At 69.6% G+C, this 201,628-nt stretch carries 206 protein-coding genes, 1 tRNA gene, 1 pseudogene and 2 riboswitches (1 of these 210 running past the window's edge); of the genes and pseudogenes, 93 read left to right on the top strand and 115 right to left on the bottom strand.

Annotation, left to right across the window (positions count from 1 at the left end; translation table 11 throughout):
- Nucleotides 1-453, top strand: the 3' portion of a protein-coding gene (locus G406_RS0128335) for a TetR/AcrR family transcriptional regulator (RefSeq protein ID WP_028936382.1). The gene continues 123 nt to the left of window position 1, outside the view; only the last 453 of its 576 coding nucleotides appear in the window; the start codon falls outside the window, past its left edge; it ends in the stop codon at nt 451-453.
- Nucleotides 454-504: 51 nt separating this feature from the next.
- Here G406_RS0128335 and G406_RS0128340 read toward each other — a convergent pair whose 3' ends face one another.
- The 12 genes from G406_RS0128340 to G406_RS50485 form a co-directional block, all read right to left on the bottom strand.
- Nucleotides 505-696, bottom strand: coding sequence for a hypothetical protein (locus G406_RS0128340; protein WP_156935203.1), 192 nt, complete (start codon nt 694-696; stop codon nt 505-507).
- 169 nt (nt 697-865) lie between these two features.
- Entirely contained in the window at nt 866-2,212 is a 1,347-nt protein-coding gene (locus G406_RS0128345) for a M1 family metallopeptidase (protein ID WP_028936384.1), read from the bottom strand.
- The gene (locus tag G406_RS50475; protein ID WP_037078567.1) at nt 2,203-6,063 is read right to left on the bottom strand and encodes a Pls/PosA family non-ribosomal peptide synthetase; all 3,861 of its coding nucleotides are present in this window, start codon (nt 6,061-6,063) and stop codon (nt 2,203-2,205) included. The genes G406_RS0128345 and G406_RS50475 overlap by 10 nt, the downstream gene beginning before the upstream one ends.
- A gap of 208 nt (nt 6,064-6,271) precedes the next feature.
- A complete protein-coding gene (locus tag G406_RS0128355) occupies nt 6,272-6,886 on the bottom strand; it encodes a cadmium resistance transporter (RefSeq protein WP_028936385.1) in 615 nt (204 codons plus the stop codon).
- A 69-nt stretch (nt 6,887-6,955) separates the two neighbouring features.
- Nucleotides 6,956-8,110 (bottom strand): acyl-CoA dehydrogenase family protein, encoded by a 1,155-nt coding sequence (locus tag G406_RS0128360; protein ID WP_245607239.1) that lies wholly within the window; start codon nt 8,108-8,110, stop codon nt 6,956-6,958.
- The gene (locus tag G406_RS0128365) at nt 8,107-9,333 is read right to left on the bottom strand and encodes an acyl-CoA dehydrogenase family protein (protein ID WP_245607255.1); all 1,227 of its coding nucleotides are present in this window, start codon (nt 9,331-9,333) and stop codon (nt 8,107-8,109) included. Before G406_RS0128365 ends, G406_RS0128360 begins: the two co-directional genes overlap by 4 nt.
- Nucleotides 9,334-9,457: 124 nt before the next feature.
- The gene (locus G406_RS0128370; protein ID WP_169736803.1) at nt 9,458-9,955 is read right to left on the bottom strand and encodes a GreA/GreB family elongation factor; all 498 of its coding nucleotides are present in this window, start codon (nt 9,953-9,955) and stop codon (nt 9,458-9,460) included.
- Nucleotides 9,956-10,116: 161 nt separating this feature from the next.
- Nucleotides 10,117-10,914 (bottom strand): DUF4389 domain-containing protein, encoded by a 798-nt coding sequence (locus tag G406_RS50480; RefSeq protein WP_064743048.1) that lies wholly within the window; start codon nt 10,912-10,914, stop codon nt 10,117-10,119.
- A 665-nt stretch (nt 10,915-11,579) separates the two neighbouring features.
- The gene (locus tag G406_RS0128380) at nt 11,580-13,184 is read right to left on the bottom strand and encodes a flavin-containing monooxygenase (RefSeq protein ID WP_281172558.1); all 1,605 of its coding nucleotides are present in this window, start codon (nt 13,182-13,184) and stop codon (nt 11,580-11,582) included.
- 122 nt (nt 13,185-13,306) lie between these two features.
- Entirely contained in the window at nt 13,307-14,077 is a 771-nt protein-coding gene (locus G406_RS0128385; RefSeq protein WP_028936390.1) for an IclR family transcriptional regulator, read from the bottom strand.
- A 61-nt stretch (nt 14,078-14,138) separates the two neighbouring features.
- A complete protein-coding gene (locus G406_RS0128390) occupies nt 14,139-15,149 on the bottom strand; it encodes a GlxA family transcriptional regulator (protein ID WP_051342789.1) in 1,011 nt (336 codons plus the stop codon).
- A gap of 9 nt (nt 15,150-15,158) precedes the next feature.
- Nucleotides 15,159-16,046: a YqjF family protein gene (locus G406_RS50485; protein ID WP_245607240.1), complete on the bottom strand. Its 888-nt coding sequence runs from the start codon at nt 16,044-16,046 to the stop codon at nt 15,159-15,161.
- 142 nt (nt 16,047-16,188) lie between these two features.
- Here G406_RS50485 and G406_RS0128400 point away from each other — a divergent pair, with 142 nt between their 5' ends.
- From G406_RS0128400 to G406_RS0128420, 5 genes are read left to right on the top strand one after another with little or no spacing between them, the layout of a single operon-like run.
- Nucleotides 16,189-17,430: a YlbE family protein gene (locus tag G406_RS0128400; RefSeq protein ID WP_028936392.1), complete on the top strand. Its 1,242-nt coding sequence runs from the start codon at nt 16,189-16,191 to the stop codon at nt 17,428-17,430.
- A 41-nt stretch (nt 17,431-17,471) separates the two neighbouring features.
- A complete protein-coding gene (locus tag G406_RS0128405) occupies nt 17,472-18,812 on the top strand; it encodes a glutamine synthetase family protein (RefSeq protein ID WP_028936393.1) in 1,341 nt (446 codons plus the stop codon).
- The gene (locus G406_RS0128410; RefSeq protein ID WP_028936394.1) at nt 18,809-19,498 is read left to right on the top strand and encodes a gamma-glutamyl-gamma-aminobutyrate hydrolase family protein; all 690 of its coding nucleotides are present in this window, start codon (nt 18,809-18,811) and stop codon (nt 19,496-19,498) included. Before G406_RS0128405 ends, G406_RS0128410 begins: the two co-directional genes overlap by 4 nt.
- Nucleotides 19,495-20,985 carry a purine-cytosine permease family protein gene (locus tag G406_RS0128415; protein ID WP_051342790.1) on the top strand — a complete coding sequence of 497 codons (1,491 nt, stop codon included), beginning with the start codon at nt 19,495-19,497 and terminating at the stop codon, nt 20,983-20,985. The genes G406_RS0128410 and G406_RS0128415 overlap by 4 nt, the downstream gene beginning before the upstream one ends.
- Before the next feature lie 15 nt (nt 20,986-21,000).
- Nucleotides 21,001-21,657: a flavodoxin family protein gene (locus G406_RS0128420; protein ID WP_028936396.1), complete on the top strand. Its 657-nt coding sequence runs from the start codon at nt 21,001-21,003 to the stop codon at nt 21,655-21,657.
- 2 nt (nt 21,658-21,659) lie between these two features.
- On the opposite strand, the gene G406_RS0128425 is transcribed toward G406_RS0128420, so the two are convergent.
- Nucleotides 21,660-22,673, bottom strand: coding sequence for a LacI family DNA-binding transcriptional regulator (locus tag G406_RS0128425; protein WP_028936397.1), 1,014 nt, complete (start codon nt 22,671-22,673; stop codon nt 21,660-21,662).
- A 188-nt stretch (nt 22,674-22,861) separates the two neighbouring features.
- Here G406_RS0128425 and G406_RS0128430 point away from each other — a divergent pair, with 188 nt between their 5' ends.
- The gene (locus G406_RS0128430; protein WP_028936398.1) at nt 22,862-23,593 is read left to right on the top strand and encodes a dienelactone hydrolase family protein; all 732 of its coding nucleotides are present in this window, start codon (nt 22,862-22,864) and stop codon (nt 23,591-23,593) included.
- 264 nt (nt 23,594-23,857) lie between these two features.
- Here G406_RS0128430 and G406_RS58535 read toward each other — a convergent pair whose 3' ends face one another.
- Both G406_RS58535 and G406_RS0128445 read right to left on the bottom strand, forming a co-directional pair.
- Entirely contained in the window at nt 23,858-24,952 is a 1,095-nt protein-coding gene (locus G406_RS58535) for an SDR family oxidoreductase (RefSeq protein ID WP_211241270.1), read from the bottom strand.
- A 205-nt stretch (nt 24,953-25,157) separates the two neighbouring features.
- Nucleotides 25,158-26,375, bottom strand: coding sequence for an NAD(P)/FAD-dependent oxidoreductase (locus G406_RS0128445; RefSeq protein WP_028936400.1), 1,218 nt, complete (start codon nt 26,373-26,375; stop codon nt 25,158-25,160).
- Nucleotides 26,376-26,518: 143 nt separating this feature from the next.
- Between G406_RS0128445 and G406_RS50495 the strand changes: the two genes are divergently transcribed.
- Nucleotides 26,519-26,935, top strand: coding sequence for a cupin domain-containing protein (locus tag G406_RS50495; RefSeq protein WP_037078571.1), 417 nt, complete (start codon nt 26,519-26,521; stop codon nt 26,933-26,935).
- A 93-nt stretch (nt 26,936-27,028) separates the two neighbouring features.
- Here the strand turns inward: G406_RS50495 and G406_RS58540 are convergent, their stop codons facing one another.
- The 4 genes from G406_RS58540 to G406_RS50505 form a co-directional block, all read right to left on the bottom strand.
- Nucleotides 27,029-27,451: a hypothetical protein gene (locus G406_RS58540; protein ID WP_211241271.1), complete on the bottom strand. Its 423-nt coding sequence runs from the start codon at nt 27,449-27,451 to the stop codon at nt 27,029-27,031.
- An 86-nt stretch (nt 27,452-27,537) separates the two neighbouring features.
- Nucleotides 27,538-27,855 carry a hypothetical protein gene (locus G406_RS58545; protein WP_211241272.1) on the bottom strand — a complete coding sequence of 106 codons (318 nt, stop codon included), beginning with the start codon at nt 27,853-27,855 and terminating at the stop codon, nt 27,538-27,540.
- A gap of 9 nt (nt 27,856-27,864) precedes the next feature.
- Nucleotides 27,865-28,689, bottom strand: coding sequence for a mycofactocin-coupled SDR family oxidoreductase (locus G406_RS0128460; protein WP_028936401.1), 825 nt, complete (start codon nt 28,687-28,689; stop codon nt 27,865-27,867).
- 183 nt (nt 28,690-28,872) lie between these two features.
- Nucleotides 28,873-29,937: a copper resistance D family protein gene (locus G406_RS50505; protein ID WP_084216421.1), complete on the bottom strand. Its 1,065-nt coding sequence runs from the start codon at nt 29,935-29,937 to the stop codon at nt 28,873-28,875.
- A 247-nt stretch (nt 29,938-30,184) separates the two neighbouring features.
- Here G406_RS50505 and G406_RS54645 point away from each other — a divergent pair, with 247 nt between their 5' ends.
- Genes G406_RS54645 through G406_RS0128490 form a run of 5 tightly spaced genes read left to right on the top strand, consistent with a single transcriptional unit; the run spans nt 30,185 to nt 33,902 of the window.
- Nucleotides 30,185-32,203 carry a sensor histidine kinase gene (locus G406_RS54645; protein WP_084216422.1) on the top strand — a complete coding sequence of 673 codons (2,019 nt, stop codon included), beginning with the start codon at nt 30,185-30,187 and terminating at the stop codon, nt 32,201-32,203.
- Complete coding sequence (locus G406_RS0128475; RefSeq protein ID WP_037078573.1) at nt 32,200-32,610, top strand: roadblock/LC7 domain-containing protein; 411 nt, start codon at nt 32,200-32,202, stop codon at nt 32,608-32,610. The genes G406_RS54645 and G406_RS0128475 overlap by 4 nt, the downstream gene beginning before the upstream one ends.
- The gene (locus G406_RS0128480; RefSeq protein ID WP_028936403.1) at nt 32,607-32,984 is read left to right on the top strand and encodes a DUF742 domain-containing protein; all 378 of its coding nucleotides are present in this window, start codon (nt 32,607-32,609) and stop codon (nt 32,982-32,984) included. The genes G406_RS0128475 and G406_RS0128480 overlap by 4 nt, the downstream gene beginning before the upstream one ends.
- Nucleotides 32,965-33,558: a GTP-binding protein gene (locus G406_RS0128485; protein ID WP_084216424.1), complete on the top strand. Its 594-nt coding sequence runs from the start codon at nt 32,965-32,967 to the stop codon at nt 33,556-33,558. Before G406_RS0128480 ends, G406_RS0128485 begins: the two co-directional genes overlap by 20 nt.
- On the top strand, nt 33,555-33,902 hold the full coding sequence (locus G406_RS0128490) for a hypothetical protein (RefSeq protein WP_028936405.1): 348 nt from the start codon (nt 33,555-33,557) through the stop codon (nt 33,900-33,902). The genes G406_RS0128485 and G406_RS0128490 overlap by 4 nt, the downstream gene beginning before the upstream one ends.
- A gap of 2 nt (nt 33,903-33,904) precedes the next feature.
- Here the strand turns inward: G406_RS0128490 and G406_RS0128495 are convergent, their stop codons facing one another.
- Entirely contained in the window at nt 33,905-34,405 is a 501-nt protein-coding gene (locus tag G406_RS0128495; protein WP_028936406.1) for a winged helix-turn-helix transcriptional regulator, read from the bottom strand.
- A gap of 86 nt (nt 34,406-34,491) precedes the next feature.
- Here G406_RS0128495 and G406_RS0128500 point away from each other — a divergent pair, with 86 nt between their 5' ends.
- The 3 genes from G406_RS0128500 to G406_RS0128510 all read left to right on the top strand — a co-directional run bounded on the left by G406_RS0128500 (nt 34,492) and on the right by G406_RS0128510 (nt 37,399).
- The gene (locus G406_RS0128500; RefSeq protein WP_028936407.1) at nt 34,492-35,691 is read left to right on the top strand and encodes a thiolase family protein; all 1,200 of its coding nucleotides are present in this window, start codon (nt 34,492-34,494) and stop codon (nt 35,689-35,691) included.
- Nucleotides 35,692-35,863: 172 nt separating this feature from the next.
- The gene (locus G406_RS0128505; protein WP_028936408.1) at nt 35,864-36,691 is read left to right on the top strand and encodes an arylamine N-acetyltransferase family protein; all 828 of its coding nucleotides are present in this window, start codon (nt 35,864-35,866) and stop codon (nt 36,689-36,691) included.
- Between the two features lie 42 nt (nt 36,692-36,733).
- Nucleotides 36,734-37,399, top strand: coding sequence for a DsbA family oxidoreductase (locus tag G406_RS0128510; RefSeq protein WP_028936409.1), 666 nt, complete (start codon nt 36,734-36,736; stop codon nt 37,397-37,399).
- 310 nt (nt 37,400-37,709) lie between these two features.
- Here G406_RS0128510 and G406_RS0128520 read toward each other — a convergent pair whose 3' ends face one another.
- Nucleotides 37,710-38,132, bottom strand: coding sequence for a pyridoxamine 5'-phosphate oxidase family protein (locus tag G406_RS0128520; RefSeq protein WP_028936411.1), 423 nt, complete (start codon nt 38,130-38,132; stop codon nt 37,710-37,712).
- Nucleotides 38,133-38,213: 81 nt separating this feature from the next.
- Here G406_RS0128520 and G406_RS0128525 point away from each other — a divergent pair, with 81 nt between their 5' ends.
- A complete protein-coding gene (locus tag G406_RS0128525; RefSeq protein WP_028936412.1) occupies nt 38,214-39,161 on the top strand; it encodes an AraC family transcriptional regulator in 948 nt (315 codons plus the stop codon).
- Nucleotides 39,162-39,213: 52 nt separating this feature from the next.
- On the opposite strand, the gene pdxR is transcribed toward G406_RS0128525, so the two are convergent.
- Nucleotides 39,214-40,653, bottom strand: a complete 1,440-nt coding sequence (pdxR, locus tag G406_RS0128530; RefSeq protein ID WP_028936413.1) for a MocR-like pyridoxine biosynthesis transcription factor PdxR — start codon at nt 40,651-40,653, stop codon at nt 39,214-39,216.
- 47 nt (nt 40,654-40,700) lie between these two features.
- Between pdxR and G406_RS0128535 the strand changes: the two genes are divergently transcribed.
- The 4 genes from G406_RS0128535 (at nt 40,701) to G406_RS50515 (ending at nt 43,586) form a co-directional block, all read left to right on the top strand.
- Nucleotides 40,701-41,207: a carboxymuconolactone decarboxylase family protein gene (locus G406_RS0128535; RefSeq protein WP_028936414.1), complete on the top strand. Its 507-nt coding sequence runs from the start codon at nt 40,701-40,703 to the stop codon at nt 41,205-41,207.
- Nucleotides 41,208-41,220: 13 nt separating this feature from the next.
- Nucleotides 41,221-41,802 (top strand): NAD-dependent epimerase/dehydratase family protein, encoded by a 582-nt coding sequence (locus G406_RS0128540; RefSeq protein WP_028936415.1) that lies wholly within the window; start codon nt 41,221-41,223, stop codon nt 41,800-41,802.
- A gap of 69 nt (nt 41,803-41,871) precedes the next feature.
- On the top strand, nt 41,872-43,119 hold the full coding sequence (locus G406_RS0128545) for an MFS transporter (RefSeq protein ID WP_028936416.1): 1,248 nt from the start codon (nt 41,872-41,874) through the stop codon (nt 43,117-43,119).
- A gap of 17 nt (nt 43,120-43,136) precedes the next feature.
- Nucleotides 43,137-43,586: a cupin domain-containing protein gene (locus tag G406_RS50515; protein WP_028936417.1), complete on the top strand. Its 450-nt coding sequence runs from the start codon at nt 43,137-43,139 to the stop codon at nt 43,584-43,586.
- A gap of 105 nt (nt 43,587-43,691) precedes the next feature.
- Here G406_RS50515 and G406_RS0128555 read toward each other — a convergent pair whose 3' ends face one another.
- The gene (locus tag G406_RS0128555; protein WP_245607241.1) at nt 43,692-44,123 is read right to left on the bottom strand and encodes a carboxymuconolactone decarboxylase family protein; all 432 of its coding nucleotides are present in this window, start codon (nt 44,121-44,123) and stop codon (nt 43,692-43,694) included.
- Between the two features lie 74 nt (nt 44,124-44,197).
- On the opposite strand from G406_RS0128555, the gene G406_RS0128560 reads away from it, so the two are divergent.
- Complete coding sequence (locus G406_RS0128560) at nt 44,198-45,088, top strand: LysR family transcriptional regulator (protein ID WP_028936419.1); 891 nt, start codon at nt 44,198-44,200, stop codon at nt 45,086-45,088.
- 7 nt (nt 45,089-45,095) lie between these two features.
- Here G406_RS0128560 and G406_RS0128565 read toward each other — a convergent pair whose 3' ends face one another.
- Together G406_RS0128565 and G406_RS0128570 are read right to left on the bottom strand one after the other, a co-directional pair.
- Nucleotides 45,096-45,422, bottom strand: a complete 327-nt coding sequence (locus tag G406_RS0128565; protein ID WP_425414630.1) for a DUF1330 domain-containing protein — start codon at nt 45,420-45,422, stop codon at nt 45,096-45,098.
- Nucleotides 45,423-45,450: 28 nt separating this feature from the next.
- A complete protein-coding gene (locus G406_RS0128570) occupies nt 45,451-46,302 on the bottom strand; it encodes an alpha/beta fold hydrolase (protein ID WP_051342793.1) in 852 nt (283 codons plus the stop codon).
- 57 nt (nt 46,303-46,359) lie between these two features.
- On the opposite strand from G406_RS0128570, the gene G406_RS0128575 reads away from it, so the two are divergent.
- Nucleotides 46,360-46,824: a MarR family winged helix-turn-helix transcriptional regulator gene (locus tag G406_RS0128575; RefSeq protein ID WP_028936422.1), complete on the top strand. Its 465-nt coding sequence runs from the start codon at nt 46,360-46,362 to the stop codon at nt 46,822-46,824.
- Between the two features lie 22 nt (nt 46,825-46,846).
- Here G406_RS0128575 and G406_RS0128580 read toward each other — a convergent pair whose 3' ends face one another.
- Nucleotides 46,847-48,067 (bottom strand): glycosyltransferase, encoded by a 1,221-nt coding sequence (locus G406_RS0128580; protein ID WP_028936423.1) that lies wholly within the window; start codon nt 48,065-48,067, stop codon nt 46,847-46,849.
- A gap of 75 nt (nt 48,068-48,142) precedes the next feature.
- Here G406_RS0128580 and G406_RS59865 point away from each other — a divergent pair.
- Nucleotides 48,143-48,872 (top strand): annotated as a pseudogene (locus G406_RS59865) (pyrimidine reductase family protein).
- A gap of 28 nt (nt 48,873-48,900) precedes the next feature.
- On the opposite strand, the gene G406_RS0128590 reads toward G406_RS59865, so the two are convergent.
- Nucleotides 48,901-49,926: a ketopantoate reductase family protein gene (locus tag G406_RS0128590; protein WP_028936424.1), complete on the bottom strand. Its 1,026-nt coding sequence runs from the start codon at nt 49,924-49,926 to the stop codon at nt 48,901-48,903.
- Between the two features lie 95 nt (nt 49,927-50,021).
- Here G406_RS0128590 and G406_RS0128595 point away from each other — a divergent pair, with 95 nt between their 5' ends.
- Both G406_RS0128595 and G406_RS0128600 read left to right on the top strand, forming a co-directional pair.
- On the top strand, nt 50,022-50,357 hold the full coding sequence (locus G406_RS0128595; protein ID WP_037078579.1) for an ArsR/SmtB family transcription factor: 336 nt from the start codon (nt 50,022-50,024) through the stop codon (nt 50,355-50,357).
- Nucleotides 50,354-50,830 (top strand): SRPBCC domain-containing protein, encoded by a 477-nt coding sequence (locus G406_RS0128600; RefSeq protein ID WP_028936426.1) that lies wholly within the window; start codon nt 50,354-50,356, stop codon nt 50,828-50,830. The genes G406_RS0128595 and G406_RS0128600 overlap by 4 nt, the downstream gene beginning before the upstream one ends.
- On the opposite strand, the gene G406_RS0128605 is transcribed toward G406_RS0128600, so the two are convergent.
- From G406_RS0128605 to G406_RS0128645, 9 genes are all read right to left on the bottom strand, one after another.
- The gene (locus G406_RS0128605; RefSeq protein ID WP_245607242.1) at nt 50,827-52,902 is read right to left on the bottom strand and encodes a DEAD/DEAH box helicase; all 2,076 of its coding nucleotides are present in this window, start codon (nt 52,900-52,902) and stop codon (nt 50,827-50,829) included. The genes G406_RS0128600 and G406_RS0128605 overlap by 4 nt on opposite strands.
- A gap of 296 nt (nt 52,903-53,198) precedes the next feature.
- Nucleotides 53,199-53,897: a GNAT family N-acetyltransferase gene (locus G406_RS0128610; protein WP_028936428.1), complete on the bottom strand. Its 699-nt coding sequence runs from the start codon at nt 53,895-53,897 to the stop codon at nt 53,199-53,201.
- Nucleotides 53,898-53,951: 54 nt separating this feature from the next.
- Nucleotides 53,952-54,064, bottom strand: a riboswitch (SAM riboswitch).
- Nucleotides 54,065-54,134: 70 nt separating this feature from the next.
- Nucleotides 54,135-54,509 carry an EthD domain-containing protein gene (locus G406_RS0128615; RefSeq protein ID WP_037078581.1) on the bottom strand — a complete coding sequence of 125 codons (375 nt, stop codon included), beginning with the start codon at nt 54,507-54,509 and terminating at the stop codon, nt 54,135-54,137.
- 44 nt (nt 54,510-54,553) lie between these two features.
- On the bottom strand, nt 54,554-56,098 hold the full coding sequence (locus G406_RS0128620) for an acyl-CoA synthetase (protein WP_028936430.1): 1,545 nt from the start codon (nt 56,096-56,098) through the stop codon (nt 54,554-54,556).
- A 10-nt stretch (nt 56,099-56,108) separates the two neighbouring features.
- Entirely contained in the window at nt 56,109-57,053 is a 945-nt protein-coding gene (locus G406_RS0128625; RefSeq protein WP_245607243.1) for an SMP-30/gluconolactonase/LRE family protein, read from the bottom strand.
- 98 nt (nt 57,054-57,151) lie between these two features.
- A complete protein-coding gene (locus G406_RS50525; protein WP_211241273.1) occupies nt 57,152-57,775 on the bottom strand; it encodes a TetR/AcrR family transcriptional regulator in 624 nt (207 codons plus the stop codon).
- Between the two features lie 85 nt (nt 57,776-57,860).
- Nucleotides 57,861-58,487, bottom strand: coding sequence for a class I SAM-dependent methyltransferase (locus G406_RS50530; protein WP_037078583.1), 627 nt, complete (start codon nt 58,485-58,487; stop codon nt 57,861-57,863).
- A complete protein-coding gene (locus G406_RS0128640; protein ID WP_037078585.1) occupies nt 58,484-58,921 on the bottom strand; it encodes an NUDIX hydrolase in 438 nt (145 codons plus the stop codon). The genes G406_RS50530 and G406_RS0128640 overlap by 4 nt, the downstream gene beginning before the upstream one ends.
- A gap of 127 nt (nt 58,922-59,048) precedes the next feature.
- The gene (locus G406_RS0128645) at nt 59,049-59,531 is read right to left on the bottom strand and encodes an SRPBCC family protein (RefSeq protein WP_028936433.1); all 483 of its coding nucleotides are present in this window, start codon (nt 59,529-59,531) and stop codon (nt 59,049-59,051) included.
- 129 nt (nt 59,532-59,660) lie between these two features.
- Here G406_RS0128645 and G406_RS56175 point away from each other — a divergent pair, with 129 nt between their 5' ends.
- The 12 genes from G406_RS56175 (at nt 59,661) to G406_RS0128705 (ending at nt 68,604) form a co-directional block, all read left to right on the top strand.
- On the top strand, nt 59,661-59,939 hold the full coding sequence (locus tag G406_RS56175) for a CsbD family protein (RefSeq protein ID WP_211241274.1): 279 nt from the start codon (nt 59,661-59,663) through the stop codon (nt 59,937-59,939).
- 115 nt (nt 59,940-60,054) lie between these two features.
- On the top strand, nt 60,055-60,525 hold the full coding sequence (locus tag G406_RS0128655) for an MEKHLA domain-containing protein (protein ID WP_028936434.1): 471 nt from the start codon (nt 60,055-60,057) through the stop codon (nt 60,523-60,525).
- A 97-nt stretch (nt 60,526-60,622) separates the two neighbouring features.
- A complete protein-coding gene (locus tag G406_RS0128660; protein WP_028936435.1) occupies nt 60,623-61,981 on the top strand; it encodes an MFS transporter in 1,359 nt (452 codons plus the stop codon).
- The gene (locus G406_RS50540; protein ID WP_037078587.1) at nt 61,978-62,793 is read left to right on the top strand and encodes an N-acyl homoserine lactonase family protein; all 816 of its coding nucleotides are present in this window, start codon (nt 61,978-61,980) and stop codon (nt 62,791-62,793) included. Before G406_RS0128660 ends, G406_RS50540 begins: the two co-directional genes overlap by 4 nt.
- A complete protein-coding gene (locus G406_RS0128670; RefSeq protein ID WP_037078588.1) occupies nt 62,793-63,644 on the top strand; it encodes an SDR family NAD(P)-dependent oxidoreductase in 852 nt (283 codons plus the stop codon). The genes G406_RS50540 and G406_RS0128670 overlap by 1 nt, the downstream gene beginning before the upstream one ends.
- Nucleotides 63,644-64,540: an NAD(P)-dependent oxidoreductase gene (locus G406_RS0128675; protein WP_028936437.1), complete on the top strand. Its 897-nt coding sequence runs from the start codon at nt 63,644-63,646 to the stop codon at nt 64,538-64,540. Before G406_RS0128670 ends, G406_RS0128675 begins: the two co-directional genes overlap by 1 nt.
- A 3-nt stretch (nt 64,541-64,543) precedes the next feature.
- Nucleotides 64,544-64,966: a cupin domain-containing protein gene (locus G406_RS0128680; RefSeq protein WP_028936438.1), complete on the top strand. Its 423-nt coding sequence runs from the start codon at nt 64,544-64,546 to the stop codon at nt 64,964-64,966.
- Nucleotides 64,963-65,379, top strand: coding sequence for a 4-carboxymuconolactone decarboxylase (gene pcaC, locus G406_RS0128685; protein ID WP_028936439.1), 417 nt, complete (start codon nt 64,963-64,965; stop codon nt 65,377-65,379). The genes G406_RS0128680 and pcaC overlap by 4 nt, the downstream gene beginning before the upstream one ends.
- A complete protein-coding gene (locus G406_RS0128690; protein WP_028936440.1) occupies nt 65,372-66,268 on the top strand; it encodes an NAD(P)-dependent oxidoreductase in 897 nt (298 codons plus the stop codon). Before pcaC ends, G406_RS0128690 begins: the two co-directional genes overlap by 8 nt.
- Nucleotides 66,265-67,038 (top strand): carboxymuconolactone decarboxylase family protein, encoded by a 774-nt coding sequence (locus G406_RS59075; RefSeq protein WP_028936441.1) that lies wholly within the window; start codon nt 66,265-66,267, stop codon nt 67,036-67,038. The genes G406_RS0128690 and G406_RS59075 overlap by 4 nt, the downstream gene beginning before the upstream one ends.
- Complete coding sequence (locus tag G406_RS0128700) at nt 67,035-67,844, top strand: N-acyl homoserine lactonase family protein (RefSeq protein WP_028936442.1); 810 nt, start codon at nt 67,035-67,037, stop codon at nt 67,842-67,844. Before G406_RS59075 ends, G406_RS0128700 begins: the two co-directional genes overlap by 4 nt.
- A 25-nt stretch (nt 67,845-67,869) precedes the next feature.
- Entirely contained in the window at nt 67,870-68,604 is a 735-nt protein-coding gene (locus tag G406_RS0128705; protein WP_028936443.1) for a GntR family transcriptional regulator, read from the top strand.
- 148 nt (nt 68,605-68,752) lie between these two features.
- On the opposite strand, the gene G406_RS0128710 is transcribed toward G406_RS0128705, so the two are convergent.
- Together G406_RS0128710 and G406_RS0128715 are read right to left on the bottom strand one after the other, a co-directional pair.
- Nucleotides 68,753-69,169, bottom strand: coding sequence for a MarR family transcriptional regulator (locus G406_RS0128710; protein WP_028936444.1), 417 nt, complete (start codon nt 69,167-69,169; stop codon nt 68,753-68,755).
- Nucleotides 69,166-69,864 carry an SDR family oxidoreductase gene (locus tag G406_RS0128715; RefSeq protein ID WP_028936445.1) on the bottom strand — a complete coding sequence of 233 codons (699 nt, stop codon included), beginning with the start codon at nt 69,862-69,864 and terminating at the stop codon, nt 69,166-69,168. Before G406_RS0128715 ends, G406_RS0128710 begins: the two co-directional genes overlap by 4 nt.
- Nucleotides 69,865-69,934: 70 nt before the next feature.
- Between G406_RS0128715 and G406_RS0128720 the strand changes: the two genes are divergently transcribed.
- From G406_RS0128720 to G406_RS0128740, 5 genes are all read left to right on the top strand, one after another.
- On the top strand, nt 69,935-70,879 hold the full coding sequence (locus G406_RS0128720) for an RluA family pseudouridine synthase (protein WP_028936446.1): 945 nt from the start codon (nt 69,935-69,937) through the stop codon (nt 70,877-70,879).
- Between the two features lie 33 nt (nt 70,880-70,912).
- The gene (locus tag G406_RS0128725; RefSeq protein ID WP_425414631.1) at nt 70,913-71,266 is read left to right on the top strand and encodes an ArsR/SmtB family transcription factor; all 354 of its coding nucleotides are present in this window, start codon (nt 70,913-70,915) and stop codon (nt 71,264-71,266) included.
- Nucleotides 71,267-71,269: 3 nt separating this feature from the next.
- Nucleotides 71,270-71,755 carry an SRPBCC family protein gene (locus tag G406_RS0128730; protein WP_028936448.1) on the top strand — a complete coding sequence of 162 codons (486 nt, stop codon included), beginning with the start codon at nt 71,270-71,272 and terminating at the stop codon, nt 71,753-71,755.
- A gap of 201 nt (nt 71,756-71,956) precedes the next feature.
- Nucleotides 71,957-72,166 carry a TOBE domain-containing protein gene (locus G406_RS0128735; RefSeq protein WP_028936449.1) on the top strand — a complete coding sequence of 70 codons (210 nt, stop codon included), beginning with the start codon at nt 71,957-71,959 and terminating at the stop codon, nt 72,164-72,166.
- Between the two features lie 154 nt (nt 72,167-72,320).
- A complete protein-coding gene (locus G406_RS0128740) occupies nt 72,321-73,355 on the top strand; it encodes a methyltransferase (protein WP_028936450.1) in 1,035 nt (344 codons plus the stop codon).
- 19 nt (nt 73,356-73,374) lie between these two features.
- Here G406_RS0128740 and G406_RS0128745 read toward each other — a convergent pair whose 3' ends face one another.
- Nucleotides 73,375-74,328: a VOC family protein gene (locus tag G406_RS0128745; protein WP_028936451.1), complete on the bottom strand. Its 954-nt coding sequence runs from the start codon at nt 74,326-74,328 to the stop codon at nt 73,375-73,377.
- Nucleotides 74,329-74,410: 82 nt separating this feature from the next.
- Here G406_RS0128745 and G406_RS0128750 point away from each other — a divergent pair, with 82 nt between their 5' ends.
- The gene (locus tag G406_RS0128750) at nt 74,411-75,388 is read left to right on the top strand and encodes a helix-turn-helix domain-containing protein (RefSeq protein ID WP_028936452.1); all 978 of its coding nucleotides are present in this window, start codon (nt 74,411-74,413) and stop codon (nt 75,386-75,388) included.
- Here the strand turns inward: G406_RS0128750 and G406_RS50545 are convergent.
- From G406_RS50545 to G406_RS0128770, 4 genes are read right to left on the bottom strand one after another with little or no spacing between them, the layout of a single operon-like run.
- Nucleotides 75,372-77,075, bottom strand: coding sequence for a solute carrier family 23 protein (locus G406_RS50545; protein WP_051342795.1), 1,704 nt, complete (start codon nt 77,073-77,075; stop codon nt 75,372-75,374). The two genes, G406_RS0128750 and G406_RS50545, sit on opposite strands and share 17 nt — an antisense overlap.
- A 16-nt stretch (nt 77,076-77,091) precedes the next feature.
- The gene (locus G406_RS0128760) at nt 77,092-77,931 is read right to left on the bottom strand and encodes an SDR family NAD(P)-dependent oxidoreductase (protein ID WP_051342796.1); all 840 of its coding nucleotides are present in this window, start codon (nt 77,929-77,931) and stop codon (nt 77,092-77,094) included.
- Entirely contained in the window at nt 77,924-78,769 is an 846-nt protein-coding gene (locus G406_RS0128765) for a phosphoenolpyruvate hydrolase family protein (protein ID WP_028936454.1), read from the bottom strand. The genes G406_RS0128760 and G406_RS0128765 overlap by 8 nt, the downstream gene beginning before the upstream one ends.
- Entirely contained in the window at nt 78,766-79,995 is a 1,230-nt protein-coding gene (locus G406_RS0128770; protein ID WP_028936455.1) for a Tm-1-like ATP-binding domain-containing protein, read from the bottom strand. Before G406_RS0128770 ends, G406_RS0128765 begins: the two co-directional genes overlap by 4 nt.
- A gap of 136 nt (nt 79,996-80,131) precedes the next feature.
- Here G406_RS0128770 and G406_RS50550 point away from each other — a divergent pair, with 136 nt between their 5' ends.
- From G406_RS50550 to G406_RS0128785, 3 genes are all read left to right on the top strand, one after another.
- Nucleotides 80,132-81,562, top strand: coding sequence for an aminotransferase-like domain-containing protein (locus tag G406_RS50550; RefSeq protein WP_037078592.1), 1,431 nt, complete (start codon nt 80,132-80,134; stop codon nt 81,560-81,562).
- A gap of 70 nt (nt 81,563-81,632) precedes the next feature.
- The gene (locus G406_RS0128780) at nt 81,633-83,258 is read left to right on the top strand and encodes a sigma-54-dependent Fis family transcriptional regulator (protein WP_028936456.1); all 1,626 of its coding nucleotides are present in this window, start codon (nt 81,633-81,635) and stop codon (nt 83,256-83,258) included.
- A gap of 242 nt (nt 83,259-83,500) precedes the next feature.
- A complete protein-coding gene (locus tag G406_RS0128785) occupies nt 83,501-84,607 on the top strand; it encodes an alcohol dehydrogenase catalytic domain-containing protein (RefSeq protein WP_028936457.1) in 1,107 nt (368 codons plus the stop codon).
- On the opposite strand, the gene G406_RS0128790 is transcribed toward G406_RS0128785, so the two are convergent.
- From G406_RS0128790 to G406_RS54655, 13 genes are all read right to left on the bottom strand, one after another.
- The gene (locus G406_RS0128790; RefSeq protein WP_028936458.1) at nt 84,533-85,591 is read right to left on the bottom strand and encodes a phosphotransferase family protein; all 1,059 of its coding nucleotides are present in this window, start codon (nt 85,589-85,591) and stop codon (nt 84,533-84,535) included. The two genes, G406_RS0128785 and G406_RS0128790, sit on opposite strands and share 75 nt — an antisense overlap.
- Complete coding sequence (locus G406_RS57940; RefSeq protein ID WP_169736804.1) at nt 85,588-86,634, bottom strand: Rv3169 family protein; 1,047 nt, start codon at nt 86,632-86,634, stop codon at nt 85,588-85,590. The genes G406_RS0128790 and G406_RS57940 overlap by 4 nt, the downstream gene beginning before the upstream one ends.
- A 229-nt stretch (nt 86,635-86,863) precedes the next feature.
- Nucleotides 86,864-87,148, bottom strand: a complete 285-nt coding sequence (locus tag G406_RS0128800; protein ID WP_028936460.1) for a gas vesicle protein K — start codon at nt 87,146-87,148, stop codon at nt 86,864-86,866.
- Nucleotides 87,145-87,318, bottom strand: coding sequence for a gas vesicle protein (locus G406_RS0128805; RefSeq protein WP_028936461.1), 174 nt, complete (start codon nt 87,316-87,318; stop codon nt 87,145-87,147). The genes G406_RS0128800 and G406_RS0128805 overlap by 4 nt, the downstream gene beginning before the upstream one ends.
- Nucleotides 87,315-88,076: a GvpL/GvpF family gas vesicle protein gene (locus G406_RS0128810; RefSeq protein ID WP_028936462.1), complete on the bottom strand. Its 762-nt coding sequence runs from the start codon at nt 88,074-88,076 to the stop codon at nt 87,315-87,317. Before G406_RS0128810 ends, G406_RS0128805 begins: the two co-directional genes overlap by 4 nt.
- Nucleotides 88,069-88,416, bottom strand: a complete 348-nt coding sequence (locus G406_RS0128815) for a gas vesicle protein (protein ID WP_028936463.1) — start codon at nt 88,414-88,416, stop codon at nt 88,069-88,071. The genes G406_RS0128810 and G406_RS0128815 overlap by 8 nt, the downstream gene beginning before the upstream one ends.
- Nucleotides 88,417-88,719, bottom strand: coding sequence for a gas vesicle protein GvpO (gvpO, locus tag G406_RS50555; RefSeq protein ID WP_051342859.1), 303 nt, complete (start codon nt 88,717-88,719; stop codon nt 88,417-88,419). It abuts the gene before it with no gap.
- Between the two features lie 2 nt (nt 88,720-88,721).
- Nucleotides 88,722-88,952: a gas vesicle protein GvpG gene (locus tag G406_RS0128825; RefSeq protein ID WP_028936464.1), complete on the bottom strand. Its 231-nt coding sequence runs from the start codon at nt 88,950-88,952 to the stop codon at nt 88,722-88,724.
- Nucleotides 88,953-88,956: 4 nt separating this feature from the next.
- A complete protein-coding gene (locus tag G406_RS0128830; RefSeq protein WP_028936465.1) occupies nt 88,957-89,688 on the bottom strand; it encodes a GvpL/GvpF family gas vesicle protein in 732 nt (243 codons plus the stop codon).
- A complete protein-coding gene (gene gvpJ / locus G406_RS0128835) occupies nt 89,685-90,131 on the bottom strand; it encodes a gas vesicle protein GvpJ (protein ID WP_156935221.1) in 447 nt (148 codons plus the stop codon). Before gvpJ ends, G406_RS0128830 begins: the two co-directional genes overlap by 4 nt.
- A 9-nt stretch (nt 90,132-90,140) precedes the next feature.
- Entirely contained in the window at nt 90,141-91,250 is a 1,110-nt protein-coding gene (locus tag G406_RS50560) for an SRPBCC family protein (RefSeq protein WP_064743058.1), read from the bottom strand.
- Entirely contained in the window at nt 91,243-91,815 is a 573-nt protein-coding gene (locus tag G406_RS54650) for a hypothetical protein (RefSeq protein WP_051342797.1), read from the bottom strand. The genes G406_RS50560 and G406_RS54650 overlap by 8 nt, the downstream gene beginning before the upstream one ends.
- Before the next feature lie 283 nt (nt 91,816-92,098).
- On the bottom strand, nt 92,099-92,494 hold the full coding sequence (locus G406_RS54655) for a hypothetical protein (protein WP_051342798.1): 396 nt from the start codon (nt 92,492-92,494) through the stop codon (nt 92,099-92,101).
- A 284-nt stretch (nt 92,495-92,778) separates the two neighbouring features.
- On the opposite strand from G406_RS54655, the gene G406_RS0128855 reads away from it, so the two are divergent.
- A complete protein-coding gene (locus tag G406_RS0128855) occupies nt 92,779-93,084 on the top strand; it encodes an EthD family reductase (protein WP_028936467.1) in 306 nt (101 codons plus the stop codon).
- A 175-nt stretch (nt 93,085-93,259) separates the two neighbouring features.
- Here the strand turns inward: G406_RS0128855 and G406_RS54660 are convergent, their stop codons facing one another.
- The 4 genes from G406_RS54660 to G406_RS0128875 form a co-directional block, all read right to left on the bottom strand.
- Nucleotides 93,260-94,972: a DUF6777 domain-containing protein gene (locus tag G406_RS54660; protein WP_028936468.1), complete on the bottom strand. Its 1,713-nt coding sequence runs from the start codon at nt 94,970-94,972 to the stop codon at nt 93,260-93,262.
- Nucleotides 94,973-95,229: 257 nt separating this feature from the next.
- Nucleotides 95,230-95,598 carry a hypothetical protein gene (locus G406_RS50580; RefSeq protein ID WP_064743061.1) on the bottom strand — a complete coding sequence of 123 codons (369 nt, stop codon included), beginning with the start codon at nt 95,596-95,598 and terminating at the stop codon, nt 95,230-95,232.
- Between the two features lie 9 nt (nt 95,599-95,607).
- On the bottom strand, nt 95,608-98,394 hold the full coding sequence (locus tag G406_RS0128870) for an AAA family ATPase (RefSeq protein ID WP_028936469.1): 2,787 nt from the start codon (nt 98,392-98,394) through the stop codon (nt 95,608-95,610).
- Between the two features lie 64 nt (nt 98,395-98,458).
- Entirely contained in the window at nt 98,459-100,042 is a 1,584-nt protein-coding gene (locus G406_RS0128875) for a Na+/H+ antiporter (RefSeq protein WP_028936470.1), read from the bottom strand.
- Between the two features lie 100 nt (nt 100,043-100,142).
- Here G406_RS0128875 and G406_RS0128880 point away from each other — a divergent pair, with 100 nt between their 5' ends.
- Nucleotides 100,143-100,556, top strand: a complete 414-nt coding sequence (locus tag G406_RS0128880) for a CBS domain-containing protein (RefSeq protein ID WP_028936471.1) — start codon at nt 100,143-100,145, stop codon at nt 100,554-100,556.
- 43 nt (nt 100,557-100,599) lie between these two features.
- The gene (locus G406_RS0128885) at nt 100,600-100,926 is read left to right on the top strand and encodes a hypothetical protein (protein WP_156935205.1); all 327 of its coding nucleotides are present in this window, start codon (nt 100,600-100,602) and stop codon (nt 100,924-100,926) included.
- A 31-nt stretch (nt 100,927-100,957) separates the two neighbouring features.
- On the opposite strand, the gene G406_RS0128890 is transcribed toward G406_RS0128885, so the two are convergent.
- Nucleotides 100,958-101,773 (bottom strand): family 1 encapsulin nanocompartment shell protein, encoded by an 816-nt coding sequence (locus G406_RS0128890; protein ID WP_028936473.1) that lies wholly within the window; start codon nt 101,771-101,773, stop codon nt 100,958-100,960.
- Between the two features lie 2 nt (nt 101,774-101,775).
- Complete coding sequence (locus G406_RS0128895) at nt 101,776-102,381, bottom strand: hemerythrin domain-containing protein (RefSeq protein ID WP_051342800.1); 606 nt, start codon at nt 102,379-102,381, stop codon at nt 101,776-101,778.
- Between the two features lie 111 nt (nt 102,382-102,492).
- Between G406_RS0128895 and G406_RS50585 the strand changes: the two genes are divergently transcribed.
- Both G406_RS50585 and G406_RS0128905 read left to right on the top strand, forming a co-directional pair.
- Nucleotides 102,493-102,861, top strand: coding sequence for a hypothetical protein (locus G406_RS50585; protein WP_051342801.1), 369 nt, complete (start codon nt 102,493-102,495; stop codon nt 102,859-102,861).
- Nucleotides 102,858-103,238, top strand: a complete 381-nt coding sequence (locus tag G406_RS0128905) for a VOC family protein (protein ID WP_028936475.1) — start codon at nt 102,858-102,860, stop codon at nt 103,236-103,238. The genes G406_RS50585 and G406_RS0128905 overlap by 4 nt, the downstream gene beginning before the upstream one ends.
- An 11-nt stretch (nt 103,239-103,249) precedes the next feature.
- Here the strand turns inward: G406_RS0128905 and G406_RS56180 are convergent, their stop codons facing one another.
- From G406_RS56180 to G406_RS50590, 3 genes are read right to left on the bottom strand one after another with little or no spacing between them, the layout of a single operon-like run.
- Nucleotides 103,250-103,576 (bottom strand): DUF305 domain-containing protein, encoded by a 327-nt coding sequence (locus tag G406_RS56180; protein WP_245607256.1) that lies wholly within the window; start codon nt 103,574-103,576, stop codon nt 103,250-103,252.
- Nucleotides 103,573-103,779 (bottom strand): hypothetical protein, encoded by a 207-nt coding sequence (locus G406_RS59080; protein WP_028936477.1) that lies wholly within the window; start codon nt 103,777-103,779, stop codon nt 103,573-103,575. Before G406_RS59080 ends, G406_RS56180 begins: the two co-directional genes overlap by 4 nt.
- A 31-nt stretch (nt 103,780-103,810) precedes the next feature.
- Nucleotides 103,811-105,124, bottom strand: coding sequence for a fatty acid desaturase family protein (locus G406_RS50590; RefSeq protein ID WP_051342802.1), 1,314 nt, complete (start codon nt 105,122-105,124; stop codon nt 103,811-103,813).
- 171 nt (nt 105,125-105,295) lie between these two features.
- Between G406_RS50590 and G406_RS0128925 the strand changes: the two genes are divergently transcribed.
- Nucleotides 105,296-106,393 (top strand): ferredoxin reductase, encoded by a 1,098-nt coding sequence (locus G406_RS0128925; protein ID WP_028936478.1) that lies wholly within the window; start codon nt 105,296-105,298, stop codon nt 106,391-106,393.
- A gap of 85 nt (nt 106,394-106,478) precedes the next feature.
- On the opposite strand, the gene nrfD is transcribed toward G406_RS0128925, so the two are convergent.
- The 5 genes from nrfD to selA all read right to left on the bottom strand — a co-directional run bounded on the left by nrfD (nt 106,479) and on the right by selA (nt 114,886).
- Nucleotides 106,479-107,432, bottom strand: coding sequence for an NrfD/PsrC family molybdoenzyme membrane anchor subunit (nrfD, locus tag G406_RS0128930; RefSeq protein WP_028936479.1), 954 nt, complete (start codon nt 107,430-107,432; stop codon nt 106,479-106,481).
- Nucleotides 107,429-108,337, bottom strand: a complete 909-nt coding sequence (locus G406_RS0128935) for a 4Fe-4S dicluster domain-containing protein (protein ID WP_028936480.1) — start codon at nt 108,335-108,337, stop codon at nt 107,429-107,431. The genes nrfD and G406_RS0128935 overlap by 4 nt, the downstream gene beginning before the upstream one ends.
- 6 nt (nt 108,338-108,343) lie before the next feature.
- Complete coding sequence (fdh, locus tag G406_RS0128940) at nt 108,344-111,613, bottom strand: formate dehydrogenase (RefSeq protein WP_211241275.1); 3,270 nt, start codon at nt 111,611-111,613, stop codon at nt 108,344-108,346.
- A gap of 112 nt (nt 111,614-111,725) precedes the next feature.
- The gene (selB, locus tag G406_RS0128950) at nt 111,726-113,543 is read right to left on the bottom strand and encodes a selenocysteine-specific translation elongation factor (protein ID WP_028936483.1); all 1,818 of its coding nucleotides are present in this window, start codon (nt 113,541-113,543) and stop codon (nt 111,726-111,728) included.
- Nucleotides 113,544-113,551: 8 nt separating this feature from the next.
- Complete coding sequence (selA, locus tag G406_RS0128955) at nt 113,552-114,886, bottom strand: L-seryl-tRNA(Sec) selenium transferase (RefSeq protein WP_028936484.1); 1,335 nt, start codon at nt 114,884-114,886, stop codon at nt 113,552-113,554.
- Nucleotides 114,887-114,960: 74 nt separating this feature from the next.
- Between selA and selD the strand changes: the two genes are divergently transcribed.
- Nucleotides 114,961-115,995, top strand: a complete 1,035-nt coding sequence (gene selD, locus G406_RS0128960) for a selenide, water dikinase SelD (protein ID WP_028936485.1) — start codon at nt 114,961-114,963, stop codon at nt 115,993-115,995.
- Between the two features lie 93 nt (nt 115,996-116,088).
- Here the strand turns inward: selD and G406_RS0128965 are convergent.
- The 3 genes from G406_RS0128965 to ligD (G406_RS0128975) form a co-directional block, all read right to left on the bottom strand.
- A tRNA-Sec gene (locus tag G406_RS0128965) sits at nt 116,089-116,184 on the bottom strand.
- 64 nt (nt 116,185-116,248) lie between these two features.
- Nucleotides 116,249-117,343 carry a carboxylate-amine ligase gene (locus G406_RS0128970; RefSeq protein WP_028936486.1) on the bottom strand — a complete coding sequence of 365 codons (1,095 nt, stop codon included), beginning with the start codon at nt 117,341-117,343 and terminating at the stop codon, nt 116,249-116,251.
- On the bottom strand, nt 117,340-118,344 hold the full coding sequence (gene ligD / locus G406_RS0128975) for a non-homologous end-joining DNA ligase (protein ID WP_028936487.1): 1,005 nt from the start codon (nt 118,342-118,344) through the stop codon (nt 117,340-117,342). The genes G406_RS0128970 and ligD (G406_RS0128975) overlap by 4 nt, the downstream gene beginning before the upstream one ends.
- An 81-nt stretch (nt 118,345-118,425) precedes the next feature.
- Here ligD (G406_RS0128975) and G406_RS50595 point away from each other — a divergent pair, with 81 nt between their 5' ends.
- The gene (locus tag G406_RS50595; RefSeq protein WP_037079220.1) at nt 118,426-119,628 is read left to right on the top strand and encodes an NAD(P)/FAD-dependent oxidoreductase; all 1,203 of its coding nucleotides are present in this window, start codon (nt 118,426-118,428) and stop codon (nt 119,626-119,628) included.
- Between the two features lie 12 nt (nt 119,629-119,640).
- Here G406_RS50595 and ku read toward each other — a convergent pair whose 3' ends face one another.
- From ku to G406_RS59090, 8 genes are all read right to left on the bottom strand, one after another.
- Nucleotides 119,641-120,585 carry a non-homologous end joining protein Ku gene (ku, locus tag G406_RS0128985; RefSeq protein ID WP_028936488.1) on the bottom strand — a complete coding sequence of 315 codons (945 nt, stop codon included), beginning with the start codon at nt 120,583-120,585 and terminating at the stop codon, nt 119,641-119,643.
- 18 nt (nt 120,586-120,603) lie between these two features.
- Complete coding sequence (locus G406_RS0128990; RefSeq protein ID WP_028936489.1) at nt 120,604-121,014, bottom strand: hypothetical protein; 411 nt, start codon at nt 121,012-121,014, stop codon at nt 120,604-120,606.
- A 51-nt stretch (nt 121,015-121,065) separates the two neighbouring features.
- Nucleotides 121,066-121,302 carry a microaggregate-binding protein 1 gene (gene mbp1, locus G406_RS0128995; RefSeq protein ID WP_028936490.1) on the bottom strand — a complete coding sequence of 79 codons (237 nt, stop codon included), beginning with the start codon at nt 121,300-121,302 and terminating at the stop codon, nt 121,066-121,068.
- A gap of 127 nt (nt 121,303-121,429) precedes the next feature.
- Entirely contained in the window at nt 121,430-122,314 is an 885-nt protein-coding gene (gene ligD, locus G406_RS0129000) for a non-homologous end-joining DNA ligase (RefSeq protein WP_028936491.1), read from the bottom strand.
- On the bottom strand, nt 122,311-123,219 hold the full coding sequence (locus tag G406_RS50600; protein ID WP_084216432.1) for a SigB/SigF/SigG family RNA polymerase sigma factor: 909 nt from the start codon (nt 123,217-123,219) through the stop codon (nt 122,311-122,313). The genes ligD (G406_RS0129000) and G406_RS50600 overlap by 4 nt, the downstream gene beginning before the upstream one ends.
- Nucleotides 123,220-123,640: 421 nt before the next feature.
- A complete protein-coding gene (locus G406_RS0129010; RefSeq protein WP_028936492.1) occupies nt 123,641-124,837 on the bottom strand; it encodes an alcohol dehydrogenase catalytic domain-containing protein in 1,197 nt (398 codons plus the stop codon).
- Between the two features lie 28 nt (nt 124,838-124,865).
- A complete protein-coding gene (locus G406_RS59085; protein ID WP_245607244.1) occupies nt 124,866-125,429 on the bottom strand; it encodes a PP2C family protein-serine/threonine phosphatase in 564 nt (187 codons plus the stop codon).
- On the bottom strand, nt 125,312-126,145 hold the full coding sequence (locus G406_RS59090; RefSeq protein ID WP_245607245.1) for a GAF domain-containing protein: 834 nt from the start codon (nt 126,143-126,145) through the stop codon (nt 125,312-125,314). The genes G406_RS59085 and G406_RS59090 overlap by 118 nt, the downstream gene beginning before the upstream one ends.
- Nucleotides 126,146-126,369: 224 nt before the next feature.
- Here G406_RS59090 and G406_RS50610 point away from each other — a divergent pair, with 224 nt between their 5' ends.
- From G406_RS50610 to G406_RS57370, 3 genes are all read left to right on the top strand, one after another.
- Nucleotides 126,370-126,714, top strand: coding sequence for an STAS domain-containing protein (locus G406_RS50610; protein WP_037078597.1), 345 nt, complete (start codon nt 126,370-126,372; stop codon nt 126,712-126,714).
- Nucleotides 126,715-126,851: 137 nt separating this feature from the next.
- Entirely contained in the window at nt 126,852-127,523 is a 672-nt protein-coding gene (locus G406_RS0129025; protein WP_037079226.1) for a neutral zinc metallopeptidase, read from the top strand.
- Between the two features lie 64 nt (nt 127,524-127,587).
- Nucleotides 127,588-128,397, top strand: coding sequence for a hypothetical protein (locus tag G406_RS57370; RefSeq protein ID WP_051342804.1), 810 nt, complete (start codon nt 127,588-127,590; stop codon nt 128,395-128,397).
- Between the two features lie 23 nt (nt 128,398-128,420).
- Here the strand turns inward: G406_RS57370 and G406_RS54670 are convergent, their stop codons facing one another.
- From G406_RS54670 to G406_RS0129045, 3 genes are all read right to left on the bottom strand, one after another.
- Nucleotides 128,421-129,356, bottom strand: a complete 936-nt coding sequence (locus G406_RS54670) for a helix-turn-helix domain-containing protein (protein ID WP_028936494.1) — start codon at nt 129,354-129,356, stop codon at nt 128,421-128,423.
- 34 nt (nt 129,357-129,390) lie between these two features.
- Nucleotides 129,391-130,914, bottom strand: coding sequence for an alpha/beta hydrolase (locus G406_RS50625; protein ID WP_051342805.1), 1,524 nt, complete (start codon nt 130,912-130,914; stop codon nt 129,391-129,393).
- 327 nt (nt 130,915-131,241) lie between these two features.
- Nucleotides 131,242-132,177 (bottom strand): LysR family transcriptional regulator, encoded by a 936-nt coding sequence (locus G406_RS0129045; RefSeq protein WP_028936495.1) that lies wholly within the window; start codon nt 132,175-132,177, stop codon nt 131,242-131,244.
- Between the two features lie 84 nt (nt 132,178-132,261).
- Between G406_RS0129045 and G406_RS0129050 the strand changes: the two genes are divergently transcribed.
- The 4 genes from G406_RS0129050 (at nt 132,262) to G406_RS0129065 (ending at nt 136,996) form a co-directional block, all read left to right on the top strand.
- Nucleotides 132,262-133,557, top strand: coding sequence for an aspartate aminotransferase family protein (locus G406_RS0129050; protein WP_028936496.1), 1,296 nt, complete (start codon nt 132,262-132,264; stop codon nt 133,555-133,557).
- Nucleotides 133,558-133,679: 122 nt separating this feature from the next.
- Nucleotides 133,680-135,404 carry a cytochrome c biogenesis protein DipZ gene (locus G406_RS0129055; RefSeq protein WP_028936497.1) on the top strand — a complete coding sequence of 575 codons (1,725 nt, stop codon included), beginning with the start codon at nt 133,680-133,682 and terminating at the stop codon, nt 135,402-135,404.
- Nucleotides 135,405-135,476: 72 nt separating this feature from the next.
- On the top strand, nt 135,477-135,791 hold the full coding sequence (locus tag G406_RS0129060; RefSeq protein ID WP_028936498.1) for a hypothetical protein: 315 nt from the start codon (nt 135,477-135,479) through the stop codon (nt 135,789-135,791).
- Nucleotides 135,792-135,952: 161 nt separating this feature from the next.
- The gene (locus G406_RS0129065; protein WP_028936499.1) at nt 135,953-136,996 is read left to right on the top strand and encodes an NAD(P)-dependent alcohol dehydrogenase; all 1,044 of its coding nucleotides are present in this window, start codon (nt 135,953-135,955) and stop codon (nt 136,994-136,996) included.
- A 7-nt stretch (nt 136,997-137,003) separates the two neighbouring features.
- Here the strand turns inward: G406_RS0129065 and G406_RS0129070 are convergent, their stop codons facing one another.
- From G406_RS0129070 to G406_RS0129090, 5 genes are read right to left on the bottom strand one after another with little or no spacing between them, the layout of a single operon-like run.
- Nucleotides 137,004-137,723 carry a DNA alkylation repair protein gene (locus tag G406_RS0129070; protein ID WP_051342806.1) on the bottom strand — a complete coding sequence of 240 codons (720 nt, stop codon included), beginning with the start codon at nt 137,721-137,723 and terminating at the stop codon, nt 137,004-137,006.
- Nucleotides 137,723-138,685, bottom strand: coding sequence for a TAXI family TRAP transporter solute-binding subunit (locus tag G406_RS0129075; protein ID WP_037078600.1), 963 nt, complete (start codon nt 138,683-138,685; stop codon nt 137,723-137,725). The genes G406_RS0129070 and G406_RS0129075 overlap by 1 nt, the downstream gene beginning before the upstream one ends.
- A complete protein-coding gene (locus G406_RS0129080; protein ID WP_028936502.1) occupies nt 138,682-140,088 on the bottom strand; it encodes a sensor histidine kinase in 1,407 nt (468 codons plus the stop codon). Before G406_RS0129080 ends, G406_RS0129075 begins: the two co-directional genes overlap by 4 nt.
- Nucleotides 140,089-140,110: 22 nt before the next feature.
- The gene (locus tag G406_RS0129085) at nt 140,111-140,773 is read right to left on the bottom strand and encodes a response regulator transcription factor (protein WP_028936503.1); all 663 of its coding nucleotides are present in this window, start codon (nt 140,771-140,773) and stop codon (nt 140,111-140,113) included.
- Nucleotides 140,774-140,781: 8 nt separating this feature from the next.
- Nucleotides 140,782-142,119 carry an MFS transporter gene (locus G406_RS0129090; protein ID WP_028936504.1) on the bottom strand — a complete coding sequence of 446 codons (1,338 nt, stop codon included), beginning with the start codon at nt 142,117-142,119 and terminating at the stop codon, nt 140,782-140,784.
- An 859-nt stretch (nt 142,120-142,978) separates the two neighbouring features.
- On the opposite strand from G406_RS0129090, the gene G406_RS56190 reads away from it, so the two are divergent.
- Nucleotides 142,979-143,206 (top strand): DUF2283 domain-containing protein, encoded by a 228-nt coding sequence (locus G406_RS56190; RefSeq protein ID WP_169736806.1) that lies wholly within the window; start codon nt 142,979-142,981, stop codon nt 143,204-143,206.
- 526 nt (nt 143,207-143,732) lie between these two features.
- Here G406_RS56190 and G406_RS0129095 read toward each other — a convergent pair.
- Complete coding sequence (locus G406_RS0129095; protein WP_028936505.1) at nt 143,733-144,437, bottom strand: ABC transporter ATP-binding protein; 705 nt, start codon at nt 144,435-144,437, stop codon at nt 143,733-143,735.
- A gap of 546 nt (nt 144,438-144,983) precedes the next feature.
- On the bottom strand, nt 144,984-145,685 hold the full coding sequence (locus G406_RS50630) for a DUF2306 domain-containing protein (protein WP_037078603.1): 702 nt from the start codon (nt 145,683-145,685) through the stop codon (nt 144,984-144,986).
- Between the two features lie 127 nt (nt 145,686-145,812).
- On the opposite strand from G406_RS50630, the gene G406_RS0129110 reads away from it, so the two are divergent.
- The 4 genes from G406_RS0129110 to G406_RS0129125 all read left to right on the top strand — a co-directional run bounded on the left by G406_RS0129110 (nt 145,813) and on the right by G406_RS0129125 (nt 148,924).
- The gene (locus G406_RS0129110) at nt 145,813-146,496 is read left to right on the top strand and encodes a TetR/AcrR family transcriptional regulator (protein ID WP_028936506.1); all 684 of its coding nucleotides are present in this window, start codon (nt 145,813-145,815) and stop codon (nt 146,494-146,496) included.
- Nucleotides 146,497-146,721: 225 nt separating this feature from the next.
- Nucleotides 146,722-146,859: a hypothetical protein gene (locus G406_RS0129115; RefSeq protein WP_156935207.1), complete on the top strand. Its 138-nt coding sequence runs from the start codon at nt 146,722-146,724 to the stop codon at nt 146,857-146,859.
- 257 nt (nt 146,860-147,116) lie between these two features.
- Complete coding sequence (locus G406_RS0129120) at nt 147,117-148,427, top strand: aromatic ring-hydroxylating oxygenase subunit alpha (protein WP_245607246.1); 1,311 nt, start codon at nt 147,117-147,119, stop codon at nt 148,425-148,427.
- Complete coding sequence (locus G406_RS0129125; protein ID WP_028936509.1) at nt 148,424-148,924, top strand: aromatic-ring-hydroxylating dioxygenase subunit beta; 501 nt, start codon at nt 148,424-148,426, stop codon at nt 148,922-148,924. The genes G406_RS0129120 and G406_RS0129125 overlap by 4 nt, the downstream gene beginning before the upstream one ends.
- 410 nt (nt 148,925-149,334) lie before the next feature.
- Here the strand turns inward: G406_RS0129125 and G406_RS57945 are convergent, their stop codons facing one another.
- Nucleotides 149,335-149,577, bottom strand: a complete 243-nt coding sequence (locus G406_RS57945) for a hypothetical protein (protein WP_169736770.1) — start codon at nt 149,575-149,577, stop codon at nt 149,335-149,337.
- Between the two features lie 10 nt (nt 149,578-149,587).
- On the opposite strand from G406_RS57945, the gene G406_RS0129135 reads away from it, so the two are divergent.
- The 3 genes from G406_RS0129135 to G406_RS0129145 all read left to right on the top strand — a co-directional run bounded on the left by G406_RS0129135 (nt 149,588) and on the right by G406_RS0129145 (nt 152,716).
- Nucleotides 149,588-150,184, top strand: a complete 597-nt coding sequence (locus G406_RS0129135) for an HlyD family secretion protein (protein WP_211241276.1) — start codon at nt 149,588-149,590, stop codon at nt 150,182-150,184.
- A gap of 193 nt (nt 150,185-150,377) precedes the next feature.
- Entirely contained in the window at nt 150,378-151,823 is a 1,446-nt protein-coding gene (locus tag G406_RS50635) for a purine-cytosine permease family protein (protein WP_084216465.1), read from the top strand.
- Complete coding sequence (locus G406_RS0129145; RefSeq protein WP_051342808.1) at nt 151,820-152,716, top strand: polysaccharide deacetylase family protein; 897 nt, start codon at nt 151,820-151,822, stop codon at nt 152,714-152,716. Before G406_RS50635 ends, G406_RS0129145 begins: the two co-directional genes overlap by 4 nt.
- Here G406_RS0129145 and G406_RS0129150 read toward each other — a convergent pair.
- Nucleotides 152,679-154,229 carry a PucR family transcriptional regulator gene (locus G406_RS0129150; RefSeq protein WP_028936513.1) on the bottom strand — a complete coding sequence of 517 codons (1,551 nt, stop codon included), beginning with the start codon at nt 154,227-154,229 and terminating at the stop codon, nt 152,679-152,681. The two genes, G406_RS0129145 and G406_RS0129150, sit on opposite strands and share 38 nt — an antisense overlap.
- Nucleotides 154,230-154,390: 161 nt before the next feature.
- Between G406_RS0129150 and G406_RS0129155 the strand changes: the two genes are divergently transcribed.
- Together G406_RS0129155 and speB are read left to right on the top strand one after the other, a co-directional pair.
- A complete protein-coding gene (locus G406_RS0129155; RefSeq protein WP_028936514.1) occupies nt 154,391-155,752 on the top strand; it encodes an MFS transporter in 1,362 nt (453 codons plus the stop codon).
- Nucleotides 155,749-156,711: an agmatinase gene (gene speB, locus G406_RS0129160; protein WP_028936515.1), complete on the top strand. Its 963-nt coding sequence runs from the start codon at nt 155,749-155,751 to the stop codon at nt 156,709-156,711. Before G406_RS0129155 ends, speB begins: the two co-directional genes overlap by 4 nt.
- Nucleotides 156,712-156,783: 72 nt before the next feature.
- Here speB and G406_RS0129165 read toward each other — a convergent pair whose 3' ends face one another.
- From G406_RS0129165 to G406_RS54675, 3 genes are all read right to left on the bottom strand, one after another.
- Nucleotides 156,784-157,365, bottom strand: coding sequence for a non-oxidative hydroxyarylic acid decarboxylases subunit B (locus G406_RS0129165; protein WP_084216466.1), 582 nt, complete (start codon nt 157,363-157,365; stop codon nt 156,784-156,786).
- Nucleotides 157,366-157,434: 69 nt separating this feature from the next.
- Nucleotides 157,435-157,980, bottom strand: a complete 546-nt coding sequence (locus G406_RS0129170) for a GNAT family N-acetyltransferase (RefSeq protein ID WP_028936517.1) — start codon at nt 157,978-157,980, stop codon at nt 157,435-157,437.
- Nucleotides 157,977-159,278 carry a hypothetical protein gene (locus G406_RS54675; RefSeq protein WP_028936518.1) on the bottom strand — a complete coding sequence of 434 codons (1,302 nt, stop codon included), beginning with the start codon at nt 159,276-159,278 and terminating at the stop codon, nt 157,977-157,979. The genes G406_RS0129170 and G406_RS54675 overlap by 4 nt, the downstream gene beginning before the upstream one ends.
- 107 nt (nt 159,279-159,385) lie before the next feature.
- Here G406_RS54675 and G406_RS0129180 point away from each other — a divergent pair, with 107 nt between their 5' ends.
- Nucleotides 159,386-159,622: a hypothetical protein gene (locus G406_RS0129180; protein ID WP_028936519.1), complete on the top strand. Its 237-nt coding sequence runs from the start codon at nt 159,386-159,388 to the stop codon at nt 159,620-159,622.
- A gap of 296 nt (nt 159,623-159,918) precedes the next feature.
- Nucleotides 159,919-160,239 (top strand): divalent-cation tolerance protein CutA, encoded by a 321-nt coding sequence (cutA, locus tag G406_RS0129190; RefSeq protein ID WP_028936520.1) that lies wholly within the window; start codon nt 159,919-159,921, stop codon nt 160,237-160,239.
- Here cutA and G406_RS57375 read toward each other — a convergent pair.
- On the bottom strand, nt 160,236-161,648 hold the full coding sequence (locus G406_RS57375) for a helix-turn-helix domain-containing protein (RefSeq protein ID WP_169736807.1): 1,413 nt from the start codon (nt 161,646-161,648) through the stop codon (nt 160,236-160,238). The genes cutA and G406_RS57375 overlap by 4 nt on opposite strands.
- Before the next feature lie 119 nt (nt 161,649-161,767).
- On the opposite strand from G406_RS57375, the gene G406_RS57950 reads away from it, so the two are divergent.
- Both G406_RS57950 and G406_RS0129205 read left to right on the top strand, forming a co-directional pair.
- The gene (locus tag G406_RS57950; RefSeq protein WP_169736808.1) at nt 161,768-162,013 is read left to right on the top strand and encodes a hypothetical protein; all 246 of its coding nucleotides are present in this window, start codon (nt 161,768-161,770) and stop codon (nt 162,011-162,013) included.
- The gene (locus tag G406_RS0129205) at nt 162,010-162,198 is read left to right on the top strand and encodes a hypothetical protein (protein WP_028936521.1); all 189 of its coding nucleotides are present in this window, start codon (nt 162,010-162,012) and stop codon (nt 162,196-162,198) included. The genes G406_RS57950 and G406_RS0129205 overlap by 4 nt, the downstream gene beginning before the upstream one ends.
- Nucleotides 162,199-162,270: 72 nt before the next feature.
- On the opposite strand, the gene G406_RS0129210 is transcribed toward G406_RS0129205, so the two are convergent.
- The 6 genes from G406_RS0129210 to G406_RS50650 all read right to left on the bottom strand — a co-directional run bounded on the left by G406_RS0129210 (nt 162,271) and on the right by G406_RS50650 (nt 170,933).
- Nucleotides 162,271-163,662, bottom strand: coding sequence for an L-serine ammonia-lyase (locus G406_RS0129210; RefSeq protein WP_028936522.1), 1,392 nt, complete (start codon nt 163,660-163,662; stop codon nt 162,271-162,273).
- A 28-nt stretch (nt 163,663-163,690) separates the two neighbouring features.
- On the bottom strand, nt 163,691-164,968 hold the full coding sequence (gene glyA, locus G406_RS0129215; RefSeq protein ID WP_028936523.1) for a serine hydroxymethyltransferase: 1,278 nt from the start codon (nt 164,966-164,968) through the stop codon (nt 163,691-163,693).
- On the bottom strand, nt 164,968-165,372 hold the full coding sequence (gene gcvH, locus G406_RS0129220) for a glycine cleavage system protein GcvH (protein WP_028936524.1): 405 nt from the start codon (nt 165,370-165,372) through the stop codon (nt 164,968-164,970). The genes glyA and gcvH overlap by 1 nt, the downstream gene beginning before the upstream one ends.
- 31 nt (nt 165,373-165,403) lie before the next feature.
- Nucleotides 165,404-166,501: a glycine cleavage system aminomethyltransferase GcvT gene (gene gcvT, locus G406_RS0129225; RefSeq protein WP_028936525.1), complete on the bottom strand. Its 1,098-nt coding sequence runs from the start codon at nt 166,499-166,501 to the stop codon at nt 165,404-165,406.
- Nucleotides 166,498-169,338, bottom strand: a complete 2,841-nt coding sequence (gene gcvP, locus G406_RS0129230) for an aminomethyl-transferring glycine dehydrogenase (protein WP_051342810.1) — start codon at nt 169,336-169,338, stop codon at nt 166,498-166,500. Before gcvP ends, gcvT begins: the two co-directional genes overlap by 4 nt.
- 152 nt (nt 169,339-169,490) lie before the next feature.
- Nucleotides 169,491-169,581: riboswitch (glycine riboswitch) on the bottom strand.
- Between the two features lie 89 nt (nt 169,582-169,670).
- The gene (locus G406_RS50650; RefSeq protein ID WP_051342811.1) at nt 169,671-170,933 is read right to left on the bottom strand and encodes a S1C family serine protease; all 1,263 of its coding nucleotides are present in this window, start codon (nt 170,931-170,933) and stop codon (nt 169,671-169,673) included.
- 135 nt (nt 170,934-171,068) lie between these two features.
- On the opposite strand from G406_RS50650, the gene G406_RS50655 reads away from it, so the two are divergent.
- From G406_RS50655 to G406_RS0129250, 3 genes are all read left to right on the top strand, one after another.
- Nucleotides 171,069-173,123, top strand: coding sequence for a transglycosylase domain-containing protein (locus G406_RS50655; protein ID WP_245607258.1), 2,055 nt, complete (start codon nt 171,069-171,071; stop codon nt 173,121-173,123).
- A gap of 65 nt (nt 173,124-173,188) precedes the next feature.
- Nucleotides 173,189-175,021, top strand: coding sequence for a DNA polymerase (locus G406_RS50660; protein ID WP_211241277.1), 1,833 nt, complete (start codon nt 173,189-173,191; stop codon nt 175,019-175,021).
- 39 nt (nt 175,022-175,060) lie between these two features.
- Nucleotides 175,061-175,492, top strand: coding sequence for a protein-tyrosine phosphatase family protein (locus tag G406_RS0129250; protein WP_028936527.1), 432 nt, complete (start codon nt 175,061-175,063; stop codon nt 175,490-175,492).
- An 82-nt stretch (nt 175,493-175,574) separates the two neighbouring features.
- Here G406_RS0129250 and G406_RS0129255 read toward each other — a convergent pair whose 3' ends face one another.
- The 4 genes from G406_RS0129255 to G406_RS0129270 are packed head-to-tail and all read right to left on the bottom strand — an operon-like array spanning nt 175,575 to nt 179,007.
- Nucleotides 175,575-176,519 (bottom strand): ScbA/BarX family gamma-butyrolactone biosynthesis protein, encoded by a 945-nt coding sequence (locus G406_RS0129255; protein WP_051342813.1) that lies wholly within the window; start codon nt 176,517-176,519, stop codon nt 175,575-175,577.
- Nucleotides 176,516-177,175, bottom strand: coding sequence for a dihydroxyacetone kinase subunit DhaL (dhaL, locus tag G406_RS0129260; RefSeq protein WP_028936529.1), 660 nt, complete (start codon nt 177,173-177,175; stop codon nt 176,516-176,518). The genes G406_RS0129255 and dhaL overlap by 4 nt, the downstream gene beginning before the upstream one ends.
- A complete protein-coding gene (locus G406_RS0129265) occupies nt 177,169-178,173 on the bottom strand; it encodes a dihydroxyacetone kinase subunit DhaK (protein ID WP_028936530.1) in 1,005 nt (334 codons plus the stop codon). Before G406_RS0129265 ends, dhaL begins: the two co-directional genes overlap by 7 nt.
- A gap of 57 nt (nt 178,174-178,230) precedes the next feature.
- Entirely contained in the window at nt 178,231-179,007 is a 777-nt protein-coding gene (locus tag G406_RS0129270; protein WP_028936531.1) for an MIP/aquaporin family protein, read from the bottom strand.
- Nucleotides 179,008-179,718: 711 nt separating this feature from the next.
- Between G406_RS0129270 and G406_RS0129275 the strand changes: the two genes are divergently transcribed.
- Nucleotides 179,719-180,441 carry a hypothetical protein gene (locus G406_RS0129275; RefSeq protein ID WP_169736810.1) on the top strand — a complete coding sequence of 241 codons (723 nt, stop codon included), beginning with the start codon at nt 179,719-179,721 and terminating at the stop codon, nt 180,439-180,441.
- A gap of 52 nt (nt 180,442-180,493) precedes the next feature.
- Here G406_RS0129275 and G406_RS0129280 read toward each other — a convergent pair whose 3' ends face one another.
- Nucleotides 180,494-180,709: a hypothetical protein gene (locus tag G406_RS0129280; protein WP_028936533.1), complete on the bottom strand. Its 216-nt coding sequence runs from the start codon at nt 180,707-180,709 to the stop codon at nt 180,494-180,496.
- Between the two features lie 120 nt (nt 180,710-180,829).
- A complete protein-coding gene (locus tag G406_RS0129285) occupies nt 180,830-181,762 on the bottom strand; it encodes an alpha/beta hydrolase (RefSeq protein WP_028936534.1) in 933 nt (310 codons plus the stop codon).
- Between the two features lie 162 nt (nt 181,763-181,924).
- On the opposite strand from G406_RS0129285, the gene G406_RS0129290 reads away from it, so the two are divergent.
- The 4 genes from G406_RS0129290 (at nt 181,925) to G406_RS50665 (ending at nt 186,551) form a co-directional block, all read left to right on the top strand.
- On the top strand, nt 181,925-183,187 hold the full coding sequence (locus G406_RS0129290) for an ABC transporter substrate-binding protein (RefSeq protein WP_245607247.1): 1,263 nt from the start codon (nt 181,925-181,927) through the stop codon (nt 183,185-183,187).
- A gap of 3 nt (nt 183,188-183,190) precedes the next feature.
- The gene (locus G406_RS0129295) at nt 183,191-184,105 is read left to right on the top strand and encodes a carbohydrate ABC transporter permease (RefSeq protein ID WP_028936536.1); all 915 of its coding nucleotides are present in this window, start codon (nt 183,191-183,193) and stop codon (nt 184,103-184,105) included.
- A 40-nt stretch (nt 184,106-184,145) separates the two neighbouring features.
- The gene (locus tag G406_RS0129300) at nt 184,146-184,937 is read left to right on the top strand and encodes a carbohydrate ABC transporter permease (protein WP_051342864.1); all 792 of its coding nucleotides are present in this window, start codon (nt 184,146-184,148) and stop codon (nt 184,935-184,937) included.
- A 126-nt stretch (nt 184,938-185,063) separates the two neighbouring features.
- Nucleotides 185,064-186,551, top strand: coding sequence for a DHA2 family efflux MFS transporter permease subunit (locus G406_RS50665; RefSeq protein ID WP_084216438.1), 1,488 nt, complete (start codon nt 185,064-185,066; stop codon nt 186,549-186,551).
- Between the two features lie 101 nt (nt 186,552-186,652).
- Here G406_RS50665 and cynS read toward each other — a convergent pair whose 3' ends face one another.
- Nucleotides 186,653-187,117, bottom strand: a complete 465-nt coding sequence (cynS, locus tag G406_RS0129310) for a cyanase (RefSeq protein ID WP_051342814.1) — start codon at nt 187,115-187,117, stop codon at nt 186,653-186,655.
- 108 nt (nt 187,118-187,225) lie between these two features.
- The gene (locus G406_RS0129315) at nt 187,226-188,386 is read right to left on the bottom strand and encodes an NAD-dependent formate dehydrogenase (protein WP_028936539.1); all 1,161 of its coding nucleotides are present in this window, start codon (nt 188,384-188,386) and stop codon (nt 187,226-187,228) included.
- Nucleotides 188,387-188,667: 281 nt separating this feature from the next.
- Between G406_RS0129315 and G406_RS0129320 the strand changes: the two genes are divergently transcribed.
- Nucleotides 188,668-188,868 carry an excisionase family DNA-binding protein gene (locus G406_RS0129320; RefSeq protein WP_028936540.1) on the top strand — a complete coding sequence of 67 codons (201 nt, stop codon included), beginning with the start codon at nt 188,668-188,670 and terminating at the stop codon, nt 188,866-188,868.
- A 130-nt stretch (nt 188,869-188,998) separates the two neighbouring features.
- Here G406_RS0129320 and G406_RS0129325 read toward each other — a convergent pair whose 3' ends face one another.
- Entirely contained in the window at nt 188,999-189,373 is a 375-nt protein-coding gene (locus tag G406_RS0129325) for a hypothetical protein (protein WP_156935210.1), read from the bottom strand.
- A 119-nt stretch (nt 189,374-189,492) separates the two neighbouring features.
- On the opposite strand from G406_RS0129325, the gene G406_RS0129330 reads away from it, so the two are divergent.
- The 5 genes from G406_RS0129330 (at nt 189,493) to G406_RS0129350 (ending at nt 195,502) form a co-directional block, all read left to right on the top strand.
- The gene (locus tag G406_RS0129330; RefSeq protein WP_028936542.1) at nt 189,493-190,236 is read left to right on the top strand and encodes a maleylpyruvate isomerase family mycothiol-dependent enzyme; all 744 of its coding nucleotides are present in this window, start codon (nt 189,493-189,495) and stop codon (nt 190,234-190,236) included.
- A gap of 104 nt (nt 190,237-190,340) precedes the next feature.
- Complete coding sequence (locus tag G406_RS0129335; RefSeq protein WP_028936543.1) at nt 190,341-191,057, top strand: universal stress protein; 717 nt, start codon at nt 190,341-190,343, stop codon at nt 191,055-191,057.
- Nucleotides 191,058-191,883: 826 nt separating this feature from the next.
- Nucleotides 191,884-192,924, top strand: coding sequence for an ABC transporter substrate-binding protein (locus G406_RS0129340; protein ID WP_037079264.1), 1,041 nt, complete (start codon nt 191,884-191,886; stop codon nt 192,922-192,924).
- Complete coding sequence (locus G406_RS50670; RefSeq protein WP_037078610.1) at nt 192,921-194,489, top strand: sugar ABC transporter ATP-binding protein; 1,569 nt, start codon at nt 192,921-192,923, stop codon at nt 194,487-194,489. Before G406_RS0129340 ends, G406_RS50670 begins: the two co-directional genes overlap by 4 nt.
- Nucleotides 194,486-195,502, top strand: a complete 1,017-nt coding sequence (locus G406_RS0129350) for an ABC transporter permease (RefSeq protein WP_028936545.1) — start codon at nt 194,486-194,488, stop codon at nt 195,500-195,502. Before G406_RS50670 ends, G406_RS0129350 begins: the two co-directional genes overlap by 4 nt.
- Here G406_RS0129350 and G406_RS0129355 read toward each other — a convergent pair.
- Together G406_RS0129355 and G406_RS0129360 are read right to left on the bottom strand one after the other, a co-directional pair.
- The gene (locus tag G406_RS0129355) at nt 195,499-196,413 is read right to left on the bottom strand and encodes a dihydrodipicolinate synthase family protein (RefSeq protein WP_028936546.1); all 915 of its coding nucleotides are present in this window, start codon (nt 196,411-196,413) and stop codon (nt 195,499-195,501) included. The two genes, G406_RS0129350 and G406_RS0129355, sit on opposite strands and share 4 nt — an antisense overlap.
- Nucleotides 196,406-197,842 carry a sialate:H+ symport family MFS transporter gene (locus G406_RS0129360; RefSeq protein ID WP_028936547.1) on the bottom strand — a complete coding sequence of 479 codons (1,437 nt, stop codon included), beginning with the start codon at nt 197,840-197,842 and terminating at the stop codon, nt 196,406-196,408. Before G406_RS0129360 ends, G406_RS0129355 begins: the two co-directional genes overlap by 8 nt.
- A 69-nt stretch (nt 197,843-197,911) precedes the next feature.
- Here G406_RS0129360 and G406_RS0129365 point away from each other — a divergent pair, with 69 nt between their 5' ends.
- Together G406_RS0129365 and G406_RS0129370 are read left to right on the top strand one after the other, a co-directional pair.
- On the top strand, nt 197,912-198,856 hold the full coding sequence (locus tag G406_RS0129365; protein ID WP_028936548.1) for a dihydrodipicolinate synthase family protein: 945 nt from the start codon (nt 197,912-197,914) through the stop codon (nt 198,854-198,856).
- 20 nt (nt 198,857-198,876) lie between these two features.
- Nucleotides 198,877-199,590 (top strand): FCD domain-containing protein, encoded by a 714-nt coding sequence (locus G406_RS0129370; protein ID WP_028936549.1) that lies wholly within the window; start codon nt 198,877-198,879, stop codon nt 199,588-199,590.
- A 121-nt stretch (nt 199,591-199,711) separates the two neighbouring features.
- On the opposite strand, the gene G406_RS0129375 is transcribed toward G406_RS0129370, so the two are convergent.
- Complete coding sequence (locus G406_RS0129375; RefSeq protein WP_028936550.1) at nt 199,712-200,641, bottom strand: LysR family transcriptional regulator; 930 nt, start codon at nt 200,639-200,641, stop codon at nt 199,712-199,714.
- 292 nt (nt 200,642-200,933) lie between these two features.
- Here G406_RS0129375 and G406_RS0129380 point away from each other — a divergent pair.
- The coding region (locus G406_RS0129380) for a Glu/Leu/Phe/Val dehydrogenase dimerization domain-containing protein (protein ID WP_281172561.1) at nt 200,934-201,628 on the top strand (695 nt) is incomplete at its 3' end.

Below are 201,628 nucleotides of genomic sequence, written 5' to 3' on the forward strand. Positions count from 1 at the left end.
CCCACGGTCTACAAGTACACCCGCAGCAAGCAGCACCTGCTCGATCTCATGGTCGACGAGGTCACCGGCGATCTGGGCAGGCGGATCAAGGTGATCCTGGGCAGCGGTGAGCCTCCCGAGGCCAGGCTGCGAGGCATGATCTCGGCGCACATCGAGGCGGCGCTGGCCAATCGGACGTTCTACGCGATCGTGTTCAGCGAGGAGGTCGAGCTGTCCGACCAGGGCCGGGAGATCTTCCGTTCCTGGGCACATGCCCGCACGCAGGACTTCCGTCTACTGCTGGACGAATGCCTCCCGTCGGGCGCGGGCGTCGACACGACGATCGCGGCCAACCTGGTCCTGTCCATGCTCGCCACGCTGTACCGCTGGTACGACCCGGCGGGGCCGATCACGCCCGGGAAGCTGTCCGACCAGATCGAGAAGGTCCTCGGCGCTCTCTTCAGCTCCGATTAGCCTCACCGGTCCGGCCAGCGTCACCTTGCAGAGCGAAGTCGGTATGGCGGATCAGTCGGTGGAGACTCGGGGGGTGGGGAGCATGGACTCGTCGAGGCGGTGGGCGGCGGTGGCGATCCAGTACAGATCGCACGGCCATGCCACATCCTCGCCGCAGCCTACGCAGCTGCCGCCGAGTCCCTGTACGTGTTCAGCTTCGACTCGCACTCGCAGGTCGGGCATCCGCGCCAGCACCGTGGTCATCAACATGTCCGGATCAACGCCTGCCCGGGTGATGGGGAACGGCCGCAGACGCCATATTGGTCGTTTCAGCGACGGACGGTGAGATTATTGAGACGAATGGTGCTCATGCGGCTGAACTGAGAGTCTGATAATCACACTAAGTGGTCGAGGCGACTGCAGTAGGTGACTGTCAACGATCTCGGCAGTCGAGCCCGGGCAGGGCCGGCCGGCGCAGCCAGGCGGTGAAGAACGCCGTGAGATCGCCGCCTGCGTGCTGCCCGGCGAGCTCGACGAACCGGTCGGTGGTCACGGTCGAGTGCCGGTGCCGCGCCGCCCAGTCCCGCAGCAGCGTGAAGAACGACTCGTCGCCCAGCCGCCCGCGCAGCGCGTGCAGCACCAGTGCGCCCCGCTTGTAGATCCGCTCGTCGAACATCCGCGCCGGCCCCGGGTCGGCCAGGACGAGATCGGCGGGCTTGGTCGCCATCCGGGTGTGCCAGTCCCGGGCGTGCGCGGCGGCGGCACGGCCGCCCGAGGCTTCCGACCACAGCCATTCCGCGTAGGTGGCGAAGCCTTCGTTGAGCCAGATGTGGCTCCAGTCGGCGACCGTGAGGCTGTTGCCGAACCACTGGTGGGCCAGCTCGTGGACGACGAGCCGCTCGTGGGTGCGGCGCCCGTCGACATGGTTCGCTCCGAAGATCGACATACCTTGCGCCTCGATCGGGTCGTCCAGCTCGTCGTCGGTGACGACGAGCTGATAGTTGCCGAACGGGTAGGGGCCGAAGAAGCCCTCGAGCGTGGTCATGATCGCCGGGTGGCGGCCGAGGTCGCGCGTGGCGTTCTTGCGCAGCCGCGCCGGCAGCAGCGCGATCTGCGGAACCGGACCGGCCGCCAGCTCCACCTCGTCGTAGCGCCCGATCTGCACGCTGACCAGATAGGACGCCGTGGGCTCGGCCCGTTCGTACACCCACGTCCTGCTACCGGCGGAGCGGCGCCGCGTGGTGAGCACACCCGTTGCGGCGACCGTGTACGGCGCGGCCGTGGTCACCGCGATGCGGTAGGTCGCCTTGTCCGACGGGTGGTCGTTGCACGGGAACCAGGAGGGCGCGCCGACGGGCTGGCTAGCGACGAGCGCGCCGTCGGTCAGCTCGTCCCAGCCGACGTCGCCCCATCGGCTGGACACCGGAGCGGGGTTGCCGACGTAACGCACCTCGACGGTGAACCGGCCCTCGACGGCTCGCGCGGGCGTGACGTGCAGCTTCTGGCCGTCCCGGGTCGAGTGTGACTGGCTGAACCGGGCCGGCCGGCCGTCGACGTGCACCTTGGACACCCGGAAAGCGGCGAGATCGAGGCTGAAGCGGGTCAGCGTCGCGTCGGCCACGGCGGTGAGCACGGCTCGCCCGCCGATCCGGTTGGCCACGAGCTTGTAGTCGATGTCGAGGTCGTAGTGCTCGACCCGGTAGCCACCGTTGCCGTGGGTGGGCAGGTATGGGTCCTCCGACCGGGCCGCGCCGACCGTCCCGCCTCGGTTCAGTCCCACGTCGTGATCGGGTTGCCCAGCCAACGGGACGCGGAAGGCACGGAGTCCCCGCGCGTGACCAGCGAACCCGGCCCGACGGTCGTCCCCGCGCCGATGCCCGCGCCCGGCAGCACGATCCCGTTCGGCCCGAGGGTGGCTCCCTCGTCGATGTGCACCTCGTCCATGCTCATGATCCGATCATGGAACAGGTGAGTCTGCACGACGCAGCCCCGGTTGATGCACGAGCCGTCGCCGAGCCGCACGAGGTCGGACTCGGGCAGCCAGTACGACTCCAGCCACACACCGCGCCCGATGCTCGCGCCCATCGCGCGCAACCACGCGGTGAGCACCGGGGTGCCGCTCGCCGGGCCGGCCAGCCACGGTACGGCCAGCACCTCGACGAACGTGTCGGCGAGCTCGTTCCGCCACACGAACGAGCTCCACAGCGGGTGCTCCACCGGCCGGAACCGGCCCACCAGCAGCCACTTCATCGCCGTCGTCACGCCAGTGGCGACACACCCGGCCACCACCAGCAGCGGACCGGCGAGCAGCGCGGCCACCACGAACCCGGCCGAGGACTGGACCACCATCAGCGACCCGGCGACGAGCACCGCGAGCGCGAGCGAGCACATCACCGGAACCACGCGGCTCAGCTCGATCAGCCCTCGCGCGGCCCTCAGCCTGCGCGGCGGGTGGAACGTGCGACTGGTGTCTCCCCGCTCGACCGTCCTGCGCAGCGGCATCGGGGGCAGGCCGAGCCAGGACGAGCCCTTCTTCGCCTTGCGCGGTGTCGCGGACAGCACGCCGACGAGTCCTCGGTTGGGCACCGAGCGACCCGGTGCGGTCATCCCGGAGTTGCCGAGGAATGCCTGTTTACCGACGCGTGAGGGCGCCACGTGCAGCCAGCCGCCGGACAGCTCGTAGGTTCCGACCATCGTGTCGTCGGCGAGGAACGCGCCGTCCGCGACCGTGGTCATCCTCGGCAGGGCGAGCACCGTCGAGGCCTCGACGTCACGGCCGACCTTCGCGCCGAGCAACCGCAGCCATGTGGCGGTGAACTGGCTGGAGTACAGCGGGAACAGGTTGGTCCGTGCCATGCCCATCAGGCGCTCGGTCGTCCAGACCTGCCAGCCGGCACGGCTGTGCACCGGGTGGAAACCCTCGGCCATGCCGATGCCGAGCAGCCGCACCCCGGCGGCGACCAGCGCCGCGAACGTCACGAGGTAGGCCACCGTCGCAGGGGCGACCATGAGGAGCGCGTGACCGGCCGCCGCCGACGGGGATGTCGTGCCCGCCACCCCGTTGGCGACGATCACGAGCGCCGGCACCGCGGCCACCGAGGGCAGGAGACCGAGCAGCGTCGACGTGAGTCCGTAGGCGAGCGCCCAGGCGCGCGAGCGGGCCGGTCGGGACGACGGCCAGCGCACGCCGCTCTTACCGGTCCGCGCGGCGGGCGAACCCGCCCAGCGCTGACCGGCGGGCACCGCGCCGCGCACCGTCGATCCCGCCACGATCTCGGCGCCCTTGCCGATGCGCGTACCCGGCAGCAATGTGCTGCGCGACCCGACGGTCGCACCGGAACCGATCCGGATCTTTCCGATGTGCACGACGTCGCCGTCGACCCAGTGACCGGCGAGATCCACCTCGGGCGCCACGGCCGCGCCGCGGCCCAGCTTGAGCAGACCCGTCACGGGTGGGGTGGAGTGCAGGTCGACGTCTTTGCCGATCTTCGCGCCGAGCGCGCGGGCGTAGCGCGTTGTCCAGGATGCGCCGGAGACGCCGGTCGCTCCGGACAGCTCCGCGAGACGGGTGGCCGCCCACAGCCGCACGTGCACCGAGCCACCGCGCGGATAGCTGCCGGGACGCACACCGCGGAGCAGTACCCGGGCGCCACCGGCCGCGATGCCGATCCGGCCGGCCGGGCTGAACAGCACCAGCCAGGCCAGGGCGAGCGACCACCACGGAACCACCGGCATCCACGGTGTGTGGGCCCAGGGGAGAAGGGCGGCGGCGACGGTCGAGATCGCGGTGGCGACGCTCGTCCAGCGAAGACCGACCAGCGCCAGGATCGGCACCATGAGCAGGGCCTGCCCGAGCGCGGCGAGCCGGGGCGTCGGAGCGACGTCACGCAGTCTCGTCGTGGTGGCGTCGAGCGCATCCAGGTGCGCGGCCAGTGCGCCCAGCTTCGGGTTCAGGTAGATGTCGTGGACCGACACCCGGGGATGCCGGGTCCGGATCCGGGCCACCAGCTGGGCCGCCGTGAGGCTGCCCCCGCCGTGGTTGAAGAAGTCGGCGTTCGGGTCGGTCACCGGTACCCCGAGGATCTCCGCCCACCCCTCGGCCAGCCAGCCCTCGGTGGGCGTCAGCAGTCCTGAGGTGACGGGATCGACACCGTCGGCGGCCGGCAGCGGCCAGGGTAGTGCGTCCCGGTCGACCTTCCCGGACGTGCGGGTCGGCAGGTCGTCGACCACGGCGAGCAACGGCACGAGCGCGGCGGGAAGCTGCTCGCGCAGTGCGAGCGCCGCGACGTCGGTGTCCAGGTCACCGTCGGGCACCACGTAGCCCACCAGTACCTGGTTGCCCGCCCGGGTACGGCGCACGGCGGCGGCCGCGCCCCGGACGCCGGGCAGCGTGAGCAGTGCGGCGTCGACCTCACCCAGCTCGATGCGCCGCCCGCCGAGCTTGACCTGCTCGTCGGCGCGCCCGAGGAACAGCAGCCCCTCCTCGTCCGCGCGGACGACATCGCCGCTGCGATAGGCGCGCTCCCAGCCGAGGGAGGGCAGCGGGGCGAACTTGGCGGCGTCCTTGGCCGTGTCGAGGTAGCGGGCGAGGCCGACCCCGCCGATCACGAGCTCGCCGCTCTCGCCCATCGCGACCGGTTGGCCCGCGCCGTCGACGACGGCGAGAGCCCATCCGTCGAGCGGGAGCCCGATCCGGACCGGGCCTTCCCCGGTGAGCTGGGCAGCGCAGGCGACGACGGTGGCCTCGGTCGGTCCGTAGGTGTTCCACACCTCGCGGCCCTCGACGGCGACCCGCTCGGCGAGCTCCGGCGGGCACGCCTCTCCGCCGAAGATCAGCAGGCGCACGTCCTCCAGCGCCTCGGTCGGCCACAGCGCGGCGAGCGTCGGAACAGTGGACACGATGGTGATCCGTTGCGCCTGCAGCCACGGTCCGAGGTCGACGCCGGTACGCACCAGCGCGCGGGGCGCCGGGACCAGGCAGGCACCGTGCCGCCACGCGAGCCACATCTCCTCGCAGGACGCGTCGAACGCGACCGACAGACCCGCCAGGACGCGGTCACCCGGCCGGATCGGCTCATCGGCGAGGAAGAGACGAGCTTCGGCGTCGACGAACGCCGCTGCCGCGGCGTGGCCCACCGCGACTCCCTTCGGGGTGCCCGTCGAACCGGACGTGAAGATGATCCAGGCGTCGTTGTCCGGGCCGGGCGCTCCGGGCGTACCGATCGACACGCCGCGCATCGTGACGGCGCCGCCGTCGCCGAGGACCGCGCACACTCCGGCCTCACCGAACACGAGCTCGGCGCGCTCGTCGGGGTCATCGGCGTCGACCGGAACGTACGCCGCGCCCGCCGCGAGCACCGCGAGGATCGCTACGTACAGCTCGGCGGTCCCGGAGGAGAGTCGAATCCCCACCCGGTCGCCGACCCCGACACCGGCGAAGGCGAGGCGGCGCCGGACGACGTCGACCTCCTCGACCAGCCTGCGGTACGTGAGCACCGTGGCACCGGCGTCGACGGCGGGTTCGGTGGGATACCTCGCGGCGGTCTCGGCGAGCACGTCGAGAAGGGTGCGGCGGGCCGGTGCGAGCGCGGCAGGGTAGAGCGCGGGGCCCCGGGTGAGCGCGAGCGTCACCGTGCACCGCCCCTGAGCGGCGTCGTGCGGGCACAACAACGGCAGCGACCAGCGCGGGGACGCATGTCTCACCTTCCTGGTGAACGTGCTGTGGCACCTGCCGGGCCGAGGAACTGGGTGCGGAACGAGCGGCACCACCCGGGGCACAGCGAAATCGCCCTCAACGTTAACGACAGGTGTCCGTCAGATCTCGAAGACGTGTGAGAGTTCACGCCCCGCCGACAGCGCCGAAGGCGTGACCGTCGATGAGGATGAGCAGACCGATCGTGACCAGCACGACGGGCAGCACGACATGCCCCCAACCGGCCAGAGCCGGGGCGATGAGCGGACGGGTGGCGAAGTAGCGCCCGGCCGCGCACCACAGGCCGGTTCCAAGTAGGAACACGATCAGGTAGACGGTCAGGCCCTCGACGCCGGCCACGGCGAACACCGGCACGTAGACGCCGACGTTGTCACCGCCGTTGGCCACGGTCACGGCCGCGACCTCCCAGACCCCGACGCGGCGAGCCGGTTCTTGTCCCGCCTCATGTTCGACACGGGTCCGTGATCGATGTTCTCGCCATGCGGTCCACGCCGCGCGCAGCCCGAGGAGCAGCGGGATCAGTCCGAGGTAGGGGATGGCGCCGGCGGGGAGCAGCCCGGCACCGAGGGCTCCGGCGACGGAGGCGACCAGGATCGCGACGAACCCGAGATACTGGCCCGCCACGACACGCATCGCGGCGGTTCCGTTCGCGCCGGCCCGCCCGAAGAACAGCGCGAGCACGACCAGATCGTCGATGTTGGTGACCGCGAACGTGACCGCGGCCTGGGCGAGTGTTCTCACGGCTGCCCCGGCGCCCTCGAGAGGCGGACACGACGACCGCCCATGTCGAACCCGCTCGTCCGACGGTTCTCAGACAGCGGTGGTCGTGGCCTCGGCCGGGCGGGTGAGCGCGGCGTAGCGGGCGAGGTGCGCCGACACCGTGCCGAGTTCGTGCTCGATGACGGTGAGGCGTTTGAAGTAGTGGCCGACGGCCAGCTCCTCGGTCATTCCCATGCCGCCGTGCAGCTGCACCGCGCCCTGGCCGACGATGCGAGCGGCCCGGGCGACGGTCACCTTCGCGGCCGAGACCGCCCTGGCTCGTTCAGCATCCCCGGCGCCGAGACCGTGTATCGCCAGATGGGTCGCCGCGCTCGCCTGTTCGACCTCCAGGTACATGTCGACCATGCGGTGCTGCAGCACCTGGAAGCGGCTGATCGGCTGGCCGAACTGTGTCCGCTGCTTCGTGTAGCTCACGGTGTCGGCGAGCACCCTGCGCAGACACCCGACGGCTTCCGCGCACACGGCCGCCGTGGCGTCGTCCACCGCCCGTTCGACAGTGCCCAGAGCGTCGCCGGGTCCGCCGAGCAGGGCGTCGGCCGGTAGCTGTACGTCCCGCAGCACCAGATCGGCGGCGATCCGGTCGTCGACCGTGCGCAACGGGTGCACGGTCATGCCGGCCGGGGGAGCGGCCGCGTCGAAGTCCACGAGGAAAAGTGAGACGCCGCCGTCACCGGTGCGGGCGGTCACCAGCAGATGCGTAGCGAGCGGTGCGGTGGTCACCACCGGTTTGGCGCCGTCGAGCACCCAGCCGGCACCGTCGCGCCGTGCGGTCGTGGTGATGTCGTCCAAGCCGGGCCCGGCCTCCATCGCCGCGACCGCGGTGACCGCGGTGCCGTCGACGATGCGCGCGAGAACCTCATCGGCGCGAGGGCCGCCGAGCCGGTGCAGGAGCCCGGCACCCAGGACGGCGGTGTCGATGTAGGGCTCCACCACCAGCGCGTTACCGAGCGCCTCGGCGATGACCATCATCTCGACGGGGCCGCCACCCGTCCCGCCCGCGTGCTCCGGCAGGGCGGCGCCGAGGATTCCCAGGTCCTCGGCCAGCGCTCGCCAGATCTCGGGCTGCCAGCCCGGACCGGTCTTCACCGCGGCGCGGCTGACCGCCAGGTCGTAGTGCTTGTCGAGGAACTTCACGAGTCCGTCGCGCAGCATCTCCTGCTCCGCGGTGAGCGCGAACGAGATCACAGGCCGAGCACCGCCTTCGCCAGGATGTTGCGTTGGATCTCGTTGCTTCCCGCGTAGATCGAGCCGGCCCGGTTGTTCAGGTAGAACAACGGCGCGACCGCCTGCCACTCCTCCCCGGAGAGGTAGTCATCGGGTGGTGGCGTGTAGTCGACCGTCGGACCGCCCGGCGCGGTGGCGTGCGGCTGGTACACACGTCCCCTCGGGCCGGCCGCCTCCAGGGCCAGCTCGCTGATCCGCTGGCTCAGCTCGGTGCCGAGGATCTTCAGCATCGACGACGCCGGGCCGGGATTACCACCGGCCGCGAGCGTGTCCAGCGCCCGGTGTTCGAGCACCTCGAGCACGTCCGCGCGGATGCGGGCCTCCGCGAGCCGTGAGGAGAAGGACGGATCGTCGATCAACGAACGGCCCCCGGGACCGGGCTGCCGTGTGGCGTGCTCGGCCAACGCGGCGGCCTTGACCTGCAGTGCCGGTGCGACCGCGGCGCCACCGCGTTCGAACACCAGCAGATACTTCGCGACGGACCAGCCGTCGTCGATCTCGCCGAGCACGTTGTCCACCGGGACCCGTACCTGCTCGAAGAAGACCTGGTTCTGGATCTGCTCGCCGGAGGTCATCACCAGCGGCCGGACCGTGATCCCCGGTGCGGTCATGTCGACCAGGAGGAACGTGATGCCGTGCTGCTTGCGTTCGGTCCGGGTGGTGCGCACCAGGCAGAACATCCAGTTCGCCTCGCCGGCGTGGGTGGTCCAGATCTTGCTGCCGTCGAGCACCAGCTCATCACCATCGCGCACCGCGGCCATGCTCAGGGAGGCGAGGTCGGAGCCGGACTCGGGCTCGGAGTAGCCCTGGCAGAAGAACACCTCACCGGTGAGGATGCGCGGTAGGAAGTAATCCTTCTGCTCGGGCGTGCCGTAGCCGATGATCGCGTGCGCGACCATGCGAATGCCCATGGGCGACAGCGAGGGCGCTCCCGCCAGGGTCGACTCGCGGCTGAAGATGTAGTGCTGGGTCAGGCTCCAGTCGCAACCGCCGTGTTCGACCGGCCAGCTGGGAGCGGCCCAGCCGCGCGCATGCAGGATGCGCTGCCAGGCCATGCTCGCCTCGTGGTCGGTGTAGACGCTGGTCATCAGGCGACCCGCTCGCCGAAGCTCGGGTGTCAGCTCCCGGTCCAGGAAGTCGCGCACCTCGTCCCGGAAGGCCAGGTCGTCCGGTGACCATCCCATCTCCACGCGTGTGCTCCTCTGCCCGACGACGGATCCGACCCCCATTGTGGTTGAAGGTGCCACATTCCGACGCACGACCGTCGCGCGGCCGACGGATCTGCCGTCAGGCTGGAGACGGGTGTCCTTATGCGCCGATCTTCACGACATGCGCCTGTTGCGGACCGGCCGGGGTAGCCCAGGTGATCGTGTCCCCGGCCGCGTGACCGGTCAGCGCCCTGGCGAGCGGGCTGTCGAGCCCGAGGAGCTCGGCGTTCGTGCCTTCCGGCGACGCGTCCAGGACGGACGTGGCGTAGAACGTCTCCTCGTCACCGTCGGGGAACCGCAGCGTCACGGTGCTTCCCTCGGCCAGGGCACCGCTCCCGGAGCGGTTCGTCCCGGTCGCCGATCCCGCGATGAGCAGGTGGTGGATCTCGTTGATCCGGTCCTCGATCCGGAACACGTCGTCAGCGCGGCGCATCGCCTCGGCGCGGTCCCCGGAGTCGGCGGCGCGGTAGTCCTCCGCGCCCTCTCCGCGCAGCTGGTCTCGCTGCGATCGCAGGACGGCCAGCTCGTCACGAAGTCGGCGCTGCACCTCGCTGTCGGTCTCGGACCGCGGTTGCTCGACCACAGACTGACTGCTCATCCCGACCTCCATGCCGCACAACATCGTTGTTTCTGTCGAGGGCTCGACCGCCGCCCTCCCGCGTCCGCTGCCCGACGAGCAACAGACCCTGGTGCGCCAACGTTCATCGGCCGGATCGAATTCCGTGATGTGTGGTTAATCGCTCTCCAGAGGGAAACCGGCTAATTCGGTTGAGCGGAGGCCGTGGTGCTGCTCCGCCCGGTGCCCTGCTCCTCGGCGCTCGTGGCGCCCTGGCCGAGGTAGGCCAGCACACCGAAGACGATGAACACGATCATCAGTACCCGTGCTCCCTTGGTCAGCACGAGCGGCCGCGTCACCGGTGTCTCCCTCGCTGGTTCTGAACCAGCGGGCGCGTCGCCGAACAGCTTCTTCGGGTACGCCGACGTCAGCATCGACAGGTAGACCTGGTAGCGCACCTGGTAGCGGACCGTGGCCGCCGTGGCCAGGAACAGCGACGCGGGCATCCGGCCCGCGATCAGCACGATCAGCCAGAAGATGAGACCGAGCACGTACCAGCCGTAGGTCACGATGGAGCTCAGGATCATGACCGGCAGGACCAGGATGATCCGGAAGAGCACCGCCGCGCGGTTGAGCCGCGTCCGAGGCGGAAACACGACCCGGATCGGGTAGTCGGCGGAGACGAAGGCGAACGGCGGGTACCGGTCGGTCAGCAGCTGCAGGTAGCCGGTGAACCGCGCCTGCCACGCGATGTAGCCGGTCAGGAAGTCAGCGGCCCAGTCCGGCAGTCGACCGGTGAAGAGCGCCGCGAACCAGCCGATGACCAGCACGACGAAGGCCGCGATGCCGACCAGCGCGAGCACGACCATGTGCGGAATCGCCAGGATGAACCGCAGCAGGACGGTCCACCGGCGCTGGCTCCCGGCGAAGTCGACCTCCAGCTCGGGATCGATGTGTGCAGGCGGTACCCCCGCGCCACCCGTAGACGGTGTGGCCGTCATATCTGGTTACCTCCCTGCCCGCAGTGGATCATGCCGGGTGCATTGTCGGTGGCACCCCTTGACAGATCAACGACATCGCCGGGCGGTAGCCCCGATAGTGGCGCTTCACCGCTCGTTCGGCTGGCCCGGCGGCCCTCGTCGCCGCGCAACTCACTTCGCAGAGGCTCAGGTTGCGTCGCAGACGCTGCAGCATCTGCGACGCAACACGTAGCTCTGCGAGCCGTCACCCGAGTGACCAACGCGACCACTGGGGCCAGCGAACCCGAACCCGAACCCGAACCCGCGCGCGCACGCGCGAGGGCGCAGCCCGATGCGCAAGAAGAGCGCGATCGGCACGCACACCACCCCATCCCCGCGATCCTGGCCCGCACTTGGCGTGGCCGCCCGCCGTCAATCCTGAAACCTCGCCCCCGAACGCCGGACAGCCCGACGACGTGCGAGGCCGGCGAAGCCGGGGATTGACGGCGGGCGGCCACGCCAAGACACTCGCTGGCCAGCGGGGACGCCACGGCCGAGCGGGGACGCCACGGCCCAGCGGGGACGCCACGGCCCAGCGGCGATGCCGCCGCCCAGCGGCGATGCCGCCGCCGAGCGGCGATGCCCCGGCCCGGCGGCGACGCCTCCGCTTACCGGGGACGCCTCCCGCCGGTGAGAACAACCGGCCGTCACCGCCGGAGAAGCGTGAATCCGCGATACCCGGCCGAAGCCACCTCGTCGGCGCGCGCCCGGTAGTTGCCGACCCCACCGACGTACGGCATGAACACCCGGGGTTTGCCGGGAATGTTCGCGCCGAAGAACCATGAGTTGGGGGAGCGGGGGTAGAGCGTCGCCTCGGCGACCTCACCGACGTGCGCGACCCAGCCGTCCTCGGCCTCCTGGGTCGCTTCGGCCCGGTACACGTCGTGCTCACGGGCGTGATCGAGGAAGTCCGCGATCCACTCGACGTGTTGTTCGGCGGAGTTGACCATGTTGCTGAACACCGAAGGGCTGCCTGGCCCGGTGAGCAGGAACAGGTTGGGGAATCCCGACACCGCGAGCCCCAGATAGGTGACGGGACCCCCGGACCACTTCGAGGCCAGTGACGTGCCGTCGGCGCCCCGGATGTCGATCCGCGACAGTGAGCCGGTCATCGCGTCGAAGCCGGTGGCGAACACGATCATGTCGAGGGGGTGGTGTGCCGAGGCGGTGCGCAGCCCGGTCGGGGTGATCTCCTCGATCGGCGCGGCGCTCACGTCGACGAGGGTGACGTCGTCCCGGTTGAAGGTCTCGTAGTAGTTCGTGCCGGAGCACAGCCGCTTCGTGCCGAAATGGAAACCCTGGGGACACAGCAGCTCGCTGACCTCGGGATCGTGCACGGTCGCCCGGATCTTCGCGCGGACGAACTCGGCGGTGGCTTCGTTGGCCTCGGGGTCGGTCAGGACGTCGGCGAATGCCCGCATCATGTACAGACCGCCGGAGCGCCAGCGCGCCTCGAGCTCGGCGGACCGCTGCGCGGGGGTGAGGTCGCGGTAACGGTTGTCGTTCTGTGGCTGGCTGTGTCCGAAGCCCGAGATGCGCGCCTTGGCCCGGCGTTCGGGGTACTCGGCTTTCCAGTGCACCTCGACCTCGGGCGGCATCGGGTGGTTCCGGGCCGGCATGCAGAAGTTGGCCGTCCGCTGGAAGACGTCCAGGTGGGCGGCCTGTTCGGCGACGATCGGGATCAGCTGCGTTCCCGAGGAGCCGGTGCCGATCACGCCTACCCTGTTACCGGAGAAGTCGACGCCGTCACGGGGCCAGTCACCGGTGTGGAACCAGCGACCTTCGAAGGTGTCGAGCCCGGGGATGTCCGGGACCTGGGCGACGGTCAGGCAGCCGGTCGCCATCAGGCACCACCGCGCGCCGACCTCGTCACCTAGGTCGGTCGTGACGGTCCAGCGAACGGTGTCCTCGTCGAAACGGGCGCCGACGACCGCTGTGTCCAGCTCGATGTGCTCACGCAGGGCGAACCGGTCGACGACGTGGTTGAGGTAGCGCAGCAGTTCGGGCTGCGAGGCGTACCGCTCGCTCCATCGCCACTCCTGCTGCAGGTTCTCGTCGAACGAGTAGGAGTAGTCCATGCTCTCGATGTCGCACCGGGCGCCGGGATAGCGGTTGTGGAACCAGGTGCCCCCGAGCCCGGAGCCCGATTCGAACAATCGGGCCGAGTACCCGGCTCGCAGGAGACGGTGGAGCATGTAGATGCCGCTGAAACCGGCTCCGACCACAACGGCGTCCACAGGACGGGTGTTCATCATCGAACCTCTCCGAGATCGGACCATCGACGTGGTCACGATCGGCGCGTGCCGGACAGGTCACCAGCGTGATTCCCGCCCAGCGAGAAACCTCCTCGCCGGCCTGCGGGGATCGTCGCGGGTCAGCGGGTCGCGTCGGGATGGTGGTGCAGGGCGCGGGTGATACCGCGAGCCGTGGCCATCACCGCGGGCAGCGCCGAGGAGACGGTGTCCGGCGAGTTGGGGACGATCACGGACAGGGCCGCCACGACGGTGCGGTCGCGGTTGCGGATCGGGGCGGCCACCCCCGCGGCGTCGAGGTGCACCGAGCCGGCCAGTGTCGCGCTGTCGCGTCGGCGGGTATCGGCGAACCTGCGCCGCAGCTCGGCCGGGTCGACGACGGTTCGAGAGGTGAACCGGTGCAGCTCGGACGTGAGCACTCGCTCTTGCAGGTCCTGGGAGCCGAACGCCAGCAGGACGAGCCCGGACGAGCAGGTGTGCGCGGGAAGCCTGCCGGCGACCCGGGTGATGTTCACCGTCGTCTGTCCTCGGGCGCTGAGCCGCTCGATGTAGAGGACGTCGGTACCCTCGAGCAGGGCCAGCTGGGTGTGCTGGCGAACCACGGACTGCAGGTCTTCGAGGTAGGGCATCGCCAGGTCGCGCAGGCCGAGCGCCGATGTGGAGCGCCAGCCCAGCTCCCACAGCCGGACGCCGACCCGCAACAACCGGTCCGGGCCCTTCTCCAGCAGCCCGAGCCTGACCATCTCCGCGACCAGCCGATGGGTGGACGCCATCGGGATTCCGGTACGGCGGGAGATGTCCGACGCGGTGAGGCTCGGCGTCCCGGGCCGGAACGCCTCCAGTACGCGGGTGGCGCGGCTCAGGACCGTCTCGCCACCGTCCGCCTGGGTCACCCACCCATTCTGCCCCGAGGTGTCCCCGCCGACCTCGCGGACGCAGCCACCGGCGCGGGAGCTATCCCGCGCTCGGTCGGCGCGCCGTGCTGAACCGGCGTTGGTACGCGGCGGGACTGATGGACAGCTCTCGCGCGAAGACCCGTCGCAGGCTCTCGTAGCTGGGGAACCCGGCGAGTGTCGCGGCGTGCGTCGCGGTGTGGCCCTGGTCGAGCAACGCCCTGGCCATGTCGAACCGGATGCTCTCCACGTACCGGGCGGGGGTGGTGGACAGTTCGTCGTGGAACAGCCGGGTGAGCTGCCGGGGACTCACCGCCAGCTGCCTGGCCAGTTCGGTCGGTGAGTGATCGCGCTCGGGGTTCGCCGTCACCAGGTCGGTGATCTTGCGTAGCGCGGGCGAGCGGGGCGGCGGTCCCTGCAGCGGAGCCGAGAACTGGGACTGTCCGCCTGAACGCTGCAGGTAGACCACCAGTGCGCGGGCGACGTCGCGGGTCAGGTCAGGGCCGTGGTCCTCCTCGACGAGCGCGAGGGCGAGATCGATTCCCGCGGTGACGCCGGCCGAGGTGTAGGTGGCGCCGTCCCGGACGTAGATCGCGTCGGGCTCGACCCGGCACGTGGGGTGTCGGGCGGCGAGCTGGTGCGTGACCTTCCAGTGGGTCGTCGCGCGCTTGCCGTCGAGCAGACCGGCGGCGGCGAGGATGAACGCGCCCGTGCAGATCGAGGCGACCCGGCCGGCGCGAGCCGCCTGCACCCGTGCTGCCTCGGCCAGGTCCTGGGGTACGCCGGTTCGCGGATACAGCGACGATCCGGCCACGAGGAACGTGTGCGCGGCAGGTTCAGCGGAGGCCGCGGCGTCGACGGCGAACCGCATGCCGAGGTCGGACGTGACCTCGTGCCCGGTCGGGGACACCAGCACGATCTGATAGGCCGCGCCCAACCGGTTCGCCTCCTTGAAGACCTCGGCGGGACCAGCGAGGTCCAGCAGGGTCACCCCGTCGAAGACGAGGATCGCGACGCGATGCCGGGCCGGCGTTGACCGGCCGCCGGTCGGGGAGGTGGCAGGCGGCGACACGGCCCATTGCTAGCACATCGGACGTCCGTGCCGGGTCGCCGCGCCACCGCGGGTGTGGGGGGTGGCCGGTCGGGGGCGGCCGAACTCGGCGCTGACACCAGGGCTGAACGCGACATGGTCGGGGCGCCGCTGGCGGCCGTCGCTGTCCGCGATGGCGTTCCGGAGACCGACGGAGGCGACGAGGCCGTCGTCGATCTCGACCAGGTCGGCGGCGCGCAGCGGCCAGGGCTCGTGGGAGTTGGGCAAGTACCAGGTGCGGCCGAAGCGGGTCGTGTGCAGGCCCCACCGCGCGGTCAGGAACGACTCCAGTGGGCCCGTGACCAGGTCTTCGCCTGGCCGGATGACGACCTTGCTGCTCGCCCGCACCCCTGGCCACCGCAGGCTGGTCGTGTAGGTGCGCAGCGCGCCGCCGTCGTCGGCGACACGCATGCGAGCCCATCGGTACGGCAGTCCGAAACCGACACGTGCGGCCGCGACGATGGGCGCGCGGTCGGCGTCCAGGCTCAGGAAGACCACGCCGCGCCTACCGGTCTCGTCGACGGAGTAGAGCCGCACGTTGGTCTCCAGGAACGTGCCCAGCCACGGCAGTGGCGGTCCGCGCCCGAATCCGGTCCCGACCATACGGAACAGCACCAGACCCACGTAGGTGTGGCCGTCGAGGACGTCCGGACGGGTGCCACGCGGCAGGAACGGCCCGACCTGCTCGGGTCGGACGGCCCAGTGCAGGAAGGCGACGTCACGCCACTGCTGGCGCAGCAGCCGAGGCCTGCCGAGTTCCGGCGCTAGGTCCGAGACGGGTTCGGGTTCGGCGACCATGCCGAACATTCTGGCCCGCGCGAACCGCATCGCGGCGATGTCGGGCAAGGGCTTGACAGCGGAACGCGGAACCAGCACCATTTGCAAAACCGCTTTTGCAGTGAGTCGAGATGCTCTACAAAGGAAGTCGATCGCCGGGTTCCGCCCGCGTGTCGGCACGGTTTCGTACGTTTTTGATTCGAGGGCCGGTTAATGCTGGATCGGCCCGACTCCGGAGGTCCGAATGACGGTGATCAATGAAGTCTCCACGGTGGACCGGGCGAACTCGGCAGCTCTGCGACTTCTCTTCGAGTCCGAGCCCACCCTCGTCGGCGTACGTCCGGCGGGTGAGGTCCTCCCGGGGATGACGAGGACGACGATCCTCACCTCGGGCCCACCGATGCCGTGGTCGCAATACTTCGGAGGGCAGCGCGCCGCCGTGCTCGGCGGTGTTCTGCACGAGGGCCTCGCCGAGGACGCCGCGCGGGCCGACGTTCTGCTCGGACGCGGCGAGATCACCGTGGCGGGGTGCCACGACTTCGGCTGCGTGGGATCGCTCGCGGGTGTCACCACGGCGTCGATGCCGGTTCTCGTGGTGGAGGACGCCAGGTCAGGACATCGCGGCTGCTGCACCCTGTTCGAGGGTGACGCCACCGCGCGGCTCAACTACGGCACCTACGACGAGTCGGTCGAGCGGAACCTGCGCTACCTGGCGACGGTCATCGCCCCCGCGCTGAACACCGCGATCGAGGCCGTCGGTGGGATCGCGCTGCTCCCGATCATCCAGCGAGCGCTGCGTCAGGGCGACGAGCTGCACAGTCGCAACACCGCCGCGTCCGGGCTGTTCCTGCAGTCGATCCTGCCCGCGTTGCTGGACCTGGACCGCGCCGCCGCCGGTGAACTGATCGCCTATCTGACCTCGGGCGACTATTTCTTTCTGCGCCCCGCCATGGCGGCGGCGAAATCCATGGCTGATCGAATGATCGGCGTCCCCGGTTCCTCGGTGGTGACCGCGATGGCGTTCTCCTGCGCGGAATTCGGCATCCGAGTCTCGGGGACGGGCGACCGATGGTTCCGGGGGCCGCTTCCGCAAATCGAGACCTGTCAGCTGCTCGCGGGCCACACCCGAGCCGATATCGAGGTGATGGGCGGGGAGAGCCTGATCACCGAGGTGTGCGGGCTGGGGGCTTTCGCGCAGGCAGCCGCGTTCCCGTTGCAGGCCTACCAGGGCGGCGAGCCCAGCGTGATGGTCGAGCGGAACCTGCAGATGTACGAGATCACCGCGGGTGAACATCCGCTGTTCAGGATTCCCTTTCTGAAGTATCGAGGCACCCCGGTCGGCATCGACGTACACCGGGTCGCCCACACCGGGATCACCCCTGCCCTGGACGTCGGCATCGCGGGACGGGGCGGCGGCCAGATCGGCGCCGGGTCGTTCCGCGCGCCGCTGCAGCCGTTCCTCGATGCCGCATCGGCCCTTCGCTAGTTCCTCCACCGACCCCTCTCGACCAAGGAAGAAGGAGTGTCATGGACACGCTCCACACCATCGACGGCGACCACGTGGCGTGGGCACGCGAGCTGGCGGACGGCGGCGCGCGTTACGCGGTCGCCAGCTGGATCGACGTCCTCGGACGGCCGAAGTCGAAGACCGTGCCGATCGATCACCTGCCGAACCTGCTGGCCGGCTCGGAGCGCTACACGCCACGCGGCATGGGCGGTATCGGCCGCATGAACCCGATCGAGTCCGAAGGGGTGGCGGTTCCCGATCCGTCGACCCTGCGGGTACTGCCCTGGGACCGGCGGGTCGTATGGCTGGCGGCGGACCTGCACGTGGGGCCCGATGAGCCGTTCGCGCTGTGCCCGCGCTCGGTGCTCAAGAGACAGGTCGAGGCGGCCCGGGAGATGGGCTACATCGCCCAGCTCGGCGTGGAGCCGGAGTTCTACGCCTTCCGCCAGGAGTCGGTGGGCTCGAACAGGCTCGAGCCGATCGCGCGCAGCGGTGAGCTCAAACCGTCGCCCGCCTACGACGTCGAGTCCACGCTCGACTCGATGCCGTTCCTCGACCGGCTCTGTGGCTACCTGGAGGAGCTGGACTTCGGAGTGTTCAGCTTCGACGCCGAGGGCGGCGAGGGACAGTACGAGTTCGACTTCGCCCACCGCCCGGTGCTGGAGACCGCGGACCGGTTGACGCTGTTCCGGCTCGCCGCCCGGCAGGCGGCGAAGGAATGCGGCCTGTTCGCCACCTTCATGCCGAAGCCCTTCGCCGACCTGTGGGGCTCGGGCGCGCACTTCAACATGAGCCTGGAGGACCTGGACGGCACCAACGTCTTCCGGGAGGGAACGGGCTGGTCGAAGGAGACCTACCAGTTCGTCGCCGGCATCCTCGCGCACGCCCCCGCGCTGTCCGCCGTGGCGAACCCGACGACCAACTCCTACCGCAGGCTCGTCGACCGGCTGGCCGACGGACAGGTGTCCTGGGCGCCGACGAAGATCAGCTACGGCTACAACAACCGGTCCTGCATGCTGCGGCTCCCGGCCAACCGCCCCGCTGTGGAGAACCGGGCCGTGGACAGCGCCGCGAACACCTACCTCGCCGCGGCCTTCATGCTCGCCGCCGGCCTCGACGGCATCCGGCGTGGTCTCGACCCCGGCGAGCCCCGCGACGACCTCAGCTACCAGGCCGGCATCGAACGGCTGCCGAGAACACTGCTCGGCGCTGTCGAGGCGTTCGAGAACGACCCGTTGACCACGGAGGTCTTCCACCCGGCATTCGTGCGTGACTACGCCGAGATGAAGGTCGCCGAATGGGAGCAGGACCATCGCGAGGTGACCGACGCCGAGCGATCGACGTACCTGCTGAACCTGTGACCGGCGGCGGGCCGGTAGTCGGGATCACGGTCGGGCGCGAGGGCCGCAACCTGGTGCTCGACCGGTGCTACGTCGACAGCGTCGTCGCTGCGGGAGGAACACCCCTGCTGTTACCGGCCGTCGAGGGCGGCTTGCTGGTCCCTCTCGTCGACCGCCTCGACGCGCTGCTGCTGACCGGCGGCGGTGACGTCCGCCCGGAGCTGTACGGCGAGGAGCCCAGAGCCACGCTCGAGGACACCGATCCGGTGCGCGACGACGTCGAGCTGCGGCTGTTCCGCCGCGCGAGGACGCGCGGCATCCGGGTGCTGGGTGTCTGCCGGGGCGCCCAGCTCATGGCGGTGGCCACCGGGGGACGGCTGGTGCAGGACCTCCCGGCCGCCGGCTACCAGGTGCATCTCAACGCGAGTCACGACCGTGCCCCGGGGGACCTGCGGCACTGTGTGAAGGCCGAGCCGGGCAGCCTGGCCGAGACCGTGCTTGTCGGTGCCTCGGAGATCAACTCGCACCATCACCAGGCCATCGCGGAACCCGGCTCCGTGCTCACGGCGACCGCGTGGGCGCCGGACGGGACCATCGAGGCAGTCGAGGGTCCCGGACTGCTCGGTGTGCAGTGGCACCCCGAGATAGACCACTCCCTACCGGTTTTCTCCTGGCTGACCTCCGCCAGAGAGGGGTCTCGACGATGAGCTCTGACCTGACCGACAACGCGACCACCCACTCCGCGTACCGGGACACGCTCGGCAAGATCGAGCGCTGCGGCATCGAGTACATCCCGGAGGAGGCGCGGAAGTCCGCGCCGAGGAACCTGTTCACCATCCTCGCCGGGGGCAGCCTCACCTTCAGCGTGATCATCGTGGGCTGGTTCCCGATCAGCTTCGGCCTGAGCTTCTGGCAGGCCGCGAGCGCGATACTCATCGGCTCCTCGGTCGGCGCCGCACTGCTCGCGCCGATGGGGCTGATGGGCCCGCGCACCGGAACCAACAACCCGGTGTCCAGCGGCGCCTACTTCGGCGTCGCGGGCCGGCTGATCGGGTCGTTCCTGGAGGCGAGCGCCTCGCTGGCGTTCGCCGCGCTCAGCATCTGGACCGGGGGAGACGCCCTCGCGGGTGCCCTCACCAGGATCTTCCACATCCAGGACGCCACCGTTCCCCGGCTCGTCGCCTACGCGGTGCTGAGCGTGGTCGTGACCGTCGTATCGGTCCTCGGGCACGCGAACATGGTCGCCGCGCAACGGATCATGATCCCGACCGCCGGGCTGTGCGTGCTGGTCGGGATCGGCGTGTACGGCCGCCACTTCGACGCCGGATACCCGGGAACCGGCACCTACACGTTCGGCTCGCTCGCGGCGACGTGGCTGGTGTCCGCGCTGCTCGCCGGCTCGACCGTGGCCTCGTACGGAGCCTATGCCGGTGACTGGACCCGTCACATCGCCCGCACGCTGCACAGCGACCGGTCGATCGTGCGCGCGATGTTCCTCGGCGGCCTGTTCGGCATGGGCGGCCCGTTCATGTGGGGCACCTTCACCGCGACCGCGGTCTTCTCCACCGGCGCCGAGGGCGCCCACACCCCGTACGTCCTGGGGCTCATCAACGCCGCCCCGCTGTGGTACGTGCCCGCGCTGATCTACCTCGGTCTCGCCTCCGGCACGTCCCAGGCGGTCATCAACACCTACGGCACCGGACTGGACACCTGCGCGATCATCCCGGGGCTCAACCGCGTGCAGGCGACCCTGCTCGCCTGCACGCTGGCGACCGTACTCGTCTACGTGGGCTACTTCAGCTCCGCGCTGACCGAGGGTGTGGGCATATTCCTGCAGCTGCTCGCGTGCTTTTCCCTACCGTGGATCGTGATGGTCACGATCGGGCACTTCCGTCGTCGCGGCTACTACAACCCGGACGACCTGCAGGTCTTCAACCGCGGCGAGCGCGGCGGCATCTACTGGTTCTGGCACGGCATCAACGTCCAGGGGATGGCCGTGTGGGCGATCGCCACAGGCACGGGCCTGCTCTTCGCGAGCAACACCTGGTTCGTCGGGCCAGGAGCAGTGCTCTTCGGCGGCATCGACCTCGGATTCCTCGTGGCCACGGTTCTCGCCGCCGTGCTGTACCCGCTCGTACTCACCGTATTTCCCGAACCGGCCGAGGTGTACGGAACCACCCTCGGCCCACGCTGACGAAAGGTGCACCCCATGCGCGTTCTGGTCCTCAGCTCCAGCCCACGCCGCAACGGCAACTCCCAGACCATGGCGCAGGCCGCCGCCCAGGGCGCCAGGGACGCCGGACACGACGTCGACTTCGCGTACCTGTCGGACTACGTCGAGGGCCTGTTCCGGGACTGCCGGACCTGCCGTAACCTCGACGGGGCCTGCACCATCGCCGACGACTACGAACGTCTGCTCCTCGAGCACGTCGTCCCCGCCGACGGGCTGATCATCGCCACACCGCTGTACTGGTACGGGATGTCCGGTGCACTGAAGACCTTCTACGACCGGCTGTTCTGCTACACCTCGGGCAGCGCCCCGGACGGTGAGACCGTCGTCGACGGGCTGACCGGCAAGCGGGTGGCGCTGCTGATCGCGTGCGAGGAGAGCTACAAGGGCGCCACCCTCGGTGTCATCACCCAGTTCCAGGAGCTGACCCGCTACCTGCACCAGGAGCTGATCGGCGTCGCGGTCGGTATCGGCAACAGCCGGGGAGAGGTCGAGGCCGACCCGGCGCGGCCCCTGGACCACGCCGAGGACCTGGGGCGCAGGCTGTTCGACGCCCGGGTGACCGACTACCGGATCGACACGCCGAGGTCGAACCGGGTGTGGGGCGAACGACCGGTGGCGGCGCCGCTGAGGTGAGGTCAGGGGCGCAGGGTCGAGTCCCGGACGTTGAGCCGGATCGGGATCTCGATCCGGCTCTCGGCGGACCCGGCGCCCTCGACCAGGTTCACCAGCGCGGTCGCCGCCGCTCGGCCGACGTCTCGGGGGTACACGAACATCCCGGTGATCCGAGGGGACGTCAGCTGGAGCGAGCCGCTGTCGACCGCGCTGCAGATGCCCAGCTCACCCGGGACGTTCACGCCTCGCCGCTGCGCCTCGTGCAGCACGCTCAACGCGAGGTTCTCCGCGCTGGTGAAGATCGCGTCCGGAGCGGGGTGGCGATCCAGCAGACGTCCGAGTGCCTCGCCGGTCCCTTCGCGGGTGGGCGGCTCGTCGACCTCGACCACGATGGCGTCCACCCCGTGGGCGGCCGCGGCCTTCCGGTACCCGGCCATGATGTCGGAGGTGTAGGAACGGCTGGTGTCCGTGGTGATCAGCGCCGGCTGCCGGTAGCCCTGTTCCAGTAGGTGCGACACCATCAGCTCACCCGCCCGGACCAGGTCGTTGTCGACGACGACCGGGACCGCCCTACGGGGGTTGATCGGCCGGCCGGTGGTCACCAGCGGACGGCTGTCCCAGCCGTCGGAGAAGAACGGCTCGTCGCCTCGCGGGTCGACCAGGATCGCCCCGTCGACGGCGAAGGCACGCATGCCGTCGAGGTCGGCGTCCGGTGGGATGAGGATCAGGGCGTAGGACCGGTCGGCCGCCGCCTCCGAGGCGCCGTTCAACACTTCGAGGAAGTAGTCCGAGTTCGGCACCAGCGCGCAGTTCGCGGACGAGTCGACGGAGTTGGCGATCTGGATCGCCAGGGTGCGGCTTCGGCGGGTCACCAGCTGCTGCGCGTGGACGTTCGCGCGATAGCCGAGCCGGTCGGCGGTCCGCAGGACGTGTTCCCGGGTCTTCTCGGTGATCCGGCCCTGCCCACTCAGTACGTGCGACACCGTGGTGATCGAAACTCCCGCGGCGGCGGCCACATCGCGAATGGTTGTCGACACCGTTCTCCTCGCCAGCCCACGTCCGTCGGGTGCCTTCACGGTACGGCACACCGCGCACCTTGCGTCCACACCGCGCCACGTGCACATCGCGCGGTGTGGGCGCGAGGTGCGCGATGTGCGCGGGGCGGTGTTGCGCCGGGGGCGAACACCGGCCCGGGGCGGGGCAGCGGTCTCTACCGTCTGGTGTCATGACGGTGGTGACGACACGCACGGTCGAGTACCCGGCGGACGGCCTGACGATGGTCGGGCACCTGGCGCTCCCCTCAGGTACCGACCGTCGGCCCGCGGTTCTGCTCGGGCCCGAGGGGACCGGTCTCGACGATGTGCAGCGTCGTCGCGCCGACGCACTCGCGGAGCTCGGATACGTGGCGCTGGCCTTCGACATCCACGGTGGACGATGGTTCACCGATCCCCAGGAGATGCTGGACCGCTGCATGCCGCTGCTCGCCGACCCCGACCGGATGCGCGGAATCGGCCACGCGGCCCTGGAGGTGCTGCGCGGCGAACCACGGACCGACGCCGACCGGATCGCCGGTGTCGGCTACGGCACCGGCGGCGCGATCGTGCTGGAGCTCGGGCGCGCCGGTGTCGACCTGCGTGCGATCGCGACGATCAACGGGCTGGTCACCGGTCGCCCGGGCGAGGCCGCACAGATCCGCTGCCCGGTGTGGGCCGGCGTCGGATCCGAGGACCCGATCATGCCGCCTGCGCAACGGGACGCGTTCGCGGCCGAGATGCAGGCCGAGGGTGTCGACTGGCGCATGGTGATCTACGGCGGGGCCCTGCACGCGTTCCACCACCCGATGACCGAGCTCGACCAGGTTCTGCTGCCCGGCGTCGGCCCGCACCCCCGGCACGCGCAACGGGCCTGGAACGACGTGCTGGCGCTGCTCGCCGAGTGCCTGCCGCTGCCTGGGTGAGCGCTGAGGTCAGGTTCGCCGGGCGATAGTCGCCAGCAGGGCAACGGCCTCGTCGACAGCGTGCGGGGTGATGTTTCCGTAGCCGATGACGAAGCCGCGGGGGTTCGAGTCCGGGGTGAGCTGGTAGCGGGTGATGGTGTGCAGGGCGATGCCTTCCGCCTCGGCGAGAGCGGCCAGCTCGTCGGGGTGGGTGTCGGTCAGCTGCCGCGGGGTCGCCCGGACCGCGTGACGCGGCGGCCGTGACGACGCCGTCGGCGACGGGTCTCACATCGCCGACGACGTGGCGCGCCGGTCCCGTAGTACGGCCATACCGACGGCGGTGAGACCCAGGACCGCCACGACGGCGTTGGCGGTGTGGAGCGTGATCGTCAAGGCCAGGGTCGGAGGGAACGTGTTCAGCAGGTGGTAGAAGAAGTGCGGGACGGCCCAGGTCGAGAACGCCAGAGCGGCGGGCACGACGTAGTGGGTTCTCGGCGTCACCATGGCGATGCCGAGCACGAGCGCGATACCCATCGTCGCGCCGCCGAAGTCATGCGCGAAGTGGTGGCTGAACGGCGGGTTCAGGTTCACGGTGGGGAAGTTGTCGTAGAAGCTGTGCGGAGCGAACTGGTTCCAGCAGCCGACCAGCACCTCCTCCAGGAACGGGATCGCCAGGGTGAGGCGGATCGCGAGGTTGTTCATCGGGTTCCTCTCGTGGGCCTTCGGGTGGATGTCGCACCGGCCGCCTGTTCGACCTCGTGCAGGTACTCGGTGAAGGTTCGTTCGCCACGGACGTACTCGCCCCGGGGGAGCAGACCGCCGCCGGTCATCGCCGCGCCGGCCGCGCCCGGTATGCGCAGCGGCACCACGATCGCGCGGGACCGTCGCGCTCTCGCCAGACGGCGGGCCATGTCGGTCAGCTGGAGTGGTTCGGGTCCGGCCAGCGGTGGCAGGTGACCGGCCGGCTGCCGGCCCACCCGGGCGACCAGCGCGGGCGACCTCGGCCACGGCCACCGGCTGGCACAGCAGATGGGGCACCACCACGAACGGTCCGCGAGCGCCGTCCAGCAACGGCTCCGCGAACTCGTGGAACTGTGTCGCGCGCAGGATCGACCAGGGGAGCGGACCCAGCCGCACGGCCTCTTCCTGCGTGCGTTTGCCGAGATAGTAGCCCAGGCCGACGTCGTCGATGCCGACGATGGACAGCGTGATCACGTGCCGGGTCCCGGCCGACGCGCCCGCCTCCAGTAGGTTGCGCGTCGCCGAGGCGAAGAACTCGATCGCGGTCTTCTTCCGCACCGTCACGATGTTGCTGACGTCGATGATCTCCGTGCAGCCGGTCAGCGGGCCGGTGAGCCCGGTGCCCGTGGCCAGGTCCACCCCACGCGAGCGCGCGAGCACCACCGGGTCGTGTCCGGCCGCGACCAGTGCCTATACCACCAGCTCGCCGACCGTGCCGGTTCCTCCGGCGACCGCTACTCGCACGCTCGTGCCTCCCAGGGAGCTCGGGTATGCCACCCACCGGACGAGACGAGTAGGCCGAAACGTGACAGTTCTCGTCGCGGTGGGCAGACCAGGGATCGGGTCAGGCGGACACCTCGTCCAGCGACCACGTCGTGCTGTGGTCGGCCTGCTCGAGGAGCGCCTCGGCGTCGTCGACCGGCGGGTAGATCCACACGGCGTTGATGTTCTGCTTGAGCTGCTTTGCGCTGGCACCGGTCTTCTGGACCACGCGGTCCCATCCGAGGGTCACCACCGCACCCGCGGGACCGAGGTCGAGGCAGGTCACGTAAGGATTGGGCGCGAAGGGGACGAGGGGGCGTCCGAGCAGATCCGCCGCCACGTTGTGCCCGGCGAACTTGCCCTGCGGAACGGCGTGCTGGCAGCTCTGCATCACGGTGTGACCGGGCTCGGCCTCGGCGGCGGCGGTGTCGCCCGCCGCGTAGACGCCGGGCACCCCGACCACCCGGAAGAACTCGTCGACGACGAGTCGGCCGATCTGGTCCCGTCCGCCCGGAATGTGCGCGGTCAGCGGGCTGGCCAGCATTCCGGCCGTCCAGATGGCGGTCGCGGTCGGAATCTCGGTGCCGTCGTCGAGGAGCACGCCGTCCGGTCGTACCTCCGCGACGCTGACGCCGGCGTGGACCTCGATGCCGAGCCTGGAGAGGGCCTCCTCGATCTGGGGGCGCGGACCTTCGCCGAGCGCCGACCCGGCCGCATCGGACCGTTCGACCAGTACGACGCGGACCGGGGCGTCCGCACCGGCGATCTTCCGCAGCCGTTCGGTCAGCTCCGTGGCGACCTCCAGCCCGGTGAAGCCGGCGCCGATGACGACGGCGGTGTAGCGGCCCGGGACATCCTCGGCGGCCGGCAGCCGGTGAAGGTGCGCGTCCAGTGCGGCGGCGCCGGGCAGCTGGTCGACGTCGAAGAGGTGCTCGGCGCCGGGTAGCGCCGGCCGGACCACTCGGCTGCCCGCCGCCAGCACGAGTCGGTCGTAACCGATCTCGAGGGCACCGCCGTCCCGTCCGATCGCGGTCACGGTGTGTGCGTCGGTGCCGATCGCGGTGACGGTCGCCGCGATCCGCCGGACCCCGATCGGGCCGAGAACGCGGTCGAGCGCGACCCGCATGCGATCCGGGTTCGCCTCGTAGAGCCGGGGCCTGATCACGATGTCGTCGCCCGCGTCGATGAGCGTGACCCGGATGTCCGAATCGGGGACACCGGCGGCCCGGCGGTTGCGGACCACACCTGCGGCACACCACAGACCGGCGGAGCCGCCACCGACGATGACTACTTCGGACATGGGAATCCTCCTCGGGTCGCGGCGGGCCGGTGACCGTTGTGCAGTCACGGAGGCGGCCCGACGACGATTCGGGACACTAGACATCCTGGATATCTAGTGTCAAGGTTGAGTGGTCGCGCCGCGCCGAACGAAGGAGAGCCTGAGTGGCACAGTCAGAGATCGAGACCCGGATCACCGTGCTCGACGAGCACGACCTCGCGGAGCTCCCGCCTTCGGGACACCTGATGACCGCGGTCGTGGAGATTCCGCCGAACAACCCCGGCACTCCACCGCACCGGCACTCCGGCCCCGTGTACGGATACATGCTCGAAGGCGAGATGATCTTCGAGCTGGAGGGTGACCCGGCGAGGGTGCTACGCCCCGGGGACACCATCTGGGAGCCGGGTGGGGACCGCATCCACTACCAGGCGGCCAACCGGACGAGCTCCTGGACCCGGTTCGTCGTGGTGATGGCCTGCAAGCCCGGCGAGCCGATGCTGACCTACGTCGACGCCGAAGAGCTGGCCGCGCGAACACACCTGCGCAGCACCGCCCCCCTGGTCGAGCCCCAGGCGGGCTGACTCGGCCCCGGCTGGCCCGGTGCACCCACCGCATCGCCGGGCGGGCCCGCCGTGCACACCTTCCGTGGCGCCTCGCACGGACCGCACCGACGATCAGCCGTCGACGTGGAGCCGTTCCCGGAAGAGGGTCAGCACCTGGTCCAGCGCCGCGCGGGTGGGCTGCCCGGGTTCGTCGATGAGGTGCTCAGTGAGGATCGGGTGCGGCTTCATGACGGCATTCGGGTTGGCCGCGGAGTCATCGAGCTCGACGGCGACGAAGGCGTCGCCGAGCTCCCCGCGCAGGAACCGGAAGCGGCTTTCGGGCACGAGCCCGTCGCCGCGGAACCGCGGACCGAGGACCGTGAGGCCGTCGTTGGCGCACCGGCTCCTGACGATCGCCAGGTCGGCGGGCGAGATGTCGATCGCGCCGTGTTGTGCCCTGGTGATCGGAAGTGGCATCGAGGGCTGTGACAGGACCGGTGCGAGCAGCCGGTCGTCGGTGGCCATGACGAGTGCGTAGCCGCCGGTGAGACACATGCCCACAGCGCCGATGCCCGGGCCTGGCGCAGCGGCCGTGCTCGTGGGCCGCGAGTGCGCGCAGCCGGGTGACCACCGGTGAGGTCTTACCGGTGGCCCACACGGTGAACTCGCGGCTCACGCAGGCGCGGGTGATCGAGGTGGCGAGATGGCCGATGGTGGCGAGGGTGCCGCGGGCCGACGGATTGGGGGTCACGTCCGGGCTCCCCGAACAGTCGGGGGAGCCCGGCGGTGCAGCCGATGGCCGCCACCCGCTCGGCGAACTCGAGCATTCCGGGGGTGATGCCAGGCATCGCGGCGATCACGATCTCGGCGGGTCCGGTGCTCCGGCGCAACACCTCGTGGGTCAGGCCGTCGTGGGTGACGGAGTCGCGGTCGAACCCGCCGAGATCGTGGTCGCTCATCAGGAAGGACTACTTCACCGTGAAGCCGGCGTCGACGGGCAGCGTGACGCCGGTGACGTAGCGGGCCTCGTCGGACACCAGCCAGGCGATCGCGTTGCTGATGTCGATCGCCTCGATGGTCTCGACCGGCATGAGGTTGGACAGCGCCTGCGCCATGTCCGGCTTGGCTTCGAACACCTTGCCCAGCACGTCGTTGATGATCATGTCGGTGTTCACGCCGGTCGGGTGGACGCTGTTGACCCGGATGTTGTGGGGAGCCAGCCAGTGGCTGAACGAACGCATCAGCCCGACCACGCCGTGCTTGGCAGCCGCATAGCCGCTCAGTGCACCGCCGCCGTCACCGCCCCTGCCGGTCAGCCCCTGGGTGGAGCTGGTCAGCACAATCGCACCGCCCCTGCCCTGTTCGATCATGAACGGGGCCGCCGCGCTGACCGTGTTCCACACACCCGTCAGGTTGACGTCGACCACGTCACGGAACAGCTTGTCCTGGTCGGCGTCGGCGTCCGGGGTGACGCCGAGGATGCCCGCGTTGGCCAGGACGATGTCCACACCGCCGAGCTGGGCGACCCCTTCGGTGACGGCTTCGCGCAGCGCGCCGACGTCGCGGACGTCCGCCTGCCGGGACACGATGCGCCGGTCCAGCTCCTCGACCTGTGCGACCGTCTCGGCGAGGTCGTCGGCGCTGGCCAGTGGGTAGGGCACGGTGTCGATCTGCTGGCACAGGTCGATGGCGATGATGTCCGCACCCTCCTCGGCCAACCGCAGCGCGTGGCTACGGCCCTGGCCCCGTGCGGCACCGGTGATGAAGGCGACTTTGCCTTCGAGCTTGCCCATGATGCTCTCCTCCACAGCTCGACAGCGTGTGACCGAACTGTGCCAGCAGTCCGATCACCCCGCCCGCCCGTGTCACCTCGCAGAGCGTGGTGCTGTGCCGCAGATGCTGCAGTGTCTGCGACACGACGTGACGCTCTGCGAAGTCACGCTCGGCGTGGGCCGCCGAGCAAAGCCGGGCCGGGGTCAGCCGGTGGTGAGGACTCCGGTTCGGCTCAGCACCACAGCCAGGCCGAAAGCCACGCCCATGAGAGTCAGCTCGGCGGTCAGCCAGCCGGCCAGCGCCGTTCGCCTGGCGAGCGTGATCGAGGGCAGCAGGCGGAACCGGATGTGCGCGCCACAGCACCCGAGGAGTGCGAGGCACGCGGTCTTGGCCAGCACCAGCTGGCCGTAATGGCTGGTCAGGAGTACCGACGGCAGTTGCGTGCCGGGCGTGCTGGCGAGCTCGACCAGCGCGTTGAGCACGCCGGTCACCGCCACCACCGCCAGACACAGGCCCGCCAGCTGGGAGAACCGGGGAAGCGCACGGGCCAGCAGCGCCGGCCGGGTCAGCAGCAGTGCCGCCGTCGCGGACAGTCCACCGGTCCACGCGGTCGCGGCGAACACGTGCAGTTCCAGCGACACCATGGTCAGGTCGTGCCAGCGCTCCGACAGCGCTCCACTGTGGCCGGTGGCGAGCAGCGGCACCAGTCCAGCCCCGACGGTGACCACCAGGAGACGACAGGGCAGTGCGCCGTTCGACCGTGCTCCCGCCACCGCCAGCAGCGTGGTGAGCACCCCGGCCGCCGCGCTGGCCAGCAGGGCCTGCGCGCCGGGGAAGCCCGCGATGTACGCGCCGAGGGCGGCGGAAGTGACACCCGGAGCGAGCTCCGCGGTCTGGAGCACCACCGAGGCGAGTGCGGCGCTCACCCAGATCGTGGACGCGACCACCGTGGCGCGGTAGCCGGCTCGGAACACCCGGCCGAGCTCGGGTTCGGGACGTCCGCCGAACATCAGTCGTAGCAGGCTCAGCCCCAGCACCGCCGTCAGTGCCAGGTCGAGCAGCACCCGAGCGATCGGCACGGCGTAGAGGACCGGTCCGGAAACCGGCGCAAGGCCGGGGACGGGCGCCGGGGCGCTCACCCGGACCGCCACCAGCGTCGCCAGCACGGCAGCCGAGGGAACCACGAGCCAACCGGCGTGCGGTGGCGGGCGAGTGCCCGGAGTGCGGTGGCGGGGTGATCCGGACCGGGGCCGGGCATCGAGCTTCATCGTGGATGAGGCTCGCCGAGGATGCGAATGGTGGAAACCACCGAATGCGGAAACCATCTGCTCCGAATGACGCAATCGCCGGGGCGAGGTGCCGACATTGAGGGGTCTTAATGGTGACCGGTCCGGTAGATCAGTGTAATGTCCGCCGGGCGCGAGTAGGGCCCGTCCGCCGAGTCGCTCCCTGTGTATTGCTCCATTTGGCGGGTACCGAGCGGGATTGATTCGTGGAGGTTCGGTGAACTCACCGATGAAGACAGTGACCAGCTTTCTACCGAGAGGAAATCTGCTCGACGACACTGAGTGGGCGAGCCGTCACCGGTTGCTGCAATGGTTGCTCGCGGGACACCTGCCAGCCCTGTTCATCTTCGGCGTCGCGCTGGGCCATGAGGCGCTCACGACCGCCGCGTTCCTCCTGCCCCCGTTGGTGTTTGTGCTGCTCGGAAGGCAGATCAAGCAGCGACGCGTGGCATCGGTGATGATCACCGCGGGGCTGACCTACTGTTCGGTGCTCCTCGTCGGCCTGTCCAGGGGGTCGATCGAGGCGCACTTCCATTTCTTCATCATCATCGGGTTCATCGCGCTGTACCAGGACTGGGTCCCGTTCCTGTGGAATGTCGCGTTCACCGTACTCAGTCACGCGATGGGAACGATCTACAAGGCGGACCTGATATTTTCCTCCGGAGCGGCGCAACGGAGCCCGTGGTTATGGTCGGGAATTCATGGTGGCGCGGTGCTGGCTGCCTGTGTGGGGATGGTGCTGTTCTGGCGAGTGACAGAAGATGAACAGCGAGAACGGCGTGACCTGAGTAAACAGCTGACCGTCGCGGAGCGCCGGCGATTCACCTCGCAGTTGCTGGTGAACTTGGCACGACGTAACCAGAGCATGCTGTACCGCCAGCTCGAGATCATCAACGAGATGGAGGACCGGGAGCGTGATCCGGATGCGTTGGCCGAGCTGTTCCAGCTCGATCACCTCGCGACGCGGGTCCGGCGCAACGCCGAGAGCCTGCTGGTGCTGTCCGGTGAGCAGCCTGCGAGGGTCTGGCGGGCACCGGTCGCGCTGCACGAGGTGATCAGGGCGGCCATCGCGGAGACCGAGGACCTGGACCGGGTCGACATCGCGGTGGACGAGCGGGTCGCCGTCGCCGGACACAGCGTCACCGACCTGACCCACCTGCTGGCCGAGCTCACCGAGAACGCGGTCCGGTTCTCCCCGCCGCACTCGGGTGTCACCATCCGCAGCCGCGTCGCCTCCGGCGGCGCCGGGGGACACCTGGTGACGATCGAGGACTGGGGCGTGGGCATGCCGGCTGACGTGCTCACGACGTACAACCAGGTGCTCGCGGACCCGCCGGAGGTCGATCTCGCGGTACCCCAGCAGCTCGGCTTCCACGTCGTGGCCCGCCTCGCCGAGCGTCACCACATCGAGGTCTCGCTGACGCCGACTCCCGGTGGCGGGCTCACCGCCGCGGTTCTGCTCTCGACCAGCCTGGTGGTCAGTCATGCGGCCACGGAGCCGACTGCCCGCAACGGGCGGCAGCACCGAGTCGACTCCCGCCCGAACGGTGCCGCGTCCGAGGCTCCTGCCCGGTCCAGGCATGCGATACACCCACAGGCGGCGCCGGTGCTCGAGGCGGAACGGGCCGACTGGGTGGTCACGACGATGCCGAAGCAGGTCTCGGCGCCTGCGATCGAGACCGAACCGCGTCGCGCCGTCGAGGCGCCACCCGCCGCGGCGTCGCTGGTCGCGCCCACCCCGGTCCCGCTGGCGCCGTCGGCTCCGGGATGGTCCGGCTGGTGGACGCCAGACGACCGGGCCGACCGGGCCTTGGACGCCATCCGGCACGAGCCGCGTGGCCGAGCCGCCGAGGACCGGACGAACGGTCCGGCCGAGGTGTCACCGATCGATCACCCGGTGCCGTACCCGAGGGCGAACCCGCCGAGGCCACGACCGGGGCGGCCTCCCGAGTCCGCGACGGGCCCGGAACCGGGCAGTGTCCCGGACCGGCCGCGCACGGATCTCCACGCCGAGGACGGCGACGGTGAACCGAGGCTCAACCGCCGGGTGCCGCAGACCCATCTCGCCCCCGAGCTGCGGGTGCCCGTCGAGATGGCCGAGCCCGTCGAACCCGCGCGGACCTCGACGCACCCGTTGACCAGCTACCAGGCCAACCGCAACGCCGCGGCGGCCGCGTGGGCCGACCCCGCGAAGGCTCCCGAGGCACGGCGCGAGTCAGAACCCGAGACCGAGAGAGGACAGGCATGACGCTGGATGGACCGACGGGCGGTGAGCTCGACTGGCTGCTGGCGGATTTCGCCAAGGCGATGCCGGGCGTGCGGCACGCACTCGTGGTGTCGGCCGACGGACTGCGCCTCGCAGCGTCGGAGACGCTCGACCCGTCCTTCGCGGACCGGCTGGCTGCCGCCGCATCCGGCCTGGTCAGCCTGTCGCGGGGAACCGCGAAGGTGCTGGCGGCCGAGCCGGTCAGCCAGACGATCGTCGAGATGGCCGGCGGGTACCTGTTCGTCAGCTCGTTGAGCCAGGGCTCCACGTTGACCGTCTACGCCGACCGCGACTGCGACATCGGGCTGCTCGGCTACGAGATGACCATGCTCGCCAACCGGGCGGGACACCTGCTGGCCGCGGCACCCCGTGGCGGCGTGCCACGGTGAACTCGCACGGAGCGAACGGCCGGGACGACAGCTGGCGGGTCGTCCCGGTCTACGCCCTGACCCGGGGACGGACCCGGTCGGTGGGTGAACAGATGCCGATCGAGGCGATGGTCACCGCGAACGAACTGGCCGACCGGCACAACGCCGCGCTGCAGGTGGAGTACCGGGAGATTCTCGACCTGGTGTCCGGCCCGGTGTCGATCATCGAGATCAGCGCGACGCTGCAGGTTCCGGCAGGAGTGGCCCGAGTGCTGGTGAACGACCTGACCAGCGCCGGATACCTCACGATGCACCTGCCGCCGCCGACCGAGCCCAACGGTCGGCCCAACGCTGAACTGCTAGAAAGGCTGCTGGATGGACTCCGTTCGCTCTGAGGCACCGCCGCGCCGACCGTCGTCGGGCGAGCGGGACCTGGTCGCGTTGAAGGTTCTGGTCGCGGGTGGTTTCGGGGTCGGCAAGACGACGTTCGTCGGCGCCCTGTCGGAGATTCCGCCGTTGAGCACCGAGGAGCAGATGACGACCGCGTCGATCGGCGTCGACGACGCGGACGCGGTCCCGGACAAACAGACGACCACGGTGGCCATGGACTTCGGCAGGCTCACCGTCGACGACTCGCTCATCCTGTACCTGTTCGGAACCCCGGGACAGGACCGGTTCTGGTTCATGTGGGACGAGCTGGCCAGGGGCGCCGTCGGTGCCATCGTGCTCGTCGACCTGCGCCGGGTCGACGACTCGTTCGCCGCGATCGACTACTTCGAGAACCGGGGCCTTCCGTTCGTCCTCGCGCTCAACGAGTTCCCGGAGACACCGAGCTTCAGCGACGGGTCGGTCCGCGATGCGCTCGTGCTGGCCGCGGACTGCCCGCTGCTGCGCATGGACGCACGGGAGGGGACGTCGAGCCGAGCGGCGCTCATCGCCCTCGTCGAGCACGCACTGGCCCGCACGTGACACCGCCGGAGGCTCGGGAGCCCGCCAGGGAACACCGGTCGGAACCGGTGGCCGGCCTGGTCGCCTCGATCAGGGCCGGCATCCGGCTGCGGGACGGGTACTACCTGAGTGAAGAGCTCGTCGACCTCTACCTGGTAGGCGTGCTGCGTGGTGTCGCGGTCGGTCTGCTGGACGCGGACGGTCCGTACGGCAGGGACGAGACGGCACGCTCGGTCCGGCTCGACGAGCTGGCGAGCACGTCCGCCGAGCTGCTCGAACACCTGCACCAGTTGCGTCCACCGCCGGCCAGGGTCAACCCGGCGCCCGAGCCGAGACGCCCCGAGACGTGGGTGAGCCCGGGCTGACGCTACGGGTGGGTCCGGGCGGCCGACGCGACCGTCTCCTCGAGCTCTACGACGTGCCCTTCCGTGCATTCGACGCGGACCGTCACCTCGGCTCCGCAGCCGGCGTGGGTCATCCGTATCGGGCCGCCCGGCACGTCGTCGCGGTGCGTGTCGCCCCACTGCATGAGCGCCTGCAACACCGGGAACAGGTCACGTCCCTTGTCGGTGAGCACGTACTCGTTGCGGGTGCGGCGACGGGGTTCGCGGTAGGGGACGAGGCACAGGACGCCTGCCTCGACCAGTTGCTTGAGCCTGGTTGCGGCTGCGGCCTCGGTGATGCCGGCGCGCCGTGCCAGATCGTCGAACCGGCGGCCGCCGTAGAGGACCTCACGCAGCAGCACCATCGCCGACCGGGTTCCGACCACGGCGAGCGTGCGCTCGATGGAGCACCAGCCGGTGGTGATCCAGCTGTCCCGGTCGGCGAGCGAACCGGAGAGGGTCAGTGAGGATGCCGTGGACGTCACACGGCGGATACTACCTGCTGGCTTGAGTTTGCTATAGCCAGGTCGTACGTTCTGGCTATAGGTAACTTGAGCCAGAGGAGAGTGTCATGCGAGACGCGGTGATCGTCGACGCGGTACGCACGCCGGTGGGTCGGGGCAAGCTCGGCGGTGGCTTGGCCGGTGTGCATCCGGTGGACCTACACGCCCACGTGCTCAGGACGCTCGTCGAGCGCACCGGAGTTGATCCGGCCGGCATCGACGACGTGATCTCCGGTGCCGTCGGTCAGGTCGGCGAACAGTCCGGCAACACGGCGCGGTGGGCGGCGCTGGCCGCGGGGTTCCCCGAGTCGGTGCCCGGCGTGACGATCGATCGGCAGTGCGGTTCGAGCCAGCAGGCGATCTCGTTCGCCGCACAGGGCGTGGTCGCGGGTGCCTACGACGTGGTGATCGCATCCGGTGTCGAGTCGATGAGTGCGATCCCGATCGGGAGCCAGGCGCTCGGCCGTGACCCGCACGGTCCCGAGGTGGCCGCCCGCTATCCCGGGGGGCTCGTGCCGCAGGGCATCAGCGCAGAACTCATCGCGGCCCGGTACGGCCTGTCCCGGCGGCAGCTCGACGAGTTCGCGCTGACCAGCCACGTTCGCGCCGCGACGGCGTGGCGGGAGGGGCGCTTCGAGGGTGAGGTCGCTCCGGTCAAGCTCGCGACGGTGGACGGTGCGACCGCGGAGCTGGCCGCCGACGAGTCGGTCCGGCCCGGCACCACCCTGGACACGTTGGCCGGGCTGCGCACCGCGTTCGACCGTGAGCCCTATCTGGAACGCTATCCTGACCTGGACTGGAAGGTCACGGCCGGCAGCTCCAGCCCGATCAACGACGGCTCGGCGGCATTGCTCATCACCACGGGCGACATCGCGAAGGCACGCGGCTGGCGGCCGAGGGCTCGCATCCACACGGCAGTCGTGGCTGCCGACGACCCGCTGTACATGCTGCTGGGAATCCTGCCCGCCACCGAGAAGGCGCTGGCGAAGTCGGGGCTGAGCATCGGCGACATCGACGCCTTCGAGGTCAACGAGGCGTTCGCGCCCGTCGTTCTCGCCTGGCAGGCTCACTTCGGCGTCGACGGGGCGAAGGTCAACCAGCACGGCGGTGCGATCGCGATCGGTCACCCGCTGGGTGCGAGCGGCGCTCGCCTGGCGACGACGTTGCTCTCGGTGCTGGAGCAGACCGGCGGCCGCTACGGCCTGCAGACGATGTGCGAGGCGGGCGGCACGGCCAACGCCACCATCATCGAGCGTCTGGACGCGTGACCGCTGCGTGCCTCCTGGCAACGGGTTGCGTCGCGGCTGCAGTGTCCGCGACGCAATCCGACGCCGTGGAACCGTGCCCTGGGGCGTTGATAGTCAATGATTCTTACTAAAGTAGCGTAGGGTGGGAGGTGCGGATCCGGATACGGCCGGTTCGGCCCGGGGGAGGAAGAGCATGCTCGCCAGACCGTTGGACGCCGAGGAGCTCGCCGCGTACCTGCGGCGCATCGGCCTGCCGGACACGCCCTCGGCGAACCGGGACGACCTTGCCCGGATCGTGGCGGCGCACGCTCGGTCGATCGCGTTCGAGGACCTCGCGCCGTTCAGCGGGCACACGCCGGACGTCGAGACACCCGGCCTGGTGGCGAAGCTCGTGCATGCCGGGCGCGGTGGCTGGTGCTTCGAACAGAACCTGCTGCTGGCCGCCGCGCTGCAGGCCGTCGGTTTCTCGGTGACCGGCCTGGCCGGCCGGGTGGTGCACGGGCGGCCGCCCGGTTCGCCGCCCGCGCCTCGCCAGCACATGCTGCTCAGGGTCGACCTCATGGATGGCCCGGTCGTGGTCGACGTGGGGTTCGGCGGGATGACGCTCACCGGCGTGCTCGCCCTGGACGTCGAGACGGAGCAACCCACACCGCACGGCCCGTTCCGCGTCACCTGCTCGGGGCGCGACCGGTCGGTGAGTGCGCTCGTCGGGTCGGCGTGGCAGACGCTGTACACGTTCGACCTGTGTCCGCAGCGGTGGGTCGACTACGACGTGTCGAACTGGTACCTGGCGAACCACCCCGCGTCGCACTTCCGGTCCGCGCTCATGATCGCCAGGCCGGCCGAGGATCGCCGCTACGCGCTGAGCAACCGGAGACTGTCCGTCCATCATCTCGGCGGACCGAGTGAGCACCACGAGCTGGCCGATCCGTCCGAGATCCGCAAGGCGCTCGAGCAGTGCTTCCTGATCGACCTGTCCACCGCCGACGGTCTCGACGAGGCGCTCCGCAGGCTGTACTGAGCCCGGACCCACCACACCGTTCACCAGGAGAAAGAACCTTTCATGGCCGGCGAACCCACAGTGACCATCTGGTCGGACATCCACTGCCCGTGGGCCACCACGGTGGTGCACCGACTCCGAGGGGCCCGCGACCGTATCCGGCCCGGGCTGGTCCTCGACCCCCGGCCCTGGCCGTTGGAGCTGGTCAACGACGAAGGCACCCCTCGGCACATCGTGATCCAGGAGACCGCCGTCCTCGCCGACCACGAGCCCGACATCTTCGGGGCCTACGACGACCCGTCATGGCCCTCGACCTTCCTGCCCGCGTTCGAGCTCGTGGCGGCCGCGCGCCGGGTCGGCGGCCCGCGCGGTGCCGAGGACGTCGACTACGCGCTGCGGCTGGCGTTCTTCCGGGACGGGATCGACGTGAGCATCCTCGGCGGCCTCAGGCGTGCCCTCGACCTGACGCGGGAGCTCGGTGCCGAGCTCGACGTGGCCGAGGTGCTCCGGGTGTGGCGTGAGGAACCGGTGCGGGCGGACGTGCTGAGCGACTACGAAGACAGCAAGTCGCTGCCCATCCAGGGCAGCCCGCAGCTGTTCCTTCCTGACGGGTTCACCGCGCACAACCCCGGGCTGACCGACCACGAGTGGATCCGCGGCATCCCGCGCATCCGTACCGATGACGCACAGGCCCTCGACAGGTTGCTGACCGAGCACTCCGAGGCCTGACCCTCGGACGGCGTGGTCGGGACCGCCCCGGGCCGCTGGAGGAGATTCACAGGGTCGACCGCGCGGGACGCAACCAGGTAGACCCGGACGTCGGCACGCGTGCCGGACGTCTGCTCTTCGATGTCGAGCAGGAGCTGTTCACCGCCCTGGCGGTGAAGGGCACGCAGATGCGCGCGGCCACGGAGATCCGTGCTGGATTCAGGAGCGCCACGCGCGCCATTTCGGGCACGACACGTTCCTTCGGTTCCAGGCCGTGCTGGTCGACGTCACGGAGCACCAGCTACGCCGGCGACCTCGCTGACGCGGACCGTCAGTAGGTGTAACGGTGCACCGTCTCCGGGTGAAGGACGATACGCAGCTGGTCCTCGGCCAGGATCGCGGCGAGATCCTGGGCGCGGATCGGGTCGTCGAGGTCCCAGTACCTGGCGCCGAGGCGGGAGGCCAGGTCGCGCGCACCGTCGGTCTCGATCGTGGTGCGGCCGGTGACGGACACCCATCGCTCGCGCTCGTTCACCGGGGCGGCGACGACGATCGAGGCCCGCGGGTCACGCCGCAGGCGCCGCACCTTCGCCGCATCCGGGGTCGTGAAGAGCTGGATCGTCCCGCTCTCGGTGGCCTCGAACCACACCGGCCTGGGTTGTGGCGGCAGCGGGCCGGCGGCCACGGTCAGGAATCCGTGCAGGGGACGTCGGAGGAACTCGAGATCGTCGGCGGTCAGCGTGCTGGTACTCATGCGGGCCATTCAACGGGACCGGATCGGACGACTCCATAGGTGAGAAGCTGGTTTGCCTGTGTGTTCGTCTAACCTGGCTGCATGGATGCATTCGGTGACCTGTTCCGGGGTGTCCGTGCGCAGGGATCGCTGTTCGGCAGCTCGACGCTGTCCGCGCCGTGGTCGTTGCATTTCGTGGACGGCGCGCCGCTGACACTGTGCACCGTGCTCGACGGAGCCGGGTGGATCGTCCCGGAGGGGCGCGCACCCGAGCACCTGGCGAGGGGCGAGACACTGATCGTGCGCGGGCCCGCGTCGTTCTCCTTCGTCGACGAGATCGACACCGAGGCGGAGCCTGTCGAGTGCGGCGAGGACTGCGCGACGCCCGAGCAGGGCGGGACCCTGCATCGGCTCGGCTGGAACGACGCGTGCCCCGGTGACCCGGCCGGAGCGACGACGCTGGTCGTCGGCGCCTACCCGGTACGCGGCGAGATCGGGCGGCGGCTGCTCGACGCGGTGCCTGACGTGCTGCGCGTCGAGCCCGGCGGTACCGCGGGCGCGGTGCGCGACCTCCTCGCCGCGGAGGTCGCCGTCGACGCGCCGGGTCAGCAGGTCGTGCTCGACCGGCTGCTGGACTGGATGCTGGTGTGCGCGTTGCGCGACTGGTTCGAGCGACCCGGTGGTGAACCGCCCGCCTGGTACGCGGCGCACCGCGACCCGGTGGTCGGCCAGGCACTGCGACTGCTGCACGCCGAACCGGCCGCCCCGTGGACGGTCTCGTCGCTCGCCGAACGCACGGGCGTGTCGCGTGCGACGCTGGCGAAGCGGTTCGCCGACCTGGTCGGGGAACCGCCCCTGACCTATCTCACCCGCTGGCGCATGACCCTCGCGGCGGACATCCTGGCCGAGCGGGACGCGGCGACCCTCGCGGAGGTCGCCCGAACGGTGGGCTACTCGGACGCCTTCGGCTTCAGCGCCGCGTTCACACGCGTCCGCGGCGTCAACCCCACCCAGTTCCGTCAGCGCCGCCCCGAGATCACCACCGCCTGAGGGCTGTTTTCGCGGCTCGGAACAGCCCTCGTGCGGTGATGATCTCCGGGGGTCAGGGAAGTGCTCGGCAGAGAGCGTCCAGCGCACCTGTCCAGGCGCTGTCCGAGGGGCCGGCGAAGTTGATCACCAGGGCGTCCTGGGCGGGTCGGTGGCGATCACTGTCCGCCGTCCCGAACCGGGAGTCCGCCATGCCGCTGACCGCGAGGCCCTGCCAGGCGGCGGCCTGGACCACGGAGCGTTCGGTGCCGGGCGGGAGCTGCAGGACGGCCTGCAGTCCCGCCGCGATGCCGGTGACGTGAATCGAGGGGGCACGGCGGGCCAGCGCCTCGACGAGCTGGTCGCGGCGGCGCCGATAACGCAGCCGCATGGCGCGCACGTGCCGCTCGTAGGCGCCGGAGGCGATGAACTCCGCGAGTGTCAGCTGTTCCGGGGCGCTCGACATGTAGTCACCGTGACCCTTGGCCACGACGATCTCCGGGATCAGCTCCTCGGGCAGCACCATCCAGCCCAGCCGCAGTCCCGGCGCCAGCGACTTGCTCGCGGAACCGAAGTAGACCACCCGCTCCGGGTCGAGGCCCTGCAGGGCACCGATCGGCTGGCGGTCGTACCGGAACTCGCCGTCGTAGTCGTCCTCCAGGATCAACCCGCCGGTGGCGCGTGCCCAGTCGATGGCCGCCGCGCGTCTGTCCGGGTCGAGGGCGACGCCGGTCGGGTACTGGTGAGCCGGGGTCAGCAGCACCGCACCGACGCCGCGCAGCCGCGCCGCGTCGTCGGTGTGGGCGCCGCGCTCGTCCACGGCGAGTGTCGGGGTGCGCAGACCGGCACCGGTCAGGATGTCGCGGTAGAGGTCGAGGCCGTAGGCCTCGACCGCCACCGCCCGCACCCGCCGTGCCCGCAGCGCGCGGGCGGTCAGCATGAGCCCGTGGTGGAAGCCCGCGCAGATGATCACGCGTTCCGGGGTTGCGTGCACCCCACGAGCCCGTGCGAGGTGGTCCGCGATGACCGTGCGAAGCTCCATCCGGCCATGGGCGTCGCCGTAGCCGAACGCGTCGTTCGGAGCCGAGGCCAGGGCGCGACGCGAGGCGGCGAGCCACTGCTTGCGGGGGAACTGCGACAGGTCGGGGGAGCCGGGCAGCAAACTGTAGGCCGGCCGCCGCGGTGTCGGTCTCGTGCGGGGCGCGGCGGGCGCCGCACGGCGAGGTTCGGTCCGCTTGGCCACCCGCGTCCCCGAACCCTGCTGGGCGGTGAGCCAGCCTTCGGCGACCAGCTCGGCGTAGGCGCCTGCCACGGTGTTGCGCGCGATGCCCAGGTCGGCGGCGAGCGACCGGGACGAGGGAAGCCGAGTGCCGGACGCGAGACGCCCGCTGCGGACGGCTTCCCGGAGAGCGTCCATCAGCCCGGAGCGCAGCCCGGACCGATCAAGCTCCAGATGCAGGTCCATGCCGGTCGCGGAAGATCGCGGTCCGTCCGAAGTGGCCCAAGAATCTGACACAGAAATGGACCATACACCTGCGCCGCTTGCTCCGTAGCGTTCGAAGCATGACAACAAGCGAGGTACACGAGAGCACACGGCGCCTGCCGGAGCAGGCGGCCCGCCTGGACTGGGCGACCCTTGCCCCCGAGGCGTACCGGGCGCTGATCCGGCTGGACGCCGCGGCCCGGAAGGGTGTCGATTCGACCCTGCTCGATCTGATCAAGGTCCGCGCGTCGCAGCTCAACCACTGCGCGTTCTGCCTGGACATGCACAGCAAGGACGCGCTCGCGGCGGGCGAGTCGGTGGAGCGGATCGTGCAGCTCAGCGCCTGGAACGAGTCGAAACACTTCTACACGGCACGGGAGCTGGCAGCGATCGAGCTGACCGACGCGATCACCGTGCTCACCGACGGATACGTCCCCGACGAGGTGTACGCGAGGGCGGCGGCGGAGTTCGACGAGACCGAGCTGGCGCACGTGATCACCGCGATCGTGGCGATCAACGCGTTCAACCGCTTCGGGGTCTCCACCCGCTCGGTCGCCGGCCACTACACGCCCGGCGACTTCGCCTGAGAGGGGAGACATCATGCGGATCTTTCTCGCCGGTGCATCCGGCGTACTCGGGCAGCGGCTGACCACCCGGCTGGTGCGTGCCGGGCACATCGTCGGTGGTCTGACCCGCTCCGCCGGGAAGACGGAGCTGCTTGCGGAGCTCGGCGCCGAGCCGATTCTGTGCGACGTGTTCGACCGTGAGGCGCTGGTCGGCGCGGTCCGGGCGTTCACGCCGGACCTGCTGCTGAACGAGCTGACCGACCTGCCCGACGACGTCGCGCGGATCGGTGAGTTCACCGAGCTCAATGCGCGCATCCGGACCGAGGGGTCGCGGAACCTGATCGAGGCCGCGCGGCAGTCCGGAGCGCCGAAGGTCCTGGCCCAGAGTGTCGCCTGGCAGCTGCCCGACGGGCCGGACGCCAGGGCGGTCGCCGAGCTGGAGAGCTCGGTACTCGCCGAGGGTGGCGTCGTGCTGCGGTACGGCCAGTTCTACGGCGCGGGCACCTACAACGAGCAGCAGCTGCCCGAGGGGCCTCGGGTGCACATCGACACCGCCGCGCAACGGACGGTGGCGGCGCTGGGCGAGCCGTCCGGCGTCGTCCTGATCACCGACTGAACCGTTCGGTTCGGACGGCCCCGCATGAACGGGTCAGCCGCACCGGGGCCGTCCTCACAAAGGAATCTCATGAAGTCATCGAACGCCCGGGCGACTCCGGGCACGCGACCCGACGGAATCAGTACCAGGACGGCACTCCTGCTGGCCTTCGCCTCGGGGGCGGCCGTCGCCAACGTCTACTACGCCCAGCCGCTGCTGGAACGGATCGGCCACGACCTCGGCGTCGGGCCGGCCGGGCTCGGTCTGGTCACCACCGTGACCCAGGCCGGCTACTTCCTCGGCCTGATCCTGATCGTTCCGCTGGGCGACCTGTTCAACCGCAGGGTCCTGATCCCCGCAGGGTGCGTCATCTCCGCGATCGCGCTGGTCGCGGTGGCCGTTGCGCCCGGTTCGCTCACGTTCCTGGTGGCCAGCGGCATCGTCGGGCTGGCGGCCGTGGTGCAGCAGGTGATCATCGCCTACGCGGCGGTACTGAGCAGCCCGCGGCTGCGCGGCCGTGTGCTCGGCATCGTGACCAGCGGTGTCGTGATCGGCATCCTGCTGGCTCGCACGGTGTCCGGGCTGGTGGCCGACCTGCTCGGGTGGCGCTCGGTCTTCGTCGTCTCGGCGGTGCTCATGGTCGTGGTCGCGCTGGTGCTCGTGCGGCGGCTTCCCTCGGAGACGACCACCGCGAGTCCGGCCGTCTATCGGCGCCTGATCCTGTCGGTCGTCACGCTGTCGGTACAGGAACGGGTGTTCCGCGTCCGCAGCCTGCTGTCGCTGTTCATGTTCGCCGGGTTCGGGGCGCTGTGGGGCTCGATCGCGCTGCCGCTGAGTGCCGAGCCGTGGCACATGTCGACCTCCGAGGTCGGCCTGTTCGGACTGGTCGGCGCGGCGGGGGCGTTCGGCGCGGCCCGTGCGGGCACCCTCGCCGACCGGGGGTTGGCCCAGTGGGTGACCGGTGTCGTCCTGGTGTTGTTCGCCCTGTCCTGGATACCGATCGCCTGGCTGCCGCACTCGCTGATCCCGCTGATCATCGGGATCCTCGTGATCGACCTGGCCGGTCAGGCTCTGCACGTCACCAACGTGCATCTGATCCTGCAGATCGATCCGGCCGCCAGCAGCAGGCTCGTCGGCAGCAACATGGTCTATTACTCGGTCGGCACCGGTATCGGCGCCATCGCGGCCACCTCGGTGTACAGCGCCTGGGGCTGGGGTGCGGTGTGCATTCTCGGCGCGGGTTTCAGCGCGGCCGCTCTGCTGATCTGGATCTCCGATCGGATCACGTCCGGTCGAGGCGGTTCGAACACCGCTATCACCACTACGGCAACACTCTGATGACGAGGGAGCGGCACATGAACACGATGCTCGCACTGGGAGTGGTCTCCCTGCTGGCACTCGGCGGCGTGGCGGGGTGCGGCGGCCCGGAGCCCGGACAGGCCTCTGACCAGGCCGTGCGTCACACCGCAGCGGGGTCGGTGACCCGCCTGATGACCCAGGACCTGCCTGATCTACCGGGGAAGGAGGGAATGATCGAGATCGTGGACTTCGCCCCGGGCGAGGCCTCGCAGGTGCACCGCCACAACTGCGACCTGTTCGTCTACGTACTGGAGGGAAGCGTCGTGACGCAGGTGCAGGGCGGCAGCCTCCAGACCGTCGACACCGGCGGGGTGTTCTACGAGTCCCCGACGGACATCCACGTCGTGAGCCGCAACGCCAGCCAGACGCAACCCGCGAAGCTGGCCGTCTTCTACGTGAAGGCGAAGGGCACTCCGCCGACCGAGATCCTGAACCAGGGCTCCTGATCCCGGCACGACGCACCCACACCGCGCATCCTCCGTCCACACCGCGCCCTGTGCACAGCGCGCGGTGTGGACGTCGGGTGCGCGGTGTCCGTGGGGTGCGCGGTGTCAGACCGCCCGATCGCGGTCCGCGAAGACCTTCTTCGCTGCGAACGTGGCGTTCAGTGCCCGGGGCATCCCGCAGTAGACAGCGGCGTGCAGCATCGACTCGACGATCTCCTCGCGGGTCAGCCCGACGTTGAGAGAGGCGTTGACGTGCACGTCCAGCTGGGCCTCGCAACCACCGAGGGCGGTCAGGATCCCGAGCGTGACGAGCTGACGGTCGCGCGGCGCCAGCTGCGGCCGGGAGTACATCTCGCCGAACGCCCACGAGACGACCTGGTGGCCCAGCTCCGGTGAGACGTCGGCGAGTGCGTCGATGACGCGCTGGCCGCCCGCGCCGTCGACGGCATCGAGCACTGCCATCCCGTGATCGAAACGCTCCTGACGGGTGGTGGCGTGCTGGTCGGTGCTGGTCGGAGTCATGGTCGCTGAGGTCATGAACCAATCATGCGCGCCCCTGACCTAGCCTGCAAGGCAGTGCTAGGCTCATAGTAGGTGCTCAGGAGGCATGGATGGAGCTGCGGCTGCTCGCCTATGTCGTCGCGGTCGCCGACGCGGGTTCGGTCGCGGGCGCCGCTGAGGCGCTGCACATCACCCAGCCGACGCTCAGCAGACAGTTGCGGGACCTGGAGCGCCGGCTCGGCGCGCGGCTGTTCGTGCGGGAGCCTCGCCGAACGATCGTGACACCGGCGGGCGCCGCGTTGGTCGCGCGCGCCCGCGTGCTCCTGGACGGCGCGGCGGCCGCGGAGCGCGAGGTGCGTGAGGTGGCGGCGGGCAGGCGCGGACGCTTGGTGCTGACCTTCGCCGGGTCAGGCATCAACGGCCCGTTGGCGGACGCGCTCGCCCGGTTCCGCGCGGCGATGCCGAGGGTCACCCTCACGCTCGCGGAGAGCTTCGACGACACGGCCATGTCCGAGGGCGTGGCCGAGGGTGACTACGACATCGCCGTCCAACGGCTGCCGGCTGCCGACCCGCGACTGCGCACCCTGCACTGGTGGCAGGAGCCGATGACGGCGTTCCTGCCCGCCGACCACGAGCTCGCGCGCTCGGCCGACGAGCTCGCGCCCTCGGAGCTGGCCCGTGTACCGCTGGTCGTCTGGCCGAGGGCGGAGTCACCGCAGTCCTACGACGAGATCATGGCCATCTACCGGGCCGGCGGTGTGGCTCCGACCATCGCGGCCGAGGCGCGCACGGTCCAGACCCTTCTGGCGCTGGCCTCGGTGGGTTTCGGTGCCGCGATCCTGGCCGACTCGTTCCGTGCGCTGGGCCGGCACGGCGTGGTGGCCCGCACCGTGCGCGGCACCACGACCCGGATCTCGCTGGTGTGGCACCGGGACACGCTGAACCCGCTGGTGGCCCGGTTCATCGACATCGCAACCGAGCCACCCCACCGCGTGCCGTGACCGACGGTCAGTCGAGCCCCTCCACGAGCCGGATGTCCCGAACGGCGGCGCCGTCGAACACCTCGAGCGCACGCTGGTAGTCGTCGCTGTGATAGGCGTCGACGGCCGCCTGCTTGCTCGGGAACTCGATCAGCACGGTCCGCTCGACCAGACCGGCCTCGAACGCGGTGACCTCACCGCCCCGTACCAGGAACCGGCCACCCGCCGCCTGGAGCGCGGGACCGGCGAGCTTCCCGTACGCCGCCAGCTTGTCCGGGTCCGAGACCGACCTGTAGGTCGCGATCCAGTAGCCCTTCGCCATTCCGACCTCCGCATCGTGATGATCTGCTTCCATCGCACATGCTAGGGACGGCAGCTGATGACTACCCGGTGAGATCGAGGTCGAGAAATCGCAGTACGGCCTCGGTGAACTGGTCCGGCCGTTCCATGCTCGGGTAGTGCGCGGTGCCCGGAAGTGTCACCAGCTCACCGTGCGGGACGGCTCGCACCGCCCTGGCGACCAGCTCGACGTGGTCGGTGCTGTCCAGCTCGCCCACGAGGCCGAGCAGGGGCGCGGTCAGCCCGGGTAGCCGGGCCCACGGGTCGTCGCCGAACACCTGGTGCGGGCGGGCCGTCGCGGGATCCGAGGGCAGGTGGTGGGCCAGGGTGTCGGTGACCATGAGCCGCACCTCGTCGAGCACCTGCCGGTCGACCTCGGAGTCGGCGCGGTGTGGCCCCGCCACGAACCGCAGGAACGCCTCGATCCAGCCGGGTGCGTCCAGCTCGCGCTGTGTGCGTTCCCACTCGGCCAGCACCGACAGCGTCCACGGGTCGCTGAACCGGGCCGCGCTCGTCCCGGCACCGCACACCACGACCCTGCTGACCAGCTCGGGGTGATCGAGGGCGGTGTCCACGGCGGTGCCGGCACCCATGGACAGCCCGACCAGCGCGGCAGGCCCCGCGTTCACGTGGTCGAGCAGTCTCGCCACGTCCTCGTGCGGCCGGAACGGCCCGAGGGGTGTGCTCGACGCGCCGTGCCCGCGGGCGTCCGGGACCAGCACCCGATGGCGACGTGACAGCGGGCCAAGCTGGCGGGCCCACATCCTGCGGTCCACCCCGCCGCCGTGCAGGAGGACCACGAGCGGCCCGGCTCCACCGGTGTCGTGGTAGGCGATCCGGCCGTCGGCCAGCGGCAGATGAGCGGGGGGAGGCAGATCGATCCAAGCGACAGACATGACAACCAAGGTGTCAGATCTTTCAAGAAATGACAACCGAGATGTCATAATCGGGGAGTGTCGGAGACCCCGCTGCCTGCCCCCGAGCTCGCTGACCAGCTCGCCGAGATCTACCTACTGGTCGGCCCGCTGTACCGGCGGGTGCTCCGAGCCGTGGAACGCGACGAGCCGGACAACCAGGTCACGGTCGGTGTCCGCGCGGTACTCGACCAGCTGCGCCGCAACGGACCGATGACCGTGCCCCAGATCGGCCGGTCACAGTCGCTCAGCCGCCAGTTCGTGCAGCGCATGGTCAACGACGCTCGCGCGGACGACCTGGTCGAGCTGGCGGACAACCCCGACCATCAACGTTCCAAGCTGGTGGCGTTGACCGACGTGGGCCGGTCGACGATCGACGCGGTCGTCCGCGGGGAGCACGAACAACTGAGCCACGTCGGCCGACACCTGACCGCCGCCGATCTCACGGCCACCCGACGCGTGCTCACCGCGATGCTCGCCGCGCTCGACGACATCGAGCCGTAGCGGATGTCCGGTCCGGCGTGGCTCATCGAGCGGCCGCCGGGTCGAGCCGGGTGAGCAGCGAGAGCACGGCGGCGGCGCCGTCCTCGGCGCGGACCCGGCGGCCGAGCCCGGCGGCACGGTCGCGGTAGGACGGCCGGTCGAGGCAGGCGCGCAGCGCGGCGGCCAGAGTCCCGGCGGTCAGGTCGGGCAGCGGCAACGGAGGTGGCGCAACGCCGAGCCGGTGCAGCCGGTCCGCCCAGAAGGGCTGGTCGACCAGGACGGGTACCGGGACTGCCGGGACTCCCGCGCGCAGCCCGGCCCCGGTGGTACCTGCTCCGGCGTGGTGCACGACGGCCGCCATGCGGGGAAACAGCCAGTCGTGGGGTAGGTCCTCGACACACAGGATGTCGTCCCCGGTGAAGCCGAGCTCTGCCCAGCCGGACTGCACCACGGCACGTACACCGGCACGTGCGATCGCGGTCGCGACGACCTCGTGGAGCCGCGCGTGGTCCGGGATCATGCTGCCGAACCCGACGAACACCGGTGGAGGACCCGCGTCCAGGAAGTCGGCCAGCTCCGAAGGCGGCGCCCAGCCCGGTGGTCGCTCGGGCCACCAGTACCCGGTCACGTGCGCCGACGCGGGCCAGTCGGTGGGCCGGGGCAGGACCGACGGGCTGTAGCCGTGGCAGATCGGCCAGTTGTCCGGCGGGCTCGCGCGCTCCTCGGTGACGGGTGGGAGGTCCAGCCGGGCACGCAGCCGTGCCAGGACGTCGGCGTGGAGGGAGCCGGCGCGGGCCAGCAGTGCGCGTCCCGCCGCGTGGTTGTCGGCGGGGGAGAGCTGCCTGGAGGATCCCGGGAGCGCGAACTCTCGTGTGAGCAGCCCCGGCACGAGATAGACACCCATGCTCGGGATGCCGGCGCTCTGGGCGACGAGCCGGCTCAGCGGGGCCGGACCGAATGCGGTGAGCAGAACGTCGGTGCCGGCGGCCGTGGCCGCGACCACCCCCTCGCCCAGCTCGTCGAGGAACCCGGTGAAGACCGTGTGTGCGTCCTCCGGTGACGGCGCCGCGGTGCGTGCCCGGACGAGGGCGACCGGATCGCCCGGAAGGGCGCGGTACTCCAGCCCGCACGCTCGCACGAGGTCGGCGAACCGGTCGTGCGCGGCCAGTGCCACCTGGTGGCCCGCGAGTCGCAACCGAACGCCCAGGCCGGTGAACGGCGCGACGTCGCCGAGCGAACCGGCCGTCACGATCAGAACTCGCATCGGGTCCTCTCCGGTCGTCGTTGTCCGCCGCGCTGTCCGGCGGCGCGGGGCGTGGCCCCGTGATGGGATGAGCCGGTGCTGAACCTGTGGCCGGCCACCGGCACCGAGCAGCTGTCCGATGAGGAGCTGGCTCGGCTCTACGCCTATCCCGCATCGTCGACCGGCCCGTTCGTCCGGGTCAACTTCGTCAGCAGCCTGGACGGTGCGGTCGCGGTCTCCGGCCGGTCCTCGGGTCTGTCGTGCGCCCCGGACAGGCGGGTGTTCCACCTGCTGCGCAGCCTGTGCGACGTCGTTCTCGTGGGCGCCGGGACCGCTCGTACGGAGAACTACGCGGGAGCTCGCCGCGCGGACCCCGAGACCGGTGTGCCACCGAGGATCGCGGTGGTCACCCGCACCGCCGCGTTGGATCCCGAGGGGCGTTTGTTCACCGACACGGTCGTCGCTCCACTCGTGCTGACCTCGGGCGCCGCCCCGGAGGCCAACCGCCGCCGGCTGGCCGACGCCGGTGCCGAGGTGGTCGAGCTCGACACCGACCGGGCGACTGCGTTGGTCGACGCCCTCGCCGACCGCGGTCTGCGTCGGGTGCTGTGCGAGGGCGGGTCCCCGGCTGTTCGCCGATCTCATCGCGGCCGACGCCGTGGACGAGCTGTGCCTGACGGTCGCACCCATGCTGGCCGGAGCGGGCGCCGGCAGGATCGCGGAAGGTACCTCTGGCGCCGATCCGAGAGGGACGCGGCTGGCCGGCCTGCTGACGGCCGACGACGTGCTGCTGCTGCGGTACCGCCGCGATCGATCCAGCCGGTAGTCGTGTGAGGTGGCCGGTGGGTGACGGGTCAGACGGCCTGGCCGAGGTGCGTTCGGAGGTCCTCGGCGGTGAGTGAGCCGGGGCGCAGTCCCTCGCGGGCCGCACGGCGGGCCAGTGCGGTGAGCGCGGTGTTCACCGGTGCCGGCTGTCCGATCCGCCGAGCGATCAGCGCTATCTCGCCGTTGAGGTAGCTGGTCTCGATGGTGCCGGTGCCCCGGACGAGTGACTGCCAGCTCGAACCGCCCAGCTGGGCCGGCTCGCCGGGGACGGGCTTGGTCACCAGCGCGCCCCAGGCTGTCCGGGACTCCTCGTCGCCGGCGATCTCGATGCCCGCGCGATCGAAGACCTGACGGCATTCGTCCTCCGCGGCGCGGCGGATGTCGCCGGCGCCGGAGGCGTCCCCGAGCAGCGCCTGCAGCACGTTGCCCAGGTTGGCGAGCAGCTTGCGGTGCTTCCATCGCATCACCTCGTCGGACCGGACGATCCGGAGACCGACTGCTCCCCACTCCTCCCCGATGGCCTTGACGAGTCGCGCGTCGGCGGCGGGATCGGGGGACGCCCCGTACCGACCGACGTGGAACACCCCGCGTGGGCTCACCGTCCTGACGATGACCTCGCCGGGCTCGGTCATCACCGTCGGGAACCACACGCACACCGCGAAGACCCGCTCGAAGTACCGCAGCGCGATGGCCTCGCTGGCGACTCCGTTGAGTGCGGTGAGGATCGGCAACAACCGGCCGGCGAAGCCGACGACAGCGCCGGTACGGTCGTGTACCGGCACGTCGGCCCACTGCTCGACGGCAGCCTCGGCCTGGTGGGTCTTCGTGGTCAGCACCAGCACGTCGTCGACGGTCAGGTGTGCGTGGTCGGGCCCGGTCACGGTGGTCACCGGGAGCGTCCACCTCGTGTCGGGACATCTCACGGTCAGGCCGCCCGCCATCATCGACCGGGCGTGCTCACCCCGCGCGACCAGTAGGACGTCGCTTCCCCGCTGCGCGAGCAGGCCGCCGACCGCACTACCGATCGCTCCCGCTCCGACGAATACGAATCGCATGTTCCCCTTCTACTCGAAGCGTCCGCCCTGCGCTGTGCATCGACTCAGATACTTAGCCCTTGCGCTAAGTGTCTGCGTGCTCAATACTTAGCCTTGTGGATAACCATTCCGTGGTGCTCGACGGACTGTTCGTCGCGCTCGCCGACCCGACGAGGCGTGCGGTGATCCGGCGGCTCGGCTGCGGCCGGGCGAGCGTCGGAGACCTCGCCAGAGACGCACCGATGACCCTTCCGTCGTTCATGAAGCACGTACGGATGCTCGAGTCGAACGGCTTGATCCACACGACCAAGTCCGGCCGGGTGCGCACCTGTGAGCTCAATCGGGAACGCCTCGCGCTGGTCGAGGACTGGCTCGCGCAGCAGCGACGCATCTGGACCGATCGCACCGACCGCCTGGAGCGGTTCGTGACCCACCCCGAGGAGAACAAGTGAACCCCGATCTCGATCTCGGCATCGACCGCGTCATCCGTGCGTCCCGTGCGGACGTGTGGGCGGCGTGGACCGACCCGGCGAACCTGGCGCAGTGGTGGATCCCCGCCCCGACGCGCTGCCGCGTCGAAAGCCTCGACGTCCGTCCCGGCGGCGCGTTCGTCACGCGGATGAGCGATGACGGGGACACGTTCGTCCCGCATCTGGACGCGTGTTTCCTGGTCGTGGAGGAGTTCGAGCGCCTCGTGTTCACCAACGCGATCGACAGCGGATGGCGACCCGCGAGCCCGGCGCCGGTGCTGATGACCGCCGAGGTCGTCCTCCGGGACTGCCCGGACGGCACCGACTACCGGATCACCGTGCGCCACGGTGATCCGGCCGCCAGGGCGCTGCACTCCGAGCTCGGTTTCGCCGACGGATGGGGCACGACCACCGAGCAGCTCGCCGGTCTCGTCGAGAGGGTGTCCGTCCGCTAGACCGGTGCCGTCAAGGCATCGGTCAGCAGCGCGATCAGAGCCTGCAGCTGGATGTCCTCGGAGGCGCCCACCTCGACGTCGGAGCCGTCCAGCGCCCTGGCGGCGAGGCCCGCCTTGCTGTCGATCAGCTCGGCGATCCTCGCGTCGATCGTCTGGGCGGCGATGATGCGCCAGGCGGTGACGGGCTCGGTCTGCCCGATGCGGTGGCTGCGGTCGATCGCCTGGGTCTGTTCCGCGTCGGTCCAGGACAGCTCGGCGAGCACGATGTTCGAGGCGACCTGCAGGTTGATGCCGACACCTGCCGCGGTGAGCGAGCAGACGGCGACCGCGACGTCCGGTTCGTTCACGAACGCGTCGATCTGTTTCTGCCGCACGGCCGATGTCTGGTCACCCCGGATCGAGGAGTACCGGATTCCGGCCTTGGCGAAGGTCTCCTCGGCGGCGTCCATGACGTCGAGGTGCTTCGCGAAGAAGACGACCTTGCCCGCGCTGCGGGCCAGCTGAGCCGCATAGTCTGCGGCGAGGCCGGCCTTCGCGCGTCCGATGCGGCGCATCATGGCGAACACGTTGTCGTCGCCCTCGGCCTTGGTCGCTTCCTTCCGCTCCCGGGCGGCGATCCTGCGCACCAGCTCATGGTCGATGCCCTCGACCTCGGGTCCGGAATCACGCCGTGCGAGGGCTGTCTCGTACCGCTCCACCATGCGGCGGGCGAGGCCCCGTTCGGCCTCCCGGATCGAGCGGCCGAGCTTGTCGTCCAGCTCGACGGGAAGGTCGGCGATCCGCCGGGCCGGGATGTCCGCCGCGACGTCGACCTTGCGGCGACGCACGATGCCGAGGTCGACCACACACTGGCGGGCGGCGCGGTAGAACTCGGGATCGGCCGGGGTCAGCCCGGTCTCCTCGAGTACTCGCATCAGCTCGGGCAGCGGCTTGGTGTCGTCGATCCAGCCGAGGAACTGCCAGATGGCTCGGAAGTCCTCGATGTCGTTGATCAGCGGCGTCCCGGTCAGTGCGATCAGCAGGGGCCGGGTGACGCGGGACCGGATGCGTTCGGAGAGCTGGAGCACGTGCCGGGAGCGCTGGGAGGTCTTGTTCTTGATGAAGTGCGCTTCGTCGATGACCATGCCGCGGAAACCGAAGTCGCCGATCCAGCCCTGATGGCGGTCGAGCACCTCGTAGTTGACCACGACGATGTCGGCGAAGCCGTCCATCGTCTCACCGTCGCCCTGGATCACGGTGGCCGAGCGGTTCGGGGTCCACAGCGCCGCCTCGCGTGCCCAGTTGGTCTTGACGACATTCGGCACGACGACCAGCAGCGGATAGGCCTTCGCGGCCTGCGCGGCGAGGAGCGCCTGGGCCGTCTTGCCGAGACCTGGTTCGTCGGCGAGCAGGAAACTGCGATGTCCGGCGGCCGCCGCGGCGATCAGCTGGCCCTGGTGCGGCATCAGCTCGTGGCCGCCCGGCGCGTTCAGGGACGTGGGTGTCGGCAGCGTCATGCACGGCGAGGCACCCTCGCCGGCCCGTTCGAACGAGTTGAACAGCGGCCCGAGCAGCTCCCAGGTGGCGAGGCGACGCACGGGTGGCGCGGTGCTGGGCCTCGCGGCCGAGAAGTCCGGGGCCAGGAAGGGGTTGGCCAGCTGGCGGGAGACGATCGCCCTCGGCACGACCTGTCGCTCGGTGGCTGCCGGCGCGGCGGGCGGTGCTTCCTGCGGCGCGGGCTCGGCGGGAGGCGCCTCGACTCCGGCGTCGTTCAACAGGTTCCGCCTGACCGCCTTCGCGGCGTCGGACAGGACGGCGTCCTCGCCGAGCAGCTCCAGCAACGACGTGTCCCTGGTGGCGATCTGCGCAAGGATCAACGCGATCCCGTCGAGCCGCTTCAGCAGGGCCGTCCGGAGGGTGTCGTTGCTGATCTCCGCACGCACCCGGGCGCGTTCCTGCCGGGCGAGGACCGCCACGACCTGGAACTTCGTCCGTTGCTGGTCGAGCATGCGCCCGCGCTGGGCCGCCGTCTCGACCTCACGCGCGGTCCGGGCCAGAACCGCGATGATGCCGTCGTCGTCCCGATCGCGCACCCGGCGTCCCGGTGTACGAGCGGTGCGGTGAACGCGCCGTGAGCGCTGGTCACCTCGAGCCACGAACGTGCTCCTGCCTCCATACGATCGAAGCCGGACCGCCGATCGGCGATCGCTCCCTCGTGTGGTGTCTGGTCGCGGGCTAGCGCGGGATGTGAACCCGCGACCTCCGAGTCAATGAGCCGTACGGAGGTTCCGACCCACTCATCATAGTCATCAGATCCCGAAGTGCCCCGTGTCGGCCACGCCGGCTGGCCATTCACTTTCGTCACACTTCGCTCGGACGATGGTGCGCGTCAGTGCCCGCGGGCGAAGGTGGGCACCCGTACGGCGCCGAACGTCGCGGTTCGGCGGAGCGTGAAGCCGAGGGACTCGTACAGCCGGATCGCGGTGGTGTTGGTCGCCGCAGCGTGCAGGAAGGGGGTCTCTCCCCGGTCCCGGATGCCGGCCGCGACCGCCAGGACCAGCCGGGTGGCCAGGCCCTGTCCACGCTGGTCCGCGTCGGTGCACACGGCGCTGATCTCGGTCCAGCCGGGCGGGTGCAGGCGTTCGCCCGCCATCGCGACGAGCCGTCCACCTCGACGGATCCCCAGGTAGGTCCCCATCTCGATGGTCCGAGGCAGGAACGGGCCGGGGTGGGTCCGCCCGACGAGCGCGAGCATCTCGGGGACGTCCCTCGGGCCCAGCACCACGGTCTCCGGGTCGTGGGCGGCGGCGATCCCGTCGTCGACCATCTGCACGCCCGCGCCGGTGGACACGACCTCCCACCCCGGCGGGACAGCCACGCCGGACACCCCGGCCAACGCACCCGGGCCGGCGAGCTCGGCCAGATCGTGCCAGTCCGCCTCGACGGGGTCGGACGGGAACGCGAGGAACGGGGACACGTCGGCCGGGTAGCGCAGCACCCGGCCCCTGCGCTCGGCGAGGTGTGCGTGTGGACCGAGCAGCGCCGCCCTGGCCGGCTGGTCGAGGACATGCGCGTCGGGGGCCGGCATGTGGCTCTCCGCGTGGGTCTCCGGGACACGACCGACACGAGCCTCGTACCAGTGGGTCCACGCTTGCCGACGTGGCTGCACGACGGCCCGGTCCGCACCCGGAGCACCCCACCGCGGTGGAGGGTTGCCGGCCAGCGAGCCGGGGCTTGACGCTGACGCTCTTGACCTTCGTTCCGACGTTACGTCCGGGTGTCCGAGCCGGTCAACTGTGCTTCGTCGCACAGGCCCGGTCTCGGATCAGGTCAGATCGAAGATCTCGTGCTCCTCGGTCAGGAAGATGGTGGAGCGGGCCAGGTCGATGAACGTGGACTCGTCCCGCTGCAGCATGCTCATCGCCTCGGCACCCTCCGCCGAGGCGGCGCGCGCGGTGAGGGTGTCCAGGTCGTCGAACCACACCTCGGTGATGCCTTCGAAGCCCTCGGTCATGCTCCGGCCCTCGACGAGCGCCTGGTTGAGCGGAGTGTCCAGGGTGTGGCTCTGTACGTAGCGGACCGCGCCGATCGCCTCGGCCACTCCACGCACCTTCGGCGCGTGGTCCTCCAGCCAGTAGCGACGGAACTCGGCGATGTCGACGTCGGCGCGGGCGCGCAGGATGTACACCAGTTTGATCATGGGGGAACCTTTCGGGTGATCGATCTCCGCCTGGGGCGAGGATTTCAGATGGTGCGTCCGGCCGCCGACCAGAAGGGTTCGCGCAGCTTCCGCTTGAAGATCTTGCCGGAGTCCTCCCGGGGTAGGTCCGTCGAGAAGTCCACCGTCCGGGGCACCAGGTAGCCGGCGACCCGGTCGCGCAGGAACGCCGAGATGTCCTCGGCCGTGAGGTCGCCCGCGTCCGCTCTCGGCTGCACCACGGCGTGGACGGCCTCGCCGTAGTCGTCGTCGGGGATGCCGAACACCGCGCAGTCCGCGACCTCGGGCATGTGGTGCAGCGCCGCCTCGATCTCGGCGGGATAGATGTTCACCCCGCCGGAGATGATCATGTCGATCTTGCGGTCCCGGATGTACAGGAACCCGTCCTCGTCGAAGTACCCGATGTCACCAGGAGCCATCAGCCCGTCGCGGTCGACCGAGGCACGTTTCTCCGGGTCGTTGTTGTAGGCGAAGTCGCCGAACCCGTGGAACGTGCCGGCGATCTCGCCGATCTGACCGGCCGGCAGCTCGCTGCCGTTCTCGTCGAGGACCTTCACCTCGGCGCCGTGCATGACGCGGCCGACGGTCCCTGGGTGGTCGAGCCATTCCTGGGACGTGCAGAGGGTGACGTTGCCCATCTCGGTGGCCCCGTAGTACTCGCCGATCACCGGTCCCCACCAGTCGATCATCGCCCGTTTGACGTCGGGCGGGCAGGGCGCGGCGGCGTGGCCCGCGTAGCGCAGCGAGGACAGGTCGTAGCGGTCGCGTACCTCGCGCGGCAGCTTCAGCAACCGGCTGAACATGATCGGAACGAGGTTCAGGTGGGTGATCCGCTCACGTTCGATGAGCTGCAGCAGACCCTCCGGGTCGAACCGGGGGACGATAGCGACGTTCGCTCCGGCGCGGAACGAGAAGGTCGCGTGGGCGTTCGGTGCGGAGTGGTAGGTGGGTCCGACGATGGCCGTTGATATGCGTGTCGGGTCGTCCGCCAGATGGAACCCGTAGGACTGGGTGAACATCGAGGTCATCGCGTCGAGCTGGTGTGAGGTGAACGCGGCGCGCGTGACCCCTTTGGGCCTGCCGGTGGTGCCGGAGGTGTAGATGACGGTGGAAGGAAAGGTCGACGGCGCTTGCGGCCCGTCGGTGAAGCCGTCACGCCACGTCGCCCAGTCGAGGTCTCCGGGCTCGACCACGGCATCGGCCGCCGGGATGGCGTAGGCGGACCGGACCTCCGGTGGCGTGGGCACGGAGAGGACCGCCACGTCGTCCGGGATCCCGTCGCGGAGTCGTCGCAGCAGGTCGGCGTGGACGACCAGCGCACGCGCTCCGGAGTCCTCGATGATGTAGCGCAGGTCAGCGGCGGTGTAGTGCCAGTTGACCTGAACCGGGAACGCCCCGATCGCCCCGGCGGCCAGGGACGCCTCGTAGTAGACGACGTCGTTGCGCAGGCAGATGGCGACACCGTCGCCTTCCCCGACACCGAGGTTCTGGAAGCCGGCCGCGACCCGGTCGACCCGCTGGAGGATGTCCGATGAGGACCACCGGTGTTCGCCGAACGTGATCACGCCCATGTCGCCCTCCTCACCTGGACGCCGGTGCGAACGCCGGCTCCAGACCAGGGCGTGGCCAGGGCATCGCGGCGAGTCGTCCGCTGCCCGACAGGGTCACGAACGCGGTGCCGAGATCGGCCCCGCCGAAGCAGATGTTCGTGGTCATCGGGTCGCCGGTCGAGTGGAACTCGACCTGCTCGTGATCGGGCGACACCGCGGTGATCCCACCGGCGATCAGGGTCGCCACGCAGACCCACCCGTCGCCGTCGACGGCCATCGAGTCGAGGCCGGTGAACGCACGTTCTCCACCGAGTCCGCGCAGCACCGTCCCACCGTGGCCGAGAATGCCCGGCGCCGGCACGATCTGCCCCGGCGCCGCGAGGTCCCAGAACCAGACCCTGCCGGTGAACGTCTCGGCCGTGTACAGCCGAGTGCCGTCGGGGGAGAGCGCGATGCCGTTCGGGGAGTCGAGCGGGAAGACGACCTCGGCTATCGACGATCCGTCCGTGGCCGCGTAGTAGATCGCGCTGCGGCTCTTCGACCGATCGTGGACGAGGCCGTGGTCGGTGAACCAGAAACCGCCCTCGGCGTCGAACACGATGTCGTTCGGGGCGAGCAGCCGGTGACCCGCGCACTCGGTGTAGAGCACCTCGACCGTCCCGCTGTTCAGGTCGATCCGTTCGATCCGCCCACCCCGGTAGCGGCCAGGGTCGTGCGCACCCGGCACCAGCATCCCGTCGTGGTCGTGCCAGGTGAAGCATCCGCCGTTGTTGCAGACGTAGAGCTTGCCGTCCGGTCCGAGTGCCATGCCGTTGGGGCCGTCGCCCGGTTCGGCGACCACCGTCTTCGATCTGTCCGGTGCGACGCGCGTGATGCGGCCCGCCGCGACCTCGACCACCAGGACACTCCCGTCGGGCATCGCTACCGGCCCCTCGGGGAACCGCAGACCCTCCGCCAGGATGGTCAGTTCAGCCACGTTGCCGCCGTCTCCCATGGACGCCTCCCATAGTGGTCAGTCAGTACATTTCGGCTACACGTCGGCGCCGACGGTGCCCGGCGCCCGCTGGGTTCAGCTCAGGCGGTGCTGACTCCTCTGAGCGCCAGATCGACGAACCTGCGTGCGATGTCCTCGGGGGCCAGCTCACCATCGGGCCGGTACCAGTAGAAGACCATGTTGACCATCCCCAGTAGGCCGTTGATCTCGACGTGGTCGACCTTCCTGAACGAGCCGCTCGCCACCCCGTCCGCGATGACACTCCGCCAGATCTGTTCGACGGTGTCCCGGAGCTGCTGCAGGTCGTCCGCCCGACGCCCGGTCAGATGTTGACGTTCGCGCAGGTAGATGGCCACTTCGTCGCGTCGATGAGCGATCGTGGTCACCTGGTGGGTGATCAGTCGTTCGAGCTTGCGTTCGGCCGGGAGATCGAGGGCGGCGATGGCCTGCTCGCCCTTGAGCGTCTCTTCGACGTGAGCCTTGAGCACCTCGTAGAGCAGCTCTTCCTTCGAACCGATGTGGTAGTAGAGCGCCCCCTGTCGGACCCCGGCCCTGCGGCCGATCTCCGCGGTGCCGGTGCTGTGGTAGCCGATCTCGGCGAACAGCTCCGTGGCCACCTCTCGGATCCGCCGCCGGGTCGCGTCACCCTGTGGGACGTCCTTCGGTGGACGCCCGGCCGGTCGGGTGGAAGGTCCGGCGGCCACATCGGCTCCTGTTCATCGCAATATATTGACTGGCCTGTATATTGCGTGAAGGACGCCTGGTGGTCAAGTGGCCGGTGTGTTCCGGTCAGGACAGGCGTCGTGCGTGGATGACGGCGTCGGTGCCGGTGCCGGCCGCGGCGCGTGGGCGGTCCTCGGCGACGACGAACTCCCATCGGGCGGGGTCGAGCGCGGCGACGGCCTCGTCGACGGAGACCTGCACCTGGCCGGCGGCGGGAGTGGCCGCGCCGGTCTCCGGGTCGATGGGGCGGTGGCCCACCAGCAACAGCGACCCGCCGGTCGCGACGCCCGCCGCCATTCGTTCCACCATCGCCTCGACCGAGCCGTCGACGTGGACGTAGAGGCACAAGACGAGGTCGTAGTGGCCGGGCTCAGGCGCCCACGTCCCGAGATCGCCCTCGACCCACTCGACGCGTTCGGCGACGTCTGTCCCGATGGCGTCGGCCGTCGACCGGCCGTGGTCCAGCGCGGTCGCCGAGAAGTCGACCGCGGTGACCCGCCAGCCTCGGGTGGCCAGCCAAAGTGTGTCGGAGCCGTGGCCGCAGCCCGCATCGAGCGCGACACCGGCGACGAGGTCTTCAGCGATCCCGGTCAGATGGGCGTTCGGTGGTCGGCGCGTGATGGCATCGCCGTGGTCACGCAGGGCCTGGGACCAGCGTTCCTCCCAGAAGCCCCGGTCGGATACGTCGTTCACGACGGCGTCCCGATCAGGTGCCGGGACCGGAGCTCGTCGATCAGGTCGAGGACCGCGGGCGCCGTCTCCGGGAGATCGACGTAGTCGGTCGGGCTCAGGTAGCGGACCTCCTCGATCTCCGCGTTCGGCGTCGGATCGCCCTGGAAACCGCCGAGGTAGCAGCGCATCCGGACCCGCACCCCGGGTCCGTGCCCGTAGGCGGATGTGTCGATGTCGGTGAGGTACCGGAGAGCGGCGGGGTCGGTGTGGACGGCGAGCTCTTCGCCGAGCTCACGAACGAGCGCGTCGACGTCGCTCTCGCCGGGATCGATCTTGCCCCCGGGCAGGTAGAACGCCTTCTTGTCACGAGGGCGCACCATCAGCAGCCGCCCGTCGACGATCGAGACCAGTGCGACGGTGTGGATGATCGTGTCGTGGCACGCCGATTCGGCCATGGTTAGGTTCTCCCGGAGGTAGTGCGGGGTGCACGTTCACTACGCCGTTCCGGCGCGGGCACAGCAGAACGCCGGCGACTTGCGGAAGAGGCTAACCCCGCGCGCCGGACCGCACTCCGGCGTGGGGTCAGGGTGCGGTGCGCTGGTCGGCCACCGTCCTGGCCAGGATGCCGAGGGTGGCCCGCAGGGCGTTCTCCGAGATGATCGGGAAGATGCCTCGGTCGCGCCAGGACTGCTCGATGTCGGACCAGTCGTAGTACGACGTGACGAGTGTGCCGTCGTCCACCGGTTCGAGGCGGTAGCCGTAGATGTGGCCGATCGGCGGCCGCGCCACACCGGTGACCGTCCAGGCGATCTCCCGGTCGGGCTCGAACGCGGTGATGCTGATCGTGACGTCGTAGCGGCCGAGCTCCGGGAAGTCGTTGAGCGACTCGCGGTCCATGTGCACCACGAAGGTGTCGCCGACGGCGTTCACCGGATCGCCGGTGGCGGCCATCAGCATGCCCGAGCTGTCGATCGCCACATGTCCCTTGGGATCACGGAGCAGTCCGAAGATCGTCGCGGCATCGGCCGCGATCCTGCGCTTGACCTCGAACCGCTCGATCGTCATGCGCCCGATGGTGCCATGCCGCCGGTGCCGCACCTGCCGCGCCGTCGTTTCGGGCCGATCTCACCGGGTAGCCATCGGACGACGACAGCCGGCACACGGGCCGGAACCGAGAGGTCGAAGGAGCTGACGATGGGCGTCGAGGGACTCAAGGGCAAGGTCAAGGAGGCGCTGGGGGACCTGACCGGCAGCGACGGTCTGCGCGAGGAAGGGCAGTCCCAGCAGCACAAGGAAGCCGAGCAGGAGCGCGCCGAGAACGCGCAGCAGGTCGCGGACGAGCACGCAGCCAAGGCTGAGGCGCAGGCCGCCACGGAGCGCGAGCGCGCGGAGCGGGCGCAGCAGGTCGCGGACAAGCACGCGGCGAAGGCCGAGCACCACGAGAACGAGGAGTCGAGGAACCAGGGCACCTGAGTCCTGACCGGGTGAGCGGCGCCCTCGATCGCCGCACGCCTCACAGCACGGTCTCCGCGCCGCCGGGCGAAGCTGGTGTCGATGGCCTGACGTCCCCATCGAGGAGGCTGACCCCGTGCGGGGAGACCGGGACCTGATCACGCCCGACGATCCGGACTTCGCGGCGCTGCTCACCAGCAGCCATCTCCGTGTGGTGGGTCGGCCGCTGACACCTGGCGGGGAGCCGGCGTCGACCGACATGGGGCGCTGGCTCTACCGGGATGCGCCGTTCGTGCTGCTGGCGCATCGACTCTCCGACGATCCGCTCTTCTGCTACGCGAACCTGGCCGCCCAGCGGTGTTTCGGCTACAGCTGGGACGAGTTCGTGGGTCTGCCGTCGAGGTACTCCGCGGCCACTCCGGACCGCGCGGAACGCGACCGCTTGTTCGAGCAGGTGGCCGAGCACGGGTTCATCGACGACTACCGAGGATTGCGCATCGCCAAGTCCGGTGCCCAGTTCTGGATCGACAAGGCCACGGTCTGGAACCTGGTCGACGCCGAGGGCGCCCTGCACGGCCAGGCCGCCGCGTTCGACCTTCCGCATTGACCCATCCGCATGCCGCGATTAGCGTGTCCGTCTGACAGATTGTCTGACAGGCAGACAAACTCATCTCACGCAACGTTGCGGCAAAGGGTGGGCCCACATGACACACAGCGGGCGGACCGCCCAGCGGAACCCGGGTGACACCTCGGCGCTGGCGGAGAAACGACGGTCGGCGACCATCGGCGCGTTCTTCGCCGAGTTCGTCGACATGTTCGACATCTACCTGCCGACGGTGATCCTGACTCCGGCACTGAGCTACTTCCAGCCGGCCCAGATGTCCCCGGGAGAGGCCGGAATCCTCACCTCGCTGGTGTTCGTCACCACGTTGATCGGACGCCCGGTCGGCGCCGCGGTCTTCGGTGCCCTCGCCGACCGGATCGGCAGGCGCAAGACCACCATCACCTCGGTCAGCGGCTTCGGCGTCATCACCCTGCTGATCGCGTTCGTCCCGGGTCACGCGACGATCGGCATCGCCTCCTACTGGCTGCTGATCGTGCTGCGCTTCCTCGACGGCGTGTGCCTCGGCGGCGGATACACCGGTGCGCTACCGCTGGCCATGGAGTACTCCGAGAAGCACAAGCGAGGCCTGCTCGGCGGCGTCATCCTCGCCGCGTTCCCACTCGCCTACATCGTGATCAACCTGATCGGGCTGGTGTCCTTCGCGATCTTCCCGCTGGACGGACCGGGCTCGCCCTACGCGGTGTGGGGCTGGCGAATCCCGTTCGTCATCGGGGCGCTGCTGGCCGGGCTGCTCGCGCTCTACTACGTGCGCAGCGTCTCCGAGTCGGAGATCTGGGAGAAGTCCGAGAAGACGTCCTCGCCGCTGGGCACGGTGTTCCGCGGCGCCAGCGGGCGCAGCTTCCTACAGGTGTTCACGATGATGACCGGCTTCTGGCTGACCCAGAACCTGGTGACGCTCTACCTGCCGACCGCGGTGCTCCACACCCAGCTGAAGTTCACCGGAACCCAGCTGACGCTCACCTTGCTGCTGGCCTACGCCTGCCTGGTGTTCAGCTACATCGCGGCGGGTGTCATCAGCCAGCGGATCGGCAGGCGACGGCTGTTCCTGATCCTCGGGCCGCTCATCGCGACGGTGGGCTCGGCACTGCTGTGGGTCCTGGTGACCGGGACGTCGCTGCCCATCGGGGTCGTGATGCTGGTGGTCTGCGCATTCTCGGTGCTGGTCACCGCGCCGTGGGGCGCGGTGCTGCCCTACATCAACGAGCGGTTCCACACCGATGTACGCGCGTCCGGGTTCGGTCTCGGGTTCAGCGCCTCGGTGATCATCCCCTCCTTCTACGCGTTCTTCCTCGAGGGGCTGGGCCAGTTCATGCCGTACGTGCTGACCCCGCTCGTGCTGTTGTTCGTCGGCGGGGTGCTCGCCACGATCGGCGCCGCCGCCGGACCGGAGACCAAGGACGTCGACTTCCATGCCGACGTCGCGGGGACGGCGAAGTGAGCGAGTACGAGGTGCTCGCGGTCCGCTACGGCAGCCGCGTCGCGCGCAAGGCCGAGACGTACCTCAACTTCCACGTCTACGGCGAGCCCGACAGCGACCTGCCGATGGACTACTTCTTCTGGGTCGTCCGCAACGGCGACCGCACGATCGTCGTGGACTGCGGGTTCGGACCCGAACCGGGCCTTGCGCGCCGCCGGACGATGCTCGTCCACCCGGCGGACGCGCTGCGCGGCCTGGGCATCACGCCGGAGTCTGTCAGCCAGGTCGTGGTCACCCATGCGCACTACGACCACATCGGCAACCTCGACCACTTCCCGGCCGCCGAGGTGGTCATCGCCCGGCGCGAGTTCGAGTTCTGGACCGGCCCGTACGCTCGGCGAACCCAGTTCGCGCACTCCACCGAGGCCGACGAGCTCGCCCGGTTGGCGACCATCGCCGGGCAAGGACGTCTGCGGCAGGTCGAGGGAACCGTGGACCTGGCACCCGGGATCGAGCTGACCGTGGTCGGCGGACACACCCCTGGCCAGTTGATCGCCCAGGTGGCAGGCGGTGACGGCACGGTCATCCTGGCCGCCGACGCGCTGCACTTCTACGAGGAGCTGGAACGCGACCGGCCGTTCTTCGTGGTGGCCGACCTGCTCGAGATGTACCAGGGGTTCGACCTCCTGCGGGAGATGACCGAGGACAGCGGCCGGCTACTGGTCGCCGGACACGACGCCCAAGTGGGCGACCGGTTCGCCGGCCGGGTCGAGGGACTGCCCGACGAGCTCGGCGATCTCGTGGTGCGCATCGCACGCGGAGGGGAGAGCTGATGGACCTGGACGGAAAGGTCACGCTGGTCACCGGGGCCGCGGGCGGGATCGGCTCGGCCACCGCACGCCGCCTCGCCGGCCTCGGCGCCCGGCTGGTGCTGATGGACACCGACGGCGACCGGCTCGCCGCGCTGGCTGCCCAGCTTCCCACTGACACCGTCCGCCACGTCGGCGATGTCGCGGACGAGAGCGACGTCGACGCCGCCGTGGCGGCGGGAGTGGCCGCGTTCGGACGGGTCGACCTGCATCACCTCAACGCGGGAGTGCCCGGCCCGCTGACCCGGCTGCCGGAGCTGTCGGTGGCCGAGTTCGACCGAGTGGTCGGCATCAACCTGCGCGGCGCGTTCCTGGGGGTGCGGGAGGCGTTCCGGCAGTACGAGCGGCAGGGTGGCGGCGGGGCGATCGTGCTCACCGCATCCATCGCATCGCTGCGCGGCAGCGACGACCTGCTGGCGTACCAGGCGTCAAAGCACGGCGTACTCGGTGTGTTGCGCGGCGCCGCCCTGTACGGAGGGCCGATCGGGGTCCGGGTCAACGCGGTGGCCCCGGGCATCGTGCCGACCGCGCTGTTCACCGAGTCCGGCTCGGGACCAGGTGGCGGTGACGACATGGCGCGCCGCGCCGCCACCACCCCGCTGCGCAGGCCGGGCACGGCCGAGGAGATCGCCTCGGTGGTGACTTTCCTGCTCAGCGCCGACGCCGGATACCTGACCGGCGAGGTCATCTCGGTGGACGGCGGCGCGTCGGCGGTGAGCATCGTGCGTCCCTCCGGTGGCGCCGGGGCCTGGGACACCGCTCCGGTGGACGCCCGGCTGCACCCCGCGACACATCGAGGAGAGGAGATCGCCTGATGGCGAGCAGAACGGTCGGCGTGATCGGCCTCGGCAACATGGGCGGGCGGATGGCCCGCAGGCTGGTCGACGCGGGCATCACGGTCGTCGGGCACGACCCGGTGGCCGGACGGGCCGAAACGGTGGGCGCAGAGCCGGCCGCCGACCCGGCGGAGGTCGCCACCCGGGCCGAGGTGATCCTGCTGTCCCTGCCGGACAGCCACGTGGTGGAGCCGGTGGTCCGCGCTCTGCTGCCGTCGGCGTCGACGGGGTCGACCGTCGTCGACCTGTCGACCGCCTCGCCGGCCTCCACCACGACGCTCCACGACGAGGCGGACGCGGTGGGTGTGCGCTACCTGGACGCGGGAATCTCCGGCGGGGCGGCGGCCGCGGACAAGGGCACGCTGACCATCATGGCCGGCGGTGACGCCCAGGCGCTGGCCGACATCGGCTGGGTCATGGAGCCGATCGCCGCGCGGGTCCATCACATGGGCCCGTCCGGAGCCGGCCACACCGCGAAGCTGCTGAACAACTTCCTCAACGCGGTGAGCCTCGCGGCCAGCGCGGAGGTGATGGTCGCCGGACGCCGCGCCGGTCTCGACCTCACCCAGCTGCTGGAGGTCATCAACACGAGCAGCGGCGTCAACTTCGCCACCCTCAACCGGTTTCCGCGCATCGTGACCGGCGACTACCTGGAGGGTGGCCTCACCAGCAGGCTGATGACCAAGGACGTCGCGCTCTACGTGGACCTGCTGGGCAGGCTCGGTGTTCCGACGCTCAACGCGTCCGGGCCATTGGCCAGCTTCGGTCTCGCGGACAACCTCGGCTACGGCGACCAGATCAGCAACCGCGTCGTGGACGCCATCGGCGACGTGTCCGGTGGCGTCCGCGTGCACGACCAACCGACGGAGGGATGAGCAGTGCAGATAGTCCGGGGCCGGGCCCCGAGCGGTACCCCGACCCAGAACCGGTCCGAGACGTTCACCGGCACGGTGTGGGGCGATCCCGTCCTGCCCACCACGGCCGAGGGCAACACGATCAACTCGGTCACCTTCACCCCCGGTGCGCGCACGTACTGGCACCACCACACGGGCGGGCAGATCCTGATCGTCACCGCCGGGCTCGGGTGGGTATGCCCGCACGGGGAGCAGCCGGCGCTGATCAGAGCGGGCGACGTCGTGTGGGTGCCGCCGGGGGAGCGGCACTGGCACGGCGGGACCTCGGACACGGTCATGACCCACACCGCGATCTCGATCGGCAGGACCCAGTGGCTGGACGAGGTCAGCGACGAGGAGTACCAGGCCGCGATCCGCGCGGCCGCCAACGGGGAGGCAGCACAGTGAGCCAGGACAACGGGACCCGGTCCGACGCCTACGAGCGTGGGCTGACGATCCGGCGCGAGGTGCTCGGCGAGGCGCACGTCGATCGTTCGCTCGCGGCGGTCAGTGACTTCGCCCGACCGGTCCAGGAGTACGTGACCGCCACCGCCTGGGGAGAGATCTGGAGCCGGCCAGGGCTGGACCGCCGTACCCGGAGCCTGATCAACCTGGCCATGCTGACCGCGCTCAACCGCAACCACGAGCTCGGGGTGCACGTGCGCGGCGCGGTCACCAACGGGTGCAGCGTCGAGGAGATCCAGGAGGTGCTGCTGCAGGCCGCCGTCTACTGCGGCGCTCCAGCGGCGCTGGAGTCCTTCCGGGTCGCCGAACGTGTGCTCGACGAGATCGGCGCGACCAACGGCAGCGCTCATGGCTGAGGCGACTCAGCTCGGGCGGGTGGGGTTCGTCGGCCTCGGCAAGATGGGCGACCCGATGGTCCGCCGGATCGCGGCGGGAGGCGTCGAGGTGCGTGGCCACGACACCTCGGCCGGGGCGCTCGCCGCCCTCGCCGACGTGCTCACCCCGGCGGGCAGCGCGGCCGAGGCAGCGGCCGGCGCGTCGGTCGTGATCCTGATGCTGCCGGACTCCACCATCGTCGAGAAGGTCGTCGAGGGCGGTGTGCTGGACGCGCTCGCCCCCGGGGCGGTGCTGGTCGACATGAGCTCGTCCGAACCGCTGCGCACCAGGGCGCTGGCAGCGCGGGTGGCCGAACGCGGCGTGACGCTCGTCGACGCACCGGTGTCCGGCGGGGTGTCCGGTGCGAACGCGGGAACGCTCACGATCATGGTCGGCGGTCCCGATGAGGTCGTCGAGCGGCTGGAGCCGCTGCTCGCCCTGATGGGCCGGGTCCGCCACGTCGGCGCGGTGGGCGCGGGCCACGCTCTCAAGGCACTGAACAACCTGATGTCCGCCGCACACCTGCTGGCCAGCTCGGAGGCGATCCTCGCCGGTATGCGTTTCGGGCTGGATGCCACGGTGATGCTGGAGGCGGTCAACGGCTCCAGCGGACGCAGTGGGTCCACCCAGAACAAGTGGCCCAACTACATCGTGCCCGGCACCTACGACTCGGGGTTCACGTCCGGGCTGATGGTCAAGGACATCCGCATTGCGCTCGACCTGGTCACGGCGACCGGGACACCGTCACGGCTGGCCGCGCGGACCGTCGAGCTGTGGAGCGACGCGGTGGACGAACTGGGCCCGTCCGCCGACCACACCGAGATCGCCCGTTGGCTGCAACTGCACACATCCGCACAGGAGTCGACATGACGCTCACCGCCGAGCAGCAGGAGATCAAGGACGAGTTCATCCGGGTGCGCGGTACCTGGGGCGAACCGTGGCAGCACATGCTGGAGCTGGACCCGCCGTTCGTGCGGGCCTACCTGAACTTCTCCGCCGTGCCCTGGGTGAAGGCCTCGCACCTGGAACCGAAGGTCAAGGAGTTCATCTACATCGCGGCGGACGCTGCGGCCACCCACCTGTACGAGCCGGGTATCCGCCAGCACATCGCCGCGGCGCTCGATCACGGCGCGACCCCGGCGGAGGTGATGGAGGTCCTCGAGCTGACCAGCACGCTGGGCATCCACGCCTCGAACATCGGGGTGCCGCTGCTGATAGAGGTGCTCGAGGAGGAAGGGCTGCGCACCGGGCCCGCCGCGCTCGACGAACGCCAGGAGCGGCTCAAGGCGGAATTCACCGAGAACCGCGGCTACTGGCACCAGTTCTGGGAGGGCATCCTCGAGCTGGCCCCGGACCTGTTCGAGAGTTACGTCGAGTTCTCCTCGGTGCCGTGGCGGACCGGGACGCTCGAACCGAAGATCAAGGAAATGATCTACATCGCGTTCGACGCCTCGGCGACGCACCTCTACGTACCGGGGCTCAAGCTGCACCTGCGCAACGCGGTGCGGCTCGGCGCCACGACCGAGGAGCTCACCGAGGTGCTGTCGATCGTCAGCGTGATCGGCATCCACGCCGCCACCACCGCGGCGCCGATCCTGGCGGAGCTCGTGGCGGCACGGGCCGACGGGGCGGCGGGATGATCGACCCGGCGGAGCTGGGCACCGCGTCCCGGGTGCTCTCGGTGAAGTACGCGGAGCGCCAGGTCCAGCGCAGCGAGGTGTTCCACGAGTACTCCTCGTACGGGCTGCCGGACGCCACGCTGGACATGGACTACAACTTCTGGGTCATCACCGACTCGGACGGCATCACCCTGCTCGACACCGGCTACGACGTCGCGGCGAGGGACTGGCTCGGCGAGATCCCGGTGACCTCGACCCCGGACTGTCTGGCGCTGCTGGGGATCGAGCCCTCGGACGTCACGAGGGTGATCACGTCGCACTTCCACTACGACCACATCGGCTACCTCGGGTTGTTCACCGAAGCCGAGGTGGTCAGCGGCGGCGCCGAGCACGACTACTGGTTCGGCAAGCGCGCCGAGGGTGCGTTGGAGGGCGAGTTCACGACGGAGGCCGACCTGGCCGTGGTCGAGCGCGCCAGGGACGAGGGCAGGCTCCGACTGGTCCGTGATGCCGAGCGGGTCTCCGACGCGATAGCCGCCCGTCCGGTCGGCGGCCACTGTCCCGGTGAGCTGCTGGTCGCGGTCCGGACCGAGGGCAGGCCGCTGCTGCTCGCCTCCGACGCGGCGCACTTCTACGAGCAGCTGGAGCACGAGTGGCCGTTCTTCGCGTTCACCGACCTGGGGGAGATGCGCAGGGCCCTGTCCCTGATCAACGAGCTGGCCGAGCGGTTCGCGGCCACGGTGATCCCCGGTCACGACGCGAGGACGAGACAGCGCTTTCCCGCTCTGACCGGACCGGCCGGCGCGATAGCGGTGGTGCTGGCGTGACGTCATCGGGATAAGGTCTGCTGGTATGACTGCCGGACAAAGTCCTCCCGCCACCTCGACGGCCGAGGAGGCCGCCGAGCACGGGGGCTTCCGAGGCATTCACATCGGCCGGATCGCGGCGCCGCTGCGCGAGCAGGTGCTGGACGGGCTGCGCAACGCGATCCTCGGTTTCGAGCTGAAGCCCGGCCAACGGCTGGTGGAACGCGAGCTGATCGAGCAGACCGGCGTGTCCAGGGCGACCATCCGGGAGGCGCTGCGCGAGCTGACCGCCGAGGGTCTGGTGGTGACGGTCCCGCAGAAGGGCGCCGTGGTCTACTCGCCGTCGCCGGAGGAGGCCCGGGATCTCTACGCGGTGCGCGGCGCCCTCGAAGCGCTCACCGTGCGGCGGTTCATCGAGCGGGCCGGTTCGGCGCAGCACGACCGCCTGCGTGCGACGGTCACGACACTCGAAGCGGATGTGGCGGCCGGGGCCGACATGCCCCAGCTGCTCCGCACCAAGGACCTGTTCTACGAGGCCCTGCTCGCGGGCGCGGCGAGCCCGACGGTCGAGCAGATCCTCGCGGGAGTGCAGGCGCGGGTGCGGCTGCTGCGCGCGACGTCGCTGTCCCGGCCCGGTCGTGCCGCGATCATGGCGGGCGAGATGCGCGCATTGGTCGACGCGATCACCGCACGGGACGTCCAGCTGGCCACGCGGCTGTGCACGGAACACCTCGAACACGCGGCGGCCGCCGGCATCAACCAACAACCAGACTCGCCCTGATCACCACCGCTGCGAGGTGGCCCCGCTAGTCGTTGTGGTGCCACCTCGCAGAGCGTCATGTCGCGTCGCAGACGCTGCGGCGTCTGCGACGCGACATCGGGGTCTGCGAAGTCGTTCGTGCGGCGGCGGAGACACGCCGCCCGGCACATCAGGTCTCGGTCAGCAGGCGGGTGAGGAGCTCGGTGAGCTGAGCGAGGTCGCCCGTCGCTAGGGTCGCCATGGCCGGCGGCGGGCGTAGCAGGATGGCGTCGGCGGTGGCGATGGCGTCCTGGCCGGTCGCGGTGAGGGTGACCAGCTTGCGGCGCCGGTCGTCGGGGTGGGGGCGTCGCTCCACGAGGCCGTGGGACTCCAGCTTGTCGACGATGAGCGTCGCATAGGGGGCGTCGATGCTGTTCGTCTCGGCGAGCTCGCGCAGCGTCCTCGGCCCCTCCCGGAGCTGGAAGAGAATCTTGCCCCGGCCGCCGCCGAGGCGGAAGCCGAGCGCGTCGGACAACTCTGCTCTGCGGTTCTGGGATTCGACGAACCGGTACATGAGAGCCCAGGCCTGTTCGTGGTCCGCGGTCACCAGGGAACCGTACGACCGAGGTAGTCGACGTAGTGCAGACCGGGTGCACCCCGGAGCGCGTCGAGTGTCTTCACGAGGTTCGGGATGCTGTCCTCGATGCTCAGCCGCGCGTCGGGCCCGCCCATCTCGGTGCGTACCCAGCCGGGCGCCATCAGGACCAGTGTCCGGCGCTCGCCCTCGTGGCGTGCCGCGTAGCTGCGCATGAACGTGTTGAGCGCGGCCTTGCTTCCCCGGTACACCTCGTGGCCGCCCCGGACGTTGTTCGTCACGCTGCCCTGGCCCGAGGACATGATCCCGATCGTTCCGCCGGGCTCGACGTGCTCGGACAGGGTCTCGATGACGCGCAGCGGTCCCAGTGCGTTGGTGACCATGACCCGGGTGAACTCCTCGGTCGAGGTCTCCGCGACGGTGCCCTCGGGCTCGTTCGTGACTCCGGCGTTGACGAACAGCAGATCGAACTTCCGGTCCGCCAGCCGCGCGTCCAACGCCGTGATCGTCGAGGGGTCGGTGATGTCCACGCTCTCGATCTCGACGGTTCCGGCGTGGGCGTCGGCGAGGTCGTGCAGACGGCTTCGGCCCGAGCCGCGGACGGTGGCCACGACCTGTCGACCGTCCCGGGCCCACTGCTCGGCCAGCGCGAGTCCCAGGCCCCGCGACGCCCCCACCAGCAACACTCGAAAAGTACTTATACTCATAACAATCATTATGTGTGCTACAACTATCGCCGTCAACTTCTCCTGGGCGGGTGACCTAGGCTCTGATGCGATGAGGCGCAAGCTGAGGTCGCCGTTGCCGCAGCGCAATGGCCTCGACGCGGCCCGGTTGCGAACGCCGGCCGAGGGTGCGTGGGTGACCATGCGGGACCATCTGGTCGACCGGCTACCGCGCGTGGCGCCCGAGCGGATCGACATGATGCTGCGGGAGCAGCTCATCGTGGACCTGGACGGCCCCGTCGCTCCGGACGCGCCGTTCCTGCCGGAGCACTTCCTCTGGTTCCACCGCGACCTCCCGGACGAGATCCCGGTCCCGTTCGAGATCGGGATCATCCACCACGACGACACCCTGCTCGTCGTCGACAAGCCACATTTCCTGGCGACGATCCCGCGCGGCAAGCACGTCGTCGAGACCGCGCTGGTCCGGCTGCGCCGGGAGCTGGGAATACCCACGCTCAGCCCGGCGCACCGCCTGGACCGGGTCACCGCGGGACTGCTCATGTTCGTCGTGCGGCCCGAGCATCGCGGCGCGTACCAGACGATGTTCCGGGACCGGTTGGTGCGCAAGTCCTATGAAGCGATCGCGCCGTACGAGCCGACACTCGAGCTTCCCCGTACGGTGCGCAGTCGCATCGTCAAAGAGCGCGGGATCATCACCGCGCAGGAGGTGCCCGGTCCGCCGAACGCCGAGACCCTGGTCGAGCTGGTGGAACACCGCGACGGCCTCGGCCGGTACGAGCTGACACCGACCACCGGCCGCACCCACCAGCTCCGGCTGCACATGAGCGGGCTCGGCGTCCCGATCCTGGGCGACGACTTCTACCCGGTCCTGACCGAGACTCCGCTCGGCGACTTCACCCGTCCCCTGCAGCTGCTGGCGAAGACCCTCGACTTCGCCGACCCGGTCACCGGTGAGCAGCGTCGGTTCCGAAGCCGGGCGACGCTGCGGGCGTGGACCGCATACGACGACTGGGCGGGCGCGAAACCCGGATCTTGACAACGTACAACCGATTGGTTGTATATTGAGGGGGTGAGCGAGACCGACGAGGACCGGGCCGACGCCCTGTTCCATGCGCTCGCCGACCGGACCAGGCGCGACATCATGCGCAGGGTGCTGGCCGGGGAGCATTCGGTGTCCGCTCTCGCCGCGAAGTACGACATGAGCTTCGCGGCGGTACAGAAGCACGTCGCCATCCTCGAGAAGGCGAAGCTGCTCACCAAGCGGCGCAACGGCCGTGAGCAGTTGGCCAGTGGCGACGTGTCCTCGGTGCGGTCGGTGGCGTCCATGCTCTCCGAGCTGGAGCAGGTCTGGCGCGGCCGCATCGCGCGCATCGACGAGCTGATCGCATTCGACACCACGACCGGTACCGACCAGGAGGACTGACCAATGCCTGTCACCGACGTCTCGCACGACCTCGACACCCGCACCCTGACTCTGATCGCGGAGTTCGCCGCGCCGGTGGAGCGCATCTGGCAGGTCTACGCCGACCCTCGGCAGCTGGAGAAGGTGTGGGGTCCGCCGAGCTACCCGGCGACGTTCGTCGAGCACGACCTCACGCCGGGTGGCTGGATGAAGTACTACATGACCAGCCCCGAGGGTGAGAAGTTCGCCGGGTGCTGGAAGATCACGGCGGTCGACGAGCCGCGCAGCTTCACGTTCCAGGACTGGTTCGCCGACGAGGACTTCAACCCGAATCTGGACATGCCGGGCGCGACGAACGTCTTCACCTTCACCGAGCACGAGGGTGGCACCCGCGCCACCTACGTGGGTACGTACGAGACGGCGGAGGGGCTGCGGAAGGTCCTGGAGATGGGCATGATCGAGGGTGCCAGCGCGGCCATCCGGCAGATCGACGACCTCGTCGCCTCCTGATCGGAAAATGTGACGGAGAACACTTGCTTTGCTCTTGTTCCGCGGCTGCGGATGTACTCACTCCGCCGGACGAGGGGAGCGGCTCCGCCACCTGAGCCGGTGGGCATCTACGGTGTTTCGCGCCGCGCACGTGATCAGGCCGCCGTCCCTAATCTTGCCATCGGTCTTAACTGGCTCGATTCCCACAACCTGGAGGCTCACGTGCGGCTCTCAGCTCGCAACCAACTGTCCGGCACCGTCGCTTCGGTCGACGTGGGCAGCGTCATGACGATCGTCAAGGTCGACATCGGTGGTGGTCAGCAGATCACGGCGAGCATCACCAAGGACGCCGCGGAGGACCTGGGCATCACGGTCGGCTCACCGGTCGCGGCAGTGATCAAGTCGACGGAGGTCATGCTCGGCGTCGAGTGACTCGATCCGGCGTAGATGTGGCCATGGAGAGGTCCGTCCTCTTCATGGCCACATCTGTGTTCGCGGAGCGGCGGGTTGACCTCAAGTCGGGTTGAAACGACACCGTGGGTCCTGCCCACAGGGGAGTCCGACCCGTCGATCGCCAGGAGGAGCCGTGTCACAGCCCGCTCGAACGGACGAGGAACTGCTCCGGATGCTGACGGGCTACATGCCTGCCTTCCTGATCAGCGCCGCGATGCGGCTCGAGCTCTTCGCCGCATTCGGTGCTGACGCCCTCACCACCGAGGAGGCCGCGCGCAGGACGTCGACGCACGCCCCGAGCCTGCTCAGAGTCCTGCGCGGGCTCGCGGCGCTCGATCTGTTCACCGAGGAGAGCCCGGGGACGTTCCGAGTGACCGAGCGCGGACGGCTGCTCCTACCCGACACTCCCGGCTCGATGCATGCGCTGGCCGCCGTCGTACTGGACGAGTCGATGTGGGGCGGGTGGCCCTCGCTGGAGCACGCCGTGAAGTCCGGCAAGCCGGCGTTCGACCACGCCTTCGGCACCGACTACATGAGCTACACCGGCTGGGCGGACGGCTCCGAACTTCGTGAGCACGTCGATCGGTTGATGCTGGACGAGACTCGACCGGTGGCGGCCGTGCTGGTCGAGTCCTTCGACTTCTCCCGGTTCTCGACGCTCGTCGACATCGGTGGCGGCAGCGGACCGCTGACCGCCGCCGTCCTCGCGGCCAACCCGCATCTGCACGCGGTGCTCTACGACCTGGCCGACGGTGTGCGACAGGCGCCTCGCGTGCTCGCCGACGCCGGCGTCGAGCAGCGCTGTGAACTGCGCGTCGGCGACTTCTTCGCGTCCGTGCCCGAGGGTGACCTGCACATGTGCAAGAGCGTGCTGTTCAACTGGGCCGACGACGACCAGGTGTCGGCGATCCTGGGCAACAGCAGACGGTCACTTGCCCGGGACGGGCGTCTCCTGCTGGTCGAACACATGCTGCCCGACGTCGTCGACGGCTCGATGCCGTGGGACCAGTACGTGAGCGACGTCAACTCGGTCGTCAGCCTCGGTGGGCGGCTGAGGACCGAGTCGGAGTACCGCGCGCTGCTCACCGAGGCGGGCTTCGACCTCGTCGTCCATCGCCTGCCGACGGTCCCCAGCGGCTACTCACTGCTCGAAGCCGTCCCGATCTGACCGGACGGGCCGCCGGGCGTCAGATCGTGATGGGCTCCAGGGCGTTCAGCAACTCATCGCGACGGTGCTCGAACTGTTCGGGCAGCTGGAACCGGGTGCCGAGTTCCTGTGGTGACTCGTCGCAGTCCCATCCGCCGTCGGCGTGGGTGACGGCGAGCTCGAACAGCGACCCGGAGGGGCTGCGGACGTACACGCTCTTGAAGTACTTGCGATCTTTGAGCTCGGAGATGTCGGTGTAACCGCGTCCCTCGATCTCGTTCTTGAGTGCGTCCTGGTTCTCCAGGGTGTCCACATTCCAGGCGAAGTGATGATGCGTGCCCGCGCCGTAATGCCAGGTTCCTTGGTCATCGGTACGGTTCACGACGATCTCGAGATGGTTGCCGAATTTCTGTTCGCCGATCTGAATATCGATCCGATCCTTCTCCTCGACCGTCCGGCCCCGGGCGTGGAACGTGTCGGCGGTGAATTCCACGGTCCGGTCCGGACTGGTCACGTGCACACCGAGGCCGTGCAGTCCGTGGATCGCGCACTCGTCGGGCACGCCGTTGCCCGCGTGGCCGACGCGCTCGTCCGCCTCGTTGCCGACCAGCACGTATTCGAGGCCACAGGGATGCTCGAATGCCAGCCTGCGGCGCCCGAACACCTCGAGCTCGGCCACGTCGATGTCGAACCCGCGCAGGCGGGCGCTCCAGAAGTCCAGGCTCGAGTCCGGGGCGGACAGCAGTACCTCGCGGCCCTGGTTCGTACCCCGAACGCCGAACAGGCCCGCCTGCTGCCAGGGGAACGTGGTCACGACGCTCGACGGGTCGCCCGCCGCATTCGCGTAGTAGAGATGGTAGATCGGAGTTGAACCGTCGAACAATACGGTGCGTTTGATGAATCGCATTCCCAAGATATTGACATGGAAATCGACATCGTCCTGGGCTTTGCCTACCGATAGCGTGATATGGTGCGAGCCGGTGATGTAGGTCATCGCGAGATAATGGCAGCATTCACCGGTGGTGAAGGTATCGCGAAACTGCACAACGCTGTCGCGTTCCGGAAGTGGTGATCACATGCGGTCCGACTTCGACCTACAGCATGCCGTGCGTGTGACGCCACGCCCGCGATCGCGCACCACGCCCACGCGGTGGGCCCGCCAGGTCAACACCGGTGTGGCGGTCGAGTTCGACTTCGAGTTCCAGGATCCGACCGAGTTCGTCGGTGCGATCACCCACCGGTCGTGGGGCCGGCTGCGCAACTACAACGTCACCTGCCAACGCCACGTCGTGCACCGGCGGCCGACCGGGCCGCGCGGCGAACCGTTCTTCCTGCTGTCGTTGCAGGTGACGGGCCGGAAACGGATCTCGCAGGCGGGCCGCTCGGCAACGCTGAGCGCCGGCATGTACGCCGTCTACGACTCCGAGCGGCCGGTGACCCTCGAGGTCGCCGACGACTATCGCTCGGTCAACCTGTGCCTGAACAAGAAATCCATCGGACCCGCCGACAGGGCGCTGCTCACCGAGCTGGTTGCGTCCCCCATCGACGTCAACCAGGGTCTCGCTCCGGTCGTCTGGTCGACGGTCGCCGCGATGAGTGCACTCACGCCGCACAGCCGCGACGGAAGTATCGTCGCCGCGAACGTCCTCGACATGGCGACGTCCATGCTGAGGCGGCACGCCGGCACCGGCTCCGAGGAACTCGGCCCGCTCCACCTACGGCGCCTGGATCGCGCCAAAGGCTTCATCGAGCAACACCTCGCCGAGCCGGACCTGCGACTGGAGGACGTCGCGGCGGCCCTGTTCCTGTCGACGAGGCACCTCAACACCCTGTTCCGGCAGGAGGGGCACACCCCGGGTCACTGGATTCGGAACAGACGACTCGACCGGTGCCGAGCCGATCTGAGCGATCCCGCCATGGTGGACACCCCGGTCGCGGCCATCGCGCGCCGCTGGGGGTTCGAGAGTCCCTCGCACTTCGGTGCTGTCTTCAAGGCGGCCACCGGACTGACCCCTGCCGAGTATCGGGCGGGAACGGTCAGGGCTCCAGGTTGACGTAGGCCGACTTCAGAAAGCGCGGCGTGCACAGGCAGTAGAACTCCAGGTCGCCGGTTCCGGTGTTGGTGATCCGCTGGGGTGCGCCCTCGGGGATGACCACCTGGTCGCCCACGCCGACGCTGCGCTGTTCGCCGTCGATCTCGACCAGCCCCTCACCCCGGCGGACGATGTAGCGCTCCACGGTTGCGGTGACCGAGTGCAACTGCGTCGTGACGCCGACCTCGACCCTGGCCAGAGCCAGTGAGCTCGCCGGGGACTCGTCGCTGTTGTGCAGCTCGGTGATGAACACGCGCTCGTGGGTGTAGAACTCGCCAAGGGCGGACGGCGGGACGTGGACGACACCGGGGGAGCGGGAACCGTCCACGGCACGCCGGTGATTGAACGCTATGTTCAGCAGGATCGCCACCAGCGCGCCGCACACGATGCCGCTGTGCAGCACGGTCTGCAGCTGGCCGGGCAGGTGCTGGAAGTAGGCGGGCGCCGCGATCGCGATGGTGCCGATGCCCAGGCTGAGCGCGACGATCAGCAGGTTGCCGTCCCTGGACAGGTCGGTCTGGGACAGTGTCTTGATCCCGATGGTGGCGATGATGCCGAACAGCACCAGCAGCGCACCTCCCACGGCGGGTGTGGGGATGAGCGTGGCCAGCGCCGAGATCTTCGGACAGCAGCTCAGGACGATCATCAGTACCCCGACCAGCGCACACACCCACCGGCTCCGGACACCGCTGGTGCGCAGGAGCCCGACGTTGCCGTTGAACGTCGTCGGGGGGATCGCGTTGAAGACACCGCCGAGAACGGTCGCCAGGCCCTCGCCTCGGATGCCGCGGGCGACGTCGGTGTGGGTGGGACGGTGCTCGACGATCTCACCGACCGCGAAGAAGCTCGCGGTGCTCTCCACCGCGACGATCACGATCGTGATCGTCATGGTGATGGTCGAGGACAGATCGAACACCGGGCCGCCGAAATGGAACGGGGGGACGACGGCGAACCACCCCGCCGCGCCGATCGCCGACGCGTCGACGTCACCGAGCGCCGCTCCCAGCAGGGTCCCCACGACGAGCCCGACGAGGATGGCGAGGCTCTTCACCACACCCCGTGCCAGGCTGTGCACCAGCACGATGGCGACGATCGTCGTCACTGAGACCGCGATCGCGTGCGCGCCCCCGAACGACGGGGCGTCCAGGTCACCTCCGCCGGCCAGCTGGGCGCTGATCGGCAGGACGGACAACCCCACCAGCAGGATCACCGATCCCATCACGACCGGCGGGAAGAACCGGGACACCCTGCCGTACAGCGGCGCGACCAGGAAGAGCACGACACCGGCGATGATCGTGGAGGTGAACACCGTCGACATGCCGGCGGGACCGCCGTGACCGACGGCGATCGCGATGGTCGGACCGATGGCGACGGCCGAGCCCCCGAGGATCAACGGATAGCGGATGCCGATCTTCCAGAACCCGACCGCCTGGATCAGGCTGCCGATGCCGCCCGCCAGCACGACGGCGCCCAGCAGGAAGGCGGTGTCCGACGGCGAGAGCCCGATTCCGGCGGCGATGATGACCGGCAGCACCACGATGGTCGCGTAGAACGTGAGCAGATGCTGGACACCGAAGGCCAGCAGCCGCCCGCCGCTCAGCTTCTCGTCGACGGGGCCCCGGTACTCGGTGGCGATCGTTGTGTTCATCGGGCGCCTCGCAGGCTTAGTAGGGGCAGTTTCCGCCGTCGACGTTGATGGCCTGACCTCGGATGGCCTGCACGCTGTCCTGCAGCAGGAAGCTGATCACGGCGGCGACCTCGGCGGCGGTGACGAGCCGGCCCAGCTGTTCTGGCGCCATCACCCCGAAGATCGTCTCCAGGTCGTCGGGCGTGCCCTGCTCGTGATCGAGCGCGACCTGACGCAGCATGGGAGTGTCGACCGCGCTGGGACAGACGCAGTTGACGTTGATCGAGTACTGGGCCCACTCCTTCGCCGCCCCCCGGGTCCAGTTGATCACAGCGGCCTTGCTCGCGTTGTAGCCGATCATCTCGGCGTGGCCCTGCTTGCCTGCATCGGAGGAGACGTTCACGATCATGCCGGGGCGCCCCTCCTCGATCAGGTGGGCCGCGACCCGCCTGGCCAGTTCGAACGGTCCCATGACGTTGATCTCGAACTGGTCCGCCCACAGGTCGCGGGTGTGGTCAGCGGCGCTGGCCATCCGCACGATCCCGGCGACGTTGGCCAGGCCGTCGAGGCCACCGAGCAGCGCCACGGCCCGCTCGGCCGCCGCAGCGATCGACTCCGGGTCGGTCAGGTCCAACGGGACCGGGTGCACACCGGCCGACGCTCCGTCGAGATGATCGGCGAGAGTCCGGGTGGCGACATCGTCCAGATCGGCCAACGCCACCGCCGCCCCCTGCCGCACCAGCAGACCCGCGACCGCGGCGCCGATGCCACCGGTCGCGCCACTGACCAGGAAACGTTTCCCCGCGTGGACCGGGAACACCTCGGGGTCGGGCGGCGCGATGACGTTCGCGCGCCGGGGTTTCGCGTACTCACCCATCGTGCGCGGCCTTCCCGGTCGGGTCGAGCTCCTTGAACGCCGAGACCTGCGCGGCGATGCCCCGTTCGACGGGGAGCCGCTCGATGGACGAGGCGCCGAAGAACCCGGCGACGCCGGTGGTGTTGTCCAGGACGTGGCGCACGTCGGCGGGTTCGGCGATCGGGCCGCCGTGGCACAGCACGATGACGTCCGGGTTCACCGCGACCGCGGCGTCGCGCATCGCCTGAACCCGCTCGACCGACTCCGACAGGCTCAACGCCGTCTTGGCGCCGATCGTCCCGCTCGTCGTCAGCCCCATGTGCGGGACGAGGATGTCCGCGCCCGCCCGCGCCATCGCGACGGCCTGGTCGGGATCGAACACGTACGGCGCCGTCAGCAGGTCACGCTCGGCCGCCAGCCGGATCATCTCGATCTCCAGCGGGAAGCCCATCCCGGTCTCCTCCAGGTTCTCCCGGAACACGCCGTCGATCAGGCCGACGGTCGGGAAGTTCTGGACCCCGGCGAAGCCCGTCTCGGCGAGCTCGTCCAGGAACCGGGGCATCAGTCGGAACGGGTCGGTGCCGCACACCCCGGCGAGCACCGGGGTATCGGTGACGACGGGCAGCACCTCGGCGGCCATCTCCAGCACGATCGCGTTCGCGTCGCCGTAGGGCATCAGCCCCGCGAGCGAGCCGCGTCCGGCCATCCGGAACCGTCCGGAGTTGTAGAGGATCAGCAGATCGACGCCGCCGGCCTCGGCCGCCTTCGCGGAGATTCCGGTGCCGGCACCGGCGCCGATCACCGGGCGCCGCGCGTCGATCTGTGCGCGGATTCGCCGCAGCGCCTGCTCGCGGTTCATGCTCGTGCCTCCTGGATCAGGTCATGGAGTCGGTCGGCCGCCTCGACCGCAAAAGTCGGGTCGTTGATGTGCCGGTCGTCGTCGACCACTGCCACGGCGCTTCCCCGCAGCTGGGCGAGAACCGCGTCGATGGCGGCGGTGTCGGCGGGCGGGTCGGCGAACGGCCCGCCCGGCAGGTCGATCGCGGAGAAGCCACCGCGCGGGATGATCAGCACGGTCGGCCCGGTGGACTTCGCCAGGTGGGAGCCGAGCAGGTCGCCGATCGCGGTGTTCTCCTCGGTCGTGGTGCGCATGAGGGTCACGGTCTCGTTGTGCACCAGCAGCCTGCGGTCGGAGAACTGCTCCGGGACGGTGGCCCGGGGACCGAAGTTCACCATGTCCAGCGCCCCGAGGCTGACCACCTGAGGTGTGCCGGTCCGGCCGGCGGCGGTCAGCCGGTCGGGCCCGGCGCTGAGCACACCGCCGACGACCTCGTCCGCCAGCTCGGTGGTGGTCAGATCCAGGACGCCGTCGACGTGGCCACCGTCCACCAGAGCCTCCAGCACACGGCCGCCCGAGCCCGTCGCGTGGAAGACGAGCACCTCGTAGCCGAGGGTTTCCAGACGTTCCCTGGCGGCGTCGACGGCCGGGGTGGTGACCCCGAACATCGAGGCCGCGACGATCGGCCTGTCCTCGACCGGCGGTGCGTCGCGTCGGCGCGCATGGGCACCGGCCATGCCGACGATGCCCGCCGCCGCGTTGTCCAGCACCTGCCGGGAGATGGAGTTGACACCGGACACGTCGACCACGCTGTACATCAGGGTGACGTCGGTGGTGCCGATGTAGGCCGAGACGTCCCCGGCCGCCATGGTCGACACCAGCAGCTTCGGCAGCCCGAGCGGCGCCGCGTGCATCGCGGCGGCCGCGACCGAGGAACCTCCGCTGCCACCGAGCGCGACGATCCCGTCGACCAGACCCTCGGACACCAGCCGCTCGGTCACGCTCACGGCGCCGGCACTCATCGTGGCGAGCGCGGCGCCCCGGTCGTCGGCCGCGCGCAACCGCTCCAGGTCACCGCCGCCCGCCGTCGCCACCTCACGCGACGGGAAGTCCGGCCGCAGGGCCGTGTCGCCGAGAACCCCGACGTCGACGAGCATCACCTCGCCGCCACCGTCACGGATGCGCTCGCACAGGTAGGCGTACTCCCGTTCCTTCGTGTCCAGCGTGCCGATCACCAGGACAGCCATGGTCTTTCCTCCTGCCGGCACCGGTGCCGGTGTGTACTTGCGGTGTCCGCAGAGCATCCGGGGAGGTCGCGGACACCCTCAAGAGCCAATCCGCCACTATTGGCCCAAACTCCACTCCTACGTAGGGAAGCCGGCGATGAGCGACCACCCGGACGCCCGGCTCGTACGGCTGCTCGGAGGCTGGGAGTCCGCCGACGGACCGCTGCCGCAGCGCCTGCACGACGCGCTGGCGACGCTCATCGACGAGGGCGACCTGGCGACCGGTGACCGGCTGCCCGCGGAACGTGGACTGGCTGCCGCGCTGCTGGTCAGCCGAGGAACCGTCACCGAGGCGTACCGGATGCTGCAGGAGGGCGGCCGGGTCAGCAGCCGCCGGGGCAGCGGGTCGGTCGTGACCTCCCAGCTGCGGCGGGGCACCGCCTCGTCCGGGCTGTTCAGCACGTTCGCCTCCAGGCGGGACGAGCCCGTCGACCTGTCCAGCGGCGCGCCGGGCGGACTCGATCTGGTGGTCGGGGCCGCCCGGCGCGCGCTGGCCGCGCCGGCGTTCGCGCAGCTCGTGGCAGGTGACGGGTATGACCTGCGCGGGCTTGCCGGGCTCCGGGCGGGGCTGGGCCGGTACTACGACGAACGCGGCATCCCGACCTCCCCGGACGAGCTGCTCGTCACCAACGGTTCACAGCAGGCGATGAAGCTCCTCGCCGACACACTGGTGGCCCGGGACGACTACGTCCTGGTCGAGGACCCGACCTACCGAGGTTCGCTGGAGGTCTTGCGCGCCCGCAACGCCCGGATCGTCCCGGTTCCCCTCGAACGCGACGGCCCCGACGTCGAGGCCATGGAGCGTCTGGTCCGCAGGCTGCGGCCCCGGCTGGTGTACCTGTTGCCGCTGGCACACAACCCCACCGGATACGTCATCTCGGAGGAGAAGGCCACGCGGCTGGCCCGGCTGTTCGACGAGACCGGAACGCTGCTGGTCGAGGACGGCTCGCCGGCCGACCTGGTCTTCGCCGAGCGGGTGCCGCGCTCGGTCGGTGCGCACCTGACCGGAAGCGACTGGATCGCGATCGGGTCGATCTCTAAACTGTTCTGGGGCGGTCTGCGCGTCGGCTGGATCCGCGCGCGCAGTCCGGCGCTGCTGGAGGCACTCGCCAGGGCGAAGGCGGCCGACGACCTCGGCGGCGCGCTGGTCAGCCAGGTCGTCGCCCAGGAGTGCCTGACCCTGTTGCCCGAGGCGCGCGAGCTGCGCCGGCACGCACTGCGCCGAGGGCTGCGCACGGCGACCGAGGCGTTGGCCGAGCTCGCTCCGGAATGGACCTGGCAGGAGCCCGAAGGCGGGGCCGGTCTGTGGGTCGAGCTACCCGGAACGGACGCGGCCAGGTTCGCGCAGCACAGCAAGCGGCACGGCATCACCATCGTCGCCGGGCCGGTGTTCTCGGCGGTCTCCGGTTTCCCGCATCACATCCGGCTGCCGTTCCTGCGCGAGCCGGACCAGCTGCTGCCGGCGCTGGAACAGCTGACCGGCCTGTGGCGCTCGACCCGTGACCGCAACGGTTCGTCGCGGGCCTAGCGGCTCACGCGGACGGCGGGTCCTGCGTGTTGCCAGTATCGTCGAGCGACAGATGTCATGAGCGATCCTCGTGGAGGAGGTCGCCGCGATGGGCGGGCACTCGGGCAGAACCATCATCGAGCAGTCCTGGCGTCGGTCGCGGCTGAGCGGTGTCGACCCGAGCGCGGGGATCGGTTCGCTGCCCCGGGTCGAGGTCGACCGGGAGAGCAGGCTCGTGCGTGCCGCGAGTCCCGTGCTCGACCAGCTCGCCGACGAGCTCGCGGGCGAACGGTTCGGCCTCCTGCTCACCGACGAGAGCACCCGGATCGTGGACCGCAGGGTCGGGCTTTCCGCCGTCGAGCTGCAGCTCGACGACATCAGCGCCGCCCCGGGCACCGTGTACGCGGAGGACCTCGTCGGAACCAATGCGCTCGGCACCGCCAACGAGCTCGGCACCGCGGTCGGTGTCGTCGGGGACGAACATTTCAACGAGAGCCTGAAACTCTTCTGCTGTTACGGAGCTCCCATCCGCAACATGGTCACCGGGCGTGTCCACGGCGTGCTGGACATCTGTGGGCATGTCTCCGACCAGCACCATCTGTTCCCGCCGTACATCATCGGGGCCGTCCGGCAGATCGAGCAACGCCTCGCGGAGGAGGCCGGTCTCAGCTCGATGCAGCTGCTGTCGGAGTACCGGGCCGCATCGGCGCGCACCCGCGAACCGGTCGTCGCCCTCAACGACGAGGTGACGCTCACCAGCCGCGCGGCGCAGGACATGCTGTCGCCCTCGGACTACGCCGTGCTCGAAGACGTCCGGCTACGCATGAGCGAGCCGGAGACCCGGTTCACCATGACCCTGGTCCACGGTGCCGAGGTGCGGGTCCACGCGAGACTCTTCCCCGGTGGCGGAAGCCTGTTCCGCGTGGAGCTCGCGGGTGACGACCCGTGGGCGCCGGGGCGGCGGGACCGCACGCTCGACGGGACGGTGCTGGTGTCGGGTGATCCAGGGTCCGGCAGGACGGCGCGGGCCCGGCAGATCCTCGGGCGTGGTCCGGTGCGGACCTGTGACGCGGGTGAGGCACTCGTCGAACCGCCGGGCGAATGGCTGGCGCGTCTGCGGACGGCACTCGACGACTCCTCGGTCGGCGTGCTGCTCGAGAACGTCCACCTGCTGCCGGAGTTCGTCGCGGTGCGGGTCCTCGAGCGGCTGAAGGACAGTCCGGTGCGTCGGCTCGTGATGACCTGCCGAGCCGGAGCGGATCTCTCGGCGACGCAGGAACTGTTGACGTCGCTGTGCGACGAGCAGGTGACGACGGTCGCCCTGCGGCGTCGACGGGGGGACATCCCGCGACTGGTGGTGGAGATTCTCGCCGCTCAGGGCCACGGCGGCCTGCGGGTGACCCCGACCGCGATGAACATGCTGGTCGGACAGGAGTGGAACGGCAACCTCGTCGAGCTGACCCAGGTCCTGCGCAAGGCCGCCCGCGGCCGGCACCTCGGTGACGTCACGCCCGCCGACCTGCCGCCGCGCTACCGCGTCGTGCGCGCCGGTCTGAGCCGGATGGAGCAGATCGAACGGGACGCGATCGTCGAGGCGTTGGTGCACACCGACGGTCACCGGGCCCGCGCCGCCGAGTACCTGGGGGTCAGCCGCCGCACGATCTTCAACCGCATGCGGGCGCTGCGCATCACCGAGCACGACACCAACACCGTCTAGCCCGACTTCGCAGAGCTTCATGTCGTGTCGCAGACGCCGCAGCATCTGCGACACAACACGAGGCTCTGCGAGGCGGTGCAGACGGGACGAGGCTCCGCGAAGTCGAGCGGGGTGTGGCCGGCCGGCGCCGGGCGCGGTGCAAATCTTGCACCCCCCACGACCGGTGGACGCCGGTAGCTTTTTCCCGCGGACCATCGTCGATCCAGGCCGCCCAACGATGAGCGGAAGTCAGGAGCCGGACCATGACCACCCAGGCACGAGCAGCACTCCTTCGCGCGCAGGACGCGCCCTTCACGATCGAGACCGTGGAATGGGACGACCCGCGTGGTGACGAGGTCGGCGTGCGGATCCTGGCCTGCGGGGTCTGCCACTCGGACTGGCACTGCAACACCGGCGACTACCCGGTCGAGTTCCCCATGGTGACCGGCCACGAAGGTGTCGGCGTCGTCGAGGAGGTGGGCGACAAGGTCACCAGGGTCAAGCCGGGGGACCGGATCGTGCTGTCCTGGATGCCGGCCTGCGGGCACTGCAAGAACTGCGTGCGCGGTCAGGGGCAGATCTGCGAGCGCGGCGCCAAGCTGCTCGACGGCTCCCGTGACGACGGATCGTCCCGGGTGCACACCTCGGACGGCGAGCCGATCAAACAGTTCGCGTTCCTGGGTGCTTTCTCCGAGTACGTCGTGGTGCCCGAGGACGGCTGCATCGTCGTCGACCAGGACCTGCCGCTGGAGAAGCTGCCGCTGATCGGGTGCCGTCTGCCCACCGGCTGGGGCGCGGTCAACCGGACCGCGCAGGTCCCGGCCGGCGCCGACGCGCTGGTCGTCGGGCTCGGTGGCGTCGGGATGAGCGCCGTGCAGGGCCTGCGTTCGGCCGGCGCCACCCGCATCATCGCCGCCGACGTCGTGGACAAGGCGGACGCGGCCAGGAACTTCGGCGCGACGCACTTCATCAACGTGGCCGACGGGGACCTGGTGGAGCAGGTCCTCGGCATTGTCGGGGACGGCGTGGACTACTCGTTCGACTGCATCGGCCTGGGTTCGGTGCAGTCCGCCACCGTCGAGGTGCTGCGTCCCGGCGGCAAGGCCACCTGGGTCGGTGTCGCGCCGATCCACCAGAAGAGCGTCGAGCTGAACGCCTGGGAGATGACGCTGTTCCAGAAGAGCATCGCGGGCACCTGCTACGGCGGGGCGAGCCCGTTCGACCTCGCCCCGATGTTGCTCAGCATGTACCGGGCCGGGCTGGTCCAGGTCGAGGAGCTGATCACGGCGGAGTACTCACTCGACCAGATCAACGAGGCCTACGCCGACATGATCGCCGGGAAGAACATCTGTGGGGTCATCCGCTTCTGAGTCCTCGGTGTGCAGGAGCGCCGCGAGCCGTCGCGTCGCCCTGTTCGCCGAGTGCAGTGGATCATCGGGCGCGAGCGCTCCCCGGCGGACGCGCTCGGCCAGGTGCAGTCCCATCAGCAGCGTGATGCGGTACGCCGAGTAGAGCCGGTACCAGCCGGGGACGCTCGGCGTCCGCCCGGTGCGGGCGGTCCAGCGGCGCCACACCTCGCTCTGGGTCGGCAGTCCCGGCAGGACCGGGTCGAGGCTGCCGGCGGCGCGCATGCGGTTCATCTCGTTGAGCCACGCGATGTCGAACTCCGGCGCGCCCGTCGCCGCCAGCTCCCAGTCGAGCATCGCGGCGACGTGGAACGAGTCGTCGACGACCGTGTTCGCCGGTCTCGCATCACCCCACAGCAGGACCGGCTCCGTGTCGGGAGGCAGTGTCGCGCGGAGCCGGCGCTCCGCGTCATCTAGGAGCTCACGGCCGGCGGACCTGGGCAGGCCGGAGCGTTGGTCGGCGCACCACCGGAGGTGGTCCAGCGTGGACGGTCCGATCGGTAACCCGGCCAGCGGCGGCAGCCGGTGCAGGTCGGCGATGCAGTCGACGAGGTGCTCGCCGTAGGTTCGCTGCTGGGCGGGGGTGGCGTCGTGCAGGAAACCGGCCTGCGTGAAACGTGGCCGGCCATCACCGGGCACCTGGCCGGACATCCTGCGCATGACGTACGCCGGTCGGCCCAGCCACCGCCCGTCCAGGTCCACCGCGACGACCTCGGGCGCGGGCAGGCCGTGGGCGTGGATGTGCCGCAGGCAGCGGACCTGGAGCCCGAGGTCGTCGTGGGCGAACATGCCCTGTCGCGCGGCGGCACGGCGCAGCACCAGCGCGACGCCGTCGGCCCGCAGGAACACGGTCTCGCCGGAATGCCCACCGGAGGTGGGACCACCCAGGACCTCGACATCGCTCACCTCCAGCCACCGTGCGAGTGCCGCCGGGTCCGGGGCGCTCATCGGGCCGCCCGCCCGGGCCGGTAGCGGTACGCGGGGCTGCGGGTGTGGGCGAACTCGAAGACCCCGGCGCCCGCCTCGTCGTTGCCGGGCTCGACGCGGGTGAACGCCGAGAGCCGGTCCGCGAGTGGGTAGGACAGTGCGCGCGGGACCTTGTCGGGGTCCGACAGGTCCCATCTGTCGTGCTCGAGGTGTGCCGGGCCATGTGGGCGTCCGTGGAAACCGCCGTATCCGGCGCCCGCGAGGAAACCACCGCGGTTGACCGTGGGATCGACCGCCAGCATCAGGTGCCTACCGCCGGAGGTCCGAAGGCCGAGGCGTCCCGGCCCGGCCTCGAGGTGCTCGTCGAAGGTCAGGTCGTGGTCGACCGCGACGATCCGGTCCAGCGTGCCATCGGTGCCCAGGACCGCGCCGTCGAGCAGCGTGGCCTGTCCGGCGCGGTCGAGGTCGAGCATGAACGCGATGGACTCGTGCGTGAACTGGGCCTGGACCCACAGGTGCAGGCCCTGGCGAGCGGTCGCCGGGCGGCGCCCCCGCGAACGGTCACGCTGGCCCGTCCAGCCCTCGACCACCATGCGCGAGCCGTCGATCTCGACCCAGCCCCGGTGGTACCCGGACTGGAATGCGTGGTCGAACGAGGAGACCGCGCCGTGTCCGTCGTCGAGGGTCACCAGGTCACACCCCCAGACCGGGGTCCGGGCGGTCCACAGCAGGTCGCAGGCGATGCCGGAGGGGTTGTCCGCGAGCCGGACCCGCCACTGGCGCAGCGGCTCGACGGTTTCCCAGGACAGTGGCCCGACCTCGCTCGGCAGACGCGCCCCGGTCACCGTGCCGGAGAAGCGGGCGTTGATCTGCTCGGACTTCGTGACCGCGACGGCGTAACCGTCGACCAGCCTCTCCGCCGGGTACACCCCGGCGCCTATCAGCACCAGCGGCCCTTCGGAGCCGAGGTGCAGGTTGGTGTAGAAGCGGTCGAACCAGGCCGGCTCGACACCGTCGGCCGGTGAGCGCACGAGCGGATCAGCGGAGGGACTGGTCAGTGACACGTGGCTCCTCGATCGTCGGTTCGCCTTGCGAGCATCCGTTTAATCGAAGATAAAGTCTAAAACCCGGCACCGCTACCGGCGTGCCGAGCTCGGCCTCGCACACCGCCCCGCCGATCCGACCAGGGGCACCTCGCAGAGTGTCCGGTCGCGTCGCAGACGCTGCAGCGTGTGCGACGCGACGGGAAGCTCTGCGAAGTCGTGCGCGAGCGTGGCGCGAGCTGGGTGGGTGTCAGTGCGTGTCGAGCAGGTGGCCGAGCGGTCCGAGATCGAGGTTCAGGTCTTCGGGCCGGAGCCCGAAGTGCTCGCGGAGCTCGTCCATCGCCTCCTCCAGCCGCATCAGCCCGACGCCAAGCCGCTCGACCGTCTCGTCCGAGAGGTCCCCGGCGTCGACCCTGCGCAGCGCCTGGCGTTCCATGAGCTGGCGCAGCAGCTCCACGATGGTCAGGACAAGCCGCCCGAGCTCGTGGGCCACCGTGTCCGGATCGGCCTCGATGCGGGTGCGCAGGTCGCTCATGGTTGCACCAGCTTGCCCACCGAAGTGATGAGCGCGCGCAACTCGATGTGGACGAGATCGACGTCGGCCAGGGAGATCGTGAGGTCACCGGTGATCACCACTCCACCGGCCAGCAACCGGTCGAGCAGGTCGACGAGCGCGATGTCACCACCGGTCCGCGCGGTCGTCATGGCTGCTCCAGCGTCGCGAACGAGTACGGCGCCCACGGCCCGGTCAGCTCCAACCGGAGGCCGTGGTCGTCCCAGCCCGCGACCGCGCTGGTGTACGCGTCGGCCTCGGCCGTGTCGACGAGGTAGGTCGCGTTGAGCACCATCTCGTCGCGGTAGCCGGTCAGGCGTGCGTCCTGCGGTGGGTAGCGACGGCATGCGACGGCCAGCTCGGCGAGCGCCGCGCAGACCCGATCGGCCGACTCCAGGGTCGCCGCCCGCTCCTGTCGCACCCGGTCGCGCTCCGCGCGCCTGCGCAGCAGGTACGACGTGCCCGGGCCGGAGGCGCCGGGTTCCGGCGGCGCCGCCGGTGCCTCCGGCGGGGCCACGGCGAAGGCTTTGACCCCCCATTCGTCACGGCCCCGGATCCGGTCCAGCACCGACCTCAGGTGCGCTTCCCGTTCGGTCAGCAGTGTGGTGACACCCGCGTCGTCGAAGTACACGGTGGCGAGCCGCAGCGGCGCCACCGGATGCCCGCCGGCGAGCGCGTCGACAACCGTGTGGTGGGTGCGGGCCGTGTCCTCCAGCCAGCGCAGATCCTCGAAGCCGCTCCGGAGCGCCTCCTCGTCGAATCCCGCGGCGTCGACCGTGCTGACCGCGGCGGCGAGACCGCCGTCGACGACGTAGCGCACCGGCGCGCCGCCCATCCCGAGCAGCCCATCCGACGAGTCGCTCAGCTCGATGTCGCCGATGGCGTAGACGTAGACCAACGTGTCAGCCATCGCTACTCCCGTTCTGTTCGAGTGCTTCCACACGGCGCCTCAGCTGTGCGTTCTCGTCGGTCAGTCGTCGTTGCTCCGGGCTGGGTGACTGCCCTGAGCTCAGGCTGGGGTCGTGCTCCCACCAGTCGATGCCGATCTCCCTCGCCTTGTCGACCGAGGCGATCAACAGCCGGATCTTGATCGTCAGGAGCTCGATGTCGAGCAGGTTCACCTTGATGTCGCCCGCGATCACGATGCCCTTGTCCAGGACCCGTTCGAGGATGTCCGCCAGGTTGGTCGACTCCTGCCGATGATCCGGCTGACGTGGCCGCCCGGTGGTCGGTAGTCCGCTCCTGGTCATTCACGTCCCCCTGTCTGTCTGGCCTCGGGCGTACCGTCGGGTCCGGCGGTACGCGTGCAGTTCGCCGCTCGTGTCGAGCTGGACCTGGTAGATGGCCAGGATGTCGGCCGAGTCGGGTATCCGATGGGTCTCGACCACCTCGACGCCGATCTCCCAGCCGTCGTCGCCGCGTTCGATGGAGACGATGGATCCGTCGTCGTGCCCGGTGAGCGCGGCGAACTCCCGCAACGCTCTGCGAGCCGCGGTGGCCGCCGAGCGGACCGCGCCGTTGGACGTCGACCGGCGTGGTCTTCCGTCATCCACCACTAGCTCCGGCGGACCATCAACCGCTGCAGCAGCTCGTTCTCGAGTGCCGCGCAGTCCTCCTCCGGCAGCTCGCCGTCTCGGCGCGCCTGGTCGACCAGCTCCAGCTCGGCCCGGATCCTGGCCGGGTCGTAGTACTGCTCCTCGGCCTGGTCCCGGATCTGCTCGGCGAGCCACACGACACCCCGCACGGGCGCGAGTGGCAGCCCCAGCAGACCGCTCAGCAGCCCCATCGCCTCAGGCCTCCGGTACGAAGTCGTAGGGCGCGAGCGGCCCGAGAAGCCTGAATCGCACCCGTCCGTCGAGGTCCCGGCCCAGGTCTTCGACGGAGTCCTCGAACCGTTGCTGATGCGCCCGCTCGACCAGGAACGCCACATTGATGACGTCCTCCGGCGTCGCCGGATGACGGGCGGCCAGGTCGACGACGGTCGGCTCGAGACGGTCCAGAATCCCGGCCGCCTCGTCGTCGCGGCGTCGCTCCAGCTCGGCGACGATGAGCTCGCCGAGCCGGACGCGGTCGTAGTAGGAGGCGTCCTCCGGTAGCTCGCCGACCTGATCCCGCAACTCACGGATCTCGGTGTTGTCCCGGAGGAGCTCGCGCAGCACGGTGTCCTGCTCGTAGCGGCCCTTGAGGGTGAACTGCACCCGTCCTTCGAGGGCCGTCAGCACCTGGAGGAAGTGGTCATGGTTCGGGGCGAGCAGCTCCTCGACGATTCCGTGGTCCTCGACGACGGCGGGGAATCTCATCGGCAGCACGGCGGCCGACCTGGCGACCGCGTCGACGACCGTCTCGTGGGCGATCAGGTCGTCGCGGGTACCCAGCGGCCGGTCGATCGGGACGTCGCTGACGATCGCGGCGACCTGCCCGTGGGTGACCGTCGAGACCCGCTCGGACGGACCGAGGCCGCTGAGTCCCTCAGGGACCACCGTGTCGGCCGCCACCAGCCCGTAGACGTAGGTGGGGGTCATTCCTCACGCTCCCGGGCTCGCTGCCGGGGGCGTCTGCGGGGCCGGCGTTCCGGCTCTTCCTCCGGCTCGTCGTCACCGCCGCCGAGCATGTCGCCGACCTTGTCCGCCGCCGCCTCCAGCACACCGGTGGTCTTCCCCTTGGCGCCGCCCTCGGTGATGCTCTGGGTGAGTTCGCCCAGGTCCTTGCCGCCCTTGCCCTTGTCGTAGAGGTCCAGCCGGTTGGTCGCCTCGGCGAACCGCAGGAAGGTGTCCACGCTGGCCACCACGATCCGCGCGTCGATGGTCAGGATCTCGATCCCCACCAGGGACACCCGCACGAACACGTCGATGACCAGGCCCTTGTCGAGAATGAGCTCCACGACATCGGCCAGTCCGCTACCGCCCCCGCCGGGGGCACGTTCGACGTAGCCGCCGCCTCCGCCGCCCTGTCGTTGCGTCGCCATCGTCACCGGTCATCGCCTCCCTCGGGACGCCGCCGCGGCGGGTTCACGTTCGTCGTCGTGGTCCGAAGGACGCTCGTCGACCGGATCGTCGATCTCCTCGTCGTCGTACTCGTAGTCGGCCTCGTCATCCGCGTCGTCCGCCTCGTCGTAGTCGTCGTCCCATTCGTCCTCGTCGTCGTAGGGTTCGTCGGTGTCGGTGTCGGTGTCGGTGTCGGTGTCCTGGTCAGCCACGGGTTCGTCGGTCTGGACGTCGTCGCTAGGGGCCTGCTCCTCGTCCTCGAGCGCTTCCTCGTGTGTCCTGACGACCTGGCTGTCGCGGATCTCGCCGCGCCACCCGGTGACCTCCTCCTGGTGCAGGAGCACGTTCGTCATCGCGTAGCGGCGGAAGTGCTTGAACTCCAACCGGGCACGTCTGCCCTGGGCGCGCCAGATGTTGCCGGTCCGTTCGAACAGGCCCTGCGGCCAGTACTCGAGGACCAGCAGCACATGGGTCAGGTTCGGACCCAGTTCGGTGAAGCTGACCGCGCCGTCGACGTGTCCCTTCGCTCCCTTCGACCGCCACACGATGTGCGAGTCGGGCACCTGTTCGGCGATGGTGGCCTCCCACGTGCGGTGGGACAGGAACACCTGCGCCTTCCAGTTGGTCTTCTCGTCGGAGGACTGCTCGACGCTCTCCACCTTCTTCATGAAGCTGGGGAAGTCGGCGAACTGGGTCCACAGGTCGTACGTCGTGCGCAGCGGCAGGCCGACGTCGATGCTCTCGACGATGTTGGTGACCTTGAGCTTCTTGCCCGTACCACCCTTGCCGCCGCCGAAAGCGTTCTTGATCTTGTCCTTGAGGCTGCTGACGCCTGACTTGAGCGTCGCTCCCAGGCCGCTTCCCTCGTCGCCCTGGTCGTCGCTGTCGTCCTCACGGCCGCCGCCGAACACCGAGCCGATACCCGAGCCGCCGTTCGTGGTGACGTCGTCGAGCCGGTCGGTGAGCCCGGTGACCCGTTCGGTCGCGGACTGTGCCGCACGCTGGACGAGCAGGGTCAGCAGCTTCTGACCGGCGTCCTTGAGCGCGTCGGTGGGCATCGCCTCGGTGACGCTGGTCGCCTTCTTGGTCGCCTCAGTCATCACTGCCGCTCCGACGTGCGCGCGCGGGTCGGCGGGTCTTGGCGGTGGACCCCGATGCCGAGGTGCTCTTGCGTGTCGTGGTCCGCGTCGACTTACCGGACGTGCTGGCCGCGGAACGCCGCCGGGGCGCGGGGGAGGAGCTGCCGTCGGACCGGCTGCTCTTCGTGCCGGCTCCGGCGGATGTCGACGTCGCACGTCGGCGGGTCGCGCGGCGGGGCGGTGGTTCCTGCTCGTCGTCGGCCTCGACCGCCTCGTCGTCCGGTACCTCGTCGACGGCGTCGTCCGGCTCGTCGGCGTTCGGCTCCTTCGCGCCCGGCCCGGAACCGACGTTGCCCAGCGACTCGACACGTTTGCCGACCCGGTCGGTGAGCGACTCGACCTGGCGCGCGGCCACCGCCAGCACGGCGCCCTTACCCGCGTCGAGCAGGCGTCCTCGCACCTGGTCGGTGAGAGCGGACAGCTCGGGGGACTGCCTGAGCAGTTTCGTCCCCTGGCCGAGGAGCTCACCGGGCCCGCCGGCACGGCGGCCCGCCGCCATACCGCCGATCATCAACGCGAGCTTCATTTTCTTGGTTCGACCGAGAAAGTAGCCGCCGGCCACGCCGATGGCTACTCGCGCTCCACATTTCATTATGTCTCCTGTATCAGTCTTCGGCCCCGGTGGCGCCGCGCGCCGAATTACCGCGAGGCCCATTCGCGGTTTCTCGGGGGCGCTATTCGAGCTGTACCCGTGAGGCGCGTCACGCACACCTCGTCGACGTTCAATCGACAATTATTGCGCCGTTCGGCCCATCGCGTCCCGGCAAATGGGCCAGATCGACAATGCCATGCGGGAGAATGCGGAAAGATCACGAATCGGTCCGCCGGAGCGAGATCAGCACGACGCACACGATGAGAGCCAGCAGTACGAGCAGAACGGTGACCGGTAGCAGGACGAGTGTCAGAACGAGTACCAGTACCAGGGCGGCCTTGGCGCCCGGCCCCAGTGACGAGAGCACGCGGGTCGCCGCTCCCCAGAACCGGTTGCGTCCTTCGAGGTGCGCCGAGGCGCCGCCGAGCAACGCAGTGATCGTGATCCCGCCGTTCGCGGCGAACCTGTCGAAAGTCGATGCGAGTTCTTCGACCTTGTCCAGCGCGATCCCGAAGGTGTGTCGGAGCGTCGCCGCCAATAGTTCGCGCAGGCTTTCGGTGAGCTCTGTGATTGCGGCTGTGGTGTCCGGGGTGGGTGGGTCAGTCGTGTTCATGGAATTGGCGGCAGAAGGGGGTCCGGTCATCTGATCGCATCCTCGATAGGCTTGATCGTCAGTCGGCTGCTCACGCGGGTGAATATCGCGCGATGCCGGAATCACTCCATACCCGATTCATGTCCCTTTACGCCTGTTACCGCGCCGGCGCCTGTTGTCGATCCACGACGCGGCGACCCGAGTCGCCCACATCACGGGATTTCGTGCCGCGGCCGACGGGCCCGATCCACTAGAAATGGACGACAGCCCGCGGGTGGCGCGGGTCCGGCAGCGGAGGTCTCCTCGTGTTCCAGGTCACCGTGCTCTACAACCACCCCGAAGACCCGGCGAGGTTCGACAAGTACTACGACGAGGTGCACGCGCCGCTCGCCGCCACGATCCCGGGGCTGCGGCGCTACACGGTGACGCGGCCGGGACCGGGCCCCGACGGCGCGAATCCGCCGTACTACCTCGTGGCGGTACTCGAGTACGAGTCCGAGGCGGCGTACGGCGCGGACAGCCCGGAGGGACAGGCGGCGCGGGCGGATCTGGCCAACTTCGCGATGGCGGGTGCCACGGTGGTGGCCGGACCGGCCGTCACCATCGTCTGAGGCGGCGGCCCAGTTCCGAGGCGACAGCCTTTCGTGCGGGTCCGAGGCGGATAGCCCACACGCTCAACGTCGGCGGAAGCCCGAGGCCGGATGTTGCGTCGCACATGTCCGGACATGTGCGACGCAACACGACGGCGTGCGGAGCGTCACTGAGTGTCGCCGGGGGCAGCGACTCTCAGCTCCCGTCGCCCTGGTCCTCCCCGGACCCGCCGTCGCCGGTGTCGGAGCTCTCGCCGGACCCGCCGTCCTCTGCTGTCTGGTCCGACGCCCCCGAACCGATCTCCGGTTTCGGCTGGCTTGCGCATCCGGGCGCGCGAGGTGTCGATGCGCACGGATCACCCGCGATCTCCGGCTTGGCGACCTTGCTCGGCACCGACCCCGGGGTGGGTTGCACGACCGGGGAGGGCACCGTCCCCGGGGTGGGTAACGCCGCCGGGGACGGCGCGGGGGTGGGCTGCAACAGCTTGGTCGGCACGGTGCCCGGCGTGGGTTGACCGACCTGGGTCGGTACGGAACCGGGCGTCGGCTGCGGACCGACCAGCTGCTGGTCCGCGGTGAGCGTGTTCGCCTTGCCGAGATCGGGCACCTTCTGCGCCGGGGGCTTGCCGTCTGCCTGTTCGGCGGCGGCCTTCCCGGCAGCCGCGTCGGCCGCGTCCTTGGCCGCCTGGTCCGCGAACTTCTGCGTCCCTTCCGCACTGCGGGCGGCGGCCTCGGCGTTCTTGGCTTGGTTCGCCTTCTCCTGTGCGGCGGCCGCGCTCGCCGCGGCCTTCTTCTGCAGGTCAGCCGCCGCCGCGGCGGCAGCCTGGCTCTCGGCCGTCCGTGCCACGAGCGCGGCCTGAGCGGCGGCCAGCTTGGCGGCGGTCACGGCACCCGGATGGGCCGCCGCGTCCTGCTGCGCGAGAAGCAGCGCGTTTGCGGCCTGGGCTCGGGCAGCGTTCGCGGCCGTGGTCTTGGTCGCCGACTCCTGGACCGCCTGGGCGTCGTTGCGTGCCTCGGTCTCGAAGATCCGCTGCGCGGTGGCCGCGTCGTCGGCCTTGGCCCGCGCGTCCGTGGCGATCTTGGCGGCCTCGGCCGCCTTCGCCGCCGCGTCGGCAGCCTTCTGCTGCAACACCGGGTCGGGCTTCGGCGCGGGCTCGGGAAGGGGCTTCGGCAGCGGCTTCGGCGGCGGGTTCTGGCGGCACTTGTCGGATCCTGGGTGCTCGGCGCACCAGCTGGCCCGCTGGTGGAAGCCACCGTGCCAGTCGACGTAGGTGTAGCGCTTGATCACGACCGGGGTGGGCAGCACGTAGGTGAGCGACGCCGGGGCGAAGTAACCCCAGCGCGGGCCGACGTAGCTGGCCCGGGAGTAGTCGAGCGCCTTCGTCAACGGGTTCCCGCTGAAGCATTTCACGGTCGGCTCACCGAAACTGTTCACGAACACCGCCGTGCCCGCCTGCAGTACCGCGGGATAGGCGTTGAAGCTGCCGTTCGTGTAGCCGTAGCTGGTGACCGCGGTGTCCGAGCGCAGCACGACCGGGTGCAGCGTCGCCACGAAGCCCGGGATGTCGGCTGCCGAGATGCCCAACGGTTGCGCCCAGGCAGCCGCCTTCGGTGGGTCGGCCTGCAGGTTGCCGGTCAGCCCCTGCCCGTCGCAGCTGGGCCGGTCCGGGTCCTCGGCGAACAGTCCCGGGGTGTCGCCGGCGAACTGGCCGGACGTCCCCGCCGGTGGCGTGACACCGGGCTGGTCCTGGCCGACCGGTGTCATGAACGGGCTGTTGCCGGCCGCCGAGGTCGACTCGAGCTGAACCTGGGCGGCGACGGGCTCCACCCCGACCGTGGTGTCGTCCCCGGCATCGCGGGAGGTGAGTGCGACCCAGGTGGCCCCGACGACGAGACCGACACCGGCCACTCCCAGCGCTATGGCGAGCCCGGTACGGGAACCTCCACCGGGACCCCTCGAGCCCGATGGTGGTCCGTACGGTGCTCCGGGCTGTGGCGCCATGGCGTACGGGCGCCCAGGGGGTGGGCGGCCCGGCCCCTGTCGGGGTGGCGGGCCCTGGCGTGGGTGGGGCTCGTGATCGTCGTGCACGGTGTCGTCCCTTCGCTACGTCGGCCCCCGGGTGCCGTTCGGGTGGTGTCGTCACCCCCTCGTGCCGTCTGGTGGTGTCAGAGCGGCGATCGCTGGTCGGCCTGGCCCGGTCGTCGGGCCGGCGGGCGGGCAACGCCGATCGTGCGCGGTGGCGCACGAGGCTCCGGACACCTGGTCTCGGCCGTGCTGAGCCGTCCGGACGGCACACCGGCTCGCCGGCACACCTGCTCGACCACCTGGGCCGACCCCGCCGCGAACACGCCGAAGATGACCTCGTCGGCCGGCACCGCCACGGTCATCAGAAGCCGGACCGGGCATCCTTCGGCCGACAGCGTCCGGATGGCGTGCTCGAGGAACGCGGTGGTTCGATCGAGCAGTTCACCGTTCGGCTCGGGCCGGTACCACTCCACGAGATAGTGCGGCAGGCCCGAGGTCGGCGTGGTCATGCGGCGACGCTAGGGAAAGCGCCGCTGCCGCGAATCGGGTGTTTCCCTATGCGCCATGTGATGGCCCAGTTCGGCGCGCGACCGGATGTTGAGCTTGCGGTAGGCGCGGGCGATGTTGGCCTCGACCGTTTTCGGGCTGATGAACAACGCCGCCGCGACCTCGCGGTTGGTCATCCCGGTCGCCGCGAGCTCCGCGACCCGCCGCTCGGCGGCGGTGAGGGTGAGCCCGCCACCCGGGTGGACGTCGACGCGGGAGAGCTCGCCTCGCGCACGAGCGGCCCACAGCGTGGCGCCCAGGTCGTCGAACATGCGGACGGCCTCGGCCAACGTCTCGGCGGCCGCCTGCCGGTGGCGTCCCCGGCGTTGCAGCTGCCCGCACAGCAGCTGGGTACGGGCGCGTTCGAACGGCATCGGCAGCCGTTCGTGTTCGGCCATGGCACTGCGCGCGGAGTCGGCCGCGGCGTCGATGTCGCCGCCCGCGGCGAGCAGCATGGCTCGGCAGCGTCCACCGGTCGCGGTCGCCCAGGCACGGTCGAGCCTGCGGCCGTTGTGCTCCAGGATCGCGGTCAGTTCGTCGGCCTCGTCGAGCCTGCCCAGGTGGATCAACGCCTCGACCGCGTCCGGAAGAAACGCGGCGGCGACGATCTCGGTCGCATGCGGCCGTTCCCGGACGACGGCCAGCAGCGGTTCGAGCGCCTCCATCGCCGCGTCGTACCGGCCCGTCGACACCTCGAGGAACCCGAGTGTGACGATCGGCCAGACGGCGAGGGTGTGCCACCCGCAGCGGCGGTAGATCGTCAGTGCCTCCCGGGCGTCCTCCCTGGCCTGGTCACATCGGCCGAGATGGGCGGCGAGCCACCCGCGCAGGGTCAGCGCGACGGCGTGCGGCACGTCGCCGCCCAGCAGAATCGCGCGCTCCATCGCGTCCTCCGCGACGAGCTCGGCGCCGACGACGTCGCCTCGCCAGTTCTCGATCAGCACGCTGTGGAAGTCGATGAAGATCAGGGCGCTTTCCTCGCCGTGCTCGAGGCACAGCCGCCGGATGTCGAGCATTCCCCGGTGTGCCTCGTCCAGGTCACCGGTCCAGGCGAGCAGGAGTGAGCGCTGCACATCGGGGCGGAAGGCGACCGGGGTGGCGGCCCGTCGATCCTGCAGGCCGATGGCGAGCTCCATGCCGTGGCTGTCGAAGCCGTCTCCGTTGAGGAAGCGCAGCGTCACTCGCAGACCGAGCGCCTGGCCCAGCAGGTGCGGTTCGTTCAGGTCCTCGGCCGCGCGGACCCCATCCTCGGCCCGGTCCACGGACTCCGCCGGCCGGCCCGTGTTGACCACTGCGTAGGCCAGCCGGATCAGGATCTCGACGCGGAGCCGAAGATCGTCCCCGACCTCGCGCAGAGCGGATTCGAGCAGGCCGGCCGCTTCGTCGAAGCTGTCGTCGTGCAACCGTACGACGGCAAGGACGCTCGTCGCCCTGGCCCGTACCGCGCCGGGTGGCAGGTCGTCGATCGTCTGCTCGATGACCCGGCGGGCCCGCTCGGTCTCCCCGGCGTCGAAGTGGTGCAGTGCCAGCTGGATTCGACGCTCCGGGGTGGCGCCACCGAGCCCGACGGCGAGGTCCAGCAGCTCCGCGGCGGCAGCGGGCGCTCCTCGCCCACGGGCGATCGCGGCCGCCTCGTCGAGGGACTCCAGGGTTCGTCGACCGCCGTGCACCGAGGCGAGTGCCAGGTGCCGGGCCCGCAGCTCGGGCTGGTCGACGAGCTCCGCGAGCCTGCGGTGCATCGCCCTGCGCCGCCAGGGCGCGGCGTCGCCGTACACACCGGCGGCCAGGAGCGGATGGGCGAACCGGATTCGGTGGCCGTCGAGCCCGATGATCCCGTTGCGCTCGGCGTTCTCCAGCAGACCGACGGCGGTGCTCGTCCCGGTGTTCGTGGCCCGTGCCACCAGCTCGACCGTGGGCTCCGCGACCGATGCCGCCGCGAGCAACGCCTCGCCCACGTCCTGGTCGATGCCGTCGATCCGTGCCGCGACCAGGTCGGTGAGGGTGCCGGGCAGCGGCATGGTGAGACCCGGATCGGCCTGCATCCTCCTGGCCAGCTCCAGTGCGAAGAACGGGTTTCCTCGGGACAGCTCCCGGATTCGCACCATCACCGGCCGGGACAGCGCCCGGCCGAGCCGGGCGGTCACCACGGCGTGCAGCGCACCGAGGCTCAACGGTCGCATGCTGATCCGGTCGACGGCCTCGGGGCTCGGCAACTGCGGCCAGGCCGAGGCGCCCGCGTGTTCGGGACCGGTCCGCACGCACGCGAGCAGCCCCATCCTCGAGGTGAACCGCCGCGTCGCGAACTCGATCGCGTGCGCGCTGGACTGGTCGAGCCACTGCACGTCGTCGATCGCGACCAGGACCGGTGCGCCGTCGGCGAGCTTCGCGACGACGGACAGCAGTGCGGCCCCGATCGCGCGCTGGTCCGTCGGCAGCCCGGTCGCATCGGCCCGCAGCAGCACGCGGTCGACGGCCAAGAGCTGTGGCCCCGGCAGCGCCGCCCGCACGGTGGCGTCCACGCCGGCGAGAAGATCCGCGAGCGACGCGTACGCCAGCCGGGACTCCGCCGCAGCCGGCCGGGCCGACAGGACGTGGAACCCACGTTCGCGGGCCTGCTCCACCGCCGCCAGCCACAGAGTCGTCTTGCCGATGCCCGGCTCACCCTCCACCACCAGCGCCATCGGGCGTTCGGCGACCGCGTCGAGCAGCCCGGCCACCGCGCGCTCCTCGGCCGGACGGCTCACGGTGCGGCTGGTCATGGCGGACAGAGTCGCACCGAAGTGCCGAAACGTCACCACAGTGGACCCGAACCGACCAACGGGCCTACTCGGGTCTGCGCAGCCGCGTTTCGTCCAGGTCGAGCTCCTGGCTGATGTCGACCATGGTGCGCGCACCGATGTGACCCTGCTCGTGCAGCTCGCGCAGGGTCCTGCGTTCGGTGTCGAGCAACCGCAGCCGCAGGTGCCGCTCGTCGGGCCGCTCCCGGTCGCCGGACTCCTCACTCGTGCCCTCCGTCTCCAGCAGCAGCCGCTCCCGGCGCAGCTCGAGTACCTGGCGCAAGGCCTCGGCCCCGGGTGGCGGCTCCTCGTCCTCGGACGACATGCCGTCGAGGTCGCGCAGGGCGGCGTCGGCCAGCGCCCGCCGGGCACGAAGCCCCTCGGTCCGCTCGCGCTCGCCGGGCCGCAGCTTCAGCCGGGTCAGCAGCGCGGGCAGCGACATGACCTGGAAGACCACCGTGGCGAGCACCACCAGGATGGTGAGGAACAACAAGAGGTCGCGTCGCGGGAACGGGCCGCCGGTGGCGATGGTGAGCGGCATGGACAGACCCACCGCGAGCGACACGGCGCCCCTCGGGCCACACCAGCCGAGCACGATTCGTTCGGAGCGGCTCATGACGATCTCGTCGTCGCGGACCGGGAGCAACGCGATCAACGGTGGTATCAGCAGCGCCCAGGCGAGCCGGACGACGACCACGGCGACGACCACCGCGGCCGAGACGATCACCAGTGCACCGATCGAGTACCCACTGACGATGCCGACGATGGCCGGCACCTGCATGCCGAGCAGAACGAACAGCGCGGCCACCAGCAACAGGTTCAGCACCGTCCAGAACGTCTCGGTCTGCATGCGCGCGGCCGGTTCCACGACGCCCCTGCCCCGGGTGCCCAGCCAGAACGCGGCGGTGACGGTAGCCAGGACGCCGGAGGCGTGCACGAGGTGCGCCGGGACGAATGCCAGGTAAGGCGTGGCGAGCGACACCACGACCTGGCTCAGCCTGTCGGACGTCCGGTTGCGGACCGCGGTGATGACCACCCCGATGACCAGCCCGAACACGACACCACCGACCACCTCGACGGCCGCGACCCGCAGGAGTTCCAGAACCGACGGTGACTTGCCGACGTTCGACAGTGCGATGGTGAACAGCGTCAGGGCCACCCCATCGTTGATCAGCCCTTCGCCTTCGAGCACGGTGACGAGCCGGCGCGGCACGCCAAGGCGCTGCAGCACGGTGGTCGCCGCGACCGGATCGGGCGGTGCGATGGCGGCGCCGAATGCCAGCGCCGCGGCCCAACCGACATCGGGGAACACCGCCATCACCGCGCCGGCCGCGGCGGCCGCCGTGGCCAGGACGAGCCCGACCGACTGCCCGATCACCGGAACGATGTGGGCCACGGTCTCGCGGGGGTCGCTGAAGAACGCGGCGAAGTAGATCAGTGGCGGCAGGAAGACCAGCAGCACCAGCTCCGGCGGCAGCTGAACACCGGGAATCCCAGGGACGAGGCCGGCGGCGATGCCGACCAGCACATATGCCGCCGCCTCCGGGATCCCCAGCCGGTTGGTCAGCCGACGGCCGACGAGGACGGCCACGGCCAGCGCTATCCCGATGACGAACACCTGGTTGGGCATGTCCACGGGTTGCCCATCCGGACGCCGGGTGAATCACCGTGGTTGCCCGATGCCCGGGTCGGGTAGTCCTCGCGAGGGCACCAGACGGAAGGAGGCTTCGATGACAACAGCGAGAGACATCATGGTCGGTGACGTCCGGTGTATCGGCGCCACCGAGTCCGCGTACGACGCCGCCGTGGTCATGGCCGATCTCGGCGTGGGGTCGCTGCCGATCCGAGGTGAGGACAACCGTCTCCAGGGCATGATCACCGACCGTGACGTGGTGGTGAAGGTGATCGCGGCGGGCAAGGATCCCCGGGCGATCCACACGGGCGAGCTGGCTCAGCGGCACACGGTCACCATCGGCGTGGACGACGACGTCGCCGATCTGCTCCGCGCCATGGCGGTGAACAAGGTCCGGCGGCTACCGGTCATGGACGGTGACGTCCTGGTCGGGATCGTGGCGCTGGCCGATGTGACGCGCGCTCTCGACGACCCGGAGGTCGGCCTGGTGGTCGACGCCATCTCCGAGTGACCGCCGAGCGGATCACCACGAACGACCGGAAGGAATGACATCGATGGCACGGGTCGGACCCAGACACTGGCTCACCGCCGACGAGGGCGGTCAACCACAGGATGCCCAGGTACGCGCGAGCGGCCAGGTGGACCGCTTGGTCGACGAGGAGCGACGCACCGCGGCACTGATCGAGGCCCTCGGTGACGACAGCGAACCGGAGTCCGCACGGGCCAGCGGTGAGCAGCTCCGCGCGATGACTCCACCACAGCACGACGACGCGCAGATCACCGCGATGGCGGACGCCAGGGGCAGGCTCACCCCTCGGGATCGACAGGAGCCCGCTACGAGCTGGTGGCGCAGGCTGCTGAGCAGGCTGCGGCGGCGGTGAACCGGTAGCCCGGTGCCGCCGCCGCACGGGGTCAACCGACCAGCGCGACGGCGGCGTCGGGTTCCGCCACCTGGAACGTGAAGCTCTCCTCCAGGTACAGATACACCTGCTGGCCGTCGTGGTGGCTGTAGCCGACGGACAGGTCCTGCCCCACGTTGAGGGTGAAGTCGTCCCCGCGCTGGCTCAGCACGACGGCACCGTCCAGACCGGGTGTCCACACGACCTTGCCGCCGAGAATCTTGGTGAGGTGATCCAGCAGCAGGTACCCGGAGCTCTCGGTGACCTCGATGATGCGGGTGTACGACTCGGGTCCGACGGCCAGCGCGTAGGGACCCTCGACTCCCGAAACCCGCAGCCGCTCGACCGCGCGGGCGACGACGCTCGGATAGTCGGCGGTGTCCGGGCCCAGCTTCGGCTGGGTCTCGGGCGCGGCCGAGATGATGCCGTCGATCCCGGCGGCCGGCCAGCCGTGGAACACGGCGCGGTTCTCCAGCTCCGCCGCGTCCTGGGCCGCGCGGTCGAGATCGTCGAACTCCGGGTCCGATGCGCCACGCTCGGCGTCGTCGATCTCGTCACGGCTGATCGTGAACGGCACCCGCACCTCTGCGAGGGGCCGGACCTGACGCAGGCGGGTGCGGACGCCGTCGCCGTGTCCCTCCTCGTGCGGGCCCTTCATGTCCTGCGTCCGGCCGAGGTTGATCGCCGAGTGCTCCCAGCCACTGGGCCCCGACCAGTCCACGACCCTGCGGGCGGCGAGCAGTGGGACGAGCCGTTCGCGTGCCTCGTCGTCGATCTGTGACCAGGCCTTGGCCGGGATGGGGGCGATGTCGCGGAGAAGATGATCCATGGTCAACGTCCTTTCAGACTTCCGATGCCCAATGAGGAGTCGCCGGTCGGGGGAGAGGGCAGCTCACCCTCGACGTAGCGCTCGGGGTCCTTGTCCGAGGTGTCGAGGTCCCGGGCGCCCTGGTGCCGGGCGGTGAACTCACGGAACCGGCGGCCGAGTGCCTCACGCAGGCCGGACGCGGCGTTGCGCCTGAAGTCCGCGAGGCCCTCGCGTTCCTCCTCGGCCATGTGCTCGTCGTTCGCCACCCTGGCCCGGCCGACCGCCTGCCACCAGGCGTCACTGCCGGTCGGTTGCCGGGCGGCGTCGTGCACGGCGTCGCGGATGTCGTTGTGGTCGCCGATCGCGTCCAGCGTCTCCTCCCGCGCGTCGTCGCCCTTGCGCAGCAGCTGCGGGTAGAAGATCTCCTCCTCGGCGATCGCATGGACGTCCAGCAGGTCCGCGAGCGGCTCCCAGACGCGGGCCAGGTCCGCCGCCGGTGCCGACTCGGCCGCCTGCAGCTCGTCCAGCAGCGCGAACTCGCGGCGGAACTGTTCGTGGTGGTCGAGGATGAGGCGGGTGATGTCGTCGGGACCCGCCGCGACGTCCCCGGTCGCGTGTGGCTCAGGCATACCGAGGGCTACCCAGATGCGCGGCGCCGGAATCCATCGTCGTTGACTCGCGTGATCGCGCGTGTGGTGGGTACTCGATCTCCGGAGAGCCGGAGAGGGAGGTTGACCCTGATGAACATGCGACGAGCCGCCGTCGTGTCCTCGGCGGCGGTACTCGGCATCCTGCTCACCGGGTGCGGCGGAAGCACGGCGCGAAGCGGTTCGGACCAGCCGGGAGTGGCTCTGCCGCCGGGCGCGGCACCCGGGCCGGCGGGCGCCGCCGCGAGAGTGTCGATCAGCGACACCTCGGAGCAGGACATGGCGGCGACGTTGCGGGCCAACGGTGTCGACGACGCGGCGGAGTGGGCCGACCTGATCGTCCAGAGCCGGCCGTACCCGCCAGGGGACGCGCGGCTCGGCAAGCTCAGGCAGGTCCTCACCGAGCACCAGGCCCCGCCGGACACCGTCGACAAGATCACCAATGCTCTGGAGCCCTCATGAGCAGCCGAGTACTGGCCGTGGCGCTCGACTGTCAGGACGTCGACCGGGTGGCCGCGTTCTGGTGCGGGGTGTTCTCCTCGACGGTCCTCGGGCGGTGGACCGACGCGCGCGGCAAGGAGTACGTCGAGCTGGGCATGGGTGAACCGGACGGCGGCCCGGTCATGGTCCTGCAGCCGACCGACGGGACGGGGCGGACCAAGAACCGGGTGCACCTCGACCTGGCGCCGGCGCAGCTGTCCCAGGCCGACGAGGTCGCGCGGCTCGTGGAGCTGGGAGCGACGGTCCTGGCGGACGAATCGGACATGCCGTGGGTCGTGCTGGCCGACCCGGAGGGAAACGAGTTCTGCGTGCTGCCGCCACCCGATCCCTCGGCCTGACCCGGACCGGGTCAGTGCGCTCGGATCGACTGCAGCTCGGTGATCTGGTGCTGCTCGGCGTTCACCACGTCACGCGCCACGGTCTTGAGCCGTGTGCTCTGTCCCGCGCTCAGCTCGTTGGTCGCCGGCGCGATCGTCCCCTGATGGTGGCGGATCATGACCTGGGCGAACCGGTCGTCGAACGCCGGGGCGGAGAGGTCGTCCACCTGCCGCGGTGACGCCACGCCGGGCGTGCTGCCGAACCGGCTGTCGCTCTGCCGAGGGTCGGGCACGGCGGCGTTCCACTCGCGCAACAGGTCGCTGACCGTGTCGATCCGGGCACGTTGCTGGTCGGCTATCGGTGCGGCGAAGTCTCGCCGGGCCGGCCGTCGGCCAGCGCGGCGATGTCGTTCTCCTGTGCCAGCCGCAGGATCACGTTCTGGGCGAACGCGATGTCGGTCTGGTCGTGCGCGTCGTGGACCGGTGCGCTCGCCGAGGGCGCGGGAGGTGGCGAGGTGTTTGTGCCGCAGCCACTCAGCCCGGCCGCGACGGCCATCGCCACCGCGAGTACGACTCCGGCCGGGATGCGACGGTCATGACCGCTCCTGTCCCGGTCGGTACGGGCCGGGCTTGGGTCGGACGGTACCTCCGGGGAACGCCAGCCGGGCGATCGTGCGGTGCACGGAACCGAGCTGGGCCGACAGCGGCCCGGTGTTGTACGGCAGGCTGTAGCGCCGGCAGATGTCCTTGACCCTGGGCGCGATCTCGGCGTACCGGCTGCTCGGCATGTCCGGGTACAGGTGGTGCTCGACCTGGTAGCCGAGGTTGCCGCTCATCACGTGGAAGAACGAGCTCCCGGTGATGTTGGCGGCACCGACGAGCTGGCGCGCGTACCAACCGCCGGACGTCTCGTTCTCGACCTCCTCCTCGCTGAACGTGTAGGTCTGGTCCGGGAAGTGCCCGCAGAAGATGATCGAGTGCGTCCACACGTTGCGGATGATGTTCGCGGTGACGTTGGCCCAGAACGTCGACACGAACCCGTCGCGGGCGGACCGCGGCATCGCGGACAGTCGTTGGGCGACAAGCGCGCGAAGCCCCGGCCGGCGTCTGCCGCGCAACCCCCGTCGTGCCGGACGACGATGCAGCAGCTGGTCGAGCGCGAGCGCGGCGGCCGCCGACACGGCGGGCCAGCCGAGGTAGTCCTTGACGATCTGGTCGCGCGCCTTGCCCGAGATTCCCTTCAGGTCGTGCCAGACGTCCTTCCACGGCTTCTCACCGGCGCGGATCGCCTCGATGTCCATGTCGTGCACCGCGACGCCCCACTCGAAGAACGCCATCAGCAGGAGGTTGTAGAACGGCTGCAGCAGGTAGCCGGGCCGCCACTCCTGGTGCGGGTCGATCCGCATGATCTCGTACCCGAGGTCCTTGTCCTTGCCTCGGATGTTCGTGAACGTGTGGTGGATGTAGTTGTGAGAGTGTTTCCAGGCCTCGGCCGTCGACGCGGTGTCCCAGTCCCAGGTCGAGGAGTGGATGTACGGGTCGTTCATCCAGTCCCACTGTCCGTGCAGGACGTTGTGGCCGATCTCCATGTTCTCCAGGATCTTCGCCGCGCCGAGACCGCACGTGCCGAGAACCCACAGCGGCTTGCTGCGTGAACCGACGAGCAGCGCCCTGCTGACGACCAGCAGCTGCCGGTGCATGCGAATGATCCCGGTGATGTAGCGGCGGTCGCGCTCCCCGAGGTCGGCGTAGACCTCTTCGTGGATCGCCGCGAACTCCCGGCCGAGTTCCTCGAGCTGGTCCGGCGTCAGATGCGCGAACGGACCGGGTAGGGACCGTGCCGGGGGAGATCCGGACGTCTGGTCGGGTCCGGGCGGGCGTGGTGGGCTGGTGGGTCGCGTCGACATCGCATCGTCCTCTCGCCGAATTCGGGATGTGCGTGCTCGGCCTGACTCGATACTCACGGTAACTGTGACCGCCGGTAACATCTCTCGCCCGGATCCATCTGTCAAATCGTGGCGAAGTGGGTATGCACCGGTTGGGCCAGTGCATCGACCGACGAAGGGACCGTGGTTGGCGTGACGGAAGTGGGTATGCGACCTGAGGTCTCGCCACTGCGGAGACGACTGCTCAGCGGTGTGCGCCTGTTGTTCACCCCGCTGCTGCCCGACGACTACGTCGAGCTCATCGACCCGCTGTGGTCCACCCGGGAGCTACGCGGACGGGTGGAACGCATCGAGCCGCAGGCGGACGACGCGGTCACCGTCCATGTGCGGCCCGGTTTCGACTGGGTCGGCCACCGCCCGGGTCAGTACGTCCGATTCGGGGTGGTCGTCGACGGGGTGCACCACTGGCGTGCCTACTCGTTGACCTCGGACCCGCACGCCTCGGACGGGCTCATCTCGATCACCCCGAAACTCGTGGACAGCGGCGTCGTCTCGCCCTACCTCGTGCGTACGCTGCGGGTCGGCTCCGTGGTACGGCTGGGCGAGGTCGAGGGCACGTTCACCCTGCCGGAGCGACCGGCCGGGCCGGTGCTGTTCCTCACGGCGGGCAGCGGCATCACCCCGGTCATGAGCATGCTGCGGCACCTGCGCACCGAGCACGCCATGGACGACGTCGTGCACATCCACTCCGCCCGCACCCGGGACCAGGTGATCTTCGGTGGCGACCTGGACGAGCTCGCCTTGACCGAGGACGGGCTGAGCGTGCATGTCTGGGAGTCGGCCGAACAGGGCCGGGTCACGCCGGAGGACATCGCGCGGCTGTGCCCGGACTGGCGTGACCGCGACACCTACGCCTCGGGCCCCGGTGAGCTGCTCGACGCACTGACCACGCACTGGGAGGAGCACGGCGATCCCGAGCGGCTTCACCTCGAGCGGTTCCAGCCGGTCGTGGGCGGGGAGAACGCGGGCGGTGAGGGCGGAACGATCCGCTTCCCCCGCAGGAACGTCGAAGCGGACTGCCCGCCGGGCACCCCCATGCTGGTGGCGGGCGAGGAGGCCGGCGTCGACATGCCGTTCGGCTGCCGGATGGGCGTCTGCCACACGTGTGTCGCGCGCCTGCGCGAGGGCACGGTCCGCGACCTGCGCACCGGCGAGGTGAGGCAGGCCCGCAACGAGATGATCAGAACCTGCATCCACGCCCCCGAGGGCCCCGTCGAACTCGACCTGTAACCGCTCCACCGCTGGCACGAATGTGGCTTTAGGGACGTTGAACGTCCCCAAAGCCACATTCGTGCCTCTGGGAGCGGGCGAACGGCTACGTGCGCTGCGGGAGGATCGTGTAGCGGGGGTCGTCAGCCGACTGTTGGCCGGCGTAGAAGATGCCGAAGCGGGTTGCCGCCGAGCCCGCGAGCAGGGCGACGCCGGCTATCGCTGACGCCGTCCGGCTGCGCCCGCCCGCGGCCGCGGCCAGCACTGCTCCCGTAGCGGTGAGCGTCCGCGCGGCCTTGGTGTAGCCGCCCGCTCTGCCCTGGTGCAGCGGTTCGGCCACCAGCCCCATGGTCGACTCCATGCGCGAGTGGACGGCCAGCTCGAACACGGCACCGGCGACCGCGAGACGCCGGGCGGGCCGCGCGGAGGCCACCGGGGCGCACAGCATGCCCATGCCACCGGCCGCCGCGGCAGCGCTGCCGACGAACACGAAGGGCAGCTCGTCACGGGCACTGTGCCAGGCGGGGGTCGCCGTGTCGGCCAGCAGCACCGCCGTGTACGAGGCGACGGCGGGACCCAGTACCGAGGCGATCAGACCCGCGCCGCGACCTACCGGCGGGAGGAGCCTGCCGACGACCCCGTCGGCGAGGCGGCGGGGGAGGAGAGCACCCGCTTCCGAGGCCGCGGCGAGCCCGGCGAGTGGTCCGTAGACGGTCAGAATCCACGTGCCGACGCTCATCGGTGAGGTCGCCTTGGCCACCCGCAGCATGTGGTGGAAACGGGACGGTTTGCCCAGGTCGTGCACGAGCGCGACGAAACTCGCCAGGATCGCGGCGAGCGCGGTGATCCGGCTCGGCCTGCGCAGCGCGGCATTGCCGGTGAGGTCCGCACCGGCGGCGAGCAGCGACGACGCGCCCGCTAGACCGCCGAGGAAGAGGTACGCGGGAATGTCGGCCTGCCACGGGGAGGCCTTGACGATCGGGCGACCGTAATAGGAACGGAACTCGACGTCGGGCACCATCGCCGGCTCACGACGCCCCGTGCGTCTCGGTGTGGTCATCGGCGTCGCTCCCCGGTGAAGGTCGCCGCCGCACCGGCGAGCAGGGCCAGCGCGGCGTACGCGGCGTGACGCCACATCTTCGGCAGGCGGGCCGTCGGTACCACCGGGTCCGGAGGCAGGCCGTAGACCTCCGGCTCGTCGAGGAGCAGGAAGAACGCGCCGGCGCCGCCCACCCCGTCGTCCGGATCGTGACCGTAGAGCCGCGCGTCGGTCACCCCGGCCGCGTGCAGGACGTCCACCCGCTTGCCTGCCCGGTCACGCAGCTCGTCCAGGTCGCCGAACTGGATCGACTTCGTGGGACAGGCCTTCGCACACGCCGGTTCGAGATCACCCTTGAGCCGGTCGTAACAGAGGGTGCACTTCTGCGCGATGTCGATCGCGGGGTCGCCGGGCGGGCCGGTCCGGCGCTCGATGACGCCGAACGGGCACGCGGGCACGCAGTAGCCGCAGCCGTTGCAGATGTCGTTCTGCACGACGACGGTGCCGAACTCGGTCCGGAACAACGCACCCGTCGGGCACACGTCCAGGCAGCCTGCGTGCGTGCAGTGTTTGCATACGTCCGATTCCATCAGCCAGCGGAACGGCTCACGCTGTTCGGCGGACCCGGTGGCTCCGGGAAGGGTGGCCACGGGCATGCCGAGGTCCACCGGCGCGGGTGTCTCGCGCCCGGCGGGTTGTTCGATGAATGCGACGTGGCGCCAGGTGGAGGCGCCGAGCCCCACACTGTTGTCGTAGGAGTGTCCGGTCAGCTCGAGCCCGTCCTCCGGGACCGCGTTCCACTCCTTGCAGGCGACCTCGCAGGCCTTGCAGCCGATGCAGATGCTGGTGTCGGTGAAGAATCCCTTGCGCGCCGGTGGCTTCGGATGGCCGGCGTCCGCCGCGGGGTTCGCCCGGTGATCGGACATGACGGATCAGGCCTCCGTTCCGGTGGAGTCGGTGATACCGGCGCGGTGACGGTACTCCGCCATGAACGTCAACAGCTCGGGACCACGCGGGCGTCGGCCGGGACGGATGTCGCAGCTCGCGGCCTTGGCCTCCTGGATGTGCACGTTCGGGTCCAGCGCGATCGACACCAGCTCGTTCGCCGCGTCGCCGACGCTGAGCCCGTTCGGTCCCCAGTGATACGGCAGCCCGATCTGGTGCAGGGTCCGCCCCGTGATGCGCAGCGGCGTCATCCGGTCGGTCACCAGCACTCGGGCCTCGATGGCCGTGCGTGCCGACACGACCGTCGCCCAACCGAGGTGTTCGAGGCCGCGATGCTCGGCCAGCTCCGGACTGACCTCGCAGAAGAACTCCGGTTGCAGCTCGCTCAGGTAGCTCAGGAAGCGACTCATGCCGCCCGCGGTGTGATGCTCGGTCAACCGGTACGTGGTGAACACGAACGGGAAGACCCCGCTGCCCGGATGCCGACCGGACGGGCTGTAGAGGTTGTTCTTCCTCGGGTACAGCTCGCGGCCCGGGTTTGCCTGTCTGCCGTACAGCGGATTCTCGAACGGCGACTCGGTCGGTTCGTAGTGGGTGGGCAGCGGCCCGTCGGTGAGACCGGCGGGCGCGTACAGCCAGGCCTTGCCGTCGCCCTGCATGATGAACGGGTCGGTGCCGGCGAGCGCGTCCTGCGCTTTCGCGTCGTCCGGCGGGACGTAGTCCGGGCGCTTCGTGGCCTCGAAGTCGGGCACGTCGTGACCGGTCCAGCTGCCCTCGTCCTCGTCCCACCAGACGTAGGCCTTGCGTTCGCTCCACGGCTTGCCGTCCGGGTCGGCCGACGCCCGGTTGTAGAGGATGCGCCGGTTCGCCGGCCACGCCCAACCCCACTCCGGCGCGACCCAGCTCTGTTCACCGCCGGGCTTGCGCCGCGCGCTCTGGTTGACGCCGTCCGCGTAGACGCCGGCGTAGATCCAGCATCCGCACGCGGTGCTGCCGTCGGCGGCGAGCTTCGTGTACCCGGGCAACGGGTCGCCCTCGGCGTCCCAGCCGTTGATCTCAGCGAGCACCGCTTCCGCGCTGGGTTCGTCCAGCACGCCCTCGGTCGGATAGTCCCAGGTCAGCTCCAGCAGCGGCCGGTCGCGCTCATCGGTCGAGCCCGCGAGCTTCTCTCGGATGATCCGGCCGAGGTGGTAGTAGAACCACAGCTCGCTGCGGGCGTCGCCGGCCGGTTCGACCGCCTGGTGGTGCCATTGCAGCATCCGCTGCGTGTTGGTGAAGCTGCCGCTCTTCTCGGTGTGCGCGGCCGCCGGCATGAAGAACACCTCGGTGCCGATGTCCTCGGTGCGCATCTCACCGGTCTCGATCTCCGGGCCGTCCTTCCACCACGTGGCGCTCTCGATCATCACCAGGTCACGCACGACCAGCCAGTCCAGGTTCGCCATGCCCAGGCGCTGCATCCTGGCGTTCGCCGAGCCGACGGCCGGGTTCTCGCCGACCAGGAAGTACCCGCCGCCGCCCTCGTCGATCTGGCGCATCACGGTGTTGTAGGTGCCGTGGTTGCCGGTCAGCCTCGGCAGGTAGTCGAAGCAGAAATCGTTGTCCTCGGTCGCGTGTTCGCCCCACCACGCCTTCAGCAGGCTGACCGTGTAGGCGTCCATGTTGCCCCAGAAGCCCTTGTTGCCCGCGTCGGAGGCGAGGAACTCGTCGAGTGACTGGTGCTGGTGGGCGTGCGGCATCGGGATGTAGCCGGGCAGCGTGTCGAACAGCGTCGGGATGTCGGTGGAGCCCTGGATGCTGGCATGCCCGCGCAAGGCGAGGATGCCCCCGCCCGGGCGGCCGATGTTGCCGAGCAGGGTCTGCAGGATCGACGCGGACCGGATGTACTGCGCGCCGACCGTGTGGTGCGTCCAGCCGACCGCGTAGATGATCGCCGAGGTCCGGTCGCGACCGGAGTTGCCGGTCAAGGCGTCGGCGACCTGGTGGAACACCTCCTCGGGGATTCCGCAGAGATCCTCCACGACCGAGGGGGTGTAGCGCGCGAAGTGCCGCTTGAGCGTCTGGAAGACGCAGCGCGGATGTTGCAGCGTGGGGTCCACACTCGGCGTGCCCTCGTCGAGGGTCGGTCCGCCGCTGCCGTGCGAGCTTCCTTGCGCGCTCTCCTTCACCTCCGCCGGTTCCGAGCCGTCGCGCGGGTCTTCCCCACCGGGCCGGGTGTCCCGGTCGCCCGCCGCGGGGGACTGGGTGACGCCTTCGTACTGCCAGCTCGACGTGTCGTAGGTGCCGGTCTCGGGGTCGAAGCCGGAGAACAGGCCGTCGAGGTCCTCGGTGTCGCGGAAGTCCTCGCGCAGGATCGTGCCGGCGTTGGTGTAGGCGACCACGTACTCGCGGAAGTACTTCTCCTCGGTCAGGACGTGGTTGATCAGGGCGCCGAGGAACGCGATGTCGGAACCGGCTCGGATCGGGACGTGCAGGTCGGACACCGCGCTGGTTCTGGTGAACCTCGGGTCGACGTGGATGATCGTCGCGCCGCGCGCCTTGGCCTCCATGACCCACTGGAACCCGACCGGATGGCATTCCGCCATGTTCGAGCCCTGGATCACGATGCAGTCGGAGTTGACCAGGTCCTGCTGGAACGTCGTGGCGCCGCCGCGACCGAAGGAGGTTCCCAGACCGGGAACCGTGGCGCTGTGTCAAATACGGGCCTGGTTCTCGATCTGGATCGCGCCCAGCGCCGTGTAGAGCTTCTTCATGAGGTAGTTCTCCTCGTTGTCGAGGGTCGCACCTCCCAAGCTCGCCAAACCCATGGCACGGCGGGTCCGCTTTCCGTCGAGCTCCCACTCCCAACTCTTCTCGCGTGACGCGATGATCCGGTCCGCGATCATGTCCATCGCGGTGTCCAGGTCGAGCTCTTCCCAGTCGGTCCCGTGCGGACGCCGGTACTTGATCCGGTACTCGCGTCCGGGGCCGGTGACCAGCTGCTTGCTGGCGGAGCCTTTCGGGCACAGCCGACCGCGCGACACCGGGCTGTCCGGATCACCCTCGATCTGGGTGATCACACCGTCCGCGACGTAGACCTGCTGACCGCAGCCCACCGCGCAGAACGGACAGATGCTCTTGACGACCTTGTCGGCCGCCTGGGTGCGTGGGGTCAGCTCCAGGTAGCGGCGGCTCTGCGCGGCCGCGCCCCGGCCGAGCCGGTCGGCGCCGCGCAGCTGACGCACCACCGGCCAGCTGCTCATCGCCTCCCGCCAGCCCATGCGCACATCCTTCCCTGCTGCGCGCACGATCAAACAAGGGGGGAGACACCGCGAGGAGGGGGTTCTCTCAGGATGAGTCGCGGATTCCGTCAGATCGAAGGAGAACCTCGACTCACCCTGACGAGAATCCCAATTCGCGGGAGGTGAGCCGGTGGTTGCCGTCGGGGGTTCTGGCGGTGTGGCCCTGTGCGTTGAGCCGCTCCAGCAGCGGTACCGCGACGCGACGGCTGGTCCGCAGCGCCACGCGGGCCTCGCTGAGGGTGAAGTCGCGGTCGCCGAACTCGGCGAGTACCCGCACCGCGGCGTCCTCAGCGCCCGGTAGCAGGACGATCCCGTCCGCGATCCTGATCAGCTCACCTGCTCTGACCAGGGCGGCGAGCTCTGCGGTGCCCAGGCCGAGGCCGGCCAGCCGACCGGCGTCCGGAGCGGCGAAGGGGTTGTCGGAGAGGTCGGCGTGCAGCGTGTCCCGTGCCCGGCGCAGTGGCCCGGGCAGCTCGTCCGATGCCGCATCGACGCGGTGGACCCGGCCGTCGTGCGCGGCCAGCCGTGCCGAGGCGGGCGCGATCGTCAGCACCGCGTCGACCAGCCGAGGGTGCGGGAGCGCGAGCAGGTGCTGGGCGGCGGCCAGGGGGACGCCGGGATCGAGCGGGTGCGCCGCGTCGTGCTCCGTGACGACCTCGACGAGCTGCTCGGCCAGCTCCGCGGCCCGTTGTGGATCCAGCAGCCATCCGCCGCCCTCGGGCACCGCGTCGGCTGGGGTACCGCCGCCCATCGCGGCGAGTTCGGTGCGGTGGACCACGGTCCTTCTCCGTAGCTCGCCGCTCGGGTCCTCGGCTCCGGTGAAGCCGGCCAGCGCTGCCGCTCGCCGGGCAGCGGATCCTCGCCGCCTCAGTGGCGCTGGGCGTACGTCCAGCACGGTCAGGCCCGAGGCGATGCGTTGGCGGCCGGGGTCGCGCAGTAGCGCGCGGTCCCCGATGCGTAGCGGCAGCGCGGTGCGCAGGGTCAGCCGGGCATGGTCGCGGCCCAGCGGCCGGACCCTGGCCGGGACGGCGGCCGCGCCGACGTGCAGGCTCAGCTGCTCCGGCAGGTCCGAGGCGTCGACGGCACCGCGTACCCCGTGCAGCCGCACGTCCAGTTCGGTACTGGTCAGCCAGCGACCCGGCGTGACGAGCACATCTCCCCGCCGGACCGACTCCCGCGACAGCCCGCGCAGGTTGACCGCGACCCTGGCGACACCGGTCGCCGCTCCGACGGGCTCGCCGAGGCTCTGCAGTCCACGCACGGTGACCGTCCGCCCGTCCGGTTCGAGGATCAGCTCGTCTCCGAGCGACACCACACCGGCCGGGAGCGTCCCGGTGACCACGGTGCCCGCTCCCTGGATCGTGAACGCCCGGTCCACCCACAGCCGGACGTCCGTGTCGGGGTCGGGAGCCGGCAGCCCTGCCGCGAGTTCCGCCAGCGCGGCACGCAGATCGTCCAGCCCCGCGCCGGTGGTCCCGGACACGCAGACCGAGGGCAGCTCGCCCATCGGGCTCGCCGCCAGGGTGCACCGGGCCTCGTCGAGCGCCGGCTCCGGGTCGAAGAGGTCGCTGCGGGTGACGACGAGAATCCCGTGGCGCGTGCCCAGCGCGCTGAGCGCGTCCAGGTGCTCGGTCGACTGCGGCATCCAACCCTCGTCGGCCGCGACCACGAACATCACAGCGGGCACCGGTCCGACGCCGGCGAGCATGGTCGAGACGAACCTCTCGTGCCCCGGCACGTCGACGAAGGCCACCGTGCCACCGGCCAGCTCGGTCCAGGCGAACCCCAGGTCGATCGTCATACCCCGGCGGCGTTCCTCGGCCCATCGATCGGGCTCCATCCCGGTCAGGGCTCTGACCAGCGTGGACTTTCCGTGATCGACGTGACCGGCGGTGGCGATGACCTGCATGCGACCGTCTACCCGCGCGCCGCCGCGAGGACCGAGGCGAACAGTGCCTCGTCGGAGGCCTCGGGCAGCGCGCGCAGGTCCAGCAGACAGCGGCCGTTCTCGAGCCTGCCCAGCACCGATGGGCGTCCGGTACGCAGCGCCGGGGCGAATGCGGGCGGCAACGCGACGGCCGCGCTCGGCAGCACGACGCCGGGGGCGCCGCCACCACCGACGGTGGCCTCCGAGGGGACGTGCGCGGCGTGGACGCCCTCCGCGCGGAGCCTCGCGGCCAGCCCCTCGGCACGCCGGCTCAGCTCGGCCGGTGGGGCGTGCAGCGCCAGCGCCGTCGGTGTGGGCGGACCGAGCAGTGTCGCCTCCATCGCGGCCAGGGTCAGCTTGTCGACCCGCAGTGCACGCGCCAGCGGGTGCCGCCGGAGCTGGTTGACCAGGTCGGCGCCCGCACCGGGGGAGCCCAGCAGCAGACCGGCCTGCGGCCCGCCGAGCAGCTTGTCGCCGGATGCGGTGACCAGGGTCGCGCCCTCGCCCAGCACGGTCGTGGCGTCCGGCTCGTCGGGCAGCACCGGTTCCCGGCGCAGCAACCCCGAGCCGATGTCGACCACCAGCGGCGCCCCGAGTGCGCTGAGCTCGGACACCGATACCGACGAGGTGAACCCGGTGATCCGGAAGTTGGACGGATGCACCTTCAGCACGAACCCGGTGTCGGGACCCAGAGCAGTCGCGTAGTCCGCGAGGTGCACCCGGTTCGTCGTCCCCACCTCGCGCAGCCGTGCGCCGGTGGCGGCGAGCAGCTCGGGGATGCGAAAGCCGTCGCCGATCTCGACCAGCTCACCCCGGGCGATGACGATCTCCGGGGTGCGGGTCGCCGGGCCGGCGAGTGCGGTGGCGACCAACGCGAGCGCGGCGGCGCCGTTGTTCACCATGTGCACGGCGCCCGCGGTGGGTACCGCCTCAGCGAGTGCGTCCAGAGCGCCCCGCCCCCGCCGTCCCCGGTCGCCGGTCGCCCGGTCCAGCTCGACGTCGCAGGTCCCGGCCGCGACGCCCAGCGCCGCGACGGCCGCGTCGGACAGGACCGCGCGCCCCAGGTTGGTGTGCAGCAGGACACCGGTGGCGTTGAGTACCGGGGTGAGGCTCTCGGCCGCGGTCACGGGTAGCTCGGACAGCACCGTGCCGAGGATGCGATCGGGTGGCAGCTCACCGTCGCGCGCTCGCTGCTGGACCTCGGCCACCACCCGCCGCACCAGCGCACGACCCAGCCGGTCCTGTGGCTTTGCCAGCGCCGGTTCGGCCAGGAGCGCGTCGGTCCTGGGGATCAGCCGGCGTGGGTCGGTCGACGACGCGGTCACCCGGGCAACGATAGTTGTCGGGCGAACGGCCGCTCGGCCTGCCCGGAGTCGCCGAGCGGATTAGCCTCGGCGCCATGACGGCCTCTCCAGCGACCAGACGGCTCAGCGAGTTCAGCCACGGTGGTGGGTGCGCGTGCAAGCTGGCACCCGGACTGCTGGCCGAGGTACTGGCGGCGTTCACCCCGCCGACCCACCCGGATCTGCTGGTCGGCACCGAGACCGGCGACGACGCGGCGGTGTGGCGCCTCGACGCCGATCGTGCCCTGGTCGCGACGACGGACTTCTTCACCCCGCTGGTGGACGACGCGCGCACCTGGGGCCGGATCGCCGCGGCGAACGCGGTGTCCGACGTCTACGCGATGGGCGGCAGGCCCCTGTTCGCGCTCAACCTCGTGGCCTGGCCGTCGACCGAGCTGCCGATGGAGCTGCTCGGCGAGGTGCTCGCCGGCGGTGCCGAGATCGGACAGGAATGCGGTTTCGCCGTTGTCGGCGGCCACAGCGTGGACGATCCGGAGCCGAAGTACGGGCTGGCCGTGGTGGGCGAGGTGCACCCGGACCGCATCCTCACCAACGCGGGCCTGCGAGACGGTGACGTACTGGTGCTGACCAAGGCGCTGGGTACCGGGATCGTCACCAGTGCGATCAAGAGCGGGGCCGCACCCGACGACGTGGCCGAGGCGGCGATCGCCTCGATGACCGCCAACAACGCGGCGGCCTGTGCGGCCGCGCTCACCGCCGGTGCGACCGGGGCGACGGACGTGACCGGTTTCGGGCTGCTCGGACATCTGCGGAAGATGACCGAGGCCTCGTCGGTCGACGTCGAGCTCGACGTCGACGCGGTCCCACTGCTGCCCGGCGTGCGCGCACTCGCGGAGAGCGGGGTGCTGCCCGGCGGCACCCGCCGCAACCGCGACTGGGTCGCCGAGCGGGTCGACGCGGGGTCCCGTGCCGAGTTCGACGTGCTGCTGCTGGCCGACGCACAGACCTCCGGGGGGCTGTTGTTCGGAGCGGAACCGGAAGCGGCGGCCGCCGCGGTCCGCGAGCTGGGGCCGCCCGCCGCCGTCATCGGCCGGGTACGCACCGGGAGCGGGCGCATCACACTCAGGTGAACGGCGACACCGCGCACCTCACGGCCACGCCGCGCGGTGTGCACGGTGCGCGGTGTGACGTCGAGGTGCGCGGTGTCGCCGGCGGTGAGGGGCTGGCGGAGGCGGACGGGAATCGAACCCGCCTGACCGAGGTACTCGGCCACGTCGGTTTTGAAGACCGCGGGGGCCACCAGGCGCCCTGACGCCTCCTCGGCGAACGCTACCCGGGTGGTCTCCCACGTCCCCCCTCGGGCGGGTGCGGGCCTCCGAGTCGTCAGCCGCCGTTCATCGTCACCTTGGCCGCCTGCGTGAGCATCTCCGAGAGGTCTCCGGTGCGGGTGTAGGCGTCGCGTTGCCACCGCGCGCCGTTGCCCCGCCGCAGCACTTGTTCGACCAGCTCGCGCGTGACCTCGTAGTCGCCGTACTGTTCCAGCGACTCGCGCACGTGGTCCACCAGGCCGTACACGACGGCTTCGGCCTTGGCCGGACGGAGAGTGGCCGGATCGACGAGCTCGGCGTCCAGCCCGGACCGCCCGGCCCGCCACGCGGCGAGTTTCAGCAGCTCCGAACGGATCGGCGGCGCCTCCCGGCCAGCGGCCCAGTCCCGCGCCGCCGTGTCCACGAGGCCCCGGGCGAGCGAACCGAGCAGGACCGCGTCGTCGGCGTACAGGCAGACGTCGGCCACCCGGATCTCCACCGTCGGGTAGTTCTCGGACACCCGGGCGTCGAAGTAGACCATCCCCGAGTCGAGCACCGTTCCGGACTCGACCATCGCCTCCACGGTGTCGCGGTACGCGCGCGCCGAGCCGAACAGGTCGGTGACCCCGGAGCACGGCCAGCGGGACCAGACCTGGGAGCGGTAGCTGGAGTACTCGGAGTCCTTGCCGCCCCAGAAGGGGGAGTTCGCGGACAGCGCCAGCAGTGGGGCGAGCCATCCCCTGATGCGGTCGAGGACCGCCACGGCCTCGTCCTCGGACTCCACGGCGACGTGCACGTGGCAGCCACAGGTCAGCTGGTCGGACACCGTCATGCCGAAACGCTCGGCCACCCGCCGGTAACGCGGCGACGGGGTCACCTCGGCCTCGAACTCCGCCGCCGGGCCGCCGACCGCCGCGATCTCGACGCCACCCGCCGACGCCATCTGACGGGTGTGCGCGCGGGCTCCGCGAAGCTCACGGCCCAGTTCTTCCAGCGTCCGGCACGGGGAGGTCGCGGTCTCGATCTGCTGCTGCTGCAGCTCCAGCTCGACCTCACCGCCGGGGCTGTGCTCGTCACGGGCGAGCAGGGCCGCCGCGACCGCTCGGGGCCTGCCGCTGTCCGGGTCGACGAGAAGGAACTCCTCCTCGACGCCCACCGTGCGCCCGGTCATCGACCCACCTGCTCACGTACGACCTCGGTCGGTGCCTTGTCCTCGCGTAACCCCAGATACCGGGGATGACGGAGCCGGTGGTCACGGGTCCACTCGGTGAACCCGACCTGCGCGACGAGCTCGGGGCGCAGCCAGTGGGCGCCCCGTTCACGCACCGGGTCCGCGAACGGGCTGTGCTGCGTGCCCAACTCGTCGAACCGCCGGCGCAGAGCGATCAGGGTGCGGTCGTCGAAGCCGGTGCCGACCTTGCCCGCGTACCGCAACGAGTCGGACTCGTAGTAGCCGACGAGCAGCGCGCCGAACCCGCTGCGCGTCCCGGTGGGGTCGGTGTAACCGGCGATGACCAGCTCCTGTTCGTGCACACACTTGAACTTCAACCAGGTGTCGCTGCGCCGGCCGGCCCGGTACGGCGCGTCCGCCCGCTTGGCGATCAGGCCTTCCCACCCCGCCTCGCAGGCGTCACGCAGGTACTTCTCGCCGTCGGTGTTGCGGTGCGCGCTGTAGCGCAGCGGATCGGTGAAGTCGACGGCGTCGCGCAGGAGAACCTTGCGGTCGCGCAACGGCAGGCGTGTCACATCCTGCCCGTCGAGCACGAGCACGTCGAACAGGTACAGGAAGACCGGCACCCCGACCGCCTCGGCCCGGACCGGGTCGCTGATGCCGAGACGTGCCTGCAAGGTGGCGAAACTGGTCTGGGAGCCGTCGAACGCGACGATCTCACCGTCGGCGACCAGCCCGGGGCGGGACTGTCCCCGCAGCGCCCTGGTGAGCTCAGGATAGGTCGTGGTCATGGGCTTCTCGTTGCGGGAGAACAGCTCTACGCCCTTCTCGGAGCGCACGACGAGGGCGCGCACACCGTCCAGCTTGCGTTCGTACACCCAGTTCTCGTCGGAGAAGTAGCGGTCGGTGAGCGTGGCCGTCATCGGTGTGACGAACTCAGCTCGGCCCGGGCGCACCAGCGCACGGTGTTCGTCGCGCGGGTCCGCGCGCTGGGTACTCATGCCGGCTGATTACCCACCGCAGCCGCCGTTGAACGGGTGAATCGGCGGGAATCAATGGCGCGACGATGGGTAGACGTGGTCATGGCATCTCCCGACCCGGCCCTTTCTTCACACGCTGACCTGCTGATCGTCGGCGGTGGCCCCGCCGCGCGGTCGTGCGCGACCGCGTACCGGGAGCACGGTGGCGCCGGGGCGGTGGTCCTGGTGTCCGGCGACACTGCGTTGCCGTACTTCCGTCCGGCGCTGTCCAAGGAGTACCTGCGCGGGGAGAGCGAAGAGGACGAGATCGCCCTCTCGACGGCGAAGGCCTATCGCGAACAGGACATCGCGGTCCGGCTGGGCAGCACGGTGCGCACACTGGATGTGAGCGGCCGGTCCGCGACGCTGGCCGACGGGACGTCCCTCACCTACGGGGACTGCGTTCTGGCCACCGGCGCGGCGCCCGCCGCACTGCCGGTGCCCGGCGCGGACGACCCGAGGGTCAGGTACCTGAGGTCGGTGGACAGCGCACGCGAGTTGCGGGCCGACGTCGAGAAGGCCCGCACCGCGGTCGTGGTCGGCTCGGGGTTCATCGGCTGCGAGGCAGCCGTCTCGATCGCCCGGCGTGGTGTGCGGGTGACGATGATCAGCCAGGAGGAACTTCCCCAGCAGGCTCGGCTCGGTGCCGCGGCGGGTGCGCGGATCGCGGGCTGGCTGAGTGCCGAGGGCGTCCAGCTGGTCGGCGGTGCGGAGGTCGGGTCGATCGAGGACGCACGCGAGGTCCGAGCCGACGGCGCCGACCCGGTCAGCGCGGACCTGGTACTCGTCGCGGCCGGGGTACGTCCGTGCTCGACCCTGGCCGAGTCGGCCGGTGTCCGGCTGGAGCACGACCGCGTCGTCGTCGACGATCGGATGCGCAGCGGCGTCGCGGGGCTGTTCGCGGCGGGGGACGTCGCCTACGCCCACAACGCGGCGGCCGGGCGCCACCTGATGGTCGAACACTGGGGAGAGGCGGAGGCGATGGGAGCGGTTGCCGGCGCGAATGCCGCGGGCGGTGACGAACAGTGGGCGCAGGCTCCGGGATTCTGGTCGATGATCGGCGACCACACGGTCAAACACGTGGCCTGGGGCGACGGCTACGACGAGGCACGGATGATCGGACACCGCGACGGCGCTTTCACCGTGTGGTACATCGCGGACGGCATCATCGTCGGAGTGCTCACCCACAACGCCGACGAGGACTACGAGCGCGGCCGAGAACTCGTCGAGCAGGGCAGCCGGGTGACCGGTGCGATGGCACCCTGAGCAGGTTCGCGGTCAGGAGGCCCGCTTCTGCCGGTCGGCCCGTCTGATCGCATCGACGAGCTCGTCGCGGGTCATCCGCGACCGGCCGCTGATGTCGAGGTCACGCGCCAGATCGGTGAGCTCCGCCTTCGTCGCATCGTCGAGGTCGGGCCGGCCGTTGCCGCCCTGCCCGCGCGAGCCGCCGGAGGCGCTGATGCTGCGTTCGAGGGCGCTGACCAGGTCCGACATGTCCGTGGGCTCGGGCGGCTCGGACTCGGTCACGGTCTCCCGGCCCTTGCGCTTGTCCTCGATGAGCTCGGCGACCCGGTCGCGGTAGCTGTCGTCGTACTGTTCCGGTTTCCACGGCCCGCTCATGGACTCGATGAGCTGCGTGGCCATGTCGAGCTCTTTGCCCTTCGCCGTGCCGGTCTTCGGCAGGTTCTCCACCGTCTTCGCCGGGTCACGGACCTCATCGGCGAAGTGCAGGGTGTGCAGCGCCAGGACGTCGCCGTCGGCGCGGATGGCGGCGAGGTACTGCTTGCCGCGCATGACCAGGGTCCCGATGCCCGCCCGGTTGGTCCGGGTCATCGCTTCGAGCAGCAGCGCGTACGGACGGGCGTGCTGCTCGGCTGTGGGTCCAAGCCAGTAGGCCTTGTTGAAGTAGAGCGGGTCGATCTCGTCGAGGTTCACGAAGTCGGTGATCTCGAGGCCGTGGGACTGACCCGGCGCGATCGAGCGCAGCTCCTCCGGCTCGATGATCACGTGCTCGCCGTCACCGACATCCGCGCCCTTGACGATGTCGTTGTAGTCGACCTCGTCGCCGGTGCGTTCGTTGACCCTCAGGTTGCGAACCCGGTCGGAGGTGTCGCGCTCGAACTGGTGGAATCCGATGGTGTGGTTCTCGGTCGCGCTGAACAACCCGACGGGTATGGACACTAGTCCGAAGCTGATCGAGCCGGTCCATATGGCTCGTGCCATCGCTGCCGACCTCCGGTCCTAGATCGTCTGTTGGCCGCGCTCGGGCGCGGGTGGATGACCGGACGCGTGGGCGTCGGCGATATGACCTTCGGCGATCTCGGTGTTGGTCTGCTGGTCGCGGAGACGGGACAGAGCACTCATCGCCACGATGTGACCGATCGCGGTCATGATCAGCAGCACCCCGACCCGTCGCAGGATCGATGGCAGACCGGCGTCGGGAAGGAACCCGACCGAGGCGACCAGTGCGACCAAGCCGAACATCACCAGGTGGAACAGCATGGTCACCAACGCCGCGACCTGACGGGCCCGACGTGGATCGTGGTACGCCTCGGCCAGGTAGTCCGGGCTCAACCGCCACAGCAGGTGCCCGTTGACGAGCACGATCACGGCGCCGATGATCAGCACCAGAAGAAACGGGCCCTCGTTCACGATCGTGCTCCCTCCCGAGCGAGCGGGCCGGGTTCGCGGCCCTGGGGTGTCCTACTGTTCAGCGCGCTGGCGGGCCTCGTCCGCGGCGGCCTTCGCGCGTGCCTTCTCCGCCTCGGCTTCCTTGATCGCCACCTCGCGCTGGGACTCGGCCTTGTCCTGCTGCGCCTTGCCCTCACGCTTGAGCGAGTCGTTGCCGGTCAACGTGCCGGTCGCTTCCTTGGCCTTGCCCTTGACGTCCTCGACCGCGCCCTTGAGACCGGACTTGGGTCCGCTGTCCTTCTCGACCATGTCACCGCACCTTTCGGATCGTGCAGAACGGTCCGCGCACCGATCGGGCGCGGTTGCTGAGGGACTGCCCACAATGATCGGTCTTCACACCTGAACCGCGACTGATGACGCGAAGGTATGGACCTCTCTAGCTGCTCAGACGCCGCAGGGCGGAGGCGACCGATCCCGCATGGTCGGCGATGTCGGACCACGGGTCGGGCTTCTGAGCCAGACGCCGCCGGACGGCAAGTAGGTCGTAGTGGTCGGGTTCGACCTTGGACAGCTCGTCCCACTCCAGCGGCGTCGCCACCGGGGCTCCGGCACGGGCTCTGGGGGAGTAGGGCGCGACGGCGGTCTGGCCGTAGGCGTTGCGGCCGGTGTCGAGGAAGAGACGGTCGCCCCGCTTGGCCATCCGCTGCTCGGTGGTGAGCTCGTCCGGTGAGTCCTCGGCCATCTTCTCCGCGATCGCTCTGGCCAGTTCGCGGGCCTGCTGGAACGTCGCCTCCCGGTCGAGAGGCGCGACCACGTGGTAGCCGCTGCTCCCGGTCGCCATCAGGTACGGCGTGAGTCCGAGGGTGTCGAACAGCTCGGCGGCCGCGCGGGCGGTCCGGCGCAGCACCGCGAGCGTGACGTGCTCGGACGGGTCCAGATCCAGCACCAGGAGGTCCGGGTTGTCGATCCGGTCGGCGCGCGAGAGCCAACGGTGCAGCTCCAGGCAGGCCTGGTTGGCGAGGAAGCGCAGCGTGCCGGCTTCATCGACGACCAGGTGCCGCACCGCACCGCGACGGTTGTCGGCCGCGACGCTCACGGTCTCGACGTCGTCGGGAGTGTTCCGGGGTGCCTGCTGTTGCACGAAACCCGCGCCGTCCACACCGTCGGGATAGCGGCGCACCACCAGCGGGCGCTGCCTCAGGTGTCCGACCATGACCGGGGCGACGATTTCGAAGTACTCGGCGAGCTCGGCCTTCGTGACCCCGGGGTCGGCGAACAGCACCTTGTCCGGGCGCGACAGCTCGTCGGCCGCCCTGGTCACCGCTGTGCCTCGGCCTCGGCGACCGCTTCGCGCAGATGGGCGAGCGTCTTGGCGAGCAAACGCGAGACGTGCATCTGCGAGATGCCGATGTGCTCGGCGATCTGCGTCTGGGTCATCTCGTCGAAGAAGCGCATGGCCAGGATGGTGCGCTCACGTGCCGGAAGCGCGGAGAGGTGTGGAGCGAGGGAATGGGCCTCGGTGAACCGTTCGAATCGTGCGTCGGTGTCGCCGAGCAGGTCCCCGAGCGACGCCGAGTCGGTGCTCGAGGACAGCAGCTCGTCGAGTGAGTCGGCGCGGTAGGACTGTGCCACCTGCAGCGCATCCAGCACCTCATTGGTGCTCAGGTTGAGCCGGGTGGCGATCTCACTGGGCCGAGGTGCGCGCTGCAGCTCGTGGGACAGCTCGCTGACGGCCTTGTTGACCGAGAGGTGCAGCTCCTGGAGCCTGCGAGGCACTCGCATCGACCAGGTCTTGTCACGGAAGTGGCGGCGGACCTCGCCGGTGATCGTGGGGATGGCGTAGCCGAGGAAGTTGTGGCCGCGACCCGGTTCGAACCGGTCGACCGCGTTCACCAGCGCCAGGCTGGCGATCTGGGTGAGATCCTCGATCGGCTCACCCCGGTGGGCGTAGCGCTGCGCGATGTGGCGCGCCACGGGCAGATACCCGGTGACCACCTGTTCACGCAGGTCGGCGCGAGCCGGGTCCTCGGATGACATCGTCGCGTAGGTGTGCAGCAACGGTTCGAGGTGCTGGTACTCGGCGTCACCGGCGGCGAAGGGCTCGACGTCGGAGGAGGTGGGGTCCGGCTTCGTGACCTGGGGGGCTTCGGGCCGCGGGCGGAGCAGCGGCGAGGAGGGTGCGGATCGGCGGACGTTGGCTCTGTCCAGTATTCGGGTGGGGCTCATGTCAGATGGCACCTGCGGTGCGGATGACATGCGGGTACAGCTCGAGCACAGCAACCTCCAGAGCATCACGGGCGGCTCGTGGATCGCAAGGTACGAAGCTCGCCGCGGAAGAGTGGTTCACGACCCGCGGCCGGCCATCACCCGCGCGGATCAGGTACGTCCGGGTCGGGCTGGCGCTCGCCTGGGACCGGAGGTACCGGCGGCTGTGGTTTCAACCGTTGTGCTTGCACCGAGAAATACCCGCTGCTGTGCAAGCAAAACATCGGGTGCTGAGAAAGCGCTGATCAGGCCGCCGTCCCGAAAGCCCTCAAGCATGATCAGCACGGTGTGGTGGCCGAATCCGCGCGGAAAATCAGCCACCACACCGTGCTGATCATGAAAGTCGCGCGGCGGGTGGTAGCCAGGGCGTCCCGCGCCTCGGTTATGCGGTGTCCGGGCGGAGAAGCGTCTTGATCATGCCGTCCTCCTTGTTCTGGAACGTGGAGTACGCCTGCGGCGCCATGTCCAGCGGCAGATGGTGGGTGGCGAATCCCAGGGTTCCGAGTGGGTCGCCGCCATTGGTGAGCAGCGGCAGGATGTCGGGCACCCAGCGGTGCACGTTCGCCTGTCCCATCCTGAGCTGAATCTGCTTGTCGAACATGGTCAGCAGCGGCATGGGCGACGCCGACCCGCCGTAGACGCCGCTGAGTGAGATGGTGCCGCCCCGCCGGACCAGTTCGATGGCCGTGTGGACGGCGGCGAGCCGATCCGTGCCCGCGGTCGTCATCAGCTTCTGGGCGATGGCGTCGGGCAGCAGCGCGGTCATCTGGTGGGCGAGTTTCCCGATCGGCGATCCGTGGGCCTCCATGCCGACCGCGTCGATGACGGAGTCCGGGCCTCGCCCTCCGGTCAGGCCCCGGACGATGTCGGCAAGGTCCTTGCCGTGGGCGTTGAGGTCGATCGTGGCTACACCGTGGTCCTGGGCGCGGCGCAGACGCTCGGGTACCAGGTCGACGCCGATGACGGTGTCGATCCCCCGGTGCTGGGCCACGCGGGTCGCCATGTCGCCGATCGGGCCCAGCCCGAGGACGAGCAGGCTGCCTCCCGGTGGGGTGTCGGCGTAGGCGACGGCCTGCCACGCGGTGGGCAGGACATCGGAGAGATAGACGAACTGGTCGTCCGGCGGGCCGTCCGGGACCTTGATCGGGAGTGTGTTCCCGAACGGCACGCGCAGGTACTCGGCCTGGCCGCCGGGGACCTGTCCGTACAGTTTCGTGTACCCGAACAGCGCGGCCCCGCTGCCCTGCGCGTGGACCTGGGTCGTCTCGCACTGTGAGTGCAGACCCTGCCCGCACATGAAGCACGTGCCGCAGGACACGTTGAACGGCACGACGACCCGGTCACCGACCGTGAGCTCGGTGACCTCGGGCCCGGTCTCGACCACGACGCCCATCGGCTCGTGGCCGAGGATGTCGCCCTCGTCGAGGAACGGTCCGAGCACCTCGTAGAGGTGCAGGTCGGAGCCACAGATTCCGCTGGAGGTGATGCGCACGATCACATCGGTGGCGTCTTCGATCTTGGGGTCGGGCACGGTGTCCACGCGAACGTCGCGCTGTCCGTGCCAGGTCACAGCCTTCATATCGAAGGCCTACCCACGTCCGCGGCGACTACACCAGAGTGGTGGGTGGGGTGTCCGGGCGATGGAGGACGAGAACCGCGACGTCGTCCTCGGGGGTGTTCGAGCCGATCAGCTCGACCATGATCTGAGCACACACCCTCTCCGAGGGCGCGGCTGTGACCGCATGGGTCAGCGCGAGTAGCCCATCGTCGAGCGAGTGCCCCCGGCGTTCGATCAACCCGTCCGTGTAGCAGCAGATACTGGATCCGAGTGGGATGGCGACGGTGGTGGTGCGCCGGGGTGGTGTGTTCGCCGTGACCGTGGCCGGAATGCCGACCGGGAGGTCGGCGGGTGCTTCCAGGACGCGCGCCGAGGCCGCGCCCGGCTCGGCGAGCACGGGGGGTGGATGGCCCGCCAGCGAGAGGCTCATCCGGTCGTGAGACGGCTCCAGTACCGCGCAGAGTGCTGTGGCCATGAGGCCGGGGTGGAAATAGGTCACCTGCTTGTCCAGTTTGGTGAGCAGGTGCGCCGGGTCCTCGGTCTCCAGCGCGTAGGCACGAAGTGCGGTGCGCATCCGCCCCATGGCGTGAGCGGCTTCGAGGCCGTGTCCCATGACGTCGCCGACCACGAGGCACAGCCGGCCGGACGGGAGAGCGAAGGTGTCGTACCAGTCGCCGCCGATCGCTCCTTCGTCACCGGGCACGTACCGGGCAGCCAGCTGCAGACCCGGGACCCGCGGGAGCGTCGCGGGAAGGAGTTTGCTCTGCAACACCCGCGCGGCCGACCGCTCCGCTCGGACAGCCGGGCCTGGAGCGCCATGGCGGCGCGGTCGGCGACGAGCTGGAGCAGCCGCGAGTCGTGCTCGGTGAAATGACGGGGTGCCAGTGTGCCGACGTGGAGCACGCCCAGCACCTCACCCGAGGCGAGCAGCGGGACACCGAGCATCGCCCGGATGCCCTTGTTGATCAAGATGGGATTGAACACCGTGGTCGCGTCGACATGGGAGATAGCGACCGGTTCCTTGGCCGCCGCGACCCGCCCCGCGAATCCGGTCCCCAAGGGGATGCGTACGCCTTGCCGGACCTCCTCCTCGATACCGTGCGCGACCGTCGCCACCAGCTGCTGCGAGTCCCGGTCGAGCATCAGGACCGCGGCGGTGTCGGCTCGAAGGAACTGGCGGGCCCTGGCAAGTAGCTCGTTCAGAAGCTGTTCGAGGTCCAAGTGCGCCAAGGTCGCGTCGGTGAAGGCCTCCAGCTGGCGAAGACGCTCGGTGGGGTCATCGCCGCCCAGGTCGACCGAGGAGGCATCCAGGCCATGATCTTGGGACACGCCGCACTCTAACGCGTGCCTCGCGCGAGGTGTGCCTGATGTGCTCCGGTCGGCGGCGCCGGGTGCATACCTGTGCCAGCAGTGGGTAGGTGCGACCTCGCGCAGCGTCGCCGAGTGGCGGCGCCGGTTACGGGAGACATGAATGATGAGCCCACGGAAACGTGTCGCCGAGTGGTCGGCCTGCCGAACGCTCTGCTTGTCGTACGTCCGGCACGGACGCTGACATGGCCGGTCGTGAGCCGGTTTTGAACCTCACCGTGAAAGAGGAGACCCATCGCGTTCGCCTGGTGGTGGAAGGCGACATCGACCTCGTCACCGCGGCTGAGTTCCGTCGGGTACTCGCGGACACGGCCGCTCGTCACGAGCGACTGGTACTGGACCTCACCGGGGTCGTGTTCATCGGGAGCGTCGGGATCAGTGCGTTGTACCGGCACGCCGACCGCCTGGCGGCGGTCCTGGTCGCTCCGGGCAGTCTCATCGCCAGGGCGCTGTCCATCGCGGGGTTCAGCATGCTCATCCAGCCGACGGTGGTGGGAGAACCTCGGTCGCGGCGGCCACCTCCGGCCTGATCACCGCTGGCCGCTCACGCATGGTCCGCGCGTTTCCGGGGTCCGTGCGTGCCATGGCGAGCGCCTGGCGTGACCGGTGCTCTTCTCACAAGGGGCGGATTCCGGCGGACGGGGGCAGACTGCGCCTGGTGCGGGTGATGCTGGTGGTTTTATTGGTGCTGGCTGGTTGGGTTTCCGTGTGGCCGGGTCTGGCCTCGGCCGACCCGGCGCCGGCGCGCCCCGGAGCCGTCCCGACGATCAATCCTCCGGATCCGGCGGCGGTGGACGCGGCCGAGCGGGACGCCGTCCGGGCCATCGACGGGTTCTGGCGCAACGACTTTCCCGTTCTGTTCCACAAGCCCTACACGAGCCCGCGAGTCGGTGGCGCCTACGTGGGAACCGGCGGTCCGGCGTGCGGTGGACAGCCCTCGGCGGCGAACAACGCGTTCTACTGCCCGTCGGGTGACTTCCTCGCGTGGGACCAGAACCTGATGACGATCGGCTACCAGAGGGTCGGCAACTCGTGGATCTACCTGATCATCGCCCACGAATGGGGGCACGCCATCCAGTCGCGGCTCAACAGGTCTCTGGTGTCGGTGGCCGCCGAGCTGCAAGCCGACTGCCTCGCCGGGGCGACGCTCGCCGGCGCGCAGCGGCAGGGACTGATCGCCCTGCAACCAGGGGACGACGAACAGCTCGGGGCGACGCTCACGTCGCTGGCCGACAACTACCCGTGGACGAGCCAGCGTGATCACGGCGACGCCCGTCAACGCACGGCCTCGTTCAACCTCGGTTCCCGGCAGGGCGTCCTCGCCTGCCTGGCCCGCTGAACCCGGCGTGATCCGTCGGCCCGTCAGAGGCTTACCGGCGCCGTCACGTGGGAACCCCACGGGTATGGCAACACGAGGCAACGGGGACCAGATCACGACGCGACGAAGGCACCGCACCGCGCGGTACGGACTGGGGGCGGCGGCCGGCGGGCTGGTACTCGTGCTCGGCGCGTGCGGCGGCCAGGCGCCCCCTCTGGCGCCGCCCGCGCAGAGCGCACCGCCGGCCGCGAACGCGCGGAGCTACCTCGGGCAGCAGGTGACGATGGTGGGCACGGTCGGGCAGATCTACGGGGAGAACGCGTTCACGATCGTGCTCGGCGGTGCCTCCAACGGCGAGGCGGGAACGGACAACAGCCGCCAGCAGGCGCTGCTGGTGCTGTCCAGGAGCGCGGTGGCTCTGCAGCCCGGCTCTTCCGTCCAGCTCACCGGGACCCTGACGCCGGGGTTCTCGGCACAGGCGGCACAGCGCTACGGGGCGTCGCTCCCGGCGGGCGCCGCCGGTGATGCGTACAACGGCCAGCCCTACGTCGAGGCGCTGTTCGTGGCGCCCCGGATCAGCGCGAACGTGACCGCGGGTGGCGACGGTGGCTTCACCGGGGACGGCATCGGCAGCACCGGGACCACTGCTGCCGGTACCGGGAGCGACCAGCGGAGCCCCCGTGCCACCGACACCGGCGGACCAGGTGGTGGCTCCGGCAGCACCGGGAACAGCGGCGGATCCTCGGGAGGCTCCGGCGGGTCCGGTGGCTCGGGCGGCGGGTCCGGCGGCGGTAGTACGGGCGGCGGTAGTACTGGCGGCGGTAGTACTGGCGGCGGTGGCACCGGTGGGGGTGGTGCAGGCGGCGGCACGGGTGGCGGCGGCTCCGGAGGCTGACGCCGGGCGCGGTGGGGAGACCGTCACCGGCCTGCCCGCAGGTCGGAGGGGGTCAGCCCGAAGTGCGCCTTGAAGGCGCGGGTGAAGTTGCCCGGATCGGTGAAACCCCACCTCATCGCCGTGCTGGTCACCGACCGGGCCGGGTGGGCGAGCAGGTCGGCATGGGCGTTCTCCAGGCGACGCCGACGGACGAAGGTGCTCACCGACTCGCCCGTACCCGCGAAGATGCCGTGCAGCGTGCGCAGCGAGATCGCGTTGTCCGAGGCGATCGCCGAGGGCGTGAGCCCGGGCTCACCGAGGCGCCGCTCGATGGACCGGCGGACCATCGGGAGCAGCGCCGTCCGTAACGGCACCGGGTCGGTGACCGGCTCCGTCTCCTGGTCGATCAGTCGGAGTAGCCGCACCAGGGAGTCCAGCGCCGTGCGGCCCGCGCCGGGCGTCATCGCCGGGAGCTCCTCGGCCAGGGACGTCACGAACCTTCCGAGCAGCCGGTGCCGTGCGGTGGCCGGCGGCACCCGGGTCAGGTGCCGATCGGCCAGGTGCCCCGCGGCGGCGCGGGGCAGCAGCAGGCTCCAGGTTCGCAGGCGGCCCTTGATGTGGAAGCTGCCGGACTGCTCGCCGTCGACGACGTAGATGTCGCCCGGACCGAGAAGGGTGCCCCGTCCTCGGTGGTCGACGTAGTCCTGACCGCCGGCCATCATCGTGACGGCCACCTCCGCCGAGCCGCCGCCGATGCGCACCCGGGATCCGCCGAAGAACAGGTCCGGGACGTCGTGCTCGACCACGGACAGGTCCCCGAAGCGCGAGCGCCGAATGTACGCGCTGCCGCCGCGCCGCCGCTCGGACCTGTCGATGCTCATCGTGAACGGCATCAGCGTCGCGGCGACCGTGGCGTAGAAGCCGTCGACCGCGTCCGGGTCACGGCGCGGGTCGAACACCCATTCCTGCGTGCCGTTCACGCAGCGAAGTGAACACCCTCCGTGGCGCCGCCCGCTACCTCGGCGCGACCATCCGGTCCCGGCTGTTCAGCTCGTGCCGGCCGCCGTCGCGTCCGCAGACTATATCGTGGTCAGGACGGGTGCCCTCGACGAGGAACCGGGTGACCGCCTGGTCACCACAGGTGTTGCCGTTGGCGAGGTAGACACCGTGCCCACCCGAGTCGACGCTGACCAGCCGGGCGGCGTCACCCAACGCTTCGCGCATCCGGACGGCGCCGACGTGCGGGGTGGACGGGTCCCGCAGGTTCTGGACCAGTAGCAGGGTTGAGGCGTCGGGCACGGCCACGCGCACCGCGGGCCCGGCGGCGGGCCAGAACGAGCACGGAAACAGATTGGCCGGCATGCCGGCGGTGAGTGGGAACGCCGCTCGGTTGCGTGCCACCTCGGCGGCGTAGCGCGAGGTGTCCGTCGGCCAGCCGACGTCGTTGCAGACCGTCGCCGTCAACACCGCCGCGCTGTTCTGCAGCGCGTACTCCGGTGGCACGGGCGGGGCCTGCGGCAGCGGGGTGCCGGTGGTCACCGCGTGCACCAGCGCGGCGAGACGGGGGAAGCCGACGTCGCTGTACAGCGAGTTGAGCATGACGTCGCGCAGGCCGTTGCCAGTCAGCTCGGCGGGTACGGCACCCGGCCAGGGGACCGGACGACGGTCGAGATCGCCGGCAACCCGCAGGAACGTCGTGCGCACCGTGGCGGGGTCCGCGCCGAGCCCGTACTCGCCGTGGCGAGCGGCGGCCCATGCCGCGAAGTCCGGGAACCGATCCTCGATGCTGATCGCATAGTTGGCGAGCCAACCCCGCGCGACCTGGTCAGGGTTCGGGTCGTCGTTGCTGTCGAGGACGACCCGGTCCGTGCGGTCGGGGAACAGGGTGGCGTAGACGGCGCCCACGTACGTGCCGTAGGAGACACCCCAGTAGGAGATTCGGCGTTCACCGAGTGCCTCCCGGATCCGGTCGATGTCCGCCGCTTCGGTCCGGGTGCTGAGGTGACGCATCATCTCGCCGCCGTTGCGCGCGCAGGCGTCCGCGACGCGTCGTGCCCTGGCCACGTTGTCGGTGATGTCGCCGTCCGGTGCCGGCCACGGTTTCAGCACGGCGGGCACCATGTCGTTGCCTGCCAGCCGGCAGGACACCGGAGTGCTGGCGCCCAGGCCTCTCGGATCGAAACCGACCAGGTCGTAGGCATCGGCGACCTGCTGGGGCAGGCGCCCCAGCGAGGTGCTCGGGCGTGCCAGACCGGTGCTGCCGGGCCCGCCGGGGATGAGTATCAGCACGCCGCGTCGCCGAGGTGACTCGGACCGGATCCGGGAGACGGCGAGTGAGATCCGAGGCCCGTCGGGTCTGGCGTGGTCGAGAGGTACCGCGACGGTGGTGCATTCCTGCCGGGGGTTCAGCGGCGCGGCCGGGTCCGGGGCACAGGGCACCCAGTGCGGACCGGCGGTCTCACGCTCCTGGGGCGAGGCACAGGCGGTCAGCGCAAGAAGCGCGACGATGAGCAGCAGCAGTGTGCGTGGTCGGGTCATCTGGGTCCTTCGTGCCCGCGCCGCGTGCGGCGACACCGTGGGAGATCGGTCTCGCCCAGCGTCGTCGGGACGGGTCCGTGGCTCCATGGGGCGAGCCCGCGTGGATCAGGTAGGGCTGGCTCCACCCCGTCGATGCCCGGACTGTGCGTGGACACAGCTCCGGTCTCCCGGCGGCGGACGAACCGCGCCCGGCCTCGGCGACACCCGCACCGACCGTGGTCTCGGCCGCGGACCGGGCATCACGCCGCTACGCGTCACCGCACGTGGTGCCCAGGGCTAGAGAACCGATCGTTTCGGGCGGCGAGGGCTTGCGCGCGAGGTCGCCACTCACGAGCTGTGCTCTGTCCGTGCGGCGAGTGTCGGGGACAGCGCCGGGATGTCGGGGTGGTCGCGCAGGGCACCGACGAGCGCGTCGACCGCCGCTCGGGGCGCCGACCCCCGGCGCACGACGATCGCCACGTTGCGATGCACCGGGGTGGTGAGCTCACGCGTGACCAGCCCGGGGCCGGGAGCGACGGCGAGCGCCGGCAGCAGTGCGATCGAACCGCCGGTCTTCACGTGCTGGAGCAGCAGCAGGTAGTTGCCGAACCGGCAGGCCACCCGGGGTTCGAAGCCGGACTCGTGGCACAGCCGGTTGGTCAGCTCGGCCATGTAGGAGCCGGGCCGGTCACAGGACCACGTCTCGTCCGCGCAGGCGGCGAGAGCCACGACCTTGCGCCGGGCGAGCGGATGGTGCGACGCCATGACCAGCACCACGGGATCGGTGCCCAACGGGACGATCTCCAGATCGGGGTCCCAGGGGAACTCGACGTAGTCGGTCGTCGTGACGATGACGTCGACCTCGCCGGTGCGCAGAGCCGGTCCGCTCTCGTGTGGTTCGGCCTCGATCAGCTCCACGTGCAGGTGCGGATGAGACTGAGCGAGACGAGCCGCCGCGGGAACGGCGAGCGTATGGATCGCGCTCTGGAACACCCCCAGCCTGACGGTGCCGATCGGCTCGTTGTTCAGCGCGCGCACCTCGGACTCCGCCTCGGCGATCCGGTCGAGGATCTCCCTGCCTCGACGGGCGAGTACGACACCGGTCCTGGTCAGCCGAATCCGCCGCCCGGAGCGTTCCAGCAGCCGGCCTCGGGTCTCTGTCTCGAGCACCGCGAGCTGCTGGGACACGGTCGACGGGCTCAGGTGCAGCGTCTCGGCGACCGCGCGGACGGTGCCGAGGCTGTCGAGCAGCACGAGCATGCGCAGTCGCCACGGATTCAGCACCGGTCAATTGTGCGTCATCATCGAACAGATACGTCGACAGTGTGTGATGGACGCGCACGAATGCGGTCCGTAGCGTCAACGACCATGCCGGCTGACACCATCGCTCTGGAACGACACCTGATCCGCTACTCAGGTCACGGGGCCTTCAGCCCCGGGATCATCGCTCGTGCCGAGGGCAGCTCGGTGTTCACCGAGGACGGTCGGGAGCTGCTCGACTTCACCTCTGGGCAGATGAGCGCGATCCTCGGCCACTCCCACCCGGAGATCGTCGCCACCGTCCGGGAACAGGTCGGCAGGCTCGACCATCTCTACAGCGGGATGCTGAGCCGCCCGGTGCTCGAGCTGGCCCGGCGACTGGCCGAGACGCTGCCGGCACCGCTGGACAAGGCCATGCTCCTGACCACGGGGGCCGAGTCGAACGAGGCCGCCCTGCGCATGGCGAAGCTCGTCACGGGCAGGCACGAGATCGTCTCGTTCGCCCGCTCCTGGCACGGGATGACCCAGGGCGCCGCGAACGCCACCTATGTGGCGGGCCGCGCCGGATACGGCCCCGCCGCACCGGGCAACTTCGCCCTCCCCGTCCCCGACCGCTTCCGCCCCGACATCGTCGACGCCGACGGGAACCTGGACTGGCGCCGACAGCTCGACCTCGGCTTCGACCTGGTCGACGCCCAGTCGGTCGGCAGCCTCGCGGCCTGTCTGGTCGAGCCGATCCTGAGCTCGGGCGGTGTCGTCGATCTGCCTCCTGGCTACCTCGCCGCGCTGCGGGACAAGTGCCACGAGCGCGGGATGCTGTTGATCCTGGACGAGGCACAGACCGGTCTGTGCCGTACCGGTGACTGGTACGCGTTCGAGCGCGACGGGGTCGTCCCCGACATCCTCACCCTGTCCAAGACCCTCGGTGCCGGGCTACCGCTGGCCGCTGTGCTGACCAGCGCCGAGATCGAGCAGGAGGCGCATGGCCGGGGGTTCCTGTTCTTCACCACCCATGTCAACGACCCGCTCCCCGCCGCCGTCGGTAACACCGTCCTGGACGTGTTGAGCCGCGGCCGCCTCGATCTGCGCGCCGGTGAACTGGGTGAACGGCTGCGCACCGGTCTGGACAAGCTCGCCGTGCAGCACTCGGTGATCGGCGACGTCCGGGGTCGTGGTCTGCTGGTCGGGCTGGAGCTGGTCGACGAGCCTGGTCGTGAGGACGTCGACCGTCTCGGCGCGGCCGTGACGCGGCGTTGCGGCGAGCTCGGCCTGCACATGAACATCGTGCAGCTGCCGGGCATGGGTGGCACGTTCCGCATCGCCCCGCCGCTGACCGCGACCGACGCCGAGATCGACAGGGGCCTGGCGATCCTGGACGCCGCGCTGACCGACGTGACGAGCTGACCCCTTTCCCGCATTCGTAAGAATTCGGCGGTCGGCTGATCGCGTCACGAGGCCGTAAGAACAGAACCGTTCCTGTCGTGCGTTACTTCTTGAAGAAACGCGAATAGCGACGGGGGAGAGTTTTGTTCCTGCTGATTGTCGTGGGTCTGCTGGCCGGGATCGTCACGAGCCTCTCGCCCTGTGTCCTGCCGGTGCTACCGGTCGTCCTTGCGGCGGGCGTGCCGCGCCGACAGGACGATCAAGCGGCGGAGGGCCAGGAACGACCGGTATCGCGGAGGTCGTGGCGGCCGTACGCCGTCGTCGCGGGCCTGGTGATCAGCTTCAGCGCGTCGACGCTCTTCGGCTCGCTCGTGCTCGGCTCGCTCGACCTTCCCCAGGACCTGCTGCGGGACGTCGGCGTGGTGGTGCTGGTGATCATCGGCCTCGGTCTGCTCTGGCCCCGCCTCGGAGATCTGCTCGAGCGACCGTTCGCCCGCGTCCCGGGCCGCGCGGTCAATCCGGACGGCAACGGGATCGTGCTCGGTCTGGGGCTCGGGCTGCTGTTCGTGCCGTGCGCGGGCCCGGTGCTCGCCACCATTGCGGTGGTCGGGGCGTCACACCGGGTCAACGGAGAGGCACTCGTCCTCACCGCCGCGTTCGGCGTCGGAGTCGGGGTACCGCTGCTGGTGCTCGCGCTGGCCGGCGACAAGCTCGCTCGCCGCACCGGAGTCCTGCGTCGCCATGCGCGGAGTCTGCGGACGGTCGGCGGTGTGGTCATGATCGTGGTCGCGGCGTTGATCGGGCTGAACCTGACCGACGGGCTGCAGCGAGCCGTTCCCGGCTACACGAACGCGCTGCAGAACGCCCTCACCAGACCCGCGACCGACCAGCTGCGCACCCTCGCCGGCGGCGGATCACAGCCGACCGACGCGGGCCCCGGCTGCAGCGCGGGCGCCACGTCCCTTGTCGACTGCGGCCAGGCTCCGGAGCTGACCGGCATCACCGGCTGGCTCAACACCCCGGGCGACCAGCCGCTGAGCCTGGCCGCGCTGCGCGGCAAGGTGGTGCTGATCGACTTCTGGACATACTCGTGCATCAACTGTCAACGGACGCTGCCCCACGTCCAAACCTGGTACAGCACCTACCAGAACTCCGGCTTCGTGGTGATCGGCGTGCACACCCCGGAGTTCGCGTTCGAGCACGTCGCGTCGAACATCGCCGAGCAGGCGCCGGTGCTGGGGGTTCACTATCCGATCGCGATCGACAACGACTACGGGACGTGGAATGCCTACCACAACGAGTACTGGCCGGCGGAGTACCTGATCGACGCGGCGGGCGTCATCCGGCACGTGTCGTTCGGAGAGGGCGGCTATGCCGACACCGAGGCGTTGATCAGGCAGCTGCTCGCGCAACGCGACCCCGCCCAGGTACTTCCACCACCGACCGAGGTACCGGACACCACGCCGACCCGGGCGCTCACCGAGGAGACCTACCTCGGCTACCACTACGCACCCTTGCACGTCAGCGGAACGGCGCCGGACAGCGACGGCTCCGCGACCTACCGGTTCCCGACGACGGTCGACCCCGACACGTTCGCCCTGGACGGGACCTGGAAGGCAGGCCCGGAAGCGCTCACCGCGGGCTCGGGAGCCCGCCTCCAGCTGAACGCGCAGGCCCGGGACGTGTACCTGGTGCTCGGCGGCCAGGGCAGTGTGTCGATCACCGCCGACGGTATGCCAGCCAGGACGGTGACGGTGAGCGGGCCACCGACGCTCTACCCGGTCCTGAGCCAGCCGGACGGACGACGCGTGACGATCAACCTCGCGGTGAGTCCCGGGGTACAGGCCTATGACTTCACGTTCGGCTGATCCGAGAAGTCTTACCGGTCGATAGCGGTCCGTTTACCGTCCGCTGGCCTGCCCACCGGCAGGCTCGACGCCATGAGCGAACGACGGACCAACGGCATCGGAATTCTGATTCCGGGCTTCCCTCGCCAGCGCGACCGCGAGTCCCTCGAGTACGGCGCGGACGCGGTGGAGGTATGGCTGGACGCGGTCGGCGCCTCGGACGAACCGCCCGCGCTCGACGACGACGCCGACGACCTGCGGCGGATCAGTGAGCTCGCCCTCTCCGGGGCCTGCGAGGCGGAGGTCACCGATGCGGTCCGCGCGGCGCGCGCCAGCGGGTGGGGATGGGCGCCGATCGCGCGGCTGCTCGGCGAGACGCGGGATGAGGCGCGGCAGCGGCTCGGCTAGCGCTGTTCCGTGCGAATGGTCACCCCGTCGGGGGCTCGATCAGCGCCGCATCCGCGGCTGAACTAGCCTCGGAAGCTGGCAAGTGCGCACTCGGGCTTGTTGTCCCGCATCGGCGACGCCGACAGCCGCACATCGCGATCGAGCAGCGAAAGAGGTACGACATGACATCGACGCCGGCATTCGCCGCACCCCGCGCGGGCGCGCCGCTCGCCAGGACCACCATCGAGCGGCGGGACCTTCGGCCCGACGACGTGCGAATCGACGTCGCCTACGCGGGCATCTGCCACAGCGACATCCACCAGGTCAAGGAGGAGTGGGGCGGCAGCATCTTCCCGATGGTGCCCGGCCACGAGATCGCCGGCACGGTCGCCGAGGTCGGGCCCGAGGTCACCGCCTACCAGGTCGGCGACCGGGTCGGGGTCGGCTGCATGGTCAACTCCTGCGGCGAGTGCGAGTACTGCCGCGCGGGGACCGAGCAGTTCTGCACGAAGGGCAACGTCCAGACCTACAACGGCACCGACTACGACGGAGCCGTCACCTACGGCGGCTACAGCCGTCAGATCGTGGTCCGCGACGCGTTCGTCTGCGGCATCCCCGACGGCCTCGCGCTGGATGTGGCCGCTCCGCTGCTGTGCGCGGGAATCACCACCTACTCTCCGCTGCACCACTGGGGCGCAGGCGAGGGCAAGAAGGTCGCCGTGGTCGGCCTCGGTGGACTCGGGCACATGGGGGTCAAGATCGCCGCGGCACTCGGCGCCGAGGTCACGGTACTGAGCCAGAGCCTGAAGAAGCAGGAGGACGGGCTGCGCCTCGGTGCCACCGACTACTACGCGACCGGCGACGAGGGCACGTTCCGCACGTTGCGCGGGCGCTTCGACCTGATCCTCAACACGGTGTCCGCGCCGTTGCCGATGGACGCGTACCTGTCGACGCTGCGTGTCGGCGGTGCGATGGTCAACGTCGGGGCTCCGCCGGAGGCGCTGGGTGTCAACGTGTTCTCGCTGCTGGGCGGCAACAAGGTGCTCGCCGGGTCGATGATCGGGGGCATCCCGGAGACCCAGCAGATGCTGGAGTTCTGCGCGGAGCACCAGGTCGGTGCAGAGGTCGAGGTCATCGGTGCCGACGACATCAACAGTGCCTACGACCGGGTCGAGAACAGCGACGTGCGCTACCGGTTCGTCATCGATACCAGCACGATCGACTGACGGCGGTCTATCCGGCACCGATGTGCTTGAGTGCCTCGCGCCGGGACAGCGGGGACAGTCCGGGGTGGGCCCGCACGAAGGCACGCACCCACTCGGGGTCGACGCGCGCGTACTGGCGTAGTGCCCACCCGATTCCTTTGCGGAGGAAGAAGTCGGGCTCGTCGATGGCGGCCTCGATACAGTCGGACAACAGGACCAGGTCGGTGGCCTTGCCCGCGCCCAGCTGGCAGATGATCGCGGTCCGGCGCAGCCACCGGTCGGGATCCGCCGACCAGGCGCGGATCATCGGTTCGAGGTCCCCGGGGCGTCGGTCCAGCAGCGGACCGATGCGCCTGGCCGCGATCTCGTCGACGTAGTCCCACCAGGCCCCGTCCACGATCCAGTCCCGGTACAGCGGAACGAGCTGGGGGACGAGGTGGGCGCGGTAGCGTCGGTTGCCGGTGATCGACAACGCGAGGTAGCGCTCCTCCCGGTACGTCGCTTCGTCCCACAGGGTTCGGACCGCCAGCTCGAACGTCGTGATGGCGGCGAGCGGATGGTCGGGGACCAGCCGGCGCTCGAGCTGTGTGCGCAGTGGCTTCGGTACCCCGAGGAACGGCATCTCCGAGCGCATGTACTGCTGCATCCCGGGTGCGGCGGCCGGGTCGGCGAGCTGCAGCAAGCCGTCCCTGACGGCCGCGACCAGGGCGTCGGCCTCGGATCGGGTGGCGCCAGAGTGTCCGGTCATCAGCCGTGCAGCGCCCGATAGGCGGCGACGGCCCCTCGGTGCAAGGGGATGTCACCGGTGACGATCAGGCTGCGCGGGTCCAGGAACTGCGTGCCGAGGGCCTGCCGGGGGACCAGGTGGGCGGCGCGCGTGACCAACACGCGGGTGACCGCACCGACGAGCTCCGGGTCGGCGCCGGGGGAGCACACCAGCAGGTTCGCCACGCCGATCGTGGTCACCGCCGAGGCGGGTCCGTACGCGTCGGCGGGCACCGAGGCGGGCTCGTACACCGGGCCGTAGGTCGCCCGCAACGCCGGGATGACGTCCCCCAGCGGTACGAGTCGGATGCCCTTGCGCGCATCCAGGGCGGCCAGTGCGGGTGTCGGGACGCCGCCGGACCACAGCATGGCGTCGATGCCACCGCCTTCCAGCGCGGCGGTCGCGTCGGCGAGTGGGCGGTGCTGGACCGTCACCGGGTCTCGCGGCGCGGTGGGACTGAGCCCTGTGACGGCCAGCAGCCGATCGCCGATCAGCTCGGCGCCGGAGCCCTGGGCACCGAGCGACAGCGTCCTCCCGGCGAGTTCGGAGACCGAGTGGACCGGGCTGGCCGCCTGCACGACCAGCTGCAGATAGTTCTCGTAGACCCGCCCGACTGCGACCAGCGAGCCCGGAGGGCCTGGTGTCTGGGCCGCGTCGCTGAGCACGAGCGCCAGGTCGACCTCACCGGCACGCAGCAGCCCGACGTTGTCGATGCTGCCTTCGGTGGCGACCGGCTCCGCCCGCAGCCGCGGCACCAGGGCCTCGATCTGCGCGGCGAGCAGCTCGGCGAACTCCAGGTAGAGACCACCCGGCTCGCCTCCGGCGATGCGGATCGTGCGCGCCGGACCGGCGTAGAGACTGTCGGCGCAGCCCGTCGCGCAGGCCGCGACACCGAGCGCGAGCGTGTGCAGCGCGGTCCGGCGGGTCATCGACGGGATGGTCATCGGTCCGCGCCCACCTGGGCCCGGGGCAGAGCCACCCGGACGGTCAGCCCGGACGGCTCGTTCGGGAGCACCCGGAGGGTGCCGCCTCGGGCGGTGACCAGCCGGTCGGCGATGGCGAGCCCGAGGCCGGTCCCGGGGCTGTCGCCGGTACGGGCCGCGCGCCAGAAGCGCTGGGTCGCGCGGGTGCGTTCGTCCTCGGACAACCCGCGCCCGGTATCGCTCACGTCGAGCTCGACGGAGTCCTGACGCAGCGTCGCCGAGACGCTGACCGTCGCTCCCGGACCGGCGTAGCGGATGGCGTTGTCGATCAGGACGTCCAGGACCTGCGACAGCTCGGAGTCGGTGCCGGCCACCGGAGCCATCGCCTCCGGTGCGACGGGCAGCTCGTCGACCAGCTCTACCCCGGCGTCGTGTGCCGCGAGCCGCCAGGCATCGAGCCTGCCGAGTACGACCACGTCCGGCCAGCACCAGGGCGTGCCGTCGTACTCGGGGTGGGCCGCGACCTGGTCGGCGGACGCCAACGCGAGCAGCCCGTCGAGCAGCGATTCCAGCCGCTCGACCTCGGCCGCCATCGATCGGTACGCCGGCTGGGCGTGTGGTGCGACGTCCGGCGCGAGCGAGTCGACCCGGAGCCGCAACGCGGCGAGCGGGTTGCGGAGCTGATGGGAGGCGTCGGCGACCAGCTGACGTTCCTTGTCGGAGGCGGCCACGACCGCATCGGACATCTTGTTGAACGACACGGCGAGCGCCCGGAGCTCGGGTGGCCCGCCGCCACCGGGCACGTGGGTGCCCTGCCGTCCGGCGGCGACCGCGAGCACTCCGCCCTCCAGCTGCGCCAGCGGGCGCAGCACCCACCGCGCCAGCACCATCGCGAGCGCCACGAAACCCAGCGCCGCGACGATCGCGCCGGCCAGGACCGTCGCCCAGGACCGGGCCACGTCGTCGGCGGCGTTCACCACCGAGATACGGAGCGCGACGACGCCGCCGATGTGGGTATCGGTGCCGATCGGACGGGTCAGGGTCACGCTGTCCCGGGACCAGGGTCGCAGCTGGGGCAGCCGTTGGCCGGGCTCGTTGCGCAGGGCACCCGCGATGAGCGGCGCGAGACCGGGTTCATCGGCACTGATGTCGCCGGCCGCGACGATGGGCCTGCGCTGTTCGAGGATCAGCACGCCCTCCTGGTAGAGCGCGGCGTAGGCCTTGGCCTCCTGGGTGACCGTGGTGCGGTCACCGGTGGTGATGCTCTGCTGGGCGAGCACGGCGAACCGGTCGAGCGCAGCCACGCGGTCGATCAGCAGGCGTTGGGTCCGCTCCGCCGCCGTGCTGCTGAGCAGCGGCCAGGCGAACCCGGTGACCGCGACCGCCGCGAAGGTCAGCAGCGCGATCAGCAGTCGACGCCGCACGGTGGTCCCACTGTCGTCGCTCTCACCCGAGCCGGTATCCGTAGCCTCGAATGGTCCGCAGCTGCTCCGGGTTGCCGAGCTTGGACCGCAGGGTCGCCATGTGGACGTCCAGCGACCGGGACACCGCGAGGTACGCGTCGCCCCACACCTGGTCCATGATCTGCTGACGGCTCACCGCGGTGCCGACCTTGCGCGCTAGCACCGTGAGCACGTCGAACTCCTTGTTGGTCAGCTCGACCTGCTCGCCGCCGACCGACACCGTGCGGGCGTCGAGGTCGATGCTCAGACCGGCGACCTCGACGACCTGAGCACTGCCCGGCCCGGCGCCCTCGGCCGGTGTACGCCTGCTGACCGCCTCGATCCTGGCCAACAGCTCGCCGAGCCGGATCGGCTTGACCAGGTAGTCGTCGGCGCCGCCGCGCAGCCCACGCACCACGGATCGTTCGTCACCGCGCGCGGTCAGCACCAGCACCGGGATGGTGCTGATCTTGCGCAGCCTGCGCAGGACCTCGAGCCCGTCGATGTCCGGCAGGCCGAGATCGAGCAGGAGTACGTCCGCGTGATGGTGCGCGGTGAGTGCGTCGGCGCCGTGCCGGCGCCAGGTCGGCTGATGGCCGTTGGCGCCGAGCACGTCGACGAGGGCCTGGGCAACAGCGTCGTTGTCCTCGACCAGCAGTACCCGCATAGGTGCCCTCAGCTCGCCCGATGTGCCGTCCCGTCGGCGGAGGCGGCGTCAGCGTCCAGCGGCGAGTTACGTGAAGTCTCCCGCATGGTGCCGTACACGATCAACGAGATCAGCGCACAACCCGCAACGTAGTAGTAGAAACTCTCCTCGTAGCCAGCTTCCTTCAGCTTCAGCGCGACGAAAGGAACACTCCCGCCGAAGATCGCTACCGTTATTCCGTAGGGCAGCCCGACGCCCAAGGCGCGGATCTCGGTGGGAAATAGCTCAGCCTTCACGATGGCATTGATCGAAGTATACCCGCTCACGATCACAAGGCCGGCCATCATGATGGAAAAGGCGCCGTAAACATTGTGAGTGTCCGCAAGTATTGTCAGGAGCGGCACGGTACATAGAGTTCCGCCGAATCCAAAGAACAAGAGAAGAGGTCGACGGCCGATGCGGTCGGATAGTGCCCCTATCGCTGGCTGCATAGCAATAAAAATCAGTAGCGCGATGAAGTTGATCACAGCCACCGATTCCCTAGGGATCTTCGAAGTCAACTCCATAAATTGTAGTAGATAGTTGGTGAATGTGTAGAACGCCACGGTTCCGCCGAGGGTCAGACCCACGACGATCAAGCACTGTCGAGGGTACTGCATCAAGACACGCAGTCCGCCACGCGATGTACTGTTATTCTTACTCGCGGCGGTGTAGCTTGCGGACTCGTCCATGCTGCGGCGCAGATACATCGCAATGACCGCGCCGAGAGCGCCGATGGCAAATGCGATCCGCCATCCCCAGCTCTCGAGAGCCTCTTTGCCAAGGATCTGATTCAAGAGGATCTGAAGGCCTAGGGCGACCAACTGTCCTGCTACGAGCGTGACGTATTGGAAGCTGGAATAGAAGCCGCGCTTGCCGGCGGTCGCTACCTCCGACATGTAGGTCGCGGAGGTGCCGTATTCACCACCAACAGACAAACCCTGGAGTAGCCGGGCTACTACGAGTAGAATTGGAGCGGCAATACTGATGGTGGAATATCCAGGGGTCACAGCAATGAGGAGTGAGCCGCCGGCCATGAGGGTAACCGATACAGTGAGTGAGCGACGGCGGCCATAGCGGTCGGCGAAAAGGCCGAAGAGCCATCCGCCGAGCGGTCGCATCAGGAAGCCCACTGCGAAGATTGCAGCGGTGTTCAGTACCTGAGCGGTAAGGTTTCCGCGGGGGAAGAACGTAGCCGCGAAATAGGTGCTGAATGCCAGGTATGTATACCAGTCGTACCACTCGATCAGATTTCCGATCGAGCCTTTGGTGATGTTGCTGATCACGCGCCGCTCGCTGGATGGAGCGGTGTCCGTAGAGTGCGTCATTGGGCCTCCAGTGGTGATGTGGATGACGATCGCGTCTCGGGGAGTGCCCGACAAGGTGGTGGAGGCTGTATTTACATCCGCTTAGTGTTCGGCCTGCGACATGCAGGGGTGTCGTGCCTGACCCCGGTGCTACTACACGTTGTTCGTCGCTGCCGGCACCAGGTTGTTGAGTCGCGCCACTTGGTGAACTGGGCTTGCATGAGGGGTAAGCCGTATCAGCGTTCTATGAGGAGCGCTCAAGCTGCAGCTATCGGTAAGGGTTCGGGCGAAGGAGCCTGAGGTCGTGTGACACTCCGAGACAAGCTAGCGCCCTAGCAGGAAGATCGGTAAAGATCAACCGCTACCTTGTCTATCAGACGAAGATGGCAGCTTTTCGAAGATGCTGCCACAGACTGTAAAGATGACGTACTTACTCGCAGTCGACGGAGTAGCCTGGATTCGCTCCAAAGCGGAAGATGTCCAAGGGGAAGATGAGTGAAACTTGACTGAGGTGGGTCCTGTCAGAAAGCTCGCCAGCATGCTCGTCGTCGGATTTAGTGCGGTGCTGCTCCTCCTTACCACGACTTCGGTTGCAGCGGGCGCGACGGTTCAGGCTGAGCCTGTTCATCGCCTGACTCTGGGTGGACCCGACAGGGTTTCGGGTTACAGTATTCACGCTAGAGATCAGATGAGGCTTCGAGGTATCACCGAGCAAGACGTAGAGCTAACGGTAATGCTGCACGCAGGGGCAAGTTTTCGGAATCGCGAGGGGAGCTGGCAATATTCCGACAGGCAGAATCCGGGTGGTGCGGTTGTTTGTCTTAACGATGACGGATGGGTAGTCACGGTGTGGTGGAAAGACAGGCGGGAGCGGCGTTAAGTGAAGAGCGTGAATGAGTATCCGATGATAACGAGCCGAGACGCCGATAATAATGTAGCGTACCTGGCCTTTGCGTCACTCAAGCCGGGCGGATCAGCTTACAGTCTCACCGCGCAAGATGCGGATGGCGAGACCGCCTTAGTGCTGGATTTCGGGCATGATGGCGAGCTTCTCGGTATCGAGATGCTTAATGCTGAACGGCAAATGCCCAGACTATATCGAATTTGACGGTTTATACCAAGATAGTATCCATCCCACGTAAAGCTTGGAGTTGATTCTCGTGAGAGTAGTAGCAGCTTCGATTATTTCTGTGGCGCTATCGCTTTCCGGCTTGCTGTTTGCTGCCGGCTCTGCGAATGCTTCACCAGGAGAGCATCCCTGTGGGAAGTCTGTTGAAGACGGCGTTCCGCCGACAATTTTCTGGAGCAACTGTGATCCTCAGCCGGTGACACTGCATATTGATTACCTAATGTTGCCGGATCGAAACCATTGCTTGCAGTCTGGTGAGACTCAGTGGTTTGGTCCGCCCGCCGGGACCGATGCAGACACTTCGGGAGTGAACAATGTGAAAGACGTGACTCTAGTTAGGAAGGGTTGCTAGCTGCTATCGCGCCATCTACGCCGCCCGGCTGACGCTGAGTGTGCCCGGGTGAAGTAGGCAATAGTGCCAGTTCGAGTAAGGCTCCCTGTAGGAGCCTTACTCGTGCGTACGTGGGTCGACGGTTGAACAACTCTGTCTGAGCATTGCCGACGGTCAGGCGCTGACCTTGTCGAGCTTGGTGCGTCGGTTGAGGACCGGGTCGTCGCTGCGGATCAACCCGTCGCGCAACCAGACCCGGCGGGTGCAGTACTCCGCCACCTCGTCCTCGTGCGTGATGATCACGATCGTCGCGCCCGCCGCGTTCAGCTCGGTGAACAGCTCCATGATCTCGGTCGTCGACTTGGTGTCGAGCGCGCCCGTCGGCTCGTCGGCCAGAATGATCGCGGGGTCGTTGATCAAGGCGCGGGCAATGGCGACGCGCTGCTTCTGACCACCCGACAGTTCGCTCGGCACGTGCCCCAGACGAGTACCGAGCCCGACCCGTTCTAGGGCTGCCCTGGCCTTGGCGCGGCGATTGCGGACACCGTTGTACACCAATGGCAATTCCACATTCCGAATTGCGCTGGTCCGCGGAATCAAATTGAAGGACTGGAACACGAAGCCGATTTTCTGGCCACGGGCCTTGGCCAGCTGCTTCTTGGACAGCTTCGTCACGTCGACGCCGTCCAACAGGTAGTGCCCGGTCGACGGGGCGTCCAGGCAGCCCAGGATGTTCATCAACGTGCTCTTGCCCGACCCTGACGGCCCCATGATCGCGACCATCTCACCAGCTGAAACATTCAGGTCGATCCCGTGCAGGATCGTCATCTGTCCCTCGGCCATGCTGAAGGACTTCTTGATGCCCTCGAGTTCGATCATCACGCTCCTAGGTCGAAGCGCCGTTGCTCCACGTCAGTCGGTCCAGCGCCGTCGTTCCACGTCGACAATAGTTGATCGCCACTGAGAGACCACTGGGAGCAACGAATTCACCGGCGTCATTAAGAATTACCTGTGAATTCCGACCGCTTTCGACTCGTCGTCGAGGCCGGCGGACCATTCTCGCAGGGTAGTGCGGCCGGTTACGGAGAGGAAAAGCGCCAGCTCAGCGCCGCGGGACGAGCGCCGACGCAGCCTCTGACCACGGGATTGTCTTGTCACGGCCCGGTCTCGGACGACGCTGGAGACGTGCGACGTGATGACTATCACGTCGATCCGTCGCGAGTGCCCGAAAGCGGGCGGAGGGACGGAGGGGCCCGTCGCCGTCGACCCGAGGTGGATACTGGGCGACACGTATCGTGCGTCGGAGCAGCTTGCGGGAGGAGCACAACGTCGTGAACCCCTTTACCAGGATTGCTCTGGAGGCGGCCGCGCTCATCATCGGGTTCATCGTTCTCGCGGTGCTCCTGGCCTACCTGGGCGGAGCGTTCACGTTCGGCTCCCAGTGAGCTCGGGAGCCGGGCGAGCGGAGACGCGCGTGCGCTCCAGCCACCATTCCGCGACCAGAATGTTGACCACCCAGCTCAGCCACACGCTCGCGCCGGCCGCTGCCTGGATCATCGCGGTCTCGTTGCCGCCGTACGTGGTGTCCAGCTGAGTCTCGGCGACGGCGAGGCAGGCGAAGAGCCATACCCGGTTGGCGACGATCGACGTGGTCAGCGCGAAGCTGCGGATCATCCATCTGCGATGTTCCGCGTAGCGACGCCGACGCGCGGTTCGGTAGCCCCGCACCGAGGTGTACAGCCACAGCACGGCGAGCAGTGTGTTGCCGATCGACGAGACGAACCCGCTGCTGCTCACCGGCGCGACACCGAGCACCAGGACGGCGGCGGGGAACACGCCCAGGAAGAAGTAGGCGCGTCCGGCCAGCCGGTGAAGGAGTGGGAAGTGCCGCCGTAACCACGGCCACACCTGCAGGCAGCAGGTGAGCAGGGCGACCGAGCCGAAGAAGATATGTCCGACCAGCAGGGCGTAGTGCGGCGGATATCCCGGGCGCGGCGGTACGAGCGACTGGGCCGGATCGAGCGTGAGATAGCGGGGGAGCGACACCACCAGGAAGAGAACGACGAGGACGAGCAGCGGCGCGATCCAGGGGCGTCGCCACCAGTAGGTGGCATTTCGGGTTCGCATGAATGGTCCTCCCGCACGTGTCGCCAAGGGCGGAACGCTGCTGGAACGGCGCTCCGCGTATAACGTACGCAGATGGGTATGGCGTACCCAGTAAATAATCGTCGGCGCTCGTCGACCGGGAGGTGGCATGGACGAGGACGTGCTCTGGGAGGGGCCGGCACGCCGTGGGCGCGGACCGAGGCCGGCGCTCAGTCGCGGGCTGATCGTCGGTCGCGCGGTCGAGATCGCTGATGCCGAGGGCTTCGAGGCGCTCTCCATGCAGCATCTGGCCCGACGGCTCGGCTTCGGCACGATGTCGCTCTACCGGCACATCGGCGGGAAGGACGAACTCGTCGCACTCATGCTCGACGCGGCCATCGGGCTCCCGTTGCTCGCGGGACCCGGCCCGTGGCGAACGCTGGTGCGTGACTGGGCCCATGGCATCCGGCAGGTGTTCCTCCGCCATCCGTGGACGCTGCCGCTGGTGCCCGTCGAGCGGGTCATGGGGCCGAACGAAAGCGCGTGGGCCGAGGCCGCGCTGAGTGCGTTCGCCGCGACCGGGCTACCGCCACCACTCCGGCTGGAGATGGTGATGCTGGTCAACAGCTATGTGCGAGGGTGCGTCGCGTTCGAGATCAGGCCGGCCCGAGCCGTGAGCCGGGACACGCTGGTCAGGGTCGGGCGGCTCGACGAGTTCCCGCTGCTCGCCGATGCGCTCGCCGGGTCGGAAGTGGATGGCGCCGCGCGAGACACCGGATTCGACTTCGGTCTCGAGCGAGTACTGGACGGGATCGAGGCCTTCCTGACGGCCGAACAATCGAACAATGGTTGACTTCACTGTGTCGCCTGACCCGGATCCGGTCGGCCGCACGGCACAATGGGCCTCGCACCCCTGGCAACTGCTCGGAAGGAATCATTCCCGTTGATTAAGCTGCGACTTCGTGCTTCCAAAGTCAAGCTGGGAGATCGGCTGATCGGGACGGGTGGCGAGCCCAATCGACTGGTGATGCAGGTGACTCGTACATCGCACGGGGTCAAACTCTCGCATGGTTCGTCCGTGGAGACGCAGTTCGCCGGAGATCCGTTGATCTGGATCATGCGCAACGAGCCGAGAGTGATCGAGGAAGAACTGCCGCACACGGTGTGGCGTCCACAGTCGTCGCGTCGCATTCATCAGTGGGAAGGCGACAAGTAAAGCCCCGCACCATCTCGACAAAGGGATAGTTTCTCCACCCTTCCTCGCCGTGCGCCATTCCGCGTGTCAACGGCGTGGTCTCGCCTGCCCGGCGACGTCGCAGGTCCTCGTCGCACACGTCGCGGCGGCTGTGACGCGCCGCGGCGGCGGTCGGAGGTGCCTTGACATCGGTCGTGTGCCATGATGTTCTCAATCTGCTTAATCCAGATTAAAACGACCGCCCGGTGCCTATCTCTCGCCTGGTGAAGGGAGCCACCGTGACACTGGCTGAGACCGTGAACGGCGCAACGATGACGCCCCCGGCCGAGGGATCGGGTCGCGCGGGTGTGCCCTACGAGGAGCTGATCCGGCCGAGTCAGGTGCATGGCTCGCTGTACACCGATCCGGCTGTGTTCGCAGATGAGCTGCAGCGCATCTGGTATCGCACGTGGGTCTACGTCGGCCACGTGAGTGAGATCGCCAAGCCGAACGACTACGTGCGCAAGAACATCGGACCGCAGGACGTCGTGATGACGCGCTCGGCCGACGGTGAGGTGCACCTGCTGCTGAACCGGTGCGCGCACCGGGGCAACCTGGTGTGCGAGGCGGACAGCGGGAACTCCAGCTCGTTCCGCTGCCCGTACCACGGCTGGACCTACCGCAACACCGGCGAGATGCTCGGCTACCCGCTCGTTCAGGGCTACGGCGGCAAGGGCAAGCTCGATCTCGGCCTCGGTCGGGTTCCCCGGGTCGAGGTCTATCAGGGTTTCGTGTTCGGCAGCTTCGCGCCCGACGGGCCGACCCTCGCCGAGCACCTGGGTCCCGCGGCCGGCGAGATCGACCGCCTCGTGCGACTCTCCCCGGAAGGCGAGATCGAGGTCACCGCGGGGTGGCTCAAGCACCGGGCGCGCGCCAACTGGAAGCTTCTCGCGGAGAACGAGACCGACGGCTACCACCCGCAGTTCGTCCACTCATCGATCTTCAGCGTCGCGCAGAGCGGTATCGGCGCGCTGTACAGCGACAAGTCGACGGCGGTCACCCGCGCGCTGGGCAACGGGCACAGCGAGAACGACCTGCGTCCGGAGTTCCGCCGGATCGGCCAGCCGATGGGCTGGTTCGGTACGACGGAGCAGAAGCTGCCCGACTACGTGGGCAAGATGCGCGCGCTGCACGGTCCGGCCGCCGAGGAGATCCTCATCGAGGGCGCTCCGCACGTGATGATCTTCCCGAACCTGTTCATCGCCGAGATTCAGATGTTCGCCATCCAGCCGCTCGCCGCCAACCTCACCGTGCAGCACGTCACGGCGGTCCAGCTGAAGGGTGCCCCCGACATGAACCGGCGCATGCTGCAGCAATGCGTCGGCTCGGTCGGTCCGGCGGGACTGCTGCTGGCCGACGACACCGAGATGTACGAGCGCAACCAGGCCGGTGTCGCCGAGCTGCGTCCGGAATGGCTCGACGTGCGCCGTGGCAACCACCGGGAGTACATCGACGAGCGCGGCCTCACCGTGGGCGGCGCGACCGACGAGACCGGCATGCGCGGGTTCTGGGAGCACTACAAGAAGCTGATGACCGAGGAGAGGGCATGACCGACACGGTCGCGGCGGAGCCGACGGTGCTGGACATCCGGCGGGTCGAGCAGTTCCTGTACCGCGAGGCGCGACTCGCCGACCAGCACCAGTACGACGAGTGGGAGTCGCTCTGGACCGACGACGCCGTCTACTGGGTACCGGCGGGTTCCGACGATGCGGACCCGATGAGCCGGATGTCGGTCATCCACGACAACCGCAACCGCATCTCGACCCGGCTCAAGCAGCTGCGGACGGGACGCCGGCACGCGCAGATTCCGCAGTCCAGGCTGTGCCGTGTGGTGTCGAACGTGGAGATCCTCGGTGCGGACGGCGCGGACACGACGGTCGAGGCGAACTTCGTGCTGGTCGAGTCGCGCGAGCGTGGCCGCGAACTCTGGGCGGGCCGCTACACCTACCGGCTCAGGGTCATCGACGGTGAGCTGCGGATGGCCTACAAGAAGGTCGCGCTGGTCGACAACGCCGGTGTCCTGCCGTCACTGGGTTTCCTGATCTGACCTCCCCGCATCCTGGGTCTCTGAGCGACCTCGCAGACGTTCGTGTTGCCTCGCAGAGGCCGCAGTGTCTGCGACGCAACACGTAGCTCTGCGAAGTGCCGACCTGTGTGCCGCCGTCGCGCCGGAGAGCGGCTGACTGCGCGGTGACCTGACCCCTTCCTCGGTCCGGTCTTCTATCGACGTCTGCTGGCCAGGACGCCGCTGGACATCGAGTTACTCGGGCATGTGGTCGATGTTGCCGTCCACGCGTGCCGGCCATCGTCGTCCTGACCGGGTGCGCCTCGTCGCGAACTGTCGGTGGAATGCGGCAGTCTCCTGGGGAGTTACCGAGAACACAAGCGGTTCAGGGATGAACCACTGTCACGAAGCACTTAAATAGAGTACGGTACGTACCGTTCACTAAAAATAAGTTACTCACGGCGCCCCCAGCGCCACACGCCCCACTTGGAGACCAGCGTGGAAGGATCGAGCGGATCCAGCACCGCTACCCGACCCCAGTCGTCGGAAAGCCGCGCGGCAACGAGCGCGGCGACGGGTAACGACACAGTCGCGCCCCCGGCCCCCGTCGAGGCCGCTGCGCCGGCCCAGTCGACTCCGCCGGAGAAGAAGAAGCTCAAGCGCTCCAGCCGATTGGCGCTGATCATCATCGCCATCATCGCCCTGGTGGCCGCACTCGGCTTCGGAGGCGCGTACTTCCTCTACTCCAGCAAGTTCGTCACCACCGACAACGCCCAGGTCGACGGCGACAAGATCGACTTCAACGCGCCGGCGACCGGCACCCTGACCAACTGGACCATCAGCCAGGGCTCCTCGGTCGAGACGAACCAGATCGTCGGCCGCATCCGGATCAACAGCAACGGTGTCCAGCAGACGATCAAGTCGCCGGGCAACGGCACGGTCGCGGTCAACAACGTCGTCAACGGCCAGTACGTCAACGCCGGCACCGAGCTGGCCACCGCGTACGACATGAGCAAGATCTATGTGACGGCTCGCGTCGACGAGACCGATGTCGAGGACGTGCACCCCGGTGCACTGGTCGACATCAGCGTCGATGCCTTCTCGGGCACGCCGGTCACCGGCATCGTCCAGGAGGTCCAGGGTTCGGCCGCCGGCGTGTTCTCCCTGTTCCCCGAGTCGAACAGCTCGGGCAACTTCCAGAAGGTCACGCAGGTCATCCCGGTCAAGATCGCCCTGGTCAACACCAACGGTGTGCAGCTCGCCCCCGGAATGAACGTCACGGTGCACATTCACAAGCAGTAGCTTGTGCGATCGCACAGCTGAGGTTCGACGGTTTGTTGCGATGGATCTCTGGTGACCAGCGGCGCCGACCCCGATGCTTATGGCTCGGGTTCGGCGCCGCTGTCGCGAGGAGGTCGCTGGTGACCGCCAGTTACGTAGTTGATGGAGCAAGCGGGGGAGCGTCGGCCTACCTGACCAGGGTGAGGTGGGCGCGATGACGAACGACGGTTCACTCGAAGCGACCGAGGTCGCGGAACATTCGCTACTGCCCGTGCCCCTGTCGGCGCGGACGTCCACCGCCGCCCACCAGTTCTGGATCTGGACCGGTGCCAACACCGCGCCGATCAACTGGGTGCTCGGGGCGATCGGTATCCACCTCGGGCTGAGCCTGTGGCAGACGATCGCCGTGCTGGTCGCCGGGAACGTGCTCGGGATGGGCATCTTCGGGCTGTTCGTGCTGATGGGCCAGAGCACCGGGGTCAGCCAGATGGTCCTGTCACGCAGTGCCTTCGGCAGGCGCGGCGCGTACCTGCCCGCTGTGCTGCAGGGCCTGCTGGCCGCCGGGTGGTGCGCGGTCAACACCTGGATCATCCTCGATCTGGTCGTCGCACTCTTCGGGAAGCTCGGCTACCAGGGCGGAACCGGGTTCAAGATCGTGGTCGCGGCCCTGATCATGATCATCCAGGTGGGCATCGCGGCCGTGGGCTTCCGGGCGATCGCCCGGTTCGAACGGTGGACGGTCCCGGTCACCGCCGTGGTGCTCGCGGCGATGACCGCGATCGCGTGGACCAGCACCGGAGTCCACTGGGACTACACCGGGCAGGGGCTGCGGGGCGCTGCGCTGTGGAGCGCGCTGAGCACCGTCATGACCGCGATCGGCATCGGCTGGGGCATCACCTGGTTCGCCTACGCCTCGGACTACTCCCGGTTCGTGCCACCCACCATGCCCAGGCGCACGGTGTACCTGGCCAGCGTTCTCGGCCAGTTCGTGCCCACCGTGTGGCTCGGCGTCTTCGGCGCGACACTGGCGACGGTCTCGGAGAAGGTCGACCCGGGACAGCTCGTGGTCGAGGCGTTCGGCGCGCTGGCCGTGCCGGTGATCCTGCTGGTCATCCACGGCCCGATCGCCACGAACATCCTGAACATCTACTCCTGCGGGCTGTGCGCGCAGACGGTGGACTGGCACGTCGACCGCCGCAGGCTCAGCTACGGGGTGGGCGTCGTCGCGTTCGCGTTCACCGTGTACCTGATCCTGCGCAACGACTTCGCCGCCGCGCTGGACGGCTGGCTGGCGGGTCTGGTCACCTGGGTCGCGCCGTGGGCGGCCATCATGGTCATCCACTTCTACTGGAAGAAGCGGCGACGCATCGACGTCGATGCACTGTTCGACCCGCCGGGTGGCGGACGGCTCGCCGACCTGAGCTGGCCGGCTCTCGTGGCGATGGTGGTCGGCATGGTGGCGACCTGGTCGTGCGAGTACGGAATCCCGTCGTTCCTGCAGGGACCGATCGCCGTCGCGCTCGGTGGGATCGATCTGTCCTGGCTCGCCGGGTCGGTCGTGGCCGCGGTCGTCTACCTGGCGCTGGTGCGGAGCCGGGACCCGGTGGTGCCGCCGCGCGAGCGCCCGTCGAAAGCGGCACCCAGGGTGGGGGAGCGGTGAACCCCGAGCTCGTCGATGCGACGAGGCCGGCCGATCCGATCATCTGGCCGCCGGGCTACCGCGCGGCGGCCGCGTTGACCTTCGACCTCGACGCCGAGGCGGCGATCCTGTCGCTGGACCCGTCGAGCGCCGACCGGCTGATGGTGATGTCGCACCAGGCCTACGGCCCGCTCACCGGCGTGCCCAGGTTGCTCGCGGTGCTGCGCAGGCACGGTCTGAAGGCGACGTTCTTCGTTCCGGGGTTCACCGCCGAGCGCTATCCGAGTGTGGTGGGCGCGATCGCGGAGGACGGTCACGAGATCGCCCATCACTCCTACCTGCACGAGACGACCCGGGGGATGAGCCGCTCGGCCGAAGCCGACATGCTGGACCGGGGGCTGCTGGCTCTGGAACGGGTCGGTGGGATTCGTCCGATCGGCTATCGGGCGCCGAACTGGGAGGTCAACCGGCACACTCCCGAGCTGCTGATCGAGCGCGGCTTCGAGTACGACAGCAGCCTGATGGACTGCGACGTCCCGTACGTGCTGGCGGGATCCCAGGACTCGGGCGCCGGTGACATCGTGCAGATCCCGGTGCACTGGGCGCTGGACGACTGGGAGCAGTACTGCTTCCTGCCGGGACTGGTCGGCAGCGGGTTGATCGAGAGTCCGCTCAAGGCGCTGGAGATGTGGTCCTGGGAGCTGGAGGCGATGCACGCCGAGGGGCAGTGCTTCGTCCTGACCGTGCACCCGTTCGCGTCCGGCAGGTTGGGCCGGGTCCGCGCGCTGGAGCGGCTCGTGGAGCTGATGCTGTCGCTGGACGGGCTGTGGGTCACGACGCTGGGGGAGATCGCGGCCCACACCCGCACCCTCGGGCTCACCCCGAGGTACTTCCCGCGGCCGGAGATCGGGTAGCGCCGGCGGCCTGTTCGCCCAGCAGGTCGAAGGCCTGCAGGCCCAGCCAGACCTCGGCGATGTCCCTCGACGTCGTGAGGTCCCTGCCGAGCAGCGCCTGGACCTTGCGCACCCGGTACAGGACCGTCTGCCGGTGGAGGTGCATCGCCGAGGCGGTGTGCTGCCAGGAACGCTTGTGCTCCAGGAAGGTCCGCAGCGTCGGCAGCAGCGGCGTCTCGTGCTGTTCGTCGTGGTCGAGCACCGGGCGCAGGGTCATCTCGACGAGGTTGCTCGCCTCCTCGAGGCTGGTCATGCCCAGCCACGGCACCGACTGGCCGTAGCGGGCGGCCGGGATGCCGGTGCTCTCCGCGATGCGCAGTGCCCAGCCCGCCTCCCTTGCTGCCTGGGGGAGGCGGTGCGACTCGCGTAGCGGGCCGCTCGACCCGGTCCGGCACCCCGGCCCGGCGGCGGTCCGCACCTTCTCGTGGCCCTCCGGGGTGTCCTCGATGAGCACCTGGGTCAGTTCGGACCTGGACAGCGTGATGTGTGTGATGCCGAGGTGCCACAGCGAGAGGTGAAGCTCCTGCAGGCGAGGCCGGTCGGCGCCGCTGATGCTGACCAGGACACTGCTCTCGGGGGCGAGCCCCTCCGCACGGAGCCTGCGGTCGCCGCCGGCCGGGTCGAGCTCGCCGTCCAGCAGCTGCGCCAGCAGCTCGGCGCCCGCTCTGCGACGGTGCTCCACCGCGCGCAACGACTGCGCCAGCTGTAGGCCGACGACGGTCGCCGCGTGCTGGATCAGGATGGGGTCGGGTAGCACGTCGTCGGCCGCGAAGACCAGCACCGCGCTGTCCTGGGTTGGCACGCCGATCAGCCGGATCTCGCGCCCGTCCTGGAGCGCCACGACGAACGTGCCTGCCCGGGTCCGGGCACCGGCGTCCTCGCGCCGGTTCCGCACCGCGTGGGCGATCAGGGTGTCCCGTTCGGGCGTGTCCGGGTACCACGGATGGCCGGTGTCGCGTGACCTGACCTGCACCTCGCAGCCCAGCTCCCTGGACAGCGAGGCCAGCAGCGCCGCGTGGTCGATGGGGCCGCCGGCCGCCCGGTGCACCACGTTGTAGATGCGCTCGGTACGGATGAGCCGTTGTGACTGTTCGAGCAGCGTCGCCTCGGCGACGGCCCGGGAGATGGACATGAACGGCATCGGGTGCTCGACCCACAGCACCGGCAGTCGGAGCCGGTCGCTGGTCTGGGCCAGCGCATCGGTCAGCTCGGGACAGCTCATCTGTTCGGCGATCGCCAACGCGCTCACGCCGAACTCCGCCAGCCGTTCGATGAACCAGCGCTGGCCAGTGGCGTCGGCGGGAAAGGACAGCCCGTTGGTCATCAGGAGCTCACCGCCGGCCAGCCAGTCCCACGGATCGGGCAGGTCGGAGGAATGGGCCCAGGACACGGTCCGGCCGAGCCCGGCGGCGCCGGAGTGCAGCCGCAGCCGCAGGTGCGGCATCTGCAGCAGCTCGGAGACGGTGACACTCATCGCGACACGCTAATGCGTTGAGGACGCTCGGTACAGGCTCGTTGTGCGATCGCTCAAGACGCCGGGCGCCGGTTGTCGCGATCGCCGTCTAGTCGCCCGTGGTGCGCGGCGGTGATCCTGGGTCGCATTCCGTTCCCGCCACACTCCGGGAGGAGCGACCGATGACATCCGGGCACCTCATCGACGATGCGCCACTGACGTCATTCCACAAGAAGCTCACCGCCTATTCGTCGGGCGGACCGTTCATCGACGGCTATGCACTGACCGTCATCGGCATCGCGCTGATCAGCCTCGCACCGTCGATGGGACTGTCGAACGCCGAGCTCGGCCTGGTCGGCGCGGCCAGCCTGGTCGGCGTGTTCGTCGGCGGCCTGGCCTTCGGCTACCTGACCGACCTGATCGGGCGGCAGGTCATGTACATCGTCGACCTGCTGGTGCTCGCGGTCGCCTCGATCGGTTCGGCCTTCGCTCCGAACATCTGGGTGCTGATCGGACTGCGGTTCGTGCTGGGGGTGGCGATCGGCGCCGACTACCCGATCGCGACCTCGCTGCTGGCCGAGTACCTGCCCCGACGCCAGCGCGGCCGGATGCTGGGCGCGGTGTTCGTCGTCTGGGCCGCGGGTGCCGCCGTCGCGTACGCGGTCGGTTTCCTGCTGCGCGACGCCGGTCCGGATGCCTGGCGGTGGCTGCTGGCCAGCCCCGCCGTCTTCGCGGTGATCACCCTGCTGTTGCGGCTCGGCACGCCGGAGTCGGCCCGCTGGCTACTCAGCAAGGGGCGGGTCGAGGAGGCCGACGCCGCGATCAAGAAGGTCTACGGACCGGAGTACGACGTCTCCCACCTGTCCGACGAACGACCGGCCGCGACCTCGTTCGGCGCGGTGTTCCGTAGGCCGCACCTCGGGCGCACGGCGTTCGTCTCGGTCTTCTGGACGGCCCAGGTGATCCCGCTGTTCGCCGTGTACACCTTCGCGCCGAACCTGTTCGAGTCTTTCGGCATGACCGGCGACGTCAACCTGTACGGCGGCTCGCTGATCATCGCCATGTTGTTCGTCGTTGGCGGCATACCCGGGTTGTGGCTGGTGGAGAGGATCGGACGCAGGGCGTTGTTGCTGTGGTCCTTCGGGGTCATCGCGGTCGCGCTCGCGTTGCGCGGGACCATCCCGCAGCTGGGCGCGGTGGGCTTCTTCGTGGCCCTGGCGGTGTTCGCCCTGGCGTCAGGCGCATCCAGTTTTCTCGAGGTCGTGTACCCGAACGAGCTGTTCCCGACCGAGGTTCGCGCGACCGCGGTCGGTGTCGGGACCGCCGTCAGCAGGATCGGTTCCGCAGTGAGCACCTATCTGCTTCCGCTGGCGCTGCTGCACGGCGGGACGGAGCTGGTGCTGCTGGTCGGTGCCGCGGTCTCGGCGCTGGGCTGGACGGCCACCCTCCTGTGGGCCCCCGAAACCCGAGGGCGGTCCCTCTCCAGTACGTCCGGCGCCGCGCAGAGCGACGCCGCACAGCCCGAAGGGGGTTTCATCCGATGAGCAGCCAGGACAGGATCGTCGCTCCGGTCGACGCGACCAAGGTCCCGAGGTTCGCCGGTCAGGGGACGTTCGCGCGACTGCCCATGGTCGACGCGGTGAGCGACTACGACATCGCCGTGCTCGGTGTTCCGTTCGACGGTGGGACCTCCTACCGTCCCGGAGCGCGGTTCGGGCCGATGGGCGTCCGGCAGGCGTCGCGGCACCTGCGCCCCGGCTACCACGTCGAGCTGGACACCACGCCGCTGGACACGGTGCAGGTCGTCGACGCGGGTGACGCCCCGTGCACGCCGTACGACATCGACGCGGCGATGGGGCAGGTCGAGTCGCATGCCAGGGAGGTGCTCGGAGACGGAGGCAGGAAGATCATCGCGATCGGTGGTGACCACACGGTCGCGCTGCCCATGCTGCGTGCCGCGCACGCCCAGCACGGCCCTCTCGCCCTGATCCACTTCGATGCCCACCTGGACACGTGGGACACCTACTTCGATGCGCCGCTGACGCACGGCACGGTGTTCCGGCGGGCGTTCGAAGAAGGCCTGTTCGCCGCGGACAGCTCCATCCACCTGGGCATCCGGGGCCCGGTCTACGACCGGATGGACTTCGCTGCCGACAGTGCTTTCGGCTTCCGGATTCTGCGCGCAGGCGACCTGGACGACATGGGCGTCCCGGAGGCGCTGGACACGGTGCGCCGCCGCGTCGGGGATGCCCCGGTGTACGTGTCGGTCGACATCGACGTGCTCGACCCCGCGTTCGCGCCGGGAACCGGTACGCCGGAGATGGGCGGCGTGACCAGCAGGGAACTGCTGCGCCTGCTGCGCGGCCTCGACGGGCTGCCCATCGTCGGCGCGGACGTCGTGGAGGTGGCACCCGCGTACGACCACGCCGAGATCACCTGCCTGGCGGCCGCAACGGTTGCCTTCGACCTGGCGACCCTGATGTCGAAGCACCCCTCCGGCTGACCTCGCAGACCGCGATGTCGCGTCGCAGACGCTGCAGTGTCTGCGACGCGACATGACGCTCTGCGAAGTGGCCTAGTTGTCCACTCCGAGGCCGTTCCAGCGGCGCGCCTTCGGAGCGGGGAGGCCGAGCTGGTCCAGGACGCGGGACACGACGTGCTCGACGATGTCCTCGACCGTGCTCGGGTGGTTGTAGAAGGCGGGCATCGGCGGGAGGATCACCGCGCCCATCTTGGTCAGCGCGAGCATGTTCTCCAGGTGAATCTCCGACAGCGGGGTCTCCCTGGCGACCAGCACCAGCCGGCGGCGTTCCTTCAGCGTGACGTCGGCGGCGCGGGCCACGAGACCCTCGGCGTAGCCGGTCCGGATACCGGCGAGGGTCTTCATGCTGCACGGGATGACGACCATCCCGTCGGTCTGGAACGAGCCCGACGCGATCGGCGCGTGCTGGTCGTTGTGCTGGTGGACGTGATCGGCGAGCGCGGACACCTCCGCGACCGTCCACCCGGTCTCCAGCTTGATGGTCGACCGGGCCCACGTGCTCATGACCAGGTGGGTCTGGACCTCTGGCAGGTCACGCAGGACCTCGAGGAGACGAATCCCCAGCACGGCGCCGGTGGCCCCGGTCAGTGCCACCACGAATCTCGAACTTGCCAATGCCGCCCTCTCCGCCTGCCCCGGTTCGTTCCACACTAGCCGCGACGGCGGAGAACAGCCTGTCGACCATCAGCTCTCCGCGAGGTCCAGGACCAATGCGTCGTAATGGGGTGCGTCCGGGAACGGCCTGAGCTTGCCGATCTGCCGCCAGCCCCACTTGAAGTAGGCGGCCCGCGCAGTCTCGTTCTCCTCCCGGACCAGCAACGTGGCGCGTCGCTCAGGGCGCTTATAGAGCAGCTCGTCATGAACCTGATGAGCGATACCGCGGCCCTGCCACCCGGGGTGGGTCATGATCTCGCACAGACCGAACGTGCGGGTGCCGTCCTCGGCGATGAAATCCGGATCGACGGGTGTTGTCAGACCGTTCCACCATTTCGCGTTGGTGGGGAGCGAATATCCCAGCGCCAGCCCGACCGGGTCGCCCTCGACGGCACCGATGACCAGCTCGAAACCAGGGGAACGGGCGTAGCCGTGCACACGTTCCACGAATCGGTCCGCGCTGTAGAACGGATTGCCGATGACATCACCGTGCGTGATCACATAGAGCCGAGTGATCAACTCTTCACCGACTTCTACACCCTCTCGCCCGAAATGTGTGAAGGCCAGTTCGCTCATGTCGCGGCCACCAGTTCTCGCGCCTTGCGCACCTCAGGCAGATGTGTCGCGCGTTCAGGCAGCAGACGAAGAGCGTGCACCGCCATCGTGCGGAGGTGACCGCGCCGGAACGAGGGGGCAAGCGATTCGAGCACGGCGACGACGTGTTGCGCACCGCCCGACGGATCACCCGCAGTGATCATCGACATGGCCTGGTGCAGCCGAATCTGGGAAGCGCCGAGAGCGACAGGAGTCCCGTATCCGGCGAGTGCGGCATCCTGCGCGGCAGCCGCTTCGGGGACGTCACCTGAGTGACTCGCGACAAATGAGCGAACATGGCGGAGACGAGTCTCGGACCAGGACCATTCCGAGTGCGTTGCCTGACGTACAACGTCATCCAGCCGGTCGAACACTCGCTCCAGCTCGGCCAGCGTGTCACGGGCGCCGGTCCGATCACCTTGCATCGCCAACACCTGCGCTCGTGCCGCGAGCGCGCTTGTCGTCCCGGCGGAAGGCTTGTCCTCCCCCCAACGAAGGGCGTCCGCGGCTAGAGACATCACCACGACCGGGCCTGCCCAAGGAGCGTAGGTGGTGAAGACAGCGCGGCGGCCGGCGATCAGGCTGGTCACGCCGCGATCACCGCTCAAACGAGCGGCACGGTCTGCCAGTCGCCAATAACGGCTTGCCGCAGTCCATCGCCCGGCACCCACCAGTGAGATGGCGGTCAGGCCCCCGAGCAGTGCGCAAGCGCGCGCGAGCCGCAGCCGCATCGCGTGGGGAGACCGGTCCAAGTGTCGTCGCGCGTCGTCGAGGTCGGTGATGAGTTCGGGAAGCAGCTGATCGGCGGGTACCGACGAGACCAGACGGGAGTACTCGTCGGCGGCGCGTTCCCACTCGAAGGCATCGTGCTCGGTGATCGGGCCATCCAACGCGGCGTCGAGCTGTCTGCGTACTGGGTCGAGGTTTGCCAGGGCGCCGCCGAGGACGATCCCGCCCGCGGCACCGAGCAACGCGCGCCTACGCATGTCCTCATCATCGCAGCCGGTCTCGGCCTGCCCCAATATCTCGGCCGCCACCAGTTCGGTGACCGGGCGCCCGAACATCTTCTCCAGCACGCGCGTGGTCGCGGGCCGAGGATGCGGCACCTTGCCCGCGGCGATCCGCTGAAGCTGGTTCCAGCTGATCGAGGTCGCTCGTTCCCCGGTCTCCCGGGCGTGCTCCCTGGCGAATCGGTTGAACCGATCCTCGAGCTCAGCCCAGGTGTACGGCTCCGCTGCGATCAGCTGTTCGAGCAGAGTGCGCGGCGTTTCCCTCGACATGACGTGTTCCCCCCACGTGTTCCTCCCCTGAACGTCGCGGAAAGGCTGACATATCGTCGCACAGCGGGCATGGCAACGTCAGTCGGATCGGCCCTCTGATGAGGCCTGTGACCAGACGAAACGGCAACGCGAAGATCGACGGTGCCGGTTGCCGGGTCAACTACTGGGACAGCTCGGCGGCGTACCCATGGTTCTTGCGCTTCAGCACGCTCGTCTGGTGGGTGTGGCTGGTCATGGGGTCGATGCTCCTCGGCATCGTCGCCGGGATCGGTTGGTGGTGGCTGACGGTCGCGTTGTACATCGCGGCTGCCGCCGTTCTAGCCCGCGACCCCAATGAGCCGTAGCCACGCCGGCATGACGAAATCCCCGACTCGCGGATGTGTGTGTGCGCGAGTCGGGGAAGTGGTCAGCACTCCACGATGCTGACCGGGAGGACCGTCAGGGCCTGGCCGCCCATCAAGAGGTCCTGGTACTTCGTGCTCATGTCGTTACCGGGGGTTTCTGACCTCGCCTTCTGCGTGGGGACGCCCTTTGACAAGGCTCAACGATTCCGGGTAGTCCGTAGCGAGCCTGGCCTTTTTTTGTAGTCGAAGTTCTGCGACAGGTAGTGGTACTGCTGACGACCGATAGGGTTCGAGTCATGGCTGAGCACCTGATCGTGATGACCACCACCGACAGCGAAGAGGCAGCACGGGGGCTCGCGTCAGGTGCCATCGATGCGAAGCTCGGTGCGTGCGCGCAGATCGTCGGCCCGATTACCAGCGTCTATCGCTGGGAGGGTGCTGTGCAGACCGATCCTGAGTGGCGAGTCGAGATCAAGACGACTAACGATCGCGCCGCCGAACTGGTTGATCACATCAAGTCGGCCCACTCGTATGACTTGCCGGAGGTTGTTGCCGTTCCGATCACCGGGGGCAGCGCCGAGTACCTGGCATGGGTGGTCGACGAGTCGAAGGCCTAGGCGCTGCTCAACTGAGCCGTCAACCGCCCACGAACCTCGCGCGGCGTACCGGTCGCGTCGGCGGGGATCAGCTCCACAACGTCCCATAGACGGCCGATAGCGAGCGATGCCTCTGTCCGGGTGGCGAGCGGCGCCGCGTTGTCGGTGAGCGCTGCCAGCCGGTCGTAATCACCATGCCGCGCAACTGAGGTAGCCAGATCGGCCAGGACCAGCGCCTTCACCTTCGTCTCCGTCGGAGTGAGACTGCTCAGGAGTGACGCGGCAAGATCGTCGGTCTCCCGGTGCCCCATCCGGCCGTACGTCGACACAGCGAGGCTCCCGAGACGGTTCGCGGTGAAGAACGATGTCCACGGTCGACCAGGACCAGCGGGTACGTAGTCGAACACCGCGACCGCCTGATCCAGCGACCGAACGGCCGAGGTGGTGTCACCGACCATCGCTTGTTCCTCGGCGCGCCTGGCGAGAATCCACGCCTGAGTAGCCGCGTCGCTGCCGCGCACATGCTCCGATGCGTCGGCGAGCATCCTGACGGCTGCCGGGGTGTCGCCATCGCTGGCCAGGAGATACGACCAGTACCCGAGGATGCATGTCGCGAGCGCAGGATCACCGGCTGCCCGTGCCGTGTCGAGCGCCTGGCGGAACACTTGCGCCGCCTCTGCTGGTCGTCCGATGTCGAACATGGTCCACCCGGCAAGGGCCTCGGTCTCACCGGCCGAGGTCAGCAGTCGCCGACGTAGACCCTCGTTGGTGCTGTTCTCGGTCAACGACTTCAGCGTGCGGTAGTGCTTTCGGAGCGTGGCGACCAGCTGCCGCGCGGGGATGGTCTCCTCGGCCTCGAAGAATGATCGAGTCTTGTTCTCTACCGCCGTGACGGTCGCGGTGTCGGGTGCGCGCGAGCCAGCGAGGGTGTCCGCGAGCCGTTTCCATGGTGGGTCGACGAGCGCACCGGTTGCAGCCGCCGCCCCGGCCAGTTTCAGCAGGTTCCGCCTGTCCACGGCGTCAACGGTACGCGGCGAAGTCGCAATCCTCGAAGATCCGAACCACAGCAGATCGGCCGGGATGCGCAGTACATCAGCCCAACGGCACAGCTTCGTGAGGTCCGATGGCGGCGGTGTACCCGGCCGTTCGAGTCGACTCACCTGGGCTTGTGACAAGTCGAGCCACCGAGCGACCGCCGTCTGGGTCAGTACTGGCTGGTGCGCGTAGCGGTAGGCCTTGAGCAGTATGCCGAAATGCTGGGCCGCGAGGGCATCCTGAACAGCTGGGATCAACCAGAACTCGGCAGGCTGGTCCCGAGGGGCATCGACGACGGTTCGAGCGCACGGACTGCACAACGACTCGCGTTGATCAGCCGCAAGCCGCGCACCACACCCCCTGCAACCGCGCATCGTTCCCCCGTAGTCGGTCAAGCGAGCATAGATGATCAACAGAGTGTGGGGAGCCGTTATACGCGCGATGTATATGCCCTGGCCTGCACGTATACCTCGGTGTCGTTGGGTGAACGCTTCTCCGCCGCGACCGTTGACGGATGAGCGCCTACCACCTGCATGCGCGGTTGCACGAGGGACCGCTAGGCCGTCCGGTGCGGAACGAACTCCAAATGCACAACACCGACGACCTGGCCGAGGTGGAGCTGACCGCGAAGGCGCTCGCATCGGATGGGTTCACGGTCTGGATTTACGACCACGGGCACGGTGATGTGTGTGCGGGTGCCAGCGACTACCGCCTGATTCTCCTGTTCACGCCTGACGGTCAGCGGGTGGATTACCGGTGATCGACACCGAGAGACCGAACCGGTTGCGGTGGTACCTAAGACGTCGCACCGTTGGCTGCTGGCTCTGGTTGCTGGTCTGGTCAGTGGTCGGTGGCGCGCTCGTCGATCAGCTGCTGTTCCTACTGACCGTGGCGCTGCTCATCGCGGCACTCGCGGTGCTGGCGAAAGATCCCAACGATCCGTGACAAGGTGGCCGAGTTGTCGCCGGCATGACGAAATCCCCGACTCGCGGATGTGTGTGCGAGTCGGGGACGTGGTCAGCACTCCACGATGCTGACCGGGAGGACCGTCAGGGCCAGGCCGCCCATCGAGGTCTCCTTGTACTTCGTGCTCATGTCCCGCCCGGTCTCGCGCATGGTTGCGATGACGGTGTCCAGCGAGACGCGGTGCTGGCCGTCGCCGCGCAGTGCCATTCGCGCGGCGTTGATCGCCTTGCCCGCCGAGATCGCGTTGCGCTCGATGCAGGGAATCTGCACGAGACCGCCCACGGGATCGCAGGTCATCCCGAGGCTGTGCTCCATGGCGATCTCCGCCGCGTTCTCCACCTGGGCCGTCGTGCCGCCCAGTACCTCGGCCAGTGCGCCGGCCGCCATGGACGCCGCTGAACCGACCTCGCCCTGACAGCCGACCTCGGCACCCGAGATCGAGGCGCGTTCCTTGTACAGCGACCCGATCGCACCGGCGGTGAGCAGGAACTTCACCGTCGTGTCCTCGGGAGCCTCCCGGCCCTGCGAGGTGTAGTTCAGCGCGTAGTGCAGCACGGCCGGAATGACCCCCGCCGCGCCGTTGGTGGGTGCCGTGACGACCCGCCCGCCGCCGGCGTTCTCCTCGTTCACCGCGAGCGCCACGAGGTTGACCCAGTCCTCGGACAGTGCCGGATCACGGTCCGGGTCCTCGGCGAGGAGACGTTGGTGCCAGCCGGGCGCCCGGCGGCGCACGTTGAGACCACCCGGCAGCTCGCCGGAGTTCTCGATGCCCCGGTGGAAGCACTCGGACATGACCTCGGCGATGTGCGTCAGATAGTCGCGCACCTCCGAGGCAGGCCGGGTGGTGCTCTCGAAGCGCAGCATGACCTCGCTGACCGGAGCGTTCATCGACCGGCAGCACTCCATGAGCTCCACGGCGGTGGCGAACGGACCGTGTGGTGCCGGGGTGTCCTCCGACGACGCGGCCTCCACCTCCTCCTCGGTGACGACGAAGCCGCCGCCGACCGAGAAGTAGGTCTGCTCACGCAGCGGCCGGTCGCCCGCGCCGTAGGCCGCGACGGTCATTCCGTTCGGGTGCGCCGGCAGGACCTTCGAGGGATGCAGCCGGATGTCCTCCTCGCGCAGCGCGATGACCGGCCCGCCGGGAAGCTCGACCGACCCGGACTCGCGCATCTCGGTCAGCCGCTTGCGCACCTCGTCGCCGGTGACCAGCTCGGGAGCGCGGCCTTCCAGCCCGAGGAGGATCGCCGACATCGTGCCGTGGCCCGCGCCGGTGGCGGCGAGCGAGCCGAACAGGTCGACACGGATGTCGGCGACCTCGGTCAGTGTTTCGGTGGACGCGAGGTCGGCGACGAACCGGGCGGCGGCTCGCATCGGTCCGACGGTGTGTGAGCTGGATGGTCCGATGCCGACCGAGAACAGGTCGAACACACTGACAGTCATCGTTGACCTCGCGTCCGGTGGGAGTGCGTCAGGGGTAGAGCGGGTGTCGGCGGGCGAGTTCCCGGGTCTCGGCGCGCAGCGCGTCGAGAGCCGGTCCTCCTGCCGCGTCCTCGTCGGAGAGCAGCAGCGTGCGCGCGATGATGTCCGCCACCTGCTCGAAGCCCTCCGTGGTGAATCCGCGTGTGGCTAGCGCCGCCGTGCCGATCCGCAGGCCGGACGTCACCATCGGCGGGCGGGGGTCGAACGGCACCGCGTTGCGGTTGACGGTGATGTCCACCGACGCCAGCCGGTCCTCGGCCTGCTTGCCGTCGAGCTTCGCCGACCGCAGGTCGACCAGCGCGAGGTGTACATCGGTGCCACCGGTGAGGACGCTGATGCCGGCCTCGGCGACGTCGGGCGCGGTGAGCCGGCCGGCGAGGATCCGCGATCCCTCGATGGTCCGCTCCTGCCGATCGGTGAACTCGGGCAGCGCCGCCATCCGGAACGCGGCCGCCTTCGCCGCGATGACGTGCTCCAACGGACCACCCTGCTGACCGGGGAACACCGCCGAGTTGATCTTTTTGGCCAGGTCCGCGTCATTGGTCAGGATGAAGCCACCGCGCGGCCCGCCGAGTGTCTTGTGCGTGGTCGACGTCGTGACGTGGGCGTGCGGCACGGGGGAGGGGTGCAGACCGGTGGCGACCAGCCCGGCGAAGTGCGCCATGTCGACCATCAGGTACGCGTCGATGTCGTCGGCGATCTGACGGAAGCGCGCGAAGTCGAGCTGACGCGGGTAGGCGGACCAGCCCGCGATGATCAGCTTCGGCCGGTGCTCCTTGGCCAGGCGCTCCACCTCGTCCATGTCCACGGTGAACGTGTCCGGAGAGACCTCGTAGGCGACCACGTTGTAGAGCAGACCGGAGAAGTTGATCCGCATGCCGTGCGTCAGGTGGCCACCGTGGGCCAGCGACAGGCCGAGGATCGTGTCGCCCGGCTTGATCAACGCGTGCATGGCCGCCGCGTTCGCCTGCGCGCCGGAATGCGGCTGGACGTTGGCGAATCCCGCATCGAACAGCGACTTGATGCGGCTGATGGCCAAGCGTTCGATCTCGTCGACGTGCTCACAACCACCGTAGTAGCGCCGCCCGGGGTAGCCCTCGGCGTACTTGTTGGTCAGCACGGAACCCTGGGCCTGCATGACCGCCAAGGGCGCGTAGTTCTCCGAGGCGATCATCTCCAGACCTTGTTGCTGGCGGTTCAGCTCGAGCCCGATCAGCTCGGCGACCTCCGGGTCGAACTCGCTCAGCGGTGTGTCGAGAGTGCTCATCAGGTCCCCTGGGTGAAGGTGAGGTAGTCGTCGGCGGACAGGACGTCGCCGAGGTCGGTCACGACGGCTGTGAACAACCAGCCTTCACCGTATGGGTCCTTGCCGACCAGTGCTGGATCGTCGGCGAGCGCGGGGTTCAGCTCGACGACCGTCCCGCCGGCCGGACTGATCAGGTCGGAGACGGACTTGGTGGACTCGACCTCGCCGCACGCCTCGCCCGCGACCAGGGTCGTCCCCGCTTCCGGCAGATCGACGAAGACGATCTCGCCGAGCGACTCGGCGGCGATGGCGGACAGTCCGATCCGCACGGCGTCCTCGGGCAGGTCGGCGCCCGGCGCGACGGCGATCCACTCGTGGTCGCGGGTGTAGCTGAGGTTCGGTGGGAGTTCGTGGGCAGCGGTCATCGCAGAAGGCCTTTCAGGGTGAGGGGGAGCGTCAGCGGCGGTAGAACGGCAGAGCGGTGACGGTGTACGGCGAGACCGTGCCGCGCACATCGACGTCGACGACCTGGCCGGTGCCGGCCAGTGTCGCGTCGAGATGGGCGATCGCGATCGGGACCCCGAGCGTGGGGGACAGCACGCCGGAGGTCACCGAGCCGACCTCGTTGCCCTCGGAGTCCTGGATGGGGCAGCCGGCCCTGGCGGCTCGCCTGCCCGTTCCGACCAGGCCGACGAGGGTCCGCTTCGGCGGTTGTTCGGCGAGCACCGCGAGAGCGTCACGGCCGACGAAGTCCTTGTCGAGGGCGACGACACGGCCGAGCCCGGCCGCGTACGGGCTGGTGTCGGTGCGGATGTCGTTGCCGTACAGGGCCATGCCCGCTTCGAGTCGAAGGGTGTCGCGGCAGGCCAGACCGGCGGGCTGCAACCCGTGCGCCTGGCCGGCGGCCAGGATCGTGTGCCACAGCTCCGGGGCTTCCCCTGCCGGGACGTAGATCTCGAAACCGTCCTCACCGGTGTAGCCGGTACGGGCGAGCAGGACGGAATGACCGGCCAGCTCGGCCTGGGCGGCCGCGTAGTACTTCAGCCCGGAGACGAGCTGCGCGAGCGAGTCGGCGCCGAGCGCCGTCACGATGGCGGGCGACGCCGGGCCCTGGACGGCGATCAGCGCGGTCTCGGCGGAGCGGTCGGTGACCTCGGCGTCGAATCCGCCCGCGCGCTCGGTCAGCACCTTGAGGTCGTTCTCGGCGTTGCCCGCGTTCACCACGGCGAGGAAGCGTTGCTCGTCGAGCCGATAGACGACCAGGTCGTCGATGATGCCGCCGTCGGAGTCACACAGCAGCGAGTACTTGGCCCGTCCGATCTTGACCTTGGACAGGGTACTGACCAGCGCGTGGTCGAGCAGTGCGGCCGCTTCCGGGCCGGTGATCTCGAACTCGCCCATGTGGGACAGGTCGAACAGGCCCGCGGCGGTACGGACGGCGCGGTGCTCGGCGAGGTCGCTGGTGTAGCGCACGGGCATCTGCCAGCCGGCGAACTCGGTCGTCGTGGCGCCGAGGCTCTCGTGCTCGGCGGCGAGCGGGGTCTGCTTGGTCATGCCGAGCCTTCCTGGGCGTAGGCCTGCGGCGAGGGACAGGAGCAGACGAGGTTCCGGTCGCCGGCGGCGCCGTCGATCCGGCTGACCGGCGGCCAGTACTTGCCGTCACGCGACACGGTGGGCGGGTACGCGGCCCGCTCGCGGGTGTATGGCAGCTCCCACTTCTCGCCGAGCAGGTCGGCCGCGGTGTGCGGTGCGTTGCGCAGCGGGCTGTCGACCAGCGGCCAGGTGCCGTCGACGACCTGGTCGATCTCGTCGCGGATCGCGACCATCGCGTCGATGAACCGGTCCAGCTCGGCCAGGTCCTCCGACTCGGTCGGCTCGACCATCAGGGTTCCGGCCACCGGGAAAGACAGGGTCGGTGCGTGGAAGCCGTAGTCGATGAGGCGCTTGGCGACGTCCTCCGCGGTGACGCCGCTACGGGTCGTGAGCTCACGCAGGTCGAGGATGCACTCGTGTGCGACGAGCCCGGTGTCGCCCGTGTAGAGCACCGGGAAGTAGTCGGCGAGACGCGTGGCGAGGTAGTTTGCCGAGAGCACGGCCACACGGCTCGCCCTGGTCAGACCCTCCGCCCCCATCATCGCGATGTAGGCCCAGGTGATCGGCAGGATGCCGGCCGAGCCGAAGCGGGCGGCGGTGACGCCGCGCCCCTGGGGGTCCAGCGGGTCCCCGGGCAGGAACTCGGCGAGGTGCGCGCGTGCCGCGACCGGACCCACACCCGGGCCGCCTCCACCGTGCGGGATGCAGAACGTCTTGTGCAGGTTCAGGTGCGACACGTCGCCGCCGAACTCACCGGGCTTGGCGAGGCCGACCAGCGCGTTGAGGTTCGCGCCGTCGATGTAGACCTGGCCACCCGCCTCGTGTACCAGGTCGCAGACCTCACGGACTTCCTGCTCGTACACCCCGTGCGTGGACGGGTAGGTGATCATGATGGCGGCGACCTGCTCGCCGTGCTCGCTCAGCTTGGCCCGCAGGTCGTCCAGCTCGATCCCACCGTCCTCGGCGGTCGCCACGACCACGACCTTCAGACCGGCCAGCACCGCCGAGGCGGCATTGGTGCCGTGTGCGGACCCGGGGATCAGACAGACCGTGCGGTCCGCGTCGCCTCGGGACCGGTGGTAGTCACGGATGGCCAGCAGACCGGCGAGCTCACCCTGCGAACCGGCGTTCGGCTGCAACGACACCGCGTCGTACCCGGTGATCTCGGCGAGCCACCGGCTGAGGTCCTCGGTCAGGGTGACGTACCCGTCGATCTGGTCCACCGGTGCGTACGGGTGCAGAGACGCGAAGCCCGGCCAGCTGATCGGCTCCATCTCGGCGGCCGCGTTGAGTTTCATGGTGCACGAGCCGAGCGGGATCATCGTGCGGTCGAGCGCCAGGTCCTTGTCGGACAGCAGACGCAGGTAGCGCAGCATCGCCGTCTCCGAGCGGTGCGTGTTGAACACCGGGTGGGTCAGGTACTCGCTGGTGCGTCGCACCTCGGCGGGCAGTGCCGTCGCCTCGGTCGGGTCCACCCGGCCGGCGCCGAACGTGGCGAGCACCGTGTCGACGATGTCGGTGGTGGTGACCTCGTCGCAGGCGACGGCGACGTGGTCGGCGTCGACGAGCCGCAGGTTGACGCCCGACTCGGCGGCTACGCCCACGACGGTCTCAGCGCGACCGGGCACCTCGGCGACGATCGTGTCGAAGAACGTGTCCGCCACGACCGTGACGTCGTGGCCGCGCAGGCCGTCCGCGATCGACACGGCGTGCCCGTGCACGCGCTCGGCGATCGCGCGTAGCCCGTTAGGGCCGTGGTAGCAGGCGTACATCGCGGCGACGTTGGCCAGCAGCGCCTGCGCGGTGCAGATGTTGCTGGTCGCCTTCTCCCGGCGGATGTGCTGCTCACGGGTCTGCAGCGCGAGCCGGTACCCAGGGCGGCCCGCGGTGTCCTGGGAGACCCCGACGAGCCTGCCGGGAAGCTTGCGCGCGAGGTCGGCCCGTACCGACATGAACGCGGCGTGCGGGCCGCCGAAGAACAACGGGACGCCGAACCGCTGGGCGGACCCCACCGCGATGTCCGCGCCCAGCTCACCAGGCGGGGTGACCAGGGTGAGTGCGAGAAGGTCGCACACCACCGTGACCAGCGCGCCGCGCTCCTTCGCTTCGGTGACCAGGCCGCTGATGTCGCGGACGGCACCGCCGGCACCGGGGTTCTGCAGGACGACGCCCAGCAGCGGGGTGTCGTCGGTGATCGACAGACCGTCGGCCCAGAGGTCGGTGACCGCGATGTCGATGCCCAGCGGCTCGACGCGGCGGCGCAGCACCGCGAGGCTCTGCGGGAAGATGTCGGAGTCCACCAGGATGCGGCCGTTCGCGGCGCCGCGCTTGGCGGCCCGGACCATGAGCAGGACCGCCTCGGCGACCGCGCTGGCCTCGTCGAGCAGGGACGCGCCCGCGACCGGCAGCGCGGTGAGGTCCTCGATCATGGTCTGGAAGTTCAGCAGCGCTTCGAGGCGGCCCTGGGAGATCTCCGGCTGGTACGGCGTGTAGGCGGTGTACCAGGCGGGGGACTCGAGCATGTTGCGGCGCAGCACGGCCGGCGTGATGGTGTCGTAGTAGCCCTGACCGATCATCTGCACCATGGGGCGGTTGCGGTCGGCGATCTCGCGCAGCGCACCCAGTGCGGCGTGCTCGTCCAGCGCGGCCGGCAGGTCGAGCGCGGTCCGCGTGCGGATCGACTCGGGTACGGCGGCATCGATGAGCGAATCGAGGTCGGTGTGGCCGATGACGTCGAGCATCGCGCGTTCGGCGGCGGAGTCAGGGCCGATGTGGCGATCGACGAAAGGCGAAGACATGTGCACTCCAGACTCGACGGGGACAGGGCACACCACGTGGTGCGTGCTGTCTCCCCGCTCTGTCACATAGGCCTGAGAGTTTCCGCGGTGGACGAACCCGCTTGCCCCTTCGGCGGACCACGCGGCGTCGCGTGATCACTTTCCAGAGTTGCCTCGCCTCTGCGGTACGGGTGGCCTGAGAGATTCCCGGGGAGGGTTGCTCCTACGGCTCTGGCGGTTCGCCAGATCTCCCGCTGAGGTTCGAGCGGCACATGAAGTTGTGGGCGTCATGGTACGCACAGTCCAGCCTAGTATATCAACTAGACGTTTGATGTATACCAAGGACGGTGTTGTCAGTTACCGCCTCGACCGAACAGCTCGGCAAGGCCGGACAGGTCGCCGTCGCTGATCGTCGGCTGCTTGTCCGGCATGCTGCCCAGGGTGACCGGAACCTCTCTCGGCGCTGTGCCGTCTGCGCCGGTGACCGTCAGGGTGACCTGCTGGCCCGGTGCGTAGCTGCCGACGCGTGCGATCAGATCGGTGAAGTCGCCGACCGTGGCGCTGCCGACCTTGGTCACCACGTCGCCGGCGCGCAGACCGGCGGCTTCGGCCGCCGAGCCCGGCGTGACCTGGCCGATCGTGGCGCCGCCGAGTGCGGACTCCCCGCCGGCGACCCCGAGCTGTGGCTTGGTCGCGGTGCCGTTGCTGATCAGCTCCTGAGCGACGCGGCGTGCCTGGTCGACGGGGATGGCGAACCCCAGCCCGATGGAGCCGTTCGAGCCGACGATCGCCGAGTTGATCCCGACGACCTGGCCGGCGAGGTTGACCAGCGGACCGCCCGAGTTGCCGGGGTTGATCGGCGCGTCGGTCTGCAGCCCGTTGTAGATGACCCGCCCCGAGCCGTTGCCGTCGCTCGCGGTCACGGTCCGGTTCATGGCGCTGACGATTCCGCTGGTCACCGTGCCGCTGAGACCCTCGGGTGAACCGATCGCGACGACCGGCTGGCCGACCGAGACGTCGGTGGACCGGCCGAGCGTCGCGGGCGTCAGCCCGGACGCACCGCTGATGCGGATGACCGCGAGGTCGTAGCTGGGGGAGGTACCGACGACCGACGCCCGGTGCGTGGAGCCGTCCGCGAGGGTCACCTGGACGCCCTGGGATGCGCCGTCGACCACGTGGTTGTTGGTCAGCACCTCACCCTCGGCGCTGAGGATGACGCCGCTGCCCTCGACCGTCCCCCGGTTCGTCCGCCAGCGGATGTCGACCGTGCTCGGCATCGCCTTCGCCGCGGCACCCGCGACCGAGCCGTCGGAGGGCTTGCCCACCATCGGATCGGCTGTCCCGGCCAACGTCGTCGCGCCGACACCCGCGCTGTTGAACACGAGGTAGGCGCCCCCGAAGCCGAGCCCTCCGCCGACCAGGCCAGCCACCAGCGCGATCGCGACGAGGCTCGTCGTGCGCCTCGGCGGTGCCGGAGCGGGTGTGCCGAACGCCGGGTAGACGGCGGTGGGGGTCGTGCCCCCGGAGTGCGCGCCGTACATCGGTCGATCGCTGTAGGGCGGTTGACCAGCGCTGGACGCCGGGTCGTGCGCACCGGCGGAGTGTTCCTCCTGCATGCCTCCATGGTGCGCCACGACCCTGAGACGACCCTGTGACGGTCCCGGCGAATGGGAGGCCGGCCGACGTCACATCTGCTTATGTCAAGTCCCGCGCCACCGGGCTGGACAAGTGTGCACAATCAGCAGGTGCAGATGCGGCTCGATCTTCGACGATGGCTCCGGGTGGCCCGGAGCAAGATACGGCGGCGCGGGCCGGACCAGCCGGCGTCCCCCGCCCGGTCGAAGGCACGGCTGCGGTGGGTCCTTCGGACGGTGCTCGCACTGGCCATCCTCGTGGTGCTCGTCCCGGCGGCGGCGTTCGGTATCGGGTGGTACGTCTTTCCCGCGCCCACGCCGGACGACGTGGTGATCAGCCAGATCGCGAAGATCAATTTCTCGGACGGCAAGCCGATGGCGACGGTGCGGCCCGACGGCGCCGGTAACCGGGTCAAGATCGCGCTGGCCCAGGTGCCCCAGCACGTGCAGCAGGCCGTTCTTTCCGCGGAGGACCGGTCCTTCTTCTCGAACCCCGGCTTCGACATCGTCGGTATCGCGCGGGCGGCCTGGGCGCAGCTCACCGGCCGCGCGGGCGGTGGCTCGACCATCACGCAGCAGTACATCAAGCTCACCACCGGCCAGGACCAGCACTCGTTCTGGCGCAAGTACAAGGAAGTCATCGGCGCGGCGAAGATCGCCCAGGAGTACAGCAAGGAGCGGATCCTCGAGGACTACCTCAACACGATCTACCTCGGGCGGGGCGCGTACGGCATCCAGGCCGCGGCCCAGGCGTACTTCGGCGTCGACACGGGCAAGCTGACGGTGTCCCAGGGCGCGCTGCTCGCGGGTCTCATCCAGTCGCCGTCGCGCTGGGACCCGGCGACCGACCCGGGAATGGCGACCCAGCGCTGGAACTACGTTCTGGACGGCATGGTCGCCGAGCACTGGCTCTCCCCGGCCGACCGCGCCGCCGCCCAGTTCCCGCAGACCCTGCCGCAGAGCTCGGTCAAGGGCGGTATCCCGGGCAACCACCTCGGGCACGTCGTCAAGCAGGTGCAGGCCGAGCTGACCGATCTGGGCATCACCGAACAGAGCCTCACCCAGGACGGTCTGACCATCACGACCACGGTCGACGAGGGGCTGGAGCAGCAGGCGGCGGACATCTCGGCGAAGGTGCTCAAGGGCCAGCTGCCGAACCTGCGTACCGCGCTGGTCGCGGTCGACCCCCGGACCGGTGGGATCGTCGCCTACTACGGCGGTGACAACGGAGTCGGGCTGGACTACGCGCGCGTGCTCAAACAGCCCGGCTCGTCGTTCAAGCCGTTCGTCATGACGGCCGCGTTGCTGCACAAGCCTCCGATCGGGATCTACTCCTACTTCGACGGCAGCTCGCCGCAGACCATCGCCGGTCAGACCGTGTCCAACTCCGACGGCGACAGTTGCGACGAGTGCGACCTGAAGGAGGCGATGACCAAGTCGATCAACACGATCTTCTATCAGCTGGGTGTCGAGGTCGGGCCGCCCGCGGTGGCCGCCGCCGCGCACCAGGCGGGAATCCCGGCGAACCTGCTGCCCAACCCCACTGCCGGTATCTCCCTCGGTGACAAGGAGGTCCGGCCCGGCGACATGGCCTCGGCGTACGCGACGTTCGCCGCCGGTGGGGTGTTCCGCGCACCACATCTGATCACCAAGGTCGAGACGGCGGACGGCAGGGTGCTCGTCGACAATCCGGCGTCGCCCGCGCAGCTCCGGATCGACCCTCAGGTGGCCCGCAACGTCACCGAGAGCATGCTCGACGTGGCAGGCTCGTCGCTGATCCCGTTGTCGCGTTCCCGTGAGGTGGCCGCGAAGACCGGCACGACGCAGAGCCACGTCGTCGGGCAGAACAACGACGGATGGACCGTCGGCTACACGCCCACGCTGTCGACCGCGGTGTGGGTCGGCACGAACGACAACTCTCCGATCAAGACACCGGCGGGCCGTCCCATCTACGGGCGGATGGTGCCCGGCAGCATCTGGCAGCAGTTCATGAACGCCGCCCTGAGCTCGACGCCGCCCGAGCGCTTCCCCGAGTTCCAGCCCCTCGGTGAGGACTCGGAGAGCTTCTGGGACGACGATGACGATGATGACGACGACCACGGACGTCACCACGGTCGCCACCACCGTGACCGCGACTCCGACGATGACGACGACGACTCCGACGACAACTGATCGCCTCGGACGATTTCGCAGACCCAGCTGTCGCGTCGCAGACACTGCAGCGTCTGCGATGCGACATGACGCTCTGCGAGGTCGTGCGGGCGGGCCGCGCGGTGGGCGAGGATGACGGAGTGACCGAGTCGGTGGTGCGCAGCGCGGACGAGCTGTTCGCCCGGATGGAAGAGCAGGGCGCCCGGCGTGGTCAGGCGCTGGCGCTGGTCGTGGTCGACGGTGCCGGGCTCGGGATGGCCGTTCCGGGGGCGGCGTGGGCCCTCGCCGCCGCGTCGCCCGTCGCCGTCGTCGAGCGGATCGAGTCGTGGCTGCGTCCGAGGTGGGTGTGGTGGTCGCAGCGGACCCCGGCGGCGTTGGTGGCGGCCGGGCTCCGGCCCGCCACCTGCTGGGACGTCGGTGCGGTTCACCGCATCCTCTTCGGCGGTGGCCGAGGTGACGCCGCCGCGGTGTGGGCCGCGCTCCACGACCTCGACGAGTACTCCATCCCGGGCATGGGGCAGCTGGACCTGCTCACTCCCGGCGGAGAGGATGGTGCCGATCTCGCCGACCCGGTGCGGCCGGACGGTCATCTGCGTCCGGAATGGGTGAGCGGCGGGTGGACGCGGGAATCGAGCCGGTGGGCACGATGGGCCGCGATCGCCCTCGCGGCGCACGCCCTGCAGCAGCAACGGCTGAGCCGGCCGCTGTCCGGCGGCGACCCGAGCGCCACGGCACGATCGGAGTCGGCCGTCGAGCTGCTGTGCGCGGAGCTGGCCGCCGACGGGCTCCCGGTACAGCGGCGTGGCGCGGAACAGCTGCTGGCGTCGCTGCTGGGCCCGCGTCCGAGCGATCAGGTCCAGGCGCGGGAGCAGCAGGAACGCCGCGACGACGTCGTGCGTCGGCTCGTACCGGACGGAGACATGATCGACCTGCGCAACCCCGCCCAGGTCCGGCGCATGCTGGCGTCCGTCGGCATCGACGCTCCGGACACCCGCGCCTGGCGGCTGGAACCCATGGTGGAGCTGCATCCCGTCGTGCCGGCCCTGCTGCAGTGGCGGAAGGCGGAACGTCTGGCGACCACCTACGGGTACCGGTGGCTGGACGAGCACGTCGGAACCGACGGCAGGCTGCGAGGCCGGTGGAGCAGCAGTGACGGTGCGGCCGGGCGGATGACCGCACAGGCGGGCCTGCACAACATGCCGGCCGAGCTGCGTCCGGCTGTCGTCGCGGAGCCGGGACACGTCCTGGTGAGGGCGGACCTGGGGCAGATCGAACCCAGAGTGCTCGCCGCCGTGTCGAAGGACCGGGCACTCGTCACTGCGACGCGGGACGAGGACCTCTACTCGCCGGTCGCCGAGCGGCTCCGGGTGGAGCGCCCGGTGGCGAAGGTCGCTGTGCTCGCCGCGATGTACGGGCAGACCTCCGGCACGGCGGGGGAGGCGCTGCGCGGTCTGGAATCGGCCTACCCGACCGCGATGCGGTTCCTGCGCAAGGCGTCCGACCAGGGCCGAGCGGGCAAGGATGTCCGGACCTACGGAGGACGTCTGGTACGTATCGGTGCGCTCCCGGAAGGGCTGGACGAGACCACTCGGCGGATGGTGGCGGCCGCACGTGGCCGATTCGCGCGCAACGCAGTCGTGCAGGGCGCCGCCGCCGAGCTGTTCAAGGTCTGGGCGGTGACGATCCGAGCTCGCTGCGCGCCGCTCGGCGGGCGGATCGTGCTGTGCCTGCACGACGAGCTGTTGGTACACGTGCCGGAGGAGCACGGAGAGACGGTCGCGGACCTGTTGCGTACGTGTCTGGACGAGACCGGGCGGGCGTGGTTCCCGGGTTCGGGTGTGCGGTTCGTGGCCGACGTGCACGTGGTGCGGCAGTGGTCCGAGGCGAAGGCGGCGATGACCACGTCGGCGGGGGACTGAGCGCGTTTCTCCGTTGCATGATCAACTAGGCTGTGCCTGGTGAGTGATGCATGGGATGTGAATGTTTCTGGCGTGCTGCGGCTGCCATCCGGACGTCTCGTGCGAGGACGAGGACTGCGCCGTCCACTGCCGGAGGGCCCGGTGCCGACCCTCGGTGTGTACCTGCTCGGTAAGACACCGCCCGAGGTCCCCTGGGAGTCGATCTGGGTGCGCTGGCCCGACTTCCGGCTGCCCTCGGACCGGGACGCGGCGCGGGCGACCCTGGAGGACGTGTGGACGCGTGCCGGGTCGAACCGGGTCGAGATCGCCTGCGGGGGAGGGCGAGGGCGGACCGGAACCGCGTTGGCCTGCCTTGCGATCCTCGACGGCGTGGCACGAGACAAGGCTGTCGCGTACGTCCGTGAGAACTACGACCGGCACGCGGTGGAGACACCCTGGCAGCGCCGCTACGTGGAACGCTTCGCCCGCTGAGCCCACCTCGAAGACGCTGATGTCGCGTCGCGGACACCGGAGTGACCGCGACGCGACACGACCCACCGCACGGTGAGGCCGGTCAGCCGCTCATCTCCAGGACTCCGGCCACGGCGGTCTCGCCGTCCTGGAGTGCTTCCACCCGAAGCGTCATCGTGTTGTCCGCGGTGCGCCTGACGACCGTCGCACGCAGGGTGCTCGGCCGGTCCAGCTCGATGAACCTGCTGAACGACAGGTCACAGCCCAATACCTGGGCGTCCGGGCGGCCGAGCAGCAGCCGGCCGCTCTGACGCGCGGCCTCCAGGATCAGCATCCCCGGGATGTGGTCGAGCGGGTGGTCGAACAGCACCGGATGCTCGACGAGCGCCCGCAGCGGCCATTCGGACTCGCCGACCGCTTCGCCGAGTGTCACCTCGTCGGCGGTGTGGACACCGACCGAGGACGGCTCGACCGGTGGCGCGACCGCCACCGGGCCACGAGACGAGTCCGGGTCGAGACCACGGAGCCGGTCGTACACTCCGGGCGCGAGACAGCGGGTGACACCACCGGCGGTGGCGATCACCACGCCGTCGCGGACGAACTCCACGTCGACCCGCAGCCCCATCGCGGTCCGGGTGCGTCTGCGTGCCTGCGCCACGGTCACCCGGACGACGAGGTCGGCGGGCCCGTCCCCGGCGGCCAGCCCGGCGTGCGTGGTCGACCAGGCGATCTGGTCGATCATGAACTTGTGGTCACGGGGTACGTCGAACGCTTCGTGGGACAGCAGGATGCCGATCTGGCGCAGCGTCTCCGCGAGGAAGACGGCATCGTGTTGCCCTTGCCGGACCCGGTACAGCATGTGGCTACGTGGCCACTGCGCACCGCACAGGAACGTGTCGCCGTCGAGCCTCATCCAGTCGGTCAGCAGTACCTCGGCGACCGCGCGTCGGTGCACGAGGTGCCGGGGTACGACGGTGGAGAAGGACAGGCTCGTCGGGTCCGGACCCACGGGACGGATCGTCGGGGTCAGGGTCGCCTCGCTGGTCATGATCGCCTCTCCTCGGCGGGCCCGGTCGCGGTGTCGAACAGCGCGGCGATCAGCACGGCGCCCGGGTCCGGTGCGCCGACCGCGGCGTCGCCGACGTAGCTGGCCCTGCCCTTACGGCCGAGCATCGCGGCGGTGGACTCGGCGCCGTGCCTCGCGGCCTGGGCGGCGTGGCGCAACGCTGCGTCGAGGTCCAGGCAGATCCAGGCCGACTTGCGCAGCGCCAGGGCCGCCGGGACCATCGCGTCGATCATGGTGCGGTCCCCGACGGCGGCCCGGCCGAGGCGCTGCACGGACTCGGTGGCGGCCTCGACCCCGTCGGCGAGCGTGGCGACGGTGGCTCCGTCGGTGACGTTCTTGGCCAGGACCCGGAACCAGGTCCCGAGCAGCGGCCCGCTCGTGCCGCCGGTCGACAGGAAACCCGCCGACAGCCGCTGCAGCACCTCGGCCGCGGTCTCCGGCGGCCGTTGCTCGAGCAGCTGCTCGGCCTTGGTCACCGCGGTCTCGACGTTGGTGCCGAAGTCGCCGTCGCCCGCCTGGCGGTCGAGCTCGGTGAACTCGGACTTCGAGCGTTTGACGTGTGCGATGAACCGCTGTGCCCAGGCGAGCGCGGCCTCGGTCGAGAGCGCGAGGGCGGTCTGGGGGCCGGCGGTCACCATGTCAGGGCCGGGGTCCGCACCGGCGCATCCCACAGGGTGAGCATCTCGTCGTCGACACGCGTGAGCGTGATCGAGCAGCCGGACATGTCCAGCGCCGTCACGTACGTGCCGACCAGCGAACGGGCGAGGTGGATGCCGCGACGCGCGAGGTGGGCCGCGACGGCTCGGTGAGTGATGTGCAGCTCCAAGGGGTGTGTGGCGCCGAGGCCGTTGGTGATGGCCAGCACCCGGTCACCTCGGGTCAGCCCGAGCGAGTCGATGATCGACGGGAGCATCGAGTCGACCAGCTCGTCGGCGGTGCCGAAGGGCACCCGTTCGCGTCCCCGTTCGCCGTGGATGCCGACCCCCATCTCCACCTCGTTGTCCGCGAGATCGAACGAGGGCCGATCCTGGTCGGGATGGGTGCAGGCGCGCAATGCGAGTGCCATGGTGCGGGAACCGGCCGCGACCCTGCGGCCCAGTTCGACGACCGTGTCGAGGCTCGCGCCGTTCTCGGCCGCCGCCCCGCACACCTTCTCCACCGCGACGACGGCGGCCGTGCCCCGCCGACCCGGGCCGTCCTCGATGTCGCTCTCGCTGGCGAGGTCGTCGTCGACGAGCACACATTCGACGCGCAGGCCCTCGTCGGCGGCGGTCTCGGCCGCGATCTGGAAGTTCAGCACGTCACCGGTGTAGTTCTTGACCACGTGCACGACGCCGGCCTCGGTGCCGACCGCCTGGGTCGCGGCGATGATCTGGTCCGCTGTCGGGCTGGCGAACACCGCGCCCGGTACGGCGGCGTCGAGCATCCCGGTGCCGACGAAGCAGCTGTGCAGCGGTTCGTGGCCGGACCCGCCGCCGGAGACCAGCGTGACCTTCTCCGGCCGGGCGAACCGCGCCCGGTGGATGAAGCTGGGGTCGCGGTTCCACGCCAGCAGCTGGGGGTGGGCGAGTTCCAGGCCCTCGAGTGCTTCGTCGACGACGTCGACGGGTTTGTTCATGAGCTTTCGGGTGCTCATCGGGTGGGGTCCCTTCGGATGACGGTGCACGGACGGGTCACTGCGCTGGGCCCGCCGTCAGGTCTGCACCGTGCTGGGCGCGGCCGGCTGGGGAGCGGACGACTGGGTGGTGAGCACGGGGTTGTCGGCGGCGGTACGCGACATCGCGCGGTAGGCGAACGCGGCGAGCACACCGGCGAGCAGCTCGGCGATCAGGTAGACCGGCAGCTGGTTCCACTTGACCGTTCCGCCCGCGAGCTGCTGCACGAGCATTGGGCCGATCGTGCGGGCCGGGTTGATCGAGGCTCCCGTCGTCGGTGCGACGGGGATGATCGCGGCGAACACCACGAGTCCGATCGCCAGGCCCGCGAAACCCGCCGCCGCCTTGCGATGGATGACCCCGAAGACGGTGAACACCAGGATGAAGGTTCCGACGAACTCGGCCAGGAACGCCTGCCCCACGCCGACGTCGGCCGAGTAGCTGGCCACGCCGAGCCCGACCGCGCTCGCCTTCGGGCCGAGGACACCGAGGATGGCGCCGGCTCCGAGGATCGCGCCGAGCACCTGTGCCGCCAGGTACGCGGGGACGCGCGACCACGGGAATGCGCCGGTGGCCGCCAGGCCCACCGTCACGGCCGGATTGATGTGGTTGCCCGAGATGTGCCCGAGCGCATAGACCGTTGCGACGACGACGGTGGCGAAGGCGAGGGAGATCATCCCGAGATCGGCCATCGTGAACGGCGCGTTGCCGTTCACGATGGACGTGGCCGGGACCGCTCCGACGCCGACGAACACCAGAAACGCCGTACCGACGACCTCGGCCGCCAGCTTCTGAACCATGGACGACTCGTCCATACCGCACTCCCGCGACTTTGCTGGGTAGCCGACAGCGTCGAAGCGCGTTCGGCTATGTCGAATGTGGTGCGAAACATACGACACCGCCTGAGTGGAGCGCAAGGTGCTTGCCGGTGCCTGGAGGTGCCGTGTCGCGCGGCCCTCGGACGTGCCGATCGGCGGAACGCGAATGTGGTGTTTCCGGAGCGGACACACGGTCGCCGGTTGCCGAATTGTGCGCGACTTCGCGGTGCGAGAAATCGTCGGTGCGCTGGACACGAATCCCGAAAGACGAGGGAGGGGCCTGGCCGTTGGTGCGTTCCGCTGAGCACGCGGGCGATACGCGCAGCTCAGGAGTGTCGGCTAGTGATCTGTCGGGAACAATCGGTGAAATCCGGGTGGATTCTCTCTTCGACCCCGGAACTGCGCCTCTCGTTATGTCCGCGGTCGCCCGGTCGGTGCGGCGAACAAATCATCGGATGGATGCGGGCTGACGACAGGGACGCCGATCAGCCGGAACAGGCGCGTCCACGCCGGCAACGGGCAGGGGTCCGGCTCGCGCCGAGCGGTACTCGTCATGGGACCGGAGGTACTCACCGGGTCGTGGGACTTGCGCTGCGCCATCCGGGTCTCCCCGCTGCGGTTCGGCGCACCAAGGAGTTGAATACAACGAAGGTTCCGCGCGCTCGACGTCCGGACCTCGGTTCTGGTCGGTACACGGGGGTGGCCGAAATGCGCTTGTTGTCGGGTCGTGGCGTGCGACGGGGGCAGCCCATGGTGCCTGCCCCTCGACGACCGGAGCCCGAGGCGGAACCGTTCGACGCGGTGTTCGCCCAGATCGCGGCGGTGTGTGCGCCGGTTGCGGAGCGGTTCGCCGGCCACCCCGTTCGTAGGATCAAACCCGCGCTGCGCAGGGCGTGGCGCGCGGCCTACTCGGGTGAGCTGGGTGAACCCGTGCTGGGCGTCCTGGCACAGGCCATTCAGGACCGCCAGCCGTCACCCATCGGCTGGCTGTCCCCACCGTCGTTGAGGCGGCAGTCGGCATCCGCCGGCGCAGGCGTGCCGAACAGATTCGACGCGACGGTCGAGCTGCTTCCCACCGGCCAGGCGCCCGGCATCGCGCACAACCTGGTCCGGGACGTGATGTGCGGCTGGGGTCTGTCCGGCCGCCAGGTGACCGAGGATGCGCAGCTCCTGACGAGCTCGATCGTGGCGGCCGCGCTCGACCGTGCGGACCCGAGGGCGAGTCTGCGCGCCGAGCTGACGCTGACGGTCAGCGTGCTGCACGTGTCGTTGACGGTCGAGCACAGAGCCCCGTCACAGGGAGGTGTCGTGCCGATCGGTGCGCGTAGCAGGCGGCGGTCGGTGATCGCGCTCCTCGACACGATGGCCGACGTGTGGGCGCAGGAGACCTACCAGGGTGGCAGCCGCACGTGGTTCGAGCTGACCGCCTGATCGAACGGGCGGGCCGGCGGCCCGGCCCACCCGTCGAACCGGTGCAGTGGGTCTAGAAGCCGTACATCGCCGGCGAGCCGGGCGTCATGCCCGTCTGGTCGTTGGGGATGCACTGCTGGGTGTTCTGCGGGTTGAGCGAGTACCCGGGCGGGCACTGTGCCGCCTCGTTCGTCGTGGATGAGGCCGGCGCCGCCACCGTGATCACCCCGGCGAGACCGAGACCAACCGCGAGCGCTCCGGCAACCAGACACGTGCGTGTACGCAACATGGTCCACACTCCTTTTCCTCGTCTCGAATTTACCCCACATGGCGGTCCCCGGCTGATCACGAAGCCGAGTGTTTTACTCGCTTCGCCCGGCGTTCATCATCGGTCGGCCGGGGCGGTGGATCAGGCACGTGCGGCGAACGCGTCGCGCAGACGCTCGCCGATGACCCGGCGCGCGCTGAGCGCATCCGGGATGACGCCCGCCATGTTGAGGAAGGCGTGTACCTGTCCGGTGAAGCGCCGCAGCATGGTGTCCACCCCGGCCGCGTTGAGCGCCGCCGCGTAGGCCTCGCCCTCGTCGCGCAACGGGTCGTACTCCGCGGTGATGACGGTGGCGGGGGGAAGACCGGTCAGGTCCTCGACGAGGGAAGGAGACAGCCGGGGATCGGTCGGGTCGACGTCGGTCGCGTACTGGCCGACGAAGTAGCGCATGTCCCGCTCGGTCAGGAAGTAACCGTCACCGAACTCCGCATACGACGGCGTCCTGCCGACCCGCGCATCGGTCACCGGGTAGATCAGCACCTGGTGGCGCAGCCGAGGGGTGTGCGCACGGAGCTGGTGGGTGCACACGACCGCGAGGTTGCCGCCCGCCGAGTCGCCCGCCACCGCGATCCGCGCAGGGTCGATCTCGACGCCGAGGTCCGCCGACCCGTCCAGCAGCGCGGTCACCACCGCGAGCGCGTCGTCCAGCGCGGCCGGGAACGGGTGTTCCGGCGCTAGCCGGTAGTCGACCGCGACGACGGCCGCCTCGGAGTGCACCGCGATGTCACGGCAGATCGTGTCGAACAGCTCGAACCCGCCACCGAGTACCCAACCGCCGCCGTGCAGGTAGACCACCGAGGGCAGCTTCCTGCCCGGCGCGGTGTCCGGTAGGTAGAGGCGCACCGGAACGCCCGCGACCGAGGCCTCTCGGATGGCGCTGACCGGCGTCGGAGTGCCGGTCAGCGGTAGAGCATTGGCGAGGTCGGCCCGGTTCTGCTCCGGGCTCTGTGTGTCCAGCGGTGGCGAATCGGCCACCAGATCGAGGAACTGTCGAGCCTGCGGGCTGACGGCCATCGCGGTCTCCTGTTCGCCGAGTGCACTCCGGGTGTCATGGAACCACTGGTGAGCCAAGCACAACATCAGCATTCCGGCAGATGTGGCATTGTGGGCCGCCGCCGGTGTCGACATCGCTCGAGCTCCGGCGCTGGGCAGCAGCGGGTGAGGGGAGTACCGGGAGTGCGGTCGATTTCTCGTCGACATCTGCTCGTCGCCGGTGGCGGTCTGGCGGTGGGTGCGGCTCTGGCCGCGTGCGGTTCGAACACCGGCCGAGGCGGGGGCGGCGGCTCACCGGGGTTGACGCAGTGGTATCACCAGTACGGCGAGCCCGGCGCGAAGGCGGCGGCGGAACGGTACGCGCGCGCGTACGACAAGGCGCAGGTCACGGTGCAGTGGCGGCCCGGCGACTACGACCAGCAGACCGCGGCGGCGTTGCTGACCGACGACGGACCGGACGTCTTCGAGGTGAACGGTCCCAGCCTCGACCAGATCCAGGGCGGCCAGGTCGTCGACCTCACCGAGCTGGTGCGTGGTGTCGAGTCCGACTTCAACCCGGTGGCGCTCGGCCCCAAGACCTATCAGGGCAAGATCTACGCCATTCCGCAGTCGATGGACATGCAGATGCTCTACTACCGCAAGAGCGCGCTCGCGCGGGTCGGTGCACAGCCTCCGCGCACCCTGGACGAGCTGGTGGACGTCGCGCGACGGGTCACGACACCGGAGATGAAGGGCCTGTTCCTCGGCAACGACGGCGGCGCGGGCGCTCTGGGTGCGACGCCGCTCTACGCCGCTGGGCTCGAACTGGTCACCCAGGACGGTGCGGTGGGCTTCGCCGACCCGGCCGCCGCCGAGGCGCTGGGGAGGCTACGGACGCTCTACACCGACCGGTCGCTGCTGCTGGGTGCGCCGGCCGACTGGTCGGACCCGGCCGCGTTGGTCCAGGGGCTGACCGCGATGCAGTGGTCCGGGCTGTGGGCACTGCCCACCGTGACCCAGGCACTGGGCGACGACTTCGGCGTACTGCCGTTCCCCTCGGCCGGTGCTCGCGGCCGCCCCTCGGTCCCGGTCGGTTCCTACGCGAGCGCGGTCAACGCCCGGAGCCGGCGGATCGACCAGGCGAAGGACTACGTGAAATGGCTGTGGGTCGACCGGGCCGACTTCCAGGAGGACTTCGCCCTGTCCTACGGCTTCCACATCCCCGCGCGGCTGTCACTGGCGAACCGGGCGGCGAAACTCCGGACCGGAGCCGCCGCCGACGCCGTACGGTTCAGCACCGAGCACGGCTTCGCCTACCCGCCGCTGCGGTGGAGCCCCCGATGCCGGACCGCGCTGCAGGACGCGGTGAGCCGAGTCGTCCGGGACGGTACCGACCCGGCCTCGGAGCTGGCGACGGTGGCGAGCACGGCGCGCGACGAGCTCGGGCGTGTGCGGAAGACGAACTGAGGCGTGCTGAGGAAACTGCTCGGCCCGCAACGCCGCTCGCTGTGGTTCTGGCTGTTCACCGGCCCGTTCGTGCTCGGCCTGCTCGTCTTCTCGTACGTGCCGTTGCTGTGGAGTGTCGGGCTCAGCTTCTTCGATGCGCGCAACACGGTGACCCCGACCGACTTCGTCGGCTTCGCGAACTACGCGACCATGCTCGGCGATCCCGCGTTCCTCTCGAGCCTCGCCACCTTCGTCGTGTTCGCCCTGTTCATCGTGCCGACCACGTATGTACTGGCGCTCGTGCTGGCTCTGCTGGTGAACCGGTTGACCGTCGCCAGGGCGTTCTTCCGGTCGGTCTTCTTCCTCCCGACGGCGTGTTCGTACGTTGCGGCTTCGTTGATCTGGAAGATGTCGCTGTTCAACGGTGTGCGCTTCGGCCTGGCCAACACGGTGCTCGGCTGGTTCGGGGTCGAGCCGGTCGCGTGGCTGGCCAGCACCCAGCCGCCCTGGTACTGGCTGGTGATCGTCACGGTCCGGCTGTGGTTGCAGTCGGGCTTCTACATGGTCCTGCTGCTCGCCGGCCTGCAGCGCATCCCGAGGCCGCTGTACGAGGCGGCGGCCGTGGACGGCGCGTCGCCCGGGTGGCAGACCTTCCGTTACATCACCTTCCCGCAGCTTCGCGCGACCTCGGTCGCGGTCGTGCTGCTGCTGGTGATCAACGCTTTTCAGTCGTTCGACGAGTTCTACAACCTGCTGGCGAGCTCTCGCGGGTACCCGCCGTACGGGCGCCCGCCGCTGGTCTACCTCTACTACGTCGCGCTGGGGCAGGGCCAGGAGCTGGGTGTCGGCAGCGCGGGCGCGGTGGTGCTCGCGCTGCTGATCCTGATCGTCACGGTGGTGCAGGCGCGTTGGTTCGGTCTCGGGCGCAGGGAGGCGTGAGGGTTTGGTGAGACGGTTCGGAGCGGTCCTGCGCGGCGCGATGCTGGCTGTGCTGGCGGTGGTCTTCCTCGTGCCGTTCTACCTACTGGTGCGCAACGGCCTGGCGACCGATGCCGACATCACCTCGCCCGGATGGACGGTGCTCCCGGGTGAGCTGCGCTGGGGCAACGTGGGCGAGCTGTTCGACGACCCGATCGTGCCGATGGCCCGCGCACTGGCCAACTCCGCGATCATCGCGGTGCTGACCACCGGTGGCACGCTGCTGCTGGCCTCGCTCGCCGGCTACGGGCTCGCGCGCGTTCCCTACCGGTACGCGAACCACGTGTTCTACGGGATTCTCGGCACGCTGATGATCCCGTCGGCCGTGACGTTCGTCCCGAGCTTCGTGCTGGTCTCGTCGCTGGGCTGGATCTCCACCTTGCGCGGGCTGATCGTGCCGACCCTGTTCAGCGGCTTCGCCGCGTTCCTGTTCCGTCAGTACTTCCTCGGTTTTCCCCGTGAGCTGGAGGACGCCGCCCGGGTGGACGGGCTCGGGTACTGGCGCACCTACTGGTTGATCGTCGTGCCGAACTCGCGGCCGGTGTTCGCCGCCGTCGGCGTCATCGTGTTCATCGGTTCGTGGAACTCGTTCCTGTGGCCGCTGGTGATCGGACAGGATCAGCAGGCCTGGACGGTCCAGGTGGCGTTGAACAGCTTCGTCACCGCGCAGTCGGTCCAGCTGCACGAGCTGTTCGTTGCCGCGGCCCTCTCGATCGTGCCGCTGGTGGTGGTCTTCGTGTTCCTGCAGCGCTATATCATCGAAGGTGTGGAGCGGTCCGGGATCGAGGACTGAGGGCGTTCGCCCAGGGCTAATCCGTCGCTCGCCGGTGCGCCGGACCTGTAGCGTGCGGGGCCGCGCCCGCCGCCCGACCCGGTGCCGAAGCCCGCGCGTGCACCGACGAACGACAGGAGATTCCCCATGAACGGCCCTTCCCCCGGCCGCACGGACGCGGAGGCCGCCGACGGGCCGGAGGGTGACCACGCCGAACCCGAGGCGAGTCCGGTCGAGCCGACGGCGGTGCCGGTGAACGGCGCGCTGGTGGTATGGCTGCTGGTCGCATCGGCGTTCGTGATGATCCTCAACGAGACGATCATGAGCGTGGCCCTGCCGGCGCTGATCGCCGACCTCGGTGTCACGGTCGGAACCGCGCAGTGGCTGACGAGCGGGTTCCTGCTGGTCATGGCGGTCGTCATCCCGATCACCGGTTTCCTGCTCCAACGGTTCCAGCCACGCCACATCTGCCTGGCGTCGATGTCGCTGTTCACCACGGGGACCCTGCTCTGCGCGCTCGCCGTCGGGTTCGGAATGCTCATGGTCGGGCGGATCGTGCAGGCCTCGGGCACCGCGGTGATGGTGCCCCTGCTGATGACCTCGGTGATCAGGCTCATTCCCGCGGAACGGCGGGGCGCCACGATGGGCATGATGACGGTTGTCATCGCGGTCGCCCCGGCCATCGGCCCGACGCTGTCGGGACTCATCCTCACCGCGCTGGGCTGGCGGTGGATGTTCTGGATCGTGCTGCCGATCGCGGTCCTCGCGTCGGCCGTCGGTGCGCACTGGCTGCGGTTCTCGTCGGAGACCAGGAAGCTCCCGCTCGACGTGCTGTCGGTCCTGCTGTCCGCGGTCGGGTTCGGCGGACTGATCTTCGGGTTGAGCAGCGTCGGGGAGGCGGCGCGTGGACAGGCGCCGCTGCCGCCGTGGCTCCCGACGATCGTGGGCCTCGTGGCGATGGTGGTCTTCGTGCTGCGTCAGCTCCGGCTGCAGCGTTCCGGCCTGGCGCTGCTGGACCTTCGGCCGCTGGCCCACCGGCCGTTCGTCCTGTCCGTCGTCCTGGTCCTGCTAGGCATGATGTCGTTGTTCGGGGCGCTGATCCTGCTTCCCCTGTACGTGCAGGACGTACTGCACGAGACCGCGTTCGTGACCGGCCTCGTCGTGCTCCCGGGAGGTCTGGTGATGGGTCTGCTGGGGCCCTACATCGGCAAGCTCTACGACAGGATCGGCGCGCGCCCGCTGGTCGTGCCGGGTTCGGTGGTGCTGGCGCTGTCGCTCTGGGCGTTCACCACGCTGAGCGCCACGTCGGCGTTGTGGATGGTCGTCGCGATGCACGTCCTGCTGGTCATCGGCCTGTCGCTGATGTTCACGCCGCTGATGACCGACGCGCTCGGCCAGTTGCCCGGCGACCTCGACTCACACGGCAGCGCCATCATGGCCACCTTGCAGCAGGTCGCCGCCGCGGCAGGGACGGCCCTGTTCGTCACCGTGATGTCGCTCGCCTCGACCGGTGCGACCCAGGGCGTGGACATGGGCGGCGCCCGTGCGGCGTTCCTCTGCGCGGCGGTGATCGCCACGGTGGCCTTGCCGATCAGCCTGCTGATCGGCAAACGCACCCCCACAGCGGCCCCCTAGCACCGGGCCCCGCCCTGAGCTCGACCTCGCAGAGCTACATGTCGTGTCGCAGACGCTGCGGCATCTGCGACACAACACGGCGCTCCGCGAGGTGCCCGTGGTCAGAAGACGCGGTAGGGCAGGAACTTGCCGTTCAGCGTGATCTGGACCCTGTCGCCCTTCGGGTCAGCCACCCGCTCGAGCGCCATCTCGAAGTCGATCGCGCTGACGATTCCGTCGCCGAACTCCTCACGGACCAGCTCGGAGATCGTCGCCCCGTAGACCTGCACGACCTCGGTGAGCCGGTAGACGAGCGGGTCGGTGGTGTCCACGGCGGAGGCGCCCCGGACCGGCGGCAGGGTCAGCGCCTCGACGACCTCACCGTCGAGGTCGAGCAGTGAGCCCACCGAGGCTGCCTGGTCGGCGGTGAGTGTCTGCTGGCCCAGCAGGGCCGAGGTCGCCCACTCGGTCGACTGACCGACTGCTTCGGCGATCTTCTCCCACCTCAGTCCCAGCCGCTTCTTCGCGGCCAGGACGGCGCGGGCGGCGTCACGTCGGTCGGGTGGTGTCAGGGGTGTCACGGTCATGATGAATCCCTCCGGGGCCGGCCAGTACTGGGGTTCGATCGACGCCGTTGTCCTCGTGAGTGTCGAGCATGGCCAGGGCAATACTCAACACCCACGAGGCTGGCGGGGTCAGCTGCGCGCGCTGTAGGACTTCGCGCCGGTGCCGGCCAGCTTGCCGCCGTCGACGATGAGGTACTCGTCGCGGATCGGGGTTCCGGCGAAGTATGACTCGAGGATCTCCCTGGTCCCGTTCGCGTAGCGGGTCTGGGCGGACAGCGTCGAACCGGAGATGTGCGGGGTCATGCCGTGGTTCGGCATGGTCCGCCACGGGTGGTCGGCGGGAGCGGGCTGCGGGTACCAGACGTCGCCCGCGTACCCGGCGAGCTGTCCACTCTCCAGCGCGCGCACGATCGCGTCCCGGTCGACGATCAAGCCACGCGCGGTGTTGATCAGGTAGGCACCACGGCGCATGGTGGCCAGCAGGTCGTCGTCGAACAGCCCCTGGGTCTCCGGGTGCAGCGGAGCGTTGATCGTGACGACGTCGCAGTTCGGGACCATGGCCCTGGCATCGGCGTGGAAGGTGAGGCCCAGCTCCTGCTCCACCGACTCGGGCAGCCGTCGACGGTCGGTGTAGTGCAGGTGGACGTCGAACGGCGCGAGCCTGCGCAGCACGGCCAGCCCGATGCGACCGGCGGCCACGGTGCCGACGTGCATGCCTTCGAGGTCGTAGGACCGGGCCACGCAGTCCGCGATGTTCCATCCGCCGTCGCGCACCACCTGGTGCGACGGGAGGTAGTTGCGCACCAGGGACAAGATCATCATCACCACGTGTTCCGCGACGCTGATGCTGTTGCAGTAGGTCACCTCGGCGACCGTGATGCCCCGGTCGATGGCGGCGTCGAGATCGGTGTGGTCCGAACCGATACCCGCCGTGACCACGAGCTTCAGGTTCGGCGCGTTCGCGATGCGCTCGGCGGTGAGGTAGGCCGGCCAGAACGGCTGGGAGATGACGATCTCGGCATCGGCGAGGTGCCGGTCGAACTCGGAGCCGGGCGGTTCCTTGTCCGACGTCACCACCAGCTCGTGCCCTTGGCGCTCCAGGAAGGAGCGCAGCCCCAGCTCACCAGAGACGCTGCCCAGCAACTCACCGGGTGTGAAGTCGGTTGCTTCAGGGGTGGGCAACCGCTGACCGTCCGGGTACCGGTCCATGGCGGGCAGGCCGTCTCGCGCATATCTGGCCGGCATTCCGCCGGTCGGATCGTCGTACAGCACACACAGCACCTTCGCCATGACGTCTCCTGGTGATCGAGGGTCGATTCGTTCCGCATCCACGGTTCTGGATGACGAAATCAGCCGCAAGATCGGAAGCAGCTCAGAGAATCGATCCGTCGATTCGTGCCGTGAATCACACCAGGTGAGGCCATGACGAGGCCGCTGTGGCCTGGGAACCACTGCATTAGTGGGCCTTATGGGTGGTTGTATGCCGAGGTAAGGCACCCCTTGTGCCATTATCAGGGTGCTCTTTTTGTCGCACCTGTAACGAAGGAGGCCTGAGGATCGACATGAACAGCATGAGTCTCGTCAAACAGGACACTGAATCGGAGCTCCGTGCAGGCATGGAGCTGCTGACCGTCGCTGAGGTATCCGCCATGTTCCGGGTGTCGAAGATGACGATCTACCGGATGGTGCACGCGGGTGAGCTGGCGCACGTGCGGGTCGGTCGGTCGTTCCGCATCCCGGCCGACTCGGTGCGCGCCGTCATGGGGTCGTGAGAACCGCGACCACACACCTGTCGGCGCCGTTCATGCAGACCGCGTGTACGCCGCACTGACCTCTGGTCGGAGTGCAGCGCACACACGATCTGCATGAACGCACGGAGGTCGCGTCGGTGAGCTGCTCAGCTCACGGGCGGTAGCGGTCCTCGTAGCTGCTCGAGTTGTGCGAGTTGGACGACTCGTGGCTGTCGACCTCGGACCTGTCGACGTAGCGGCTGTGATTGCCTCGGTCGGTCTCCGGCTGGTTGGCGTACTGGTCCGCGTAGCCGTTGTTGCCCGCCGCGTTCACCGCCGTGTTGCCCGAGCCGGCAGTGCGGACGGTCGTCTCGCTGGCGTTGTCCTCGTGGTGGCCGTAGGCGTACCCATTGGCGGAGATGGCGCTCCCCGCGCCCGCGGTCACGTGGTCGGCGGCTGTCGCCGTGCCTGTCGCGAGTGCTCCGGCGACCATGGTCAGTGCCGCCAGCGCTGTGACGCGCACCACTAAGCTTTTCATCCTCTTCATGTGTGTCCTCCTCGACATCGTCATGTGCGTGGTGGAACATTTCCCACCATTCACTGTAGACCCATCTAGCTCACATGTACCTAGAGTTACCTGACGGTGGAGCCCGATAGGGTGCCGTGATGGACTACACGGCTGCTCTGGTCAGGGAGAACGAGCGATTCGGTGAGCTTGTCCGCGATGCTGACCCGGCCGTACAGGTGCCGACCTGCCCTGGATGGAGCCTCGTGCAGCTGACGCGCCACCTGGGCCGAGGGCACCGGTGGGCCGCGCAGATCATCAGCGACCGCGAGACGGGTTACCTGGACCCGCGCGCCGTCCGTGACGGTAAGCCACCGAAGGAACCTGATGCCGCCGCGGCGTGGCTTCGGGGCAGCGCGCAGGCCGTCGTGGATGCGGTGTCCGAGGCCGGGCCGGACACGCCGGTGTGGACGTTTCTCGGGCCGCGCCCCGCCGAGTGGTGGATTCGCCGCCGGCTGCACGAGGCGACCGTGCACCGGGCGGATGCCGCGCTCGCGCTGGATGCGGACTACGAGCTGTCGGCGGACCTTGCGGCCGACGCGATCTCCGAATGGCTCGACATCGTCACAGCGCAGCGAGGTTCTGCCGTGCTGACGCCCGGTTCCGCCGTGCATCTGTCCGCCGTCGATGCTCCGGTCGGATCGAGCGGCGACTGGCTCATCCTGGGTGAGGCTGACGGGGTGTCCTGGAGTCACTCCGCCGACGGAGCGGACGTCACGTTGCGTGGCTCGACGCTGCACCTATTGCTGGCACTTGTCCGTCGTCGCTCCGTGGCGGCCGGTGGCATCGAGGTCAGTGGTGCCGAGGCGGTCTGGAGCGAGTGGTTGGACCACACACCGTTCTGATCGCTACGCCCGACGCAATCGGGCGGCGCACCTCGGACGGGGGCTTGTCTTGACCATGGGGGAGGAGGACCCTCGGGCGCGGCACCTCTGGGGGAGGAGCGGCTATGAGATCCGGAAGCGTTGCGCTCGCACCGCGCCCGTCCGGCAAGGGGACGAGCACACTGCTCGACGTCGTCGAGCGGCCTGGTTCCGCGCTGCCCGAGTGGGTGCGGTCGTGGCGCTCTCACATGGGTTTCGAGGTCACCAGACGTCCGATGATGCCTGGCCCCGCCTCGGAACTGTGTCCGGGCGCCTCGGGTGGCTGGCCGCGGGTGATCGACGACGTGGCGTGCTCGACAGCGGCGGGGCGAACCGTCCTGGTCAGTCATCCACTCAGACGTGCGGCACACCCGGGCCCGGTCGTCGCCTCGGTCGGTGACGGCGTCGACGACGCGGATGCGCTCGCGGACGCCGCGCGCTGCGCCGTCGCCCTGGGCAGCGAGCTCCTCCTCGTCCACGGTGTGCCGATGTCGTTCGCGGAGCGGTCGGTGGGCGTCGAGTCCGCCGTGCGGCACGGGCGCGATCTGCTGGACGCCGCGCTGACGTTCGTGTGGCGTGAGGATCCCTCGGTCACGGTGTCGTCCACCGTGCTGCGCGCCCATCCGCACGAGCTTGTCAGTAGTCGCCTACACGCACGACTACTGGTGGTCGGCGGCGCGCGGGTCGGCTCGGCGGGCAGGCTCGGGCCTGTCGCTCTCGGAGCTGTTCAACACGCACCGTGTCCGGTTCTGGTCGTTCCGCGAGGCCCTCGTGACGTGGTCGACGCCACGGTGAACGGCTGACGCACGCGCTCTACCTGGTGCTTTTCCGGAGAGGGTTCACTACATAGGGTGATCTCGGCAATCGACGTGTGTTTCGAAAGAAGTATAAGTACGATCACCACTAGAGTGAATTTGCGCACCAAGAGTCACGAGCCGCCACTCACGTGAGTGGCGCGAGTGTCCGCACACAGACTTACCGCTTATCGCTGGGGAGCGGATGAGCGGCTGCGATTGGCCGGGGCCGGTTGTCTCGGGGACGACCGGTCCCGGCCCATAAACCCCGAAGGTTTCGTCGGGCCGGGCCGGAGCGGCCTTGGCGGCGGGATCGAACTAGATGTCGACCCCGCCCGCCACGGGCAGGCCGGGCGCATCTGAACACTGTGTGGAGCGCACCGGCGGCTGTGCTGGGGAGCGAGCTTCTACTTTTGTAACGGTCCAGTGACATCGGCGCCATGGTCTGCGAGGGGTGTGCCGGTCGAGCGGGGCATCTCCGGCGACCAATGCCCATCTCGCTCGTTTTGCCGGTGCCATGAGTCGACAAGAGCCGTTCGGCGTAACTCGCGGCCATCCGGCGCACGCCCGTCCACCTGGTCAAGCGCGCAACAAAACGCGCACGGCACGCGCGCGGCTCTGGATCATGAATCACGACACCGCGCACCGCACGCTCACGCCGCGCCAGGCACACATAGTGCGGCGTGCACGCACGGTGCGCGGTGTCGTCGATGTTGATCGGTCGGGCGTGGGTGAGGCGGTCCTCGTGGAGTGGTGGCTGCGGGGTCGCGGATCTTGACGGGCCATCGATGACTCTCTATCTTCGGCGGGAAATCGATTTCAGGTGGAGGCAACGGTGCCGAGCCGGATCAAGTTCTCGGGTTCCCTGGTAGCGGTCATCGCCCTGGTGGCGGTCGTCGTCGGTGTCGTGGCCGGTCGGGCCAGCGCCGGGTCCGCCGCGTCGGGTGGCAGCGGCGGCGCGGGCGGCGCGATGGCCGGTAAACGGGTCGATGTCATCGTCAAGGCGACCAACTCCCAGTTCTGGCAGACGATGTTCGCCGGGGCCAACGGAGCGGCGCGCGACACCGGCGCCCAGGTCAGCCTCTTCGGACCGACCGCGGAGACCGACGTCGCCGGCCAGGTGCAACTGATGGAGAACTCCATCTCCCGAGGGGTCAACGCCATCGTGCTGGCGCCGAACTCCAACGACGCGCTCAACACCGTTATCGACCGCGCTCGCCAGGCCGGCATCAAGGTCATCACGGTGGACAGCAGGGTCACCACGACTGTCGACGGGTTCATCGGCACCGACAACAACAAGGCCGGCCAGCGCGGTGGTGAGCGCCTGTGCGAGCTGATCAAGGCAAAGGGCCCCGCGGTCGGCAACGTCATGCTCGAGTCCGCGATGGCCGGGGTGGAGACGCTCACCACCCGTGACGTCGGGTTCCGCGCGGGTCTCGCCGCGAGCTGTCCGCAGCTGACCATCTCCGTCACGCGCTACAACAACAACGACATCAACACCGCGGCCAGTCAGGTCAACGACGCGATCACGGCGGACAGCACGCTGCTCGGGGTCTTCGCGGACAACAACTCCTCCGGCGACGGTGCCGCCCGCGCGATCAAGGACAACAACGCGGCGGATCGCATCCCGGTCGTCGCCTACGACGCGGACCCGCAGGAGATCGCGGGTCTGAAGGACGGCACCATCGACACGTTGATCGTGCAGAACCCGTTCTTCTTCGGGCACCAGGGCGTCGTCGAGGCGGCGTCGGCGGCCGCGGGCACTCTGCAGCCCGAGATCCTGGACCCCGGGGCCGTGCTCGCGGACCCGGGCAACATGAACCAGCCGGCTGTACAGCAGCTGTTGAACCCGCCAACCGCGCAGGCCGGCGGATGAGTGCCGACGCTGCCGTCGCGCCGGAGCGCGAGGTGGTCATCGCACTACGCGACGTCGACAAGCACTACGGCAGCCTCGCCGCGTTGCGCGGCGTGTCACTGGAGTTGCGCGCGGGCGAAGTGCACTGTGTGGCCGGGGAGAACGGTGCGGGTAAGAGCACGCTGATCAAGATCCTGACCGGTGCCATCCGACGCGACACGGGCAGCTACGAGGTCGACGGTCGCTCGGTCGGCGACCTCAGCCCATCCGCCGCGCGGTCCGCCGGTGTCGGAGTGGTCTACCAGGAGCTCAGCCTCCTGCCGGACCTCTCGGTCGGGGAGAACCTGCTCATGGGACGGCTACCGGCCCGGCGCTGGATCGTCCGCTCCGGAGAGCTGCGCCGTCAGGCCGCCGCGATGCTGAGTCGCGTCGGGTTGGCGGATCTCGACCCGGGGACCGCCGTGCGGGACACGTCGCTGGCGGTTCGCCAGCTCGTGGAGATCGCCAAGGTGCTCGGCGAACAGCCGAAGGTGATCATTTTCGACGAGCCGACGACCGCACTGTCCAGCGACGAGACGGCCGCGCTGCTGGAACAGATTCGTCGGCTGCGCGACGAGGGCCACGCGATCATGTACGTGACCCACCATCTCGAGGAGATGTTCGAGATCGGTGACCGCATCACGGTGCTACGCGACGGCCGGCTGGTCACGACCGGCCCTGCGCGGGACTTCGACCACGACAGCCTGATCACCTCGATGGTCGGACGCAAGATCGAGTCGCTGTACCCGGCGACCAGCCGGACGATCGGTGAGCCTCGCCTGTCGGTGCGGGGCCTGCGGTCGCAGTCGTCGAGCACTCCGATCGACCTGGAGGTGCGTTCCGGTGAGATCGTCGGAATAGCCGGCCTGCTCGGCTCCGGTCGCACGGAGCTGTTGCGCGCGTTGTTCGGCGCCGACCCGGTCGCCGAGGGTACCGTCGAGGTGGATGGCGTGCGCATCCCGAGCGGCGATCCGAGACGCGCCGTCCGGGCCGGGCTGGGACTGCTGACCGAGGACCGCAAGCAGCTCGGGTTGCTGCTGGAACTGTCGATCAGGGAGAACGCCTCGATCGCCTCGATGAACGAGCTCTCCCGGATCTTCCTCGTCGACCGCCCTCGGGAACGGAGCATGGTCGAGAACCTGCTCGGTGGCCTGCGGCTGCGCTCCGCGTCCTGGGAGCAGCCGGTGTCGGCTCTGTCCGGTGGCAACCAGCAGAAGGTGCTGCTGGCCCGCTGGCTCGCGACCAAGGCGAAGGTGATGCTGTTCGACGAGCCGACCAAGGGTGTGGACATCGGTGCGAAGGCCGAGATCTACCAGGTCATCGGGGATCTCGCAGCCGAGGGGCTCGGGGTGCTCGTGGTGTCCTCGTACCTGCCCGAGGTGCTCGGGATCGCGGACCGGGTGGTGGTGATGCGCGGTGGAGCGGTTGCCGGCGAGCTCACCGCGAGTGAGGCCACGGAGCAGGACGTACTGACCCTGGCCAGCCCGACCGGGCGTTCGGACCAGACGATCGCCAGTTCCGGCGAGGCGACCAGGAGGACCTCATGAGCGTTGACCGGACGACTGAGCCGAAGGAGACCGAGGCCGAGCCCGCCGAGCGGGTACTGCGGCTCGGCGACGTCCTGGGCAGGGACGCGGGCGGCCTGATCGTGCTCCTCGTGCTCTTCGGTGGCTTGACCCTCGCCTCGAACGAGTTCCTGACCAGCGGGAACCTCGGCAACCTGGCGAGGCAGGTGGCGATCTTCGGGATCATCGCGGCCGGTGAGCTGCTGGTGATCCTGACGGCCGGCATCGACCTGTCGGTCGGTTCGGTCCTCGCGCTGACCGGCTGTGTCACCGCGGAGCTGCTGATCCACGGTTGGCCGGTGCCGGCCGCGATCGTGGTGGGGCTGCTCGTCGGCGCGGGGCTCGGCGCCTTCAACGGGACGTTGGTGGCGCTGGCCAAACTGCCGCCGTTCATCGTCACGCTCGGCATGCTCGGAATCGCGCGCGGTGTGGTCCTGGTGTTGACCGACGCCAGCACGATCCAGCCGTTGCCCCCGTCGTTCAGCGCGGTGGCGAACGGCAACCTGCTCGGCATCCCGAACCTGCTGTGGATCTTCGTGATCGTGGTTGCCGCGACCGCGTTCGTCCTGCGGCGCACGGTGTTCGGCCGGTACGTCTACGCCGTGGGTTCGAACGCGGAGTCCGCTCGTCTCGCCGGGGTGCCGGTGAGTGCCGTGCTGATCTCGGTGTACGCGATCTCCGGATTGCTCGCGGCCGTCGGAGGCGTGCTGTTCGCGTCACGGCTCAGCGCGGGCATCCCCACCGGCGGTGAGGGCTACGAGCTCAACGCGATCGCGGCCTGCGTCATCGGCGGGGCGAGTCTGTTCGGTGCGAAGGGCGGCGCGTTCGGTGCCGCCGCCGGCGCGCTGATCGTGGGCACGCTGAACAACGGCGGCAACCTGCTGGCGGTCAACGCGTTCTACCTGGAGATCATCGTTGGCGCGCTGATCCTGGTCGCCGTGTTCTTCGACCAGCTCCAGTCCCGCCGCCGCGCCGGCGCGACCAGCGACACCTAGATGCGAGCGAGACCGAGCTCGTTCAGAACGGTGCGGATGGACTCGATCTCGCTCGCGTCGAGGGGTAGCAGGGGAGCGCCGGTGCGCGCGTCGTCGATGATGCCGCGCAGCGCCATCGCGGCCTTGAACGCGCCCAGGGCTCCGGCCGTGGCACCGATGCGGCCGCTGTCGGCGATTGAGGTGATGGCGTAGAGGGCCGCCAGCCGGTCCTGCTCGTCGGCCGCCGAAGGCAGGTCCCTGGCCACCGCTGCCCGGTAGAGACGCAGGTATCCGTGCGGGTCCACGTTGCCCAGCCCCGGCACCAGCCCGACCGCGCCGAGCTGCAGCGCGACGTCGGCGAACAGCTCGGAGCCGGTGAAGACCGGCAGCTCGGGAGCACGGCGGAGGAACTCACGGAACGCCGCGAGGTCTCCGCCGGAGTCCTTCAACGCCACCACGAGCTTCGACGCGGCGAGCTCCGCGACGACGTCAGGGCTCAGCCGTACTCCGGCCGCGCTGGGGATGTTGTAGGCGACCACGGGCACGTCCAGCGCGGCGTGCACGGTGCGGAAGTGCTCGACGATCTCGGCGGGGTGTGGCTGGACGTAGAACGGAGTGGTCACGACCACCGCGTCCGCGCCGCGCTCCTGGGCCTGCCTGGCGTGCTCGATGACGCGCCGCGTCCCGGTGTCCACCGCGCCGACCAGCACTGGAACCGCACCCGCGACCTCGGCGACCGCGACTTCGACGACGACCCGCTGCTGCGCGCTGTCCAGCAGCGCGACCTCTCCGGTGGAGCCACCGAGGAAGACACCGTGCACACCCGCGTCGAGCTGGAAGTGCAGCAGCCTCCTGAGCGACTCCCGGTCGACCTCCCCGGATGCGTCGAACGGGGTGGCGAGCGGGGGAATGACACCGTGCAGGTCAGGCATGGGTGGTCCGATCCTCGGAGTTGTCGTCGGTGGTCATGGCGCGGCCGATCCGCGCGGGGAGGTCGAAGCCGATGATCAGGGCGACGACCACGGTGAGGCTGACCGCGAGCACAGTGAGCGCCGCGCCGAGGCCTCCCATGCTCTGCGCGATGGACGCACCGGCCAGCGGCGCGACGGCGCCGCCGAGCGCGCCCACGTTGTAGCTGAAACCCAGCCCGGCCGCGCGCAGCCTGGTGGGGAAGTGGTCCCCGATGTACTTCGGCAGCAGACCGGAGATGCCCTGGCTGGTGGCCTGCATGACGAACAGCAGCACCCACAGCAACACGACGTTGCCCGCGGGCAGGGCGAACACCGGGAACACGAAGGCGAGCGAGACGAACAGGCCGATCACATAGGTCCGGCGGGTCCCCAACCGGTCGGCGACCGCGCCCGCGACACAGGAACCGGCCGCATAGCCGAGACCGGCCCACAACAACGCCGTGGAGACCTGCGCAGGATCGTAGTGCAGGACCGTCTTGAGGTAGGTCGGCAGCAGTGACTGGATGGGCCACGAGTAGAGGAACGCGCAGAAGACCGTCACCATGATCGCCAGCATGACCGGCCACAGCCGCCCGGCGAGCTGCACCGCGAACGCGACGAACCCGGCCGCCACCACCACGACGAGCAGCGGCCCGTACCCGCCGGTGTGCTGGCTGAAGATCAGTACGAGGGCGGCGGCGAGCAGCACGGCGACGAGTGTGTTGAGTACTCGCCTTCCGGGGCTGAACAGGACGGTCGACGTCGTGACATCGGCGCGATCGCCCACCTCCGCCTTCCACTCGGCCGCCTCGGGTAGCGCACGGCGCAGGTACAGCGCGAGCGCGATCGGGATGACCCCGATGTAGAACAACCAGCGCCAGCCGGCCGCCGGCACGATCAACTGGTAGGCCAGTGCGGCGAGGACACTGCCGATCGGATACGCGGACAGCAGGAACCCGGCCGCGCGGTTGCGCATCGCGCTCGGCCAGGACTCCATGACGTAGGTGGCGCTGGAGCCGTACTCGCCGGCCATCCCGATGCCGACGATCGCCCGGAACACGAACATCGACCAGTAGCCCCAGGCGAAGCCGCACAGAACGCTACCGATGGCGAAGGCGACGATCGCCAGGATCATGGCCGGCTTGCGACCGTAGCGGTCGCCGATGGCGCCCAGTACGAGACCGCCCAGCCAGCGGGATACGAATGCGGCTGACACGAGGGTCGCCGCGCTGGTGAGGGTCAGCTGGAAGTCGGCGGCGATCTCGGTCAGGACCAGGGTGATGAGAACGAAGTCGAACCCGTCGAGCAGGTATCCGAGCCATGCGGCGTAGAACGCCTTGCGCTGCTCGCTGCTGAGCTGCCGGAACGAGCGCGCCGGGGGTGGCACGGACTGGGATGGCGTCGTCGCCATGGCTGGACCTCCCGAGGTGACCGGACATAGGATGTCCTATGTCCACACGATAGGGAACGGAGGTAGCCGATGCAACCACTGACCGCTCCGGAGCTGCGCGGGGTGTGGGCGACCGTCCTGCTGCCCGTGGCCGGTGACGACAGCATCGACTTCGACCGCCTCGAACTCGTCCTCGACAGGGTGCTGGGCTCGCGGGTCCACGGCGTCTACACCAACGGCACGGCGGGGGAGTTCCACACCCTCACCGAGGCCGAGTACGACCGGCTGCATGAGCTCGTCACCTCCCGGTGTTCCGAGGCCGGGATGCCGTTCCAGCTGGGTGCGAGCCACCCCAGCGGGCAGCTGTCCCTCGACCGGATCGCGCGTGCCGCGAAGTCGGCACCCGGCGCGATCCAGGTCGTCCTGCCGGACTGGCTGCCGTTGCGCACATCGGAGGCCGTGGCGGCGGTGGAGCGGATGGCGCAGGTCGCCGACGGGGTACCGCTCGTGCTCTACAACCCGCCCTACGCCAAGACGCGGCTCGATCCGGATGAGCTGCAGCTGCTCGCCGATCGCGTTCCGGCGCTGATCGGGGTGAAGGTGCCTGGTGGTGACGACCGGTGGTACGACCGGATGGCCGGGCTGATGGGCACCCGGCTCGCGGTGTTCGTCGCCGGGCACATGCTGGCGTCCGGGTACCGGCGGGGGGCGGCGGGGTCCTATTCGAACGTCGCGTGTCTCAGTCCGGACGGTGCGGCACGCTGGTACCGGCAGATGACCGAGGACCTACCGGCGGCGCTGGAGCTCGAAGCCAGGTTGCATGGCTTCCTCGACGCGCACATCGCGCCGCTGTCCGCCGCCGGCTACAGCGATCCCGCTCTGGACAAGACACTCGCCGCGATCGGTGGCTGGGCGCCGGTCGGAACCCGGGTCCGGTGGCCGCACGGCTGGGTTTCTGAGGACGCGGTTCCCGCTCTGCGGGCCGAGGCCCGACGCGCCGTGCCCGAGCTGTTCGGTGAACAGGTGCCGCGATGAGCGCCATACACTCGGCCTCCGTGACGACCTCAGCGGCAAGGCCCACCGGCGCCAGGGCCAACCAGCACGCGCTGCAGGAGGCGGTCAAGCGACTCATCGTGGATCGCGGGCTGGAGCCGGAGGCCCCGTTGCCGACCGAGTCGGAGCTCATGCGGGAGCTGGGCGTCAGCAGGCACCCCTTGCGTGAGGCGATGAAGGCGCTGCAGGCACTCGGCATCGTCGACATCCGGCACGGTTACGGCACCTACGTCGGATCGGCGGCCTTCTCCGGGCTGGAGGCGGGTCTTGCCTTCCGGGGCGCGCTGTCCGTCCGTGGCGACCAGACCGACATCCGCAACCTGCTGGAAGTGCGTGAGGTTCTCGAATCGGGGCTGGTCGGAAGGGTGCTCGCGGCGCACCACGAGATCGACTTCGCCGCGCTGGACGCCGCCGTCGCGGCGATGGAACGGGAGGCGGCGAGCGACCGCTATGCCCCTGACCAGGACTGGCTGTTCCACGAGACGCTGTACCGGCCGCTGGGTAATCCGCTCGTGCTGGAGCTGCTGCAGGTCTTCTGGCGGGTGTTCAACACCCTGGACGGTCAGCTGCCGCGGGCCGGCGACACGCCCTCGGTGACCGCGGGCTGGCACCGTGAGCTCCTGGAGGCGTTGCGCGGCGGTGACGCGGCGACCGTGCAGGCCGCGATGCGCGAACACTTCCGTGGCATCCGCGCGCGAGTGGCTGAGCTCGGCTGAACCCAGTGCACGGAGCCCTTCGGCGGCGGGACCATGATGTGTCGGCAGTTGCCGAACGGTGGTCCGCTTGTCCGAGTTCGGCGCGCGAGGCGCCATGCCGCGAGGAAACGGCCCGCGCCCACTACGGCAGGGTGAGCGGCGCCTGCGCCCCGAGCCCCTTCTCCGCGGCGGCCGCGCGGACCGCGTCGATCACCAGTTGCAGGGACGGTCTGCGCGCGGCCTTCGTCCGGTAGGCGATCGAGACGGTGCGCATGACCGGCTCGGTCAACGCGAGTACGTCGATCCCGGCCGGCCGCAGGGTGAGCCCGAGGTCGGACACGAGAGTGACGCCGAGCCCCGCCGCGACCAGCGCCAGCGCGGTCGACTGTTCGCCCACCTCGTGGCTGATCTTGGGTTCGAAGCCGTTGCGCTGGCAGGCGATGCGTACGGCCCGGCCGAAGTGTGAACGGGGGCCCGCGAGGATCCACGGGTGGTCGGCCAGCTCCGGCAGGGTGATGGTCGGCGACGGCACCGCACCGGCCGGCACCGCCGCGTACAACCGTTCCACCGCGATGACGTCACGGACCAGCACCGGATCCCAGGACATCGGGTAGTCCGAGTAGTCGATGACGAACGAGAAGTCGAGGGTGCCGTCGCGTACGGCGCCGGCGGTGTCCTCCGGCGCGAGTTCCTTGGTGCGGACCTGGATTCCCGGGTGCTCGGCGGCCAGCGCGGTCAGCGCGGTCGGCAGGAGACCGGAGGCCACCGACGCCCACACCCCGGCGGTGAGCCGGACCGACACCCCGTCCTGGGCTTCCTCCAGCGCGAGCGTCGCACGCTCGACCGACCCGATGATCTCCTCGGCGTGCTCGGTCAGCAGCACCCCCAGCTCGGTGAGCTGGACCCTGCGTCCCAGACGTTCGAAGAGCTTCGCTCCGACGTCACGTTCGAGCTGGGCGAGTTGCTGGGATACCGCGGACGCCGTGTAGTGCAACGCTCCCGCCGCGGCGGTGACGGTGCCGCGGCGGTGTAGTTCCCGCAGCATTCGCAACCGCTGCAACGAGAGCTCCATGCCCCCAGCGTAGGCAGCCGGAGGCCGCGGCGCCCAGGACGGCGCGCGCAGCCGGGTTGTTGTGCAGGAACCCTGAACGTGACCGTGCACGTTTCGTAACTGGACGTAACGCCTGGTGGCGGCGCACAGTGGAGACACGGGGCCGAGGGGCGCATTCCCGGGAACATCACGGTCAATCACGGCACAGACGCCGATCCACACGATGTGGGTCGGCTAGCTCTGCTGTGCGTGCGAACCCGGCGGTGGACTTCCTCGGCAGTGACGGTCGAGTCGAGAGCGGAGGTGGGTTGACATGACCACGATGCAGGACCCCATGGGTTTCACGGGCCAGCAGCTGAGGAACGCGGTATCGGAGATCGGAGCGGTGTCTCCGGTCACCACGGCTCCCGGTGTGGAGGTCGAGTCGCCGCGTGGTGAGCCGTTGCTGCGGGTGAACTGGACCGACCCGGTCACCGGAACACACGGCTACCTGGTCGTGCACTCCCTGGTCGCGGGAATGGCCACCGGCGGAACCAGAATGCGCCCCGGCTGCACCCTGACCGAGGTCGAAGACCTCGCCTTCGGCATGGCCGCCAAAACCGCCACCTTCGACCTGCCCATCGGCGGCGCCAAAGGCGGCATCGACTACGACCCCAAAGCACCCGACGCCATCGACGTCCTGGCCCGCTTCTGCGACGCCATGCGCCCCTTCATCCAAGGCCACTGGGTCACCGCCGAAGACCTCGGCGTCCCCCAACACCTCATCGACACCGTCTTCGCCCGCCTCGGACTACACCAGTCCTACTACGCCGCCATCAGCCGCTCCACCAACCTCGACGCCACCCTCACACGCGTCCGCGCCGGCCTGAACGCCGAAGTCCCCGGCGGACTACTCGGCGACGTCATCGGCGGCTACGGCGTCGCCCAAGCCTGCCTCGGCGCAGCCCACGCCTGGCACTGGCAACCAGCACAGACCACCGTCGCCGTGCAAGGCATCGGCACCATGGG

This window comes from Actinospineispora spinosispora DSM 44797 (genome assembly GCF_000429025.1).
Taxonomy (GTDB): domain Bacteria; phylum Actinomycetota; class Actinomycetes; order Mycobacteriales; family Pseudonocardiaceae; genus Pseudonocardia; species Pseudonocardia spinosispora.

Coding starts and splice junctions, on each gene's coding strand:
- G406_RS0128815 (WP_028936463.1), bottom strand. CDS start 88,416: ATGACCAGGAGCGGACTACCGACCACCGGGCGGCCACGTCAGCCGGAT.
- G406_RS0129275 (WP_169736810.1), top strand. CDS start 179,719: ATGCGCTTGTTGTCGGGTCGTGGCGTGCGACGGGGGCAGCCCATGGTG.
- G406_RS0128615 (WP_037078581.1), bottom strand. CDS start 54,509: ATGATCAAACTGGTGTACATCCTGCGCGCCCGCGCCGACGTCGACATC.
- selD (WP_028936485.1), top strand. CDS start 114,961: ATGACGGCCTCTCCAGCGACCAGACGGCTCAGCGAGTTCAGCCACGGT.
- G406_RS0128520 (WP_028936411.1), bottom strand. CDS start 38,132: ATGAGTACCAGCACGCTGACCGCCGACGATCTCGAGTTCCTCCGACGT.
- G406_RS50630 (WP_037078603.1), bottom strand. CDS start 145,685: ATGCGAACCCGAAATGCCACCTACTGGTGGCGACGCCCCTGGATCGCG.
- ligD (WP_028936487.1), bottom strand. CDS start 118,344: ATGAGTACCCAGCGCGCGGACCCGCGCGACGAACACCGTGCGCTGGTG.
- G406_RS0129075 (WP_037078600.1), bottom strand. CDS start 138,685: ATGACCATCCCGTCGATGACCCGCCGGACCGCGCTGCACACGCTCGCG.
- G406_RS0128570 (WP_051342793.1), bottom strand. CDS start 46,302: ATGTCTGTCGCTTGGATCGATCTGCCTCCCCCCGCTCATCTGCCGCTG.
- G406_RS0129265 (WP_028936530.1), bottom strand. CDS start 178,173: ATGAGCACCCGAAAGCTCATGAACAAACCCGTCGACGTCGTCGACGAA.
- G406_RS0128790 (WP_028936458.1), bottom strand. CDS start 85,591: ATGAGCGCCCCGGACCCGGCGGCACTCGCACGGTGGCTGGAGGTGAGC.
- G406_RS0128620 (WP_028936430.1), bottom strand. CDS start 56,098: ATGGGCGTGATCACGTTCGGCGAACACCGGTGGTCCTCATCGGACATC.
- G406_RS50580 (WP_064743061.1), bottom strand. CDS start 95,598: ATGACCACGCCGACCTCGGGCCTGCCGCACTATCTCGTGGAGTGGTAC.
- G406_RS0128475 (WP_037078573.1), top strand. CDS start 32,200: ATGACGCTGGATGGACCGACGGGCGGTGAGCTCGACTGGCTGCTGGCG.
- G406_RS0128730 (WP_028936448.1), top strand. CDS start 71,270: ATGCCTGTCACCGACGTCTCGCACGACCTCGACACCCGCACCCTGACT.
- G406_RS0129150 (WP_028936513.1), bottom strand. CDS start 154,229: ATGAGTGTCACCGTCTCCGAGCTGCTGCAGATGCCGCACCTGCGGCTG.
- G406_RS0128645 (WP_028936433.1), bottom strand. CDS start 59,531: ATGACGATCGAGCGGTTCGAGGTCAAGCGCAGGATCGCGGCCGATGCC.
- G406_RS0128675 (WP_028936437.1), top strand. CDS start 63,644: ATGGCGAGCAGAACGGTCGGCGTGATCGGCCTCGGCAACATGGGCGGG.
- G406_RS0129070 (WP_051342806.1), bottom strand. CDS start 137,723: ATGACCGGACACTCTGGCGCCACCCGATCCGAGGCCGACGCCCTGGTC.
- G406_RS0128340 (WP_156935203.1), bottom strand. CDS start 696: ATGACCACGGTGCTGGCGCGGATGCCCGACCTGCGAGTGCGAGTCGAA.
- G406_RS0129010 (WP_028936492.1), bottom strand. CDS start 124,837: ATGAAGGCTGTGACCTGGCACGGACAGCGCGACGTTCGCGTGGACACC.
- G406_RS0129280 (WP_028936533.1), bottom strand. CDS start 180,709: ATGTTGCGTACACGCACGTGTCTGGTTGCCGGAGCGCTCGCGGTTGGT.
- G406_RS50585 (WP_051342801.1), top strand. CDS start 102,493: ATGAACATGCGACGAGCCGCCGTCGTGTCCTCGGCGGCGGTACTCGGC.
- G406_RS0128935 (WP_028936480.1), bottom strand. CDS start 108,337: ATGTCCGATCACCGGGCGAACCCCGCGGCGGACGCCGGCCATCCGAAG.
- G406_RS0128660 (WP_028936435.1), top strand. CDS start 60,623: ATGACACACAGCGGGCGGACCGCCCAGCGGAACCCGGGTGACACCTCG.
- G406_RS0128580 (WP_028936423.1), bottom strand. CDS start 48,067: ATGCGAGTTCTGATCGTGACGGCCGGTTCGCTCGGCGACGTCGCGCCG.
- dhaL (WP_028936529.1), bottom strand. CDS start 177,175: ATGGTGACCGCCGGCCCCCAGACCGCCCTCGCGCTCTCGACCGAGGCC.
- G406_RS0129210 (WP_028936522.1), bottom strand. CDS start 163,662: ATGACTGTCAGTGTGTTCGACCTGTTCTCGGTCGGCATCGGACCATCC.
- G406_RS0128700 (WP_028936442.1), top strand. CDS start 67,035: ATGATCGACCCGGCGGAGCTGGGCACCGCGTCCCGGGTGCTCTCGGTG.
- gcvH (WP_028936524.1), bottom strand. CDS start 165,372: ATGACCGCTGCCCACGAACTCCCACCGAACCTCAGCTACACCCGCGAC.
- G406_RS0129335 (WP_028936543.1), top strand. CDS start 190,341: ATGAGATCCGGAAGCGTTGCGCTCGCACCGCGCCCGTCCGGCAAGGGG.
- G406_RS0128485 (WP_084216424.1), top strand. CDS start 32,965: ATGGACTCCGTTCGCTCTGAGGCACCGCCGCGCCGACCGTCGTCGGGC.
- cutA (WP_028936520.1), top strand. CDS start 159,919: ATGGCTGAGCACCTGATCGTGATGACCACCACCGACAGCGAAGAGGCA.
- G406_RS0128810 (WP_028936462.1), bottom strand. CDS start 88,076: ATGGCTGACACGTTGGTCTACGTCTACGCCATCGGCGACATCGAGCTG.
- G406_RS0129300 (WP_051342864.1), top strand. CDS start 184,146: ATGCTGGCTGTGCTGGCGGTGGTCTTCCTCGTGCCGTTCTACCTACTG.
- G406_RS0129270 (WP_028936531.1), bottom strand. CDS start 179,007: ATGGACGAGTCGTCCATGGTTCAGAAGCTGGCGGCCGAGGTCGTCGGT.
- G406_RS50665 (WP_084216438.1), top strand. CDS start 185,064: ATGAACGGCCCTTCCCCCGGCCGCACGGACGCGGAGGCCGCCGACGGG.
- G406_RS57945 (WP_169736770.1), bottom strand. CDS start 149,577: ATGGCGATGATGATCAGCGCCAATCGGCTGGAGCGCTTGAGCTTCTTC.
- G406_RS0128750 (WP_028936452.1), top strand. CDS start 74,411: ATGCGGTCCGACTTCGACCTACAGCATGCCGTGCGTGTGACGCCACGC.
- G406_RS0129375 (WP_028936550.1), bottom strand. CDS start 200,641: ATGGAGCTCTCGTTGCAGCGGTTGCGAATGCTGCGGGAACTACACCGC.
- G406_RS54655 (WP_051342798.1), bottom strand. CDS start 92,494: ATGAACACGACTGACCCACCCACCCCGGACACCACAGCCGCAATCACA.
- G406_RS0128690 (WP_028936440.1), top strand. CDS start 65,372: ATGGCTGAGGCGACTCAGCTCGGGCGGGTGGGGTTCGTCGGCCTCGGC.
- G406_RS57370 (WP_051342804.1), top strand. CDS start 127,588: ATGGCAACACGAGGCAACGGGGACCAGATCACGACGCGACGAAGGCAC.
- G406_RS0128365 (WP_245607255.1), bottom strand. CDS start 9,333: ATGGGATGGTCACCGGACGACCTGGCCTTCCGGGACGAGGTGCGCGAC.
- G406_RS0129065 (WP_028936499.1), top strand. CDS start 135,953: ATGACATCGACGCCGGCATTCGCCGCACCCCGCGCGGGCGCGCCGCTC.
- G406_RS0129085 (WP_028936503.1), bottom strand. CDS start 140,773: ATGCGGGTACTGCTGGTCGAGGACAACGACGCTGTTGCCCAGGCCCTC.
- G406_RS0128500 (WP_028936407.1), top strand. CDS start 34,492: ATGCGAGACGCGGTGATCGTCGACGCGGTACGCACGCCGGTGGGTCGG.
- G406_RS0128555 (WP_245607241.1), bottom strand. CDS start 44,123: ATGACCTCAGCGACCATGACTCCGACCAGCACCGACCAGCACGCCACC.
- G406_RS59085 (WP_245607244.1), bottom strand. CDS start 125,429: ATGGGACACGGCCTCGAAGCCGCTCACGCCATGGGGCGGATGCGCACC.
- G406_RS0129025 (WP_037079226.1), top strand. CDS start 126,852: ATGCTGGTGGTTTTATTGGTGCTGGCTGGTTGGGTTTCCGTGTGGCCG.
- G406_RS0129255 (WP_051342813.1), bottom strand. CDS start 176,519: ATGACCAGCGAGGCGACCCTGACCCCGACGATCCGTCCCGTGGGTCCG.
- G406_RS50660 (WP_211241277.1), top strand. CDS start 173,189: ATGACGCTCTGCGAGGTCGTGCGGGCGGGCCGCGCGGTGGGCGAGGAT.
- G406_RS0129125 (WP_028936509.1), top strand. CDS start 148,424: ATGACCGACACGGTCGCGGCGGAGCCGACGGTGCTGGACATCCGGCGG.
- G406_RS0128880 (WP_028936471.1), top strand. CDS start 100,143: ATGACAACAGCGAGAGACATCATGGTCGGTGACGTCCGGTGTATCGGC.
- mbp1 (WP_028936490.1), bottom strand. CDS start 121,302: ATGGTCGAGAAGGACAGCGGACCCAAGTCCGGTCTCAAGGGCGCGGTC.
- G406_RS50590 (WP_051342802.1), bottom strand. CDS start 105,124: ATGTCGACGCGACCCACCAGCCCACCACGCCCGCCCGGACCCGACCAG.
- G406_RS50595 (WP_037079220.1), top strand. CDS start 118,426: ATGGCATCTCCCGACCCGGCCCTTTCTTCACACGCTGACCTGCTGATC.
- G406_RS0128560 (WP_028936419.1), top strand. CDS start 44,198: ATGGAGCTGCGGCTGCTCGCCTATGTCGTCGCGGTCGCCGACGCGGGT.
- G406_RS0128800 (WP_028936460.1), bottom strand. CDS start 87,148: ATGAGCGACCTGCGCACCCGCATCGAGGCCGATCCGGACACGGTGGCC.
- G406_RS0129050 (WP_028936496.1), top strand. CDS start 132,262: ATGCCGGCTGACACCATCGCTCTGGAACGACACCTGATCCGCTACTCA.
- gvpJ (WP_156935221.1), bottom strand. CDS start 90,131: ATGGCGACGCAACGACAGGGCGGCGGAGGCGGCGGCTACGTCGAACGT.
- G406_RS0128715 (WP_028936445.1), bottom strand. CDS start 69,864: ATGAGTATAAGTACTTTTCGAGTGTTGCTGGTGGGGGCGTCGCGGGGC.
- G406_RS0128905 (WP_028936475.1), top strand. CDS start 102,858: ATGAGCAGCCGAGTACTGGCCGTGGCGCTCGACTGTCAGGACGTCGAC.
- G406_RS0128805 (WP_028936461.1), bottom strand. CDS start 87,318: ATGACGACCGCGCGGACCGGTGGTGACATCGCGCTCGTCGACCTGCTC.
- G406_RS0128745 (WP_028936451.1), bottom strand. CDS start 74,328: ATGACCTACATCACCGGCTCGCACCATATCACGCTATCGGTAGGCAAA.
- G406_RS50560 (WP_064743058.1), bottom strand. CDS start 91,250: ATGACTGAGGCGACCAAGAAGGCGACCAGCGTCACCGAGGCGATGCCC.
- G406_RS0128405 (WP_028936393.1), top strand. CDS start 17,472: ATGGACACGCTCCACACCATCGACGGCGACCACGTGGCGTGGGCACGC.
- G406_RS50550 (WP_037078592.1), top strand. CDS start 80,132: ATGAGCGACCACCCGGACGCCCGGCTCGTACGGCTGCTCGGAGGCTGG.
- G406_RS0128785 (WP_028936457.1), top strand. CDS start 83,501: ATGACCACCCAGGCACGAGCAGCACTCCTTCGCGCGCAGGACGCGCCC.
- G406_RS58540 (WP_211241271.1), bottom strand. CDS start 27,451: ATGTGTCTCACCGGCGGCTACGCACTCGTCATGGCCACCGACGACCGG.
- G406_RS0128525 (WP_028936412.1), top strand. CDS start 38,214: ATGGATGCATTCGGTGACCTGTTCCGGGGTGTCCGTGCGCAGGGATCG.
- nrfD (WP_028936479.1), bottom strand. CDS start 107,432: ATGACCACACCGAGACGCACGGGGCGTCGTGAGCCGGCGATGGTGCCC.
- G406_RS0129330 (WP_028936542.1), top strand. CDS start 189,493: ATGGACTACACGGCTGCTCTGGTCAGGGAGAACGAGCGATTCGGTGAG.
- G406_RS0128610 (WP_028936428.1), bottom strand. CDS start 53,897: ATGCCGGCCCCCGACGCGCATGTCCTCGACCAGCCGGCCAGGGCGGCG.
- G406_RS0128770 (WP_028936455.1), bottom strand. CDS start 79,995: ATGGCTGTCCTGGTGATCGGCACGCTGGACACGAAGGAACGGGAGTAC.
- G406_RS0128640 (WP_037078585.1), bottom strand. CDS start 58,921: ATGGCCGAATCGGCGTGCCACGACACGATCATCCACACCGTCGCACTG.
- G406_RS50545 (WP_051342795.1), bottom strand. CDS start 77,075: ATGAACACAACGATCGCCACCGAGTACCGGGGCCCCGTCGACGAGAAG.
- G406_RS0128510 (WP_028936409.1), top strand. CDS start 36,734: ATGGCCGGCGAACCCACAGTGACCATCTGGTCGGACATCCACTGCCCG.
- G406_RS0128540 (WP_028936415.1), top strand. CDS start 41,221: ATGCGGATCTTTCTCGCCGGTGCATCCGGCGTACTCGGGCAGCGGCTG.
- gcvT (WP_028936525.1), bottom strand. CDS start 166,501: ATGACCAAGCAGACCCCGCTCGCCGCCGAGCACGAGAGCCTCGGCGCC.
- G406_RS0129315 (WP_028936539.1), bottom strand. CDS start 188,386: ATGGCGAAGGTGCTGTGTGTGCTGTACGACGATCCGACCGGCGGAATG.
- G406_RS0128765 (WP_028936454.1), bottom strand. CDS start 78,769: ATGAACCGCGAGCAGGCGCTGCGGCGAATCCGCGCACAGATCGACGCG.
- G406_RS0129325 (WP_156935210.1), bottom strand. CDS start 189,373: ATGAAGAGGATGAAAAGCTTAGTGGTGCGCGTCACAGCGCTGGCGGCA.
- G406_RS0128430 (WP_028936398.1), top strand. CDS start 22,862: ATGACGGTGGTGACGACACGCACGGTCGAGTACCCGGCGGACGGCCTG.
- G406_RS57950 (WP_169736808.1), top strand. CDS start 161,768: ATGAGCGCCTACCACCTGCATGCGCGGTTGCACGAGGGACCGCTAGGC.
- G406_RS0129320 (WP_028936540.1), top strand. CDS start 188,668: ATGAGTCTCGTCAAACAGGACACTGAATCGGAGCTCCGTGCAGGCATG.
- G406_RS0128870 (WP_028936469.1), bottom strand. CDS start 98,394: ATGACCAGCCGCACCGTGAGCCGTCCGGCCGAGGAGCGCGCGGTGGCC.
- G406_RS50485 (WP_245607240.1), bottom strand. CDS start 16,046: ATGGTGCTGGTTCCGCGTTCCGCTGTCAAGCCCTTGCCCGACATCGCC.
- G406_RS0129365 (WP_028936548.1), top strand. CDS start 197,912: ATGCAACCACTGACCGCTCCGGAGCTGCGCGGGGTGTGGGCGACCGTC.
- G406_RS50625 (WP_051342805.1), bottom strand. CDS start 130,914: ATGACCCGACCACGCACACTGCTGCTGCTCATCGTCGCGCTTCTTGCG.
- G406_RS54645 (WP_084216422.1), top strand. CDS start 30,185: ATGAAGACAGTGACCAGCTTTCTACCGAGAGGAAATCTGCTCGACGAC.
- G406_RS0129350 (WP_028936545.1), top strand. CDS start 194,486: ATGAGCGTTGACCGGACGACTGAGCCGAAGGAGACCGAGGCCGAGCCC.
- G406_RS0128760 (WP_051342796.1), bottom strand. CDS start 77,931: ATGGGTGAGTACGCGAAACCCCGGCGCGCGAACGTCATCGCGCCGCCC.
- G406_RS0128705 (WP_028936443.1), top strand. CDS start 67,870: ATGACTGCCGGACAAAGTCCTCCCGCCACCTCGACGGCCGAGGAGGCC.
- G406_RS0129155 (WP_028936514.1), top strand. CDS start 154,391: ATGACATCCGGGCACCTCATCGACGATGCGCCACTGACGTCATTCCAC.
- G406_RS0129060 (WP_028936498.1), top strand. CDS start 135,477: ATGAGCGAACGACGGACCAACGGCATCGGAATTCTGATTCCGGGCTTC.
- G406_RS0129095 (WP_028936505.1), bottom strand. CDS start 144,437: ATGATCGAACTCGAGGGCATCAAGAAGTCCTTCAGCATGGCCGAGGGA.
- G406_RS0128545 (WP_028936416.1), top strand. CDS start 41,872: ATGAAGTCATCGAACGCCCGGGCGACTCCGGGCACGCGACCCGACGGA.
- G406_RS0128590 (WP_028936424.1), bottom strand. CDS start 49,926: ATGCGATTCGTATTCGTCGGAGCGGGAGCGATCGGTAGTGCGGTCGGC.
- G406_RS0128505 (WP_028936408.1), top strand. CDS start 35,864: ATGCTCGCCAGACCGTTGGACGCCGAGGAGCTCGCCGCGTACCTGCGG.
- speB (WP_028936515.1), top strand. CDS start 155,749: ATGAGCAGCCAGGACAGGATCGTCGCTCCGGTCGACGCGACCAAGGTC.
- G406_RS54675 (WP_028936518.1), bottom strand. CDS start 159,278: ATGTCGAGGGAAACGCCGCGCACTCTGCTCGAACAGCTGATCGCAGCG.
- G406_RS0129360 (WP_028936547.1), bottom strand. CDS start 197,842: ATGGCGACGACGCCATCCCAGTCCGTGCCACCCCCGGCGCGCTCGTTC.
- G406_RS0128445 (WP_028936400.1), bottom strand. CDS start 26,375: ATGTCCGAAGTAGTCATCGTCGGTGGCGGCTCCGCCGGTCTGTGGTGT.
- G406_RS0128370 (WP_169736803.1), bottom strand. CDS start 9,955: ATGAGCAGTCAGTCTGTGGTCGAGCAACCGCGGTCCGAGACCGACAGC.
- G406_RS50635 (WP_084216465.1), top strand. CDS start 150,378: ATGACGAACGACGGTTCACTCGAAGCGACCGAGGTCGCGGAACATTCG.
- G406_RS50610 (WP_037078597.1), top strand. CDS start 126,370: ATGGCCGGTCGTGAGCCGGTTTTGAACCTCACCGTGAAAGAGGAGACC.
- G406_RS0129090 (WP_028936504.1), bottom strand. CDS start 142,119: ATGACGCACTCTACGGACACCGCTCCATCCAGCGAGCGGCGCGTGATC.
- G406_RS0128890 (WP_028936473.1), bottom strand. CDS start 101,773: ATGGATCATCTTCTCCGCGACATCGCCCCCATCCCGGCCAAGGCCTGG.
- G406_RS0129285 (WP_028936534.1), bottom strand. CDS start 181,762: ATGGCCGTCAGCCCGCAGGCTCGACAGTTCCTCGATCTGGTGGCCGAT.
- G406_RS50670 (WP_037078610.1), top strand. CDS start 192,921: ATGAGTGCCGACGCTGCCGTCGCGCCGGAGCGCGAGGTGGTCATCGCA.
- G406_RS50505 (WP_084216421.1), bottom strand. CDS start 29,937: ATGAAGCTCGATGCCCGGCCCCGGTCCGGATCACCCCGCCACCGCACT.
- G406_RS0129110 (WP_028936506.1), top strand. CDS start 145,813: ATGGACGAGGACGTGCTCTGGGAGGGGCCGGCACGCCGTGGGCGCGGA.
- G406_RS0128970 (WP_028936486.1), bottom strand. CDS start 117,343: ATGACCGGGCGCACGGTGGGCGTCGAGGAGGAGTTCCTTCTCGTCGAC.
- G406_RS0128420 (WP_028936396.1), top strand. CDS start 21,001: ATGCGCGTTCTGGTCCTCAGCTCCAGCCCACGCCGCAACGGCAACTCC.
- cynS (WP_051342814.1), bottom strand. CDS start 187,117: ATGACCGTGACACCCCTGACACCACCCGACCGACGTGACGCCGCCCGC.
- G406_RS54650 (WP_051342797.1), bottom strand. CDS start 91,815: ATGAAGCTCGCGTTGATGATCGGCGGTATGGCGGCGGGCCGCCGTGCC.
- G406_RS0128380 (WP_281172558.1), bottom strand. CDS start 13,184: ATGAACACCCGTCCTGTGGACGCCGTTGTGGTCGGAGCCGGTTTCAGC.
- glyA (WP_028936523.1), bottom strand. CDS start 164,968: ATGAGCACTCTCGACACACCGCTGAGCGAGTTCGACCCGGAGGTCGCC.
- G406_RS0128535 (WP_028936414.1), top strand. CDS start 40,701: ATGACAACAAGCGAGGTACACGAGAGCACACGGCGCCTGCCGGAGCAG.
- G406_RS0128400 (WP_028936392.1), top strand. CDS start 16,189: ATGACGGTGATCAATGAAGTCTCCACGGTGGACCGGGCGAACTCGGCA.
- G406_RS50650 (WP_051342811.1), bottom strand. CDS start 170,933: ATGCAGGAGGAACACTCCGCCGGTGCGCACGACCCGGCGTCCAGCGCT.
- G406_RS58545 (WP_211241272.1), bottom strand. CDS start 27,855: ATGAGCGACCACGATCTCGGCGGGTTCGACCGCGACTCCGTCACCCAC.
- G406_RS0128720 (WP_028936446.1), top strand. CDS start 69,935: ATGAGGCGCAAGCTGAGGTCGCCGTTGCCGCAGCGCAATGGCCTCGAC.
- G406_RS50480 (WP_064743048.1), bottom strand. CDS start 10,914: ATGACGGCCACACCGTCTACGGGTGGCGCGGGGGTACCGCCTGCACAC.
- G406_RS0128670 (WP_037078588.1), top strand. CDS start 62,793: ATGGACCTGGACGGAAAGGTCACGCTGGTCACCGGGGCCGCGGGCGGG.
- G406_RS0128895 (WP_051342800.1), bottom strand. CDS start 102,381: ATGCCTGAGCCACACGCGACCGGGGACGTCGCGGCGGGTCCCGACGAC.
- G406_RS50600 (WP_084216432.1), bottom strand. CDS start 123,219: ATGAGCCCCACCCGAATACTGGACAGAGCCAACGTCCGCCGATCCGCA.
- G406_RS50655 (WP_245607258.1), top strand. CDS start 171,069: ATGCGGCTCGATCTTCGACGATGGCTCCGGGTGGCCCGGAGCAAGATA.
- G406_RS0128875 (WP_028936470.1), bottom strand. CDS start 100,042: ATGCCCAACCAGGTGTTCGTCATCGGGATAGCGCTGGCCGTGGCCGTC.
- G406_RS56175 (WP_211241274.1), top strand. CDS start 59,661: ATGGGCGTCGAGGGACTCAAGGGCAAGGTCAAGGAGGCGCTGGGGGAC.
- ku (WP_028936488.1), bottom strand. CDS start 120,585: ATGGCACGAGCCATATGGACCGGCTCGATCAGCTTCGGACTAGTGTCC.
- G406_RS59075 (WP_028936441.1), top strand. CDS start 66,265: ATGACGCTCACCGCCGAGCAGCAGGAGATCAAGGACGAGTTCATCCGG.
- G406_RS0128460 (WP_028936401.1), bottom strand. CDS start 28,689: ATGGGCAAGCTCGAAGGCAAAGTCGCCTTCATCACCGGTGCCGCACGG.
- G406_RS0129355 (WP_028936546.1), bottom strand. CDS start 196,413: ATGCCTGACCTGCACGGTGTCATTCCCCCGCTCGCCACCCCGTTCGAC.
- G406_RS0129170 (WP_028936517.1), bottom strand. CDS start 157,980: ATGAGCGAACTGGCCTTCACACATTTCGGGCGAGAGGGTGTAGAAGTC.
- G406_RS0128830 (WP_028936465.1), bottom strand. CDS start 89,688: ATGACCCCCACCTACGTCTACGGGCTGGTGGCGGCCGACACGGTGGTC.
- selB (WP_028936483.1), bottom strand. CDS start 113,543: ATGCAGGTCATCGCCACCGCCGGTCACGTCGATCACGGAAAGTCCACG.
- G406_RS50515 (WP_028936417.1), top strand. CDS start 43,137: ATGAACACGATGCTCGCACTGGGAGTGGTCTCCCTGCTGGCACTCGGC.
- gcvP (WP_051342810.1), bottom strand. CDS start 169,338: ATGTCTTCGCCTTTCGTCGATCGCCACATCGGCCCTGACTCCGCCGCC.
- G406_RS0128825 (WP_028936464.1), bottom strand. CDS start 88,952: ATGGGGCTGCTGAGCGGTCTGCTGGGGCTGCCACTCGCGCCCGTGCGG.
- G406_RS0128565 (WP_425414630.1), bottom strand. CDS start 45,422: ATGGAAGCAGATCATCACGATGCGGAGGTCGGAATGGCGAAGGGCTAC.
- G406_RS0128415 (WP_051342790.1), top strand. CDS start 19,495: ATGAGCTCTGACCTGACCGACAACGCGACCACCCACTCCGCGTACCGG.
- G406_RS0128885 (WP_156935205.1), top strand. CDS start 100,600: ATGGCACGGGTCGGACCCAGACACTGGCTCACCGCCGACGAGGGCGGT.